Below are 222,112 nucleotides of genomic sequence, written 5' to 3' on the forward strand. Positions count from 1 at the left end.
CCGGCCACGCCGACGGCCAGCCGCCCGGGGCTGCGCAGCAGCTCCAGCAGCCGGGGCAGCACCTCGGAGGTCAGCGGCCGCAGCCGGGCGGCCAGCCAGCGGCGGGCCGGCGGCACCGCGGAGACCCCGGCCAGCAGCACTGCCGCCCCGGCCAGGCCGCTCACCACGGCGGGCAGCGCGTCCAGCTCGGAGCCGCCGGGCTCGGTGTCCAGCAGGTAGACGAAGGCGCCGAGCTGGAGCAGGTGCAGCACCAGCCCGAAGAGCTGGCCCACGCCGACGCTGGACAGCGCCTGGGCCGTCGGGATGCCGGACCGCTGGAGGAACCGGGTGTTGAGGGCCACCCCGCCCACGCCGCCCGGCGAGACCAGCTTCACGAAGGAGCCGGCCAGCTGGGCGAGCACGGCGTGGCGGAAGTGCAGCCGCTCGGGGACGAAGCCGACGAAGCCCATCGCGGCGGTGAAGTGGCTGGCGGCCGCGGCCAGGACGGCGAGTGCCAGCCAGAGCGGGTCGGCGTCGCCCACGGCGGCGATCGGGTTCTGCTCGGACGCGAACAGCTGCGGCAGCAGCAGCCAGCCGGCGACCACCCCGCCGCCGACCGCCAGCAGGGTCCGGGGCCGCAGGCGCTCCACCTTGACCGCCCGGACGGGCGCCTGCGGCCGGGTCCGCAGGACCTCGGCCCGGATGGCGTCCAGCAGCTCGCCGGGCGGCGGGGGTGGGGGAGCGGCCGGCCGGGCGCGGGCGGGGGATCCGGTGGTGCCCGCCCGGCCGGCCGGGGCGAGGGCGGCGCAGTGTGCCCGGGCGGCCTGCTTGAGGGCGGTCCGGGTGGAGCGCGCGAGGGCGATCGGCTGGAGGAGCGGAAGGGCCGCGCCGACGACGTCCGGGCCGAGGACCGCGACCGCGGTGCGCACCGACCGCTCGGCGCCGACCCGCAGGGCGAGGGTGGTGAGCAGCTGGGCGATGTCGCAGCGCAGCACCAGTTCGCTGGCCGCGATGTCGCCGTCCGCGAGGTCGACCAGGTGCACCGCGCCGGCCCGGTCGACCAGGATCGAGGAGGGGACGAGGGCCCGGTGCGAGATCTCCCGCCGCTGCAGCAGGGCGAGCTGGGACCAGGCGTCGGTGAGCAGGTGGTCGGTCAGCTCGTCGTCGGCGAGCTGGTCCAGGGTGCGGCCGGGCAGGTACTCGTACGCGACCAGGGCGTTGTCGCGGCCGAGCCCGGCGGTGGCGGCGATCCGGCGGGTGCGGACGCCGGCGGCGACGGCGGCGTAGGAGACCAGGGCCTCGTGCTCCAGCCCGGTGCGCAGCGAGCGCAGGGCGCGGGGGTGCGGGGCGGTGCGCAGCCGCAGCCGGCGCCAGGCGCGCTGGACCAGGGCGGCGGTGACGGCCTGCCGGTCGAGCAGTTGGACGTCGAGGTCGGGGTGCCCGGCCTCCTGGCGGACCAGGTAGCGGTCGGGCCCGGCCGGGTGGGCGGCGACGGGGCGCAGCCCCGCCTCGCGCAGGCTCTGCAGGAGCTGGGCGGGTCGCGGCCGGGGGTCGGGTGTGCCGACGGCGTAGAGGGTGCCGTGGGCGGCCGTCCAGCCGATCAGCAGGCCGAGCAGCAGGGCGGTCGGCGTGGCGTAGCCGGCGGCCAGCCCGGCGACGGCGGACACCGACAGGACGATCCGGGGGACCCGGTGCTCCCGGGCGGCGGAGGCGGTCAGGAAGGCGAGCACGGGGGCGAGGTAGCCGTAGACCGGTTCGGTGTGGGCGAGGTCGTGCCCCGGCAGCGGCTGGGTGAGGGCGGCGATCAGTGAGGCGGGGGCGAGCTCGTCGACCCCGAGGTCCACGGCGACGGAGGCCCCGTAGGCGAGGACGGCGGCCAGCAGGCCGTCGGAGAGGTGCTGGAGGACGCGCCGCCGCTCGGGCACCGCGGAGAGCAGCCGGCGGACCGCCGACCAGACCGGCACCAGCAGCAGGGCGGCGGTGGAGAGCCCGCCCGCGATCGCGGCCAGCGGGCGGGGCACCAGCCGGGCGAGCTGGGCGACGTCGGCGGCGATGCCGCTGGTGGTGGCGCGGGCGTAGTCGGCGAGCAGCAGGGTCAGTGTGATCGCGGCGAGGCCGACGAGCAGCCGGATCAGGGCCACCGGCTGGCGGACCCGGCCGGTGGGGGCCGGGCCGGGTGTGCCCGGCCGGGGCGCCGGTATGTCGGGCGGGAGCGCGGACCCGGCCGAGCCGGGTGCGGCGGCCGGCCCGGGTGCGCCGGTCGCCTCGGTCGCCTCGGTCACCGCGGTTGTCCCGACGGTCCCGACGGTCCCGCCGGTCCCGACGGGCCCCGGTGACCGGCCCGGTCCGGGTGCGCCGGCGTGCCCGGGCGGGCCGTCCGCCCGGGCACCGCCGGTGTCGCTGTTCGTACTCCCCGCCACGATCGCCACGGTTGGCATGCTCCCATGGCGCCTCGCCGGCCCGTGGGGGAACCCGGGGCGGGGGCGCCGCGGCTCAGGCCTGGCGGGTCGGCAGGGCGACCAGGTGGCGCAGGTTGACGTGGCGGGGCCGGGTGACGGTGTAGGCGATCAGGTCGGCGATGTCCTCGGCGGTCATCGCCGGGATCGCGGCGAACATCCCGTCCAGCTGCTCGCGCAGCACCGGGTTCTCGACGTGCCCGCTCAGCTCGGTCCCGGTCAGTCCGGGCTCGATGACGCTGACCCGGACGTCGCGCGGGCCGAGTTCGGTGCGGAGCGCGCCGGAGAGCTGGGTGACGGCGGCCTTGGTGGCCCCGTACACGGCGTAGTCGGGGAACAGCACGTGCGAGGCGATCGAGGAGATGTTCACGAGGTCGGCGGTGCGGCCCTCGCCGCCGGCGGCGGTGAGGTCGGGGGTGAAGGCGCGGACGATCCGCAGGACGCCGGTCAGGTTGGTGTCGATCATGCGGGTCCACTCGTCGAGCCGGCCGTCGGTGACGGGGTTGGGCTGCATCACGCCCGCGTTGTTGACGACCAGGTCGACCGCGCCGTAGGCGGCGTGGACGGTCGTGACGGCGGCGTCCACCGAGGCCTGGTCGGTGAGGTCGGTGGTGACGGCGAGTGCCTGGCCGCCGGCCGCCGCGATCTCGGCGGCCAGCGCGTCCAGCCGCTCCGTCCGGCGGGCCAGCAGGGCGACCCGGGCGCCGCCGGCGGCGAGCAGCCGGGCGGTGGCCGCGCCGATGCCGCTGGCGGCTCCGGTGACGACGGCGGTGCGGGTGGCGAGGGCTGCGTAGCTCATGGGGTTCTACCTTCGGGTCCTGACGGTCGGGCTGACGGGGACCACTCTGCGCGGGTCCGCGCGGGCCATCCAGGGCCGCGGATGTCCTGGGAAAGGGCTTCCGGGGAAGGGACTTCCCGGGACTGCCGTTCCTGGGAACACCGGTACCACCCTCGGGCGGCGGGGCCGGGGCTACGCTGCGGGGATGGAGAACACCGTCGGGGACTTCCTCCGCTCGCGCCGGGCCCGGATCCGGCCCGAGGAGGTGGGCCTGCCCTCGTACGGCCGCCGCCGGGTGCAGGGCCTGCGCCGGGAGGAGGTCGCGCAGCTCGCCGGGGTCAGCGTCGACTACTACATCAGGCTGGAGCAGGGCCGGGGCAGCAGCGCCTCCGACACGGTGCTGGCCGCGGTGGCCCGGGTGCTGCGGCTGGACGAGGTGGAGGCCGCGCACCTGCGCGTGCTGGCCCGCCCGCCGGGCGCGGCCGCCGCGTCGCGCGGCGGGCGGCCGATCCGGGAGGGCACCCGGCTGCTGCTGGACCTGATGACCGGGGTGCCGGCCTTCGTGCTCGGGCGCCGGATGGACGTGCTCGCCTGGAACGCCCTCGGCGACGCGGTGCAGGGCTTCTCCGCCGCCCCGCCGGAGCTGCGCAACGCCGCCCGGCACACCTTCCTCGATCCGGCGGCGCGCGCGTTCTACCCGCGGTGGGAAGCGGTCGCGGCCGAGACGGTGGCCTATCTGCGGCTGGACGCCGGCCGGCACCCCGAGGACGCCGAGCTGGCCGCGCTGGTGGGTGAACTGTCGGTGCGCAGCGAGGAGTTCCGCCGGCTCTGGGCGGACCACCCGGTGCGGCAGAAGACCCACGGGGTCAAGCTGATCCGCCATCCGCTGGTCGGCGAACTCGACTTCGGCTACGAGACCCTGGGCGTCAACGGCTGCGCCGAGCAGATGCTGGTCACCTACACCGCCCCGCCGGGCTCGCCGACCGCGCAGAAGCTCGCGATGCTGGCGAGCTGGACGACCTCGGGGGAGCCGGTCGCCGCGGAGTGAGCCCCCGCGCCCCGGGCCGGGGTGCCGGGGCCCCGGGCCGGGGTGCCCGGGCGTGTCTTGGGCGTCCGGCCGGGGCGGCCGTCACTACTCTGCGTGCATGAGCGCGTGCGAAGACCTCACCGCGGCACCCCAGGAGATCGCCCCCCTGCCGCCCACCGACGGCTGCGCCGACTGCCTGGCCGAGGGCCGCCGGGACTGGGTGCACCTGCGGCTCTGCCTGGACTGCGGTCATATCGGCTGTTGCGACTTCTCGCCGCGGAAGCACGCCACCGCGCACTTCCACAACAGTTCCCACCCGGTGATCCGCTCGTACGAGCCGGGGGAGGACTGGCGCTGGTGCTTCGTCCACGAGGTGATGGGCTGAACGCCCCCCGGAGGATCGGCTCCGCGCGGCCCCGGAGTAGCCGTCGCGACCCGGCGTCTCCGGCCGCGGGCAGGTGTAATCCTGTCGAATTGCGGACATAACGCCCGTACGGTCCTCCCGGCCGACGCCCCGTGCCCGGCCGGTGACCGCCGAAGGGAGGTCGACGATGACCAAGCGCACACCGGGCAGTACCGACAAGCTCCGCCGGGGCACCCAGGAGCTGCTGGAGCGCCGGGGCATGGCGATGAGCCCCAAGCCACTCGCCCCGAGGCTCGGCACCCACGCCCCACCCGCCGCCGCTGCCGGGTCCGGCTCCGGCGGGGTGTTCCGGCACGGCGGGCAGGGCGCCGCGACGGCGTCCGTGCACGCCGCCCCCGCGATGCACGCCGAACTCAAGGGACACCGCCACCGGGGCGCGGAGAAGCACTCCGCGCACTGAGGGGGTCGCCCTTCGTCAGGGGGCGGGCGCCGGTCCCGGCGCCCGCCCCCTGACGTGTGCCCGGGAGCGGCCCGGGGGTTTCTCGGGGTCGACTCCGGGGCCGGTGGGGGACGGTCCCGGATGGCCGGTGCGCCCGGCTCCCACAGACTCGGTTCCGGACAGGGCGTCACCCGCCGGACGAGCCACAGTTGGAGAGCGAACCGATGAAGACCCCCGTACGCGAACGCCGTTGGAGCACCATCGCCGTTTCCGGCGCCCTGCTGGTGGCCGGTGTCGCGGCCGCGACGACGCCGGCCCTGGCGGCCGACCGCCCGGCGGGCGGCGCTGGTTCGGCCGCCGCCGCCGTCCGGCAGGCCGGTCCGCCGGACGGGGAGGCGCTGGCGCGGACGCTCGCGGACCTGCCGAACGAGGGCATCACCGGCGCGCTGGTCCGGGTCGGCGGCCGGGGCGGCCAGTGGTCCGGGACGGCGGGGGCCGGGGTGCCGGCCGACGCCCGGTTCCGGATCGGCAGCATCTCCAAGGTGTTCACCGCCACCGTCGTCCTCCAGCTCGCCGCCGAGCGGCGGATCGACCTGGACGGCACCGTCCAGCAGTACCTGCCGGGGCTGCTGCCGGCGTCCTACCCGCCGGTCACCGTCGGTCAGTTGCTCGACCACACCAGCGGTCTGCCGATGGGTGGCGGTCTGACCTCCGGGGACGGCACGGAGAGCTGGTTCGTCGCGCACAAGGCCGACTCCTGGACGCCCGCCCAGGTGGTGGCGGACGCCGTCACGCAGCCGATGGGCTTCGCGCCGGGCACCGCGCAGCAGTACAACGGCGTCAACACCCTCGTCGCCGGGATGCTGGTCGAGAAGGTCACCGGCCGGTCCTTCGCCCGGGAGGTGCGGACCAGGATCGCCCGTCCGCTCGGCCTGCGCGACACCGTCGTCCCGGACCGCGACGACCTCGCCCTGCCGGGCCCGCACGCGCCGGCCTCGCTGGACGTCACCGGCCCGGACGGCGTCCGGCGGCGGGTGGACGTGACCGAGCAGAGCCCCTGGCCGTGGGCGGAGGGCGGCATGATCTCCTCCGCCGCCGACCTGGACCGCTTCATGACGGCGCTGCTGCGCGGCCGGCTGCTGCCGCCCGCCCAGCAGGCCGAGCTGTTCGACGTGCCGGACGTGCCCAACCACCGCAACAAGAACTGCGAGGTCGGCCCGACCGCCGGCCACGCCTGCTTCAGCAAGGGCCTGATGAGCGCCACCCTGCCCAACGGCACCCAGGTCTGGGGCAAGACCGGCTCCCGGCCCGGCTACACCAGTGGTTTCTTCGCGACCAAGGACCTCAGCCGCAAGGTGGTCTACTCGGTCAACCCGACCGGCATCTCCGGCGCGGAGTTCCCGAAGGTGTGGCAGATCGTGACCACCTCCTTCGGCTCGGGCCAGGCGTACCCCACGAGCGGATGACCGGCTGTCAGTGCCCTGCGGTACGTTCCTGGTGATCATTGGTGATCCGAGGACACGGGGGCGCGCGATGGCCGACCTGATGACGGACGAGCCGGTCGAGCTCCAGCTGGAGCGGTACCGGACGGAACTGACCGGTTACTGCTACCGGATGCTCGGCTCGGTCTTCGAGGCCGAGGACGCGGTGCAGGAGACGATGGTCCGCGCCTGGCGCGGCCACCGGGGCTTCGAGGGCCGGGCCGCGCTGCGCTCCTGGCTGTACCGGATCGCCACCAACGTCTGCCTGGACGCGCTGAACGGCCGCAACGGCCGGGCCCGCCCGATGGACCTGGCGGGGCCGTCCACGGTGGCCACCGCCACCGACGCGCAGTTGCCCGAGGTGACGTGGATCGGGCCGGCGCCGGACGGCCGGATCCTGCCCGAGACGGGGGACCCGGCCGAGGTGGCCGCCCAGCGCGAGTCCGTGCGGCTGGCCTTCGTGGCGATGCTGCAGCGGCTCGCGCCCCGGCAGCGGGCGGTGCTCGTCCTGCGGGAGGTGCTGGGCTGGAAGGCGGCCGAGGTCGCCGAACTGCTCGGGGTCACCGTCGCCTCCGTCAACAGCGCGCTCCAGCGGGCCCGGGCGGTGCTCGCGGCGGACGCCTCGGCCACCCGCCCGGCGCCCGCGCTGGACGACGACCACCGTGCGCTGCTGGCCCGCTACGTCACCGCCTTCGAGGCGTACGACATGGACGGGCTGGCCGCGTTGCTGCACGAGGACGTCACGCTCAACATGCCGCCGTTCGCGCTGTGGCTGACCGGGCACGCCGACATCCGCGAATGGATGCTCGGCCCGGGCCACGGCTGCCGGGGCTCGCGGCTCGTCCCGGTGGAGGCCAACGGCAGCCCGGCCTTCGGGCAGTACCGGCCGAGCCCGGCGGGCGGGCACGAGCCGTGGGCGCTGATCGTGCTGGAGGTGTCAGCGGGCCGGATCACCGGTCTCACCAACTTCCTGGACACCGACACCCTCTTCCCGCTGTTCGGCCTCCCGCCCCGGCTGGACGGGTAGCGCCCCCTCGACCGGCAGCACGCCGGCCAGGCCGGTGAACGCGAGCAGCTCCCGCAGGGGGCTGCTCGCGTTCGTCAGGACGACCCGTACGCCGTGGCGCCCGGCGGCGAGCCGCAGCCGGGCGAGGGCGTCGACGACGGCCAGGTCGGGGCTGGTGAGGGCGCGGACGTCGCAGGTCAGCGGCGGGCCGGTGGTCGGACCCCGAGGGGTGTCCGGCTGGGGGCCCGGTGGGGTGTTCAAGCCGGTGTTCAGGTCGGTGTTCATACAGGGCAGACCGGTTCGGCGGCCCCGGCTCATCGGCCCGCGGCGAAGTTCTCCGCGGGCGCCCCGAAAAGATTCTCGAAAACTTCCCGGTGGAGCGATGAGTTTCGCGGCCGGCCCCGGTCTACCCCTCTGTCAGGCAAACGCACCGCACCGCGAGCACGGAGGACACACCATGACCGAGAACCTCGGCGAGCTGACCATCACCCGCGAGCTGCCCGCCGCCCCGGCGGTCGTCTTCCGGGCGTACACCGAGCCCGAGCAGTTCGTCCGCTTCTGGGGCCCGGTCGGCACCCACGTCCCGCTGGACACCGTGACCATCGAGCCGAAGGTCGGCGGGCGCTACGACAGCACGATGGTCATCGAGGCCACCGGGGACCGCTACCCGGTGTCGGGCGAGATCACCGACATCCGGCCGGGCGAGCTGCTGGCCTTCAAGGAGGACAGCGTCGGGCTGCGCTCCACGCTGACCCTGACGGACCTCGGCGACGGCCGGACCGAGGCCGTCCTGCACCAGACCGACGTGCCCGCGATGTACTGCGGTCCGGAGGCGGAGGCGGGCCTCAACTCCAGCTTCGACCGCCTGGTCGAGCACCTGCTGGCCCAGGCCTGACCGCCCGCCCGCTGCCCCCGGGCCTCACCCGCGCCGCTCGTCGGGCGGGGCCCGGGGCAGGTGGTGCGGCCGGGGGCGGGGCCCGGGATCCGGGGTGGTGGCAGAGTGGGTGCGGAGATCCCCGAGCCGTAGGAGGCCCGTTGTGTCGGCTGAGCCGTTGAAGTCACGCGAGGACTGGCTGGCGTCCCTGCCGCGGGTCTACGCCGCCGCCGGTTGTGTGCTGCGGGACGAGTCCGGCCGGATCCTGATCGTGAAGGCCGGGTACCGGGAGCACTGGCAGTTCCCGGGCGGCACGATCGATCTCGGTGAGGGCCCGGTCGAGTGTGCCGAGCGGGAGCTGACCGAGGAGACCGGGCTCGTGCGCCGGGCCGGCGAGCTGCTCGCCGTCTCCTGGACCCACCCCTCCGCCGAACTCGACCACCCGGCCGAGCACTTCCTGTTCGACTTCGGCACCGTCCCGGACGACACCCCCGTGGTCCTCCCGGCCGGCGAGCTGGACGACCACCGCTGGGCGACCGACCAGGAGGCGCTCGAACTCCTCGGCCCGGCCCGTTCGTCGCGGCTCCGGGCGGCGCTGGAGGCGGCCGCCGACGGGCGGGTGCGGATCATCTCCACCCACGTGTCCGGCTTCTGAGCGGTCGTGGGCCCCGGGGGCCGGGGCCCACGGCGTGCGGGCTCACTCCGGTGTGGCGGCACTCGCTGCGATGAAGGCCGCCACGGCCTCCGAGGTGAAGGTCTCGACCTCGGTCTTGTCCACGCCGAGGTCGGCCAGCGGGCCGGTGTCGTTCGCCTGCTCCAGCAGCGCCAGCAGGATGTGCTCGGTGCCGACGTAGTTGTGGCCCAGCTTGAGCGCCTCCCGGAAGGTCAGCTCCAGCACCTTCTTGCCCTCGGTGTCGTAGGGGATCAGCCCGGGCACCTCCTCGACGGCGGCCGGCAGCGCGGCGGCCGAGGCGTCCCGGACGGCCTGCGGGGCGATGCCCTGGGCGGCCAGCGCCTTGACGGCCAGGCCCTCCGGCTCGACGAGCAGGCCGAGCAGGAGGTGCACGGCGCCGATCTCGGCGTTGCCGGCCGTGCGGGCCTCCTCCTGGGAGGCCATCACGACGTGCCGGGCCCGTTCGGTGAAGCGGCTGAAGCCCTGGCTCGGGTCGAGGTCGGTGGGCGCGCCCGGGTCCTTGGGGACGAAGCGCTTCTGGGCGGCCTGCTTGCTGACGCCCATGCTGCGGCCGATGTCGGTCCAGGACGCGCCGGAGCGGCGGGCCTGGTCGACGAAGTGGCCGATGAGGTGGTCGGCCAGCTCGCCGAGGGCGTCGGCGGCGATCACCGCGTCGGAGAGCTGGTCGAGCGCGTCGGTGTGGACCTTTTTGATCGCGTCGATCAGGTCGTCGAGGCGCATGGGAGTGGTCTTGGGAACGACGGGATTCTCCATGCGTCAACCGTAGGTTGTCGACCCGAGAGTCGTCAACCATCGGTTGACGATGGTGCGAGTTGCGCCCCCGGGGGCCGTGCGGGCCCTCAGGCGGTCTTCTCCCAGACGTACGCGGCCGAGACCGGGTGGCTGCGGTACTTCTCCCACTTGGGCTTCAGGGCGATCCAGGCGTCGTCCACCACCGCCTCGGCCATCTCGACCAGCCGCCAGCCGGCCGCCAGTCCGGCGCTCAGGTGGTCGGAGACCAGGTGGACGTGGGTGGTGATGGCGATGTCCTCCCCGGCCGCGCTGGTGAAGTGGGTCGGCATGCCGGCCGCCATGATGAAGTACGGGTGCAGGCCGACCAGGACGCAGCGCCCGCCCGGTCGGGCCAGCCGGAAGGCCTCCCGGTAGAGCGGGCCGAGGTCGGCCAGGTGCTCGTCGATCAGCGAGGAGATCACCAGGTCGTAGCCGCCGCCGGGCAGTCCGGTGGCGGCCACGTCGGCCCGGGTGAGGCTGTCGTGGACAGCCTTGCCCTCGGCGACCGCCAGCATCTCGGGGGTGAGGTCCACGCCGTCCAGGACCAGTCCGGCGGCGGCCTTTCCGCGTAGCCAGGCGCCCGTGCGGCCGGTGCCGCAGCCGAGGTCGGCCGCGCGGGTCACCTCCGCCCAGGCGGGGGCGGTCAGCCGGTCCAGCACGGCGAGGTCCATGGCGTCCTCGACCGTCGTCTCGTAGGTCTCCACCCATTGTGCGTAGCCCGTACGGACGTCCACGGTCGGATAGTTGCGCGTGTCGAAGTCGGAGAAGTGCACCATGGCGCGAGTATCTCCGCCGGGCTCGGGCGGTCGCGAACGATTAATCGCGCGCCGCCGGGCCGGGTGCGCCGGGCCGCCCCGGCGGTCTCAGAGCGACAGCTTGAACCCGTCGTGGCTGCGCGCGAAACCGAGCGAGGCGTAGAACCGGTGCGCCCCGGTGCGGCGCTTGTCGCTGGTGAGTTGGACCAGGGTGCGGCCGCGCCCGCGGGCCCGCCCGACGGCCAGGGTGAGCAGCTCGCGCCCCAGGCCGGCGCCCCGGCGGTCCGCGCGCACCCGGACGGCCTCGATCAGCGCGCGCTCCGCGCCGTGCCGGCCGAGACCGGGGATGTGGGTGAGCTGCAGGCAGCCGAGCACGGTGCCGTCGCCCTCGTCGAGTACCAGCACCTCGTTGCGGGCGTCGGCGTCCACGGCGGCGAAGGCGCGGGCGTAGGCTTCGTCGATCTGGACGGTGGCGGGGTCGGTCACCCCGTCCTCGTCGGTGAGCAGCGCGATGACGGCGGGCAGGTCCTGGCGGGTCGCGGTTCGGAAGATCACGCCCGGAGTCTGCCGGACCCGGCGGAGGCGGCCCTGGGAGGGACATGCGGATAGTCACGCTGCCGGAGACCGCGGTGCCGGGCGAACTCAAGCTCCAGGTGGCCGAGTTGCAGGAGCAGGCCTGGCCCGGTCCGCCGGCGCCCTCCACCGCGCCGGTGCACGATCCGGTGCTGCGCCCGGTGTCGATGCTGCTGCTGGACGACGGCCGGGTGGTCGCGGCGCTCGACCTGCTGTCCAAGCGGCTGGACCATGCGGGGCGGACGTACGCGGCGTGCGGGCTGAGTGCCGTGGTGACCGACCGGGTGCGGCGCGGCCGCGGGTACGGGCGGCGGCTGGTGACGGCGGCCCGCGCCGTCGTCGCGGAGGGCGGCGCGGACCTCGGCCTGTTCACCTGCGACCGCGTGCTCCAGCACTTCTACGAGGGTGCCGGCTGGGAGCTGCTGCCGGGTGCGGTGCTGGTCGGCGGGACACCTGAACTGCCCTTCCCCAGTGACCAGGAGGGGTTCGACAAGGTGACGATGGCCGGGTTCTTCACCGAGCACGGCCGTCGGCATCGCACGGACTTCCCGGGGAGCCGGATCGCCCTGCATCCCGGCGAGATCGACCGGCTCTGGTAGCCGGTCGGTCCGGTCGCGGCCCGTTCGGTCGTGTCGTGTCGTGCCGGCCGGTCCGGTCGTGGCCTGGTCGGTCCGTTCACGATTCGGCGGGCGCGGACCCGGTGGGCGCGCGGGCCCGGCGGGTGGTCAGGGCCGGGTGGCGTCGCCCGGTCGGGGCCCCAGCAGCCGGGCGCGGACGGCGGCGAGGTCCGCCGGGTCGACACCGGCGGCGAGCAGGTAGCCGGCCGGGTCGAAGCCGTCCAGGGTGGCGTGCAGGGCGGCCTCGGCGGTGGTGCCGGCCTCGGCGAGCACCGCGTCGATCCGGCGGTACTGGTCCGGCAGGCCGAGCATGCCGTACAGCGGGCGGACGTTGGCCGTGCTGAGCAGGTAGTCGGCGACGATCTCGGACGGCTCGACGCCCGCGAGGGCGAGCAGCAGCAGGGCGGCGAGGCCGGTGCGGTCACGGCCGGCGCCGCAGTGCACGACCAGCCCGCCGGGCCGGGCGCCCGCCACGGTGGCGACCAGTTCGGCGGCGGCGCGCGGGCAGTGGTCGAGGTAGGGGCGGAGCGCGAGCGGGGTGCCGTCCAGTTGTCCGTACGTCTCCCACCAGGCGGGGCCGGCGAGTTCGTCCAGCGGAACGCGGACCAGCTCGACGTCGTCGGGGAGCGGGAGGAGCGGCCGGTACTCCTCGATGTTGCGCAGGTCGACGACGGTGCGTATGCCGTGGTCGAGGAGGGTGTCCCAGCCCTCGGCGGTGAGGCGGTCGAGGTTGTCGGCGCGGACGACGGCGCGGTGGGCGGTGCGGGTGCCGTCGCCGGTGCGCAGGCCTCCGAGGTCGCGGACGTTGAGGCAGCCGTCCCAGACCAGGGTGCGGTCCTCGGTGGTGGTCAGCGCGTGCGTCCGGCTCATCAGACTCCCCGTTTCTCGCCGGGGGCCCGTTACCCCCTCGTTATATGAGGACTCCGGGGCCGGCCCGATGGTTCCTCGGCTGTGCGACCGGACGTCAGCAGGGAGTCGGGTGGTGCGGTTTCGGCCAGTGGTGCCAGTGGTGCGTGTGGTGCCTGTGGTGCCTGTGGTGGGGGGCTTCAGCGGCGGGTCGGCTCGGCGGCCTCGGCGCGGACCAGCTTCTCCATCGGGTCGGCGGCGCGGTGGCCGAGCACCGAGCCGGCGCCGATCGCGCCGATCAGGAACACGGTGGACAGCCAGGCCATGGTCGACACCGGCAGGGTGAAGGCGCCGACCACCCGGGCGACGCACTCGGCCAGCAGGGCGGTGCCCCAGATGCCCGAGAACAGCCGCTCGTAGCGGCGGAAGGAGCGCGAGCGGGCCGCCCGGCCGTCGGCCAGCCGCTGCCAGGCGGCGGAGCGGGCCTGGTCGCCCTTGGTCAGGAAGGGCATCAGCATCGGGGACATCATCGGCCGGCCGAGCACCGTGGAGGCCAGGATCGCCAGGGCGATGCTGCCGCTGAGGGCGCCGTCCTTGGCGAGCATCAGCCGGGCGTCGCCGGTCACGGTGGTGAGCGCCAGGCCGATCAGGTTCACGCCGAGCATCATCGAGGCCCACAGGTTGAGCTTCCGCTCGCGGACCAGCCCGACGACCGTCCGGCCGGCCGGGATGACACCGCTCCAGGCGAGGGCGGCGAACTCGCTCATCCCGAACGCGGAGTGCAGCAGGTAGTAGCCGGCCAGTGGGGCGGCGACGTCCAGGGCGAGCGGGCGGAGCGTGGCGGCCAGCGGGTTCGGGGCCTTCGTGCCGGCGGCCTCCCCGGTGGCGTTCCCCGTGGGGGCGTGCGCCGTGGTGGCGTTCCCCGTGGCGGTGGTGGAGGCGGTGGTGAGGGACTGGCTCATGGTGGGTTGCTCCCCGGAGTGGTGGTCGACCCGCGGGCCGGTGCCCGCGTCGTGCCTCCAGTCTCCCGAGCCGACCCTCCGTCAGAGCAGTGTCGTCCGTTGCCGGAACGGCATGACAGGTGTCACGGCGCGCACCATGACAGCGCCGCTGACCTGCGTGTTCATTCGGTCGACGGGTCGACGGTCCACAGCGCGCGGCCGAGGGTGTCCAGGCAGCGCACCGCGCCGAAGCGCTCGTCCCCGGCGGAGAGGAACCCGTGCGCGACGCCCTGGAGGACGGTCCGCGCGACCGCGTCCGCCCTGGTCCAGGCGCCGGTCAGGACGAGCTCCTTGTCGACCAGCTCGGCGCGCTGGATCCGGGCCACCGAGGCGGCCAGCAGGACGGCGTTGACCTGTTCCAGCTCGGCGGGGCCGAGATAGGTCTCACCGGTGCCGCCACGGTCCCGGTCGACCCGGCGCAGCAGTTCGGGCAGGCCGTAGTGGCGGACGGCGGCGACCGAGTCGTCCAGGGTGACCCGCCAGCGCGGGCCGGGCAGCACCTCCCACCAGACGTCCTCGCCGACGGGCAGCACCTCGCCGATCCGGGCCCGCCAGATCTCGATGCCGTAGACGGCGCGCGGGTCGGGGCGCGGGCCGGGGAAGGCGGCGAGCGCCCAGTCCGTCTTGCGGACGAGGGAGAGGTCGAAGGTGTAGCGGACCGGGCCGTCGGCGGTGGGCCCGGCCGGTCCGCCCTGCTCGACCAGGCCGAGCAGGGCCCAGTGGGTCTCGTCGGGGAGGCTGAACGTCCGGCGCCACCCGAGCAGGCCCAGGGCGCGCAGCGCGGGCGCGAGGTGGTCGCGCAGGCCCTTCGCGTAGAGCTCGTGGGCAGTCGTCATCGCGTTCTCATCCCTTGTCGGGGTCGTGACCGGGGCGCGGGTGGCGCCCTGCGGGTCGTGGTGGCCGGTCCGGACGCGGCAGCGGCGGCCGGCGGTCCGCCGGCGGGGCACGGCGCGCCGGGGTGGGCGCGGGCAGGGCCGGGCGGAGCCGTGGGCGGGGTGGGGCCCGGCCGGCACGGACCCGGCCGGGCCATGGGGGCGGGCGGTTCCGGCGGGGTCGGTCCGGGACCGCGGTGCCCTTCTTCCACGGTCGCAGGCGGGGCCCGGCCGGGCCGCGGGCGAAGGGCAGCGGCGCGCGGGACCTTGGGCCCGGCGCGCTGCGCCCTTGGTCGGGACCGGTCCTACGGGGCTCCGACGGCGGACCGCGCTCCGGCTGCCCCGCCCGGACCCGGCCGGGGCGCACCGCGGGGAAAGGGGGCGCGGCCGGTCGCCCGCGAGCGGGGGAGTGCGGGAGCCCGGGAGTGCGCACCGGGGACCCCGGAAGGTCGGACGGACGGCGCACATGGCGCATGATGTGGCGGGTGCAGAACGCAGAGCGCCCCGGAGCGGGCACCGACAACCCCGTCGGCCGATCCGGTCCGGCAGCACGGACGTCCGGCCCGCCGCCACCCCCGTCCCGGGACGCGGCCAGTGCCCCCGCCGACCTGTCGGAGGCCGTGCGGGCGGCGCAGGGCGGTGACGAGGAGGCGTTCCGGCTGCTGTTCCGGAGCGTCCAGCCGGGTCTGCTCCGCTACCTCCGGGTGCTGGTCGGCGGCCGGCCCGAGGACGTCCAGGACGCCGAGGACATCGCCTCCGAGGCCTGGCTGCAGATCGCCCGCGACCTGCGCGGCTTCTCCGGCGACGGCGACGGCTTCCGGGGCTGGGCCGCCACCATCGCCCGCAACCGCGCGCTGGACCACCTGCGGGCCCGGCGCCGCCGCCCGGTCGCCGACCTGCCGTTCGACTACCTGGCCGAGCTGGCCGCCGGGGACGACACGGCGGGCTCGGCGCTGACCGCCGTCGGCACGGCGGACGCGCTGGCGCTGATCTCCCGGCTGCCGCCGGACCAGGCCGAGGCCGTCCTGCTGCGGGTGGTGATGGGGCTGGACGCGGAGAGCGCCGCCCGGGTGCTCGGCAAGAAGTCCGGCAGTGTCCGGATGGCCGCGCACCGGGGGCTGCGCCGGCTCGCCAAGCTGCTGGAGCAGTCCTTCCCGGCGGGGGCGGGCATCCCGGCCCGGCCGGCCCGGCCGAGAGCCGCCGGACCGGCCGGAAAAGAAATTCCTCCGCAGGGTGTGACAGAACGCCGGGCCGCGACGCTGAAGGACATGAGATGAGCACCAACCGATCCCGCCGGATCGACCAGGACACGGCCGAGCACCTGCTCGGCGGTGCCGTGGGCGGACCGTCGGCCGGACGGGACGCCTCGCTCACCGGAGCGGACGCCCGCACCGGGCCGGCCCGGCCCCTCCAGCCCGAGAACGGGCCGGAAGAGCGGGTGGCCCGTGTGCTGGCCGCTGCCGCCGCTCCGGCGACGGCGGGCGAACTGGCCGGGGAGGAGGCGGCCCTGGCCGCGTTCCGGGAGGCCCGTCTCGCGCCCGCCCCTGCTGGACCCGCCGTACCCGCACCCGTCCGGAGACGATCGATGGCAACCGCCGCGCTGGCCAGGGCCTTCAGTACGAAGGCCGTTGCCGTCGTGCTCGGCGCCACCGCGCTCGGCGGGGTGGCGGTCGCCGCCGGCACGGGCAATCTGCCCTCGCCGCTCGGCGGCGGTACCGAGGAGCCGAGGCGTCCGCTGCTGGCGCCCGCCACCGCCCCCTCCGCCCCGGCGGCCGGCTCCGCCGCCCCGGACGGCAGTCCGTCCGCGCGCCGGCCCGGCTCCGGGCCGTCCACCGGCGCCTCCTCCGGCGGGCCGTCCTCCGGTGCTCCGTCCACCGGAGCGGTGGCGCCGCCGTCACCGGGGGCCCCGCCCTCGCCCTTCGCCCCGGCGGAGACCAGGGGCTCGCAGGCCAGGGCCCTCCTGATCGCCCTCTGCCAGGGCTACACCGACCGGAAGGGCAAGGGCGAGCGCCAGCGGCTGCTGGTCGCGGACCCGCAGTTCGGCGCGCTGGTCGCGGCGGCGGGCGGCCCGGAGGAGGTGGAGGCGTACTGCGGCGACGTCCTGCGGCACAAGGACGAGCCCGACCCGCAGGGCGCCACCCCGCCGTCCCGCCCCGGTGGCGACGACGACGGCGGCGGCAACGGCGGCGGCAAGAAGGACGACGGGAAGAAGGACGACGGGAAGAAGGACGACGGCAGGAAGGACGACGGGAAGAGCGGCACCGGCACCGGTCGGACCGGGCCCCCCTCGCTGCCGACCGCCCTGCCGACGCTCCCCGGCGTCCTGCCGAAGCCCGACCGCTCGGGACAGTCCGCCGACGCCTCTCCCAAGAGGTAACCCCAGAACTCCGGATGAGCGGCGAGCGAAAACCCCCCGGGCTCGCCGCTCATCCGGACCGAACCACCCGCTCCACCGCAGGACAGCTCCACCCCCAGACCCCGGGTGGACGATCGGCCCCCCGTGCCGACCGCCCGCCCGGCCGGCCCCGGCCGGACCGTACGGCGCACCCCGGACGCGCCGCCGGTCCGGCCAGGGCCGAACCCGTCGGCCCGCCCGCCCGCAACGGGCGGGCCGCACCCCGCACCACCGGCCCGTGCCGGGCCCGGACCTGATCGTGACCGGCACCCGGCACGACCACGAGCCGGCGGCCGGGGAACCGCTGCCCGGTTCCCCGGCCGCCACCCCGTCCGGCGGGCCGCCTTCTCCCGGCGGCCCGTCCGGTCCGGGGCCGGGGCACCCCGGGCGGCCGGGCGGCCGGACCCGGGGAGGCGGCCGGCGCCGGCGGCTATCGTGCACACGTGCACGAGGCGGTCCGTGGGCCGCGGGCAGGGCACGCGAGGGGAGCGGTTCCAGGTGATCGGACGGGCGCTGAACGGGCGTTACGAACTCGTCGAGATACTCGGCGTCGGCGGCATGGCCACCGTCTGGCGGGGCGTGGACCACGTGCTGGGCCGCCAGGTGGCCGTCAAGGTCCTCAACGGGGGCCTCGCCGACGACCCGCGCTTCGCCGAGCGGTTCAGCCGCGAGGCGCAGCACGCGGCGATGCTGGTGCACCCGCGGATCGTCATGGTCTTCGACTCCGGGGTGGATCAGGGCTCGCCGTACATCGTCATGGAGCTGGTCCAGGGGTGGTCGCTCGCCGCGCTGCTGGCGCAGCAGCCCGGCCTGCCCGTCGAGCGGGCCGTCGGCATCGCCGCGGCGGTCTGCGAGGCGCTGGAGGTCGCGCACGGCGCGGGGCTGGTGCACCGGGACATCAAGCCCGGCAACATCATGATCACCAATGACGGCGGGGTGAAGGTCGTCGACTTCGGCATCGCCCGGGCCGGTTCGTCCAGCAACCTCACCCAGGCGGCGATGGTGCTCGGCACGGCGGCCTACCTGTCGCCCGAGCAGGCCACCGCCGCCGAGCTGGACGGCCGCACCGACCTGTACGCGGTCGGCTGCGTGCTGACCGAGATGCTCACCGGCGCACCGCCGTTCACCGCCGAGACGCCGGTGGCGATCGCGTTCAAGCACGTCACCGAGCTGCCGCTGCCGCCGTCGGCGAGACGGGCCGGGGTGCCGGCGGCGCTGGACGCGGTGGTGCTGCGCCTGCTCGCCAAGAACCCGGCCGACCGGCCCGGCACCGGTGCGGCCGCGCGCGCCGAACTGCTGGCGACCATTCCGGGGCTGGCCTTCTCCGACCCGACCAGCGAGCTGCTCGCCACCGGTGCGGCCACCCAGCTGCTGCCGCCCGTCGCCGCCCGGCCCGCGCCCGCCGCCACCTCGGTGATGGCGCCGGTCCCGGCCGCCCCCTTCACGGCCGCCCCCTTCACGGCGGACGACGAGCCCGTCCGGGAGAGCCGGCGCAAGCCGCTGGTGTTCGGCGCGCTGGGCCTGGTGGGGATCGCCGGCGCCGCGATGCTCGCGCTCACCGCCTTCGACGACCCGACCACCCCTGCCGCCGCGCCGCCGCCCAAGCCGACCAAGGTCGCCTCGGCCGCCCCGACGTCCACGGCGCCCACGCCGTCCGCGGCCCTCACTCCGACTCCCACGCCGACGCCGACCCCCGCCCCGACGGCCGCCCCGACCCCGCCGCGCGGCCAGACCCCCGCCGTGCAGCTCAACGCCCTGCGCCAGGCGGTCGTCCAGACCCAGGTCGGCAAGGAGCGGGACCGCCAGCTCGACCTCCTGCACACCCTCGACGACGCGGCCTCGCGCCTCAACCAGGGGAAGGAGGAGGACGCCGCACAGGAGTTGAAGAACGCCCAGCGGACGGTCCGGGACCTCGCCAAGAAGCACGCGATCGACGGGCAGACGGCCGCGAACTGGAACACCCGGCTGACCGTGCTGATCACCTCTCTCAACGCCTCCGCCGAGCAGGACCAGGACGGGTGACACGGCGGGCGGCCCGGTTCACGGGCTAGAAGAGGCCGGCCGGATGGTGCTGCGCGAGACCGTCGAGGAGCGTGCGGAGCCACGGGGCGCGCACGGCGGGCAGCCGCACCAGGGTGTGCCGGAACACCGCCAGGTCGATCCGGAACAGGCGGTCGGGGCGCACCGCGGGCGGGTCGAAGTCGTCACGGAGGACGCCGTCGGGCAGTCGGCCCGAGGTGGGGGCGGGGAGGTCCGGCTCGGGGTGGACCAGCCGGTGCCAGACCCCGAACGGCAACGGCACCGGGTACGCCGCCGTACCGGGCGGGGACCAGCTCTCCCCGGTCCGGGGATGGGACGGCACGAGGAGGATGTCGGCGTCCCCGTCGGGGGCCGGCAGGCCCGGTCCGGCCAGGACGGCGCGGCGGGCGGGTGGGCCCGCGGGCAGCAGGGCGTCGAGCGCGCGTTGGAACACCTCCCCGGTCAGGCCATCCGGGACGGTCACCGGCCGGCCCTCCGAGGCCACCAGCAGGTGGGCGAGCGCGCGGCCGGCCGCCGCCTCCCACCGCGGGCTCCATGCCCACACGTGGTTCGACCAGTGGCCGGCCGTCGTCCGGGACCCCCAGGTGAGGACCGGCTCGAACGGGGGCGTGCTGTTCCCCTCTGCCAGCAGCTCCCCCCAGGAGAGCGGTGCCGCGTCGGTGCCGTCGACGGGTTGGCGGCGTACGGCGTTCGGGTCGAGCCACAGCGCCTGCCAGAGCGAGCAGTCGTCGATCCGGCTCGCCACGGGCAGGGCGCACGCCACGCAGGCCACGTTGGGGCCGTCGGCTCCGTCGAGGCCGCAGCAGGAGCCGCCACCGCGATTCTCCGGGATCAGCACGGTGCCGTGGGCGTCGCCGGGCGCGATGACGATCGCGCCCGGCGCGCCGTCGGAGAGCGCCCAGACCGGTGCGTAGACGCCGCGGGCGGCCGCCTCGTCCGGCGGGATCTCCTCCCACCGCCGCCACGGTGGGCCCGAGGGTTCCGGGTCCACGGCGAAGGTGCCGGACTCCATGAGCACCGGCAGCTGGATCCCGTTCCCGTAGGACTGATGGGCGTGGACCGGCAGGGCGACCTGGGACAGCGGGGCGGTCAGCTCGGCGCCGCACCCCGCGCACACGAAAACGAACAAGCGTCCTCCGAGGGAATCGGAGGCATCATCACAGCCCTTCGTCGGTCCGCCAATCGGTTTTCCGGACGGCGTGCCGGAGTGGGACGTCGGACCCGCCGACTTCTCACGTCGGAGCTTCGAGCGTAGTGCTGATCGGCCATCACCTCATCCGTGCGGCGCGGAGCTTGGGCGCCTGGGCCCGGCAGGCTTCCGATACGAACACGAAGACCTCACCGGTTTCGGCCGCGCCATATTTGGGGGTTCCACCAGTACGCCGCCCCGGTCGGCGGAAGGGAGACTTCCGGCCAAGGGGCCGCGGCCTGTTCCGAAGGCCGACGCCGAGGACAGATGGGGGAGAGCCACGATGAGTGGTCAGCTGTATGACGAGATCGGTGAGGCGTTCGAGGGCTTCAAGACCCTTCCGCTCACGCGGTTCGGCGAGGTGCCGGGCTTCCTTGCCCTCGTCGGCGACGTGAAGGGGAAGTCGATCCTCGACCTCGCCTCCGGAACCGGCTTCTACAGCCGGGAGTTCAAGCGACGCGGTGCGTCCGACGTGCTCGGCGTCGACATCTCCTCCGCGATGGTCGAGGCGGGCCGGGGCCTGGAGGCCGCCCAGCCGCTGGGCGTGCGCTACGAGGTCGGGGACGTCGCCGAACTGCGGTCCTTCGAGGAGCCGTTCGACATCGCGATCGCGGTCCAGCTGTTCAACTACGCCGAGGATGTCGCCACCATCGAGCGGATGTGTCGCACCATCCACCGCAGCGTCGCGCCGGGGGCCGAGTTCTTCGTCTTCACGCAGAATCCGGACCTCCGGTTCGAGGGTCCGGGCCTGGCCAAGTACGGCTTCCTGTGCGAGTCGCTCGGTGAGCGGACGGCGATCGGGCCGCGGGTGCGGATCACCGCGCTCCTCGACCCGCCGATCTCGTTCGAGGCGAACCCGCCGAGCCGGGAGGTCCTGGAGAAGTCCCTGCGGGCGGCCGGGTTCAGCGAGATCACCTGGGTGCCGCTGGAGATCTCCGCCGCCGGCGTGCGCGAGCACGGCGAGGAGTTCTGGGCGGACTACCACGCCAACCCGCCGCTGACGATGCTGCGCTGCCGCGCCTGATCCGGCGGCGGATCGACCAGGGCGGCCCTCGCTCGGGTGAGCGGGGGCCGCCCGGTCGAGTCGTGCTCACCGGTCCGACGGGACTCCAGCGCCGAACGCCCGGTGAGGAGTGGCGAAGTGCCAAGCGGCATCGCGAACCTGGCAGGCACGGGCGACCTGCACCGGGTCGGTGATCAGTTCCACGCCGGTCAGATCGTCGTCGGCGTCGAAGTGCAGCAGGGCGATCACACGCGAGTCGAACAGCCAGGCGTCCTCGTTCGGGAGGTCCAGACGGTCGGCGTCCGCGCGCCAGAGACAGCGGATGTCCTCCCCGACGGCGCTGTTCCGCTCGGCGTTGTCGAGCAGGTACCGCTGCCCCGGGGTGGGCGGGTTGTCCATGATCCGCACCCGCTCGAACCGCTTTCCGAGACTGACCTGCTCGCGACGCGAAAGGCACCAGGGATCGTCCAGGTCCCATCCGACCGCTTGCCCGGCGGTGAAACGGCGGTAGGTCTCCGTCTGCTCGTCGGAGCGGTACCGGCGACGGGTCTCCAGCCGGAAGGCCGTGTGCTGAAAGCTCTCGAACATGCCGTCGAACTCGTCGAAGCTGATCAACACGGGTTCCCGGTCCACGTCACGGGGGGAGAAGTCGGCGAGCAGGGCGCGCGGCACGATCACGAACCCTTCGCCCGGCTGGACATTGCGGAGTTGGGCCACCTCCTCGGGGTCGGTCACGAGATCGCCCTGCACCAGTACGTCCCCGGTCTCCACGACTTCGTAGAGCGTCGGGCATCCGTTGTTCCCCGAGTTGCTTCCGATGTAGCGCAGTCGTCGGCTCACAGCTGTTCCCCTCGCCGTCGTCGCAGGTTGTCTCAGGATGCCGCCCGGTAGTGAGGGGGAGGACGTCGATTCTCGAAAATTCTCCGAGGCGGCGGAAATCCCCCGTCCGGCCCGATGAAGGGCCGGACGGGGGTCAGAGCCGGGTGGTCTTGGCTACGCGGTGGGAGTGGTGAGGCGGTCGAACTCGCTGGCCTTGGCGCCCGCAGCGCCGCCCCGAGCTGTGTCCTGTTCACTCGCCGTGCTGTGCCCACCATTCGGCGAACGGTACGGACCGCGCCATCACGATGTCGCGGTACGTCTTGAATCCGGCGATCCGGCTGTCGGAAAGGAGTTCGACCCCGAGGTACCTTCCGTTGTCGTCATAGCTCATCACGGCCGCGGTCTCGTCGTCGAACAGCCAGAAGTCCGGCGCCTCCGGAATCGGGTTCTCCTGACCGGTGGTGTCGAGGATGAAGAACTCCTCCCCAGCCGCCATGTTCCGGTGATAGCCCCAGGCAAGCTCGAACCGGAGATAGTCGGTGAGCGGGCGCGAGAGGATGTGGACCCGGTACATGCGCTTGCCGGCCCGCGTGGCGTCGGCCACCGTTTTGACCCACCCGGCTGTCTTGTAGTCCGCGGGCTGCTCCTCGCCCGCGAGGAAGGCATGGTAGGCGTCCACTCCACCGGATTGGCTGTAGTCGTCCAGCGTTTCCAGTCGGAACGCCTCCTGGCCGAACTCCGAGAAGCAGTCTCCGAGCGTCCTGGATGAGGTTGTCATGGACGGCCTTTCGAATGAGTTCGATGGGGACCTCTACCAGCGCCTCATGAGCGGGAATCCGGAGATCGTGCTCGCTCACCCGCTCGCCCTGAACGGCGAGCGTGCCCCGATCCGTCAAGTACAGGGTCGGGCACTCGCCTTCATCGCAGGAACCTACAAGCCGTGTCAGCTCCACTGGTGCCTCCTTGCTCGCGCGGTCTCCCCACGATCCTCCCGAGGCAAGCGGGACGCAGGCAAGAGGTTCGCGTTTCCGATACTGGAAACCGGACCAACTTCGTTCAAGCGATCGGAGGTTCACAACCCATTGAGTTCTTCGCCCGGCGAGAGGCCGCCTGCGTGGCACGATCACGCGCCTTTCGCGGCAGCCCTTCGTGAGAAGCAAGGGGCCCGCCGAAACGTTTCGCTACGCGTTGGTGGCGGGGCCGTCGAACTCGGCGGCTGCGGTGACATGCAGGAATGTGGCGAAGTCGGTCGGGGCGTGAGAGCGGGGTTGCGGTCGGAGTGGGAAGTCGGCGGGTCCGACTTCCCACTCCGGGGAACACGGAGCATGGCAGACAGCGCGGGTTGGGGCCGGTCGACCTGAACGGGGTGAACCAACGATGGCGGCCCTCGCTCGGGGGAGCGAGGGCCGCTTGGTCATGTGGTCGGGGCGGTGAGGTGGTCGAACTCGCCCACGTTCAGCAGTTGGTGATCGGCGCGCTCGCGGATGTTCACGGGAAATGACGGCATTTCCGTCAGTGAGGACGTTCGTGCCGATCACCAAGTCGGCCGTGCCTCCAGGGAATCCGGGACGGTAATCTCAGGTCATGCCTGAGACATCGGTGGCGCACTTCTATGACGACCTGGCCGACGACTACCACCTGATCTACTCAGACTGGGACGCGGGCATCCGTCGGCAGGGGGATGCCCTGGACGCGCTGATCGGCCAGGAGCGCGCGGCGGTGCTCGACTGTTCCTGCGGCATCGGCACCCAGGCCATCGGCCTGGCGCTGCACGGGCACCGGGTCACCGGGACGGACATCAGCCCCCGCGCCGCCGCCCGCGCTGCCCGGGAGGCCGCCCGCCGGAGCCTGAGCCTGCGCACGGCCGCCGCCGACATGCGGCGCCTCCCGTTTGCCGACGGCCAGTTCGACACGGTCGTCTGCGCCGACAACTCACTGCCCCACCTGCTGACAGCGCAGGATGTGAACGCCGCCCTGGCCGAGATGCGCCGGGTCCTGCGCCCAGGTGGCCGGCTGCTGATCAGCACACGGCCCTACGACGACCTGCTGCGCGATCGTCCGGCTTCGACGCCTCCGCAGGTTTCCAGGGCCGCTGACGGCGGAGAGCGAACCGTCTCCTTCCAGCTCTGGCACTGGCACGACGACGGGGAGCACTACGACTTGGAGCACTTCCAACTCCTCCCGGCAGGCGGAGAATGGCGCGTCCAGGTCCGCCGGACGACCTACTGGGCACTCGGCCACGACCGGCTGGCCGGCCTCGCGGCCGAGGCCGGGTTTGTCGACCCCCAGTGGCGGATGCCGCAGGAGACAAGCTTCTTCCAGCCGCTGCTTGTGGCCCGCGCCGGCGAGTAGGTGGCTCCACCGCTCGGCGCGGGCCTTGGCTGCCTGCTCGGCCCTCGCTCGGGGGTGCGAGGGCCGCTTGGTCATGGGGTGGGGGTGGTGAGGTGGTCGAACTCGCCGGCCTTGGCGCCTTGGAGGAAGGCGGCGAACTTGGTGGGGGTGGTGCGGACGATGACGTCGCCTTCGTCGGACTCGCGTAGCTCGACCAGGCCGCGTAGCCCGCGTACCTCGACGCAGTCGTCGTGCGCTGCGGAGTAGCTGGACTTCTGCCATGCGGAGCTAGACATGCCTACTCTTCCATTTCCTTCTTCATAGATCGGAGGAATTCTCGGGACTCCTTCGCCGGGAGCGCAGTCGAGTCCATCTGGGCGAGGATGGCCCGGAACCGCGCAACGTGCGCCGGGGCATCGAGGAGCTGGCTACCAAATCCCGTGTCCGTCTGCACAGTGTCCAGGTCGGAGATCGTTCCTGTGGCGTAGGTGAAGTTCTCGATGGGGCTTGGCAAGCCTGTGATATCGAAGGGCAGGACCCGAACGGAGATGCCAGGAGCTTCGGAGTCCTCAATCAGGGCATCGAGCTGATCGGCGCGTACCTGCGTGCCGCTGAACTGCATCCGCAGCGCCGCTTCATGGATGAACGCTGAATACGGTGTCGTGCCGGAGTGGACGACCCGTTGCCGCTGAATGCGGAATGCCGTTCTGAGATCCACCTCGTGCCGCGGGAGGGGAGGGTAGGCCTGCGAGAAGACAGCGGAAGCGTAGCTGCTGGTCTGGAGCAGTCCGGGGACGAAAGTGATCGTGTAAGTCGAGAGCGCTCGTGCAAAGTGTTCGAGCTCTGCGACCTCTAGAAAGTCTGCGGCCAGGGTCTCGCGATACTCCTCCCACCAGCCGGGCTTCCCACGGTCAGTGATGATGTCGGCGAGGGCATCGATCAGTGGCTGGTTGGCGCACATGCACGTTGCGGCGATGGTGCGCAGGCGCTCCACGCTGATGCCGATCTTTCCCGACTCCATCTGCGTCACCTGGGCCGGGTTCATCCCGACGGCTCTGCCGAGTTGACTCCCGCCGAAACCGGCCTGCTCACGCATCCTTCGCAGCTCAACGCCCAGCCTGCGTTGACGGAGTGTTGGGTTCGTGCGGGCCATGAGTTCCTTCCGGGGCAAGGGTGGTCCCAGTCTGCCGCGCTGGTCGTGCGCGGGTCCATCCAGTCCGGCGGTTGCCACGTTAGAGGGAATATCTCGAATCCATGGAAAAGTTACCATGATCGTGCGATACGGTCGTGGCACCTCGATCCGATGGATCGTCAGTAACGCCTGTTTCCAGGGCAGTAGGCGCCTGCTGCCCGCGCACCGCAGAGCAGCCATGCGTGGCATCCCGGTCCCGTTCTGGCTTGGCTCACGGCGACGACTCCTTCGCTGGTCGACGAAACCACCACACTCCTCTTCTCGGAGGTCCCTCATGTGTGCCTTCACCATGCCCGAACCGCCCGACTGGTCCGCCGCCCGTGAGGAGCTGCGGGACGCCCTCGCCCTCGCCGCCTGGCCGGACGACCTGATCGCCGACGCCGAACTCGCCCTGTGCGAGCTCTACGTCAACGCCTGGCGCCACGGCGCCACCCCCGCCCCGACCGTCGTGGTCGTCCTCCTCCCGAACCGCACCCTGCGCGTCTCGGTCGCCGACGACAGCCCCGTCCTGCCCGAACCCCGCACCTCCACCGACCCCTACGAGCTGTCCGGCCGGGGTCTGCACCTGGTCCGCTGCCTCACCCACCGCTTCGGCGCCGACCCCCGCAAGAACGGCAAGCGGGTCTGGTTCGAGCTGGACGCCGCCGCGTGACCATCAACCGCGAACCGATCGCGCCCGACGACCCCCGCATGCGCGACTACACCCCCACCCAGATCACCACCCTCCTGCGCGAACTCCACACCCGGGGCGCCAGGTTCGGCATCCAGTGGGGCTCCGCCACCACCCACCACAGCACCGTCGACGGCCGGATCCTCGTCGACTTCGGCAACGCCCCCACCGCCACCCTCCTCAACCTCCTCCACCTGCTCCGCGACACCGAGAGGAACGAACCGTGGGAGTCCTGATCCCCCTCACCCCCGACGCCATCCACACCGAACGCACCACCGTCGCCTACCTCAGCGTCGAGCACGCCCCCGACGCCGCCGTCCAGCTCCGCCTCGCCGTCGACCTCGACCTCCACACCGGCCCCGGCGAACAGCTCGCCCTCCCCCTCACCCACGACCAGGCCCACGAACTCCTGAACGGCCTCGCCGCCCACCTCGGCCACCGCGTCCTGGACATCCACCGATGAGAACCGGCACCGCCAACTTCCTGATCGGCGCCGCCCTCCTCACCCTCCTCGCGCTCGCGCTGACCACCGTCGCCCTCGGCGTCATCACCGCCCTCAAGGTCAACGACGACCCCCACACCCAGGCACCGAAGCCCATCACCCGCCACGGCCGCTGGGAACTGCGCCAACTCCCCGACGGCACCACCGAATACGCCTGGATCGCCCGCCAGGCCGGCCACTACGGCCCCGAGATCCGGGAACGACCCACCAACCCCGGCCGCCACCGCATACCCACCTGAGCGGACACCGCAGAGGCCCCCGCCCACCCCGGGCAGGGGCCTCGCCGCCACCCGGAAAATCCCCGCCGGCCGGACCGCGCGACCAGGCAGAATCGGCCCATGCTGACCATCGGATCCATCGTGTTGGGTGTCGCGGACGTCCGGCGCGCGGTCGCCTTCTGGACGGAGGCGCTGGGCTACGTCCCCCGTGACGAGGGCGAGGACCACTGGGTGGTCCTGGTGCCCGCGAAGGGGCCCGGTGTGCAACTGGCGCTCGGTCTCAGCGAGTCGCCCGTTCAGGAACAGCCCCGCGTCCACCTCGACCTGTACACGGCGGACGCCGCCGAGCAGGCGGCCGAGATCGAGCGGCTGGTCGCGCTGGGGGCCCGGACCGTCGACTGGGACCGCTATCCGGAGGACCCGGACTTCGTCGTCCTCGCCGACCCGGACGGCAACCGCTTCTGCGTGATCGACACCACCCACGGCTGACGGTCGGCCGGAGCCCGCGTCACTCGTCGTGGCCGCCTCTGCGGTGCCGGCGGCCACTGCCCGGCTCCCGCATCCGGCTTTCCAGTCCGCTGCGGACCCGCTGCGTCAGGGTCCCGGCGGCGGCCGCCAGGAAGACGAAGTTGTAGACGATCTGCAGGATCACGATGAGCCGGGGCCACTGCCCGGCCGCCGTGATGTCGCCGTAGCCGACGGTGGCCATCGTGACGATGGTGAAGTAGAGCGCGTCGAGACGGGTGCTCAGGCCGATGAACTCGCCCTCCGAAGCGGCCAGCACGTAGTACGTCGCGGCGAAGACGGTGAGCGAGAGACAGATCAGGAAGACCAGCCACACCCCGGGCCGCCGGCCCGTCCCGCGCAGGACGTCCCGCACCCGGGCCAGCAGGAGCCCGCTCAGCAGGGTCAGGCCGGCGATGAACACCAGCCAGCTGAACACCGGGCGGTTTTCGCCGAAGTAGCGCAGCGGCAGGGTGAAGTACGCGAGCATCAGCAGGGCGAACGAGCCCAGCAGGAGGAGCCAGGCCCGCAGGTCGATGCGGGCCTCGGTGGGCGGCGGGGGCGGGGTCGCGGACATCCCGCTCAGCCTGCCGCAGCGCCGCCGGACCCGCCCGCCGGGCTGCTCCGAACGGGCCCCCGGACCGGGGGAGCCGCGGGGCCGCCCGTACCCCGGGTACGACGAAGCCCCCGCCGTTTCCGGCGGGGGCTCGGTCGAAGGAAGGACCTCAGGCCGTCGTGCGCGGGGCCTCGGTGGCCTTGGTCACGTTGGTCGGCGCGACCGCCTGCGCGGCCACCGGCTGCTGCGGCGCGGCCTGCGCCTGCGGGGCGGCGGTGCTCTGCGCGGTACCCGGCGCGGCGGCGGCAGCGGCGTCCGCGGCCGGAGCCTCGTCCTCGCGCAGCGCCTTGGTCTCCGCCTTCAGAATGCGCATGGACTTGCCGAGGCCACGGGCCATCTCCGGCAGCTTCTTCGATCCGAACAGCAGGATGACGACCGCCAGCACCACCAGGAGGTGCCAGGGCTCAAGACCGTTCCGCAGCATCCCTGGCCACCGGTCCCTTCTTGTCTAGAGTCACGGGAGGGCAAAGCGCCCGACCTGGCCAGTATGCCTGGCCGTGGCGGCGAACGTATACACCGGCTGGGAAACGCTGGTCAAAAACCAGGTGCCGCCAGGGCGGACGGCGATGAGTGGTGGAGAACAGGCGATGAATTCCAGCCACCGGGATCAATTGGCATAACCGATGATGAGGACGCAGAACACCAGCGCCACCGCCGCCACGGAGACCGAGAGCACCAGGAGGACGGGCGTCCCCGGCAGCGGTTCTCCCCCGCGCATCGCCGCCTGCACCCGGGTCCACCGCCGGTACGCCGCCACCCCGAGGGCCGCCCCGCCGAGCGCGCAGACCGCCGCCAGGGCGATCCGCAGCGGCGCGGGGGCGACACCGGGGGTCAGCTGGTCGATGGCGATGCCGCCCGCGAGCAGGCCGAGCGCGGTGCGGATCCAGGCCAGGAAGGTCCGCTCGTTGGCCAGCGAGAAGCGGTAGTCCGGCTCGTCGTCGTCCGGCGGCCGCGCTTCCGGGTCCGCTTCCGGGTCCGGCTCCGGCCCCAGGTCCGCCATCCGCCCTCCCGCTGTGCTCCGGGTGTCCCGTCGCACCCAGGCTGCCCTGCCCGGCGTCGGGGCGCAGCTCGGACCGGGGGAACTCGGATGCGTCGACCGGCGGGCGTCCGCCAGACTGCGCCGATGAGCATCGACGCGCCCGGCCCCGCGACCCCTGGCCCCGCGACCCTTGGCCCCGTAGCCTCCGGCCCCGTAGCCTCCGGCCCCGTAGCCTCCGGCCCCGTAGCCTCCGGCCCCGTAGCCTCCGGCCCCGCGACCCCCGGCCCCGCGACCCCCGGCCCCGCAGCCTCCGGCACCGCCCGGGAGCGGGCCCTGCGGCACGTCGCGGCGCTCGCCACCGGCGGGCCGCTCGACGCCGGGCTGCGCGTCACCCTCAACTTCCACCCCGACCGGGCCGACGGCGGCCGGGACATCCTGGAGGCGCTCGCGCGGGACGGCGTCTACCGCTCCCAGTTCGTCACCGGCACCGGCAACGGCGGCCTGACCGCCCACCCCGGCGGTGACCGCCGGCGCTGGGAGAGCCGGATCTTCGGCGGCGCCTACGACGAGGCACCCGCCGAGGAGCGCCCGGTGTACGGGGCGCTCGACTTCCGCCGCAAGCCCCTCGGCGCGGCGCCGCGCTTCGGCTCGGCCCACTTCCGGCTCACGCCGAAGGCCCTCGCCCGGGCCACCTTCTGCTACCCCGACAGCTTCCTCGACCCGACCGACTTCGGCACCGCCGACCGGATGGCGCTGATCGCCCTCGCCGAGGCCGACGACACGGACGCGCTGGACGACTACATCGAGGCCCAGGTGCACGGCCCGGTCCGGCTCGACACGGACGTGGAGGCGCTGGTCCTGGACCCGAGCTTCCGGGGCACCCCGGTGGAGGAGCGGGCCCGCCGGCTGCCGTGCCCGCTCGCGTGGCACCCCGGCCTGCGCCTGTCCACCGAGGAGCTGAGCCGCCACCCCGACTACCGGGGCCCCGAGTTCGTCGCCCTCGGCATCGCGATCGCCGAGGACGGCCTGCTGGACCCACGCATCATCGGCGAGGCCGTCCGCGCCGGCCGGCACGATCCGCAGGACCTCAAGCGGGTCTGGCACTACCTGGCCCGCTTCGGCTCGCCGGTCGGGTAGCGGCCCGGTCGCTCCCCGGGGACGTCGTACAGCCCGTCGTGCAGCACGTCGTGCCGTGTGTCGTGAACGGGCCCGGCGGCGGGTGCCGGTCCGAACGGCCGCGGCGAATCCGGGGCCGGTCCGGGGGCGGGCACGACCGCCGCGTGCCGCGGCCGGACGTCATCGGTCGGCCTCGGGCGGAGCGGCCACCAGATCGCCCGGCCGAGGAGGGCGGCGAGGGCGGGGACCAGCACCAGGGACAGGACGAGCGCGGAGAGCATGATGCCCAGCGCCATCGCGAAGGCGACCTGCTCGCTGCCGGGAGTCGTGGCGAGGGTGCCGAAGGAACCGGCCAGCACCAGCCCGGCCATCGTGATGGCCGGTGTCGTGTACCGCACCGCACGGGCCACGGCGTCGCGGGCCGGGCCCGGTCGCCGCATCTCCTCCCGGATCCGGTCGCTGATCAGGATGTTGTAGTCGGTGCCCAGTGCCACGACGAACAGGAACAGCACCAGGGGAAGGGTGAAGCTGACACCCGGCTTGCCGAGGAGGTGCTGGAACACCAGCGTGGCGGCCCCGAGGGTGGCGGCGAAGCCGAGCCCGACGGCGAGCATCAGGACCAGGGGCGCGAGGAGGCTGCGCAGGAGCAGCAGGAGGATCAGCGCGATCAGCGCGGCCGCGACCGGGAACACGATCCTGAGGTCGCGGCCGACGGCGGTCGAGACGTCCGCGAAGATCGCCGCCGTCCCGCCCACGTGGGCGCTCGTCCCGGCGGGGGTGTGCTGGGCGACGGCGGCCCGGATCGGTCCGGAAGCCAGGTCACGGGCCTGTTGGCTCTGCGGGGCGGCGGTCGGGTAGAGGTCGATCCGGGCGGCCCGCTGGTCCGCGTTCAGGACGGTCGGGGCGACCTGGCCCACGCCGTCGACCCCGGTGAGGGCGCGGGAGAGGCCGTCCAGCCGGGCCGTGCTCAGGGCGGAGCCGTCCGTGCTGGTGACGTAGACGCTCGTCGGGTCCGACACGCCGGCCGGCAGCGCGCGGGAGATCTCCACCGCGGTGGCCGCGGCGGGGGTCCGGGCGCCCGAGTCGGCCTGGCCGTAGTCCATCCGGATGCCGGCCAGCCCGGCGGCCAGGGCGGCGAGCAGGGCGATGGAGGCGGTCAGCATCGCCAGCGGCCGTCGTGCGACCAGCTCGCCGAAGCGGGCGGCCCGGCCGTCGCGCGGCTGGTGGCGCAGGGTCTTGGAGGGCCAGAACATCTTGCGCCCGGCGGCCGCGAGCAGCGCCGGCATCAGGGTGAGGCTGCCGAGCAGCATCACCAGGACGGCGACGGCGATCGCGGGCCCCAGCGAGCGGAACTGCCCGAAGGTCGCCAGCCCCAGCGTGGCGAACGCGGCCACGATGGTCAGCGCCGCCGAGGTGATCGCGGTGCCCACCCGGGCGGAGACCTGCGCGGCCGCCTCCCGGGCGGGCTGCTCGGGCCGGGCGCGCAGCTGCTCGCGGAAGCGGAACAGCAGGAACAGCAGGTAGTCGATGCCGATGCCGAGCAGGACCACGTTGATCAGGCCGGGGGTGCCCGCGTCGAGCTTGCGCCCGGTGAGCAGCGCGGTACCCGCGACGGCCCCCACCGCCACGCCGCCGATCACGGTGACCGCGAGCAACGGCAGCAGGGCCGCCAGCACACTGCGGAACACCAGCACGTTGAGCAGGACGATGAGCACCAGGACGAGCGCGCCGCCGACCTTGGCGGCGGTGTCGTGGGCATCGGTCGTGTCGACGGTGTCGGCGAGGCCGCCGGTGAAGCCGGTCCGCATCCCGGCCTCGGCGAACTGTGCCCGGGCGGCGTCCCGGAAAGCCCGGTAGACGCCCTGGACCCCCTGGTCCGCGGGGCTCCCGGTCAGCTGGACGGAGAGCAGTTCGAAGCTCCGGTCGGGCGCCGTCATGGCCGGGGCGACCCGGGGCGTCTGGGAGCGGTCCGGGATCAGGAACTGCGGGCCGTCGTCCTTCCGGGGCATCGTCACCCGGCGCTGGGCCAGCTTCGCCGCCTCGGCCGCGACCCGCTCCTGGTCGGCCGGTTCGAGGGCCCGGCCGTCGGTCCGGGCGACCAGCACCGTCACCGTGCTGGCGTCGGGGTCCACCCCGAACTGCTCCTCGGCGATCCGCAGCGCGGCGGCCGAGTCGTAGCTGCGGGGCAGGAAGTCCCCGGTCTGGCTCTGGGTGACGCGGCCGAGCAGGGTCGGGGCCAGGCCGATCAGGACGAAGCCCAGCACCCCCCAGAGGGCGATGGTCTTCCACGGATGTCTGGTGGAGCAACCGGTCAGGGCGCGGATCACGATGTCCTCCGGCGGACGGGCGACTGCGGATGTCTGCCGGGGTCTCCCGGCCGGTCTCCAGACCATCACCGCGAGGGGCCCGCGGGCGTCGTGGCGGCGGATGATCCGGAGCGGGGCCCTGGGGCCCGCCCGGGGCCCTGACCAGGACCCTGGTCCTGGTCAGGGCCCCCGCGCGGGGGTGGCCCGCCGGTTGCTGTGCGACCCTGTCCCGGGGCCGGGAGGCCGGCCGCACGAGGCCGCACGAGGCCGCACGAGGCCGCACGAGGCCGCACGAGGCCGCACGACCAGGCCGGACGACCAAGCCGTGCGACCAGGCCCGACCAGGCCGGACACGAGAGGGACGGGCATGACCAGGAGTCGACACACCGGGCCGGGTGCTGCCCCGGAGCCGCGGCTCGTCGACGGCGCGGAGCCGTCGCGGCCCCGCAACGACGCGTTCGTGGCCGCCGGGGCCTGCGCGCTGAACCTGCTCAGCTACGTGTTCTTCGACAGCCCCGACGCCAAGTACGAGGTCAACGCGGCCGGGTTCCTGCTCGTCGCGCTGGCGGCCGTGCCGCTGCTCGCCCGGCGCAGCCACCCGGTGGCGGCACTCGCCGCCGTCCTGGCCCTCGACGCGACGGCCGCCGTGACCGTCCCGCTGCCCACCCACTTCGGCGCGGTGCTGGTCGTCGCCCTGTACTCGGTCGTCAGGGGCTGCCCCGGCCGGGTGACGGCGGTCGTGGCCGCCGTGACGGCCTTGGTGACGCTGCTGAGCCAGAGCGGTGGCCGGCTCCCATATCCGCAGACCGCCCTCACCGCGTCCCTCTCCACCCTGATCGTGGTCGGCACCGGGTTGGCGGTCAACCGCTGGCAGCGGGAGGTGGCGGCCAACCGCAGACTCCTCGCCGACCGTGCCGTGGCCGACGAACGCCGCCGCATCGCACGGGAGTTGCACGACATTGTGGCCCACCACATCACCACCATGCAGCTGATGGCCGGTGGGGCCCGGGCCAACCTCGGCCGGCCGGAGGTGGTCCGGGAGGCCCTGGTCACCCTGGAGTCCTCCGGGCGGCTGGCCCTGCGTGAGATGCGCCAACTCCTCGACGTGCTGCGGGCCGGCGACGAACCGGAGACCGCGCCGCCGCTGCCCCAGCCGGGTGTCGACGACCTCGACCGGCTGGCGGCCGAGTCCCGCCTCGCCGGGCTGCCGACCACGTTCGAGATCCTCGGGACGCCGCGTCCGCTGCCGCCGACGGTCGGTCTCACGGTGTTCAGGATCGCGCAGGAGGCTCTGACCAACGCCCGTAAGTACGCGGGGCCCGCCCGCGCGTCCGTCCTGCTGACCTACCGTCGGGACGGCGTCGGGGTCGAGGTCCGGGACGACGGCGGGGGCGCGCCGCCGCAGGAGGCGGCCGGCGCGGGCGGGTACGGCCTGATCGGCATGCGCGAGCGCGTCGCGCTGCACGGCGGCACCCTGACCGTCGGCCCGCAGGCCGCCGGAGGGTTCGCGGTGGTCGCCGACCTGCCGCTGGGCACGGACGAGACGGCCGAGGCGGGCGTCCAGCACGAAGGGGTGTACCGATGACCGGGACGGGGCCGAGCCGGCCGAGGATCAGGGTGCTGATCGCGGACGACCAGCCGCTGGTCCGGCGCGGCCTGTCACTGATCCTCGCCCCCGACCCGTCCTTCGAGGTGGTGGGGGAGGCCGGGGACGGCGCGCAGGCCGTCACGCTCGCGCACCGACTGCGGCCCGACGTCGTGGTGATGGACATCCGGATGCCCGTCCTCGACGGGGTCGGCGCGACCGGGGAGCTCGCCGCCACCCTGCCCGGCTGCCGGGTCCTGGCCCTCAGCACCTTCGACCTCGACGAGTACGTCGTGGGCGCCCTGCGCGCCGGCGCCTACGGCTTCCTCCCCAAGGACAGCTCGCCGGAGGACCTCGCCGCGGCGATCCGCACCGTCCACGCCGGTGAGGCCGTCGTGGCGCCGCGGCTGCTCACCCGGCTGATCTCCACCTACGTACGGGCCCCGCGCGAGGCGCGGCCGGTCCCCGCCGGCCTGGACGAACTCACCCCGCGCGAGGTCGAGGTGTGGCGGCTGATGGCCACCGGCCTGGACAACGCCGGGATCGCCGGCGATCTGGACATCAGCCTCTCCACCGTCAAGAACCACATCACCAGCATCTTCGACAAGCTCGCCGTCCGTGACCGGGCCCAAGCGGTCATCGCGGCCTACGAATCGGGCCTGGTCACCGCCCGGCCGGCGGCCGGCGGCCGACCTGCCGGTTAGCGGCAGCTCCCGGGCCCGGCAGCGGGCCCGGTTCAGCGCCCGGCCGGGCGGGCCTCGCGGCGGGCCAGCAGGTAGCCCCGGCGGGTCGCCGCCTCCTCCGGGAGACCGGCCCGCTCCAGCCGCGCCTCCACGCCGAACCCGGCCTCCTCCAGCAGGGCGGCGACGCGTTCCGACTCCAGGAAGTGGAAGTCGATGGTGACGGGGTGCCCCCACCACTCGTCGAGCCGCCGCACCTCGGTGCCGAGGTGGAAGGAGACCAGCAGGGTGCCGGACGGCCGCAGCACCCGCCACATCTCCTCGAACGCGGGCCGCAGCTCGTCGGGTTCGAGGTGGATCACCGAGTAGAGCGCGACCGCCGCCGCGAACTCCCCGTCCGCGGCGGGCAGTCGCAGCAGGTCCCCTTCGCGGAACTCCGCCCCCGGGTGATCCCGCCGGGCGATCTCCACCATCGCCGGCGACAGGTCGATCCCGACCACCGCCGCGCCCCGCTCCGCCAGCCACCCCGCCACGTGGCCCGGCCCGCACCCGAGGTCGGCCACCGGCCCGCCCCGGGCCGCCTCCACCACCACCCCGAGCAGCGCCCGGTCCACCGCCTTGTGGGCCAACTCGCCGCCGATCCGGCGCCGGTACTCCGGTGCGACGTTGTCGTAGCCGGCCCGGACCCGTCCATGCTCAGCGCTGTGTGGCATGCCCGGCAGCCTGGCACGCCGCCGGGCCGCGGGGAAGCCGCCCCGGCAGCCGCGAGAGCCCCCGCCCGGGGGCGGGGGCTCTTGATGACGCGCGGGGGAGGGGAGCGGGCTTCCGGTCAGACGGCGGCGGGCTCGGCGGCTTCGGCGGCTTCGGCGGGCTCGGCGGGCCGGGCGGGGAGGTGGGCCATCAGGCGGTAGGCGAGCAGGGCGGCGCCGACCGCGAAGACCAGGCCGACCACGGCGGCCACGTGCAGGCCGTCGGTGAAGGCGGCGCGGGCGGTGTCGAGCAGCTCGGTGCCGACGCGGCCGGGCAGCCGGGCGGCGACGGTGACCGCGCCGCCGAGGGTGTCCTGGGCGGTGCGGGCGGCCTCGCCGTCGAGCCCGGCCGGGAGGGCGCCGTCCAGCCGGGAGCGGTAGACGGCGGCGCCGGCCGCGCCGAGCAGGGCGATGCCGAGCGAGCTGCCGAGCTCGACCGCGGTCTCGGAGGTGGCGGAGGCGGTGCCGGCCCGCTCGATCGGCGCGGCGGAGACGACCATCTCGGCGGTGAGGGTCATGGTGCCGACGGTGCCGGCGGCCAGGACGCCCGCCGCGGTGAGGATGAGGGCGAGCGGCGAGTCGGCGCCGACCTGGGTCATCATCGCGAAGCCGACCGCGCCGACCAGGAAGCCGCCGGCCATCAGCACCGCCGGACGGACCTTCCCGGCGAGCGCCGAGCTCACCCCGACCGCCGCACCGACGCCCACGCTGGGGACGAGCGACCAGAGCGCGGCCGTCAGCGGGCTCATGCCCTTGACCAGCTGCAGGTACTGCGAGGTGAAGAGGGTGAAGCCCATCATCGCGAACATCGCCACCGTGTTGACGGTGATCGCCCCGGAGAAGGCGCGGATCCGGAACAGGCTCAGGTCGAGCAGCGGGTCGGCGGCGGTGCGCTGGCGTCGGACGAAGAGGCCGACGAAGAGCAGCCCGACCGGGACGGCCGCGGCGGCGAGCGGGCTCCAGCCGTCCACCGCGAGGGTCTTGACGCCGTAGACCAGCGGCAGGATCGCGGCCAGCGAGAGGCCGGCGCCGAGCAGGTCGAAGCGGCCGCGCCGCGGCGCGCGGTACTCGGGCAGCAGGAGGGGGGCGGCGATCAGCAGCAGGACCATCACCGGGACGGCGATCAGGAAGGCCGAGCCCCACCAGAAGTGGTCCAGCAGGAGGCCGCCGACCACGGGGCCGAGCGTGGCGCCGGCGGTGAGGATGCCGCCCCAGGCGCCGAGGGCGATCTGCCGCTGCTTGGGGTCGTGGAACATGTTCCGGATCAGCGCGAGGGTCGAGGGCATCACCGTCGCCCCGGCCGCGCCGAGCACGGCGCGGGCGGCGATCAGCTGGCCCGCGCCGTCGGCGTGGGCGGCCAGCACCGAGGCACCGATGAAGCCGGCGGCTCCGATCATCAGCAGCCGGCGACGGCCGATCCGGTCGCCCAGCGAGCCCATCGTGATCAGCAGCCCGGCCAGCAGGAACGAGTACATGTCCATGATCCACAGCTGCTCGGTGCCGCTCGGCGCCAGTGTGGTGGAGATGAACGGGACGGCGAAGAAGAGCACGCCCATGTCCATGGTCAGGACGAGCGTCGGGAGCAGGAGGACGGTCAGGCCGATCCATTCGCGACGGCCTGCGCGGCCGGTGGTTGCGGTCATGGGGAAGACGGTACGGGCGTGTCAGACACCTGTCTAGTACAAGCGTCTAAATCATTTGTCTCAGGCATGTGTGTGAGACATACGTGCAAGACATCTGTCCAGGCAAGCCGTAGCATCGGGCCATGGGAAATCGTGAGGACCTCCTGGCCGGCGCCAAGCGCTGCCTGTACGAGAAGGGCTACGGGCGCACCACCGCCCGGGACATCGCCACCGCCTCCGGCGTCAGCCTGGCGGCCATCGGCTACCACTTCGGGTCCAAGGAGGCGCTGCTCAACGCGGCGCTGATCGAGGCGACGGGGGAGTGGGGCGCGGCGCTGGGCGCCGTGGTGGCGCGCGCGAACGAGCTCGCGGACGGCCCGGAGGAGCGGTTCGTCGCGGTCTGGGAAGGCGTCAAGGAGACCTTCGTCGAACACCGCGGCCTCTGGGCCGCACAGTTCGAGGCGATGGTGCAGGCCGAGCGGGCACCCGAGCTGGCGGCGGCGCTCACCGCCGCGCAGAAGGGCGGGAGGCTCGGGCTCGCGGCACTGTTCCAGGGGCTCACCGAGGTGCCGGACACCGAGGACGAACTGGCCCGCGGCATGTTCTACCAGGCCCTGCTGGTCGGCCTGGCCGCGCAGTGGCTGGCCTCGCCCGAGATGGCGCCGACCGGGCGGGACTTCCTGCGCGGACTGCAGCTGGTCGGTGACGCCGTGCTGCGGCCCGCTACGCCGTGACCGCCGTCAGCAGCACCACCGAGTCGACGTGGGCCAGCAGCCCGTGCCGTTCCTGCGGGATCGGGTGCAGCCGGCCCGCGGTCAGCTCCTGCCGCTGCCCGGCGACGGTGAGCGAGACCCGGCCGCGCAACACCTGAAGGCTCGCGGCGGCGGGCGCGTTGTGCTCGTCCAGCGACGTCCCGGCGGTCAGCGCGATCACCGTCTGGCGCAGCACGCCGTCGTGCAGCACCAGGTGGGCGCTGCGCCCGTGCGGGCTCTCGGCGGCTTTGGCCGCGTGCTCCACGGCGAGCTGTTCGAGATCGACCATCGGGTGTCCTCCTGGTCCTGCCTGCCGGGCCCCCTCGCGGCGGCCCTGGGGCCAGCGTCGCGGACGCGCCGTGCTCGCGCACCCCGGAGCAACTCGGCGTGCGGCGATCGCGGACTGCGCCCATGGTGGATGCATGGCGACCAACGACAGTTTCCTCAGTGGCTTCCAGGTCAACCGTTCGCTGCTGGCCGGCGGTGCGGTTCTCACGGGCATCGGCGCGGTGCTCGGGGCGGCCGGCGCGGTCATGGTGTGCGCGGCGCTGGCCACGGCCGGGCGCTCGTGGGTCCGGCAGCTGGACACCCCGCCGACGGCCATCGCGCAGCGGGCGCTGCGTCAGGCGAAGGCGGCCTCGACCGCGGCCTCCACGGCGGGCTGGGAGGCCTGGCGGGCCGAGCAGGGCTCGCTCAACTGAGCCCGGCCGGCCCGGCCCCGGGGCGCCCGGGTGCCCGTCGGCCGTTCCACCGGCTCCACCAGTTCCACCGGCTCCACCGTTCAGACGTCCGACCGTCCGACCCTTCCACCGCCGCGCCGCCCGGCTTCACCCGGGCGGCGCAACCGTGCGAACGGATCGGGAGCGCCGGCGGGCCGCCACGGGGGTGCGGCCCGCCGGCGGGGTGCTCCCTACAGGCCGAGCGACTTCGCGACGATGCTGCGCATGACCTCGCTGGTGCCGCCGTAGATCCGGAACACCCGGTTGTCGGTGTAGAGGCGGGCGATCGGGTACTCCAGGATGTAGCCGTAACCGCCGTGCAGCTGGAGGCACTTGTCGATCACGCCGGAGGCCGACTCGGTGCAGAACAGCTTGGTCGCCGCCGCGTCCGCGACCGTCAGCTCCCCCTGCTGGTAGAGCTCCAGCGCGCGGTCGACCATCGACTGCTGGGCCACCACCTGGGCCTCGCAGTCGGCCAGCGTGAACTTGGTGTTCTGGAACTCGGCCACCGCCTGGCCGAACACCTTGCGCTCCTTGACGTACTGGACCGCGAACCGCACCGCCGCCGCCGAGGCCGCGTAGGCGCCGACCGCGATCGCCAGCCGCTCCTGGACCAGGTTGTGGGTCAGGTAGGAGAAGGCCTTGCCCTCCTCGCCGAGCAGGTTCTCCACCGGCACCTTGACGTCGCTGAACGCCAGCTCGGCGGTGTCGGAGGTGCGCAGGCCGATCTTCTGCAGTTTGCGGCCGACGGTGTAGCCCTCGGAGGTGGTGTCCACGCAGAGGATGGAGAGGCCGGCCCGGCGGTTCTGCGGGTCGTGCGGCGCGGTCCGGCAGATCACCAGGACGAGGTCGGCGAGCACCCCGCCGGTGATGAAGGTCTTGGCGCCGTTGAGGACGTAGTGGGTGCCGTCCTCGGAGAGCCGGGCGGTGGTGGTGATGCCCGCGAGGTCGGAGCCGGCGCCCGGCTCGGTCATCGCGATGGCGGTCATGATGTCGCCGGAGACGAAACCGGGCAGCCAGCGCCGCTTCTGCTCCTCGTCGGCGTACTCCAGCAGGTACGGCAGCACCAGACCGGTGTGCACGCCGGAGGAGCCGAAGCTGACGCCCGCCCGGGCGGTCTCCTCGGCCACGACCGCCTGGTACTTGAAGCCGCTCTCGCCCGCGCCGCCGTACTCCTCCGGGACCTCGATGCCGTAGACGCCCAGCGCGCCGAGTTGGCGGTAGAAGTCGCGCGGCGGGTGGCCCTCGGCCTCCCAGCTCTCGTAGACGGGGACGACCTCATTGGCGATGAAGTCCCGGATGGTCTCCCGGAAGGCCTCGTGGTCCTCGGTGAACACGGTGCGGCGCACGACGGCGCTCCCTTCGGTGGTGCCAGGCGGTGCCGGGCGGTGCGGGCCGGTGGACAGCTGATCGCCCCACAAGTCAATCCCGGGTAGCTTCGACTTGTCCAGGGTCGGCGCGGCGGTGTCCGGAGCGTGACCGAGCCCGGTACGGCGGGCATCGGGCCGCCACAAGTGAATCCTTGCTAGCCTACGGGCGGTGGTGCGGGCGGCCTGGTGGCCCGCGGGGCCGCCGGCCGGGCGGCCGGCCCACGGGCGGGCGAGACGAGGAGCGGCGGCATGGTGGTACGACGGCCGCCCGCGCGATCCCGGCAGGCGCAGATCCTCGCCGTGGCCGCCGAGCGCTTCCACCGCAGCGGGTACCACCAGGTGTCGATGACCGAGGTCGCCGCCGGGGTCGGCATCACCGCGCCGGCCCTCTACCGGCACTTCCGGGGCAAGCCCGAACTGCTCGACCGGGCCCTGCGGGTGGGGCTGGACGAACTGGCCGGCGGGCTGCGCGCGGCGACGACCACGACGGCCGTCGGTGCCGTGCTGGCCGCCGTGGCGGTCGGACACCGCCCGCTCGGCACGCTGGTGCAGCGCGACGCCCGGCTGCTGCCGCCCGCCCGACGGGCCGCGCTGCGCCGTGAGCTGCGGGCGGACGTCGCGCTGATGGCCGCCGTGCTCCGCGCCGAGCGGGCGGAACTCGGCTCCGCCGACGCGGAGTTGCTCTGCTGGTCGGCGCTCTCGGCCGGGGCCGGGCTCTCCTACCAGTCGGCCGTCCCGCAGCCGCGCCGGGCCGAGCGACTGCTGCGCGAGCTGGTGGCGGCGATCCTGGCGGTGCCGCTGGGCGGCACGCGGCCCGACCCGCGGGGCCGCGCCCCGGTGGCGCCCTCCCTGCCGCGGTCGCGCCGGGAGGAACTGCTCGCGGCGGCGGTGCGGTTGTTCCACCGGCGCGGGTTCGACAACGTCAGCACCGACCAACTCGGCGCCGCCGTGGGCATATCGGGGCCCAGCGTGTACCGGCACTTCGACAGCAAGGCCCAGCTGCTGGCCGCCTCGCTGGTGCGCAGCCGGGAGCGGTTGTGGCACGAGGTGGAGGGCGCGATCGCCGTCGCCGCCGGCCCCGGGCCGGCCCTGGAGGCCGCGCTGGCCGCCTATGTGGGCTTCGCCCGGCGCAACGGCGACTATCTGGGCGCCATGGTGAGCGAGACCGAGCGGCTGGCCGCGCCGGACCGGCGGGCCGCGGTGGACTTCCGCCGGGACTTCCTGCGGACCTGGGTCGACCTGCTCCGCCAGGTGCGTCCCGAGTACGACGCGGCCGAGGCCCGGATCCGGGTGCACGCCCTGTTCGCGCTGGTCAACGACGGAGTGCGGAACCCTCCGTGCCGCGACCGGCCGGATCTCGGGGACTGCCTGCGGCGGCTCGGCCGGGCCGTGCTGGGCCTGCCCGGACCCGCCTAGCGACGGGTGCGCCCATCGACGGCAGGGTGCCCGCCCCCGTGCCGATGGGGGCGGGCACCCTGCCCGGCGGCCGCGGCCCGCGGGGACTCCCGGGCGGGCCGCGAAACGCCCTGGTGCGAGAAGGAGCCGGGTACGGGCCCGGCCTAGAAGACGACGTGCGGGTGCACGTCGGCCGCGAAGTTGCCGTTGCCCTGGAGGGCGCCGATGTTGCCGGCGTTGCCGGTGACGGCGAGGCCGTTGTTCTGGTTGCTCGCACCCGAGCCGGTGGCCGTCTGCTGGGTGTTGACCACGTTGCCGACGACGCCGCCGATCACGTTGTTGGAGCCGGTGTTGCTCACGACGCTGCTGTTGGAGTGGTGGTCGGCACCGGCGCCGTTGTCGGCGTGCGCGGTGGCGGCCCCGACCCCGACGAGGAGGAAGGCCCCGAGGGCGGTGACGGCGGCGGCTGCGCGAATACGGGACACGCTGGTCTCCCTGAGAGTGGACTGCGAAAGTGGCGCCTTGCGGGGTGGCCGCCCCGAAGCGCCGGTTCCTGACGTCGCACGACCAGCATTCACCAGCACCGCGGACGAACTCCACCGAATGGGTGGCAATTCGCCCGATGGTGTCATGAAGGAGACGAACCGGAAGGGGCGGCGACGCCGCGAAAGGTCACGCGGAACCGGTCAAGTTCCCTCGAAGGAAGGCTGGTTGACTCATTCCGACGGCGGCTTCGGGAGAGTGCGGCTGTCAATGCCAGGTTGACCGAACCCCTGGTCCGAGAAAGAAATGGTCGCCGGATAGTCGCACTGGCACACTGAGGACCCATGTCTGATGGTCTCCCGCCCGACCTGCCCTCCGTGCCCGCCAGTGGACCGGAGGGGCCCACGCCCGCCGAGGATCTGCGTACGACCGAGGTCGATCTCGGCGGACTGGTGAACGTCCTCGCCACCCACCTCTACTCCACCCCGCTGGTGGCCCTGCGCGAACTCGTCCAGAACGCCCACGACTCGCACACCCGGCGGCTGCTGGAGGACCCGGACGGCGCCCACCGCCCGCTGATCCGGGTCCGCGCCGACACCGGCCGGCGCGTCGTCGGCATCGAGGACACCGGCGCCGGCCTCACCGAGCCGGAGATCCACGCCTACCTGGCCACCGTCGGCACCGGCTACACCCGGATGCTGCGCGATCTCACCGGCAACCAGGAGCTCATCGGCGCCTTCGGGCTCGGCTTCCTCTCCGCCTTCTCGGTGGCCGACGAGGTCACCGTCACCACCACCTCGCACCGCGAGCCGCGGCTCGGCCACCGCTACCGCAGCTTCGGCGGCGAGCAGTACAGCGTCGAGCGGGTGCCCGCCCGGCCGGCCCCCGGCACCCTGGTCGAACTCTCCCTGAAGACCGAACACGCCCACCTCGCCGACGAGAACGCGCTGCGCGAGGTGCTCGGCCGGTACTGCGTGCTGCTGCCGATCCCGGTCTTCGTCGGCGACGACGAGCAGCCCGTCAACGCCGTCCCGGTGCCCTGGCGCCAGGCGGTGGACGGAGACCTCCACGCCGCCCGGATGCGGTTCGCCACCGCCTTCGGCCGCCGCTTCGAACCGCTCACCGCCTTCCCGGTGCAGCCCGTCGAGGGCGGGCCGGCCGAGGGCGGCAGCGACGCCGTCGGCCTGCTCTGGGTCCAGGACGGCGGCACCTACGGCAGCAGCGACAACCGCGACCTCGCGGTCTACCTGCGCGGCATGCTGCTCGCCGAGGACGCCCGCGACCTGCTGCCCAGCTGGGCCGGGTTCATCGGCGGCGTGGTCGAGTCCAGCCGGCTCACCCCCACCGCCAGCCGCGAGGACCTCCAGCGCGACGAGCACTACCGCGCGCTCCAGCAGGCCCTCGCCGACGCCGTGGTGGAGGGCCTCTACGAGACCGCCCGGCTGCGCCCCGCCGTCTGGCGCCGGATCCTCGCCCGGCACGGCCAGGACCTGCTCGGCGCCGCGCTCTGCGACGACCGGCTCTTCACCCTGCTCGCCGACGACGTCCCGGTGCCCACCTCGCAGGGCGACCTGACGGCCGGTGCGCTGCGGGCCGCCGGCGGCGGCGCGGTGCACGTCGCGCTCGGCAGCGGCGGCGGCTTCGAGGAGATGCTGTACCGGGCGATGCAGGTGCCGATCGCGCGCGGCGACCGCTACGCCGTGCTGCCGTTCCTGCGCCGCTACGCCGGGCTGCGGGACTGCCGGATCGTCGAACTGGGCAGTGCGAGCGGCAACCGGGAACTGTTCCGCGACCCGGAGCGCCCGCTGCCCGCCGAGGAGGCCGCCTGGCTGTCCGCGGCGCTGGCCGACCCCGGGGAGCAGCTCGTCCCGGCCCGGTTCGACCCGCCCGGCCTGCCGCTCGTCCTCGTCCCCGACCGCGAGGCCGAACTGAAGGCCCGGATCGAGGACGACCGGGCGGACGCCCGGATCCCGTCCGCGGCGCTGCGGCTGGCCCGGGCCTTCACCGCCCGGTCCGACGGCGGGGTGAAGGCCCGGCTCTACCTCAACCTGGCCTGCCCGGCCGTCCAGGACCTGCTCGCCGCCTACCGCGGCGGGCACACCGGCAGCGCCACCGCCGCCGGGCTGCTCCGCTCGCTCAAGGTGATCATGGCGGCGGCCTCGGCCGGCTCCACCAGCGGCGATCTCGGCGGCGCCCTGGCCGGCATCGGCACCGCGGTCTCCGCGCTGACCGCCGCCGTGCCGGCCGGGCTGCCCGGCATCCCGGACAACCCGGGGAGCCTCGGCGGGCTCGGCGGCGCCGGCGACCCGGGGAGCCCGACCGGCCGGGGCTGACCCCGGCCCGCCGCCACCACGGCCACTCGGCCGTCCCGGCCACCACGGCCGCCGTACGGGACCGCGGACGGCCGGTCCGCGGTGGTCGGCACACTGTCCACCAGCACGGCGCACCACCCGCAGGGGGAGACGCAAGCAGCATGAGCACCGACATCTGGGCCTGGGTCCACGACACCCACCAGCAGCTGGCCGAAGCCGGCCACCGGCGACTGGCCGACGCCATCTACGAACTCCCCGGCCACGCCAACGAGGGGCGCAACGACCAGCTCGACGCCGTCTACCCGGAGGCGGTCGCCGCCGCCCGGGCGCTCGGCCTGCCCTGGGTCGAGGTCTACCTGCGGCACTGGCGGATGCAGAACCTGCTGAACAAGCGGCACCAGGGCGAGCAGGCCCTACCCGAGGTGGTCGACCTGCTGGAGTTCGCGCACCGCGAGGAGACGGCCGGCTGCCCGCAGTCCGTCTGCGTGGTGCAGGACTTCGCGATCTGCCACGCCCGGGTCGACGGCCCCGGCTACGTGCCCGAGCGGCTCGCCGTGCTGACCGAGACGCTGGAGCGGATCGAGCCCGCCCGGGCCTGCTTCGACTGCCTCTCCCGGGAGTACTCCGACGCCCTGGAGGACGACGGCCGCCCGGCCGAGGCGCTCAGCCACCTCGACACCGCCGCCGCCCGGATGCAGGCCGCCGGCCAGCGGCTCTCGCTGCACTTCCACCACTCCCGGGCCGGCACGCTGCACCTGCTCGGCCGGCACGAGGAGGTGCTGGCCCTGCTCGACACCGCCGAGCAGGCCGAGCGCGGCCGCGGGCGGGAGATCGACGCGAGCGACCGGCGCTGGGGCGCCCTGCTGCGCGCCCGCGCGCTCGCCTCGCTCGGCCGCACCGACGAGGCGCTCGCCCTGCTGCCGGGCCTGGCGGAGGCCGAGCGCCACGCCGACCTCCGCGCGGCCTGGACGACCACGGTCGAGCTGCTGGTCGCGGCCGGCGTCCGGGAGAACGACGCCGAACTCGGCGCCGCGCTGGCCGGCTGGGTCGGGTACCTCGACGGCACCGGCTCGCACCGCCCCTGCGTCGACCTGCTGCTGGCCGCCGGCCGGCTGGCCGTCGGACGCGGTGCCCGAACGGTCGCGCTCACCCTGGCCGCCTCCGGCGAGCGCAAGCTGTCCGAGCTGCGCCGCACCGACGGCGTCGCCGGGGCGGTCGCGCGGCTGCGCGCGGACGCCGAGGGGCTGCCCGTCCCGGAGCTGCCCGTCCCGCCGGCCGAGCTGTCGGCGTACCTCGCCGAGGCGCGGCCGCCCCGGGAGACCGGCGCCGACCTGCTCGCCGTCGCCCTGGACCGGTACCGGGGCGAGCCGGCCGGGGCCACCGGGCTGGCGCTCGACCTGGCCGCGGCGCTGGGCGGCCTCGGCCACCGGCGGGCCGCCGCCGACCTGCTCTGGGACCGGCTGGACGCCGACCCGGCGAACGAGGAACTGGCCGCCGTGCTCGGCAGCGCCCTGATCGACGGCGCGGACGGCGAGGGCGTCCGCCGGCTCGCGGACCGGCTCGCCCCGTCCAGCCCGTCCGGCGGTCACTGGATCCGGGCCCGCTGGGCCGCCGCCGAGGGCCGCTGGGCCGAGGTGCTGGAGCAGTGCGGGGCGATCCTGGCCCTGCACCCCGACCGGATCAACACCCGCCGGCTGGCCGCCGCCGCGGCCACCGAACTGGGCGACCACCCGGCCGCGCAGCGCTACTACCAGGAGATCCTGGAGCACGCGCTGCCCACCGGGGGCACCCCGCCGGAGCAGCTGCACCGCACCGTCCAGGAGCCCGACCTCTGGCACCTGATCACCGCCGCCACCGTCAACCGGGACTGGGCGGCGGTCCGCACGGCCGGCGCGCTGATAGGCATCGAGTTCGACGAGCCCGACGGCCCGGTCGACGAGGAGTGGCAGCTCGTCACCGTCCGGGCCACCCGGACCAACGGCGCGAGCGCCGACCTCCCGGCCGTCCGCACCGGCCCGGCCACCGCCCGCGTCCTGCCGGTGCTCGGCGACGACCTGACGCTCAACCACGGCGACGTGGTGGTCTTCGGCCCGGCCCTGCTGGAGGACCCGCCCGGCCCGGACGCCCCGGAGGAGGAGAAGCGCGCCTGGCGCCCGGTGTTCGGGCTGCTGACGCTGCTCGACCCGGCCGGCTACACCACCTACTGGCTCGACGGCGGATGGCCCGGCGACGAGGCCTGGGCCGGGCTGCGCGAGGAGCTCGGGCAGGCCGGCTACGCGGTCTGGGCCTACAGCGGGGAGCAGTACACCATCACCGACCCGGCCGACGAGGACGAGGTGCTGCCCGGCATCTACGCCGCCGTCGGGGTGCCGCCCACCGCGCAGGCCGCCGAGGCCGACGCGCTGCTGCGGCGGCTCACCGCGGCCTGGCCGCACCCGCCGGCCTGGCTCGCCCTGGCCGAGGCGGCGGGCGCGGACACCGCCCGGCACGAGGAGATCATCGAGCGCTACGGGCTGTAGCGGGGCGCCGCGGAGCGGGGTGCGGGGACGGGGCAGGGGCTCCGGGTTTAGAGGTCCTTGGCAAATGCTTTACTGTTTCATTGCCAAGAGTCGACCTCCAGGAGTGTCTGCCCCGTGACCAGCCTCGCCCTCGGCCCGTCCTGGCTCGATCCGACCACCCTGATCTCCACCTTCGGGTTGATCGGCATCCTGGCCATCGTCTTCGCCGAGTCCGGTCTGTTGATCGGCTTCTTCCTGCCCGGCGACTCCCTGCTCTTCACCACCGGCCTGCTGGTGGCCGGCGGCACCTTCCTGCACCAGCCGCTCTGGCTGGTCTGCGCGCTGATCGTGGCCGCCGCGGTGGCCGGGGACCAGGTCGGCTACCTCTTCGGCCGCAAGGTCGGGCCGAGCCTGTTCCGGCGGCCCGACTCCCGGCTGTTCAAGCGGGAGAACGTGGAGAAGGCGGCCGCCTTCTTCGACCGGCACGGGCCCAAGGCGCTGGTGCTGGCCCGCTTCGTGCCGATCGTGCGGACCTTCACCCCGGTCATCGCCGGGGTGAGCAGGATGAACTACCGCACCTTCGTCGTCTTCAACATCGTCGGCGGCGTGCTCTGGGGCGCCGGGGTCACGGTGCTCGGCTACTTCCTCGGCCGGATCCCCTTCGTCCGGGAGAACATCGAGGCGATCCTGGTCGGCATCGTGCTGGTCTCGGTGGTCCCGGTGGTGATCGAACTGCTGCGCGCCCGCCGGTCCGGCCGGTCGGCCCCCGCCCACGACCACGCCGGGTAGGCACCCCCGGTCCCGGCCGCCCGCCGGGACGTACATGTGCGTCCGACCGTTCGATCAGGCAAGGTGTAACCCGAGATCGAACGGTGGCCGGGCCGACCCGGCGTCACCAGGGGCGGCAAGGAGTGGGAAGTGCCTAAGCGGGGCCGGCCGGGCGCAGGCAAGCGGGCCAGGGGCGGCAGGGCGGCCCGTCAGGCGCGGCAGGCACGCCCGAACCCGCCGGCGCTCCCGCCCCACCCCTCCGAGGCCCCGCCCACCGAAGGCCTGCTCGGCCACCCCGCCCCGACCGTCGAACCCGCCACCGTGATCCCGCTCGTGTCGCCGGTCCGGGAGACCAGGGGCCTGCTGAACCCGGAGCCCTCGGGCGAGCCGGAACCGGCCGTGGCCCCGGGCGCGCCGCAGCCGCCGGCCGCGGTGGAGGGGGCCGGGAGGCCCGGGGCGGGCACCACCGGGGGAGCCGACACCGCGACCGTTCCCGCCCACCGCCGGCGCTCGGTCGCCGAGGACACCCTCACCCCCGAGGAGTGGCGGGCCGCCGGCTACACCCCGCCCGCGGGCATCGCCGTCCCCACCCTGACGCCGGGCGCCCCCGGTGAGGCGCCCTGGCCGGACCGGATGCGCACCCTGCTGCGCACCCCGATGTCCGAGCGCCCGGCCTTCGAGCGGACCCCGCGCGACCTGCACCCCTCCGCCGCCCGCAACGTCCCGCGGATCCTCGACCTGACGCTCCGGATCGGCGAACTGCTGCTCGCCAGCGGCGAGGCCGCCGAGGACGTCGAGGCGGCCATGCTCGGCATCGCCCACGCCTACCGGCTGGACCGCTGCGAACCGCAGGTCACCTTCACCCTGATCGGGATCTCGCACCAGCCCTCGTTGGTCGAGCCGCCCGTCACCGCGGACCGGGTGGTCCGCCGCCGCACCTCCGACTACACCCGGCTGAACGCGGTGTACGAGCTGGTCGCCGACATCACCGGCGAGAAGGTCTCCGTCAACGACGCGTACCGCCGGCTCGCGCTGATCCGCCGCAACCGGCACCCGTACCCGGCCTGGCTGCTCTCGCTGAACACCGGGCTGCTGGCCGGCGCGGCGACCTTCCTGGTCGGCGGGCGGATCGACGACAAGGCCTGGCTGGTCTTCGCCAGCGCGTTCATCGCGGCCGTCCTCGGCGACCGGCTGGCCTCGCTGATCGCCCGGCGCGGGCTGCCGGAGTTCTACCAGTTCGTGCTGGCCGCGATGCCGGCCGCGGCCTCGGGCATCATCCTCTCGCTCAACGACTGGGGCCTGCGCGGTTCCGTGGTGATCACCGGTGGGCTGTTCGCCCTGCTGCCCGGGCGCGCCCTGGTCGCCGCCGTCCAGGACGGCCTGACCGGCTTCTACATCACCGCGGCCGCCCGGCTGCTGGAAGTGATCTACCTGGTGGCGGGCATCGTCATCGGCGTGATGCTGATCCTCTACCTCGGGGTCGGCTTCGATCCCCAGCTCAAGCCGGACGAGAGCCTGGTCGGGGTCAACTACCCGCCGGTCCAGATGATCGCCGCGCTGGTCCTCACGCTGGCCTTCGCGATGTTGCTGCAGACCGACCGGCGTTTGCTCGCCCTGGTCACCCTCAACAGCGGCATCGGCTGGGCCAGCTACGGCGCGCTGGTCTACAACGCCGGGGTCTCCCCGATCGCGGCCACCGGCGTGGCGGCCGGCCTGGTCGGCCTCTTCGGCCAGCTGATGGCCCGCTACCGGTACGGCTCCGCGCTGCCCTACGTGACCGCCGCGATCGGCCCGCTGATGCCCGGTTCGGCGCTCTACCTCGGCATGCTCTCCTTTGCCCAGGGCCACGCCAGCGGCGGCCTGGTCCAGATCACCAGGGCTGCCGCGATCGCCCTCGCACTGGCGATCGGGGTGAACCTCGGCGGGGAGATCGCCCGGCTCTTCATGAAGCTCCCGGCCGGCGCCGCGCGGCCGGAGCTCTACCCCGTCGCCCCCCGCCGGGCGGCCAAGCGCACCCGCGGTTTCTGACCGCCCCGCCCCGACCCGCGCCGGGTCGGCGCGGGAGGCGGACTCGTTGGCCCGGTGTTGGCCCCCGGGTCATGTCGTGGCAGGCCGGACGCAGGACCAGGAACGAAGGTAAGACGCATGACCACACTGCTGGACGGCTACCGCGAGCACATCGTCGCCGCGCACAAGCAACCGCTGTTCCTGCTGCTGGTCGGATTCATCACCTCCTTCGTCCTGATCCGGTTCAGCGTCCGGATGATCCGGGCCGAGGTGCGCTGGTGGCCGGGCAACGTCACCCCCGGCGGCCTGCACATCCACCACATGGTGTTCGGTCTCGGCTTCCTGCTGACCGGTGGCATCGGGGTGTTCGCGACCTACGGCGGCCACCCGTGGATCGACGTGTTCGGGCTGATCTTCGGCATCGGCTGCGGCCTGGTGCTGGACGAGTTCGCGCTGATCCTGCACCTGGACGACGTCTACTGGGGCGAGCAGGGCCGCAAGTCGGTGGACGCGGTGATCTTCGGCATCCTCTGCACCTCGCTGCTGCTCGTCGGGTACGTGCCGCTCGGCGTGGTGCCCAGTCAGGAGACCAGGTGGGGGCTGGTCACGGTGATCTCGGTGAACGCGCTGGTCTCGGTCGTCACCCTGCTCAAGGGCAAGGTGTGGACCGGTCTGCTCGGCATCATGGTGCCCGGCCTCTCCTGGATCGGCGCGATCCGGCTGGCCCGCCCGAGCAGCCCGTGGGCGCGCTGGCGCTACGCGACCCGCCCGCGTCGCCGGGCCCGCGCGCTCCGGCGCGAGCGCCGACTGCACCGGCGTGCGGACATCGCCCGTACCTGGCTTTTCGACCTGATCGCCGGTGCCCCCGACAAGGTGCCGGCCGGCCACCCCGCCGCCCACCGGGTCGCCGAGCGGATGGCCGCCCGGGCCTCCGCCCACCTCGACGCGCACGCCGCCCGCGCGCTGACCCGCCGCTCCGCCCGGCTGGCCGACCGCCGCTCGGCGGCGGCCCCCGCGCCCGGTGGCACGGCCGCCGCCGGGCGGGGGCCGGGCGCGCCCGAGTCCGGCCCCCGGCCCCGGGCGCAGCAGCGCCGCCGCACCGTCCGGGCCGGCCGCAGTCGTACCTATGCGGTGCGTCCGACCGGTCTGGAGCCCCGGCCCGACCGACACCCCCGGCCCCGGCCGCACACCCGCCGGATCCACCGGTAGTTCGTATACCCTTGTGCGCCTGGGTGTTGGTGATGCCCAGTCAGATCATCTGACAGGTCACCCGGCCGGCGGCGCGGGCTTGGGGTGTGAGAGCCGCCCGGCTTGAGAATATGGCGAGCAGTGACCCACTTGTCACGTGATGGGATATTTCGCCAGGTTCGCCGTCGTGCTCTCCGGACGGCCCTGGTCCGACACCTGAGAAGGGATGTCTCGTGGCGCGCAGGATCCTGCCGACCCTCCTGTTGTCCCTCACCGCCCTGCTCGGGCTGCTCCCCGCCGCCGCGGCCGCCCCGGCGCCGCCGTCCGCCGGCGCGGCCCCGGCGGACACCCCGGACGGCACGGCCGGTTCGCCGGTGCCGTCCGGTTCGCCCGCCGACGGGCCCTACCCCTCCGCGGAGGAGGTCGACCGCTCCCGGGCCGAGGCCGACCGCCGGGCCGCCTCGGTCGCCACCATCGAAGCCGGGCTCACCGCGGCCACGGCCGAACTGGACCGGGCCGGCCGCTCCGCCGAGCAGGCCGTCGAGGCGTACAACGGCGCGCAGCTCACGCTCGCCCGGGCCCGCGCGGAGGAGTCCGCCGCCGCCGGACGGGCCGCCACCGCCGAGGCCGCGCGGGCCGAGGCCGCCGAGAACGCCGCCCAGCTGGCCGCCGAAACGTACCGTCAGGGCACCACCGCCGAGCTCTCCGCCATCAACGCCCTGATCGGCGCGCGCGGACCGCGCGAGGCCGGCGACCAGGCCGCGGTGGTCGGCGTCGCCAGCGACCGCACCCGGCAGATCCTGGACGCGGCCACCGGCACCGCCGCCGCCGCGACCCGTGCCTCGGCCGCCGCCCGCACCGCCGCCGAGGCCGCCGAGAAGGCCGCCGCCGAGGTCGGCGCGGCCCGGGGCCGCGCCGAGGCCCGGCTGGCCGCCCAGCAGACCCAGGTCGTCGCCGTCGGCCAACGCCGTGAACACCTGCTCGCCGACCTCGCCGCCGCCCGCCACACCACCGTCGAACTGGAGCGGCAGCGGCGCGAGGCACTGGAGGCGATCGCCGCCCGCGAGGCCGAGGCCGCCGCCCGGGCCGCCGCGGAGAAGGCGGCGGCGGAACAGGCGGCCGCGGAACAGGCGGCGGCCGAGAAGGCGGCGGCGGAACAAGCCGCCGCGGAACAGGCGGCGGCCGAGAAGGCGGCGGCGGAACAAGCCGCCGCGGAACGGGCGGCCGCGGAACAAACCGCCGCGGAACGGGCCGCTGCCGAGAAGGCGGCGGCGGCGAAGGCGGCCGCCGAGGCAGCGGGCGCGGCGAAGGCGCCCACAGCGGCCCCGCCCCCGGCCGCCCGGCCCTGGTCGGCGGAGGGAGCGGCCGCCGCCGTGGCCTTCGCCCGTTCCAAGGTCGGCCTGCCCTACGTCTGGGGCGGCGAGGGCCCCGGCGGCTACGACTGCTCGGGGCTGACCATGATGGCCTGGCGCCAGGGCGGCAAGCAGCTCAACCACTTCGCCGCCGACCAGTACGCGCAGAGCACCCGGATCGGCTACCGCCAGCTCCAGCCCGGTGACCTGGTCTTCTGGACCGACACCGGGCGGGCCGCCGACATCCACCACGTCGGTCTCTACATCGGCGACGACCAGATGATCGAGGCCCCCCGCCCGGGCATGCCGGTCAAGCAGGCCAGCCTCTGGATCATGGGCACCCCGGACTTCTACGCCCGCCCGTAGGCCGGCCCGGCCCGTGGCAGGGTGTGCGCACGGCGGTCCGGACGGTGGGGCGGCACCGTGGCGGGCCCTCGTGAAGACGTTGCGGCCCGGCCGTCGCGCAGGACGTGCCGGAGGTGCGGCCGGGGGTGCTTCCCGCCGACTCCGCCGGCGGCTCAGCCGAAGTTGCCGGCCGCCCCGGCAAGGGCCTCGTAGCGGGCGAAGGCCTCCCGCCCGTCGGGGACGAAGGAGTCGCCGTGGACGGCGGTGCGCAGTTCGTCCCTGGTGAGCCAGGCGTGCCAGGCGATCTCCGAGGGGTCCGGCGTGACGGCCCGGACGATCACGGCTTCGTGCAGGCCGAGCCAGTAGGGGCTGATCGCTCCTCGGCAGAGGAACTTGAGGACGAACCTGGCTTCGGCCCGGACCCCCAGTTCCTCGGCGAGTTCCCGGGCCGCGGCCGACGCGTAGGACTCGCCGGCCGCCACGGCCCCGCCGACGAGCCAGGTGTACTGGCCGGGGAAGCGCGAGGCGTCGTCGGGGCGCCGGTGCACCAGGAACCGCCCGGCGGGATCGCGGCAGACGGTCGTGGCGATCCGGTGCAGCCACCGGTTGCGGATGGCCTCGTCGCGGTCCACGACCGCCAGCACCCGGTCCTGCTCGTCGACCCGCTCCACCTGTTCGCCCATGGCGCCACGATGCCAGAGCGGACCGACAGCGCCGGGAGGGAGCCGGTCGGGCCGGGCAGACCCCGGCGGGAGACCGTGCGCGGCGCCGTCCGGCGCGGGCTCGAAAATCAGGTGCCGTCCTCGGAAGGCGGTCGTACCGTGACGTCATGGGCACTGATGTGGACGGCGGGACCCGCGACCCGGGCAACGGCCGGGTGGACGAGCGCGTCGGCGGGGTCGAGATCCGGGCGATCGACGTGGACGAGATCGAGGGCTGGGACCGGGCACTCGTCCTCGGGTTCCTCCGCTCGCACGTGGAGAGCGCGGCGGACTTCCGGCGCCAACAGTGGCAGCCGGGCCGGGTGCTCGCGGCCCTGGACGGCGGCCGGCACGTCGCCACCTTCCGCAGCTTCGACGTCGAACTGACCGTCCCCGGTGGCGCGGTCGTCGAGGCGGACGCCATCAGCTCGGTCACCGTGTCCGCCACCCACCGCCGGCGCGGCCTGCTCAGCCGGATGATGACGGGGGACTTGGCGGCCGCCCGTGAGCGCGGCACGGCCGTCGCCATCCTGGTCGCCGCCGAGTACAACATCTACGGCCGGTTCGGCTTCGGCCCGGCCACCCGCGGCCACGGCTGGAACGTCGACCTGCTGCGGGCCCGGGGCCTGCGCGCGGGCCTGCCGACCGTGCCCGGCGGGCGGATCGACTTCGCCACCATGGAGGAACTGCGCAAGGCGGGCCCCGAGCTGCACGACCGCTGGCGGCTCACCCAGCCCGGCGCGATCGCCCGCGACGAGCTCTGGTGGAAGCGCCACACCGGGGAGATCCAGGTGTCGGGCTTCGACTGGAAGGAGCCCTTCGCCGCCGTCCACCGGGACGCCGAGGGCACCGCCACCGGCCTGGTCGTCTACCGGGTCGACGACAACTGGGACGGCAGCTACCCGAACTGCACCCTCACCGTCGTCGACTTCCTCGCGCTGGACCTGGGCACCGCCGCCGAGCTGTGGCGGTTCGTCCTCTCCGTCGACTGGGTGCGCAAGGTCGTGGCCGAGAACATCGGACCGGACAACCCGCTGCCGCTGCTGCTGGCCGACCCGCGCGCCGCCACCCCCTACGTGGACAACGCCGACTTCATGTGGCTCCGGGTGCTCGACGTCGAGGCCGCCTTCGACGCCCGGACGTACGGCGCGCCCGGCCGGGTGGTGCTGGAGGTCGAGGACCGGGACGGCTTCGCGGCCGGCCGGTGGGCCGTCGAGGTCGCCGCCGACGGCAGCGGCCGCTGCACCCGCACCACGGACGAGGCCGACCTCGCGCTGGACGCCTCCGCGCTCGGCTCGCTGTACCTGGGCGGCGAGACCGCCCCCCGGCTGGCTGCGGCCGGCCTGGTCACCGAGCTGCGGCCGGGCGCGGCCGCCGCCGCCGACCTGCTGCTGCGCACGCCGTTGCGGGCCTGGAACCCCGACATCTTCTGACCCGTCGTCGGCGGCGCTGTGCGGCGTCCGCTCGGTCCGGGCCGGCCGGGGCACCCGCGACACGCCGACCCGAGGGCTGCACGGCCGGGCGCTCCGAACCTTCGGGGCGTCCGGCCGTTGCCTTGTCCCCGGTCTTTCCTGCCGCTATTTGACGGCGGTCTTCCCGATGGTCGGCAGGATGAAGTCCTGAATGAGGCCCTTGGCGTCGCGGACGATCGGGCGGAATACCCGGTAGCGCGAGAGATTGATGACCCGGGCCGCCATCGGGGTGGACCGGCGGACGAATTCCCGGGTCCGCTCGGTGTCCTCGGTGTGGTCGAAGACCCAGTAGAGCACCACGACCATCAGGTGCAGCCAGAGCACGTCGGGCAGCAGCTCGACCAGTTCGGCGTCCAGCTTCGGTGCCAGCTCGGAGCCCTGGAGGACGTCGTGGAACAGCGCGACCGCCGTCGCCCGGGCCGGGTGGGACTCGTTGGAGAACGGGCTCAGCGAGCTGGTCGGGTCGGCGGCCGTCCGGAAGAACTGCGCGGCGAACTCGTGGTACGGCGCGGCGGTGTCCAGCCAGGAGGTCAGCGCGATTTCCAGGCGCTCGGCGAAATCCCGGGTGTGGGCCATACGGTTCCTGGCATCCGCCGCGTGGTCATGCGTCATCCGGTCGTAGAATCCCTGGATCAGGAATTCCTTCGCCGAGAAATAGTAGTAGGCATTGCCGACCGAGACGCCCGCCTCGGTGGCGATGGCGCGCATGGTGGTCTTGTCGTAGCCGCGCTCCTGGAACAGCCGCATGGCGGTCTCCAGGATCAGCGCCCGGGTCTGCTCGCTCTTGTCGGTCTTCGGCTGGGCGCGGCTGCCGCGTACCTCGCCGGCCGGTGCCGCCGGTGCCGCCGGGGCCGACGGCGCGCCGGTCGCGTCCTCGGGGCTGTCCGTGCCGTTCGTGCTCGTCTTGTCGTTCGCGCCGTTCGTCGCTGCCAGGTCGTCCACGGCCCCGAGCCTAGCCGGATCGGTCAGCTCCAGCCGGTGTCGGTGCGCGCGGTACCGGATGCCCCCTCCGCATCCGGTGCCGACGCTCCGCCCTCTTGTCTTTCGAACGTGTTCAAAAGCATGGGAACGACTGTAGGGCCAAAGCTTGAACATGTTCAAGTCCGCGACTGTGGCAGGCTCGCCCCATGGACGTCACCATCCGCCGCGGCACCGCGGCCGACAGCGCGACCGTTGCCGAGCTGCACGCCCTCAGCTGGCGGACCGCCTACGCCGGCATCGTCCCGGAGCAGGCACTGGGCGACGGGCTGGCCGACGAGCGGAGCGAGGTGTGGGCGCTGCGGCTGGCCGCCGACTACGGCGAACCGGCCAACACGCCCGAGCTGCTGATCGCCGAACAGGCCGGTGAAGCCGTCGGGTTCGCCTATGTGGTGCCGCAGCCCGACGGCCGGATCCTGCTCGACAACCTGCACGTCAGGCCCGGCCGCACCGGCGGCGGCATCGGCCACGCGCTGCTCGACGCCGTGCACGACCACCTGGCGACGTGCCACCCCGGAGCCGACCTCTACCTGGAGGTGCTGCGCGACAACACCCGGGCGGTCGCCTTCTACGAGCGCGAGGGCGGCCGCCGGACGGCGGAGCAGGAGGGCGTCTTCCCGGGCGGGTACGCGCTGCCCGAGTACGAGTACACCTGGCCGGGCGCCGGGGCCCGGGACGGTGCGCCGGCGCGGTAGCACGGCTCGCGGCCGCTGCTCAGTCGTGGTCGTAGACCGTCACCGGCACCCCCCGGTCCACCAGGCGGGCCGTCACCAGCGGCTCGACCAGCTCCCAGCGCCCGCCCGCCAGACCGCAGCCGATCCGGGGCATGTGGACGGAGGCGCCGAGCGTCAGCGCCTGCCCGGCCAGCGTCGCCGGGGCGGTGTCGATCGCCTCGTACCGGACCGGGGCGCCGGTCGAACGGCCCGTCCGGATGCCGCGCTGGCCGACCATGTTGGCCACCCGGACGTACGGCTCGACCTGGACCACCTGCACGGCGCCCAGGCCGAAGTCGTTCCGCGCGCGCTCCCGGTGCCGGCGCCGGTACGCGGCCTCCGGCTCCGGCCACTGCCGGGAGAGCGCCAGGACGAAACCCCGGCCCCACCCGCCGAGGTCGTTGCAGACGTGCGCGATCACCTTCACGCCCTTGCCCTGGGGCGCGGTGGCATCGCCGCGGAGGTAGCGGATGACGGCCGGTTCCATGGTGGTCACGCTAACGCGCGGTACTGACAACCCGTCCGGACTCCCGCTCCGCCGAGGGAGCGGTCGGAGCGCGCAGATGACGGCGCCCGGCCAGGGCGATCAGCAGGGCGAGCGCGGCGGCGCCGGCCGGCAGCCAGTAGCCGGTCCCGGGGGCGGCGTGCTCGGCGACCGCGCCGGCCAGCGCCGCCCCGGCCGAGATGCCGATCACGATGCCGGAGACCGCCACCGCCATGCCCTCGTTCAACTGTCGCCGCGGGAGCAGCTCCTGGACGAGCGTCATACCGGTGACCATGGTCGGAGCGGTACCCGTCCCGGCCGCGAACAGGGCCACCCCGAGCAGGGCGAGCCCGGCGCCGCCCAGGCCGGCGGCGAGCGGCAGGAGCAGCAGCAGGGCCATCGCCGTGACGCCGGACAGGAACCGGGCGCCCGGCGCCCGGCGCGGCCGGAGCAGGCCGAAGACCAGCCCGGCCGCGCACGACCCGGCCGCGACCAGTGCCAGCAGCGCGCCCGCCAGCGGCTTGTGCCCGAGGGCGTCGGCGTACGCCACGGTGGTGAGCTCCGTCGAGCCGAAGACCACGCCGGTGGCGAGGAAGGTCAGCAGCAGCACCCGCAGCCCGGGGATCCGCAGCGGCGAGCCGTGCCGCCGGTCCGGCGTCCGGTCGGCGAGCGGGGGTTCGGTCCGGCGCTGGGCGGCGAACAGCAGGGCGCCGGCGCTGCCGAAGACGCCGGCGGCCAGCAGACCGGCCTCCGGCGCCACCGCGGTGCAGAGGACCATCGCGAGCACCGGTCCGGCCATGAAACAGAGCTCGTCCAGCGACTGCTCGAAGGAGTTGGCCAGGTGCCGGGCAGCCGGGTCGTCCCGGTACAGGTGCGCCCAGCGGGCCCGCGCCATACCGCCCAGGTTCGGCGCCGCCGCGCAGGCCGCCCAGCAGGCGTACAGCGTCCAGTCGGGCGCGCCGAGCCGCACGCAGAGCAGCAGGCCGAGGAGCGGAACGGCGTTGTACACGGTGGCCGGGACGGCCACCCGGGCCTGCCCGTACCGGTCGACCAGCCGGCCCATCAGCGGCATGCCGATCGCGCCGGTGACCAGGCCGGCCGCCGCGACGGTGCCCGCCAGCGCGTACGAGCCGCGCCGCTCCGAGAGCAGCACCACCAGCGCGACGCCGGTCATCGACATCGTGAGCCGGCCGAGCAGCCCGGCCAGGGTGAACGCGACGGTACCGGGCGGCGCGAACAGTCGTCGGTAGGACGCGAGCACGGAACTCCTCGGGGAGGGGAGGGGGAGGGCTCCAGCCTCGGGCAGTGGCCCCGTCCCGGTCCAACACCTGTTTCGCCGCACTCACATCATGGTGTTGTTAATCTGCCGCCATGCCCCATGACCTGCACCCCCGGCTGCTCCGGGGCTTCGTCGCGACGGCCGAGACCCTGCACTTCGGCCGGGCCGCCCAGCGGCTGCACGTCGCCCAGCAGGCGCTCAGCCGGGACATCCGCACGCTGGAGAGGCTGCTCGGCGACGCGCTCCTCACCCGGACCACCCGCAGCGTCGGCCTCACCCCGGCCGGGCAGCGGCTGCTGCCGCGGGCCCGCCGACTGCTCGCCCTGCACGACGAGATCGTCAACGGCGCCGAGCGGCGCCCGCTGCTGCTGGACCTCAACAGCGATGTCACCGGGCCCGACCTGACCACCGACCGGGTGCTCGAACGGGCCCGGGCCGCCTGGCCGGAAGGTGAGATCCTGGCCCGCTTCCTCGGCGGACTCGCGGCGGCCGCCGAGGAGTTGGTGGCGCACCGGCTGGATGCCGCGTTCGGCCGCTTCGCCGGCCTGCCGGCCGGGACGCGTGCCCAACTGGCCCAGACGCCGGTCCGGTTGGAGCGGGTCTCGGTGATGATGGCGGCCGGCCACCCGCTCGCCGGCCGGCCGGTGCTGAGGCTCGCCGACCTGGCCGGGCACCCGGTGGACGTCTGCGCGGGCAACCCGGCCACCACCGAATGGGCCGACCTCGGCACCCGGCTGCTGCGCACCCACGGCCTCGCGCCGGCCGCGCCGTACGTCCCGCCGGTCGGGGTGGACGAGACCGCCCGCTACCTCACCCGGCACGGCGACCCGATGCTGACCACCACCGGCGGCCCGCTGATCCCCGGGGTGGTGAACGTGCCGCTGGTCGAGCCGGTGCCGTTGACCCTGGTCAGCCTGGTGCACCGCCCGGAGCCGCTCCACCCCGGCCTGGCCGCGCTGGGCGCGGCGGCCGCCGAACTCGGCGCGCGCGAGGGCTGGTTGCGCCGCCCGGCCGACAGCTGGCTGGCTGAGTCCGACGCCGCGCTGCTCGCGGCGTAGGCACGGCCGCAGGCGCGCGGCCGGAGCGCGATCCCGCCCCTGCCGCTCGGGGGTCGGCAGGGGCGGGTCGGGTGCGGGCGCGCCGGTCCGGCCCGGGGCGGTTGTCACCGGAACGGCCGGTGCCGGGCGCGCGGGGCAGTGGCGCCGTCGGCCGGGTCAGGCCGCCTTGACGGCGGAGATGTCGAAGCTGAGCTTGACCTTCTCGCCGATCAGCACGCCACCGGTCTCCAGCGCGGCGTTGTAGCTGAGACCCCAGTCGGTGCGGTCCAGCACGGCCGCGCCCTCGAAGCCGACCCGCTCGGCGCCGTACGCGTCGGTGGCGCTGCCGGTGTAGTCGAGGTCCAGCACGATCGGCCGGGTGGTGTCCTTGATGGTGAGCTCGCCGGTCATCCGGTAGGAGTCGCCGCGCAGGCGCTCGGCGGAGGTGCTGCGGAAGCGGATCTCCGGGTAGGTCTCGGCGGCGAAGAAGTCGCCGGTGCGCAGGTGCTCGTCGCGCTGGGCCTGGTTGGTGTCGATGCTCGCGACCTTGATCACCAGCTCGGCGCTGGAGTTGTGCGGGGAGGTGCCGTCCAGGTGCAGCTTGCCGACGTACTCGGTGAAGCGGCCCTTGACGTTGGTGACCATGGCGTGGCGCACCGAGAAGCCGACCTCGCTGTGGGTGGTGTCGATCGCCCAGTCGCCGCTGAGGTGGCCCAGGTCCGGGCCGGCCGGGGCCTCGGCGACGGCGGTGGTGGTCGTGGCGGTGGTGGTCGTGGCGGTGGTCTTGGTGCGGTTGAAAAGGCCCATGGCTCCTCCTCGGGTCCGAAGCCATTTGTTTAGGCTTCAACTTGTTGGCTCCACTCTAGGACGGTTTCGTTCAAAGTTCAACCATGGCGTCCGGGTGGCTCGCGGAACCACCCGGACGGCGGGGCGGGGGCCGGCGGGGGGTGGGCCCCGGCGACAGCGGTGCCGGGGGCGGTGCCGGCCGCGATCGGTATCGTCGTCCCCGGTCCGGCCGTGCGGCTTGACCCTCGACCTGGTCGAGGCCACAGAGTCCGGGGCATGGAGAGCGACCTGCGCAGCATCGGTGAACTGGCCCGCGACAGCGGCCTCGGCGTCAGCGCGCTGCGCTTCTACGACGGCGCCGACGTCCTCACCCCCGCCCGGGTCGACCCGCAGACCGGCTACCGCTGGTACGCACCCGGCCAACTCGCCGACGCCCGGCTGCTCTGCCGCCTCCGGCGGGTCGGCCTGCCACTGGCCGGCATCCGGGCCGTGCTCGGCGCGGAGCCCGGCTCCGGCACGGCCCACCAGGTGGTCGACGCGCACCTGCGCCACCTGGAGGCGGGCCTCGCCGACGCGCGCCGGGAGCTCTCCCTGATCCGCACGCTGATCGACCAGAGGGAGAACCCCGTGACCGCCACCCCCGCCGCGCACACCGTCACCGTCCCCGCCCGCGAGCTCGCCGAGGCCCTCGGCGCGGTCCGGTTCGCGGTCGGCTCCGACCCCGAAGTCCCCGTGCTGTCCGGCGTGTTGTTCGACCTGGACGGCGGGCTGCTGCGGCTGGTCGCCACCGACCGGTACCGGATGGCGCTCGCCGAGGTGCCGCTGCCGGTACCCGCGCCGGGTGCGCCGGACGGGGGCCCGACCGCCGCGATCGTCCCGACCGCCCTGGTCGACGGCATCCGCGCGCTGCTGGGCTCCGGCGCCGAACACGCCCGGCTGACCCTCGGCCCCGGCTCCGTCCGGGTCGAGACCGGCGGGCACCGGATCGAGGGCGCCGCCCTCGACCACGACTACCCCGACTACCGGTCGCTGGTCCGGCTGGACCCGGTCCACCGGGTGGGCCTGCCCGCCGCCGAGCTGCGCGGCGCCGTCGAGTCCGGCGCCACCCGCCGGCTGCCCTCGGGCCCGCACGGCGAGGACTGCGAGGTCACCGTGCTCACCCTCGGCCGGGACGGGCGGCTCACCGTCGTCGACGGCGGCGACCCGGCGCCCGGGGACGTCCGGGTGGCCGTCAACCGCGACTTCCTCCTGGACGCCCTCCCGGCCGCCGGTCCCGGGCAACTCGTCCTCGAACTCACCGGCCCCATCGCCCCGCTGGCCATTCGCACGGCCGGCCGTGACGGCACCTTCTCCATCCTGATGCCCGTCCGGGTGCCCGAGCTCGTCTGATCCGCCGATGCCGGCCGGGGCGGCCCGCTCGCCGGCCTCGGCCGGATGGCGAACACCGACGGTTTCGACGCCTCCTGGGCAGCCCTCGCACCCGGCGCGCGGCGCTGTCCGGAGCCGGCCCACCGCGCCTGGCTCGACGGCGGGTTGCCGGTGGGCGCGGTCCTCACCGACGCCGACGGCGTGATCGTCGCCGAGGGCCGCAACCGCGCGTACGACCCGCCGGGCGGGACGGACCCGCTCCACGGCACGCCGCTCGCGCACGCCGAGCTGAACGCGCTGGCCCGTACCGGGTGGGACCTCGCCGTCCACACCCTGTGGAGCAGTCACCAGCCGTGCGGGATGTGCGCGGCCGCCGCCGGCTTCACCGGCGTCGGCGTCGTCCGCTTCCTCGCCCCGGACCCGTGGGCGGTGGGCGGTGGGCGCCGGGCACGGCGCCGGGGCGGCCCCCGCGCGGCCCGCACCGCCCGCCTCGCCGCCCGGGCCGGCAGCACCCCCGCCGACTCCCTTCCCGACTCCCTCCCCGGGCTCTGGCCCGGCATCACCCGAGCCGCGGCCTGACCCCCCGTCCGGGCCGGTCGGGCGTCTTGCCCCGTTTCCACCCGGCCTGAGAGAATTGCCGGAGCCCGTACGGACGACTGCAGGGGTGGATCATGACCGTTCTGGTGCTCGGGGTGCTGGTGCTCGCCGTCGGCGGGTGCGTCTGCGTCGTGTGGGCGGACCGCGGCGGGCCCCGGTGGGTCCGCGCGGTGGCGGCGGCGACCCTCTCGGCGGGCGACCTGCTGCGCGATCTGCGCAGGAACCGCCGCCGCGGCGGCAACCGTTCCGGCGGCGGCGGGGACTAGGCAGGGACTGGCCGAGGCGGGCGGTGCGGGGCTCCCGGGCTCGCTCCGGCCGCCCTCCCGCACCCGTCCGCACCCGTCCGGATCAGGGGCGGCCACCGGGCACGACGACCGGCCGTGACCGTCAGGACCCGGCCGGCTGCCCGCGGTCCGGGACCGGCTCGGCAGCACCGCCCGAGGGCGGCGCGGGCTTGGTGGAGAGGATCTCGCGGGCCTGCTCCGCGGCGCGGGCCATGCTCTCGCCGACGAAGTCGACGAAGCGCGCGATGCCCTCCAGGCGGACGGCCGCCGGGCTGTCGGGGCCGAGGATGGTGACGCCCTGCCGTGCGGTCTCCGCCAACCGGCTGTGGCCCCGGGCGGCGGCGATCATGCCGTCGTACCAGACGTCGCTGTCGACGATGTAGCGCTCGCGGCGGCGTTCGTCGCGTTCCCGGCGGATCAGGCCCTGGGATTCGAGGAGGGTGGTCGCCTTGGAGATGGACGCCGGGCTGACCTGGAGGCGCTGGACGAGTTCGGACGCGGTGAGGCTGCCCGCGTCGGTGGTGTAGAGGGAGGCCAGCACCCGGGCCGTCATCCTGGGCAGGCCCGATCCCATGAGGAGGGTGGTGAACACCTCCTCGTACTCGCGCACGGCCTCGGCGTCGCGTCCGTCGGTCTGCGCGGGCGCCGCCGACCCCCGGGGCGCGGCCTGCCTGCGCCGGTGGGTGCGGTGTTCGGTGGCGCGGTGGGCCAGGTCGGCGCGGTAGGCGGTGGGGCCGCCGTTGCGCATCACCTCGCGGGTGACCGTCGAGGTGGGGCGGTCGAGGCGTCGGGCGATCTCCGCGTAGGCGAGTCCGTCGGCCACCCCCAGCGCGATCTGCTGACGTTCCTGCTGGGTGAGCCTGCCTCCCGGCATCGCGATCTCCTTCCACGGTTCCCTGATGCCCGTCAGCATAGCGTTCACTTCCTATCCAATGCAACGAATGAGGTGGTTGACGTTGCGTTAGAAGTACGCTCGTTGCAACGATATTTGGGCATCCAGCTGCAGTGATGGCAATTTGGCGCAACGAGTCTGTTGCGTGATGTGCGAACGCAACGTAGCTTTTCCAATGTCAGAAACAACGAGCCGCAGGAGAGCACGATGCAGAAGTTCGCCGCCGCCGCCCCGATCGCCGCCGTCCTGGACATCCCCGCCGGGCGCGTCCGGTTCATCGCCGCCGACCGGGCGGACACCACGGTCGAGGTCCTGCCCGCGGACGCCGCGAAGGGGCGCGACGTGAAGGCCGCGGAGCAGGTCACCGTCACCTACGAGGACGGCGTGCTGCGGATCGGGACCGCGCCGGAGAAGAACCGGCTCCTCGGCCGCTTCGGCTCCGTCGAGGTGACCGTCCAGCTGCCCGCCGGCTCCCGTGTCGAGGCGAAGGCGGCCGGCGCCGAGCTGCGGGGCGTCGGACGGCTCGGCGACGTCGTCTTCGAAGGAGCCCAGGGCCCGGTCGAACTCGACGAGGTCGCGAGCGCCCGCCTCACCGTCCTCGACGGCGACATCACGATCGGCCGCCTGGGCGGCCCCGCCGAACTCAGCACCCAGCGGGGCGACATCCGGATCGCCGAGGCCCTGGCCGGCACCGTCACCCTGCGCACCCTGGATGGCGATCTGTCGGTCGACGCGGCCCCCGGCGTCTCCGCCTCCCTGGACGCCGGCACCGGCCGCGGCCGGATCCACAACGCGCTCAGGAACGCCGAGGGCACCGCCGCGCTGACCATCCACGCCACCACCACGCAGGGCGACATCACCGCCCGCAGCCTCTGAATCCGAAGGAGTCACCCACCATGACCAACCTGGCCATCGCGGCGAACGGGCTGCGCAAGTCCTACGGTGACAAGGTCGTGCTCGACGGCGTCGACCTGGCCGTCCCGGAAGGAACGATCTTCTCCCTGCTCGGCCCGAACGGGGCCGGCAAGACCACCGTCGTCAAGATCCTCTCCACCCTCGTCTCCGCCGACCGGGGCACCGGCGACATCCGCGTCGGCGGCCACGACCTGGCCGGCGACCCCCAGGCGGTGCGTGCCGCGATCGGCGTCACCGGCCAGTTCTCCGCCGTCGACGGCCTGATCACCGGCGAAGAGAACATGCTCCTCATGGCGGACCTGCACCACCTCTCCCGCCGCGAGGGCCGCCGCACCGCCGCCGGGCTCCTGGAGCGCTTCGACCTGGTCGAGGCCGCGAAGAAGCCCGCCTCCACCTACTCCGGCGGCATGAAGCGCCGCCTGGACATCGCCATGACGCTGGTCGGCGATCCGCGGATCATCTTCCTCGACGAGCCGACCACCGGCCTCGACCCGCGCAGCCGCCACACCATGTGGCAGATCATCCGTGAACTGGTCTCCGACGGCGTCACCGTCTTCCTCACCACCCAGTACCTGGACGAGGCCGACGAACTCGCCGACCGCATCGCGGTGCTCCACGACGGCCGGATCGCCGCCCAGGGCACCGCCGGGGAACTGAAGCGGCTCGTGCCCGGCGGACACGTGCGACTGCGCTTCACCGACCCGGCCGCGTACCGCTCCGCCGCCCTCGCCCTGCGCGAGGTCGCCCGCGACGACGAGGCACTGGCGCTGCAGATCCCCAGCGGCGGCAGCCAGCGCGAACTGCGCGCCGTCCTCGACCGGCTGGACTCCGCGGGCATCGAGGCGGACGAGCTGACCGTGCACACCCCCGACCTCGACGACGTGTTCTTCGCCCTGACCGGCGGCACCACCATCCCCGACCAGCCGACGGAGGCAGTCCGATGAGTTCCTTCTCCCTCGCCCTGCGCGACTCGAACACGATGCTGCGCCGCAACCTCCTGCACGCGCGGCGCTACCCGTCGCTCACCCTGAACCTGCTGCTCACCCCGATCATGCTGTTGCTGCTCTTCGTCTACATCTTCGGCGACACGATGAGTTCGGGCATCGGCGGCGGAGCTCCGGACCGTTCCGCCTACATCGCGTACGTCGTCCCGGGGCTGCTGTTGATGACCATCGGCAGCACCGTGGTCGGCACCGCGGTGTCCGTCTCCAACGACATGACCGAGGGCGTCATCGCCCGCTTCCGCACGATGGCGATCCACCGCCCGTCGGTGCTCGTCGGGCACGTCGTCGGCAGCGTGCTGCAGTCGGTCATGAGCGTGGTCCTCGTCGGCGCCGTCGCCGTGGCCATCGGGTTCCGCTCCACGGACGCCACCGTGCTGGAGTGGCTCGCGGCGTTCGGACTGCTCGTGCTCTTCGCCACCTCGCTCACCTGGATCGCCGTCGGCATGGGACTGGTCAGCCCGAACGCCGAGGCCGCCAGCAACAACGCGATGCCGCTGATCCTGCTGCCGCTCCTCTCCAGCGCCTTCACCCCGATCCACTCCATGCCCGGCTGGTTCCAGCCGGTCGCCGAGTACCAGCCGTTCACGCCGGCCATCGAGACCCTGCGCGGCCTGCTGCTCGGCACCGGGATCGGCCACAACGGGTGGCTCGCGGTCGCCTGGTGCGTGGGGCTCGCGGTGCTCGGCTACTTCTGGTCGACCTCGACCTTCAACCGCGACCCGAAGTAACCGCCGTGACGGCGCGGGTCACCTCCCGCCACTCGGCTCGCCCCAGGGCGGCGCACTCCGGCACCACGTCGGCGTACGCCGCCCGTCGGCGTTCCCGGGCCCGCCGCCGGCCGTCCACCGGCGGGTCGGGCCGCGTCCGGCGCGCCACGTTTGCTGTTGCTAGCACCGTGCTTGCATTTGCAAGCACGGTGCGGCAGGGTGGGCGCATGGCCTCACTGAACGTCGGCTCGCTGGGCGAGTACATCCGCGAGCAGCGGCGGAACGCGCAGTACTCGCTGCGGCAACTGGCGGAGGCCGCCGGCGTGTCCAACCCCTACCTCAGCCAGATCGAGCGAGGGTTGCGCAAGCCGAGCGCGGAGATCCTGCAGCAGATCGCCAAGGCGCTGCGGATCTCGGCGGAGACGCTGTACGTCCAGGCCGGGATCCTGGAGGAGCGGCGGGGTGAGGGCTTGGAGCTGCGGGCCTCGATCCTGGCCGATCCGCTGATCAACGAGCAGCAGAAGCAGGCGCTGCTCGCGGTCTACGACGCCTTCCTCAAGGAGAACGCCGCCCGCGAGGACACGGACGCGGCGCCCGACGACCCCGAAGCCGATGGCCCGACGGCCGCCGGCCCGGCAATTTAGACCACGGGAGGACCGGCCATGCCGATCACGGACGAGATCAAGAAGACCCTGAGCGACCCGACCCCGCTCTACGCGCTCGCAGGCGCGGGCGACCTCGCCTACGAGAAGCTGCGCGAGGTGCCCGGCAAGGTCGAGGCCCTGGCGGCGGACCGCAAGGGCGCGCAGGACAAGGCCACCGCCAGGCTCCAGGACGCGCAGGCCAGGCTGGTCGAGGCGCAGGCGAAGGTCGCGGGCACCGTCACCACCCTGCCCACCGACCTCAAGGTGCTCCAGGAGAAGGCGCAGAGCTTCGCCCTGCAGCAGGTCGGCCGTGCGGTCGAGCTGGCGGTGAAGGCCAAGGAGGCCTACGACGAGCTGGCCGAGCGCGGCAAGGGTGTCGTCGAGCGGGGCGGTCAGGCCGACGCGGTCGAGCCGGCGACGGCGCGGTCCGCCGCGGAGCCCGAGTTGGTCGAGCCCGAGTTGGTCGAGCCCGAGTTGGTCGAGGACGAGCCGGTCGACGCCGAGCTGGTCGAGGACGACGAGCCGGCCGTCGAGCCGGCCGGGGCGCCCGCGCCGAAGAAGGCCGCCCGCGCCAAGAAGGCTGCCGAGTAGCAGTCGGCACCACCGCGATCCGGTGGGCGACGCGCGGCCCGGGGCACATCCGGTGACCTCGGGACGTTGACACCGTGGCGGGGCCGGCCGTGCCAGGATGGGCGGCGGCCGGCACGCCGGAGCCGAGACGCAGAGGAGACCGCGATGGGCGGAGTGGCTCAGATCCTGGGCTTGGACTACCTGAACCCGTTCTGGTGGCTGGCCGTCGCCATCCTGGGATTCAAGTTGTTCGCACTGATCGACGCGGCCACCCGCCCGGAGGACGGCTACCGGGCGGCGGACAAGAAGACCAAGGGGTTCTGGCTGGCCGTCCTGGGCATCGCGTTCGGGCTCGATCTGCTGTTCGGGGCGAACTTCCTGACCAGCTTCCTGACCCTGGCGGGCCTGGTGGCCGCGATCGTCTACACGGTCGATGTGCGGCCGGCGATCCGGGAGCTGACCAATCGCGGTGGCGGCCGGGGCGACCAGCGCAACATGGGCCCGTACGGCCCCTGGTAGCCCAGCACGGCCCGCCGGCGGCGGAGCCGGGCAAGGAACGCCGAGCCCCGGTGGTCGCGGATCCGCGACCACCGGGGCTCGCCGCGTTCCCCCGCGCCGTCCGGCGTTCGGTGTCCGGTCGGCGCCGGACCGGACACCTCGGCCACCTCAGCCGAGGAGCAGCTGCACCGGGTTGCGTTCCAGCAGCAGGACGGCGACATCGTCCGTCAGTGCGCCGCCGTTCAGCTCCTCGACCTCGGCGATCGCGCTGTCGATGAGGCGGCCCCTGGTCAGCCCGGCGGACTGGTGGTCGCCGACGAGGTCGGCCAGTCCGTCCTGGCCGAGCCGGCGGGAGCCGGCGCCGACCCGGCCCTCGATCAGTCCGTCGGTGTAGAGCAGCAGCCGCCAGCCGGGGCGGAGTTCGAGCCGGTGCGCCGGCCAGACGGCCTGGCCGTCGTCACAGGGCAGCAGGCCGAGCGCGGGCCCGGCCGGGTCGGCCGGCAGCGTCACCGGCTTGTGGTCCGTGCCGAGCAGCAGGGGCGCGGGGTGTCCGGCGAGGTACAGCCGGGCCTCTTCGACGGCGCCGAGCGAGTCGAGCCCGCCGGGCGCGTCGCCGGGTTCGATGACCAGCATGCAGAGCGTCGCGAAGATCTCGTCGCTGCGCCGCTCGTGCTCCAGGACGTGCTGGAGGGTGGTCAGCAGCGCCTCGCCGGTGAGGCCGGCGAAGACCAGGGTGCGCCACGCTATCCGGAGGGCGACCCCGAGGGCGGCCTCGTCCGGGCCGTGCCCGCAGACATCCCCGATCACCACGTGGACGGTGCCGTCGTCGGTGCGGACGGCGTCGTAGAAGTCGCCGCCGAGCAGGGCGCGGCGGCGACCGGGGCGGTAGCGCCGGGTGAAGGAGAGCCCGGCGCCGTCCAGCAGCGGCGTGGGCAGCAGATGACGCTGGAGGCGGGCGTTCTCCTGACCGCGCAGCTCGGCCTCGACCAGCCGGCGTTGCGACTCGTCGGCCCGCTTGCGTTCGACGGCGTACCGCAGGGCACGGGCCAGCAGCGGGCCGTCCGTCTCGTGCTTGATCAGGAAGTCCTGTGCTCCGGCGGCCACCGCGGCGGCTCCCAGCTCGGCGCCGGCGGCGTCGGTGAGCACCACGACGGCGGTGTGCGGTGCCCGTCGGAGCAGCTCGTGCAGGCCCTCCAGACCGTCCGAGGCGTCCGAGGGGTGCGGCAGGTCGGCGGGGGCGGCCAGGTCGAGCAGCACGCAGCTGAAGCCGCCGGCGCGCGGTCGTCCGCGTCGGCTTCCCGAGGAGCCGGCGGCCAGCAGTTCGGAGGCCTGCTCCAGCCCGCGGGCCCAGTGGATCTCGATCGGGGCGCCGCTGTCGGCCACCGCGGCCTTGAGCAGCTGGGCGTCGGAGGCGTCGTCCTCGATCACCAGCAGCTTGAGCGGGGCGGCGGACGGCCCGGCGGGAGAGGTGCCCGGGGAGGTGGTGCCGGAGGCCTTCGACCGGGGGTGGGGTATCGGCGGAGTCGCGGCGGCCGGACCGGCCGACTGCTCGGTGGCGGCGGACCGGTTGCGGGCGCGGTCGGAGAGGGTGCCGTCGAGGGCACCCAACAGGTCCGGGGCACCAGGTGCCCGCCCGTCTCCCGTTGCGGGCATCGACTGATCCTCCTTTTCCCCGAGTGCGTAACGGTCGGCGCCCGTCCGCAGTGCCCGCCTGGCACTCTGCGCCGGGGAACTTCTCGCGACCATAACGTGACTCCGGGGATTTCTTCGGCCGCCCGGCGCCGTTGTGGCTCTTGCCACGCCGGTGGCGGTGCGGTCGGCGGTGGGGTGACAGGGACGGGGCGGCAGCCGGAGCACGCGCCTGCGAGCTCCGGGACGGACAGCGGAGGGTTGACATGACGGTGACGCGGATCACCCTGGTCGAGGGTGACATCACGGAACAGCAGGTGGACGCGGTGGTGAACGCCGCCAACTCCTCCCTGCTGGGCGGCGGTGGCGTGGACGGTGCGATCCACCGCAAGGGCGGGCCGCAGATTCTGGAGGAGTGCCGGAGGCTCCGTGCCGGGCACCACGGCAAGGGGCTGCCCACCGGGCACGCGGTGGCGACCACGGCAGGGCGGCTGCCGGCCCGCTGGGTGATCCACACGGTGGGGCCGGTCCACCGGGCGGAGGAGTACGACAAGAGGGCCGAGCAACTGGCCTCGTGCTACCGCGAGTCGCTCCGGGTGGCGGTGGAGCTCGGCGCGCGCACGGTGGCCTTCCCGGCGGTGTCGGCCGGGGTGTACGGGTGGCCGCTGGAGGACGCGGCCCGGATCGCGCTCCGCACCGTCACGGCGGCGAGGTCGGGGCCGGCGCGAGAGCTGGCGGAGGTGCGATTCGTGCTGTTCGGGACGGAGGCGTACCTGGCGTTCGAGCGGGAGTGGCGGGTGTTGGGGCTCGACGGGGATCGGCCGTAGGGGCCGGAACCCGTAGCGGCCGAGGGCGGGAGCCGGGGGACCGGTGGTGGGTCGCGGTCGGAGTGGTGGCGAGGAGAAGGGGAGAGGCGAGGCGGATCGCCGGGCCGGAAGGGCGGGAAGGGTCGGAGGGCGTCGGAAAGGGTCAAAGGTGAGGCGTCGGCCGAGTGCCCCCATCGTGGCGTGACGGGGCGTCAACACGCCAGAGGTATTCGATAACTCGTTCGAGTGAATCCCCGGGCTCGCTCACCCGCTCCGGCCCGGACCGGCGCCACCCGGTGGCCGCCCAGGGCCGCGCCGGGTCCGCCGCCGGCTACGGAGCGAGCGCCGACCAGGGGACGGTGACCTCGCCCTGCCGCCACCGCCCGCGCGCGTCCACCAGCGGCCAGCTGCCCGCCAGCGCCGTGCACGCGGCCACCCAGCGCTGCCGGGCGCCGAACGCCCCGTACGGCGCGGCCGCCGCCCAGGCCCGGTCGAAGTCGGCGAGGAAGGCGTGCACCGGCCGGCCCGGCACATTGTGGTGGATCAGCGCCTTGGGCAGCCGCTCGGCCAGGTCGGAGGGCAGTCCGAGGCCGCCCAGCCGGGCCGCGAAGGTCACCGTACGGGGGCCCTCCGGTCCGATCGCGACCCAGACGTGCCGGCGCCCGATCTCGTCGCAGGTCCCCTCCACCAGCAGCCCGTCCGGTGCCAGCCGGGCCCGGAGCCGCTCCCAGACCCCGGCCACCGCCGACTCGTCGTACTGCCGCAGCACGTTGGCGGCCCGGATCAGCTGGGCGGGCGCGCCGCCGTCCAGCGGCACCTCGAAGCCACCGCGCCGGAAGGTGAGCAGCGGAGGTTCGGCGTACGGCAGCGCCGCCGCGACCCGCTCCGGCTCGATCTCGATCCCCACCACCCGGACGTCCGGCCGCACTGTCCGCAACCGCCCGGAGAGCTCGACGGCCGTCCACGGCGCCGCGCCGTACCCGAGGTCGACGGCGACCGGCGGCCGGTCGGCGGACCGCAGCGCGGGCCCCAGGGTGTGGGCGATCCAGCGGTCCATCCGGCGCAACCGGTTGGTGTTGGTGGTCCCGCGGGTCACGGTCCCCACCGGGCGTCCCGACCGCCCGCGGGCAGGCGCGGTCGCGGAGTCGAAGGAGGCGGCCATGCCGGAAAGCCTACGGCCGGCCCCCGGCCGTCGACCCCGCCACCCACTCCGCCGTCCTCCCGCACCGCCCCGGCGCCTGCCTCCGCCGCACGCCCCGCCGTACCCCCCCGGGCACCACCGGACGCCTCCCGGCGCCACCCGCGCTCCGCTCCGCCCCGGCGCGCGGGCCCGCCCTCCCGCCGCCCGTCCACCTCCCGCCCCCGTCGGTGGGCCATCTCATGGACCGGGACGGGAATGCCGGTCGATGACCACGTGGTTGGCACACTGGTGGTGATGCGCGCCCGGACGGGGCGGCATGCCGCCGGGTCGCGACCGCGACGCGGCGGTGCGGCACGGGCGGCAGCACACCGACCAGCACGCAGGCAAGCAGGCTGCAGAGACGGGCAGCTCAGAGGAGGCTTCAGCCAGGTGATCCAGCACCCCGTCCGTCCGGTACGCCGAGCCCAGCCGACCCCGCCCGTGCGGGGCCGGCTGCAGTCGCTCGTCCCGGGCCGCCAGCGCCGTCCGCGCCGGATAGCCATGCTCAGCGTCCACACCTCGCCGCTGCACCAGCCCGGCACCGGTGACGCGGGCGGGATGAACGTCTACATCGTGGAGCTGGCCAAGCGCCTGGCCGAGCTCGACATCGAGGTCGAGGTCTTCACCCGGGCGATCTGCTCGGACGACGCGCCCACCGTCGAGCTGGCCCCCGGCGTCCTGGTGCGCCACGTCACCGCCGGCCCGTACGAGGGCCTGGTGAAGGAGGACCTGCCGGCCCAGCTCTGCGCCTTCACCCACGGCGTGCTGCGCACCGAGGCCGGTCACCGCCCCGGCCACTACGACCTGGTCCACTCGCACTACTGGCTGTCCGGCCAGGTCGGCTGGCTGGCTGCCCAGCGCTGGGGCGTGCCGCTGGTGCACACCATGCACACCATGGCGAAGGTCAAGAACGCCGCGCTGGCCGAGGGCGACACCCCCGAGCCGGCCGCCCGGGTGATCGGTGAGACGCAGGTGGTGGAGGCCGCCGACCGGCTGATCGCCAACACCACCGAGGAGGCCGCCGAGCTGGCCCTGCACTACGCGGCCCGCCCCGACCAGCTCGCCGTCGTCCACCCGGGCGTCAACCTGGACGTCTTCCGGCCCGGGGGCCCGGGCGCGCGCGCCGCCGCGCGGGCCCGGCTCGGACTGCCGCAGGACGCCGCGGTGCTGCTGTTCGCCGGCCGGATACAGCCGTTGAAGGCGCCGGACGTGCTGCTCCGGGCGGTCGCGGCACTGCTGGAGGGCCGGCCGGGGCTGCGCGAGCGGCTGGTGGTCCCGGTGGTCGGCGGTCCGTCCGGCACCGGGCTGGCCAAGCCGGAGAGCCTGCACAAGCTCGCCGCGCAGCTGGGCATCGGCGATGTCGTCCGCTTCCACCGGCCGGTCGGCCAGGCGCTGCTCGCCGAGTGGTACCGCGCGGCGACGGCGTTGGTGATGCCCTCGTACAGCGAGTCCTTCGGGCTGGTCGCGCTGGAGGCGCAGGCCTGCGGTACCCCGGTGGTGGCCGCCGCGGTCGGCGGTCTGCCGGTCGCCGTCCGGGACGGCGTGACCGGCACCCTGGTCCACGGCCACGACCCGCAGGCCTGGGCGCACGCGCTGGAGCCGTACGTCACCCAGCCGGCGCTGGTCGACCGGCGGGGCGAGGCGGCGGCCCGGCACGCCGCCGGCTTCGGCTGGGACACCGCGGCGGCGACCACCGCCGAGGTGTACGCCGCCAGCCTGGCCCGCCCGGCGGGGCGGCTCACCGGGTCCCGGCTCCGACTGGCCTGAGCACACCGGTCGGCGGACCGGTCGGCGCGCGTCCGTTGCTGCGCGCCACCGGTACCGCCGAGTAACGTCACCTCCATGGCAATCCGCACCAAGGACGAGGCCCTCACCCTCCTGCGCACCGCCCTGGACGACGCCGGGGTGGCCTGGGAGCCGGCCGGCACCGACCCGTACACCCTGGTGGCGACCCTTCCGGGCACCCGCAAGCTGAGCACCACCTGCGCCCTGCGGGTCGGCGACCACACCCTCTCGGTGAACGCCTTCGTGATCCGCCGCCCGGACGAGAACCACGAGGCCGTCTACCGCTGGCTGCTGGAGCGCAACACCCGGCTGTACGGGGTCGCCTACGCGATCGATCAGCTCGGCGATGTCTACCTGGCCGGCCGGCTGCCGCTGGAGGCGCTCACCGGGGACTCCGTCGACCGGCTGCTCGGGACGGTGCTGGAGAGCGCCGACGAGCCGTTCAACACGCTGCTGGAACTGGGCTTCGCCTCGGCGATCCGGCGCGAGTGGGAGTGGCGCACCAAGCGCGGGGAGTCCACCCGCAACCTGGCCGCCTTCGCGCACCTCGCCGCGCCGCCGGCGCCGCAGTAGCGGGCCGGGCGCGGGCCGGCCGGGCGCCGGACCGCCTCCGCCTCAGGAGTCGGCCGCCGCCGTCCCGACCACGGGCCGTGCCGCCGCCTTCACCGGCACCCCGGCCGGCGGCTCGACCTCGACCACCGTCACCTCCACCGGTGCCCGCCGCGCCGGTACGGCGGCCGTCGCCGCGCCCGGGCGGCGTCCGAGCAGCACGTACCCGGCCGCCGCGACGGTGCCGCAGACCGCACAGGCGCCCCACATCACCGCGCCGCCGGCCCGCTCCAGCAGCACCCCGCCCGCCGCCGGGCCGAGGAACGAGGCGAGCGACCAGGAGAGCGAGTAGACGCCCTGGTAGCGGCCGCGCGCGTGGGTCGGCGACAGCTCCGCGACCAGCCCCATCAAGGTCGGGGTGTTCAGGATCTCGCCGATCGTCCAGACCGCCACCGTGAAGGCGTAGAACCACGCCGACGACCCGGCGAGCGCGGTCAGCCCGAACCCCCAGCCGATGAACAGCGCGCTGGCGACCAGCAGGGCGGTCCGGTTGCGGCCCTCCATCCACCGGGTGAGCGGGATCTGCAGCACCACGATCAGCAGGCCGTTGAGGCCGATGACCAGGCCGTACTGGGTCGAGGTGATGCCGGCGCGGCCCATGTCCACGGCGAGGGTGGTGCTGCCCTGCTGGGCGACGAGCGCGAGCAGCAGGTTGAGTGTCACGACCGCCATGAACCGGCTGTCCCGGAAGACGGTGCCGAGCCCGACCGCGGGCTGGTCCGCCCGCACCGCCGCGGCGTCCGGCTTGGTCTCGGGGATCCGGACGAAGATCACCACCGCGCAGACCAGGGTGGAGAACGCGTCCAGCAGGAAGAGCGTGAGGTAGCCGTGCGTGGCGATCAGGCCGGCGGCGGCCGCCGAGAGGCCGAAGCCGATGTTGATCGCCCAGTAGTTCAGCGAGTAGGCGCGGACCCGGTCCTCGGCGGGCACGATGTCCGCGATGATCGCCGAGGTGGCCGGCCGGGTCGCGTTGTTGCAGAAGCCGACCAGGAAGGCGACCGCCGCGATCGCCACCTGGCCGTCGGCGAAGCCGAGCACCGCGGTGAAGAGCGCCGTCCCGAGCTGCGCGGCGACCAGGGTCGGGCGCCGGCCGATCCGGTCGGTCAGCACACCGGCGGCGATCGCCGCGATCGCCGAACCGAGGCCGAACAGCGAGGCGACCAGGCCCGCGTACGAGGCGGAGTAGCCCCGGTCGGTCGTCAGGTAGAGCGCCAGGAAGGTGACGACGAACGCGCCGAGCTTGTTGATCAGGGTCGACGTCCAGAGCCACCAGAACGACCGGGGCAATCCGCCCACCGTCTCGCTCGCGGCTCTTCGGATACGGACGGGAAGGGGCGAATCGGGCACGTGGGGGCTCCCGGGCGGCAGGCATCCCGCTGAGCGGACCGGCATGTCCGCGCTGCGGAGTGGTAAGTGTCACTAAGGCGAGGCACACATTACACAAAGCCTGTGGGCCCAGGCCAGGGCTTTTCCGGGCTCCACTAAGCTGGGGGCCATGGCTGACACGACGTACCGACTCATCCTCCTCCGCCACGGCGAGAGCCAGTGGAACCAGAAGAACCTGTTCACCGGTTGGGTCGACGTCGACCTCAACGAGAAGGGCGAGAAGGAGGCCGCACGTGGTGGCGAGCTCCTCGCCGCCGAGGGCCTCTTCCCCGATGTGCTGCACACCTCGCTGCTGCGCCGCGCGATCCGCACCTCGCAGATCGCCCTGGACAAGGCCGACCGCCACTGGATCCCGGTCAGCCGCAGCTGGCGCCTGAACGAGCGCCACTACGGCGCCCTCCAGGGCAAGGACAAGGCCCAGACCCTGGCCGAGTTCGGCGAGGAGCAGTTCCAGCTCTGGCGCCGCTCGTACGACACCCCGCCGCCGGCGCTGGCCGACGACGCCGAGTACTCGCAGGCCGGTGACGCCCGCTACGCCGACATCCCGAGCGAGGTGCGCCCGAACACCGAGTGCCTCAAGGACGTCGTCGAGCGGATGCTCCCGTACTGGTACGACGCCATCGTCCCGGACCTCGCCGCCGGCAAGACCGTCCTGGTCACCGCCCACGGCAACAGCCTGCGCGCGCTGGTCAAGCACCTCGACGGCATCTCCGACGAGGACATCGCCGGCCTCAACATCCCGACCGGCATCCCGCTGGTCTACGAGCTGGACGCCGACTTCAAGCCGGTCGCCAAGGGCGGCCGCTACCTCGACGCGGACGCCGCCGCGGCCGCCATCGAGGCCGTGAAGAACCAGGGCAAGAAGTAGGCCCGAAGCCGTACCGGCCCCGCCTCCCCATCGGGGAGGCGGGGCCGTCGGCTTTCCGGGCTCGGGTCCAACCCTCTTGTGCCGCAAGGGGGTTCGACGGTTCGCGGGGTGGTTCGGCAAGGTGGTTCAGACCATTGACGGCCGCCCCGGGGGCTCCTACCGTGTGAGCACTGACCTGGCACAGGCATGCCAACGGATCTTCCGTGGCCGCCGCACCCCCCAGCGCGCGCCCGTGCCCGGCGCACTCTCCATCCACCCCCACGGAGGAGCACCATGCGCACACGTCATCTCGTCGGAGCGGTCGTCGCCGCCGTCGCCGTCCCGCTCACCGTCGCCCTGCCGGCGCAGTCGCACGGCTACATCTCGACCCCGCCCAGCCGGGCCGCGCTCTGCGGGGCGGGAACGGTCACCAACTGCGGTGAGATCCGCTGGGAGCCGCAGAGCGTCGAGGGGCCGAAGGGCTTCCCCGGCAGAGGGCCGGCCGACGGCACCATCTGTGCGGGCGGCAACAGCCGGTTCGCCGAGCTGGACGACCCGCGCGGCGGCGGCTGGCCCACCACCAAGGTGTCGGCGGGCCAGCAGCTCACCTTCACCTGGAAGTTCACCGCCCGGCACGCGACTGCGAACTTCACGTACTACCTGACCAAGGCGGGCTACAACGCGGCCCAGCCGGTCACCCGGGCCAGTCTGGAGCTGACGCCGTTCCTGACCGTCCCGTACAACGGCACCCAGGTGCCCAGCACCGTCAGCCACTCGGCGACGATCCCGAGCGGTCGGACGGGCCACCAGGTCGTCGTCTCGGTCTGGGAGATCTCGGACACCGGCAATGCCTTCTACTCCTGCACCGACGTCCTCTTCTGAACCGCGCTCCGCGGGTGAGGGAGCCGGCGGCGGGCGAACGCCGGCCGGGTAACCGGGGTGCACGACCGTCTCCCACGGCGGCCGTGCACCACGGAGCTTCGCCGGTCCTCAGTGGCCGCAGCAGCCGCCACTGACGCCGCCGCACTGGCAGGGCGCGCCGGACTGGCAGCCGCAGCCGCAGCCCGGGCCGCAGCCGCAGCCGGCCGCGAGGACGGGCAGCAGCTTCGGGGTGGGCGGCTCGATGTCGTGGGCCGGTGCCGGTCGGGTCGGGTTTGCCTTCATCGCGCTGGAACCCTCCTTGTGACGGGCACGCTTCGGTGCCTACGGCTTTGAGTGAAACCGCCGATCGGACGGAGCGTCAACGGGCGCGCAGTGGTGGGGAGTCCAGGGCGTCGTGCGCCCCCACCACCCCCGCCCGAGGTTTACTCACCCCGCGGGGTGAGTGCTGCCGCCCGGAGCGGTGGCGCGAGCGCGTCCGGAGGCGGGAACGGCGGCGCCCCCGGAGGCGGGACCGACCCTGCCTCCGGGGGCGCCGTGCCGCACCCGGGGTCACTCCCCGGCGGCCTCCGAGGAGGCCACGAACTCGTCCACGTGCTCGCCGGTCACCAGGTACACCACGCGCTTGGCCACCGAGACGGCGTGGTCCGCGAAGCGCTCGTAGTAGCGGCCGACCAGCGTGACGTCGACGGCGGTCTCGATCCCGTGCTGCCAGCGGTCGTCGATCAGGTGCGCGAACAGGTCGCGGTGCAGCGCGTCGATCGCGTCGTCGTCCTGCTCCAGCTCCAGCGCCTTGTCGACGTCCTTGGTGGCGATCACCAGACCGGCCTTGGCCACCAGCCGCTGGGCGAGCTGGCCCATCTCCAGGACGGTCGCGTGCAGGTCGCCCGGCACCGCCGACTCGGGGTAGCGCAGCCGGGCGACCTTGGCCACGTGCCGGGCGAGGTCGCCGCAGCGCTCCAGGTCGGCGCTCATCCGCAGCGAGGTGACGACGATGCGCAGGTCGGTGGCGACCGGCTGCTGGCGGGCGAGCAGGTCGATCGCCCGGTTCTCCAGCTCGTGGTGCAGGTTGTTGATCTTCTCGTCGGCGGCGATCACACTCTCCGCCAGCGCCAGGTCCGCGTCGAGGAGCGCGGTGGTGGCCCGCCCCAGGGCCGAGCCGACCAGCCGGGCCATCTCGATCAGGCTGTCGCCGATCGAGTCGAGTTCCTCGTGGTACGCGTCGCGCATGCTCTCTCCTCAGTAGCTGTGTCGGTGGCGGTGCCGACCGGTCATCCCGTACGACCGTCGGTACGGCGTGCGGATGACCGCTGCTGGTGGCGCGCATCGTACGCGCGCACCGGGGACGACGGACAGGCGTTCGGTCCGCCAGCCCTTCCCACACGGGCTGCGTGGCCAACTTTGGGCCGTCCGGGCGACCACGTACGACCCGTGCGGTGAATCGGCAGCTACGTGGAGGTGAATTCTCGGCAACGGGCGGCCGATCCCTTGATCCGACCCTGGAGGAGTGGCCACGTCATGCGCTTAGGCTGGCGGTATGGACGTGAACGTGGCCGCCGCCGCTGCCTGCGCCATAGCCGGGCTCGGCGTCGGCCTCACGGCCTCCATCGCCTTCCGTTGGAGCGAGCGCGAACAGGCCAAGGGCAGATACGGCGGCACCAACGGCAGAACCCGGCAACAGGGGCTCAGCACCCCTGCCCACGAACCCCCGCTGCCCCCGGGGGTCGACACCGTCCTCTCCGTGCTGCGCTCCTGCGCGATCGTGCTCGGCGAGGGCGACGAGGTGGTCAAGGCCAGCTCGGCGGCGTACGCGATGGGCCTGGTGCGCGGCGGCGCGGTCGCCGTCGACCCGATGCTCGCGCTGGCCCGGGCCACCCGGCGGGACGGCGAGATCCGCCAGGTCGAGCTGGAGGTGCCCCGCCCGGGCGCGGCGCGGGCCGCCGAACCGCTCGCGGTGTCGGTCCGGGTCGCCCCGCTGGGCTCCCGGCTGGTCCTGGTCCTGGTCGAGGACCAGACCGACCGCCGCCGGGTCGAGGCGGTCCGCCGCGACTTCGTCGCCAACGTCAGCCATGAGCTCAAGACCCCGGTCGGCGCGCTCTCGCTGCTCTCCGAGGCGGTCGCCGACGCGTCCGACGACCCGGAGGCGGTCCAGCGCTTCGCCGGCCGGATGCAGATCGAGGCGACCAGGCTGGCCAGCCTGGTCCAGGAGATCATCGACCTCTCCCGGGTCCAGGACGACCGGCTGATGGTCGACCCGGAACCGGTCGCGGTGGACGAGCTGATCGCCGAGGCGATCGACCGCTGCCGCCAGCAGGCCGCCGCCAAGCAGATCCTGATCGCGGCCGGCGGCATCGCCGGTCTCTACCTGCACGGCCACCGCGGCCAGCTCGCCGCGGCCCTCGGCAACCTGGTCGAGAACGCCGTCAACTACAGTCCGCCGCGGACCAGGGTGGCGATCGCCACCCGCCGGATCTCCAGCGCCGCCGCCCTCGGCGAGGCCGACGGCGAGCTGATCGAGATCTCGGTGACCGACCAGGGCATCGGCATCTCCGAGAAGGACCGCGAGCGGGTCTTCGAACGCTTCTACCGGGTCGACCCGGCCCGCTCACGGGCGACCGGCGGCACCGGCCTCGGCCTCTCCATCGTCAAGCACGTGGCCGCCTCGCACGGCGGCACCGTCTCGGTGTGGAGCGTCGAGGGCCAGGGCTCCACCTTCACCGTGCGCCTGCCCGCCGGGCAGGCCCCCGCAGATCACCGGCTCCCCGCCGGGGAGTCCGCGCAACCCCTGTCAGACACAACCCCCCAGCTTTCCCCGGAGGCCTGATCGTGACCCGAGTACTGGTGGTCGAGGACGAGGAGTCGTTCAGCGACGCTCTCTCGTACATGCTCCGCAAGGAGGGCTTCGAGGTGGCCATCGCCGCCACCGGCCCCGACGCGCTGGAGCAGTTCGAACGCAACGGCGCCGACCTCGTCCTGCTCGACCTGATGCTGCCGGGCCTGCCCGGTACCGAGGTCTGCCGCCAGCTCCGCGTGCGCTCGAACGTCCCGGTGATCATGGTCACCGCCAAGGACAGCGAGATCGACAAGGTCGTCGGCCTGGAAATAGGTGCGGACGACTACGTCACCAAGCCGTACTCCACCCGTGAGCTGGTGGCCCGGATCCGCGCGGTGCTGCGCCGGCGCGGCGAGGCCGAGGGCCCCGGCGACGGCGGTGGCCCCGGCGCGCTGGAGGCGGGCCCGGTCCGGATGGACGTCGACCGCCACGTGGTCACCGTCGACGGTGCCAAGGTCGACCTGCCGCTCAAGGAGTTCGACCTGCTGGAGATGCTGCTGCGCAACGCGGGCCGGGTGCTCACCCGGATGCAGCTGATCGACCGGGTCTGGGGCGCGGACTACGTCGGGGACACCAAGACCCTGGACGTCCACGTGAAGCGCCTGCGGGCGAAGATCGAGCCGGACCCGGGCGCGCCGCGCTACCTGGTCACGGTCCGTGGCCTCGGCTACAAGTTCGAGCCGTAAACCGGCCGGGACCGGTGGTGCCGGGGGCGGGGCGGGTGGTGTGAGCCGCTCGCCCGGCCCCGGACCGTGGTGACCGACGCGAAGGACCCCTCCGGGCAGCCGCCCGGAGGGGTCCTTCGCGTGTGCCTCCGGACGCGCGCCCCGCGGGCCGCGCGTCCGGAGGGGGCGCGTCAGTGGGTGGCGGCCGGAGTGGTCGCACCGGTGGTGGGCGCGGTACCGGCCGGGGTGGCGGCACCGGTCGTGGCGGCGGGCGACCCGGCGGCCTTGGACGGCACGGCCGCGGGGGAGGCGGTCGGGCCCCAGCCCTTGTACAGGCCCTTGTTCGGGGTGACCGCGGCGTCGGCCGCGACCTTCTCGCCGTTCTTGAAGGCGAAGGCGGCGGGCACGAAGCCGCCGACGTGCACGCTGGCGGAGGCGACCCGGGCGGACGGGTTGCCGTTGCCGCCGAGCAGCACCGCGCCGCCGGCCGGGACGACGATGCTGCTCACCGGAGCGCCCTTCTCGTCGGCGAAGACGGCGGTGCCGCCGTCGCCCACGACGATGGACTGGAGCTCGACGGGCTCCGCCCCGGTGTTGCTGATGTTCACCGACACGTTGACGGGGCCGGTGTGCTCCCCGGAGGACTCGTCCCCGGTGACGACGACGATGTTGTTCAGCAGGAGGTCCGTGCCGATCGTCGCCGAGGTGTTGTCGGGCTTGATCTCCAGCGTCTCCGCCTTGTTGCCGGCCGAGCAGGACGACAGCGAGGCGATGGCGATGGCGGCGATGGCGGCGATGCTGCCGACTCGAATGGTGCGGCTCACGGCGGCGGCTTCTCCTAGGTCACGTGGCGGGTGGTCAGGTCTCAGATTATCGACCTCGCTTATGCGCTCCTCACGGGGTGGTCCCCGTGTCGCGCTCCCGGAGTGCGGGCCGGCGCCCGGACGGCGGCATGCCGCCCTGCCGGGCGGCCGCATATCGCCGTGTCCTGGTCAAGCGGCGACCAAGATCGGATCACGATCGGGAAACGGCCCGATAAACGGTGAAAACTCAAGATCCAATCACGGTTTCGGGAGTGTTGCCGCAGGTTTCGGTGGGCGCTGGAACCGCCTCCGACCTGCGGGAAGCCCGCGCCGAACGCCGTCCGCAGCACGTCATGGGGGTCCTTGTCAAGCCCCGAGACCGGCCCTGACCTGCGAAAACGCCCTTCGGGTGCGCCGAAAAGCGTGTTATTCTGGAAAGCCACGGAAGGGGTCCTGTCACATGACGTTCAAGGTTGGCGACACGGTGGTCTACCCCCATCACGGGGCCGCGCTGATCGAGGCCATCGAAATTCGCCAGATCAAGGGTGTGGACAAGACCTACCTGGTGCTCAAGGTGCAGCAGGGAGACCTGACGCTCCGCGTGCCCGCCGAGAACGCCGAGTTCGTCGGCGTTCGCGACGTAGTCGGCCAGGAGGGTCTGGACCGGGTCTTCGAGGTGCTCCGCGCACCGTACACCGAAGAGCCGACCAACTGGTCCCGTCGCTACAAGGCGAACCTGGAGAAGCTCGCTTCGGGTGACGTTATCAAGGTCGCCGAGGTTGTGCGCGACCTCTGGCGCCGCGAGCGCGAGCGCGGTCTGTCCGCCGGTGAGAAGCGCATGCTCGCCAAGGCGCGTCAGATCCTCGTCAGCGAACTCGCGCTGGCCGAAAACACCAACGAGGACAAGGCGGAGACGCTGCTCGACGAGGTGCTCGCCTCGTAGCGCAGTCGGGCTCACGCCCACCGCTCACACGCTCACAGCGCCCGGTGCCGGCGCGCCACTCCCTGGACAACCCGTCCTGGAGTGGTGCAGTGGCACTTCGGGCGCTGAGGCGTGTCCGGACGACGCCCCCGCACCCGACGCACCCGAGCCGGCCGGCCCCGGGTACGCATGACCGTTTCTGCGTGTTCTGCGTGCTCTGTGGGCGGGAGACCGTGGAGCTTTTCGGAAGGGGCCCCGCGCGCCCGTCGCGCACGCCATGGCCATACCCACTTCGCCGAAGGAGTGAAACCTGAACGCCACAGGAGCAGTTGCAGCAGCAGTGGTGCCCGCCGCCGGACGCGGTGAGCGACTGGGGCCCGGAGCCCCCAAGGCCCTGCGGGAACTGGGCGGGGTGCCGCTCCTGGTGCACGCCGTCAGGGCGCTGACCCGCAGCCGGGCGGTCGGCCTGGTCGTGGTCGCCGCACCCGCCGACGGCGTGGCCGAGGTGGTCGGACTGCTCGACAGCCACGGCCTGGACGGCAAGGACATCCGGGTGGTGGCCGGCGGGGCGACCCGCCAGGAGTCGGTCCGGCTCGGCCTCGCCGCGATCCCGGCCGAGGTGGAGGTCGTCCTGGTGCACGACGCGGCCCGCCCGCTCGTCCCGGTCGAGGTGGTGGACGCGGTCGCGGCCGCCGTCCGGGCCGGGGCCGAGGCGGTGGTGCCCGCCGTGCCGCTCGCCGACACGGTCAAGCGGGTCGAGCCCAATCCGGGCGGACCCGAACCGGTCCTCGACACGCCCGACCGGTCCACCCTGCGGGCCGTCCAGACCCCGCAGGGCTTCCGCCGGCGGACGCTGGCCGAGGTGCACGCCAAGGCGCTCGCCGAGGAGCACGCCGGCGGCGCCGACGCGCTGCCGGCGGTCACCGACGACGCCGGCCTGGTGGAGCGCTTCGGCGGCCGGGTCGTGGTGGTGCCCGGCCACGAGGAGGCCTTCAAGGTGACCCGCCCGCTGGACCTCGTCCTCGCCGAGGCCGTTCTCGCCCGCCGGAGGGCCTCCGATGCCTACTGACCCGACGCCCACTGACCCGGGGGCTCCGTTGATCCCGCGGGTCGGGATCGGTACCGACGTGCACGCCTTCGAGGCCGGACGCCCGCTCTGGGTGGCCGGCCTGGAGTGGCCGGGCGCCGAGTACGGCCTGGCCGGGCACTCGGACGCCGACGTGGCCGCGCACGCCTCCTGCGACGCGCTGTTCTCGGCCGCCGGGATCGGCGACCTGGGCGCGCACTTCGGCACCGACCGGCCGGAGTGGTCGGGCGCGTCCGGCGTCCGGCTGCTCGGCGAGGCGGCCCGGCTGGTGCGCGAGGCCGGCTTCGAGATCGGCAACGTCTCGGTGCAGGTGATCGGGATCCGGCCGAAGATCGGCAAGCGGCGGGCCGAGGCGCAGGCCGCGCTCTCGGCGGCGGTCGGCGCGCCGGTCTCGGTCTCCGGCACCACGACGGACGGGCTCGGTCTCACCGGGCGGGCCGAGGGTCTGGCGGCGATCGCCACCGCGCTGGTGTACGAGCGCCGGTGACCCGTACGGGCACCGCCGGCCCCGTGCGGGCGGCGGTGCCCGCACGGGACCGGCGGCGGGCAGGCGGCGGACGGGCAGTGGACGGTGCCGGGAGGCCCGGAACGGCCCGGTGGGCCCGGTGGGGTGGTCCGTTCCGGGAATACCCGGCCGGTGACGAGTGTTCAACAGCCGTGGCCGGTACGCGAGTCGCTACCGTTCGGAGCGGGCCGCGCCAGGCCCGCCCGCGCGGGCAGTTCCGACACCGCTTGACGAGAAGAGGTCCCCGATGGCCGCACAGCTCTCCGACCAGGCCAAGGCCCTGATCGACGGCAAGAGTTTCGCCGTGGTCTCCACCATCCAGCCCGACGGCAGCCCGCAGTCCTCGGTGGTCTGGGTCAAGCGGGACGGCGACGACGTCCTGTTCTCCACGGTGGAGGGCCGCCGCAAGCACCTCAACCTGGTGAAGGACCCGAGGATCTCCCTGGTGGTCAACCCGCCGGAGAGCCCGTACTCCTACGTGGAGCTGCGCGGCGAGGTCACCTTCACCCGGGAGGGCGGCAAGGAGCTGATCGACGAGCTGGCCCGCAAGTACCGCGGCGAGGAGTCCTACGGCTACGACGGCCCGGAGGACGTCCGGGTGGTCGTCCGGCTGACCCCGCGCAAGGTGGTCGGCAACCTCTGAGGACGCCCCGGCGGAGGGGGTGCCTCCGGTAGGCAACGAAGAAGAAACGGCGTAGCCGCGGTATTGACATTCGAGAATGTCGCGGGGCACCCCCTCATGCCCACTACGCTTGACGCTGTGAGCATTCGCCTGTACGACACCAGCACCCGCCAGGTACGCGACTTCGTCCCGCTTGTACCGGGTTGTGTCTCGATCTACCTGTGCGGCGCTACCGTTCAGTCGGCGCCACACATCGGGCACATCCGGTCCGGCCTCAACTTCGACATCATGCAGCGGTGGTTCGCCTACCGCGGCTACCAGGTGACCTTCGCGCGCAACGTCACCGACATCGACGACAAGGTCATCGCCAAGGAGCGCCAGCTCGGCACGCCCTGGTGGCAGATCGCCTACGCCAACGAGCGGGCCTTCAACGACGGCTACTCGGCGCTCGGCTGCCTCCCGCCGACGGTCGAGCCGCGGGCCACCGGGCACATCCCCGAGATGATCGAGATGATGCAGGCGCTCATCGCCAAGGGGCACGCCTACGCGTCGGACGGCAACGTCTACTTCGACGTGAAGTCCTTCCCCGGCTACCTCCAACTCTCCAACCAGAAGCTGGAGAACCTGCGCCAGCCCGAGGGCGAGAACGAGACCGGCAAGCGCGACCCGCGCGACTTCGCGATGTGGAAGTCCGCCAAGCCCGGTGAGCCGAGCTGGACCACCCCGTGGGGCGCCGGCCGTCCGGGCTGGCACCTGGAGTGCTCCGCGATGGCGCACAAGTACCTGGGCCGGGCCTTCGACGTGCACGGCGGCGGGATCGACCTGATCTTCCCGCACCACGAGAACGAGATCGCCCAGTCCAAGGCGTACGGGGACGATTTCGCCAACTTCTGGGTGCACAACGCCTGGGTCACCATGAGCGGCGAGAAGATGAGCAAGTCGCTCGGCAACTCGGTGCTGGTCTCCGAGATGGTCGGGCGCTGGCGTCCGATCGTGCTCCGGTACTACCTGGCGGCCCCGCACTACCGCTCGACCATCGAGTACAGCGAGGAGTCGCTGCGCGAGGCCGAGGCCGGTTTCGGCCGGATCGAGGGCTTCGTCCAGCGCGTGGTCGAGCGCTGCGGCACGGTCGACGCGGCGCCCGAGGTGCCGCCGGCCTTCGCCGAGGCGATGGACGACGACCTGGGCGTGCCGCAGGCGCTGGCCATCGTGCACACCGCCGTCCGCCAGGGCAACAGCGCCCTCACCGCGGACGACAAGGAGAACGCGGTGGCGCGTCTGGCCGAGGTCCGTGCGATGCTCGGAGTACTGGGTCTCGACCCGCTGGACCCGCACTGGGCCGGGGCCGAGCGCGGCGAGGACCTCCACGGGGTCGTCGACTCGCTGGTCCGTCTGGTCCTGGAGCAGCGGCAGGCGGCCCGGGCCCGCAAGGACTTCGCCACCGCGGATGCCATCCGCGACCAGCTCGGCGTGGCCGGGCTGGCGATCGAGGACACCCCGTCCGGCCCGCGCTGGACGATCAACAGCCAGTAACTCCATCTGACGATGGGGTGAGGGTGGGCCGTACCGGACCGGTGCGGCCCTCCCGCATGACGTAGCGCATGCCGTCGGCCGTCACCGGGTTCACCGGTGCGGCCGGGCATGCCGGACAGACAGGAAGTACAGCCATGGCCGGCAACAGTGCACGCAGGAACCGCCGCAACCCCGGATCGAAGAAGGGCGCGAGTGTCGGTACCGGCGGCCACAGCCGGAAGGCGCTCCAGGGCAAGGGCCCGACCCCGCGCGGGGAGGAGCGCAAGGGTCACCCGAAGCAGCGCGCGGCCAACGCCGCGGTCAAGCGCGAGCGGGACGCCAAGGCCCGGGCCGGCATGCGCCGGGCCGGTGCGGGCGGCCGCGGCGGGCGCGGCGGCGCCGGTGCCGCCGAGCTGGTCTTCGGCCGCAACTCGGTGGTCGAGGCCCTGCAGGGCGGTGTGCCGGCCTCCGCGCTGTACGTCATGCAGTTCATCGACACCGACGACCGGGTCCGCGACGCCTTCCAGGCGGCCAACGACCGCGGCCTCCCGCTGATGGAGGCCCCGCGGGCGCAGCTGGACCAGATGACCGGTGGCATGAACCACCAGGGCCTGGTGCTGCAGGTGCCGCCGTACGAGTACGCGCACCCCGAGGACCTGGTGGCCGAGGCCGCGGAGGCCGGCGAGGACGCGCTGATCATGGCGCTGGACGGCGTCACCGACTCGCGCAACCTGGGCGCCGTGGTCCGCTCCGCCGCCGCCTTCGGCGCGCACGGCGTGGTCATCCCCGAACGCCGGGCGGCCGGGATGACCGCCGGTGCCTGGAAGACCTCCTCCGGTGCCGCGGCGCGGCTGCCCGTGGCCCGCGCCACCAACCTGACCCGGGCACTGGAGGCCTACCAGAAGGCCGGCCTGCTGGTGGTCGGTCTGGCCGCGGACGGCGAGGCCGAGATCGGTGACCTGGAGGCGCTGGCCGGCCCGGTCGTGATCGTCGCGGGCAGCGAGGGCAAGGGCCTGTCCCGGCTGGTCGCGGAGACCTGCGACATCCGGGTGCGGATCCCGATGCCGGGTGCCACCGAGTCGCTGAACGCCGGCGTCGCGGCGGGCATCGTGCTGTACGAGGCCGCGCGCCTGCGCAGCAAGATCGGCTGAGTCCTCCCGACGGGGCCGTGGCGGGCCGCCCGCCACGGCCCGGCCGGGTGCCGTCGGGGTCCGGTAGCGCCGTTCCGGCGCAGCACAGACGGGTCGGCCGCCGCAGGAGATCTTCCGGATTCCCCGCAGTCCGTCCGCAATCCGGGTGAAAGCGATCGGGCCCGACCGGGCCCGATCGCTTTTCTCATGATCACTTCAAGTGGGCGCCGGACATCCACCCGGGAGAGTGTCCTAACCGGGTGTCACCCGGTTAGACGGGTGTGGACACCAGAACACCTCGGCGCCCCCTCCTGGGCAGCGGCAGCACCGGGATAGACGCGGGCGCGGGCCCCGGCCTCAATACCGTCAAGGTGCCGTCCGACCCTGCGCGCCTCAGCATCACCCAGGCGAGCTTCCGGCTGCGGCTCGGCACCCCGGTGGCGCCGTTGATCGACGCCCCGGCCGGACTGCTCTCCACCGGGGCCGCGTTCGGCGATCCCTACGCCGGCCAGGGCCTGATCCGCCGTCCGCTGGTCACCCCGCAGGTGGTCGTGCCCGTCTCGGCCGTACCGGCGCTCGCCGGTGCCGGTGGACCGCGCCGCAAGGGCCGGGTCACCGCCGTCACCTGGACCGGCCAGGCGCCCCCCGGGGACCAGGCGGCCACCCAGCTGCTGGAGGCCGTCCGGCTGACCGGCCTGCCCACGCCGGCCGGAGTCGGCGGGCGCGCCATGGTCGGCGGCTCCGCGGCGGGCGACGACACCCGGGTGATCCCGCCGTACGCGGGGGCCCGGACCGTCCCGCGCCAGCCGCGCGAGGGCGGCGGCACCGCCACCGAGGCGGGCGTCGGCCCGGTCGGCGCGCCCCAGGGCTGGACGCCCAGCGGCGAGCTGCCCGAGGTCTCCGCCACCGCGGGCGAGGGCAGGCCGCCCTGGTACCCCGGCCGCCGGGTGGACCTCGGCCTGGTGCTGCTGCCGCTGCGCGCGGTGCTGGGCTCGCTCTCGGTCTACGCCGGGTTCAGCAAGCTCTGCGACCCGGTGTACTTCGACGGCGGCGAGCGCGGCTCGATGATGCGCTGGCTCTCCTCGCTGCACCCCTGGAAGGTCGCCGAACCGCTGCTGGCGTTCGCGATGGCCCACCCGGTGGGCTCGGGTCTGGTGGTGTCGTTCACCGAGATCGTGGTGGGCGTGCTGACCGTCCTGGGCCTCTGGCAGCGGCTCGCGGCCGGAGCGGCGATGCTGCTCTCCGCCGTCCTGCTGTTCACCGTCAGCTGGCGGGCCGTGCCGGTCTACGACACGCCCGACCTGATCTTCCTGGCGGCCTGGAGCCCGCTGCTGATCGCCGGAGCGCCGTTCGCCTCCCTGGACGGGCGGCTCAACCTGGAGGCCTGGCGCCGCCACGGTCCGGACGCGCCGGCGGCGCAACGCCGCCGGGTGCTGCGGCGCGGCGCGGTGGTGACCGCGGTGGTGGTCGGCCTGACCCTGCTGCTCGGGTCGATGCTGGGCGCGGCGGTCCGTACCGGCGGCCGTCCGCACCCCGCGCCGTCCCGTCCGGCGACGGACTACGGCACGCCGGTCTGGCCGAGCGGCGGGCCCTCCGTCGCCCCCGGCGGGCAGGGCCCGTCCACCTCGCCCTCGCCCGCGGCCCCGCGTCCGGCCTCGCCCACGGCGGGCTCGTCCGCACCGCCGTCCGCGGCTCAGGCTCCGGCCCCGGCCTCGACGAAGGCCGGGACGCCCACCCCGAGCGGCAAGGCGCGGTCGGCCAAGCCGGAGAGCGGCGCCGGTTCGGCCCCGGCGGTGGCACCGCCGCCGACCGCGGCCCCGGCCGCCTCGGCGCCCGCGCAGCGCACCACCCCGGCGGCGGGCAGCGGTTCGGCGACGGCACCCAGGCCGAGCCCGAGCGGCAGCTCCGGCGCGGGGCTGCTCGGCGGCGTGCTGGGCAGCGCGCCGCTGGCCGAGCTGTCCGGTACCGGCGCCCGGAACTCCCGGCCGGGGTCGCCGACGGCCACCTGACGGGCCGACGGGCCCCTCGGGGAACGCAGGGTGGCCGGGTGCTCCGTGGGGGAGCACCCGGCCACCTGTCCGTGCGGAGTGCGGAGCTGCCGGGGTGAAGTGCCGGGGTGGAGTGCCGGGGTGGGGTGCGGGGGCGGGGTGCGGAGCCCCGCCGGGCGCCCGGCGGGGCGGGGCACTACTGGGGTGTGCGGCCGGCTCCGGCGGCGAGCTCCTTGGCGGCCTCGGTGAGGTCCTTCGCGGTGTCGATGGCGCGCCAGTAGACGCCCTGCGGCAGCTGGTACCCCGCCAGGCGCTTGCCGCGCGCGAGTTGGGGGAAGGTGGTCCGCTCGTGGTCCCCGACGTCCGGCAGCAGCTCGGCGAACTCCGGGCTGAACACGTACAGGCCGGCGTTGATCAGGAAGGGCGAGGGCGGGGCCTCGATGAAGTCCAGCACATTGCCGAACTGGTCGGTCTCCACCGCGCCCCACGGGATGCGCGGCCGGGCCAGCGCGAGCGTCGCGACGGCGTCCCGCTCGTGGTGGAAGGCGGCCATGTCGCGCAGGCTGAAGCGGGTCCAGATGTCGCCGTTGGTGGCGTACCAGGGCTCGTCCGGCCGGGGCAGGGCCTTGGCGGCGTACTTCAGCCCGCCGCCACGACCCAGCGGTTCGGCCTCGACGACCGTGCGGACCTTCAGCGGCAGGTCGGTCCGGTCCAGCCACTCCTCCAGCACGCCGGCCAGGTGGCCGCAGGAGATGACCACGTCGGTGACGCCCTCGGAGGCGAGCCAGGACAGCTGGTGCCCGAGGATCGGGGTACCCGTGCCGGGAATCTCGACCAGGGGCTTCGGCCGGTCGTCCGTGTAGGGCCGCAGCCGGGAGCCCTGGCCGCCGGCCAGGATGACGGCCTGGGTGACGTTCGTCGGGCCGGGCGTCGTGCCGGACGGGGACGGCAGTGGCCGCGGTGCCTGCGGTGCCGGGGAGGACGTGAGGTCGGGGGTGGGGCCGGAGTCAGCGCTCATGCCAGCACAATAGGCCGCGGCCGGGGTGCGGAACCCTGGGTTCCGCCGTCGGGCCCCGCCGACCGGCCCCGGCCGACCTAGCCGGTGACGCCCGAGGCGAACGAGCCGTCACAGACCGGGCGGGCGAAGGAGCGGGCCCGCTGGACGTCCCCCTGGTACTTGCGCACGGCCGCCTTGCCCAGCTCACCGGCGAGCGCGGTGCAGTACGGGGTCAGCGAGGGCTGCTCGCGCATCGAGCGCTCCAGCAGGTCCAGGGCGCTGCCCGGGTTGTGCGCGCGCAGCTCGTCGAGCAGCGCGACGCGCAGGGCGTCCTGCGGGGCGAGGCCCTCCGCGGTCCTGGCGCCGGGCGCCCGCCCGATGCCGGCGCCGTCCTCGCTGGAGGCCGCGACGACCTGCTGGTCCAGCCCGGTCGGCGGAGCCCACGGCACCCTGGTCACGGCGAGGGTGCCGGTGGTCACCAGGACCACGGGCAGGGTCAGGGCGATGGTCTGGCCGATTCGGCGAACAAGCTGCTTCACGCTCAGGAGAGTAGCGGTGGGTGGGGGCCGGATCGCGCTCCGTTACACCATCGAGTGACGCGGTGTCCTGGTTCGTCCCCTCGCCGTGTTGACACCGGTGCCGCGGACGGCCGAACGACGACGGAGCCCCGCCGGACCAGGGGTGGTCCGGCGGGGCTCCGTCCGGTCGCTACCGGCCCGCGGGGGTCAGTTGCTCAGGCGGGCGCCGGAGGTGGTGGAGAACACGTGGGTCTCGTTGGCGATCGGCACCACGTGGATGGTCTCGCCGCGCTGCGGGATCTGGCGGCCGTGCACGCGCACGACCAGGTCCTTGTCCTCGCCGCCGATCTTGGTGGTGCCGTAGACGAAGCCGTCGGAGCCGAGCTCCTCCACCACGTTGACGGTCACGGCCACGCCCTCGATGCCGCCGGCCGGGACGATCTCGAAGTGCTCCGGGCGGACGCCGACGGTCACCGACTTGTCGGTGCCGGCGCCGGAGAGGTCCTCGCGGGAGATGTTGACGACCGAGCCGCCGAACTTCACCCCGCCGTCCACCAGCGGCACGTCGATCAGGTTCATCGCCGGCGAGCCGATGAAGCCGGCCACGAAGAGGTTCGCGGGCCGGTCGTACATGTTGCGCGGGGTGTCGACCTGCTGCAGCACGCCGCCCTTGAGCACCGCGACGCGGTCGCCCATGGTGAGCGCCTCGGTCTGGTCGTGGGTGACGTACACGGTGGTGATGCCCAGGCGGCGCTGCAGGCCGGCGATCTGGGTACGGGTCGAGACGCGGAGCTTGGCGTCGAGGTTCGACAGCGGCTCGTCCATCAGGAAGACCTGCGGCTCGCGGACGATCGCGCGGCCCATCGCGACACGCTGGCGCTGACCGCCGGAGAGCGCCTTCGGCTTGCGGTCCAGGTACTCGGTGAGGTCGAGGATCTTCGCGGCCTCTTCGACCTTGGTGCGGATCTCCGTCTTGTTGACGCCCGCGATCTTGAGCGCGAAGCCCATGTTCTCGGCGACGGTCATGTGCGGGTAGAGCGCGTAGTTCTGGAACACCATGGCGATGTCCCGGTCCTTCGGCGGCAGGTGCGTGACGTCGCGGTCACCGATGCGGATGGCGCCGGCGTTCACGTCCTCCAGGCCGGCCAGCATCCGGAGGCTGGTCGACTTGCCGCACCCGGAGGGGCCGACCAGGACGAGGAACTCGCCGTCCGCGATCTCCAGCTCCAGCGCGTCCACCGAGGGCTTGTCGGCCCCGGGGTAGACACGGGTCGCCTTGTCGTACGTCACAGAAGCCATGGCTGTGCTCTCCCTCACCGGCAGGAACGTGCCGGACGATCCGAGTAAAGGTGGATGTCGTGCGCGGCCCGCCCTGTGGTCTGAACCACTGAGCGAACCAACTCCCGGCGACGCTACCCGCGCCCCCGCCGCTTGTCAGCCCCTGGCCGGCCGGAATTCGGCATCGGTTCCATCACGCCCGGGCCGCTCCCGCCAACCCCCGGATATGCCACCACCGCCCCACCACCGCCCGGTAGACTGCCCCCGGTGCCGCCGTGACCTCGTCGCGGACGGTCACCATGCCTCCTTAGCTCAGCTGGCCAGAGCACCGCTCTTGTAAAGCGGGGGTCGTCGGTTCGAACCCGACAGGGGGCTCCGGGACGGAGTCGACAGAGGGGCCGCCCCGCCGGGTGAACCGGTGGGGCGGCCCCTCTGGTGTGTCGCGGCTCAGCGGCGGCGGTCGGCCGTGGTGTTCCGCGTCCGGGGGCTCGTGGTCCGGGTCCCGGACGGCCGGGGCTCCGTCTCCGTCTGGAGGACCTGGGCGAGCTCGGGGGTACCGGCGGGCGCGGGACGTCCGTGCCGTGCCGCTCGCGCAGTTCCTGCCGCGCCCGTACGACCAACGGCGAGGCGCTGCCGGCATCGAAGACGTTCTCCGTGACGCCGGCCCGGGAGACGCCGCGCACCTCGCACCACAGCTCGTGCGGCAGGTCCTGGGCGGCACCGCTCGGGGGCCTGGTCGTGCTGGTCATGCTGGTCGGCGGGGTGGCCGCCGACCGGCTGGGCAGCCGGCGGGTGATGCCGGCCGCCGACGTCCTGCGCTGCGGTGTGCGGGCGGTGTTCGCCGCCGTGCTGCTGTCGGGCCGGGCGCCGCTCTGGGCGATGGTGGCGCTGGGAGGGGGTGTTCCTGCCGGCCCTCGGGGCGCTGGTGCCGAGACTGGTGCGCGACGGGGACCGCCTCTCGGACGCCAACACCCTGCTGGGGCAGGCCCGTTCGGTGGCCACGGTGGCCGGCCCGGCCGCCGCCGGTTACGGGATCGGCGCGGTGGCGCCGCGGCGGCTCCCGCTGCCCGCGCGGGAGCGGGCGGGGGAGGGCGGCCCGATGCTCGCCGATCTGCGCGAGGGCTGGTCGGAGTTCCGTTCACGGCCCTGGCTCTGGATCACCACGGTGCACATGGGGCTGTTCAACCTGCTGGTCCGGGCACCGTTCCTGGTGCTCGGCCCGCTGACCGCGCAGCGCGGGCTCGGTGGCGCGCGCGGCTGGGGGCTGGTGACGGGCGTCTACGGGGCGGGCGCGGTGCTGGGCGGGTTGCTGATGCTGGGGCGGCGCCCCGGCCGGCCGCCGGCGGTGGCGACCGTGGCGACGTTCGGCCGGGCGCTGCCCTCGGCGGTGCCGGCGGCGGGGGGCGGCGCTGCTCGCGGGTGTCGGCGCGGCGGTCTGCGGCGCGTTGTACGGCACGACCCCGCAGAGCCGGGTGCCGGCCGAAGTCCTGGCCAGGGTCGGCGCGTTCGGCGGTCTGGGGGCGTTCGCGCTCGGGCCGGCCGGGTCGCCGGCGGACCGGATCGGCGCCGGGGCCGTGCCGGCCTTGGGCGCGCTGTGGCACGTGGGCGCGGGAGTGGTGGTGCCGGCGGTGCGCCGGCAGCGGTGGTAGCGGCCCGGTACCCGGCAGCGGTGGCGGACCGTGCCCGGTCGCTCGCCCTCGGTCGGGGCGGCCGCGCGGCGGGCACGGCGACCGGAGCGGTCGTACGGTGGAGGGAGTGCGGGGGCGAACGGAGGAGGTTGGCCATGCCCGGTTCACTCACCATCAGCCACCACGAGGCGGCGGTCGCCCTGGAGCACGCGGACGCCAAGCGGCTCGCCACGGTCCTGGAGGAGATCGCCTACCTGCTGGAGATCCCGGGGCCGAACCGGATCAACGAAGCGCAACTCGACGCCCTGTGCGAGGGCCGGACGCCGGACCGGGCCGAGCTGTCGCAATGGTCGCGCGGCCTGGCCGCGGAGCTGAAGGGCCGGCTCTAGGCCGCACCGGACCGGACGGCGCCGGCCGCGCCGGGGCGGTCGGCGCCGCCGTACGATGGCGCGCGGGGCGGGTGGTCCTCGCGCGCCCCGCGGGTGCCGGCGCGGCCGGCGGCCGGCCCGGCGGAGGAGGGCGGGGGCCCGAGCGTGTCGCAGTCCGTGTCACAGCCCACGACGATGTCCTGGCTGACGGTGGAGACACCGCTGCCGAGCGGTCCGATGCACATCGCGGTGACGCCGAGGGGTGTGGCGGCCGCCGGGTACCTGGGGCACCCGGGCGAGCTGCCGCCGTGCACCGACCGGTCGAAGATCGACGCGGTCACCGGTCGGATAGGTGAGTACCTGGCGGGCCGGCGGCAGGAGGTGGGGCTGCCGATCGACTGGAGCCTGAGCGCCGGACCGCACCGCGCGGTGCTCCGGACGCTCTGGCGGGAGGTGCCCTTCGGGCGGACCATCACCTACGGCGAACTGGCGTCCCGCAGCGGGGTGTTCGAAGGGGTCACGGAGCCCGGACTGGCGGCGAGGACGGTCGGGCAGATGATGGCCGCCAACCCCGTCGCGCTGCTGGTGCCGTGCCACCGGGTGGTGGCGGCGGACGGCCTCGGCGGATTCGGCGGCGGCCGGGTCGGGATCGACGTCAAACAGTGGCTGCTCACCCTGGAGGGGGTGCTGGAGCCGACGCTGGACTGGGACGGCCCGTTGTAGCGGGGCCCGCCGGGGAGAACGCGGCCCGGACGGCCGGGGGCGGTGCCGCCGACGGGGTGGCGTCGGCGGCCTTCGACGGGTGTCAGTGCACGAGCTCGACCGGGGCGAGGCCGCGGGCGAACGGGGTCTGGCGCGGCAGGACCGGCTGGATCCCGGAGACCAGGGTGTAGTCGATCCCGGCCGGATCCCCGGTGGCCGCGGTGTCCGGGCGTTCGCCGAGCGCCAGCTGGACGGCGTTCCACGGCAGGTTGAGGCCGCACAGGCGCAGTTGGTGCAGGCCACCGGAGGGCCGGGTGTTGACGTCGATGACGACCGGCTCCCCGGCCAGGTGGCGGAACTGCACGTTGGAGAGGAAGGACATCCCGACGGACTCGACCAGCCGGCGGGTGGGCTCCAGGTACCGCGGCGCGGTGGTGAAGCTGCGGCGGCGGCGGTGCTTGCTGCGGCCGACGGCGGCGAGCAGGGTGCCGTCGCGGTCGCCCAGGCAGTCGACCGAGATCTCGGGGCCCTCCAGGTAGGGCATCACCAGCAGGTCGGCCGGCTCGTCGGCGGCCTCCAGCGCGGCGGTCACCTGGTCGACCTGGACCCGGCTGTCCCAGCCGGCCAGCCGGTGCAGGCCGAAGGGCTCGCGGGTGAGCACCCGGAAGCCCTCGCCGCCCGCGCCGGAGGCGGGCTTGAGGCAGGCGGTGAGCCCGGCGGCCTCGATCAGGTCGACGGCGGCGAGCAGCTCGTCGGCGGTGCGGACCTGCCACCACGGCGGGGTGGGCAGCCCGGCGGCGGCGATCGCCGCGTAGCCGTCGGCCTTGCTGTCGAAGGCCGCGATCGCGGTGGCGGGCGGGCAGACGAGGGCGGTGCCGATCGCCTCGAACTCCTGGCGGTGCAGGGAGATCGCGAGCTGGTTGAGGCGGGGCAGGAAGACGTCTATCGAGTGGCGGGCGCAGTAGTCGAGCGCGTAGGCGACGTAGGCGTCGGGGGTGAGGTCGCCCGGTTCCAGGGTGGCGTGGTCGGCGGCGGCGAGCACGGGGGAGTCGCCGTCCACGTGGGTGGCGTGGATCCGGACCGGGCGCGGTGCGGCGCGCAGCTGTTCGATGAAGAAGACGTTCTCGGCGTAGGTGCGGTTGAGCCAGACACGTACGGGGGCACTCATGACGGCCTCCCAGGGCAGGGGTGAACGAGGGGAGGGCATCCGGTGCGGCCGCAGACTCGTCAACTGGCCCCGTGGCCCTTTGAGGTGGCACCCTAGCGGCCGCTCGCGGCGGGGTGGACGGCGGGTCGGTCCGCCACCGGGGCGGGGCCCGGTCCGGTGGCGCGGCGGGAGGCGGTCGGGGTCCCGGCGGGGCCGGCGACGGAAGGTCCGCCGATGTTCGAATAGGCATCGAACTGAAATAGATCAGGTGATCTAGTCGTCCTATTTGTTCGGTTATTCCGACCACTCGAATGAGTGATTGTGGAATCCACCTGAACGGGCCCATCATGATTCCTGCAAGGCGACACCTCGTCGGGTATGCGAAAGGCTCCCTATGTCGACCGAAACCAACGTCGGTATTCCCGCGCCGGCCGGCCCGCCGCAATCCGGACAGCAGCAGAGTCTCGGCACGGCCGGCGCGAGGAACCTCGCGACGACCACCAAGTCCGCGCCGCAGATGCAGGGCATCAGCCCGCGCTGGCTGCTCAGGACGCTGCCGTGGGTCCAGGTCTCCGGCGGTACCTACCGGGTCAACCGGCGCCTGCGGTACTCGGTCGGCCGCGGCCGGGTGAGCGTCGTCAAGACGGGCTCCGAGGTGCGGATCGTCCCGCCGAGCCTGCGTGAGGTGCCGGTGCTGCGCGGCTTCGAGGACGACGCGGTGCTGGAGGAGCTGGCCGGTCGCTTCGTCCAACGCGAGTTCTCCGCCGGTGAGGTCCTGGTCGCGGCGGGCGCGCCGATCGACGAGGTCTTCATCATCGCGCACGGCAAGCTCGACCGGCTGGGAATCGGCAAGTACGGCGAGCAGACGGTGATCGGATCCCTCTCCGACGGCGACCACCTGGGCGACGAGGCGCTCCAGCGGAACGGCGCCTGGCCGTACGCGGTGAAGGCCGCCACCGCCGGCACCCTGCTGGCACTCTCCTGGCCCGCCTTCCAGGAGCTCGCGGACCGTTCCGAGGCCCTGCAGCTGCAGGTCATGGACTACCTGGCCGGCTTCCAGCAGGCGCAGAACAAGCACGGCGAGGCGGCGATCGGTCTCTCCGCCGGGCATCACGGCGAGCACGAGCTGCCCGGCGCCTTCGTGGACTACGAGCTGAAGCCGCGCGAGTACGAGCTGAGCGTCGCGCAGACGGTCCTCAAGGTGCACAGCCGGGTCGCCGACCTCTACAACCAGCCGATGAACCAGACCGAGCACCAGCTCCGGCTGACCATCGAGGCGCTGCGCGAGCGCCAGGAGGACGAGCTGATCAACAACCCGGAGTTCGGGCTGCTGCAGAACGCCGCGTACGACCAGCGGATCCAGACCCACTCCGGGCCGCCCACCCCGGACGACATGGACGAGCTGCTGAGCCGGCGCCGCAGCACCAAGATGTTCCTCGCCCACCCCCGGGCCATCGCCGCCATCGGCCGGGAGTGCAACCGCCGCGGCCTCTACCCGGACACCGTCGAGGTCGAGGGCAAGAAGGTCTTCGCCTGGCGCGGCGTGCCGGTCTTCCCGTGCAACAAGATCCCGGTCACCCGGGAGAACACCAGCTCGATTCTCGCGCTGCGCACCGGGGAGGACAATCAGGGCGTCATCGGGCTGCACCAGACCGGAATTCCCGATGAATACCAGCCGAGCCTCTCGGTGCGGTTCATGGGGATCAGCGAGAAGGCGATCATTTCCTATCTCGTCAGCGCCTACTACTCCGCCGCCATTCTGGTGCCCGACGCGGTCGGCGTGCTGGAAAGCGTCGACGTCGCGCACCGCCACGACTGACCGGGGGTCGGTCGGAATCGCGCCGCCCGGCCGGGGAACGCCCACGCCCCGGCCGGGCGGCGCTCATCATCAGGGGGAGGAACCCATGGGAAGTTTCACGTTGGAACGGGAGCACCGGGAGGGCCACGAGGCGGAGGACGTGCTCGCCCGCACCCGGAGTCTGGTCGATCCGGTCCTGCGCGCGGCGGTCGACTCGCTGCCCGGCTCGATGCGCAAGGTGGCCGGGTACCACTTCGGCTGGTGGGAGGCCGACGGCTCACCGGCCGCCGCGCCCTCCGGCAAGGCGATCAGGCCGGCCATGGTGCTGGCCGCCACCCAGGCGCTCGGCGGCAGCACGGCCACGGCCACCGCCGCCGCGGCGGCCGTCGAGCTCGTGCACAACTTCACCCTGCTCCACGACGACGTCATCGACAACGACGAGACCAGGCGCCACCGCCCCACCGCCTGGCGGGTGTTCGGCACCACCGAGGCCATCCTGGCGGGCGACGCCCTGCATTCGCTGGCGCTGCGCCTCCTCGCCGAGGACGCCCACCCGGCCGCGCGGGGCGCGATCCGCAGGCTCACCGACTGCGTGGTCGAACTCTGCGAGGGTCAGCAGATCGACTGCGCCTTCGAGCAGCGCAGTGATGTCTCGCTCGCCGAGTGCCTGGCGATGGCGGAGGCGAAGACGGGGGCGCTGCTGGGCGCGGCCTGTGCGATGGGCGCGCAGTACGCGGGCGCCTCCCCGGAGGCGGTGCAGGCGATGGACGGCTTCGGCCGGGAGATCGGCCTGGCGTTCCAGCTCATCGACGACCTGATCGGGATCTGGGGCGATCCCGCCGTCACGGGCAAGCCGGTCGGCGCGGACTTGGTGGCGCGCAAGAAGTCCCTTCCGGTGGTGGCGGCGCTCGGCTCCGACACGCCGGACGGCCGGGTGCTGGCCGGGCTCTATGCGCTTGAACGCCCGCTCAGTCCGCAGGAGTTGAGGCGGTGCGCGGCCGCGGTGGAGGGTGCGGGCGGCCGAGCCTGGGCGCAGGGGGAGTCGTGCGAGCGCATGGCCGCCGCGCTCGCCCAGCTGGCGACGGCGGTGCCCGAACCGTCCGCGGCCGACGACCTGCTCGCCCTCGCTGAGCTGGTCACCCGGCGCGCCCACTGAGCCGGGGGCGGCTGCGGGCCGGGCCGGGCCGGCGCGCCGGTTGACCGGCCGGCCCACGTCGGCCGGGGCCGCCGCCCCGGGAGGGCGGCGGCCGCCGCGGTACCGGTGCGCGGAGGTGGGAGGCCGACTCGGGCGGCCTCCCACCCCGCCCCTGCGGACCGGTCCGGGCGCAACACGCTCCTGTGCGCCGGTCCGGGCGCAACGCCCGGGCCGTCTCCGCGGACGGCGCGGCCGCCGTCCGGTCAGGCGAGGTCGGCGAGCAGGCGCCGCTCCTTCGCGGGGACGATGCCGGTCTTCTGGGCAGCGCCCTCGCGGCCCTTGAGGCCGTCGGCGTCGGTGTCCGCCGCCGGACCGCGCTGCCGGAGCCAGGCCCAGGTGTCCCGCGCGGTCTCGGCGAACGGGCGGCAGCGCAGGCCGGCGGCCTGCGCCCGGCTGGTGTCGGCGAGCCAGACGCCCGCCAGCTCCGGTACATCGGGTGCCCAGAGCGGGAGTTCACTCCACGGCTGGACGCTGTCCGGGCCTTCGGCGAGCAGCGGGCCGTCCTCGACCCAGACGAGTTCGGCGGGCGGGTAGACGTCGCCGTCCGCTCCGGTGGGCTCACCGACGACCTCCGCGCAGGTGGTCAGGAACTCCCCGAAGGTGACGTTCCCGGCGGGGGCGGTGGTGATGAAGCGCCCGGTGCGGCCCGCCACCAGCACGTCGACGCCGAACGCCGCGAAGTCGCGGACATCGACGACCTGCATCGCCCGGGTGGGGTCGCCCGGCGCCAGGACCGGGCCGCCACGGGCCATCCGCTCCAGCCACCACGGCAGCCGGCCGCCGTTCTCGTACGGGCCGATCAGCAGGCCGCTGTTGAGGATCAGGGTGCGGTCGGCCCCGAACCCCTCCAGGACGGCGCGTTCGCAACCGGCTTTGAGGGGGTTGCCGGGCGGCTGGTCGGGCGGGGTGTCGGCGGGGCAGGGGTGCAGCGGGGCGGTCTCGTCCACCACCAGGGCCGGCCAGTCGCTGAAGGCGTGCACGGAGGAGACGAAGGTGTAGTGGCCGGCGTGCGCGCGCAGCAGCCGGGCGGAGAGCGCGGCCTGGGCGGGCTGCTGCGCCGAGGTGTCGACGACGGCGTCCCAGTGCCGCCCCTCGGCCAGGCGGGCCAGGTCGTCGGCCGAGTCGCGCTCGCCCCGGACGGCCTCGACGCCGGGCAGGTCGGCGCCGGAGCGGCCGCGGTTGAAGGTGGTGACGTCGTGGCCCCGGCTCAGGGCCTCCGAAGCGAAGGCCCGCCCCAGGAAGGACGAACCGCCGAGCAAGAGGATCTTCATGCCGACAGCCTTCCCGGCCGGACCCTCGTCAGGCCCCGGTTCTGCGGTCAGCAGACGGCGAGCTTCGGCACCGCCGGCCCGCTCCTGACGGCCGGCCGCCCGGACAACCTCACGTCCTGACGCCTGGACAACCTGATGCCGGGGCATCCCGGTCCCGTCGCCCCTGGCGCGACCCGGGCACAGCCGCCCGCCACCCGCCGCCGACATGCTGATCGACCGGGCGGCCCATAGGATCCGTTTGAACCTCTATGTCCTAATTGGACATGCGCTGAGCCAGGGGAGATCGACAGCATGGGCAACCCGGCACTGGTGGACCCGACCGCCGTCCGCGCCACCGCCGCCGAGGCATGGATCTGGGGCTACCCGATCCTGCAGAACTACCGGACGCTCTACCCGCAGGCGGTCGACGACGCGGACCCGCGCCACGTCGGCGGCTTCGGCGTCTTCCGGCACTACCCGCAGCCCTTCACCCCGGCCAACACCGATGTCGTCACGCCCAACAACGACACCCCGTACTCCTGGGCCTGGCTCGACCTGCGGGCCGAGCCGTGGGTGGTCTCGGTGCCCGCCGAGGACCGCTACTACGTCCTTCCGCTGCACGAACTCGACACGCCGTACGCCGGGTTCATCGGTGCCCGCGCCACCGGTCAGGAGGCCGGCGACTACCTGGTGGCGGGCCCCCACTGGCAGGGCCCGGTGCCGGACGGCACGGCCGGCGTGATCCGCACCGCCACCGAGCTGATCGGCATCGTCGGGCGCACCTACCTCGGCGGTACCTCCCCCGAGGCGGTCGAGGAGCTGAAGGGCATCCAGGGGCATTACCGGCTGCGCCCGTTGCACGCGTACACGGGCACCGCCGCGCCGCAGCCCGCGCCCAACCCCGTCTGGCCGGTCTGGCGGGAGGAGGTGCTGGGCACCGTCGAGTTCTTCAGCTTCCTCGACTTCCTGCTCGGCTTCTTCCCGGTGCTGCCCGCCGAGGCCGAGCTGCGCGGCCGGCTCAGCGATCTGGGCATCGACGGCCGGGGCGAGTTCGAGCCCGCCGCGCTGCCGGTGGAGGTCCGCGCCGAGATCGAGCGCGGCATCGCCGACGCCCGGGCCGAACTCGCCCGGGCGGCCGACCGGACCGTCGGCTCGGCCGGCCTCTTCGGCACGCGCGAGCAGCTCGGCACGGACTACCTCACGCGGGCCGTCGCCGCCCTGAAGGGCCTGTACGGGCTCCCCGCCGAGGAGGCCTGGTACGGCGGTTGGGCCGCGGACAGCGAGGGCGAGAGCCCGCTGAACACCGGCGAGCACGACTACGCCGTGCGCTTCGGCCCGGACGCGCTGCCGCCCGCGCGGTTCTTCTGGTCGGCCACCATGTACGCGCTGCCGGACCGGCTGCTGGTCGAGAACCCCCTGGACCGGTACTCGATCGGCGACCGCACCCCCGGGCTGCTCCACGACCCGGACGGCGGCCTCACGCTCTACCTCCAGCACAAGCGGCCGGCCGACGCCCAGCACTCGGCCAACTGGCTGCCCGCGCCCGACGGCCCGTGCACGGTGGTGGTCCGGCTCTACGGCCCGGACCAGCGGGCCCTCGACGGCCGCTGGACGCTCCCACCACTGACGCGGCGCTGATCCGGCGGCACCACCCCGGCACCACCGCCCCCCCCGTACCACCCGCACCACCTCCACCCGTCACCCGGACCCGAGAAGGACTGCCGATGATCCAGCCCGAGCTGGAGGCCCTGGCCGCCGATGCCTACGTCTACGGCTACCCGCTGGTCTCCGACCTCACCATGGTCGAGCGCTTCACCGAGGGCGGCATGGGGACGCTGCCGGCGGCACCGTTCAACGGCTTCAGCCACGCGACGAGGCTGGCCGGCCCGGACGACCCCTTCGTCTCCGTCAACAACGACACCGTCTACTCGATCGCCCAGCTCGACCTCTCCGAAGGCCCGCAGGTGCTGCGGGTCCCGGACACCGCCGGGGCCTACTACGTGCTGCAGTTCGTCGGCGCGTGGACCGACAACTTCGCCTACCTCGGCCGACGGGCGACCGGCACCGGTGCGCAGACCTGGCTGGTCGTCCCGCCCGACTGGCACGGGACCCCGCCGGACCGGGAGCGGGTGATCGTCTCGCCGACCACCGTGGCCACCGTCGTCGGCCGCTTCGCCTGCACCGGCCCGGACGACCTGCCGCGCGTCCGGGCCCTCCAGGAGGGGCTGACGCTCGAACCGCTGGAGCCGGGCGGCCTGGCCGCCGGGCTCCCGGCACCGGACCCCGGCGTACCCGAGCGACTGGCCTTCTTCGAACGGCTCCGGATCTGGATGACGGCCTTCCCGCCCGCCGGGCCCGACATCGAGTACCAGCAGCGCTTCGCTCCCCTCGGCCTGCTCGACACCGGGCCGTCGCCCTACCGTGCCGCGGCGCCCGACTGGACCCTCGCCCTGCTCAAGGGCCTGGCCGCGGGCCGGGAACGCGTCGAGGCCGCCACCCGGCCGCCGGAGAACCACCCGGCCGGCGAGTGGCGCTCGGGACTGCACCTGTTCGACTACAACGTCGACTTCCTGGGCCCCGGCACCGTCGACGACCCCGAGTGGCGCATCCCCGACCGCCGCGCGGCCTACCTGAGCCGCGCCGCCGCCGCCCGCGCCGGCCTCTGGGGCAACCACGCGTACGAGGCGATGTACGCGATGACGTACGACGACGCCGACGGGCGGGCGCTCAGCGGCGCCCACGCGTACACGCTGCGGATGGACCGGCCGCCGCCGGTCGAGGCCTTCTGGTCCGTCACCATGTACGGCCTGCCGGACTACTACCTGGTCGCGAACCCGATCGAGCGCTACTCGATCGGCGACCGCACGCCCGGCCTGGTCCACGGCGAGGACGGCTCGCTGACGCTCCGGCTGCAGCACGACCGCCCGGCCGACCCGGCGGAGGAGGCGAACTGGCTGCCGACCCCGGAAGGGGAGTTCCGGCCGATCATCCGGCTGTACCAGCCGAAGCCGTCCGCGCTCGACGGCACCTACCGGGTGCCGCCGATCCGGCGGAGCTGAGCACGGAGTCCGAACGCAGGGCAGGTGACAGGGAGGAGCGGGGGATGGGTGACGCCGTCGGCCAGATGCTGGCCTCGGCCGTGGGCATCGCGATCAGTCCGATGCCGCTGATCGCGGTGATCCTGATGCTGGCCACCCCGAAGGGCCGGGCCAACGGGCTGGCGTTCACCGGTGGCTGGGTGGTGACGCTGGCGGCGGTGGTCACCGTGGTGGTGCTGGTCGGTTCGGGGCTGAGCACCGACTCCGCCAAGCCGGCCTGGGCGTGGTGGCTGAAGCTGGCCCTGGGCGTGCTGTTCCTGCTGCTGGGGTTCAAGCAGTGGAGGGGCCGCCCGCGCGAGGGCCATGTGCACGGGCCGCCGAAGTGGATGCAGGCGATCGACCGCTTCACCCCGGGCAAGGCGGCGGGGCTGGCGGCCGTCCTGGTGGCGGCCAACCCGAAGAACCTGGTGCTCGCGGTGGGCGGCGCGGTCTCGATCGCGACCAGCACGGCCTCCAGCGGGGGCAAGGCGGGGGCGGCCGTGCTGATGGTGCTGATCGGCTCGCTCTGCACCGTGGTGCCGCTGGCGGTCTACCTGTTCGGCGGCGACCGGTCGGCCCGGGTGCTGGGCGAGTGGAAGGCGTGGATGGCCGCGCACAACGCGGCGATCATGATGGTCGTCCTGGTGGTCCTCGGCGCGAAGTACATCGGCGACGCCGTCGCGGGCCTGACCTCCTGAGGCCCGCGCGGGGCGCTTTCCCGGGCTCGGCTCCCGTGCTGCTCGCCGCCGCCGGCCCTGCCCGGACGTCGTCGCGGGCTCCCCGGCTCAGCGCGGCGACCCGGGCGCGGACGAGCCGTTCGCCGGGGACGCGGACGCGCCCGTCGACGCCGTCCCGGTCGGTGCTCCCGACGCCGTCCCGGTCGGTGTCGCGGACGGGGCCGCCGTCGGTGTGTCGCTCGTCGGGGTCGGGGCCGGGGTCGTCGGGACCGGGGAGGACGGCGAGGACGGCGAGGACGGCGAGGAGGACGGCGACGCCGTGGGCCCGGTGCCGGTCGGCGGGGCGGTCGGGGCGCTGCCGGTGGGCGTGGGGGCCGGGTCGGTCGGGGCCGCCGTCGGCTCGCCCGGGACGGGGGTGCTGCCGCCCCGGTGCTGCGGGCCGCCCTCCAGGGTGACCACCGCCTGCGAGGGCGGCAGCGCGATCCGGGCGGTCCAGTGGGTGTTCGGTGCGAGGTCCTCGTCGACGGTGACGATCACGGTGATCCGCTGGCCCGGCGCGAGCGTCCCGGCGTCCCGGCTGAGGCGGAGCCAGGCGGCCGTCACCTCGGCATGCCAGTGGATCTCGGTGCTGCCGGAGTTGGTCAGGGTGAGGACGGTCCGGTTGCCGTACTCGCCGGCCTCGACGGTCAGCAGCCCGACCGGTGCGGGAGCGGGCGCCGGCCCGTCGGCGGGGCCCGCGCCGCCCGGCGCGGGGCCCGGGCCGGTGCCGGTGCCTGGGGCCGGCGCGGCGGTCAGCGTCGGGCTGCCGAGCGGGGTCGCGCCCCGGCCGGGGACCGGGATCGCGGGTCCCTGGATCGAGGGGCCGTGGATCCCCGGGAGCAACGTTTCTGCAGCCCCCGGCCCGGCTCCGGCCAGCTCCAGCCCGGCCACGGCCGGAGCCGCCCCCACGGCCCCGACGATCCCGCCCGCCTGCCCGGCGGTCGGCCCCGGCCCGCCCGGCCGGTGCCCGGCGGCCCGCCCGTCGTCCTCGACCCGGACCGAGGAGACGGCCGCCGCCGCCCCGGTGCCGCCGCCGCCCCGGTGGCCGGCCCAGAGCGCGACCACCGGCGCGGCCAGGACGGCGGCCAGCACCCCGGTGGTCACCACCCGGCGGCGCACCGCGCGGGCCCGGCCGCTGTCCGGCGCGCGGTGGCGCGGGAACCCCCCTTGGTCGAACCGCAGACCCGGCTCGATCACCGGGGCCGGGGCCGAGGTCCGCCGCCACGCCGCGGCGGCGGCCGCCTGCGGCAGGAACACCGCCCCGTCGCCCTGCCGCGCCGCGGCCGTCGGGGGCGCCGCCAGCACCGGCAGTCCCGACAGTCCTTCGGCGCCCCGCGCCACCTCGCCGGCCACCCGCTCCGCGGTGCCCCGGCAGGTCGGGCAGTCCGTCACGTGCTGCACCAGCTCCCGGCGCAGCGCGGGGCCGAGCACCCAGTCCCGCCAGCTCTCCGCCCCGGCCCCGCCGAGCCGGTCCAGCTCGGGACAGCTGCCGACCCCGAGCACCAGCAGGGCCGCCCTGGTCCGGCCGACCTCGGCCTCGGCCGAGGTGAGCAGCGCGCGGGAGGCCTCGAAGGGGACGCCGAGGACGGCCGCCACCTCGATCGGGCTCAGCCGGTGGCGTACCGACAGTTCCAGCGCCTCGCGCTGCTCCGGGTCGGTGCCGGCCGCCTCGGGCCAGGCCAGCGAGGCCAGCTCCCGCCTCCGCCGGCCCGACTCGGCGGCCGGGAGCCCGGCCGCCTCGTCACCCGCACCGGCGTCCGCCGCACCGACGACCACCGCACCGACCACCGCGCCGGTGCCGCCGACCGCGTCGAAGCCGGCTCCGTCGAAGCCGGCTCCGTCCTCCAGGCGTCGCAGGCAGCAGTACCGGGCCAGCGAGTACAGCCAGGCCCGGATCAGCCCCGGCTCGGCCAGCCGGGCCCCGTGCCGCAGCGCCAGCTCGCGCACCTCGCGCAGGGCGGCGGCGGCCGCGTCGTGCTCGCACAGCACCGAGAGGCAGTAGGTGAACAGGCCGTCCACCTGCCGGTCGTACGCCGCGAGCACGGGGTCGCGCGGCCCTTCAGTACGCGTTGTCACCCCTCCGACGGTAGAGAGGCCCGGGGCCGCGCTCGGCCTGTTCCCTGCTGTTGTACTTCTTTCGGGTAACAACATCGCCCATTCGTGGACCGGGACCGCCCCCACCGCCCCGCCCGAGCCCCGCCGGCCCCACCCCCGACCCGCCCCCTTGCTCCCGCGCCCCGCCGCCGGGCCCGCGCTGTCGTACCCAGGCGCTACGGTGACCGCATGGCTGCCCGCACCAAGACCACCGCCAAGCCGCGCCCGGCGTACCGCTGCACCGAGTGCGGCAATCAGCTGCCCAAATGGGTCGGCCGCTGCCCGGAGTGCAACGCCTGGGGCACGGTCGAGGAGTACGGCGGCGCGGTGCCGGTCCGGACCACGGCCGCCGGGCCGGTGAGCGCGCCCGCCCGTCCGATCGCCCAGATCGACGGCCAGGTGGCGACGGCCCGCTCCACCGGCGTGCCCGAGCTGGACCGGGTGCTCGGCGGCGGCCTCGTCCCCGGCGCCGTGGTGCTGCTGGCCGGCGAGCCCGGCGTCGGCAAGTCCACCCTGCTGCTGGACGTCGCGGCGAAGGCGGCCAGCGCTCAGCACCGCACGCTCTACGTCACCGGTGAGGAGTCGGCCGGCCAGGTCCGGTTGCGGGCGGACCGGATCAACGCGCTCTCCGAGCACCTGTACCTCGCCGCCGAGTCCGATCTCGGCGCCGTCCTCGGACACATCGAAGCGGTGAACCCGGGCCTGCTGATCCTGGACTCGGTGCAGACCATCGCCTCCGCCGAGCTGGACGGCGCGCCCGGCGGGCCGGCCCAGGTCCGCGAGGTGGCCGGTGCGCTCATCCGGGCGTCCAAGGACCGCGGCATGGCCACCCTGCTGGTCGGCCACGTCACCAAGGACGGCCAGATCGCCGGCCCCCGCCTGCTGGAGCACCTGGTGGACGTGGTGCTGAGCTTCGAGGGGGACCGCCACGCCCGGCTGCGCATCATCCGCGGCATCAAGAACCGGTACGGCGCCACCGACGAGGTCGGCTGCTTCGAGCTGCACGACGAGGGCATCGTGGGCCTGGCCGATCCGTCCGGCCTCTTCCTGACCAGGCGTGACAAGCCCGTTCCCGGCACCTGCCTGACCGTCACCCTGGAGGGCCGCCGCCCGCTGGTGGCGGAGGTCCAGGCGCTGATGGTGGATTCGCAGATCCCGTCCCCGCGCCGGACGACCTCCGGCCTGGAGTCGCCCCGGATCGCGATGATCCTGGCCGTGGTCGAGCGGCACGGCGGGGTCAAGCTCGGCAAGCAGGACATCTACACCGCGACGGTCGGCGGGGTGAAGCTGAGCGAGCCGTCGGCGGATCTCGCGATCGCCCTCGCCGTGGCCAGTTCGTCCTCGGACACCCCGCTCCCGAGCAACCTGGTGGCGATCGGCGAGGTCGGTCTCGCGGGCGAGGTGCGGCGGGTGACGGGTGTGCAGCGGCGGCTGGCCGAGGCGCACCGGCTGGGCTTCACCCACGCCCTGGTCCCGCCGGACCCGGGCAAGGTGCCGCCGGGGATGAAGGTGGTCGAGGTCGCGGACATCGGTGAGGCGATGCGGGCCATCCCGGGCCGCCGGCGGGCCGCCGCCAAGCCCCGCGGCGAGGCTCCGTCGGCCCCGCCCACCCCGCGCCGGGCCCCCGTCGAAGCCCCCGTCGCCGCCTACCCGGAGGAGCTCATGGAGGGGTGGGAGCCGGTCGACCCGGACGAACTGCGCTGACCCAAGCCCTGTTAATGCCGCACGCAGTTAGACTTTCCCCTGTCTAATTGGCAATAAGGCAGTAATAAGCGACAGAGCAACAGACCGTAGGCCGGCGCACGGCGCGAGGCGCGCGGTACGGGGTCGACCGGAGGAGTCACGTGGCAGCCAGCGACCGGGCGGACAAGTCCTCCCGCGAGGAGGCCCTGCTGCGGGCCTCCCTCACCGCCATCGCCCCCGGCACGGGGCTGCGTGACGGCCTGGAGCGGGTGCTGCGGGCCAACACCGGCGGTCTGATCGTGCTCGGCTTCGACAAGACCGTCGAGTCGATCTGTACCGGTGGATTCGTCCTGGACGTCGAGTTCACCGCGACCCGGCTGCGCGAGCTGTGCAAGCTCGACGGCGCCGTGGTGCTGGACAAGGACATCACCAAGATCGTCCGGGCCGGGGTCCACCTGATGCCGGACTCCACCATCCCCACCGACGAGACGGGCACCCGGCACCGCACCGCGGAGCGGGTCAACCTGCAGACCGGGTTCCCGGTGGTCGCGGTCTCGCACTCGATGCGGCTGATCGCGATGTACGTCAACGGCACCCGCCGGGTGCTGGAGGACTCGACCACCGTCCTCTCCCGGGCGAACCAGGCACTCGCCACCCTGGAGCGGTACAAGCTCCGGTTGGACGAGGTGGCCGGCACGCTGTCCGCCCTGGAGATCGAGGACCTGGTGACGGTCCGGGACGTCACCGCCGTCGCCCAGCGGCTGGAGATGGTCCGTCTGATCGCCACCGAGATCGCCGGCTACGTGCTGGAGCTCGGTATCGACGGCCGGCTGCTCTCCCTCCAGCTGGACGAGCTGATCGCGGGTGTGGAGCCGGAGCGCGAGCTGGTCGCCCGGGACTACTTCCCGGAGCGGGCCGCGAAGAAGGGCCGGACGGTCGCCGAGGTGCTGGCGGATCTGGAGGCGCTCACCCACGCCGAACTGCTCGACCTGCAGACCGTCGCGAAGGCGCTCGGCTACTCGGGCTCGCCGGAGTCGCTGGACTCCGCGGTCTCGCCGCGCGGCTACCGGCTGCTGGCCAAGATCCCGCGCCTGCCCAACACGGTGATAGAGCGGCTGGTCGAGCATTTCGGCGGACTGCAGAAGCTGCTCGCGGCCAGCATCGACGATCTGCAGACGGTCGAGGGCGTCGGCGAGACCAGGGCGCGCTCGGTGCGCGAGGGCCTGTCCCGCCTTGCCGAATCGTCCATCCTGGAGCGCTACGTCTGACGGTGCCCCAGCACGTGGGGACGGCCCCCGGGGAGTGCTCCCCGGGGGCCGTCCCGTTCGCGGGCGCGGGCGCCGCGTCGCACACGGCGGCGGGCGGGGCCGTCCGGGCCGCCGGAAACGGCCGGAGCCCCGGCGGGCGCCGGGGCTCCGGTGACGGGGCGTTCGAGGGGTGCTCAGCTCTCCAGGCGGATCGAGGAGCGTGCCGAGACCTGGCCCCCGGAGAGGCCGGTGAGGTCGGCGACCACCAGGTAGGTGCCGGCGGGTGCGGCGGCCGGGTCGGCGGTGGCGCACTGCGGCTTGCTGCGGCCGCGGTCCCAGGTGAAGGTCTCGGTCAGACCGCCGTTCGCCGGGATCTGCGCCCAGTTGCTGCCGCGGTCGCTCGGGCAGTCGCCGGAGGACCAGACGCGGTCGCCGTTGCTGGCCGTCACGGTGATGGCGGAGGCCGTCCGGCCCAGGTCCACCCGGCAGTTGGCGCCGGAGGAGTTGTGGACGGTCAACGTCAGCTTCGGCTTGTCCTTGGGCTGGTAGGAGTTCTGGGCGCCGGCCAGCTCCAGGGTCACCTGGGAGGAGGCGCAGACGGGCAGCGCCATCACCTCGGAGGTGTTCACCGGGGGAGTGCCACCGCCGGTGGTGCCGCCGGCCGCGCCGCCACCACCCGTGGCCGCTCCGCCGGTGGCCGAACCGCCCGTGGCGGACCCTCCGGTGGCCGAGCCGCCGGTGGCGGGGGCCGGGTTGGGCCCGCCGCCGGTGCCGCCGGTGCTGAGGGTGACGTCGCCGCCGCCGGACCCGGAGACGGCGCCCCCGCCCGGGTTGGTGCCGCCCGTCCCGCCGCCGCCGGGGCGCGAGTTGTTCGCGGGGCCGCTCGGCGACGCGCCGGGCGTGATCGCCTGGGCGGGGGGCTGGGAGGACTGGGACGGCGCTGCCTGCGCGGCCTTGTCTGCCGGTCCGTCACCACCACCGCCCTGGTCGGACATCAGCCAGACGAGCAGGGCGACGACCGCGGCGACGGCGACGGCCACGACAAGGCGCCGTCGCCAGTAGATCGAGGCCGGCAACGGTCCCACGGGTTGACGCAAAGAGGGCACGCCCAAACTCTACGAGACAGTGTGTGCCCTGTGACTCACCAACACCGCACACTCGCCCCTTCCTTCACATGATCCGCCATATGAGCCGTTCGGGGGAGGCTCGGGGCAGGCTTTTCGAGGGAATCCGGACTCCACTCCTCCGCTTCGGAGGGCGCCGCGGCCGTGGGAGGATCGAAGGGCCATGGCTGCCATCACCGTCACCCCCGCCGTCCCCGCCCCCGCGTCCGCGACCGCCGCCCCGCCGTCGCTGTCCCTGCCGTTGCCCTTGCTGCACTCGACCGTCCTCGGCTGGTACGACGCCCACGCGCGCGATCTCCCCTGGCGGACCCCGGAGGCCTCGCCCTGGGCGGTGATGGTCAGCGAGTTCATGCTTCAGCAGACCCCGGTGAAGCGGGTGCTGCCGGCCTACGAGGCGTGGCTGGAGCGCTGGCCGACACCGGCCGACCTGGCGGCCGACGCGCCCGGCGAGGCGGTCCGGATGTGGGGCCGGCTGGGCTACCCCCGGCGGGCGCTGCGCCTGCACGGGGCGGCGGTGGCGATCACCGAGCAGCACGGCGGCCTCGTCCCGGACGACCACGCGACGCTGCTGTCGCTGCCCGGGGTGGGGGAGTACACGGCGGCGGCGGTGGCCTCGTTCGCCTTCCGCCAGCGGCACGTGGTGCTGGACACCAACGTCCGGCGGGTGTTCGCCCGCGCGGTGACCGGGGTGGAGTACCCGGCCCAGGCCACCACGGCGGCCGAGCGCCGCACGGCGGCCGCGCTGCTGCCGGACGACGCCGGGACGGCGGCGACCTGGGCGGTCGGTGTGATGGAGCTGGGGGCGCTGGTGTGCACGGCGCGCGGCCCGGAGTGCGGCGGCTGCCCGCTGTTCAGCCACTGCGCCTGGCAGCGGGCCGGCTGCCCGCCGTACGAGGGCCCGGCCCGGCGCGGCCAGACCTACGAGGGGACGGACCGGCAGGTCCGCGGGAAGCTCCTCGCGGTGCTGCGGGACGCGCACGGCGAGGTCGGGCAGGCCCGGCTGGACGCGGTCTGGCCGGACGCGGTGCAGCGGGCCCGGGCGCTGGACGGGCTGGTCGCCGACGGCCTGGTCGAGCCGGTCGAGCAGGGCGTCTACCGACTGCCGCAGTAGCCCGCGCGCCCGGGGCCGGTGAGCGGGGCCGGTGAGCGGGCCGCCGGGCTCCTCCGGTCCGGGGCCGGAGACAGGACGTCCCCCCTCCCGCGGCGGGAGGGGGGACGTCCGGGTGTCAGATCGCGACGGCCTCGACGGTGGGCTCGGCGCCCTTGTCGTCGCCCTTCGCCGGCGAGCCGGCACCGCGCAGCGGCACCTCGCGCATGAACACCGCGGCGGCGATCGAGATCACCGCGACCCCGGCGCCCCAGAGGAAGACGGTGTGCATGCCGTTGGCCACGGCGTGGTGGTACGCGTCCTGGACCGGGGCGGGCAGCTCCCGGAGCGCGGCCGGGCTCAGGGAGCTCGGGTCGCCCTTGCCGCCGCCGTTGGCGGCCGCGTCGCCGAGCCGCTCCTTCATCGTCGCGGTGACCCGGTTGTTGAACAGGGCGCCGAACAGCGCCACACCGAAGGAGCCGCCGATGGTGCGGAACAGCGTGGCGGTGGAGCTGGCCACGCCCATGTCCTTGAGCTCGACGCTGTTCTGCGCCACCAGCATGGTGATCTGCATCAGGAAGCCCATGCCGGCGCCGAGCACCACCATCCAGCAGGCGGAGGTGAAGCTGCTGGTTCCGGTGCCCATGGTGGAGAGCAGCACCATGCCGGCGGTCATCACGATCGTGCCGATGATCGGGTAGATCCGGTACTTGCCGGTCTTGGTCACCGCCTGGCCGACCACCAGCGAGATGACCAGCATGCCGAACATCATCGGCATCAGCAGCAGGCCGGAGTTGGTGGCCGAGGCGCCCTGCACGGTCTGCTGGTAGAGCGGCAGGAAGACGGTCGAGCCGAACATCACGAAGCCGACGACGAAGCCGATCAGCGACACCAGGGTGAAGTTCAGGTTCTTGAACAGGTCGAGCGGCAGCATCGGCTCCTCGACCCGCTGCTCGACGTAGCAGAAGGCGATCAGCGTGGAGGCGGCGAGCGCGGCCAGGCCCAGGATCTGCTTGGAGCCCCAGGCGTACTCCTGGCCGCCCCAGGTGGTGATCAGGGTGAGCGCGGTGATGCCGGTGGTGAGCAGGATCGCGCCGAGGTAGTCGATGCGGGCCTTGCTGCGGACCTTCGGCAGCTTCAGGGTGACCATGACGACGGCGAGCGCGATCACACCGAGCGGCAGGTTGATGTAGAAGGTCCAGTGCCAGCTCAGGTGGTCGGTGATGAAGCCGCCGACCAGCGGGCCGCCGATGGTGGCGAGCGCCATCACCGCGGCGAACATGCCCTGGTACTTGCCGCGGTCGCGCGGCGGGACCAGCGCGCCCATGATCGACATCACGCCGACCATCAGACCGCCGGCGCCCAGGCCCTGGAGGGCACGGAAGCCGATCAGCTCGTTCATGTTCTGCGAGAGGCCGGAGAGGGCCGAACCCGCGAGGAAGATCACGATCGAGGTGAGGAAGGTGCCCTTGCGGCCGTAGAGGTCGCCGAGCTTGCCCCAGATCGGGGTGGAGGCGGCGGTGGCCAGGGTGTACGAGGTGACCACCCAGGACAGGTGCTCGGCGCCGCCGAGGTCACCGACGATCGTCGGCATCGCGGTGCCGACGATCAGGTTGTCGAGCATGGCCAGCAGCATGGTGACGACCAGGCCGATCATGACCAGGCGGATCTCACGGGGGGAACGCGGGGGCTCCTCCTCGGCCGTCTTCGTTTCCGGTGCCGGGGTGTCGGCCTTGGGTTGTGACATGGGGTGGTGTCTCCCGGACTGGAGGCGGACGACCGTTCTGGCCTGCACACGGCTTACTTACTTGTCGCCCGGCTAGTTTGTGGACCGTCGGCACGGTAGGTTGTCCACTAGCCGGTCGTCAAGCCAGTTTCTCGGCAGGCCCACCGGGCGGGGAGAATGAGTTCGGACAGGCGTTGGACCGGCGCCCGCCGAACGCAGCAGCCGCAGCAGTCACCGACGCAGTCAACGAGGCAGGCCATGGGTACGACGCACAGCCCCCGCAGCGACACCCGGGCCCGTATCGTCGCGGTCGCACTGGAGCTCTTCTCCGAACAGGGGTACGAGCAGACCTCGCTGCGGGAGATCGCCGACCGCCTGGGCGTCACCAAGGCCGCGCTCTACTACCACTTCAAGACCAAGGACGACATCGTCCACGGCATCGTGCAGAGCATGGCCGCGCCGATCGACGACACCATCGCCTGGGGCCGCGACCAGGCCTGGACGCCCGCGCTGCGGGACGAGCTGATCCGGCGGTTCGCGGCGGGCATGTCGGAGCGGGCCCCGCTGCTGCGCTTCTTCCACGAGAACCAGCCCGCGCTGCGCGACTCGCCGGCCGGGGGGGAGTTCAAGGAGCGCATGATCGCGATGGTCCGGCTGGTGCACGGCCCGGGCGCCACCTTCGAGGACCGGCTGCGGGCCGCGATGTCGCTGTTCACCATCAACTCGGCGCTGTTCCTGGTCAAGCAGGACGCCTCCGAGTGCAGGGAACCCGGCCACATCCCGGAGAACGCGGTGCCGGCGGCCACCGTGGAGGAGGCGATGGCCGCCGCGCAGCGGGTCGCGCTGGAGATCGGCGCCCTGGTGAACCCCCCGGCGCACGTCTGACCGGCCCGCCGGCCCACGTCCGGCCGGCCCACGACGCCCGAGGGGCGGACCGACCCGGTCCGCCCCTCGTCGTTCGCCGCGGCCCCGCCGGCCGGTGACCTCGTGCGCCGGCGGTCCCGTGCTCAGAAGCCGGTGACCCCGTGCCCGGAGAGGTAGGCGATCGGGTTGACCACCGCGCCGTAGTGGTTGCTGGAACGGATCTCGAAGTGCAGGTGGGGCCCGGTCGAGTTGCCGGTGTTCCCGGACCGGCCGATCTGCTCGGCGGCCGACACCCGGTCGCCCGCCGACACCGAGATCGACGACATGTGCGCGTACTGGGCGTACCGCCCGTCGGCCAGGCGCAGCACGACCTCCTTGCCGTAGGCGCCGTCCCAGCCGGCCGACACGACGGTGGCGTTGCCGACCGCGAGCAGCGGGGTGCCCGGCTTCACCGCGAAGTCCACCCCGGTGTGGTAGCCGGCGGCGTACTCCGGGTTGGCCACGCCGTACGGGTTGCTGGTCGGCGCGCCCGGCACCGGCGCGGACCACTCCGGGGCCGGGGCGGGCGCCGGGGCGGGCGCGGGAGCCGGGTCGGGGGCGGGTGCCGGCGCGGGGGCCTGCTCCGGGGCCGGCTCGGGCGCGGGGGCCTGGTCGGCGGAGGGCACGGGTGCGGCCGGCGGCTCCGGGGGCAGCAGGTTGGCGGCCACCGCCACGTACTCCTGCGCCGAGGCGTGGTCGTGCGGGAGCTGGTACGCGCTCGGGCCGGCGACCTGCACCGGCGCGGCGGCCGGCACCGCGTCCGGCGAGGCGGTGAAGGCCGAGCTGCCGGGGGTGGTGGGGACGACGGTCTGCGCCGAGGCACTGCCCGGGGCGGCGACCAGCAGGGCGCCGGACAGTATCACCGCGCTCGCGCCGATCGCGGTGACGGTGCGGTGGCGATCGGTCCGGAGCCCGCCGCCGGGCAGGGTGTGGCGGGGGACGGTGAGCGTGCGCAGCGGAGCGGCGTGGGTGCGGACGGCCTGGCCGAGCCTGGGCTGCCAGGCCGCCGCCTGGGTCGCCGCGAGGGCGGCGAGGCGGCGGAGGGCCGGCCCCATGGGCGGGACGGAAGACATCGGGTAGCTCAACCTCACGGACGTACGGGGGCAGCACAACGAGCCCGTTCGGGCGTGCTGAGCGGGGGACCACTCAGGTGTAACCGTCACCGAGCGGACTCCCAAACGGTGTGACGTACTACGGCGTGTAGTCAGCGTTGCGCCGGAGATTCAAGCTGACGGAGTAACGATCATGTGATCCGACAGTCTGTTCATGGCCCGGGCGTCCCCGGGGCCCGCCGTCCCGCACTACTACCGCCGCTCGTACGACGGTGGGCGCTTGTGACCAGTGCCACCCGGCCCGGGGGTTTGGCGGCCGCCGGGTGGGGCCCGTCGTGTCCGTACCGCTGACCCGGGGCCCTCGCTGCGGGACCATCGACGCATGTATCCCAACAGGAGCGAAGAGACCGAAGGCAGCCGCGGACCCAGCGTCCAGGAGCGCCGTTACGCCGCACTGCGCGCCTGCGAACGGCTGCTCTCCGGCACACGGCCGCGAAGCCTGCGCGAGCGGCTCGCCGCCCTGGCCGAGGAGGGCGAGCGCGCGTACGACCTGGACCGCCGGCCGGACCAGTACGGCGACGGCGTGGTGCGGGCCCTGGAGCAGCGGGTGGCCGGGCTGCTCGGCACCGAGGACGCGGCGTTCTTCCCCACCGGCACGATGGCCCAGCAGGTCGCGCTGCGGATCCACGCCGAGGCCGCCGGGGTGCCGACGGTGGCCACGCACCCGCTCGGCCACACCGAGCTGCACGAGCGGCACGCGCTGGCGCAGCTCAGCGGGCTGCGCAGCGTCTGGCCCACCACCGCGCCGCGCCTTCCGACGGTGGCCGAGCTGCGGGCCTTCGACGAGCCCTATGCCGCGATGATCCTGGAGCTGCCGCTGCGCGAAGCCGGGTTCGTCCTGCCGTCCTGGGAGGACCTGCTGGCCGTGGCCGCGGTGGTCCGGGAGGAGCACGGCGCCGCGCTGCACCTGGACGGGGCCCGGCTCTGGGAATCGGTGGTCCACTTCGGCCGCCCGCTGCCGGAGCTGGTCGCACCGGCCGACTCGGTCTACGTCTCCTTCTACAAGACGCTCGGCGGGATCAGCGGCGCCGCGCTGGCCGGCCCGGCCGCCTTCGTCCGGACCGCCAAGGCCTGGCGGCACCGCTACGGCGGCCAGCTCTTCCAGCAGTGGCCGGCCGCGCTGGCCGCGCTGACCGGCCTGGACCGCGAACTGCCGCGCCTGGGCGCGTACGTCGCGCATGCCAAGACCGTCGCGGCGGCGCTCGCCGAGGGCTTCGCGGGTGTCCCGGGTGCCCGGGTCCACCCGGCCACGCCGCACACCCACCAGTTCCAGCTCTGGCTCCCGCACACCCCCGAGGAGCTGGACCTCGCGGGTCTGCGGCTGGTGGAGCGGACGGGGTCGGCCCTGTTCGGGGCCTGGCGCGAGCAGGGCCTGCCGGGGTTGTCGATGACGGAGGTCACGGTGGCCGCGGACGCGCTGGAGTGGACCGCGAAGGACGTGGCGGACGCGGTGGACGCCTTCCTCGCGCTGCTGCCGGAACGGCCCCGCTGACCGGAGGCCGGGCGGCCGGGGGCCGTCGCGCGGGCCGTCGCGGACAAGAGTCCGGCCCGCCCCCGCGGGTGCGGGGACGGGCCGGACGGGTGTATCAGGGGTGCCTGGTCAGAGGCTGATCGTCACTGCTCGATTCGATCAGTTGTCGACCGGGCGGACACGGATCCAGGTCTCGAGGTAGTTCGAGGACTCGTTCTCGACCTCGATGCTGGTGCCGGTCTTCGGGACGATGACGCTGCTGTACGGGTTGTCCTTCGACCAGTACGACTTGAGGTCGCTGAACTCGTCGATGCCCTTGGCCTTCGGGACGACCGTCTCGACGCCGTTCTTGTGCAGCGACAGGCTGTCGACCTTGCGCGAGCCGAAGGTCGAGTCGTAGCCCTGGATGCGCGGGCGCATCAGGGTGCCGTCGGTCCACTTGAGCGGGGTCGGGTGCGAGTCGATCGGGAGGATCAGACCGGAGCCCGGGTGGTTGGTGACGTTGTTGTCACTCTGGGAGGTGTCCCACAGCCAGATCAGCAGACCCTGCTGGTAGGGGTAGTGCTCCACCCAGTTCGGCTTGGTGTTGGCGAAGCCGAAGTTGTACGGGCCGGTCTTCAGGGTCCGGTCGTACGAGATGTGCTGGCGGTTCTCGGCGATGTAGTACTGGGCGTAGTCGTTCGAGAACTCACCGGTGATCCGGGAGAAGCCCTTGGCGGCCCAGCCGTTGTCGCCGTTCTCGGCACCGTCGGTGAAGACGGTGGCGCCGTCGGCGGTGATGGCGATGTCGTCCAGGGCCAGGCCCTTGAGGTGCAGACCGCCGTCGGTGGTGTAGTGGAACCGGACCTTGACGGCCTTGCCCGCGTAGGCGTCCAGCGGGAACGACAGGTCGCCCCACTTGTTGCCCGAGTTGCCGGTCAGGCCGGCCTTGTTGGCGGCGTTCTTCGGGATCGCGACCCCGTTGAAGGTGCCGTCCAGGGCGGCCCAGTTGGCGCCGCCGTCGGTGGAGACCTCGGCGTAGCCGTAGTCGAAGTCCTGCTCGATGTCGTACCAGCCCTTGGCCGTCAGCGCGCCGGCGGTCTTGCCGGTCAGGTCGACGTCACGGGTCAGCGACACGTTCAGGTCGTCGGCGCTGCCGCTCCACCACTCGTTGGCACCCGCGAACGGGGTGTTGATCGTGGTGGTGACCTTCTTCTTCGGAAGGTCGACGACCAGCGCCTGCGGCAGGGCGGTGTTGAACTCCACCGGGCCGATGTGGTGGGTCGACTCGGTGCCGGCCTTGGCCTTGTCGTACTTCAGCCAGCCGAGCTGGAGCTTGCTCCAGGCGTCGAGGTCGTTCGGCATGTCACCGATCGAGTTCTTGCCCTCGCCGAGCCAGGAGCCGGAGGACATCAGCGACCAGAAGCCGACCGAGTTGTCGATCCCGCTGCCCGAGGTGTCGTACAGGTCCGGCAGGCCCAGGTCGTGGCCGTACTCGTGGGCGAAGACACCGAGGCCGCCGTTCTCCGGCTGCATGGTGTAGTCACCGATCCAGATGCCGGTGGAGCCGACCGGGGTGCCGCCGAGCAGGTTGTCGGCGGGGCCGGTCGAGCCGGCCGCGGTGCCGTAGACGTACGAGCGGTGGGCCCACAGCGCGTCAGTGCCCTGCTTGCCGCCGCCCGCCGACTGGTCCTCACCGGCGTGCACGATCTGGAAGTGGTCGATGTAACCGTCGGGCTCGTTGAAGTTGCCGTTGTGGTTGTAGTCGTACCGGTCCCACTGGTCGTACTGCGCGATGGTGGCCTTGATCTGAGCGTCCGTCTGGCCCTTGGCCTTCTGGTCGGCGACCCAGGCGTTGATGCCGTCGCGGATCAGGTCCTGCGCGTTGTTGCAGACGTGCTGGCCGCAGTAGTCCGAGCCGTAACGGGCCTCGTTCCACGGCACCTTCACCCAGTCGGTGACCTGGCCGTCCACGGTGTAGCGGCCCGAGGACTGCTTCTCGTAGAAGGTCTTCAGCGAGTCCTGGGTCTTGCTGAAGTACATGTCCTGGTAGTGCTGCTGGTTGTAGTCAGGCTGCCAGAGCGTCGAGTTGTTGGTCGCCGCGTCGGGCTTCTCGATCTGGTTGTGCTGCGGACCCGGGGTCCCGCCGAACTTGACCTTGCCGTCCGGCGTCTTCGTGGTGCTGTCCACCTGGTCGCTGAAGTCGACCAGGATGGTGAAGATCTTGTCCGTACGCTCACGGGCGAGCTCGACGTACTTGTCCTTGCCCAGCTTGATGCTGGTGCTGCCGCCGTGCTCCTCGACCTTCGCGGTGCCGGCGAGCAGCTGCTCGGTGGCGGCCTTCTGCTCGGCCTCGACCTTCTCGGTCAGCGGGCCCGGCAGGTTGTGGTCGGTCTTGACCGACTGGACCGCGTCGGCAGGGTCGTTCGGGACGGGTGCCGAGCCGGCCGCGCTGGCCACGCTCGGGAACAGACCCGCACCCAGAGCGGCTATGACCGCCCCGGCCGTGGCGGCCGCGGCGGCTTTCCTGGTCATCTTCAACGTTGTGACGTCCTCCCCAAACCGGTCCGGCTCTTGGCCTTCCGGTAAACCAATGAAAGACAGGTGGACGACATTTGATCCAAGCGTGGACGGAAAAGATAGACCTTGACCGTGACATGGCTACAGCGCTATGCTCCGCGACCCACTATCAACTGACGATCCGTCAACATCATTGGCATTAAAGATGGCTGCTCAGTCGATCGCACCCACACCGCCGCCCGAACAGGCCTCCCACCTGCGAGCCCGTGGGGTGGATCACAGCTTTCGCCACCGGACGTAAAACGTCTGGGCCCCCGGCGCGAACGCCGGGGGCCCAGATTGTGTGCTGTTATCTGTTAACTGTTACTACTTCGTCAGGTCCGGACCGGACGAGGCCACCGCGGCCGGAGTGTCCGCGACCGCGGACTTCTCCTCGCCGCGGAAGGTGAACTTCGCTTCCTTGCCCTCGCCCTCGACACCGACGACCACGATGTGGCCGGCCCGCAGCTCGCCGAAGAGGATCTTCTCGGAGAGGTGGTCCTCGATCTCGCGCTGGATGGTGCGGCGCAGCGGCCGGGCACCCAGCAGCGGGTCGTAGCCGCGCTTGGCGAGCAGCTTCTTGGCCTCGATGCTGAGCTCCAGGCCCATGTCGCGGTCCCGGAGGCGGCCGTCCACCTTGTCGATCATGAGGTCGACGATCTGGATGATGTCTTCCTCGGACAGCTGGTGGAAGACCACGATGTCGTCGACGCGGTTCAGGAACTCGGGGCGGAAGTGCTGCTTGAGCTCCTCGCCGACCTTCGCCTTCATCCGCTCGTACCCGGTGGTGGAGTCACCCGTGGCCGCGAAGCCCAGGTTGAAGCCCTTGGAGATGTCCCGGGTGCCGAGGTTGGTCGTCATGATGATGACGGTGTTCTTGAAGTCGACCACGCGGCCCTGGGAGTCGGTCAGGCGACCGTCCTCCAGGATCTGCAGCAGCGAGTTGAAGATGTCCGGGTGGGCCTTCTCCACCTCGTCGAAGAGGACGACGGAGAACGGCTTGCGGCGGACCTTCTCGGTCAGCTGGCCGCCCTCCTCGTAGCCCACGTAGCCGGGGGGCGAACCGAAGAGCCGGGAGACGGTGTGCTTCTCCGAGAACTCGGACATGTCGAGCGAGATGAGCGCGTCCTCGTCGCCGAAGAGGAACTCGGCGAGCGTCTTGGACAGCTCGGTCTTACCGACGCCGGACGGGCCGGCGAAGATGAACGAGCCGCCGGGACGCTTCGGGTCCTTGAGGCCCGCGCGGGTGCGCCGGATGGCCTGGGAGAGCGCCTTGATGGCGTCCTTCTGGCCGATGACGCGCTTGTGCAGCTCGTCCTCCATGCGCAGCAGCCGGGAGGACTCCTCCTCGGTCAGCTTGAAGACCGGGATGCCGGTGGCGGTGGCCAGGACCTCGGCGATGAGCTCCTCGTCGACCTCCGCGACGACATCCATGTCGCCGGCCTTCCACTCCTTCTCGCGCTTGGCCTTGGCCTGCAGGAGCTGCTTCTCGTCGTCGCGCAGGGACGCGGCCTTCTCGAAGTCCTGCGCGTCGATCGCGCTCTCCTTCTCGCGGCGCACGTCGGCGATCTTCTCGTCGAACTCGCGCAGGTCCGGCGGCGCGGTCATCCGGCGGATGCGCATCCGGGAGCCGGCCTCGTCGATCAGGTCGATGGCCTTGTCCGGCAGGAAGCGGTCCGAGATGTAGCGGTCGGCCAGGGTGGCGGCGGCGACCAGGGCGGCGTCCGTGATGGAGACCCGGTGGTGGGCCTCGTAGCGGTCGCGCAGGCCCTTGAGGATCTCGATGGTGTGCGGCAGCGACGGCTCGGCGACCTGGATCGGCTGGAAGCGGCGCTCCAGCGCGGCGTCCTTCTCCAGGTGCTTGCGGTACTCGTCGAGCGTGGTGGCACCGATGGTCTGCAGCTCGCCGCGGGCCAGCATCGGCTTGAGGATGCTGGCGGCGTCGATGGCGCCCTCGGCGGCGCCCGCGCCGACCAGGGTGTGCAGCTCGTCGATGAACAGGATGATGTCGCCGCGGGTGCGGATCTCCTTGAGCACCTTCTTCAGGCGCTCCTCGAAGTCACCGCGGTAGCGCGAGCCGGCCACCAGGGCGCCCAGGTCCAGCGTGTAGAGCTGCTTGTCCTTGAGCGTCTCCGGGACCTCGCCCTTGACGATCGCCTGGGCCAGGCCCTCGACCACGGCCGTCTTGCCGACGCCGGGCTCACCGATCAGCACGGGGTTGTTCTTGGTGCGGCGGGACAGCACCTGCATGACCCGCTCGATCTCCTTCTCGCGCCCGATGACCGGGTCGAGCTTGGCCTCGCGGGCGGCCTGGGTGAGGTTGCGGCCGAACTGGTCCAGGACCAGCGAGGTCGACGGGGTGCCCTCGGCGGGGCCGCCGGCCGTGGCCGACTCCTTGCCGCCGCCGGTCTGGTAGCCGGACAGCAGCTGGATGACCTGCTGGCGCACCCGGTTGAGGTCGGCCCCGAGCTTCACCAGGACCTGGGCGGCGACGCCCTCGCCCTCGCGGATCAGGCCGAGCAGGATGTGCTCGGTGCCGATGTAGTTGTGGCCGAGCTGCAGGGCCTCCCGGAGCGACAGCTCCAGGACCTTCTTCGCCCGGGGGGTGAAGGGAATGTGACCGGACGGGGCCTGCTGGCCCTGGCCGATGATCTCCTCGACCTGCTGGCGAACGGCCTCAAGAGAAATCCCGAGGCTCTCCAGGGCCTTAGCGGCGACACCCTCACCCTCGTGGATCAGACCCAGGAGGATGTGCTCGGTGCCGATGTAGTTGTGGTTGAGCATCCGGGCTTCTTCCTGAGCCAGGACGACAACCCGCCGCGCGCGGTCGGTGAACCTCTCGAACATCGTTTATCGCTCCTCAGAGCGGTCGGGCAGTTCGGGGTCGGTCCCCGCCCTGTCCTTCCGCATGCTAGTCCCGCTCAGCGGCGCGGCCCACGGATTCACTCCCCGGTACGGGAGCGACATGCTGCGCGACCAGCCGACACCAATCCCAACCTGATGCTGGGAGACGGTGTTCCCACAGGTGGGCCGGATGCACCAGATACCGCTACGCCATCGGCGAACAACACCGGCCTGGGCGGATCCGGACGGTCTCCGGCGGGTCGCACGTACTGCCCCGGACGGTGCCCTGGGCGCCGTCCACCTGCATTCATACCCGGTATCGGGGCGGTTCTCGCGCAGTTTCCGCGGTGGCGGTGTTCGCCTGGCGAGAAGTCGGCCGGCGGTGACGGTGGGTCAGCTCCGACCGTCGGGGTCGGTAGGCCATCCCGGTGGTGTCGGCGTTACCGCTTCGCCCCTACAGCGTTGCACAGCTCGTGATTGTTCCGCCGCCCGTTCCGGTGCTGCCCGGCCGGGTGCCCGAAGGGGCGCCCGTGCCCGGGGCCGCCGCCGTGCCCGCGGGGCCGGCCGGACGGGCCGGACGATCCGGACGGGCATGCGCCGCAGGGCGCGGAGAAGATTCCTCCGCGCCCCGCGCATGTGCCAGGTACGCCCCGGGCGACCCCTGGAGCCCCGCACCCGCTCCGGCGGTCCGGCGTTGCCGGAATCAGGCCGCGTTGGCCTTGTCGTAGGCCTCGCGGACGGTGCTCGGCACCCGGCCGCGGTCGTTGACCTCCAGGCCCTGCTCCTTGGCCCACGCGCGGATCTTGGCGGTGTCCGGCGCCCCGCCGGACGGGCGCGGAGCCGCGCCGCGACCCGGGCGCCGGGCGCCGGCGAGCCGGCCGCTCTGCTTGCGGCCCTTGTCCACGTAAGGCGCCAGCAGACCGCGCAGCTTGTCCGCGTTGGCGCTCTTCAGGTCGATCTCGTAGGCAACGCCGTCGAGCGCGAACGTCACCGTCTCGTCCGCCGAACCGCCGTCGAGATCGTCTTCAAGAATGACCTGCACCCTCTGTGCCACGGGCTTCCCTTTCCGCTAAACGACCCATTGCCTAAGGAAAGGAAAGCGCCTTTCTCCGGAAAACACAAACCCCTGCCCGGGTCGGGAGCCGCTCACAGGTGCAGCAGCATGCGTGAGTTGCCCAGTGTGTTGGGCTTCACCCGCTCCAGGTCGAGGAACTCCGCGACACCTTCATCGTACGAGCGGAGAAGTTCTTCATAGACATCCGTAGCGATCGCAGCCGGGTCTGTCGTACCATCATCGGTTTCCTGGGCCTCGCCGATCTCGACGAAACCGTGTTTCGCGAAGAAGGGCACCTCGAACGTCAAGCAGAAAATCCGACGGACGCCGAGCCAGCGCGCGGTCTGCAGCAGCTTCTCCAGCAGGAGGTGTCCGACGCCGTGGCCGCGGCAGGACGGATCGACCGCGAGCGTGCGCACTTCGGCGAGGTCCTCCCACATCACGTGCAGCGCGCCGCAGGCCACGACCGCCCCGGTGTCGTCGCGTTCCGCGACCCAGAACTCCTGCACGGATTCGAACAGGGTGACGGTGGGCTTGTCGAGCAGAATGCCGTCGCGCGAGTAGGCGTCGATGAGCCCGCGCACGGCCCGCACGTCCGTGGTCCGCGCCCGGCGGATGGTGACCTCCATGGCGGGACGTTATCGTGCCGGCCCCGCCCCGGTCTCCCCGGTATCCGTCCCGGATTCCGCGGAGTCCGGCCCCACCGGATCGGGCGGGAACAGAGCGGCCACCCGCAACGCGTCGCGCAGCGCCTCCCGTTGCTCGGGTGACATCAGGCCGAAGAAGTGCACCAGGGCGGCCGCGGGATTGTCGCTGGTGGCCCAGGCGTCGTTCATCAGAGCCGCCGTGTACGCCTCGCGGGAGGAGACCGGTTCATATCGATAGGCCCGCCCGACGCGGTCCCGGCGCAGCCAGCCCTTTCTGTGCAGCTTGTCCAGGACGGTCATCACCGTGGTGTACGCGATTTCGCGTTCCGACTGCAGATCCAGCAGAACCTCGCGAACCGTGACCGGTCGGTTCCACTGCCACACCCGGGTCATGATGGCGTTCTCAAGTTCGCCGAGTTGCCGGACCATAGTGCGGCCAGGATAGGGAGTGAATGGGGCAAATCTTGTGAAGTGCCGCAAACCGGCGCGCCGCCACCCCCGGAATCGGGAATGGCGGCGCGCCGGTGCTCGCGGCCGGTGACGGGGTCAGTCGACCGCGTCCTCCTTGGCCTTCTGGGCCCCGCCCTGGCTGCGGATGATGGCCCGCACCAGGAAGCCGAAGCCGATCGCCATGACCAGCGGCGGGACGATCGCGCTGACGTAGTCCATCAGGTCACTCCTCCTCGGTCTTGTCCGCCGCGGTGGCGGCGGACGCCTTGGGCTCCGGCTTCACGAGCGGGAAGAGCACGGTCTCCCGGATGTTCTTGCCGGTGAGCAGCATGATCAGGCGGTCCACCCCGAGGCCGAGGCCGCCGGTGGGCGGCATCGCGTACTCCAGGGCCCGCAGGAAGTCCTCGTCGACCTGCATCGCCTCGACGTCGCCGCCGGCCGCCAGCAGGGACTGCGCGGTCAGCCGGGCGCGCTGCTCGACCGGGTCGACCAGCTCGGAGTAGGCGGTGCCGATCTCGGTACCGAAGATGACCAGGTCCCACTTCTCGGCCACGCCCGCGATCGAGCGGTGCTGGCGGGTCAGCGGGGAGACCTCGGTCGGGTAGTCCTTGATGAAGGTCGGCGCGACGGCGTTCTCCTCCAGCAGGCGCTCGACCATCTCCAGCACGATCTGGCCGTGGCCCCAGTCCTTCTCGAACGGGATGCCGTGCTCGGTGGCCAGCTTGCGCAGCTCCTCCACCCCGGTCTCCGGGGTGACCTGGGTGCCCAGGTGCTCCGAGATGCCCGGGTAGACGCCGACCTCGGCCCACGGCTCGGCCAGGTCGATCTCGTGCTCCACGCCGTGCGGGTCCAGGCCCCGGATCACCGTGGTGCCCAGCGCGTCCCGGGCGGCGTTGATGATCGTCGCCCGGATCAGCTCGGCCTGGGTGTCGTAGTCGCCGTAGGCCTCGTAGGACTCCAGCGAGGTGAACTCGGGGTTGTGGGTGGAGTCCGCGCCCTCGTTGCGGAAGTTGCGGTTGATCTCGAAGACCTTCTCCGCGCCGCCGACCACCAGTCGCTTGAGGTAGAGCTCGGGGGCGATGCGCATGAACAGGTCGATGTCGTACGCGTTGATGTGGGTCTTGAACGGACGCGCGTTGGCGCCGCCGTGCACCGGCTGCAGCATCGGGGTCTCGACCTCGATGTAGCCGCGCTCCTCGTAGGTGCGGCGGATCGAGCGGACCACCTTGCTGCGCAGGTGCAGGATCTCGCGGGCCTCGGGGTTGACGATCAGGTCGACGTACCGCTGGCGGACCCGGGCCTCCGGGTCGGTCAGGCCCTTGTGCTTGTCCGGCAGTGGGCGCAGGCACTTGGCGGTGAGCGCCCACGCGTCCACCATCACCGACAGCTCGCCGCGGCGGGAGGTGATCACCTCGCCCTCGACGCCGACCTGGTCACCGAGGTCGATGTCGGACTTCCAGGCCGCCAGCCGCTCGGTGCCCAGCTTGTCCAGGGAGAGCATCACCTGGAGGTCGCCGCTGCCGTCGCGCAGGGTGGCGAAGCAGAGCTTGCCGCCGGTGCGGGAGAGGATCACCCGGCCGGTGATGCCGACCCGCTCGCCGGTCGCGATGTCCGGTGCGAGGTCCGGGTGCTTGGCCCGCAGGTCGGCGATGGTGCTGGTGCGGGGGAAGCCGACCGGGTACGGGTCGATGCCGGCCGCCCGGAGCCGGTCCAGCTTCTCGCGCCGGACGCGCATCTGCTCGGGGAGGTCGTCGGTCGCGGGGATGGGGCTCTGATCGCTCACCCCACCAGGGTAGCCAGCCCCGGACCGGCGATCCGCCACGGGTTGGCCGTGCCGCACGGGTGGACGGCGGGGGCCGCCCGTCCCGTACGCCTCCGTGAAAGAGGGGGAGACCGCTCCGGCGGTCTCCCCCTCTCTCGCGGGCGGCTCGGTCAGCCGGTGCCGGTGGCCAGCTCCAGCTCCTCGGGGGCGGCGGGCGGCGCGGGCCGGGCCGGGGGCTTGGCGCGACGGCCGAAGAGTTCGGCGGGGGTCGGCATCCGGTGCGGTCGGGGCGGGGTCCGGGGGGCGTCGGGCTGCTCTGCGCCGGGCTCGGTGCTGCTCATCGGGATCCGTCCTCCAACAGGGGTGGGGAGACTGCTCGGGGGTGCGGCAGGGCTCGGTACGGCAACGAGGTGGCGCTGGCCGGTGGTGAGGGCGAGCCGTTCGCGGACGGCCGCCTCGGCCAGTGCGTGGCACCGCCCGGCCAGCCGGGAGCGGCGGGACCGCTCGTGCTGGCCGCACGGCTGACGGGTCAGGCCGCGCAGCGCGGTGAGGTCCTCGGGCCCGGGGAGGTAGCCGTCGGTCACCGCCTCCTCCAGGCGTTCCAGGTAGCCGGCGGCGCTGCCGGGCAGCGCCGCCCGGTAGCGGCCGAGGTCGGCGAGCAGGAAGGCGCGCAGTCGGCCGCCCTCGTGGACGGCCTCGTCGATCGCCTCGGTCAGGCGCAGGGCGTCCTGGACGTCCTCCGCCCACAGCTCGGCGCTCGCGCCGCCGAACGGCAGCCGGTCCGGGAGGTGGAGATGGGCGGGGGCGGCGGGGTGCAGGGCTTGGGCGAGGGCGCGGCGCAACACGCGGACTTCGTCGGCGCTGAAGGCCATGCCGCCGCGCGATCCGTGTGGCGTAGGCATGAGCTGACACTACGTGAGGAATATCCGATTTGTCGGTAACGTCGCGCCGATCCCCCACGTTTGGCCCGGTGAATGTCCTGTGGACGAAGGGTCCGGTCGCTCGGCGCCGCAGCGCCCCGGCCCCGGCGGCCCCGATCACCGGGCAGATCCCGGCGCGGCCCCGTACGGTTCGCCGTCCCCGTACGGTTCGCCGCCCCGTGCGTGACGGCGCGGCAGGGTGTCCGGCCGGGTGGACGGGCTCCCCGGGCGGGCCCGGTCCCGGCCCGCACCCCCCGGTGCCCGTCGGCCTCCCCGGCCGCCGGTCCGGCGCGCTGCCCGGCCCGGGGCGTGACACCGGCACGGCGCGGGGCCGCGCCGGCCGGGAACGCGAGGAAGGGTCGGAAAGCGCGGGCGGATGTCCCGTCCGGGTGGATCCGGTGTCCGCCGCCGGGGCGGCGGACACCAGTGGTCGCGGTGAAGTCCGGTGTCAGCTGGGCCGGTTGCGCTCGTACACCAGGCGCAGGCCGATCAGGGTCAGCCAGGGCTCGTGGACATCGATGGTGCCGGCCTCGCCGAGGACGAGCGGGGCCAGCCCGCCGGTGGCGATCACCTGGACGTCGTCCGGGTCCTTGGCGAGCTCCTTGGCCATCCGTTCGACCAGGCCGTCGACCTGGCCGGCGAAGCCGTAGAGGATGCCGGACTGCATGCCCTCGACGGTGTTCTTGCCGATCACGTTGCGGGGCCGGGCCAGCTCGATCTTGCGCAGCTGGGCGCCACGCGCGCCGAGCGCCTCCACCGAGATCTCGATCCCGGGGGCGATCGCGCCGCCGACGTAGTCGCCGCGGGCGTTGATCGCGTCGAAGGTGGTGGCGGTGCCGAAGTCGACCACGATGCACGGGCCGCCGTACAGGTGGTTGGCGGCCAGCGCGTTGACGATCCGGTCGGCGCCGACCTCCTTGGGATGGTCCATCAGGACGTGCACGCCCGTCTTCACCCCCGGCTCCACGATCACCGCGGGGACGTCGCCGTAGTAACGGCGCGTCACCTCGCGGAACTCGTGGAGCACGGAGGGGACGGACGAGCAGATCGCCAGGCCCTCCACCGCGGCCTCGTTGACCGCGGTGTGCGAGCCCATCAGGCCCTGCAGGAGCACCGCCAGCTCGTCGGCCGTGCGGCGCGGATCGGTGGAGATCCGCCAGTGCTCGACCACGTCCTCGCCGTCGAACAGGCCGAGCGTGGTCTGGGTGTTGCCGACGTCGATGGTGAGCAGCATGGGGTGCCTTCTGCGTGAGGGGTGATCAGAGGTGATCAGGCGCGCAGATCCAGGCCGATGTCCAGGATCGGCGAGGAGTGCGTGAGCGCGCCCACGGCCAGGTAGTCGACCCCAGTCTGGGCGACCTCGCGCGCGCTGGCCAGGGTCAGTCCGCCGGACGCCTCCAGCCGGGCGCGCCCGGCCACCAGCTCGACGGCCTGCTTCAGCCGCGGCACGGTGAAGTTGTCCAGCAGGACGAGGTCGGCCCCGGCCTCCAGCACCGGCGGGATCTGCTCCAGGGTGTCCACCTCGACCTCGACCGGCAGGTCGGGGTAGGCGGCCCGGACGGCCCGGAACGCCTCGGCGACGCCGCCGGCCGCGATCACGTGGTTGTCCTTGACCAGGGCCGCGTCGGAGAGCGCCATCCGGTGGTTGGCGCCGCCGCCGCAGCGGACCGCGTACTTCTGCAGGGCCCGCAGGCCCGGGGTGGTCTTGCGGGTGTCGCGGACCACCGCGCCGGTGCCCTCCAGGGCGTCCGCCCAGGCGCGGGTCGCGGTGGCGATGCCGGACAGGTGGCAGAGCAGGTTGAGCGCGCTGCGCTCGGCGGTCAGCAGGTCGCGGGTGCGGCTGCGGACGGAGAGCAGCACCTGGCCGGCCTCGACCCGGTCGCCGTCCTGGACGTGCCGCTCGACCTCGAACTCCTCCTCGCAGACCAGCGAGACGACCGCCTCGGCGATCCGCAGGCCGGCCACCACACCGGCCTCGCGGGCGGTGAAGTCGGCGGTGGCGACGGCGTCGGCGGGCACGGTGGCGACGGAGGTGACGTCCTCGCCGCCGGCCAGGTCCTCGGCCAGCGCCAGGGTGGCGATGTCCTCGACCTCGATCGGGTCGAGGCCGGCCTCCTCCAGCAGCTCGGCGAGCTGGGGGTCCAGGCCGGTCTCGTAGCCGTCGCCGTCCCCGCACGCGCAGCCGTCGCCGCAGCCACCGGCCATCGGGAGTTCCTCGTGGGAGTGGGTCATGGTTACTGCTCCTCAGGGGTGCTGACAGGATCGCCGGAGGCGGTGAGGGTAAGGATCAGATGGCGCTGCCAGTGGGCGTCGTCCCGCTCGGGGAAGTCCTCGCGCCAGTGGCAGCCGCGGGTCTCGGCACGCTGCGCGGCGGCCGCCACCAGTGCGCTGGCGACCAGCAGCAGGTTGGCGGCCTCCCAGGTCTCCACCCGGGGGTCGGCCGGCTTCTCCTCGGCGACGTGCGCGAACGCCTGCTCGGCGAGCAGGGTGAGCCCGGCGGCCGCGTCGGCCATCGACGCGGCCGAGCGCAGCACGCCGGCCCCGCGCGACATCAGCCGCTGGATCTCGGCGCGCGCCTCGGGCGCGGGCAGCGGCACCGGGTGGGCGGCGCGCGCGGTGGCGACGTCCACCGAGCGCTCGGGCAGGTCGTCCGCGCGGTGCCGGGCGGTCAGGTCGGCAGCGATCCGCTCGGCGAAGACCAGGCCCTCCAGCAGAGAGTTGGAGGCCAGCCGGTTGGCGCCGTGCACCCCGGTGCAGGCCACCTCGCCGCAGGCGTACAGGCCGGGGACGGTGGTGCGGCCGGAGAGGTCGGTGCGGATGCCGCCGGAGGCGTAGTGCGCGGCCGGGGCGACCGGGATCGGCTCGGTGACCGGGTCGATGCCGTGCGCCCGGCAGGAGGTGAGGATGGTCGGGAACCGCTGCTCCCACATCGCGGCGCCGAAGTGCCGCCCGTCCAGGTACATGTGCTCGGCGCCGCGGAGCTGCATCTGCCGGGTGATGGCCTTGGCGACGATGTCGCGCGGGGCCAGCTCGGCCAGTTCGTGCTGCCCGAGCATGAAGCGGGTGCCCGTCGCGTCGACCAGGTGCGCGCCCTCGCCGCGGACCGCCTCGGAGACCAGCGGCTGCTGGCCCTCGGCCTCCGGGCCGAGCCAGAGCACCGTCGGGTGGAACTGGACGAACTCCAGGTCGGTGACCTCGGCGCCGGCCCGCAGCGCGAGCGCCACGCCGTCGCCGGTGGAGACCGCCGGATTGGTGGTGGCGGAGAAGACCTGGCCCATGCCGCCGGTGGCCAGGACCACCGCGCGGGCCCGGATGGCCCCGACGCCGTCGCGCTGGCCCTCGCCCATCACGTGCAGGGTGAGGCCGGCGGCGTGCCCGGCGGCGTCGGTGAGCAGGTCGAGGACGAGGGCGTGCTCGATCAGCTCCAGGCCCGGGTCGGACCGGACGGCGGTGACCAGGGCGCGCGATATCTCGGCGCCGGTGGCGTCCCCGCCGGCGTGCGCGATCCGGCGGCGGTGGTGGCCGCCCTCGCGGGTGAGCAGGATCTCGCCGTCCTCGCCGCGGTCGAACGCGGCGCCGGTGGCGATCAGGTGGCGGACGGCCTCCGGGCCCTCGGTCACGAGGGTGCGCACGGCCTCCTCGTCGCAGAGTCCGGCACCGGCCACCAGGGTGTCGTCCAGGTGCTGCTCGGGGGTGTCACCCTCGCCCAGGGCGGCGGCGATGCCGCCCTGGGCCCAGCGGGTGGACCCGTCGTCGAGCATCGCCTTGGTGACCACCACGGCCCGCAGGCCGGCCTTGCGGACGTTGAGGGCGACGGTGAGGCCGGCCACGCCGGAGCCGACCACGACGACGTCGGTGGTGGTCGTCCAGCCGGGGGCGGGGGCGGTGAGGCGGTGCGTGGCGGGCATGGCGTTCAGTGGCTCCTTCAGCGCGCGGCGGTCGGGGCCGCGCCGTTGCCGTCACCGTACGCCGCGTCGCCGCGGCGCAGTCCGGTGCCCTCCCCGGCCTCGGCGGGGTCGCCGCCCATGCCGGTGATCCGGTTGTCGGCGTCCACGAAGACCACCTTCGGCAGGTAGCCCTTGGCCTCGGCGGTGTCCATCTGCCCGTAGGCGATGAGTATGACGAGGTCGCCGGGGTGGACCAGGCGCGCGGCCGCGCCGTTGATGCCGATCACGCCGGTGCCGCGCGGGCCGGCGATGGTGTAGGTCTCCAGCCGGGCGCCGTTGTTGATGTCGACGATGTGGACCAGCTCGCCGGGGAGCAGGTCGGCGGCGTCGAGCAGGTCCTCGTCCACCGTGACGGAGCCGACGTAGTGCAGGTCGGCCTGGGTCACGGTGGCCCGGTGGATCTTGGACTTGAGCATGGTGCGGAGCATGGGGTCACGCCTCCAATGAGTGCATGCCTGCGGGGAAGTGCTTCCGGACGGTCCTGCGGGTGGTGCCGGTGCCTGGCGGCGGATTCTGTGCTTGCCGGTCCTCTGCCTGGCGGCGGATTCTGTGCTTGCCGGTCCTCTGCCTGGCGGCGGATTCTGTGCTTGCCGGTCCTCTGCCTAGCGGCAGATGACGTGGACGTTGTCGATCAGGCGGGTGGAGCCCACCTTCGCGGCGACGGCCAGCACCGCCTCGCCCTGGAAGTCGTCCGCCGCCTCGGTGAAGTCGTGCGGGTCGATCAGGGCGAGGTAGTCGAGGGTGACGCCTTCGGCGCCGGGTGCCCCGGTCGAGGCGGCGAGGGCGGCCGCGGCGGCCTCGCGCACGGCCTTCGCCCCCTGCGCGGCCACGTCGCGGCCGGCGAACAGGGCCTTGGACAGTACGAGCGCGCGCTCGCGCTCCTCGGCGGACAGGAAGCGGTTGCGGGAGGAGAGCGCCAGCCCGTCCTCCTCGCGGGCGGTCGGCACCCCGATGATCTCGACGTCGAAGTCCAGGTCGGCCACCATCCGCTGGATGACCGCCAGCTGCTGGGCGTCCTTCTCGCCGAAGAAGGCGAAGTCCGGGTCGGTGATGTGCAGCAGCTTGGCCACCACGGTCAGCACCCCGTCGAAGTGGCCGGGCCGGGTGGTGCCCTCGAAGCGCTCGCCCATCGGGCCGGCCGCCAGGCGCACCTGCGGCTCGCCGTTCGGGTAGACCTCCTCGACGGACGGCGCGAAGACGACGTCGGCGCCGTTCTCCTCGGCCAGCCGGACGTCCGCGTCCAGGTCGCGCGGGTAGCGCTCGAGGTCCTCGCCGGCGCCGAACTGCAGCGGGTTGACGAAGACGGTGACGGCGACCCGCCCCTCCCGGCCGACCTGCTTGCGGGCGGCCCGGACGAGCGCGGCATGCCCCTCGTGCAGGGCGCCCATGGTCATCACGACCGCGTTGTCCACCGGCTGCTCGTCCGGCCAGAAGGCCGCCTCGAAGTCGGTGACGGTCCGGGTGACGACGGCCCGGTGGACCTTCGGCGCCCGCTGGGCCTTGCCGGGCTGCTTGCCGCGTGCCATCAGTGGTTCTCCTCGTTCAGTACGTCCAGCAGCGCCGCCGCCGAAGCTTCGTCGATCGTCCCGTGGGCCAGCGCCCGCTGGGCGGTGGCGCGGGCCATCGCCCGGTAGGCGGCCGGGATGTCCGGGGACACCGTACTGAGCTGCGCCAGGTGGCGCCGAACGGTGCCCGCGTCGCCCCGGGCGACCGGGCCGGTGAGGGCCGCGTCGCCGGAGCGCAGGCTGTTGTCCAGGGCGGCGCCCAGCAGCGGGCCGAGCAGCCGGCCGGGCTCGGCGACGCCGGCCGTGCGCAGCAGCTCCGACGCCTGGGCGACCAGGGTGACCAGGTGGTTGGCGCCGTGCGCGAGGGCCGTGTGGTAGAGCGGGCGGACCCCCTCCGGCACCCACTCGGGATCGCCGCCCATCTCCACCACCAGGGCCTCGGCGACCGGGCGCAGCTCGTCGGGGGCGGTGACCCCGAACGGGCAGCCGGCCAGCCGGGCGAGGTCGACCGGGGTGCCGGTGAAGGTCATCGCGGGGTGCAGCGCCAGCGGCAGCGCCCCGGCCCGGGTGGCGGGCTCCAGGACGGCGACGCCGTGCGCGCCCGAGGTGTGCACGACCAGCTGGCCGGGGCGCACCGAGCCGGTCGCGACGAGGCCGGCCACCAGGTCGGCCAGCGCGTCGTCGGGGACGGTGAGCAGCACCAGGTCGGCGGCGGCGAGCACCTGCGGTGGGGAGACGATCCGCACGCCCGGCAGCAGTTGCTCGGCGCGGCGGCGGGAGGCGGCGGACACCCCGGAGGCGGCGACCACCCGGTGCCCGGCGAGCTGCAGGGCGGCGCCCAGCGCCGGGCCGACCCGGCCGGTGCCGACCACCCCGACGGTGAGGCGGGCCGGGCGGTTGCCCGGGTCCGCCGGGTCGCCGAAACCGTCGGCGAGCGGGGAGGGGCCGGTGCTGTCGGAGGCGCTCACGCGGCCACCTCCGGACCGGTTCCGGGCCGGGGGCGGTCCCGGCGCTCGGCGGGGGCAGTCGCCATGGCGCACCTCTCGACGGTGAGCCCGGTTCGCTCGCTCACGGCTGGGCCCTGGTCCTCACTCTTACCGTTCCGGTCCTCGGCGGGTACCGGACGCACCGGCCCATTCTACGGCCGGGTCCGGTCCGGCCCTCATCCGCTGCGCGGCCCGGTCCGGGCCCCCGGCCGGGGGCCCGGACCTAGTCCTAGTCCGCCGCGCCGGCCCGGATCAGGCCCGCCTCGTAGGCGAGCACCACGGCCTGGACCCGGTCGCGCAGGCGGAGCTTGGCCAGGATCCGGCCGACGTGGGTCTTCACGGTGGCCTCGGAGAGGACCAGCCGGGCGGCGATCTCGCCGTTCGAGAGGCCCTGGGCGACCAGCAGGAACACCTCGCGCTCGCGCTCGGTGAGCGGGCCGAGGGTGTCCGGGCCGGGCGCGCTCGCCGCGGTGGGCAGCACCTCGGCGAACCGGTCGATCATGCGGCGGGTGGTGGTCGGCGCGACCACGGCGTCGCCGCCGTGCACCGCGCGGATCGCGGCCACCAGCTCGGTCGGCGGCACGTCCTTGAGCAGGAACCCGCTGGCCCCGGCCTTGAGCGCGGCGAAGGCGTACTCGTCCAGGTCGAAGGTGGTCAGGATGAGGACGTGCGGGGCCTCGGGCAGCGGGCTGCCGTCCTCGGCGAGGCAGATCCGGCGGGTGGCCTGCACCCCGTCGAGGCGGGGCATCCGGACGTCCATCAGGATCACGTCCACCCGTGTGTGCCGCAGCCTCTCCAGGGCCTGCGCGCCGTCGCCGGCCTCGGCGACGATCTCGATGTCGCCCTGGGACTGCAGGATCATCCGGAAGCCGGTGCGCAGCAGCTCCTGGTCGTCGACGAGCATCACGCGGATGGTCAAGGTGGTCTCCTGGTTCGTGGGCGGCAACGTGGTCAGTGTGCTGCCTTGAGCGGCAGGACGGCGCGGATCCGGAAGCCGCCGCCGGGGCGCGGCCCGACGTCCAGACTGCCGCTGACCATGCCGACCCGCTCGCGCATCCCGATCAGGCCGTGGCCCTGGCCGTCCGTCCCGCCGGAGGTCAGCTGCTCGTCGGTCGAGCCGCGGCCGTCGTCCTCGATCAGGACGGCCAGCTCGCGGTCGCCGAAGTCGACCGCGACCCGGGCGTGCACATCGGGGCCGCCGTGCTTGCGCACGTTGGTCAGCGCTTCCTGGACGATCCGGTAGACGGTCAGCTCGACGCCGCGCGGCAGCTCGCGCGGGTCGCCCGAGGTGGCGAAGTCCACCTGGAGGCCGGCGGTGCGGACCTGGTCCAGCAGGTCGGGCAGCTCCTCGACGCCGGGCTGCGGCACGTACTCCTCGGCGGTGTCCGCGGTGCGCAGCACGCCCAGCAGCCGGCGCATCTCGACGAGGGCCTGGCGTCCGGTGGAGGCGATCGTGCCGAGCGCCTCCTTGGCCTGCTGGGGCGAGTTGTCCAGCACGTAGGCGGCGCCGTCGGCCTGGACGATCATGACGGACACGTTGTGCGCGACCACGTCGTGCAGCTCACGGGCGATCCGGGCGCGCTCGGCGGCGACCGCCACCTTGGCCTGGGCGTCGCGCTCGCGCTCCAGCCGGGCGGCGCGGTCCTCCAGCTCGACCAGGTAGGCGCGGCGCACCCGGGTGAGCCGGCCCCACGCCCAGCACAGGATGAACGGGCTGGTCATCAGCCCCATGATGAGGAGCGTTTCGCCGACGCCGTAGGGGTGGAAGGTCGTCGTGCTGGTCTCCGGGTGGTACTGGCTCTTGAGCAGCCCCTGCTCCCAGAACACCAGCGGTCCGGCGGACAGGCCGGCGGCGAGCGCCAACCGGGAGATCCAGGCGGAGCCGAAGGCGGCCCCGGTGTACGCGAAGACCAGGTAGGCGATGCTGGAGCCGCCCGGGTCGACGTCGAGCGCGACCTGGGTCAGCCCGATCACGACGGCGGCGGTCACCGTGATGTCGGGCCGGCGCCGCCGGAAGACCATCAGCAGCGGCAGGACGACCGCGATCGCGAGTTGGACGCTCTGTTGCCACCCGCCCTGGCCCGCGTCGTTGGGGAGCAGGCCGAAGAACAGCACCATCGCCGCCCAGGCGGAGTCGACCACCATGGGGTGACGGCGGAGCCAGGCGTTGAGTCGTTGCACGTCTCAAGCGTAGGCAGTCGCGGAGCGTGGTCAGGTCCGCCGGGAGGGCGATCCGCTCTACTCCCTAGGTCGGAGAAGCCCCGGCTCCGGTTGGGAGGGTCGGCCCGCCGCCGGGTAGCGTCCCGCCGCATGAGTTGGATGCGGTGGCGGCCCGCCATGGAAGAGGCCCTCTACGCCCCGGAGGGCGGCTTCTACCGCAGGCCGGAGGGGCCGGCCGGGCATTTCCGCACCTCCGTGCACGCCTCCCCGCTGTTCGCCCGCGCGGTCGCCCGGCTGCTGCTGGACGTGGACGAGGCACTGGGCCGCCCGGAGGAGCTGGCCTTCGTGGACGTCGGGGCCGGTCGCGGTGAGTTGCTGGCCGGGGTGCTGGCCGAGCTGCCGGACCGGGTGCTGGCCCGGCTGCGGCCGTACGGGGTGGAGATCGCGGCGGACCGCCCGGCCGGACTGCCGTCCACAGCCCTGTGGACGGACGAGGTGCCGAGCGGCGTCAGCGGCCTGCTGTTCGCCAACGAGTGGCTGGACAACGTGCCGCTGGACCTCGGCGAGGTGGACGGGGACGGGGTGCTGCGCTACGTCGAGGTGGACACCGCGACCGGCGAGGAGCGGCTCGGCGGCGCGGTGGACGAGGCCGACGCGGCCTGGGCCGCGCGCTGGTGGCCGGCCCCGGCGCCGGGGGACGCGGTGGAGTTCGGCGCCCCCCGCGACGCCTGCTGGGCCTCGGCCGTCGCGGGGCTGGAGCGCGGCCTCGCGGTCGCGGCGGACTACGGGCACACCACCGGGCACCGCCCGGTCCTCACCACCCTGACCGGCTTCCGGGCGGGCCGTGAGGTGCGCCCGGTGCCGGACGGCTCCTGCGACCTCACCGCGCACGTGGCGCTGGACGCCGTGGCCGCGCCCGCCCTCCACAGCCTGTGGACAACCCAGCGGGAGGCGCTGCGGGCGCTCGGTGTGAGCGGGGCCCGCCCGCCGCTGGCGCTGGCCTCCACCGACCCGGTGGCCTACCTGCGGGCGCTCGGCGGCGCCGGGGAGGGCGCCGAGCTGACCGACCCGGCGGGCCTGGGCGCGTTCGGCTGGCTCGCGCAGGCCGTCCGCATGCCGGTACCGGAGACCCTCGCCGGCCTCGGGGGATGGCAGACTCTCGGGTCATGAGGGAGACCACGGTCGGTATCGGGGCGGGAGCCGAGAACGTCACCGGCGAGGCGGGCAGCACCGACATGGTGCTCAACATCGGCCCGCAGCACCCGGCGACCCACGGCGTGCTGCGGCTGAAGCTGGTGCTGGACGGCGAGCGGATCGTCACCGCGGAGCCGGTGATCGGCTACATGCACCGCGGCGCGGAGAAGCTCTTCGAGGCCCGCGACTACCGGCAGATCATCATGCTGGCGAACCGGCACGACTGGCTCTCCGCGTTCGCCAACGAGCTGGGCGTGGTGCTCGGCGTCGAGCGGATGCTCGGCATGGAGGTGCCCGAGCGCGCGGTCTGGATCCGCACCATGCTCGCGGAGCTGAACCGCGTCCTCAACCACCTGATGTTCCTCGGCTCCTACCCGCTGGAGCTGGGCGGGATCACCCCGATCTTCCACGCCTTCTCCAGCCGCGAGGACCTCCAGCACGTGCTGGAGGAGGCCTCCGGCGGCCGGATGCACTACATGTTCAACCGGGTCGGCGGCCTCAAGGAGGACGTGCCGGCCGGCTGGCTCGGCCGGGTCCGGGCGGCGGTCGCCACCGTCCGCTCGCAGCTGCCGGTCTTCGAGGAGCTCGTCCTCGGCAACGAGATCTTCCGGGCCCGCACCGCCGGCGTCGGCGTGCTCAGCAAGGCGCACGCCGAGGCGTACGGGGTCAGCGGTCCGATCGCGCGGGCCAGCGGGCTCGACTTCGACCTGCGCCGCGACGAGCCCTACCTGGCGTACGGCTCCGAGGAACTTCGGCAGGTGCTCACCGTGGTCACCCGCGAGGAGGGCGACTGCCTGGCCCGGTTCGAGTGCCTGCTGGAGCAGACGGTCAACTCGCTGGACCTCGCGGACGCCTGCCTGGACAAGCTCGCCACGCTGGCGCCCGGCCCGGTCAACCTGCGGCTGCCCAAGGTGCTCAAGGCCCCCGAGGGCAGCACCTACGCCTGGACGGAGAACCCGCTCGGCGTCAACGGCTACTACCTGGTCTCGCGCGGTGACAAGACGCCGTGGCGGCTGAAGCTGCGCTCGGCGTCCTTCAACAACATCCAGGCGCTCACCGAGCTGCTGCCCGGCACCCTGGTCGCCGACATGGTGGCCATCCTGGGCTCGATGTTCTTCGTCGTCGGCGACATCGACAAGTAGCGGCGCCCGGGCGTGCGGCGGCGCCCCGGCATGGCGCGGGGCGCCGGGCACGTGGCGGCGGCGATGCGGGCGGTGGGCTACTTCCTGCCGGTCTTCTTCGCCGGGTCGGCCGGGTGCGGGGCCACCTTGCGGTCGCCCTTGGTGGCGATCCGCTGCTCGCAGAGGCCGGCCAGCACCTGGTACCCGGCCGGGCCCATCAGCTCGGTGAGCTCGGGGCGGTAGCTGATGTACACCGGGTCCGGGCCGGTGTGCGCGTCCGGGCTGCCGGTGCACCACCAGTGCAGGTCGTGGCCGCCCGGGCCCCAGCCCCGCCGGTCGTACTCGCCGATGGTGACCTGGAGGTAGCGGGTGTCGTCCGGGCGGTCGATCCAGTCGTAGGTGCGGCGCACCGGGAGCTGCCAGCAGACGTCCGGCTTGGTCTCCAGCGGCTCCTTGCCCTCCTTGAGCGCGAGGGTGTGCAGGGCGCAGCCGGCGCCGCCGGGGAAGCCGGGGCTGTTGAGGAACAGGCAGGCGCCGTTGACCCGCCGGGTCTGCCGGTCGCCGTCCTCGTCGAACATGGTGATGCCGCCGTCGAGCCTGATCCGGCCCTTGGCGTCGGTGCCGTGCGCGAAGTTCTCCCAGATCTCGGGCGTCAGCCGGGCCGCGTGGCCGGCCACGCGCTGCTCGTCGTCCTCGTCCGAGTAGTGGGCGCCGAGCGTGCAGCAGCCGTCCGACTCGCCGCGGCCCTCGCGGATGCCCTGGCAGCCCCGGCCGAAGATGCACGTCCAGCGGGAGGTCAGCCAGGTGAGGTCGCAGCGGAAGACCTGCTCCTCGTCGTCGGGGTCGGCGAACTCGACCCAGGCGCGCGGGAAGTCGAGCGGGACCTCGGGGCGCGGGGCGTCGAGCGGGACCTCGGCGCGCAGGGTCGGCATCGCGAGGTCGACCGGGGTCGCTCCGGTCTTGGGCTTCTTCTTGGACGTCTCTGCTGCTGCCACCCGGCAAGGGTAGAGCCTTCGCGGCGGTGCGAACCGCCTGCGGCCGGGGTATTTGCGGTGATTTCACCGAGTGGTCGCCGACGACGCCGCCGCCGGGCGAGGTGAAGGCGGGGTGAAGAGGTCATCGGCGCGCTGCGGCCCGGCCCGGCGGCACCCCTAGGATGGCGGCCGGTCCGCTACGGGGAGGTACGGGGATGGCCAGCGGCAGCAGCAGCGGTGACGCCGGGAGCGGCAGGTTCGCCCTCAAGCCGTGGGAACTGCACGGCGAGGGGCGGGAGTTCGAGAAGATCTCGGAGGACTTCGGGAAGGCCGCCGCCGGCCTGGAGCAGTCCCTCACCGCGCTCGGCAGCCCCTGGGGGCTGGACCAGCCGGGCAGCGGGTTCGCCGCCGTCTACCAGGGCGCGCGCGGTGGGCTGCTCGGCGGCCTGCGCGGGCTGGCGGGGCAGCTGGGGCAGGTCGGATCCGGGCTGCACACCATGGCCGAGCGGACGGTCGACGCCGAGACGACGGCCGCCGCCGGATTCGGCGGCGGCCCGGGCAAGGGCGGCCCCGGCGGCCCCGGCGGGCCGGCGGCGGGCGGGAAGCCCGGGGCGCCGGCCGCAACCCCGGGGGCCCCGGCCACCGTCCCCAAGGACAGATCGGCCTGACGGCCCGGCGGTCCGGCGGTCCGCGGGTGGGGCCGCACGCGGCGGGCGGTACGTCGGCGGGCCGCGCGTCCGGGTCCGCGTGTTCCGGGCCGCGCGTCGAAGTCCGCACGTCGAACGTCCGTACGTCGAAGGGGGAAGCGCATGTCCCGGAAGCTGCCCGAGGAGCTGGCACCGGTGCTGGCCAGGACCGGCCACCGGTGGCCGCAGGCCGACGAGGACGGGCTGCGCAGGGCGGCCGGCCTCTGGCGCGACTTCGGCACCGAGGCCGAGCGCCTCGGCAAGCGCGGCGGGGACTCCGCCAAGCGCGTCACCGGGGAGAACTCCGGCCGTGCGGTGGAGGCCTTCGGCGAGTACTGGCGGGCGTTCAGCGGCGGCGGCACGGGCCACCTGGACGACGCGCACACCGCCACCACCCTGGTGGCCGGCGCCTTCGACACGGCCGCCCGGGCCGTGGACAGCTGCAAGGCCGAGCTCGTCGCCACCCTGACCGAGCTGGCGGCCGAACTGAAGAAGGCCGACGAACAGGCGGTCCGGGCCAAGGCGGCGGCGGCCGAGGTCGCCACCGCCACCCGCACCGGCGGGGCGGCGCCCGGCGGGGTCTTCGGCGGTCTGCGGCAGACCCTCGGCACGGTGGCCGGCGGTGTGCGGGACGCCGCCACCGAGCAGGTCGCCGAGGCCATGGCGGCGGTCGCGGTCGAGAGCGCCGGGCTGAAGATCGGCGGTCTGCTGGACGAACTCGGCCGGGCCATGAAGGACGGGCTGAACGGCACGCTCAAGGAACCCGCCGTGGTCGCGCTGCTGCGCCTCGCGCCGGGCGGCGGCCCGCGGGTGCGGCCGGCGTCGTTCACCGGCGGTGTGTTCGACCCGGTCGCCGCCGGGCTGCCCGCCGCGCTCGCCGAGCCGGGCGTGCTGGGCGCGGACGGCACCGGCCTGGCGGTGGTGCTGGGCCAGGACGGCAGGCCGGTGGTCGGGGTGCCGGGTCTGGCGGTCAAGCTCGACGAGGCCGGCCGGCCGGTGCTGGACGAGCACGGTGACCCGGTCATCGTCCGGGCGGACGGCACGCCGGTGGCGGACGCGAGCGGGCTGCTCGTCGTCCCGGGGCCGGACGGCAAGCCCCTGGTCGGGGTCGAGGACCTCGCCGTGAAGCTGGACGAGCAGGGGTGGCCGGTGCTCGGCAAGGACGGCCGGCCGGTGCTGACCGACCCGGACGGCAAAGAGGTCCGCGGCGTACCGCTGACCGACCTCGCGGCGGGCGGCGGCCGGAACGGCCACGGGCTGGACGGCAAGCCGGGCGGCCCGCTCGCGGACGGGCCGGGCGCCGTGCTGCCGGGTGTGCCCGGGGCGCCCGGTGGGCCCGGGGCCGGTGTCCCCGGGGTCGGGCCGGACGGCGTGGTCGTCATGGCCGGCCCGGATTCCGACGGGCACCCCCGGCCGGACGGTCCGGCGGGCCGCCCGGAGGCGGACGTGTCCGGCGGCGGGCCGGTGCGGGCCGGGTCGGCGGCCGGTGGCGGCGGTGGCGGTGGTGGCGGTGACTGGGCACCGGTCGGCCACCCGGACGGCGCGGGCCGTCCGGCGGCCCCGGCGTCCCCGGCACACCCCGGTGGCGGTGGTGGCGGCGGCGGTGGCCCGGCCGGCTCCGGTGGCCCGGCCGACGACGACTACCACCTGCCGCCCGCGGCCGCGGCCGCGCACCTCGGGGGCGGCGGCGCGCCCGTCACCGTACGGACCGACTCGGTGCTCGCGCCGCCCGCCCCGTCCGGTCCGGCCGCACCCGCGCACTACCCGTCGGCGCCGGACGGGCCGTCCGGCGGCGGCGCCGCCCAGGGCAGTCCGTACGGCAGCTCCTACGGCGGCCCGTACAGCGTGCCGGTGGCGGCCGGGCCGACCGGTCCGGGCCCGTACGCGGGTCCCCCCGGCAGCTCCTACGGCGGTCCGGTGGCGGCCGGGCACGGGCCGGCGCCGTTCGGCAGCGGGGTCGGCGCCGGTGCGCCGGCCGGGACGGCCCACCCCGGTGCGGCCGTCCCGGCCGGGCCCGCCGGCCCGGTCGTCGTCCCCGGCCCGGGTGCCCCGGTGGCCGGTGCCCCGGTGGCCGGTGCGCCGGGCACGCCCGGGGTGCCCGGCAGCGCCGCCCCCGGGCAGCACACCCCGGCCGAGGCCCGGCCGGGTGCCGGCGCGGGTCTCGGCGCCGGCGGCCCGCGGGGGGCCACCGGCACCCCGCACCCCGTCCCGCTGCCCGTCCCGCAGCCGGCGGTCCCGCTGCCCGTCGGCACCGGCCGCCCCGAAGACCACCCGGACGACCACCGGCGCCGCCCCGACGGCTCCCCGGCCGAGGGCGGGCACGGTCCCGCCTGGGCCGCCGTCCCGGTCGCCACCGCGCACGCCATGGCGCTCCAGCTCGCCCGGAGGGCCCTGCTCGGCGGCGGTCCCGAGGAGTACCAGGTCCGGCCGCGGACCATCGCCGACAGCCGCCCGTACGGCCTGCCCGGCGGGCTGGCCCCGGTCGACCCCGAGCACCAGCGCGAGGTCGAACGCCGGGTGCCCCGGGACGGCGACGGCCTACCCGTGCGCCACCCCGACCCGGCGGCCGGCGGCTGGACGGAGGTCGTCAACGCCGTCGGCCCGCAGGCCCCGGGCCGGGCCAACAACAGCCTGGAGGTCGCGCTCTCCGCCGTCGACACCTTCACCGGCCGGCCGACCTGCGCCGCGCCGCGCATCCCCACCGAGGGCGACGCCGGGGAGCGCGGCGGCCGCGACCGCGCCGAGCGCGAACTCGGCGCGCCCTTCCGTGACCTCGGCGACGGCGGGCCGGCCTTCGGCCGCCTGGCCGGCGAACTGCGGCGGGCCGGTCACGGCTCGCAGGCCGTCCTGCTCACCCTGGACGGCTTCGGCCGCCCGCACGCCTGGAACGCCGTCAACCACCGGGACACCGTGACCTACCTCGACCACCAGGTCGGCCGTCGGGGGGCCGAGCCCCTGCACGACGGGGCCCACGGCCTCTGGGCCATCGCCCTCGATCCGGACGGCCGCCCGCTCGACCTCGCCGCCCGCCGCCCCGAACCCGCGACGAGCGGCGCCCGGTGACACCCCGCCCGCCGCACCCCGATCACCTGCCGTACCCCGACCGCGTCCACGCAAGGAGCACCACCCTGTGACCACCCGCGCGCAGGCGATCGAGGCCGCCCACCGCTGGATCAACGGCGAGCTGCCGAGAGCCTCCGCCGACGCCTCGACCGGGAGCCGGCGGGTGCACTCGCACGAGTTCGACCTCGGCTGGGTGGTCTGGGCGGAGCCCTCACCGGCCGGGGTGGACCCGCTGACGGGGGAGCGGCGCGCGCCCGAGGAGGTCGGGGCGGCCTGCGCCGTGGTGGACCGGGCGACCGGGCGGTTCACCGTCTGGCCGTCCGTACCGGTGGACGAAGTGACCGCGCTCTACCGGGACTTCCTCGGGGCCGGCGCCCACGACCCGGCCCTGCCGCCGGCCACCGGGCCGGGCACCCGGGCCGAGCTGACCTATCGCGACGACCTCGGCGAGGTGCGGTCCCTGGTGCTGCGGTCGGCGCCCGGCCTGCCGCACCCGGCGCTGCGCGGCTGGTGGTGGCTGCGCGAGCGGGGCGTCCGGGCGGAGGACGTGCTGGCCGTCCACACCGATCTGCGGCTGAGCGCCCTGCCCGGCGGCTACTGGGCGTACGCGCTGGCCGCCGAGCTGCCGACGGTCCGGGTGGAATTCGACCTGGCGTACGGGCCGCGCTTCGACCACCGGGCGGCGGCCGTCCGCGCGTTGCCGGCCGAGCCCGGCCGACCGGTCCGCAACCGGGTGCCCTTCCCGCGCGCCGAACCGGCCCCGGCCGCCGAACCGGACGGGGAGCTGGCGGCCCTGCTGGTGGAGGAGTTCGGCGTTGGAGGCGTCCAGCGCTTCGACCCGGCCGACGTCGCCCGGGCGGACCTGCCGGAGGCCACCGCCCGGGTGCTGCGCACGGTCGGCGTGCCGGTCGCGGTCGAGGGGTTCTTCGCGCTGCACCACCCGCGGCCGGACGCCATCGCCGACGGCACCCGGCCCGGTGCGGTGCTGCCCTCCGCCGCCGCCCACCTGGCGGACACCGGCCGCGGCACCCGGGTGGCCGAGCGGGAACGCCTCGCGCTGGCCCCGCAGTTGCTGCTCGGCACCGACGGCTGGGCACTGATCACGTTGGACACCGCCTGCGGCGCCGTCCGGGCCGTCGACCCCGACTACGCCACCGCCCGGCACTGCAACGCCGGGCCGGCGGCCTTCGTCCGCAGCCTGGCACTGTTCGCCCGCCGGCTGCCCGGCCTCCCCGGGCTCGACCCGCGGGCCGCCGGCGCCGCCGTCGCCGACCTGCAGCGCGGCCTGGCGGCGATCGACCCGACGGTGTTCGACGACCCGGAGAACTGGTGGGCCGTCATCGTCGAGCAACTGTGGGACGGTCTGCTGTGACGGCGGGCCGGTCGCACCGGGCGGGCGTCCGGGTGACCCGCGGTGCGCCGCGGCCGGGGCGCACCGGGCGGCGGGCGCAGGCTGAGGGGAACCGGCGCGCCGACCGGGTGGCCGGACCGGGTTGCCGGTCCCACGCCGTCCGGTCGAAGATCTCCGGGCGCCCGTACCCTGCCGGGCGTCGCACCCTCCCGGCGTCCGAACCAGAGCTGGAGCCCGAGCCGTGACCGCCTCGCCCCGCGCCGCCCACGCGGCCGTCCTCGCCGCCCTCGCGGTCCTGGCCGCCGGCTGCGCCTCCGCACCCGGACTCCGGGCCGGCCCGGTCGCCGCCCGGCAGGCCTGCGACGCACCGGTGGTGATCGGCCACCGGGGATCACCGCTCGACGCCCCCGAGAACACCATGGCCTCCTTCGAGAAGGCCCTCGACCAGGGCGCCGACTGGCTGGAGACCGACGTCCAGACCACCCGGGACGGCGTTCCGGTGCTGATGCACGACGCCACCGTGGACCGCACCACCGACGGCAAGGGCGCCGTCGCCGAGTTGACCGCCGCTCAGCTCGCCGGCCTGCGGGTGACCGTCGGCCCCGGACCGGCCGAGCCCGTGCCGACGCTGGACCAGCTGCTGAAGCGACTCGCGGGCAGCCGCGTCAGGCTGCTGATGGAGATCAAGTGGCAGCGCGCCGAGGACGTGGCCCGGATCGCCCGGCTCGCGGCCGGCAGCGGCGCCCGGGTCTTCCTCTACTCGTTCTCCGCCGAGCACCTGCGCCAGGCCCACGCGGTCGCCCCCGCCCTGCCGGTCGTCCTCATCCAGGGCGCCTCGCTCGCCGACGACCCCGGCGGCCTGCCGCTGTACGGCATCGCGCTGGACGCGACGCTGGCCACCGCCGCCCGGATCGCGACCGAGCGCGCGGCCGGTCGCGAGGTCTACGTCTGGACCCTGGACGACGAGGAGTCCTGGCAGCTGATGAGCGACCGGGACGCCGACGGCCTGATCACCGACGCCCCCGGCCGGGCCCGCCGCTGGGCCGACGCCGACTGCCGCACCGGCCGCCCGGCCGCCCCGCCCGACACCCGCGGACATTAGGGGTCGTCCGACAATCCCCGGGGCCGGTCGGCCGGACAGGTCCGGACCACCGCCGGTGGTCCGGACCAACCCCGCCGGACCGGGCGGCCGGACCAGCACGAATACCGACGTGCCAGGTCTGCGGCGAGGCGGGATCGCGTAGCGTGGAGAGTTATGCGACTCGGTGTTCTCGACGTAGGTTCCAACACGGTCCACTTCCTCGTGGTGGACGCCCACCCCGGGGCCGCCCCGGTGCCCGCCTACTCCCACAAGGCCGAGCTGCGGCTCGCCGAACTCCTCGACGACCGGGGCGCGATAAGCGAGCCCGGAGTGGCGAAGCTGGTCGGCATGGTCGCCTCCTCGCTGCGGGTTGCCGAGGACAAGGGCGTGGTCGACATCCTGCCGTTCGCCACCTCCGCCGTCCGGGAGGCCGCCAACGGCGAGGAGGTGCTGCGCCGGGTCGCCGAGGAGACCGGCGTCGAACTGCGGGTGCTCTCCGGGCAGGACGAGGCGCGGCTCACCTTCCTCGCCGTCCGCCGCTGGTTCGGCTGGTCCTCCGGCCGGCTGCTCAACCTGGACATCGGCGGCGGCTCGCTGGAGATCGCCTGCGGTCTGGACGAGCAGCCCGACGTCGCCTGCTCGCTGCCGCTCGGCGCCGGCCGGCTCACCGGCCGCTGGCTGCCCGGCGACGTGGCCGACCCGGACGGCCTGCGCGAGCTCAGACGCCACATCCGGGCCGAGATCGCCACCGTCGCCGGCGAGATCGCCCGGCTCGGCGCCCCCGACCACGCGGTCGCCACCTCCAAGACCTTCAAGCAACTGGCCCGGATGACCGGCGCCGCCCCCGCCGACGCCGGCCCCTACGCCGACCGCCGGCTGACCCGCAGCAACCTCTCCGCCTGGCTGCCCCGGCTCTCCGCGATGACCGTCGCCGAACGGGCGCAGATCCCCGGTGTCTCCGAGGGCCGTGCCAAGCAGCTGCTGGCCGGCGCCCTGGTCGCCGACGCCGCGATGGACCTCTTCGGCCTGGACGAGCTCGACGTCTGTCCGTGGGCGCTGCGCGAGGGCATCATCCTGCGCCGTCTGGACACCATGGACGGCGCGGTCGACCGCCGCCGGCCCGCGCTCGCCACCTGAGGCCCGGTCCGGGGCCGAGGGCGGTCCGGCCCGGCCGCACCGGGAGGGCCGCTCCCCGTTCCGGGCGCGGTCCGCTTACGCTGTCTCCCGTGGCGCAACCAGCGGGCGAGGACGGGACGCGGGAGGGCCGCGCTCCCGGGGACGGGCAGCCGCGGTCGGACGCCCCGCGCCGCACGGACCGGTCACCCGCGGCCGCCGACGGCGGGCCGGCCGGGGCCGGCGAGGCCGCTGACGCCCCCCGCACCCGCAAGCTCGGCAAGGCCGGGAAGAGCGCCGCGGCGGCCAAGGCGACGACCGCGGCGAAGACCCCCCGGGCAGCCGGGAAGACCACCGGCGGCGCGGTACAGAAGGCGGCGACGAAGGCCGTGCGAAAGGCCGTGAAGAAGACGGCTGAGAAGTCGGCAGGGAAGACGGCAGGGAAGACGGCAGGGAAGTCCGTGGGGAGGACGGCCGGGCAGGCCCCCGGCACCGCACCCGCCGAAGGGACGTCCCGGGAGACCCGGACCGCGCGGGCCGCCGGCGCCGCCAAGGCCGCCGTCCAGTCGGTGAAGTCCGTCAAGGCCGCCCGGCAGGCCGCCGGCCGCCCGGCCCCGCTGCTGCGCACCACCGACCGTCTCGTCCTGCCGCCGCACCCCGGCCTGCACATCCCCGACACCAAGGTGGCGCTCTCCACCGCCTCGGTCTACCCGGCCAACACCGCCATCGCGTTCGAACTGGCCGAGAAGCTCGGCTACGACGGCGTCGAGGTGATGGTCTGGAACGACCCGGTGAGCCAGGACATCGAGGCGCTGCGCCGGCTCTCCGACGCGCACCGGATGCCGATCCTGGCCGTGCACGCGCCCTGCCTGCTGATCACCCAGCGGGTCTGGACCAGCGACCCGTGGACCAAGCTGGTCCGGGCCCGCGCGGCGGCCGAGAAGCTCGGCGCGAGCGCCGTCGTCGTCCACCCGCCGTTCCGCTGGCAGCGCCAGTACGCCCGCGAGTTCGTCGAGGGCGTCAACCGGATGGCCGGTGAGACCGACGTCCGCTTCGCCGTCGAGAACATGTACCCCTGGCGCTACCGCGATCGCGAGATGCTGGCCTACGCCCCCGGCTGGGACGTCACCGAGGAGGAGTACCGGCACTTCACCATCGACCTCTCGCACGCCGCCACCTCCCGGATCGACGCCCTCGCGATGGTCGAGCGGATGGGCGACCGGCTCGCCCACATCCACCTGGCCGACGGCAGCGGCTCGGGCAAGGACGAGCACCTGATCCCGGGCCGGGGCAAGCAGCCCTGCGCCGAACTGCTGGAGCACCTCGCCCGGACCGGCTTCGACGGCCACGTGGTGCTGGAGGTCAACACCCGGCGCTCCGCTTCCCCCGCCGAACGCGAGGCCGATCTCGCCGAGGCGCTCGCCTTCACCCGTCTCCACCTGGCCACCCCCGCCCGGGTACGCTGATCACGAACTGCCGTGCGGAGGGGGAGACATGACGGATGATGCGGACTACCGGGTGGCCGCCACCTCGTTCGGCGCGGTGGCCGCCGAGTACGAGCAGGGGCGTCCCGGCTATCCCGACCGGCTGTTCGACGAGCTGGAGCGGCTGGCCGGCCGCGGCCTCAAGGGCGCCCGGGTGCTGGACGTCGGCGCAGGCACCGGCATCGCCACCCGGCTGCTGGCCGGCCGCGGTGCCGAGGTGGTCGCCGTCGAGCCGAGCCCCGGCATGGGCGAGCAGTTCCTGGCCTCCTCACCGGGCATCCCGCTGGTCCGTGGCAGCGGCGACGAGCTTCCCTTCCACGACCGCAGCGCCGACGTCATCACCTACGCCCAGGCCTTCCACTGGGTCCACCCCGAGCTCGCGATCCCGGAGGCGGTCCGGGTCCTGCGGCCCGGCGGCGCCATCGCGGCCTGGTGGAACGTGAAGGACGAGACCGTGCCGTGGGTCCGCGCCCTCGGCGAGCGGATGGCCGCCGCCCTGCCCGGCCGCTACCACGGCTACGGCATGATCGACCACCACGCCGGACACTTCGCCGAGGCCGGTCTCGACGTCGCCTCCGCCGTGCTGCGCTGGGAGCGGGAGATCACCGTCGACCAGCTGATCAAGGACCTCACCTCCCGCTCCTACCTGGCCTCCCTCGACCCCGGGCCGCGGGCCGCCGTCCTCGCCGACGAGCGGGCCGCGCTGCTCGCGGAGTTCCCCGACGGCCGGCTGACGGAGCCCTACGTCCTGCGCCTCACCGTGGCGCGCACCCCGGGCGGCGCGGCCTGACCGCATGGCGGACGCGGTGTCCGCCCGCCGGACGGCGGGCGTAGTCTCGGAAGACACAGCGGCCGCGCACCCTCCCTCCCGGCGGGGCCGCGAGCAGCCTCCGAAGGAGTGGAGCACAGTGCCCGAGCTGAAGTCCCGTACGGTCACCCACGGTCGCAACATGGCAGGCGCCCGGGCGCTTCTCCGGGCCGCCGGCGTAGCCCGCGAGGACTTCGGCAAGCCGATCATCGCGGTCGCCAACTCCTTCACCGAGTTCGTGCCGGGCCACACCCACCTGCAGCCGGTCGGCCGGATCGTCTCCGAGGCCATCCAGGCGGCCGGCGGCATCCCGCGCGAGTTCAACACCATCGCGGTGGACGACGGCATCGCGATGGGCCACGCGGGCATGCTCTACTCCCTCCCCTCGCGCGACCTGATCGCCGACTCGGTCGAGTACATGGTCAACGCGCACTGCGCGGACGCGCTGATCTGCATCTCCAACTGCGACAAGATCACCCCCGGCATGCTGATGGCCGCCCTGCGCCTCAACATCCCCACCGTGTTCGTCTCCGGCGGCCCGATGGAGGCCGGCCAGGCCGTGCTGGTGGACGGCACCGTCCGCAAGCTCGACCTGGTCAACGCGATCTCCGACGCCGTCAACGAGAACGTCTCGGACGAGGACATCGCGATCATCGAGGAGAACGCCTGCCCGACCTGCGGGTCCTGCTCGGGCATGTTCACCGCCAACTCGATGAACTGCCTCACCGAGGCGATCGGCCTCTCGCTGCCCGCCAACGGCTCGGTGCTCGCCACCCACACCGCCCGCAAGGCCCTCTACGAGGACGCCGGCCGGAACATCGTGGAGATCACCAAGCGGCACTACCACCAGGACGACGACTCGGTCCTGCCGCGCAACATCGCCACCCGCGCCGCGTTCGAGAACGCGATGGCGCTGGACATCGCGATGGGCGGCTCCACCAACACGATCCTGCACCTGCTGGCCGCCGCCCAGGAGGCCGAGGTGGACTTCGACATGCGGGCCATCGACGCCATCTCGCGCCGCGTCCCGTGCCTGTCCAAGGTCGCGCCCAACGGCACGTACTACATGGAGGACGTCCACCGGGCCGGCGGCGTCCCCGCCATCCTCGGTGAGCTCTACCGCGGCGGGCTGCTGAACGAGGACGTGCACACCGTGCACTCCGACTCGCTCGCCGAGTGGCTGAAGACCTGGGACATCCGCGGCGGCTCCCCGTCCCCCGAGGCCGTCGAGCTGTTCCACGCGGCCCCCGGCTGCGTCCGCTCCGCGACCGCCTTCTCGCAGTCCGAGCGCTGGGACACCCTGGACACCGACGCCGCCGGCGGCTGCATCCGCAGCGTCGAGCACGCCTACTCGGTCGAGGGCGGGCTGGCGGTGCTCTACGGCAACCTGGCCGAGGACGGCTGCATCGTGAAGACGGCCGGCGTCGACGAGTCGATCTGGACCTTCAGCGGACCCGCCGTGGTGCTGGAGTCCCAGGAGGACGCGGTCGACGCCATCCTCACCAAGCGGGTCAAGGAGGGCGACGTCGTCGTCATCCGCTACGAGGGCCCCAAGGGCGGCCCCGGCATGCAGGAGATGCTCTACCCGACCTCGTTCCTCAAGGGCCGGGGCCTCGGCAAGGCCTGCGCCCTGGTCACCGACGGCCGCTTCTCCGGCGGCACCTCGGGCCTGTCGATCGGCCACGCCTCCCCGGAGGCCGCCTCCGGCGGCACGATCGCCCTGGTCGAGGACGGCGACATCATCGCCATCGACATCCCCGGCCGGACGATCTCGCTGGAGGTCTCCTTCGAGGAGCTGCACGAGCGCCGGCTGAAGCTGGAGGCCGAGGGCGGCTACCGCCCGAAGAGCCGCGTCCGCCAGGTGAGCCAGGCGCTGCGCGCCTACGCCGCGATGGCCACCTCCGCCGACAAGGGCGCCGTCCGGGACGTCTCCAAGCTCGGCTGACACCCCGCGCCACTCCGAGGAGCCGTCCCGCCCGGTGGGACGGCTCCTCCGCGTTCGGGCGCCGTCGGGTGATAATCGGCCGTGTGACCGAGGACCCCACCCCCGCCCCCAAGCCCGCCGGCGCCCCCGAGCCGGAACCGATCCGCTGGTTCGGCACCAGCTGGGTCGGCCGCGGCACCGACTACCGGCTGCGCCGGGTCGTCGTGCCGCTCGGCGCCCTGCTCGCGGCCGCGGCCGGGGCGTTCGTCCTGCGCTTCGCCGTCGAGGGCGTCCGGCTCTCCGACAACGGCGGCTTCGTCAACGGCCTGCTGGTCGCCGCCGTGGCGGTCTGCTCCTGCCTGGCCGGGCTGCGCAACTGGAAGCTGCTGAGCGAGGGCAAGGACCAGCTGACCGGCTGGATGGCCGAGGACAAGTCGCTCGGCGTGGTCTGGATCATCGGCGGGGTCGGCGCGCTGTTCGCCTACTTCCTGCGCGGCCTCGTCGAGGCGCCCGGCGAGGCCGTCAAGCGCGCCCGGTACGAGCGGGCCACCGCTCGGTACGGGCGGCGCCAGAGCGGCCGCAGCGGCCGGCCCGGTGCCAAGGCGCCGGGCCGGGACAAGCGCAAGCGCTGAGCCGCCGCGGGGCGGTCAGCTCCGGCTGATCACGTTGCAGGTGCCCTGGCCCTCCAGGGCCTTGTCGCGGTCGTACGGGTCCCGGGTCGGTCCGGTCGGGTTCGGCCGGACCGGCGGGAACTGGTCGAACTCCGGGTGCAGGAAGCCGTCGTTGACGCCGCAGGCGCTGTTGCCGAAGCTGGGCACGGTCAGCTCGGCGGAGACCTTCTTCGGATCGACGCGGTACTTCGCCGGATCGTGGAAGCGGAAGGTGTCGCTGCGCCGGACGATGGTCCGGGTCGTCCAGGTGTCCCCGGCCACGTCGGCGACGGGCGTCACGAGGCCCACCGGCTGCACGGCCGCGGGCAGACCTGTGGCGGGGCGCGGCGACGCGGCCCGCCGGGCCGCCTCCGGACCGGGGCGCAGCGCGTACACGTAGGTGATGTCGGTCTTCATCCGCACGCCGTTCTCACCGTCGGCCTCGTAGCTGATCCAGCCCCGCACCTTGACCTCGGCGGACACCGGGATCGCTTCGAGGGGGTCGAACCGGGTGAACCACGAGCTGGGGTCGTCGACGGGCGACGGGTGGGCCAGCGACCGCGAGGCGGTGCCGCGCGACACGGTGTCCAGCATCGCCAGCGCGGCGTCCGGGCTGCCGCCCGCGACCAGCTTCGGGTCCAGGTTGGCCGCCGCCACGTAGTCCCGGACCAGGTTCAGCTGCGCCGCCACCTGCTCCGCGCTGAACGTGCCGGTGGCCTGCGGATCCTTCGGCAGCTCGATCCCGGCCGCTCCGGAGGCCCAGCTCTCGGCGGGGGAGTCGGCCCACGGGTGGTCGACGGTCGGCCGGAGGGTGGCGGACGGCTTCGCGACGGGCTGCGCGCTGCCGGGCCGGTCGGAGGCGTCGCCGAAGCGCGTGGAGTACCAGGAGCGCAGGCCGTCGATGTTGAGCGCGGCGAGCAGCACCGCGACGGTCAGCAGCACGTACAGCGGTGTCCGCCACTCGGGCCGGCGGCGCGGGCGGGAGCTGCCCCAGGGGTCGACCGGCTTCGGTGTCCGGCCGAACCGCTTGGCCTTCCCCGGGCCGTCGTTCACCGACCGCCGCCCGCCCGGGTCGACCGGTGGGGTGTGCTGCCACCGGGCGCTGAGCATCCGGGTGCGACCCGCCTGCTCCTTCACGGTGGCGCCGCGGATGAACTCCTCGTCCAGGACGAGGTCGGCGAACGGGTCCTTCCCGTCCGCTCCGGACGGGTCCGCCCCGTCCGGGGCCCGGTCCTCGGACGGGCGCGGTTCTGGATCTTCGGCTATCGGCATCGCGCCAGTATGCCGACGGGGTGTGACGGCCCGTCGATCGGGGGCGCACCATGGGGTGAACTCGTGTGCGGTGTGCGCCGATCGGTCCTGTTTGTCCGGACCGGACGGGCCGTCACCCCTTGCCGCGGGCCCGCTTCACCGAGCCGACCACGCCGGCGACGGCCAGCAGCAGGCCGGCCGGCAGCAGCGACAGGAAGAACGCGCCGAACAGGCTCGCGTCCCCGAGGATCGTCTGCGCCAGCGTGTTCAGCACCAGCAGCCCGCCCGCCGCCGGCAGCGCCGACTTCCACGGGTGCGCGGCCGCCCACCGGCGCAGCCGCCGGTCGGCGGTGTCCCTGCGCAGTTGGCCGCCCACCGTGCCGACCAGGAAGAAGAAGAACAGCGCCCAGCCGGCCGGACCGGCCAGCATGCTCAGCGACCAGTCACCGGTGATCGCGTCGATCCCCAGGGCGGTCGCCCCCACCACCGCACCGACTCCCGCGGCCGTTCGCCACGGCCCCAGCGTCGCGGCGGCGACGGCGGCTTGCCGGTTCTCACGTCGGGACATCTCTCCGTGTGCCATGCCTCCACGGTGCGCCTGCGCACCGCCCGAAGCCATAGGGGAGAACCCCGAGTTTCTCCCTAGGGCCCACCGCGCCCGGCGGGCGGCCGGCCGTGGGCCTTCCGGAGGGTGGACGGTCCCGTCGCGGGCGGGGGAGCGGTGCGAGGATGGCGGCAGGAACGGATGCAAGGAGCGGGCATGGGCAGCGGCGCGGCGCACGGGCAGAAGATCGCCTTCCTCGGGACGGGCAAGATCGGGGAGGCCCTGCTCTCCGGTCTGCTGCGGGCCGGGAAGGACCCGGCGGACGTCCTGGTGACCGCCCGCCGGCCGGAGCGGGCCGCCGAGCTGGCCGCGAAGTACGGCGTCGGCGTGGTGGGCAACCACGAGGCCGCCAAGCTCGCCGACACCCTGATCCTCGCGGTGAAGCCGCAGGACATGGGGACCCTGCTGGACGAGCTGGCGCCGCACGTCGGCGCGGACCGGCTGGTGATCTCGGCCGCGGCCGGCATCCCCACCGCCTGGTTCGAGGAGCGGCTGGCGGCCGGCACCCCGGTGGTCCGGGTGATGCCCAACACGCCCGTCCTGGTGGACGAGGGCATGAGCGTGATCTCCGGCGGCTCGCACGCCACCGAGGCGCACCTGGAGCGGGCCGAGGAGATCTTCCGTTCGGTCGGCAGGGCGCTGCGACTGCCCGAGTCCCAGCAGGACGCGGCGACCGCGCTCTCCGGCTCGGGCCCGGCGTACTTCTACTTCCTGGTCGAGGCGATGACGGACGCCGGCATCCTGCTCGGCCTGCCCCGGCAGGTGGCGCACGACCTGATCGTGCAGTCCGCGATCGGCGCCTCGGTGATGCTGCGGGACTCCGGCGAGCACCCGGTGAAGCTGCGCGAGGCGGTCACCTCGCCGGCCGGCACCACCATCGCGGCCATCCGCGAGCTGGAGAACCACGGGGTGCGGGCCGCGCTGCTGGGCGCCCTGGAGGCGGCCCGGGACCGTTCGCGGGAGCTGGCCTCCGGCGGCAAGTAGGCCGCCCAGTAGGCTCGACCGCATGGCCTACGACCTGGTGATCTTCGACAACGACGGTGTGCTGGTGGACAGCGAGCCGCTCTCCAACCGGCTGCTCGCCGAGTACCTCACCGAACTCGGCTACCCGACCACGATCGAGGACTCCTACCGGGACTTCATGGGCACCGCGGCCCACCGGATCCACGACGTGATCGCCGAGCGCCACGACGGCGCGAGGCTCCCGGAGGGCTTCGACGAGCTGTTCCACGCCCGGGTGTTCGCCGCGTTCGGGGCCGAACTCACCGCCGTGCGGGGCGCGGAGACGCTGCTGAAGGAGCTCGGGCAGCGCTCCGTGCCGTTCTGCCTGGCCTCCTCGGCGCACCACGAGTGGATCCGCACCGCCCTCGACGTCACCGGTCTGCGCGGGCACTTCCCCGAGGAGCGGATCTTCAGCGCGCAGGACGTCGGCGTCGGCAAGCCGGCGCCCGACCTCTTCCAGCACGCCGCCCGCACCCTCGGCGTCGACCCGGCCCGCTGCCTGGTGCTGGAGGACAGCGTCAACGGCGTGCTGGCCGCCCGGGCCGCCGGGATGGACGTGTACGGCTACACCGCGCTCACCGACCCGGCGCGGCTGACGGCGGCGGGCGCCACCGGTCTGATCGGGGACCTCGCCGAGGCCGCCGCGCTGCTCGGGTAGGGCCGGGGCGGGGGCCGGCCGCCGCAGGGGCGACCAACCCCGGCTGCGCACCCCCTCCCCAAAAGCCGCCTCACCCCCTACGCTCTCGCCAACATCGTCGTACCGGCCAGTAGCGGGGTGTGCGTGAGTATCGGGACAGCGCCCAGTACCGGGACACCGCCACGGCTGCGGGCGGGCAGGGCCGCGCTCGCGGCGAGCTTCCTGCTGCAGGGCGTCACCTTCGCCCTGTTGGTCACCTGCATCCCCGAGATCCAGGACCGGTACGGGCTGAGCGACGCGCTGCTGCCGGTCTTCCTGGCCGCCGTGCCGATCCTGGCCGGGGTGGGGTCGATCGTCTCCGAGCAGTTGGTGCGGCGGACCGGCGCCCGGGCGGTGCTGCGGGTCGTCCAGCCCGCCGTCTGCCTCAGCCTGGCCGGCGCGGGGTTCGGCCGCACGCTCTGGCAACTGGCGCTCGCGCTCGGCGCGTTCGGCCTGTTGGTCGGGGCGCTGGACGCCAGTATGAACATGCTCGGGGTCGGCCTGCAGCGCCGCTACGGCCGCTCGATCATGCTCGGCTTCCATGCCGCGTTCAGCCTCGGCGGCATCCTCGGGACGGTCGTCACCGGCCTCGGTTCGCACTACCACCTCGGCCTGCCCGTGCTGTTCGGGACGGCCGCCGCGGTGATCGCCCCGCTCGCGGTGCTGGCCGGCAGGTGGTTCGCCGGACCGGCCGAACTCGGCGACGCCGTCCGGGAGGCCGCCGAGGCGGCGGCCCGGGTCGTCCCGTGGCGGCCGCTGCTACCGCTCTGCCTGGCGATGGCGTTCGCGTACATCGCGGACGCCTCGGTCTCCAACTACAGCGTCAAGTACCTGACCGACGGTCTGGGCAGTCCCGAGGACGTCGCCAAGCTCTCCTACCTCGGCTACATGGTGGCGATGCTGCTCGGCCGTGCGCTGGGCGACCGCGCGGTGCAGCGCTGGGGCGCCGTCCCGGTGGTCCGCGGCGGCGCCGCGCTGGCCGCGCTGGGTTTCGCGATCGCCGCCGCCGCGCCCGGCGCCTGGGCCGGGATCGCCGGGTTCACCGTGCTCGGCTTCGGGATCTGCGCGATCATCCCCCAGGTGTTCGCGGCCGGTGGGCGGCTCATGCCGGCCGACTCGGACGCCGCCGTGGCCCGGCTCAACCTCTTCAACTACGTGGGTTTCCTGATCGGTTCGCCGCTGGTGGGCGCGATCGCGGACGCGAGTTCGTACCGCTGGGCGCTGCTCGCCCCGATGCTCCTGGTGCTCGCCGTCCTGCCGCTGGCCGACCGGTTCGCCCCGGCCCCGGCGCTCGTCCCGGCGCGGGCCTGACACCGGCCCCGGCGCTCGGCCGGCCCCGGCGCCCGCCCGGCGCTCAGCCTTCGCGGATCTCGTCCAGCGACTCCCGCATCAGGGCCTTCGCGCGGGTGAACCAGTCCGCCAGCACGGCGATCTCGTCCGGGGTGTAGTCGGCGAACAGGTGGCCGAGCCGCTCGTGCATCGGGCCGTAGACCTGGAGGACGCGCGCCTGCGCGGAGTCCTCCATCACCACCCGCACCCGGCGCCGGTCGGCGGGGTCGGCCTCCCGGCGGGCGTACCCGGTCTTCTCCAGCCGGTTGAGCACGCCCGTCACCGCGCCGGTGGTGAGCTGCGCCCGCTCGGCGAGGTCGCCGGCGGCGAGCGGTTCCCCGGCCATGGCCGCCTCGATGACGAAGCCGAGGCAGGTGAGGTCGGTGACGTTGAGCCCTAGCCGGGCGGCGATGTCCTGCTGCCCGAACTGGGCGAGGGCGATCATCCGGTCCATCGCGTACTGCGCCTGCTCGGTCGTCGCCTGCGGGCGCGGCTTGCCCTCCACGGGAAATCTCCTTAGCATCTAAGTTACTTAGCTCGCGAGATAAACCATCGGTACGACCGCCGCCATCCCGCGGCCGGCCGTTCGCGAACCCCATCACACCGAAGCCCCCATCACACCAAAGAGGGAGACATGGGCGCACACGACGAGCACGACATGGGCCACACCGTCGCCGGCTGGACGGGCGCGGCGCTCGCGATCGCCGGCAGCGCCCTGGCCGGCGTGGCCTTCGCGGCGGGCTCGGCCGCCGGGATCCGGGGCGGCCTCGCCGTCGTCGCGGCCGGCGCGCTCGCCGCGTGGCTGCTGCACCTCGCGGGCTGGGGCAAGGCCACCGGACCGCGCCCGGCCGGCCACCGGTACTGGCGCACCCGCGACGCCGCCGCCCGGGGCGGTCACGGCGACTGCCTCGGCTGCCGCCTGGCGGGCCGCACCGGTGCCGCCACCGCCACCGCGCCCCGCCCGGCCGCCCGGCCCACCAGGACCTAGCCGTCCGGCCGCGGAACCGACGCCGGACGCGACCTGGCGGCTGTCGCGCCGCACGCACGCACTACCGTGGACGCCATGCCCGAAGCCGAGCGTGACACCCCCTGCGGCCTGCACCTCTTCTGGGACGAGGCGGTCACCGCCTACGACTTTGGTCCCGGCCACCCGATGGACCCGGACCGGCTGGCGCTCACCATGCGCCTGGTGGAGTCCCTCGGGCTGAACTCCGGGCCGGGCGTCACCGTCCGGTCCGCGCCGCCCGCCGGCGACTCCACCCTGCGGCTGGTGCACACCCGCGGGTACGTCGAGGCGGTCAAGCACGCCGCCGCCCACCCCGACGAGGTGGACCGGCGGCACGGGCTCGGCACCGACGACAACTGGGCCTTCCCCGCCCTGCACTCCGCCTCCGCGCTGATCGCCGGGCAGTCGGTCGCCGCCGCCGAGGCCGTCTGGCGCGGCGAGGCCCCGCACGCCGTCAACTTCGCCGGCGGGCTGCACCACGCGATGCCCGGCCGGGCGTCCGGCTTCTGCATCTACAACGACCCCGCGCTGGCCATCGCCCGGCTGCTCGAACTCGGCGCCGAGCGGGTCGCCTACGTCGATGTGGACGTCCACCACGGCGACGGCGTCCAGCAGGCCTTCTGGGACGACCCCCGGGTGCTCACCGTGTCGCTGCACGAGCACCCCGCCACGCTCTTCCCGCAGACCGGCTGGGCCACCGAGACCGGGGGCCCGGCCGCGCCCGGCTCCGCGGTCAACCTGCCGCTGCCCGCCGGCACCGGCGACTCCGGCTGGCTGCGCGCCTTCCACGCCGTGGTGCCCGAGCTGCTGGCCGCCTTCCGCCCGCAGGTCCTGGTCACCCAGCACGGCGCGGACACCCACGTGGAGGACCCGCTCGCCCACCTCGCCGTCACCGTGGACGCCCAGCGGCTGATCGCCGAGGAACTGCACGCCCTGGCCCACGAGCACGCCGACGGCCGCTGGATCGCCCTGGGCGGCGGCGGGTACGCCGTCGTGGACGTCGTCCCGCGGACCTGGACCCATCTCGTCGCCACCGCCGCCGGGCGGCCCGTCGATCCGGCCACCGAGACGCCGGAGTCCTGGCGCGCCGAGGTCTACCGGCGCACCCGCCGCCCGGCCCCGCTGCGGATGACCGACGGCGCCCGGCCGGTCTGGCGGGACTTCGACGCGGGATACGATCCGGCCGACCGTCTCGACCAGGCGATCCTGGCCACCCGCCGCGCCGTCCTGCCGCACCACGGCCTGCTGCCCTGAATCCCGGCTCCCGGTTGTGGAGGCGCACGGCGGTGCGCACGGCCACTGCTACAGATCGCCGAGTGACTACGTACTGCAACAGGACTATCTCTCACCGTACGAGGACTGGGCTTCCCCCTCTTCCCACTGGTACCACCCCTAACTACTCTGGGGATACACGTGTGCCGGTGGAGTCACCGGAGGGGAAGCCGGTGCCTTGCACACGGGTAAGGGTCGGGTGATGGTCATGAGTTCCGGCGAACGCCCCCTGCAGGAAGTCGTCTTCCTGACCGTGGCAGAGGTGGCCGCGGTCATGCGGGTGTCCAAGATGACGGTGTACCGGTTGGTGCACAGCGGAGAACTGCCGGCCATCCGGGTCGGTCGGTCCTTCCGGGTGCCCCAGCAGGCGGTGCACGAGTACCTCAAGGAGTCCTACGTGCGGCTCGAAAGCGCGTAGGACGGGCTGACGGGGGCGGGGTTCACAGCCGGTGGACCCCGCGCTCGTTTGCCGGAGATTTCCCGCGAGTTTCCCGGTCCGGAGAGCACGATTACGGCCCTGGCCGCGCGGACGGTAGGCTTAGGCCCTCCGTCAGTCGTATGGACTCCGTCTCTCACGGACGGGAGTCTCAGTGAGCGAGGGTTGTTCCGTGGGCTCTGTCATCAAGAAGCGTCGCAAGCGTATGGCCAAGAAGAAGCACCGCAAGCTTCTGAAGCGGACCCGCGTGCAGCGTCGCAACAAGAAGTAAGCGCCCGCCGCGCCTTTGCGCGCCCGGTGCTTCCACCGCCCGCCCGGACCCTCGTGGTCCGGGCGGGCGGTGTCGTTTCACGGCCCGCCGGGGCAGCGCGGTACGGTGCACGCAGGGCCGTATCAGGCCGAGGAATGGGGTGCAGCACCGTGGGCATGGTCGTGCTCGTCACCGGCGTGGCCCGCCACCTCGGTGCCCGGTTCGTCGCGGAGATCCGCCGCCGGCCCGGCGTCGACCTGGTGGTCGGCGTGGACGTGCAGCCGCCCCGGCACCTCGTCGAGGAGCCGGACGGCCCCGCCGCCCCGTACCGCTTCCAGCAGCTGGACCTGCGCCGTCCGGCGGTCGCCCGGGTGATCGCCGAGCACCGGGTCGACACCGTCGTGCACCTCGCCGTCAGTGCCACCGGGCTGGGCTCCACGAACCGCTCCGCGGTCAAGGAGTCCAATGTCATCGGCACCATGCAGCTGCTCGGCGCCTGCCAGAAGGCACCCGGAGTGCGCCGCCTGGTGGTGAAGTCGACCACCGGTGTCTACGGCTCGGCACCGCGCGACCCGGCCGTGTTCACCGAGCGGACCCAGCCCAAGAACCTGCCGGGCGGCGGCTTCGCCAAGGACGCGGTGGAGGTCGAGGGGTACGTCCGCGGCTTCGCCCGGCGCCGCCCCGACGTCGCGGTGACCGTGCTGCGGTTCGCCAACATCGTCGGCCCCGCCGCCGACACCCCGCTCTGCGAGTACCTCGCGCTGCCGGTGCTGCCCACCGTCCTCGGGTACGACCCCCGGCTGCAGTTCGCCCACGAGGACGACGTCCTCGCCGTGCTGTGCCGGGCGGCGCTGCCCCCGGAGCCGGGCACCGCCAACACCGGCACCTTCAACGTGGCCGGGGAGGGCGTCCTGCTGCTCTCCCAGTGCGCCCGTCGGCTCGGCCGGCCGACCCTGCCGCTGCTGCTGCCCGCGATCAGCTGGATGGCGGCGCTGGCCCGGCAGACCAGGATGGTCGACTTCTCGCCCGAGCAGCTGCGGCTGCTCACCCACGGCCGGGTCGTGGACACCACCCGGCTGCGCGAGACCTTCGGGTACCGGCCGGCGTTCACCACCCCGGAGGCCTTCGCCGACTTCGCCGCCGCCCAGTCCGCCGGCCTGCTGCCGCCCGCGCGGCTCGCCGCCGTCACCGACGGACTGGCCGCGCTGCTCGGGCCGGAGTACGCGCCGGCCGCCCGTTCGCACCCGAGTCCACCCAGGAGCTGAACCCGCGATGAGTGCCGCTGCCGAGAACGCGCCGGGCGAGGCCAAGGTCATCCCGATCGAGTCCGCGCCGAGCTGGAGCGAGCCCGACCGGCCCGCCGGCCTGGCCGACCAGCTCGCCGACGCCGTCGGCGGGGCGCTGGCCGGGCGGCTCGGCCCGACCGCCACCCGGCTGTTCGGCAAGGGCTGGGAGGGCCGGGCCGCCGAGGGCCTCGCCTTCCTGCGCCGCCGGATCACCGGCGACTACGAGGTGGACGAGTTCGGCTTCGACCGTGAGCTCACCGAGGAGGTGCTGCTCTCGCTGCTGCGCCCGCTCGCCGAGAAGTACTTCCGGGTCGAGGTGCGCGGCATCGAGAACATCCCGGCCGAGGGCGGCGCGCTGATCGTCGCCAACCACTCCGGGACGATCCCGCTGGACGCCCTGATGACCCAGGTCGCCATCCACGACCACCACCCGAGCGGGCGCTTCCTGCGGATGCTCGCGGCCGACCTGGTGTTCGTCCTGCCCGGTATCAACGAGCTGGCCCGCAAGGCCGGCCACACGCTGGCCTGCAACGAGGACGCCCGGGCGCTGCTGGAGCGCGGCGAGCTGGTCGGGGTCTGGCCGGAGGGCTTCAAGGGCATCGGCAAGCCCTTCTCGGAGCGCTACAAGCTGCAGCGGTTCGGGCGCGGCGGCTTCGTCTCCTCGGCGCTGCGGGCCCGGGTGCCGATCGTCCCCTGCGCGATCGTCGGGGCGGAGGAGACCTACCCGATGATCGGCAACTTCCGGACGCTGGCCCGGCTGCTGGGGCTGCCGTACGTGCCGGTCACGCCGACCTTCCCGTGGCTCGGGCCGCTCGGGGCGGTGCCGCTGCCGACCAAGTGGACCATCCAGTTCGGCGAGCCGATCGCCACCGACGGGTACCCGGTGGAGGCGGCGGACGACCCGATGCTGGTCTTCGACCTCGCCGACGAGGTGCGGGAGACCATCCAGCACACCCTCTACAAGCTGCTGGTGCAGCGGCGTTCGGTGTTCTTCTGAGGGTTCTTCCGAGGCCGCTCGGGATCGCCTGAGGCCCCTTCCGGCGCGGCCGGGCCGAGCCCTCGCGGGCGGGCCCGGCAGCGCCGGAAGGGGCCCGGCGGATCCGCCGGGCCCCTCCTTCGCCGGACTGCCGGACCACCGGAATGCCGCGGCGGCCGTCCGTCCGGTCGGCTCAGCCGCCGAGGATCCGCAGACCGGGCAGCAGTCCGGGGATCAGCGGCGGCACCTCGACGCCCTGCGGTGCGGCGTCGGGAGCGGCGCTGGGCGAGCCGGACGGCCGCGGGGCCGCCTGGTCCGGAGCCGGGTCCGCGCTCGGCGAGGGCTTCGGGCCGGTCAGCCCGCTGGTGAGGTTGTCGACCAGCCCGCCGACCGCGTCCGCCGCGTTGCTCGGCGCGCTGCTGGGCGCGCCGCCGCCGACGGTGCCGGGCGTACTGGCCCCGGCGGACGGCGCCCGCTCGGTGGTGCCGGCCTTGCCGCCGTTCGCGCTGCCCGCGCCGCCGCCCTTGGCCGGCCCGGCGCCCGGTGCGGCGTCGCCGCCGACGGCCGGGGTGTCGGCCGGGGAGGCGCCGTTGGCCGGGCTGCCCGCTCCGCCGCCCGCCCCGCTGCCGGCCGGTCCACCGCTCTTGGCGGGGGCCTGGACCAGTCGCAGGGGCGCGACGTCCTCGCTTATGTCGTCGAACAGCTGGTCCACCAGGTGCGCCTGGGAGGTCAGCTGGACGGGCAGCCGGCCCTGCAGCTCGCTCCAGTGGCCGTCCTCGTCCTGGGCGAAGCCCGCCAGGGCGCGCATCGGGTCCAGCGAGCCGTTGCTGCGGTAGACCGAGCGCAGCAGGTCGCGGCCCTTGAGGGCGTCGGCGTGCATGTCGTCCAGCGCCCTGCGGACCTGGTCGACGGTGCCCGGGCTGAGCGAGCCGGCCGAGTCCGTCCGGCCGACCAGGCTCTTGGCCTCGCCGAGCCGGGTGGCGGCGTTGTCCAGCAGCAACTCGCCGCGCTCGCTGTCGGAGCCCGCGAGGTCCAGCCGGAGGCCTTCCAGGCCGCGCTTCATGCCGTACAGCGTGTCCCCGGGGAGGGCGTTGGCGCTCGCGGCGGCCGCGCCGGCGAGGCTGCCGACGGCGAGCCCGGCGACCAGGCCGCCGATCGCGAACCGGCGGCTCCAGCGGCCGCGCGGAGCGCTCCGGACCGCCCGGTGCCCGCGCTGGCGGGGCACCGCGGCGCCCGGTCCACCGGCGAATGCCTGCTCGAACGCGGCCATCAGCTGGGCGCGTTGGACGGTTCGGACCTCCTGCTCCAGCGCCGGGCCGGGCAGCGCGCCGAGTGCGCCGGCCATGCCGACCAGCTCCGCCATCGCGGCCGAACCTGCGCCGGTGGAAGCGGTGTTGGCCGTTCCGGCACTGGCGGCGCCGCGTTCCTCTGCCTGGTGGGCCTCCAGCGCCTCGGCGAAGGCCTTCACCCGCCGGTGCTCCAGCACGTTTGCCGTCACGGGCCACACCTCCCTTCGTCGTTGTCGACACCCCGGCCTGCCGGACGGTTGCCTCGGCGGGCCAAAGCCACTCCATCGGGTGAGAGGTCGCAATTCGACTTGACCGTACGCCTGGTGGAGGCTTGCACGCTGGCCAACGAGCGGTGCGGGCGGTCGGTTACGCACGGCTGATCATCGGATCGACCGTTCACCCGGACGTGTCGGACCGCCGCCGTGGGTGACGGTCCACCGGGTATCTCTCCGGCGCCGTCCGCGCCGCCGCCCCCGGTCATCGGGCCGTTCACCGCGCGTCGGGCGGCAGCAGGCGGGCCAGCGTCCGCACCGCGCGGTACTGGAGCGTCTTGATGGCGCCCTCGTTCTTGCCCATGATCCGGGCCGTCTCCGCCACCGAGAGCCCCTGCAGGAAGCGGAGCGTGACGCACTCCTGCTGCTGCGGGTTGAGCCGGCGCACCGCGTCCAGCAGGGCCGCGTTGGAGAGCGACTCCAGCACCGAGTCCTCCGGGCTGCGTTCGCACTCGTTGGAGTCGAGCATCTCGCCGGTGGTGACCTCCAGCCGGAACCGGCTGGACTTGAAGTGGTCGGCCACCAGGTTGCGGGCGATGGTCACCAGCCAGGCGCCGAAGTCGCGGCCCTGCCAGGTGAAGGTGCCGATCCGGCGCAGGGCGCGCAGGAAGGTCTCGCTGGTGAGGTCCTCGGCGGTGGCCCGGCTGCCGACCCGGTAGTAGATGTACCGGTAGACGGTGTCCGCGTAGTGGTCGTAGAGGCTGCCGAAGGCGTCGCTCTCGCCGGCCTGGGCCCGCTCGACCAACTCCATGATCGGGTTGTGCTCGGTCTCGTAGCCGGGGGCCGGGGCCGTCCGGGCCCGGCTGCGGCCGCTGCTGCCGGCGGCTCCGGTCCGCCCGCGCGAGCCGGTGCCGGTGGAGCCGGCGGCGGTGGTGCGCAGGGCCGGACCGGCCGGGTGCGGCCGCTGGTGGCCGACCGGGGCTCCGGCGGGCACCAGCTGGGGCGAGACGACGAGTTGGCTGCGCAGCAGGGTGCGCAGCAGCTCCAGGCCGGTGGAGATCTGCCGGGCCGAGGCCGGGCGGCCGCGCAGGCTGGTGCGGGAGCGCAGGGGGGCGGGCGACGGGCGGGAGGGTGCAGGCGCGTCGTTCCGGACGGGTGGGTACACGGGACTCCCAGAGGCAGAACTGTGGACGGATCACCTCCGCCTGCGCGGAGAGCACACCCACACCGCCCGTTCGAGCGGGGCGCGTGGGTGACGTGCATCCAGGAGAGAATAACGCTTTGTGCAATGACAGCTACACCGTGTGGTCGAAGTGGTCGTTTGGGATCCACATCGCGTGCATATTCGGCTGACACTGACCGGACGTGTCATCGTTCATCCGGCTCAACGTGATCGAACAGGTGCACCGGGTGACCAATTCGGCGGTCGGACGGCCGGTTTCCCCGTGGTTGGCCTCGGCAACCCCTGACTTTCCCCGTCTGACGAACGATCAGAACCAGTCACTGGGTGGCAGGTTCGGTCGGACGCTCCGGACTCTCCGATGGCGGAGGGGGGTTAGCCCGTACGGGCGCCCTGTTCGGTGTACGGATTGACGGCCGGTCACCCGTCGAGGGGGGTGCTGGGGCCGGGTGTGGCGCGGGCGTGGCCTCAGGCGCGGTGGCGGCGGTGCAGAGCGATGCCGGCGGCCGTCGCCCCGGCGGCCACGCCGAGCGCGGCGGCGGCCGGGAGGCCGACCCGGGCCGCCTTCCGCCCGGTCCGGAAGTCCCGGACCCGCCAGCCCTGGGCCCGGGCGTGCCGGCGCAGCGCGCCGTCGGGGTTCACCACGTACGGGTGGCCGACCAGCGAGAGCATCGGGATGTCGTTGGCCGAATCGCTGTACGCGGCGCAGCGGTCCAGGTCGAGCCGCTCGCGGCGGGCCAGCGCGCGGACGGCCGCCGCCTTGGCCGGTCCGTGCAGCAGTTCGCCGACCAGCCGGCCGGTGTACAGGCCGCTCCGGGCCTCGGCGACGGTGCCCAGCGCGCCGGTCATGCCCAGCCGCCGGGCGATGATCCGGGCCACCTCCAGCGGGGCGGCGGTGACCAGCCAGACCCGCTGGCCGGCGTCCAGGTGCATCTGGACCAGGGCGCGGGTGCCGGGCCAGATCTTCTCGGCGATGACCTCCTCGAAGACCTCCTCGCAGATGGCTTCGAGGTCGGCGGTGCGCTTGCCGGCGACCAGGCCGAGCGCGGTGTGCTGGGCGTCGGCCATGTGGTCCGGGTCCTCGGTGCCGTGCAGCCGGAACCAGGCCTGCTGCCAGGCGAACCGGGCGATGTCGCGGCGGGTGAGGAAGCCGCGGCGGTAGAGGCCGACCCCGAGGTAGAAGATCGCGGCGCCGCGCAGGATGGTGTTGTCGCAGTCGAAGAAGGCGGCGGCGCGCGGGTCGTCCCGCTCGGGGGTGTGGTTCTCGGCGGGCGCCTTGGGGGCCTTCGCGGTCCGGTCCGGCGCGGTGACGGCGGGGGCCGGCCCGTCAGGGGTCGCCGGGGCCTCCGGGGCGGTGGCCGGCGCGGCCCGCAGGGCGGCCTCCGCGGCCTCGGCGGCGGCCTCGCCGGCCAGGGCGCTCCGCTCGGTGGTGGAACGCCTTGTCTGGGTGAGCCTTCGGAGCACGGCCATGCCTCCGAGCATAGCCAGCCGGGCCGGGAGGAGCCGTGACGACGACGTGCCCACGGGGTGAACAGCGCCCGGTTCGGCGCACGGCGGGCCGGCCGGCCGTAGGGACGGCCGCGGGGACGGTCAGAGGGGTGGCCGCGAGGACGGCCGGGTGGCGGACGGGCGCACAATGGCCGGGTGAGCCCACTGTTGCGACGTGACAAGAACCAGAGCCCGAAGCCGGCCGACCGCACCGTGACCCTGGTCGGCAAGCCGGGCTGCCACCTGTGCGACGACGCCCGGGAGGTGATCGTCCGGGTCACCGGCGAGCTGGGCGCGGCCTTCGAGGAGAAGGACATCACGCAGGACGAGGAGCTGTACCGCACGTACTGGGAGCAGATTCCGGTCACCCTGATCGACGGCCGCCAGCACGACTTCTGGCGGGTCGACGAGCGCCGCCTGCGCGCCGCCCTGGGGGCCTGAGGCCGCCGGACCGGGCCTGCTGCGACGGCGCCGCCGCCCCGCCGACCGGCGGGGGCGGTTCGCCGAATCGTTGTGAAGAATCCCGGACCGGGTCTGGGGCCGGCACCGTTCGTCGGCTTACGATCGAACTCGTTTGCGCCCATGGGGGGCTGAGCACACGAGGAGTGCCGCCATGCTTCCCGGCCCGACCCCAGGGATGCCCGCCGCCCCGCCGGCGGCCGGGGGATTCGCGGTGGTGGACGTGGAGACGACCGGCCGCAGCCCGTGGCGTCACCGGGTGGTCGAGGTCGCCGTCGTGCTGCTGGACGACCGGCTCCGCCCGGAGACCGAGTTCTGCACCCTGCTGGATCCGGCGGGCCCGGTCGGCCCCACCCATGTGCACCGGATAGCCCAGGCCGACGTCGAGGGCGCCCCCCGGTTCCGCGAGATCGCGCCGCGGCTGCTGGAGCTGCTGGCCGGCCGGGTGCTGGTCGGCCACCACGTCACCTGCGACCACGCCTTCCTCGATCGCGAGTTCGCCCGGATCGGGGTGGCGCTGCCGCCAGTCCCGTTGCTCTGCACCATGCGGCTGGCCCGCGCGCACCTGGCGGAGGCGGGCGGCTTCGGCCTGGCGGCCTGCGCGGAGGCGGCCGGGCTCGGCCGGTTCGCGGCGCACACCGCGCTGGGGGACGCGCGGGCCACCGCGGGTCTGCTCCGCTACTGCCTGGGGGCGACGTCCTGCCCGCCCGACGACTGGGCGGCGCCGCTGCGCGAGGCGGCCCGGGTGCCGTGGCCGAGGCTGGGCCGGGCCCGCTCGCAGGCGTCCGGCGCGGTCGCCCCGCTGCTCCGCCGGGAGCCGCCGTACGGCCCGCGGACACCCGGTGCACAGCCCCCGGCGGCGGCGCCGTCGCACACCGGTGCTATGGACTCGTCGGCGTGATGCGCATCACTGTGCGGGGACAAAACGGACACCATCTTTGTGCACACGTTCACAAACGCATAGCCTGGCTGCCAAAGCCCAGCTTCACCCACAGGAGCACCGTGGCAATCGGCCGATCACCACAGAGCAGTTCGCAGACGCCCGACCAGGGCGCCGCGCGCCGACCCTCGCGTGCCCGGGGCATCCCGGAGGCGACCGTCGCCCGCCTTCCCCTCTACCTGCGGGCACTCACCGCGCTCTCCGAGCGTTCCGTGCCGACGGTCTCCTCGGAGGAGCTGGCGGCCGCCGCCGGCGTGAACTCCGCGAAGCTGCGCAAGGACTTCTCCTATCTGGGCTCGTACGGGACCCGCGGCGTCGGCTACGACGTCGAGTACCTCGTCTACCAGATCTCCCGCGAGCTGGGCCTGACCCAGGACTGGCCGGTCGTCATCGTCGGCATCGGCAACCTCGGCCACGCGCTCGCCAACTACGGCGGCTTCGCCTCCCGCGGGTTCCGGGTGGCGGCCCTGCTGGACGCCGACCCCGCCGTGGTCGGCAGCAGCGCCGCCGGCCTGCCGGTGCGCCACATGGACGAACTGGAGTCCATCGTGGAGAACCAGCACGTCTCCATCGGTGTCATCACCACCCCGCCCGGCGCCGCCCAGCAGGTCTGCGACCGCCTGGTCGAGGCCGGCGTGACCAGCATCCTGAACTTCGCCCCGACGGTCCTGACCGTTCCGGACGGCGTGGACGTGCGCAAGGTGGACCTCTCCATCGAGCTGCAGATCCTGGCCTTCCACGAGCAGCGCAAGGCGGGCGAGGAGCCGGACCGCACCGAGTCGGTGCTGGACCGCGCCCCCGGCCCGGTCCGCGCGGCCGCGGCCAAGCTGCGCCGTGCCGCCGCGGGCGGCAGCGGCAAGGCCCGTCCCGCCGCCGAGCCGGCCAAGGACGGCGAGGCGACGGCCAAGGCCAAGCCCGGCAAGGCCGGCGGCGAGGGCGAACTCTCCGCGGTGATGCCGGCGTGAGCGAGCGAACCATCGGGAAGGCGTGCGCGGTGCGAAGCGGCCTCCGGGCCCGGCGGGCCGGGCAGACGACGACCGGGATCCGTGGCACCAGGGGGCGGGCATGAGCCTTCTCGTCGTAGGACTGAGCCATCGCACCGCCCCGGTCGGCGTGCTGGAGCGCGCCGCCCTGACCGGTGACGTCCCGACCCGGCTGCTGCACGACGCGGCGGCCACCGCGACCGTCGCCGAGGCCGCGCTGCTGAACACCTGCAACCGGATCGAGCTGTACGCGGACGTGGACAAGTTCCACGCCGGCGTCGCCGAGCTGTCGCTGCTGCTGGCCCACCACAGCGGGGTGGGCCTGGAGGAGCTGACCTCCCACCTCTACGTCCACTACGAGGACCGCGCCGTCCACCACCTCTTCTCGGTGGCCTGCGGCCTGGACTCGATGGTGGTCGGTGAGGGCCAGATCCTCGGCCAGCTGCGGGACGCGCTGGCCAAGGCCCAGGACGAGCACACCGCCGGCCGCGGCCTGAACGAGCTGTTCCAGCAGGCCCTGCGGGTCGGCAAGCGGGCGCACAGCGAGACCGGCATCGACAAGGCCGGCCAGACGCTGGTCACCTTCGGCCTGGAGCAGGTCGCGGCCGGCGCGGGCGAGATCGCGGGCAAGCGCGCCCTGGTGGTCGGCGCCGGCTCGATGAGCTCGCTGGCCGCCGCCACGCTGGTCCGCTCCGGCGTGACCGATCTGCTGATCGCCAACCGGACGCCCGAGCGCGCCGAGCGCCTGGTCGAGATCCTCGGCGCCGGCGTGGCCCGTACGGTCGAGCTGGCCAAGGTGCCCGAGGCGCTGGCCGACGTCGACCTGGTGATCTCCTGCACCGGCGCGGCCGGCGTGGTGATCGGGGCCGAGGAGGTCGCCGCCGCCGTCGCCGCACGGGCCGGCGAGACCCCGCTCGCCCTGCTCGACCTCGCCATGCCGCGCGACGTCGACCACGCCGTGCACGAGCTGCCGGGCGCGCTCCTGGTCGACCTGGAGAGCCTCTCGCACGCCCACGCCGCCAGCCCCGGCGCCGGGGACGTCGACGCCGTCTCCGGCATCGTCGCCGACGAGGTCACCGCCTTCGGCGCCGCCCAGCGGGCCGCCCGGATCGCCCCGACCGTGGTGGCGCTGCGCGCGATGGCCTCCGACGTGGTCGCCGCCGAGCTGGGCCGCCTCGACTCGCGGCTGCCCGCCCTGGACGAGCGCTCCCGCGCCGAGATCACCCAGACCGTCCGCCGTGTCGTCGACAAGCTGCTGCACGCCCCGACCGTGCGGGTGAAGCAGCTTGCCGCCGAGCCGGGCGGCGCCTCCTACGCGGACGCGCTGCGCGAGTTGTTCGACCTCGACCCGGCGGCCGTGCACGCGGTCTCGGGCACCCCGATCGGCACCCAGCAGCCTTCGGGCGGGGGCGCCAGATGAACCGTCAGCCATCCCACGAGTACCACCGGGACGATCACCTCATGAATGGTCAACCGCTCACCGACCAGGCTCCGGCCGCCACCGCGGCACTGCGGCTCGGCACCCGGCGCAGCGCGCTCGCCATGGCCCAGTCGGGCATGGTCGCCCGCGAGGTGACCAGGGTCACCGGGCGCCCCGTCGAGCTGGTGGAGATCACCACCTACGGCGACACCTCCAGGGAGGCGCTGGCACAGATCGGCGGCACCGGCGTGTTCGTCTCCGCTCTGCGCGACGCACTGCTGGAGGGCCGGATCGACTTCGCCGTGCACTCGCTGAAGGACCTGCCCACCGCCGAGCCCGAGGGGCTGGCGCTGGCCGCCGTCCCCGCGCGCGAGGACGCGTCCGACGCCCTGGTGGCACGCGAGGGCCTGGCCCTGGGTGAGCTGGTGGAGAAGCTGGCCGGCGCCGGCCGCACCGCCCGGATAGGCACCGGGTCCCCGCGCCGGATGGCCCAGCTCAACGCCTGGGCCCGCGCCCGCGGGGTCCAGATCGAGACGGTCGCGATCCGCGGCAACGTGGACACCCGGATCGGCTTCGTCTCCTCCGGCGAGCTGGACGCGGTGGTGCTGGCCACCGCCGGGCTGAACCGCCTCGGCCGCGCCGCCGAGATCACCGAGCGCCTCGACCCCGAGCTGATGATCCCGGCCCCCGGCCAGGGTGCGCTCGCCATCGAGTGCACCGCCGCCCGGGGTGAGCTGGCCGCCGAGCTGGCGGCCCTCGACCACGCCCCCACCCGGGTCGCGGTGGCCGCCGAGCGTGCCCTGCTCGCCACCCTGGAGGCCGGCTGCTCCGCACCGGTCGCCGCGCTGGCCACCTGGGGCCACGCGTACGAACTGCGGCTGGAGGGCGTGGTCGGCACCGTCGACGGCGCCACCCTGTTGAAGATGTCCGCCAACGGTCCGATCGTCCTCGACGAGACCGCCGAGCGGCAGGCGGCGGCCCTCGGCCGCGCCCTGGCCGCCCGGCTGCTCGACGCGGGCGCGGCCACCCTGATGGGGGAGCGAGCCCGATGAGCCCCACCGCCGCCACCGAGACCCCGTTCCCGGCCGACAGCCCCTTCCCGGGCGGGGCGCCCGCCGCGGGCCGGTGCACCTTCCTGGGCGCGGGCCCCGGGGACCCGGGCCTGCTGACCCTGCGCGCGGTCGAGGTGCTGGCCTCGGCCGACATCCTGGTCGCCGACCCGCTCACCGCCGCCGCCGTGCGGAGCCACTGTCCGGCCGGTGTGCAGGTGCACACCCCCGGTGCCGAGGGCCCGGAGTTCGACCTGGCCGAGCTGGTCGCCGAGGCGGTCCGCTCGGGCAAGCACGTGGTCCGGACCGTCGACGGCGACCCCGGTCTGGACGGCTGCGCCGCCGAGGAGATGCTCGGCTGCGCGGGTCACGGCATCCACTTCGAGGTGATCCCGGGCGTCGCCCAGTCGGTCGGCGTCCCGGCCTACGCGGGTGTCCCGCTGCGCGGCGTGGGCGGCACCGACGTCCGGTTCGTGGACGGCGCGGCCCTGCTCGCCGGCAGCCCGGTGGACCTGGGCGCGCCGGAGACCACCCTGGTGGTGCGCACCACGCTGGGCCAGCTGCCGGCCACCGCCAACGCGCTGGTCTCCAACGGCCGCAAGCCGGAGTCGGCGCTCAGCGCGACGCTCTCCGGCACCACCACCCGTCAGCGCACCTTCACCGCCACCCTGGCCACCATCGCGGCGGACCTCAAGGTGGCCCGGGTGCTGCCCTCGCCGGTCTCCGCCCCGGTCGACCCGGCGACCTCGGTGATAGCCGTGGTGGGCGAGCAGGTCGCCCACCGCGCCTCGCACTCCTGGTTCGAGACCAAGCCGCTGTTCGGCTGGAACGTGCTGGTGCCGCGCACCAAGGAGCAGGCCACCGGCCTCTCCGAGCAACTGCGCTCGTACGGCGCGGTGCCGCAGGAGGTGCCGACCATCGCGGTCGAGCCGCCGCGCACCCCGCAGCAGATGGAGCGGGCGATCAAGGGCCTGGTCACCGGCCGCTACGAGTGGATCGCCTTCACCTCGGTGAACGCGGTGCGCGCCGTCCGCGAGAAGTTCGAGGAGTACGGCCTGGACGCCCGGGCGTTCGCCGGGATCAAGGTCGCGGCGGTCGGCGAGACCACCGCGCAGGCCCTGGTGGACTTCGGCGTGAAGCCGGACCTCGTACCGTCCGGCGAGCAGTCCGCCGCCGGGCTGCTGGAGGACTGGCCGCCGTACGACCCGGTGTTCGACCCGATCGACCGGGTGCTGCTGCCGCGCGCCGACATCGCCACCGAGACCCTGGTGGCCGGCCTGGTCGAGCTGGGCTGGGAGGTCGACGACGTGACGGCGTACCGGACGGTGCGCGCCTCGCCGCCGCCGGCCGAGACCCGCGAGGCGATCAAGGGCGGCGGCTTCGACGCGGTGCTGTTCACCTCGTCCTCGACCGTGCGGAACCTGGTCGGCATCGCCGGCAAGCCGCACAACGTCACGGTCATCGCCTGCATCGGCCCGGCCACCGCCAAGACCGCCGAGGAGCACGGCCTGCGGGTCGACGTGATGGCCCCGGCGCCGTCGGCGGCCGCGCTGGCCCAGGCCCTGGCAGACTTCGGGGCCAGGCGCCGCGACACCGCGACCGCGGCGGGCGAGCCGGTCTACCGGCCCAGCGAGCGCCGTCCCGGCTCGCGCCGCAAGGCCCGCTGAGGCCCCGGCGCCCGAGTCACCCGAGACCGGGGGCGGCGAACCGTCGCCCCCGGAGCCGCACAACCGTTCGGAGAGAGAAGCCGTGTCCGCTGAATTCCCGTACGTGCGTCCCCGTCGGCTGCGTTCGACCCCGGCGATGCGCAGACTGGTCGCGGAGACCAGGCTGCACCCGGCGGAGCTGATCCTGCCGCTGTTCGTCCGCGAGGGTGTCCGCGAGCCGGTCCCGGTGACGTCGATGCCGGGCGTGGTCCAGCACACCCGCGACACGCTGCGCAAGGCCGCGGCCGAGGCCGCCGAGGCGGGCCTGGGCGGGGTCATGCTGTTCGGCGTGCCCGAGGTGCAGGACGCGGTCGGCAGTGAGGGTACCAACCCGGACGGCATCCTGCAGCAGGCGATCCGGGACGTGGTCTCCGAGGTCGGCGACTCCCTGGTGGTCATGTCCGACCTCTGCCTGGACGAGTACACCGACCACGGCCACTGCGGCGTGCTGGCCGCCGACGGCAGCGTGGACAACGACGCGACGCTGGAGCGCTACGCCGAGATGGCCCGGGTGCAGGCGGACGCGGGCGTCCACCTGGTCGGGCCGTCGGGGATGATGGACGGCCAGATCGCGGTGGTCCGCCGGGCCCTGGACGAGGCCGGGCACCAGGACACCGGGATCCTCGCCTACACCGCCAAGTACGCCTCGGCGTTCTACGGCCCGTTCCGGGAGGCGGTCGGCTCCTCGCTGAAGGGTGACCGCAAGAGCTACCAGCAGGACCCGGCCAACGCCCGGGAGTCGCTGCGCGAGCTGGAGCTGGACGTCGCCGAGGGCGCCGACCTGGTGATGGTCAAGCCCGCGATGGCCTACCTGGACATCCTGCGCCAGGTGGCCGACGCCTCGCCGGTGCCGGTCGTGGCCTACCAGGTCTCCGGGGAGTACGCGATGGTCGAGGCCGCCGCGGCGAACGGCTGGATCGACCGGGAGCGGATGATCCTGGAGACGCTGACCTCGATCCGCCGGGCCGGCGCCGAGCAGATCCTCACCTACTGGGCGATCGAGACCGCCGCGATGATCAAGTAGCCGTTACCCGCCCGCTCGCCCCCGGCCCGGGGGCGGCTGCCAGGCGCACGACGGAGGCCGGACCCCGCGCGGGGTCCGGCCTCCGTCGTGCTGCCCGGGCGTCAGCCGACGTGGGCGAAGCCCTCCACGCCACCGACCGCGTCGGTGGAGGTGGCGGCGCCCCAGCCGTGCGCGCCGGTGTGGATGTGCGAGGTGTGGGCGAGGCCCCACCACTCACCGGCGGCGAACACCGGGTGGGCCGAGGCGACGAACTCGCCGCCACCGGCCAGGCCGACGTGCGCGAACGCCGGGGTGGCGACACCCGCGAGCGCCAGCGCGCCGAAGGCGGTCAGCGCGGCCTTGCCCAGCTTGCTCTTCATTGGATCTGCCCTCTCTTCCGGAGCGCTCGGTCGGAGCGCCCTGCCACTGACACGTGAACACACGCTGCCGCCGGCCGCGGCGCCCCACGCGCCGCCCCGACGGCCTGTCACCCGGTCGGCCCGTACCTGGAGTACGGGCCGACCGGGCCGTCGATCCACCGAAGCCCGGAGGGCCCGGGGACACGTCCCCGGGCCCTCCGTCGCTGCCCTGTACCGGTGATCAGCCGATCAGGTGCGAGACACCCGCGTCGCCCGAGGACTGGGTGTTCTGGCCGACGTTGCAGATCTGCTTCGGGGTGCTGTTGAGGATCGGGACCTCGACCGGAACCGCGACGCCGACGACGGCGACCGCGATGTTGTGCACCTCGGGCAGGCAGATGTTCGCGTTGTCCAGGGTGTGGAAGTTCGGCGAGCTGTTGCCGTGGGTGCCGGTCTGGTTGGTGCCGCCGTTGCCCTGAGCGGAGACGGCCGAGCCGTCCGAGTCGGCGATGGCGGAGGCCGAACCGGCGGACATCGCGATGGCGGCGGCGGCCAGGCCGGCGGCGGCGAGGGTCTTCTTGATCATTTCTGGTTTCCTCTCGGGAGATGAATCGGGGAGCGATTCGAAGGGCGGTGCAGGAGGGTGGAGCGGGCGGACAGGTCAGCCGATGAGGTGGGAGACGCCGGAGTCGCCCTTGCTCTGGGTGCCCTGACCCTGGGTGCAGTACTGCTTGCCACCGCTGTTGGCGATCGGGACCTCGACCGGGACGGCCACACCGAGCACGCCGACGGCGATGTTGTGGATCTCGGGGAGACAGACGTTCGCGTTGTCCAGGAAGTGGAAGTTCGGGCTGTTGTCACCGACGGTGCCGGTGAAGTTGGTCCCGCCGTTGCCCTGGAGGGACGCGGCGGAGCCGTCCGAGTCCGCGATGGCCGAGGCCGGCGCCGCGGCGGCGGCCAGCGCGGCGACGGCCAGGCCGGCGGCGGCGAAGGACTTCTGGATCATGGGGAGATCCCTCTCTGGAATGCTTTTGGTTTCCGTGCGTACAACGCGTAGAACGCTCAGGCCCGGTCTGCGGTCACTGACATTCAGATCAAAGAATGACGGCACGGAAGGTTACGGGGATTCTTGAAAAGAGTCCGGGAGGCGCGGCGTCCGAGGGTTTCCGGTCGGATTATTAGGCCGAACCGGTTAACCGCCGCAATCCGGGCTCCAGGTGTCTCGTTGAGACAGATTGCTTTCGGCTGCGCCCTGCGCAGCCGACCCCCAGATCCCCAGTACGGACAGGCAGAACGGTGAAAAGCATGAAGTTCTCCAAGCGGGCCGGCGCGATGCTGCTGGCGGTCGGTGCGGGCGTGCTCGCCTCCCCGGGGGCGGCCTCCGCCGCCGCGGTCGGCCCCGACCAGGTCGGAGCCCTGGAGGACCGGCTGGCCACCCAGCAGGTCCCGGTGGACGTGCCGCTCGCACCGCTGGACAGCCGGCTCTCCGGCGGCATCCCGACCTCGCTGCTGATGCCGGCCGCGCCCGGCCGCACCACCGGCAACGATCTGATCCCGGAGCAGATCGTGCCCGGGGTCGCCACCGGCAAGGTCGGGCCGTCCGCCAAGGCCGAGCTGCCGCTGCCGCTGGTCGACCAGGGCGCCGACCTCGGTGAGCTGCTGCTGGAGGCGCCGGCCGCCCCGCTGCACGCCGACACCCCCGGGATCGGGCTGGGCAAGCCGCTCGCCCTCGCCCAGGACGGCACCGGGCAGCTGGCCGACGGCACGCTCAAGGTCGGTGAGATCGACCCGCGGCTGATCACCGGCGCGGTGCAGGCCGTCCCCGGTGCCAAGGCCACCCTCGGCAACGAGGACGAGCGGATCTCCGTCACCGACTCGGTGGGGAACCTGGCCGCGACCACCACCGCGACCACCACCGGCGTCGTGGGCCAGACCGGTCTGGCCGGACTCGCCCAGCTCTGAGCCGGTCCGGTCCGCGGGCCCGTCGCGGGTGCGCGGACCGGGCACGGGAGCCCGGCACCCCGTCCGTACGGACGGGGTGCCGGGCTCCCGGTCGTGCGGTGGCGTCGCTCAGCCCGGCAGGGTGCCGAGCAGCTGACCGACGAGCGGCAGATCGCGCGGGCCGCCGCCCGCGCTCAGCGGGCCGGTCAGCGTGGTGGTGCTGACCGGGGCCAGGCCGCTGTCCTCGGGCTGGACGGTCGCGCCGTTGTTCAGCACATCGGCGGAGGAGTTGGCCCACGGGTCCAGGCGCAGGTCCTTGACCGGCGCGATGCCGTAGCCGAGACCGGTGGTGGTGCCGCCCAGGGCCTGGGCGAGGTCGGTCTTGGCCAGGCTGGCGCCGCCCTCGGCCGGCGCCGCGTGCGCCGTGCCGGCGCCGGCGCCGAGCAGCATCGCCGCGCCCAGGGCGGCGGCCAGGCCGGCCCCGCTCCTCATCGAAACCGTGTTCTTCGCAACCATGCGAGTCACCCTTCAGGGGGTCGGGTCCCCGGGCGGCCGGATCGCGCCCGGGTATGCCGAACTGCCCCCCGGCCGGCTGGGCGGGGGGCAGTTCGGCCGGAACGCGTGCGGATCGGGGATCAGCAGTCGTCCGCGTCGTGGTGCGGGTGCGCGTCCACGTTGGCGCAGCTGTTGCCGAACGCCGGGTTGAGCAGGCCGACCACGTTGATGGAGTTGCCGCACAGGTTCACCGGGATGTGCACCGGGACCTGGAGCTGGTTGCCGGACACCACGCCGGGGGAGCCGGCGGCGACGCCCTCGGCGCCGGAGCTGGCGGCGGCGGAGCCCGCCGCGCCCATCACCAGGCCGGCGGCGGCGGCGGAGAGGACGGCGGCCTTCTTCACGTTCTGCATGGGGGTTGATCTCCTCGATCACACACGGGTGGAGCGGGCCGCACCCCGCTGTGGGCGGGGTGCGGCACGGACTCGGTGGAGCTGCTGTCGCCGGTGCGGCGACCGCCGGTTCAGCCGGCGTTGACGCAGGTGTTGCCGAACGCCGGGTTCAGGATGCTGATGACCCCGATGGAGTTGCCGCAGACGTTGACCGGGATGTGCACCGGGATCTGGATCTGGTTGCCGGAGAGCACACCCGGGGAGCCGGCGGCGACGCCCTCGGCACCGGAGCTGGCGAACGCGCCGCCGGCCGCGCCGACGACCAGGCCGGCGGCGGCGAGGGACAGGACGGCGGCCTTCTTGAGGTTACGCATGTGGTTCTTCCTCCGTTTTCTGCCCGACCGTAAAGGGAATGAGTCGGGAGCCGGGCGAAGGGAAATCATCGCCCGCTGGTTTCTGGGATTGCCGTGATTGTCACTCTGGCGGCCCAAGTCGCGCGTGTCGCCCGTGGCTTGGGCGATGGAGTGGCCGCCGCTGCACCGCGCGTCGCGAGGAATTCCCGCACGGCCGGGAACACTCGCGCAGACGCGCGACCAGGAGTAATTCCGGACGGGCTCGGACCGGCGGCGGATCTCCCGGAGTCGATGGGCCGCCCGGCGGGCCGGGCGGCTGTTGCGCGGTGGTTCAGGCGTTCGCGCAGTGGTTGCCGAACGCCGGGTTGAGCAGGCCGGCCACGTCGACCGAGTTGCCGCACAGGTTCAGCGGGACATGCACCGGGATCTCGACCTGGTTGCCGGAGGCCACCCCGGGTGAACCCGCCGCGACACCCTCGGCGGACGCGCCGTGGGCGTGGTGGGCGGTGGCGGCGCCGGCACCGGCGGCCAGCAGCGCGGCGGTGGCCGCCGTGCCGATGACGCCGTGGGCGAGCTTGCGCATGTGCGGTACTCGATTCGTCTGGTGAGCCTGTGCGGAGCGTGTTCCGTCAGGGAGAACGAGGCAGCGCCCGCCGGGAAACGGTCGGGTCCGGTGATCACCCGAATGCCCGGGGCCGGTCCCCGTTGAGCCACTCGGGTGACAAAGCGGGTGGTGTCGCAACCGGGCCGGGTGGGTGTCGTTCTAGATGTCGCACTCCCCGTGCATCTCTGTCGAACAGTCAGGAGGCTCCTATGAGCATCAAGAAGACGGCCGCCGTCGGTGCCGCCGTGGTAGGCATCGTGGCGGCCGGTGCCGGCACCGCGATGGCCAGCTCCGGCGCCGAGGGTGTCGCCGCGGGTTCCCCCGGCGTCATCTCCGGCAACCAGCTGCAGGTGCCGGTCCACGTCCCGGTCAACCTGTGCGGCAACACGATCGACATCATCGGTCTGCTGAACCCCTCGTTCGGCAACCACTGCGTCAACGCGGGCTGACCTGCGCCCGGTTCGGCCGGCGCGAGCCGCCGTTCCGCGCTTCCCTCCTGGGGCGCGGGGCGGCGGCTCTCCGCGTTCCCGGTCCGGTGGGGGAGCCGGGGCCGGTGCTGTCCGGAGCCTTGTTGCGTTACTTGTCAGTACCTAGAATGTGAGACCTGCTCACCTTTCTTTGCTCCGAACCGTCCGGCGCCCCCGGTCGGGCGGTCCCCCACCCCGCAAGGAGTCACGTGTGATCAGGTCACGACTGTCCGGCGCGCGCAGACCCCGGCCGACGGCGCGCCGTTCCCCGTACGGCGCACTGCTCGCGACGGGCGCCCTTCTCGCCACTCTCGGCCTGGCCGGTGCCCCCACCGCCCTCGCCGACACCGGCGCGGCCGCCGCCCCGGCCGCCCGGCCGGCCGCGATCGTCGCCCTCGGCGACAGCGCCATCTCCGGAGAGGGCGCCGGCACCGACACCGGCGACGGCTACTTCCCCGAGACCGACTCGCCCACCAACTACTGCCACCGGCACCCCAAGTCGGAGATCTTCGTCACCGACATCCCCGGCGTCACCCCGGTCGACCTGGCCTGCTCCGGCGCCCAGACCGGCGACCTGGTCAGCGACCCCGAGCTGGCCGCGATCACCGGCCCCGGCAGCGGGGACTTCGGCGAGCGCAAGCAGGACGTCCAACTCGCCGAGGTGGCGGGCACGTACGACGTCAAGCTGGTCGTCGTCACGATCGGCGCCAACGACGACTTCGACTTCAGCGGGATCATGATGCACTGCCTCGCGCAGTACTTCCCGGTCCCCAAGGACCAGGGCTGCCGCGACACCCTCGGCAGCGAGGAGATCGCCCAGCGGGCCGAGCGGGTCAAGCCCAAGGTGGTCGCGGCGCTGCAGAACATCCGCCGCACGATGCGCGCCGCCGGCTACGCCGACTCCGCCTACCAGCTGGTCTACCAGTCCTACTTCAACCCGATCACCCCGGACATCCGCCGCAACGACTACCTCGGCAAGGTCGCCGACGGCTGCCCGGCGTTCCCCGAGGACCTCGCCTGGGGCCACAACTGGGTGGTGCCGCTCCTCAGTGACACCCTGCGCGCCGCGGCCGAACAGGTGCCCGGCGTCCGGTACCTGGACCAGCGGCGGGTCGCCTTCGGCCACGAGGTCTGCGCCGAGTGGACCAGCTCCCCGTACGAGTACACCAACGGGGACGTGATCAACCTCGCCGAGTGGGTCCGCAACGGCTGCGACCAGCAGATCGGCATCCCCGGCCTCTGTATGAACATGGTCCGCCAGTCGTACCACCTGCGGGTGGCCGGCTACCGCGGTGAGGGCGTCTGCCTCGGCCAGTTCTACGCCAGGCCCGACCAGCAGCAGGCCTACTGCACCCTCGACCAGCGGAACACCACGTCCATCCAGCCGCTCACCCCCGGGAAACCGTTCGCCGACGGGCCCGAGGACGGCGCCTGGTACCAGCTCACCTCCGCCGCCGGCGGCAAGGTGCTCGACCTCTCCGGTGGCGGCACGTACGGCGACTCCACCAACGGTCGCGCCGCCCTCACCTACGCACCCACCGGCGGGCTGAACCAGTCCTTCGTCCTGGAGGCCGAGCAGGGCGGGAGCTACGAGCTGGACTTCAGCGGCAACCGGAACATGTGCCTGGACGCCAACGCCGGCTCCACCGCCCCCGGTACCCGGCTCCAGCAGTGGGGCTGCAACGGCGGCGGCAACCAGCACTGGGTCTTCGAGCCGGCCGGCGACGGCCTCTACAAGCTGGCCGACTCCCAGGACCGGAGCAAGGTCGCCACCGCCGGCGGCAGCGTCGACGCCAAGGGCAACACCCTGGTCGAGCTCGCCACCGACACCGGTGCGGCCAACCAGCTCTGGCGGCTCACCAAGCTCGGCATCGTCTACCTGCACGGCTGACGCCCCGCGCCGCTCGGACCCGCTCCGACCCGTACCGGCCCGCCGCCGCCCGCGCCAGGGCGGCGGCGGGCCGACCGGCGGCGCGGACCTCCGGTGCGGGTGCCGGACCGCCGCCCCGGGCGGGCTCCCGGCCTTCCGGGCCCGGGTACGGAAGGTTGCCGCGAGTCCTCGAACCCCAGTGCCGTAGGCTCGCTCGGCGGCGCGTTCGTGGCCGCGCCGATCACGAGCGGGGGCGGGGAGTCCAGAGCTGATGAGCACGGCATCGAGTACATCGAGCACGGAACCGGCGAGCGCGGAGCCGCCCGGCGCCGAGGTGGCCCCGGACGACGCCCGGGGGCAGGGCCGCTTCGCCGCCGCGGTGGACCGCTTCGCGCCCGCGCTCGGCGCGTACGCGGTGGTGAAGGCCACCGGCCTGACCGTCTTCCTGCTGCTGCTCTCGCACACCGGCGACTTCCTCCGGAAGGACCCGGGCCGCGGGGGCGGCGCCCAGCCCTGGGACGTGCTCGGCACCTGGGACGGCGTCTGGTACCAGCGGATCGCCGAGAACGGCTACGACCCGCAGCTGATCCCGCTGCACGGCTACCCGCTCGCCAGCTACTACGAGAACTCGGCCGCCTTCTTCCCGCTCTACCCGTGGCTGATGCGCCTGGTCGGCGCCGTCACCGGCCTCGGCCCGTACGGCTCGGGCATCGCGGTCTCGGTGCTGGCCTCGTTCGTCGCGGCGGCCGGCATCTTCGCCGTCGCCGAGCGGCTCGGCGGCTTCCGGGCCGGGGTGATCGCCGCGGTGGTCTGGGGCCTCTTCCCGGGGTCGGGGGCCGAGTGGGCGGTCTACTCGGACTCGTTGTTCGTCGCGATCTCCGCCTGGGCCTGCTACTGCGTGATGACGCACCGCTGGCTCGCCGCCGGACTGCTCGCCTTCGCGGCCGGCCTCAACCGGCCCACCGCCGCCGCCCTGATCGCGGCCGTCTCGATCGCCGCGCTGGTGGCACTGGTCCGGCGCACGGACGGCGTGGCCCGGCCGCTGACCGCGATGCTGATCACCCCCTGGGGGCTGCTCTGGTACGTCGGCTGGGTCGGCTACCGGATGGACGACTGGGGCGGCTACTTCAAGCTGCAGCGCGGCGCGTGGAACCGCTACTTCGACTGGGGTGCCTCCACCGCGCGCACCTTCCTGGACGTGATCACCGGGCACTGGGACTTCTGGCAGTCCAACCCGGCACCCGACCTCATCGCGGTGGCCCTGCTGATCGCCCTGCCCGGGCTGCTGGTGCTGCTGCTGCGCATCCGGCCGCCGCTGGTGCTGGTGGTCTACACCCTGCTGACCGTCTTCACCGCGCTGAGCAGCAACCAGATCTTCGGCAACATCTCGCGCTACCTGCTGCCCGCCTTCCCGCTCTTCATCGGCCTGGCGATCGCGCTGCGCCGGGTGCGGGTGTCCACCCTGGTGGGGCTGTTCGCGATGCCGACGCTCGCGGCGGGCTGGTACGCGGGGTACGCGCTGTTCGAGCTGGGCATTCCGTAGACCGCGGCGGGCGGGCGCCGGGCCGGCCGCCGCCCGGCACCCGGGGATTGGTTGGTCACGGGATCATCTGCCGGCAGACGGCCTTGCTACGCTCGGACGTATGACGACGAGCCCGCCCGTGCGCCGGATCCGTGACATCTCCGGCCTGCTGGACCACGCCAGCCATGTCCTGGCGACCCGGATGTCGGCCGCCTTCACCGAGCTGGGGATCACCCCGCGCGCCTACTGCGTGCTGTTCCACGCACTGGAGACCGAGCGCACCCAGATCCAGCTGGCCGAGCTCGCGGACCTGGACAAGACCACCATGGTCGTCACCGTGGACGAGCTGGAGAAGATGGGCCTGGCCGAGCGCCGCCCGTCCGCCACCGACCGCCGGGCCCGGATCATCTGGGTGACCGAGGCGGGCGAGCGGGCCGTCGAGCGCGGTACCGCGATCGCCGACGGGGTGCACCGCGAGGTGCTGGAGTCGCTGCCCGAGCCCGAGCGGGCGGTCTTCGTCTCGGCGCTGAACCACCTGGTGGAGGGGCATCTGGCGGAGCCGGTGGAGAGCGACCGGACGGTTCGGCGGGCCCGCCGCTCCCGGGGCTGAGCATCCCGAAAGAGACCTTCCCGAGAAAGATAGTCCCGAACAAGACTATCTGTTAGTGTCATACCCGGTACTCGACGAACCGGGAGACCCGACATGACCACGCAGGCCCCCAGCGCACCCGCCCCCAGCGCACCCGCCCCCAGCGCACCCGCGCCGACCGCACCCACCCCGGGTGCGTCCGCCCCGACCCGGGCGGGATCGGCCCGCTCCCGTGCCCTCGCCCTGGCGGTGCTCTGCGCGGGAATGCTGATGATCATCCTGGACGGCTCCATCGTCACCGTGGCCCTGCCGGCCATCCAGGCCGACCTGGGGTTCTCGTCCGCCGACCTGACCTGGACGGTCAACGCCTACCTGATCGCCTTCGGCGGTCTGCTCCTGCTGGCCGGCCGGCTCGGTGACCTGATCGGCCGCAAGCGGGTCTTCATCGCCGGACTCGCCCTCTTCACCGCGGCCTCGGTGCTCTGCGCGGTCGCCACCGGCCAGGGCATGCTGATCGCCGCCCGCTTCCTCCAGGGCGTCGGCGGCGCGATGGCCTCCGCGGTCAGCCTCGGCATGATCGTCACGCTCTTCCCCGAGCCGGGCGAGCGCGGCCGGGCGATCGGTGCCTTCAGCTTCGTCGGCGCGGCCGGCGCCTCGATCGGCCAGGTCCTCGGCGGCGTCCTCACCCAGGCCCTCAACTGGCACTGGATCTTCCTGATCAACCTGCCGCTCGGCCTCACCGCCGTCCTGCTCGCGGTGCGGGTGCTCGACGCCGACCGCGGCCCGGGTCTGCGGGCCGGTGCCGACGCCCTCGGCGCCGTGCTGATCACCGCCGCCCTGATGCTCGGCATCTACACCATCGTCGGTACCGGCGAGCACGGGTGGACCTCCGCCCGCACCCTCGGCCTCGGCGCGCTCGCCGCCCTGCTGCTGGCCGGCTTCCTGCTGCGCCAGGCGCGGGCCGCCCACCCGCTGCTGCCGCTGCGGATGCTCCGCTCCCGCACCGTCGCCGGCGCCAACCTGGTGCAGGTCCTCGCGGTGTCCGGGCTGTTCGGCTTCCAGATCCTGCTCGCGCTCTACCTGCAGAACGTGCTCGGCTACGGGGCGGCCGCGACCGGTCTCGCCATGCTCCCGGCGGCGGTGTCCATCGGGGCCGTGTCGCTGTTCCTCTCCGCCCGGCTGAACGCCCGCTTCGGCGAGCGCAACGTGCTGCTGGTCGGGCTGGCCCTGCTGGTCGCCGCACTGGGGCTGCTGGTGCGACTGCCGGTCGACGCCGTCTACGCCGTCCACCTGCTGCCGACCATGCTGCTGATCGGTGGTGGCGGTCTGGTGCTGTCCGGGCTGACCGGGCTGGGCATGTCCGGTGCCGGGGCGGCCGACGCGGGTACCGCCTCCGGCCTCTTCAACACCACCCAGCAGGTCGGTGCGGCTCTCGGGGTCGCCGTCCTCACCACCCTCGCGGCCACCCGGACCGGGGCGCTGGCCGGGGCCGGGCACCCGGCCGCCGAGGCCCTCGCCGGCGGGTTCCGGCCGGCGTTCGCCGTCGCCGCCGGGCTGCTGACGCTGGCCCTGCTGGTCACCGCCGTCGTCCTGAAGTCCCCGCGGTCCGCCGGGTCCGCCGGGTCCGCCGGGGCTGCCGGGCAGCCCGTCGCGCCGCTGCTCTGACGCTCCACACCTCGTGCGGGCCACCGGGTCGATCCCGGTGGCCCGCAGGGCTGTTCAGGCGCGACCGGGGTGGCTTGTCAAGGATCCGGAAGGGATTCCGGGGCAATTCTCATGCGCTCTTCGGAAAATGTCGGCTATGCCTGTCTTCAGGGGGTTGCGGCCTCCGGGGGAAGTGGTCGGAGATCTTCCGGATATGGGCGCGAGGTGTGATCATCGCCAAATTCGGGGTGGAATCCGCAGCCGTGCGGAAAAGGCGTCCGGAGCCCGCGCGACTCCGTGCACGACTGCGCTCGACCCCGCGCGGGCCGGGACGCGGAGGAGCGAAGAAAGAGCACGGAGGAGCCGCCGGAGGACCGGGGTGCGTGAGGCGGCCGACGACGGTGGCGGCGAGGGGGAGTGGTGCGCGGGCGGCGGCCGGCGGGGTGGGCGCGGCGGCCACCGGAGTGGGGCGCGGTCCGCGCGTGCTGGGCCGGGTTCTCCGGCCGACGGCACGTCGCGTCGTTCGAGCGGGGCCCGCGCTCCGCCGGCGGGTCGGGATCGTGGACCGACGGTGACCGGGGGGCGGACCGGGCGGGCTCAGGCGGAGCGTTCGGCCTGGGCCAGCGTGACGGCGAGGGAGCGCCAGACCTCGGAGGCGAGGTCGATGTTGGCCGCGTCCTGGGCCTGTTGGGCGAGTTGTTCCAGCTCTCGGATCGCGGCGTCGCGCTCACCGTTCAGGATGCGCAGTTGGTTGCGCAGCATGAGGTGCCGGACGCGGTCCCGAAAGGACAGGTGCTCGGGGTGGTCGCCGAGTCGTTCGCAGAGTTCCCGGGCGGCCGGGTGGTCGTCCTGGTGGAAGGCCAGGTGCGCCTGGAGGGTGAGGAACTCCTGCTGGTGGACCGGCAGGCTCAGCAGCTCGACGGCCGGGGCGGCCTCGCGGAGCCGGCGTTCGGCCTGGTCGGTGCGGCGCGGATCCATCCGCAGGTAGAGCGAGGCGGCGGCGAGTCGCAGCCGCATCCAGAGCACCAGTTCCTCGTTGCCGGCGCCCAGCAGGTCCATGGCCTGTTCCAGCAGGGCGGCCGCGTCGGCGTGCCGGCCCTGGCGGATGCGGATGCTGCCGGCCGTCCAGAAGGACTCGGCGCGCAGGGCGACCGGGAGTTCGTCGGCGAGCCGGAGCACCTGGTCGGTGTGGTCCACGGCCTCGACGAGCCGGCCCGTCTCGGCTTCGACGGAGATCAGGACGAGCAGGGCGCGGGTCAGGTCGCCGCGGGAGAGCTGGTGCTCGGTCGCGAGGGCGTAGGCCTCGGTGGCCATCCGGTGGGCGGTGGGGACGTCGCCGGTGGTCCTTTGACATCGGGCCAACTGGATCCGGGCTCTGACCTGCAGGTGCGGGTGCTCGATCTGGTCGCTCAGCTCGGTGAGCGACTGCAGGGTGCGCTGCTGGTCCTGGCGGGCGCCGCTCTTGCGCTGGTTCTCGGCCAGCATCCAGAGGGACTGCCAGCGCAGTGCGGGGTGGGTCGGGGCGCCCTGCCGCACGGTGTCCAGCAGCATCCGGGTGGCGTCCTCGGTGTCACTCCCGGAGACCACCATGGCGAGCGTTTCGGCGGTACGGTCGGCCGGCTCGGCCTGGAACGACGAGAGCGGCAGGTCCAGCTTTTCGCAGAGGTAGGCCACCGCGCGGTCGGTCGGCGGGCGGCTGCCCGACTCCAGACGGGAGAGGTAGGCGGCGGACATGCCGGGCCCTGTCAGCTGGGCCTGCGAGATGCCTCGGTTCTGCCGGATCGTCCGTAGCCGGATGCCGAAGTAGGGCTGTGGCAGGGTTGGGATGGACGTCTGGAGCATGGCGACGACACTGCCACAGCGCCACCGTCATTTGTCAAGCCCGCACCGGGACCCCGGCAATTCTGTCAATCCGGGGCCCGGCGCGCGGTGGATCAGGGCTGGTCGGAGCGGCTCACGGCCACTCGATGTCGCCCTCCTTGCCGTCGGGTACGACGATCGTGATGCCACTTCCGGCCGTCGTCGAGTTGGCCGTGTGGGCCGACAGGGCATGGAGGTTCTGTGCCGCGCCGAATGCGAGGACCACCGCCAGTCCGGTGAGCGCGAGCGTGCGGCGGAGTGTGTTCATCGTGCATTCCCTAGGGTTGTTCAGCAGTGATTCCTGGCGGCGGTACGGGCCGGCTTCCCCCCGATCACTCCGCAGCGGCAACGTAGCTCACCTCGGGTTCTTTGACAAGCATCTGCCAAAGAGATTGACAAACTTGGCAAGCGATCGAAGGGTGCTGTCTTATGAGGCTGTAGCGGAGGAGGGGGTGGTGGCGGTGACGGGGGCGGTCACGTCCGAGGTCAACAGCGTGCCGATCGCGGAGTTGAGGCCGGCCGACTCGCCGCGGCTCGCGGGCGAGGACGGCGGACATGTCGAGACGCTCGCGCAGAGCGGGACGGCCTTCGACCCGATCCTGGTGCACCGGGCCACCCGGCGGGTGGTCGACGGCATGCACCGGTTGCGCGCCGCCGCCCTGCGCGGCGAGCGCCAGATCAGGGTGCGGTACCTGGACGGGCCGGAGGAGGAGATCTTCATCCGCTCGGTCGAGGCCAATGTGGCGCACGGCCTTCCGCTGACCCTGGGGGACCGGCGGGCGGCGGCGACCAGGATCCTCGGCTCCCACCCGGGCTGGTCGGACCGGGCGATCGCCCGCACCACGGGGCTGTCGCCGAAGACCGTGGGGGCGATCAGGCGCCGTTCGAGCGAGGAAAATCCTCAGTCGAGCGCCCGGGTGGGCCAGGACGGGCGGATCCGTCCGGTGGATCCCGTCGAGGGCCGCCGGGCCGCGGTCGCGCTGCTGACCGAGCGGCCCGAGGCGACCCTGCGCGAGATCTCGCAGGCCGTCGGCATCTCGTCCAGCACCGCGCACGAGGTGCGCCGGCTGCTGCGGCAGGGCGAGGACCCGTTGCGGCTGGCCGGGCGCGTCCCGAAGCAGGACCGCCGCCCCCTCCCGGCCAGGTCCGGCCAGGCCGCGCGGTCGCGGACCCCGGAGCCCGACCGGTCGGGCATCCTGGAGCGGCTCGCGAAGGACCCGTCGCTGCGCTTCACCGAGTCCGGGCGGCTGCTGTTGCGCTGGTTGGGCACCCATGACTTCGACGCGCGGACCGGCCAGGAGCTGATCGCCGCCGTGCCGCCGCACTGTGCCGCCGCCGTGGCCGACCTGGCGAGCAGTTTCGCGCGTGAGTGGAGCCGCTTCGCCGAGGAGCTGGCCCAGCGTGCCGATCTCCCGGACGGTGGCCGCCCCAAGGCTTCTTGACGCTCGATCACGAGCGTTGCGAGGATCGACGCGCTGCTGCCGTGAGTGCGACGAGAGCCACCGGCACGGTGGCTCTCCGCGCGTCCGTCCCGCCTCCTCCCGTGCTCGGCGCCCGCAGCGCGTCGACACCGCCGGCTTCGGATCCCGAGCCTGCGCCCCGGCCGGCCGGACCGCGACCATCCCTGCTTCCGAACACCAAAGGAGACGGCCGTGGCGCCAGCCACCGAGTCCACTGTCGACATCGCCATCGTCGGAGCCGGCCCCGCGGGCCTGTACGGCGCGTACTACGCCGGGTTCCGCGGCCTGACCAGCGCGGTGATCGACGCGCTGGAGCAGCCGGGCGGCCAGGTGGCCGCGCTCTACCCCGAGAAGCGGCTGTACGACGTGGCCGGCCATGTCGCGGTCAAGGGCCGGGAGTTGATCGACAACCTGCTGGAGCAGGCCGCGCCCTTCGAGCCCCGCTACCTGCTGGGCCAGACCGCGACGACCCTCGCGCCGCACGGCACCGGGTGGGAGATCACCACCGACGCGGGCAGCCGGGTCCTCGCCGGCGCGGTGGTGATCTCCGCCGGCATCGGCCGCGTGGTGCCCCGCACCCTGCCGTGCTCGCTGCCCTACGAGGGCCGGGGCGTCGCCTACCACGTGCCCCGGCTGGAGGAGCACCGCGACCGCGACGTGGTGATCGTCGGCGGCGGCGACAGCGCGGTGGACTGGGCGCTGGCGCTGGCCCCGATCGCCGGGTCGGTCACCGTGGTCCACCGGCGCGGCACCTTCCGGGCCCACGAGCACAGCGTGAAGCAGCTGTACGCGGCACCCGTCCGGGTCGTCACCGACGCCCAGGTGACCGCCTGCCACGGCACCGACGCCCTGGCGGGAGTGACCGTCCGAAGCCCCGAAGGCGAACTGGAGCTGCCCGCGCAGGCCCTGGTCGCCGCGCTCGGCTTCTCCTCCCAGCTGGGTCCGATCGCCGACTGGGGCCTGACGCTGGAGCACCGCCAGATCCTGGTCGACGCCGCCATGCGGACCAGCCTGCCGCAGGTGTACGCGGTCGGGGACGGCTGCGCCTACGAGGGCCGGGTGCCGCTGATCTCGGTCGGCTTCGGCGAGGCCGCCACCGCGGTGAACCACGCGGCCGTGGCGCTGCGCCCCGGCGCCCAGCTGGCCCCGGAGCACTCCTCCGACTTTCCGCAGTCCGGTCCGGCCTGAGCCGACGACCGCCCCGACGCGCCCCGGCGCGTGCCGCCACACCGATGAGAGGAAGCCAATGATGACGACACCTCAGATTGAGTCGGGCCAGTTCAGCGAGGTGATCCCCGGAGTGGTCGACGGGACGGTCACCGCCACGCTCGACGCGGAGGGCAACGTCTCCCTCCACGTCCTGGTCGGCCGGCACGGCCGGAACTCCGAGCGGTGCGACCGCATCGAGTTCATCCTCACCGAGGAGAACGCCCAGCAGCTGGGCGCGATGCTGACCGACGCCACCACCGCGCGCACCGGTCCGGTGCCCTGCTCGGTGGGCGTCCGGCTGAACTCCCCCTTCACCGGGACCGAAGCGGACCTCGCCTCCGCCGGTCCGTCGGCGCGTTGAGCTACGCGCTGACGGCCACCCAGGTCGTCCGCATGCTCGGTGACTGGCGGGCGGCCGGGCCGGCCTACGCGGACCTGGCGGAGGCGTTCCAGGTGCTGATCGCCGACGGCCGGCTGCCGGCCGGGGCCCGGCTCCCGGCCGAGCGGACCTTCGCCGCCCAGTGCGGTCTCAGCCGCAACACCGTCACCGCGGCCTACCGGATCCTGCGCGAGCGGGGGTTCCTGGCCAGCGACCGCGGGGCGGGCTCGTTCGTCCGGCTGCCGGAGCCCGGCCGACGGACCCGGGCCCCGTACTCGCTGGCGGCCCGCGGGGCCGGGTCGATCGACCTGGCGGTGGCCTCGCTGCCCGCCCCCGAGGCGGTCCTCGGCACCGCGACCAGGCTGGCCGCCGGGGACCTCGGCCGGTACTCGCACCTGCACGGCTACGACGTGGCCGGCGTGGCCGAGCTCCGTCGGGAGATCGCGGACGACTTCACCCGGCGGGGCGCTCCGACCGGTCCCGGCCAGATCCTGGTGACCGCCGGGGCCGACCACGCGCTCGGACTGATCATCCGGCTGCTGTCCCGGCCGGGCGAGGCGGTGATCACCGACAGTCCGACGTACCCCAACGTGATCGACCTGACCAGGGCGCTGGGCCGGCGGCTGCTGACCGTGGGCCTGGGCGCCGACGGCTGGAACACCGACGTCTGGACGTCCGCACTGCGCCAGGAGGCGCCCAGGCTGGCCTATCTGATGCCGGACTTCCACAACCCGACCGGTCTGGTGATGCCGGACTCCGCGCGGTCCGCGATCGTCGACGCCTCGCGCGGCTCGGGCACCTACCTGGTGGTCGACGAGGCGCTGCGCGAACTCGCGCTGGACGGCGGGGAGCCGCCCCCGCCGATGGCCTCCTACTCGACGCCCGACCACGTCATCACCATCGGCACCATGAGCAAGACCTGCTGGGCCGGCCTGCGGGTGGGCTGGATCCGGGCGTCCAAGCCGGTGATCGCCCGGCTGATCGGGCTGCGCAACCTCGTCGACACCGGCAACTCGCTGCTCACCCAGCTCATCGGGCTGCGCGTGCTGGAGTCCGGGGACAGCCTGCTGCGGGAGCGGCGGGAGCTGCTGCTGGAGCGCCGCCGGGTCCTGGCGCAGCTGCTGGAACGGGACTTCCCCGACTGGCGGTTCGCCCTGCCGCGGGGTGGCCTCTCGCTCTGGGTGGACCTCGGGGCCCGACTGGGCTCGCCGCTGGCGCAGGCGGCCGGCCGGCGCGGGGTGGAGATCCTCTCCGGGGGCCGCTTCGGCGTGGACGGCACGCTGGAGAGCCATATCCGGATCCCGTTCGTCGCCGACGAGCCGACCCTGGTCGCGGGCTGCGAGCGCCTCGCGGAGGCCTGGCGGGAGGTCCGGCTGACCGGCCGGGGGAGCCGTCGGGCCCAGGCGGCGGCCTGATGCCGGGCGGGCCGCCGTCACGGCGCCAGCGCCAGCGGCGCCCCGCCCGCCGACGCGGGTGCGCCCGGCAGTTCGCGCATCCGCCGCAGCGGCGACAGGAGGACCGGCAGGACGGCGAAGAGCTCGCCGACGACGCCCACCCACATCGCCTGCCGGACCCCGAGGCTCTGCCCCAGCACGCCGCCGATCAGCGCGCCCAGCGGCATCGCGCCCCAGACCAGGAAGCGCACCGTCGCCGTCATCCGGCCCAGCAGCGGCTTCGGGCAGAGCTGCTGGCGGAACGCCACCCCGGTGATCTTGAAGGTCATGAAGACCACCCAGCCCAGCGCCTGGAGCAGCAGCGCGACCGCGAACCGCCAGTCGGCCTGGTACATCGGCAGGGCCAGCAGCCAGAGCACGGCACTGGTGATCATCGCCGCGCACATCGCCGGACCCTGGCCGAACCTGGTCACGATCCGCACCGTGACCAGGCTCCCGATCAGGCCGCCGACCGCCTCCGCGGTGAACACCAGCCCGCACAGGAACGGCGACAGATGGAGCTCGCCGGCGAGCAGCACCAGCAGCATCGAGGCGCCGATCGTGCCGCACATGTTGGAGATCGCCGCGGTGAGGGTGATCGAGCGCAGCAGTCTGTCGCCGAAGACGAACCGCAGCCCCTCGCCGATCTCGGCCCGCAGGCTCGCGTCCGGACGGATCTCGGGCCGTTCCTCGGGCCGCCTGATCCGGGTCACGAAGAGCGCCGACAGGACGAAGCTCACCGCGTCGACCACGATGGCCACCGGCGCGGTCAGCGCCCCGACCAGTACCCCGCCCGCGCCCGGCCCGCCGACCTGGATGGTGCTGCGGCTGGCCTCGATCTTGACGTTGGCCTCCACCAGCTGCGCGTCCTCCACCAGGTGCGGCAGGTAGCTGCCGTGCGCCGCGTCGAAGAACGCGGTGCAGACGGACATCCCGAACGCGACCCCGTACAGCTGGAGGAGCGTCAGGCCGTCCAGCCAGGAGGCGATCGGGACGGAGGCGAGCAGCGCGGCCCGGCCCAGGTCGCCCAGGACCATCACCCGCCGCCGGCGCACCCGGTCCACCCAGGCGCCGGCCGGCAGGCCGATGAGCAGGAACGCCAGGTACTCGAAGGTCACCAGGAGACCGGCCTGGAAGGGCGTGGCCTTGAGCGTGCCGATCGCGACGAGCGGGAGGGCGATGAGCGTCACGGCCGTTCCCGCCTGGCTCACCGAGTCGGCCGCCCAGAACCGACGGAAGTCGGTATGGCGGAAGAGACTGGTGCGAGGCGCTGTCATGGCCGCCAACACCACCACCCTGGAGCCGGAACGGCCATTGTTTTAGTCTGGGCGAAAACCTCGCGGGGCGGTCGGAGGACGAGGCCATGGGTGAACTGCGGTTCGGCGTGCACGACATCGTCAACATCAGGTTCGCGATCTCCCCGCTCTGGGAGACGGTCGCCAGCCTCCGGGTGGTCGCCGACCCGGGTCGGTACGTCGTCCATCTGCCCTGGATCAGAAGGGCGTTGGCGCTGCGGCAGGACCGCGCACTGGTGGTCCGGACGGCGGCGCTCGCCGCTCTGCTGCCGCTGCGCGACGACGGGCCGGCCTTTCTGACGCCGTCACCGCGCTGCCCGCTCGCCGAGATCGAGGAGGAGCTCGCGATCCTGCTGGCCACCCCGGCCGAGGAGGTCCGGGCCGGTCTCGGCGCCGCCTGTCCGGCGCAGACCCGCTCACCGTTCGGGCGCCGGCTCGCCGAGGATCCGGAGCGGGCCCTGCCCGAGCTGGCCGACGCCGTGCACGCCTGGTGGCTGGCGGCGGTCAAGCCGCACTGGCCGCGGATCCGCGCGGTGCTGGAGGCGGACATCGCCCACCGCACCCGCCGGCTCGCCGAGGACGGCATCCAGCAGGTGCTGGGTGGCCTCCACCCGAGCCTGCGGTGGGCCGGGGACCGGCTGGTCTCGCCGGACCTCCCGGCGGCCGGGCTCGACCTCGGCGGTACCGGCATCACCCTCACCCCCAGCGCCTTCGCCGGCCGGTGCCATCTGCTGACCGCCCGCCGGTCGGCCCCGCCCGGCGCGGTCTACCCGTCCCGGGCGCTCGGGGTGCTCTGGGAGCGCCGGGAGAGCGCGGGGGACGGCCTGGCCCGGCTGCTCGGCCGCAGCCGGGCCCAGCTGCTGGCCTGCACCAGCTCGCCGACCACCACCACCCAGCTGGCCGCCCGCACCGGGCTCAGCCTGGGTGCGGTCTCCCAGCACCTCGCGGTGCTGCGCGACGCCGGACTGGTGACCAGCCACCGGTACCGGCGCGAGGTGAATTACACGGTCAGTGACCTGGGGACGGCCCTGTTGCAGCAGGCGTAGTTCCGGGCGCTATCGCGTTGACAGACCGACCGGCCGCCCAGCATGCTCCTCAGGTGTCCCAATCGAGCCCGGCGCCCAAAAAGAGCCTGATTTCCCATCACGATTTCCGGCAACTCTGGGCCGGCCAGTCCATCAGTCAGATCGGCTCGGCGGTGACACTGCTCGCCCTGCCCTATCTGGCGATCAAAGAGCTGGACGCCACGCCTTTCCAGGTCACGCTGCTCACGATGTTCCAGTACCTCGCATTCCTGCTGCTCGGCCTTCCGGCCGGCGCCTGGGTCGACCGAATGCGGCACCGCCGGGTGATGATCGTGGGCGATGTGGGCCGGGCGATCCTGCTCGCCTCCATTCCGGTCGCGTACGCCTTCGACGCGCTCACCCTGACCCAGCTCTACGCCGTCACCTTCGGCAGCTCGGTGCTCACCCTGTTCTTCGACGTGGCCTACCAGAGCGTGCTGCCCTCGCTGGTGGCCGACGAACAGCTCGTCGAGGGGAACGCCAAACTGGAGGCGACCCGCAAGGTGGCCGAGGTCGGGGGGCCCGGTCTGGCCGGCGCGATCATCAACGTCCTCAGCGCGCCGCTGGCCATCGCGGTCAACTCGGTCAGTTTCCTGGGCTCCGCGTTCTTCCTGACCCGCATCCGGCGGCCCGAGCGGCGGCCGGAGCCCCGCCCGGACAGCAATCTGCGCAAGGAGATGGGCGAGGGCCTGCGCTTCGTGCTCGGCCACCCGATCCTGCGGCCGATCGCCGCCACCGCGACGATCTCCAACCTGTGGGGCACCATCGGCATCTCGCTGCTGGTGGTCCTGCTGGCGGACACCCTGCACCTGTCGGCCCTGCTCGTCGGCCTGGTCTTCAGCGCCGCGGCCCTGGGCGGCATCGCCGGCGCGGTGCTGGCGGAGCGGGTCGTCGCCCGGCTGGGCCAGGGCCCGGCGATCTGGATCTGCATGGTCGCCAGCACCGCCTGCTGGTTCCTCGCGCTCCCGCTCTACCAGGCCGACTGGCGGCTCGCCCTCGGCATCGTGCTGCACGGCCTGGGCTGGATCCCGTTCATCATCTACAACGTCACCCAGGTCAGCTTCCGGCAGCGGGTGACCCCCAAGCACCTGATGGCCCGGATGAACGCCACGATCCGGTTCATGGTCTGGGGCGTGGTGCCCGTCGGCGCCCTGCTGGCCGGCGTGCTGGCCGAGGAGTACGGCGTCCGGGCGGCGATGTGGGTGGGCGTGGTCGGCGAGCTCTTCGCCGTCCTGCCGGTGGTGATCTCGCCGCTGCGCGCCATGCGGGAGCTCCCGACCGCGCCGGAGGACGAGCCGGTGGCGGCCCCCGCCACCGTGTGACCTCGGCGTTCTCCCGGCACGCCCCGCCGGATGATCTCCGGTACGCGCCCGGGGGGCCCGCGCTATTCGCGGACCGTTTCTCCGGCGGTGCCTCCCGATTTCTCCCGCAGGTTGTTCCCCCGATACCTCGGTAATTCCCCCGGCCCGTGGCCGGCCCGCTCCACCGGGCCGGCCACGGGCCTTTTCGCGTCCCGGGCGGCCGGGGCCATGGTGCCAAGCATGGCGAATTGGCACTGTCCGAGCACCGCGCCGGTTGCTAGCGTCCTTATCGACGGGGAATGCGCCATTGAGCCGCACATTCGGAGCAGTATGCGGCGCCTCCCCGGCATGGCAGCGCATTGGTACTAGGAGGAAACAAGTGGCAGCGGAAACCCTGGACCGCGAGAAGCTGGAAAACCTCGCGGCCGAGCTGATCGAGAAGCAGTTCCAGCGCGTTCCCAAGATGCGCGAGCTGCACGCCGGCGAGTGGACGGACCGGGACTTCTACATCCGTCACATCACCGAGACCGTGCTTCGCATCCGTCTGAACAACGAGGTCGACACCTACGCCCTCTTCAAGGTCGGTTCGAAGGACGACACCCTCGCCGCCCACCTCGCCAAGTACCTGGCGGAGGAGTTCGGCCACGAGAGCATGTTCACCCGTGACCTCTTCAAGTTCGGTCTGACCCAGGAGGACATCGACGCCACCGATGTCTTCCCGTCGACCAAGAAGCTGATGGGCTACCTGCGTCTCGAGGCCGACTCGCGCGGCCCGGCGCCCACGACGGTCTGGGACTGGCTGGTCGAGTGGTACTCCGACCGCTACAACCCCACCATCACGAACAAGGCCGCCGAGGACTTCGGCCGCGAGTTCGTCGCGGGCACCGCGACCCACATCGAGTTCGACGAGTCGCACGACCACGACGAGCTGATGTTCCGTACGGTCGCCCGCGCGGTCGAGGTGTTCGGCACCCCGAAGCAGGCGTACCAGGACCTCACGACCTTCGTGGAGCTCATCGGCGACTACTTCGCCGAGCTCTACGAGCTGACCGTGGGCAGCAAGCAGCCCGCCGGGGTCTGAGTGAGAACGGCACGGGCGCGGCCTCGCGCCGCGCCCGTGCCGGCCGCCCGTGATCATGTCGCGCACCCGTCCGTGAGGGTTGAACACTGATGTCTGAACAACTGCCCGCCCCGCGCGGGCGCGTCCTGATCGTCGAGCCGAGCTCGTCAGGGGTCGCCCTGCTCGCGGAGGCGCACGCGCTCGGTTTCGAGACCGTCGTGGCGTCGGCGGACGTCGACGACCGTCGCCTCCCGGACGCGGCCCGCGACCACGTCGACCGGCTGGTCGTGGTGGACACCAACGACGAGCAGGCGCTGGCCGAGGTCGCCGCCGCACTCCACGCCGAGAGCCCGCTGGCGGGCATCGTGCCGGGGTTCGAGTTCTACGTGGACACCGTCGCGCGGCTGGCCCCGGCGCTGGGCCTGCCCGGTCTGCGCGCCGACACCGCGCGGGGGCTGCGCAACAAGGCCACCATGCGCCGGCTCGTCGAGGCGGCGGGGCTGCGGGTCCCGCGGCACGCCGAGGCCACCGACGAGCGGGAGCTGCTCGCCGCCGCCGACCACGTCGGCTTCCCGGCGGTCCTCAAGCCCACCGAGTCCGCCGGCAGCATCCACGTCAGCCGCGTCGACTCGCCCGAGCAGCTGCTCGCCGCCTTCCGGAGCCTGCGGGCCGACCACCGCTCCGACCTCGGCCGGCTCCTCGACGGCCCGGTGCTGCTGGAGGAGTACCTGGACGGTCCCGAGGTCAGCGTCGAGGGCTACGTCGAGAACGGCCGCGCCGTCGTCCTGGCGGTCACCACCAAGATGCTCGGCCCGGAGCCCTACTTCGTGGAGCTCGGCCAGATCATGCCGCACCCGGCGGCCCCGGAGGCCAAGGCGGCCATCGACGCCTACGTCGCCGGCGTCTGCGAGGCGCTCGGCGTCACCCGCGGGCCGTTCCACTGCGAGCTGCGGCTGCCGGCGGGGGAGCCGGTCCTGATCGAGCTCGGTGCCCGGCTGGCCGGACACCGCATCCCGAAGCTGGTGGAGGCCGTCACCGGGGTCTCCCAGGAGCGGATCATGCTCGCCGGCTACACCGGCCTGAGCGCCCAGGAGGTGGGCGCCTCCTCGGCGCCGACCGCCAAGTACGTGGGCATCGCCTGCTTCACGGCCTACGGGCTGTCGCGCTACCGCGCCATCGAGGGTCTGGACGAGCTGCGCGCCCACCCGGACACCCTGGAGGTGCGGCTCTACGTCGGGCCGGGGGAGCCGATCCCGCCGGCCGAGGACTTCCGCTGCTTCCTCGGTCATGTGGTCTACAAGGCCGAGTCGTACGAGGACGCCGCGACGCGCTGGCACGCCGTCCGGGACGAGGTGCGCTTTGTCTAGTCGAGAGATCCCGCAGTACCTGGTCATCAACCGGTTCGACGACGAGTTCGGCGAGTACCACCGGTTCGTCGAGCCGGGCAGCTGCCGGCTCGCGTACATCACGCTGCCCTGCGGCCTGCCGATCCTGGACGAGGAGAGCGCCCTCGACCTCGTGGTGGTCGACGACCTGGAGATCGGGACGCTGCTGCCGATCGCCCGGCGGCTCGCCGAGCTGCACGGCGGCTTCGACGCCGTCGTGGGCCCCTCGGAGTACGACGTGCTCTCCACCGCGCAGCTGCGGGTGGAGCTCGGAGTCCCGGGCTGGCAGCCGGAGTTCGTGACCGCCTTCCGCGACAAGGCCCGGATGAAGGACCTCGTCGGCGGTGCGGGGCTGCGGGTGCCGCGGTTCTGCCGGCTGGACGCGGACAGCACCGCCGCCGGGATCGCGGCCGAGGTCGGGCTGCCGCTGATCCTCAAGCCGCGGGCCGGCTGGTCGGCGCGCGGCGTCGTGCTCGTCCGCGACGAGGCCGAGCTGGCCGCGCTGCTGGTCGAACAGGGCGCCGAGCTCGACGGCTACGAGTGCGAGGAGTACGTCGAGGGCGCGATCCTGCACGTGGACGGCATCCGCCGGGGCGGCAAGTTCCACTTCGTCAGCGCGTCGGAGTACATCAACACCTGCCTGGACTTCCTGACCGGCACCCCGCTCGGGTCGGTCCTGCTCGACCCCGGCCCCCGGCTGGACCGGGTCGCCGAGTTCACCGGTGGCTGCCTGGACGCCCTGGACCTCGTCGACGGGCCCTTCCACCTGGAGCTGTTCGACACGGCCGGCGGGGAGCTGGTCTTCCTGGAGGTCGGCCTGCGCCCCGGCGGCGCGGAGGTGCCCTTCGTGCACCGCGACCTGTTCGGCATCGACCTGTTCGCCGAGGCGTTCCGGGCGACCATCGGCCTGCCGCCGGCGGTGGCGGCCGAGGCGCTGCCCGTCGGGGTCGCCGGCGGCTGGGTCAGCATCCCCGAACCGCGGCCGTACCCCAGCACGGTGGTGTCCCGCAGCTCGCTGCTGGACAGCGTCGACGAGGTGTACGCGGAGGTCGTCCCCGAGGTCGGCACCGTCTTCGACGGCAGCGGCGGGTACGAGCACATCGGCGGCCGGTTCCGGCTGCGCGGCACCGACCACGCCGCCGTGCGGCGCGCGGCGCTCGCGGTGATGGACCGGTACCGGCTGGTGGTCGAGCACGAGGGGCCGGCTGCCCGATGACCACTGCTCTCACCAGCCCGGTCGGGATCCTGATCGCCCGGGGCGGGCCGGACATCGACGAGGTGAAGATCCGCCGGGCCGGCGCCGGCCACGAGGCGGCGGTCCGCGCGCTGGCCCGGACGGCGGGCGCCGCCCTGCCGGACCGGCCGGAGTCGTTCCACGCCGAGCGGATCGAGGAGTTCTGCCTGATCGAGGAGCTCGGCACGGTGATCGCCTGCGTCGGCGTCCACCGCACCGACGACGGCGCCGAGTTGTACGACCTGGTGGTGGCACCGGACAAGCGGGGCATCGGCCTCGGCCGGCTGCTGGTGGCCGCCGTGCTGCTGATGCTCAGCGGCGAGCCGGTGACGCGGGTCCGGGTGGAGCCGGGCGAGGCCCGGGAGTGGTTCACCGCGCTCGGCTTCACCGAGGAGTCGCCGACCGTCCTGGGCCGGGACACCGCCGGCGGCTTCGACGCGCTGGAGACCCTGGGCCGGATCGCCGATCTCCAGGTCGAGTTCCAGCGCTCGGGCCGGACACTGCGCTGGGAGCCGTCCTCCACCGCGCTGCTGATGTTCGCGCAGCGCGGCGGGCTGAAGCCCGAGTCGCTCTGCTGGGCCGGGGTCTGCGGCACGTGCGCGGTCCGGATCAAGCGCGGCACCGTCAGCTACAACACCGATCCGGGCGTCGACCCCGAGGACGACGAGGTGCTGCTCTGCATCACCCGGCCGGTCACCGACCTGGTGCTGGACCTCTGAGCGGACCGTGACCGGCACGGGGGCCGGTACGGGGGTGGCCGCCGGGACGGGCGCCGGCACCGGGGGGTGCCGGCGCCCGGGGCGGCCGTGCGGGACGCGAGTACGGAACCGAGTACGGAGAACGTGATGACGGAGAACCGACGATGACCAACCGTGTGACCGAGGCGTACAACGCCGCCTGCAAGATCCCGGGCAACGGCCTGGTCGACGTCATGCGGACGCTGGCGGCCAACCCGGCGATCCCGACCTGGAAGCGCCCCTACCCGCCGCGCCCCAACTTCGTCGAGGAGCGCGAGATCCGCGCGTTCGCCGACGATCTGACGGCCCTGCTGGGGATGCTCACCACGCTGCCCGACCGGCTCTTCGACGGCGACCTGGACCGCTTCCTCGACGCCGTCGGTGTCCACGGCGCCCGGGCCGAACTGATGCGCCGCCACGCGCACCAGACCCCGGTGGTCTTCGGCCGCGCCGACGTCTACCACGACGGCGACGCCTTCAAGCTGCTGGAGTTCGGCATCGGCAGCGACCTCGGCGGCTGGGACTGGGCCGGCGAGGTGCCGCGCGGCCTGCTGGAGATCGACGCCTTCGCGGCGTTCGCCGAGGAGCACGGCCTGGGCTACGTGCACACCGGCCGCGAGACGGTGCGCACCATCAAGGAGGCCGCCAAGGTCGTCGCGGGCGACCGCGAGCCGGTCGTCGCGATCATCGAGGGCCCGGGCGGCCTCGACACCTTCGGGGCGGCCACCTGGTACAACGTGCACCGGGTGCTGCGCGGCCTCGGTCTGGACCTCCACCTCGGAGAGCTCGACGACCTCGTGGTCAAGGACGGCCGGCTGGTGCTGGACGGCCGGGTCATCGACGTGGTGTGGCGCGCCTTCGACACCGACCAGCTGCTGGAGGACCCGGCGTTCGTCGAGCTGGCCGAGCCGGTCTTCCGGGCCCACGAGGCGGGCAAGGTGCTGCTCTGGCACACCCTGCAGAGCAACCTGTTCGGCGAGAAGGGCTGCATGGCCCTGCTCTCCGACCCGCACTACGCCATCGGCTTCACGGCCGAGGAGCGGAAGGTCATCGACCGGGCGCTGCCGTGGACGCGGTCCCTCCAGCGTGCCGAGGACCTGCTGGTCCCCGGCCGGCTGGACGACCTGATGGCGCGCCGCGACACCCTGATCCTCAAGCCCAACAACCTCTTCGGCGGACACGGTGTGGTCGCCGGCTGGGAGACCGCCGAGGACGCCTGGCGGACCGCCCTGACCGAGGGCGCGGCCGCGGGCTGCGTGGTGCAGGAACGGGTCGTCCCGCGCGCCGAGTTCATGGTCGACCCGGCGACCGGCGAGGAGCGGCCCTGGCAGACCCTGTGGGGCGTCTTCTACCAGCCGGACGGCTACGCCGGCGCCCAGGCCCGGGTCGTCCCGGCCGGTTCCACCGAGGTCATCGGGCACCGCTCCATCGACCAGGTCCACACCGGTGCGGTGCTGACGTACTGAGCCGTCCGCGCCGAACCGCCGTACACAATCAGGATGGGTGAAGTGAGAACGTCGGAAGACCACGGAATGTCACACGTCATCGTGATGAACCGTTGGAAGGACACCTACGCCGACTACGCGGCCTACATCGACCACACGCGATGTGCCGTCACGTACATCACCAGCCCGCTCGGGCGCGGAGCCGTCCCCGAGGGCGCGGCCGAGATCGTCACCCTGGACGACATCCAGGACCTCGCGCAGCTGCGCGCCGCCGTCCTGGGCCTCGCCGAGCGCCACGGCGCGCCGGACCGCCTCATCACGCTGAAGGAGGAGGACCTGGAGAACGCCGCCGTCGTGCGGGCCGAACTGGGCCTGCCCGGCATGCGGCTGGAGGAGGTCCTGGCGTTCCGCGACAAGGTGGTCATGGGCGAGCGGATCGCCGCCGCCGGCCTGCCGATCCCGGCCTTCACCGCAGTCTCCACGGCCGAGGACATCACCGCCTTCGCGGCCGAGCACGGCTGGGACCTCGTGGTGAAGCCGCGCGACGGCAGCGGCAGCGCCGGTGTCGTGGTGATCTCCGGCCCGGAGGACCTGGAGCGCATCGAGTTCGGCCGCTGGAAGCTGATGGCCCAGGTGCGCAACCCGCACCTGATCTGCCACGTGGACGGCATCTTCGACGGCGAGCGGCTGCTGGTCTGGCGCGGCTCGCGCTACGTCAACACCTGCCTCGACTTCGCCCACGGCACCTTCTACGGCTCCATCGAGGAGGCCGACCCGGAGCTGCACCGGATCATCGGCGAGGCCACCGAGCAGTACATGCGCGCGCTGACCGACCGGGCGACCCCGTTCCACCTGGAGCTGTTCCTGGAGGAGACCGAGTCCGGTGCCACCTGCTCGTTCCTGGAGACCGGTGCCCGGGTCGGCGGCGCGGAGACGCCGTTCCTCTGGCGCGAGGTGCACGGGTACGACCTGATGAAGGCGGCCTTCCACCTCCAGCTCGGGGTGCCCCTCCAGGAGGGCGTCGACTGGGCCGTCCAGGACGTCGCCGGCTTCCTGGTGGTCCCGGCGCCCGCGCCCCGGCCGTGCCGCTTCACCCGGATCACCTCGATGGTCGGCCGCACCCCGGGCCCGTACGCCGAGTCGCTGGCCAAGGTGGGCGACGTCCTGCCGGTCGCGCACGGCTACGAGCACGTCGGCGGGCGCTTCCGGTTCCGCGGCGCCGACGCCGAGGAGGTCCTGGAGTCGATCACCGAGACGTTCAAGGGCTACACCGTCTCGGCGGAGACCGTGGAAGCCGCCGCGGTGTGACGTCGGCTCGGGAGCTCGGTGTCCGGCGCTCCAACCGCCGTGGCACGCACATGTCGAGACTGCCTGCCAGGAAGGCCTCGACCTGCGTACCGTGACCGTGGCGGACGGCCGTGGGCCACCCCCCACGGCCGGACCCGAGACCCGAGACCCGTGCCCGAGTACCGCGGAAGGACCATCACCTCATGCCCCCAGCGACCACCACGACGGGCCGTGCTCGCAAGGCCCTTCCGGGGACGTACGGCGCCGCCGGCCTCGCCGTCGGCGCGATGATCTGCGTCCAGTCCGGCGCCGCGGTGTCCACCTGGATGTTCCCGACGGCGGGGCCGCTCGGCACCGCCTCGCTGCGGCTGGCCTTCGCGGCCGCGATCATGCTGATCTGGGCGCGGCCGCGGCTGCGCGGGCGCAGCCGGCAGGACCTCCTGCTCGCGGCCGCGCTCGGCACGGTCAGCGCGGTGATGACGATCTGCTACTTCGAGGCCATCGACCGGATCCCGCTCGGGGTCTCCAGCGCGCTGGAGTTCCTCGGGCCGCTCGCCGTCGCGGTCGCCGGCCTGCGCCGCCGGATCGACGTGATCTGGCCGCTGCTCGCGGTCTGCGGCGTGCTCGCGCTCACCCAGCCCTGGAACGGCTCGGTCGACCTCGTCGGGCTGGCCTTCGGCGCCGCCTCGGGTGCGGCGCTCGGCGGCTACGTGGTCTTCACCCAGCGGGTCGGCGACCGGTTCTCCGGCGTCGACGGGGTGGCCATCTCGCTGTCGGTGGCGGCCCTGGTGGCCGCGCCGTTCGGGCTGGTGCACGCCGTGCCGGTGCTCACCCCGGGCATCCTGCTCGGCGCGGCCGGGGCGGCGGTGCTGCTGCCGGTCCTGCCGTACGTCCTGGAGATGCTCGCGCTGCGCAAGCTCACCACGGCCGCGTTCGGCACGCTGCTGAGCTTCGAGCCGGGCTTCGCCACGCTGATCGGCTTCGTCCTGCTGCACCAGACCATGGGCCTGCTCCAACTCGCGGGCGTGGTCTGCGTGGTCGCGGCCAGCCTCGGCGCCGTCCGCCGCGGCGAGCGCGTGCCCGAGCAGCCCGCCGACTCCGCCGCGGCCGTCCCCGCGCCGGAGAAGGCCGCCACCGGCTGACCCGCCCACCGACCGCGTGCGTCCGCCTCCGGGGGGACGCACGCGGTCGTCGTCACGGCCGGACCAGGCAGTACAGCTGGTGCCCGGCGTCGTGCAGCCGGTTCGCGAAGCCCCGCCACTCGTGCGGGGGCATTGATCCACAGGCCCGTGACCCGCGGATCGTTCTGCCACTCGCTGTTCCAGGAGCCGCCCGACCGAGAGGCGACGGGCGACTGGATTAAGAGGACTCATTTGGGGAGTCTGCGGGTGCAGATGATGCCCGCCAGGGAGGGTTGCCTTGCCGGGCCTTGCTGTCGTTCGGCCGCGTCAAACACATGCGTAGTTCCCGGAATATCAACCTCCTGCTTCTTCGAGCCGGGGTGGTCGGTAGGCATCCGGCCAATTGTCCGCCGGATCCTGCCAGAGCATTCTGGCTCCGAAGTATTGTTTGATGCGGTTTCGCACGATGGATCCATGAAGAAAACCGGCAGCGTGAAGTCGGTGAGCCGAGCGGGGGCCGTCGCACTCGGGTTGATCGCGATGCCAATCAGACTTTGACCTGCACGGCAGGGCCGTTCCACGACGGTGCTTCCGCGAGTGACCCAGGATACTTACGCCAACATCCAGGCGGGGTACTACTGGCGCTGGACGTTTCCGACCAACTGCATCGGCTCCAATGTGGAAGCCGGCAGCTGCACCTTCAAGGTCAACTCGGTTGGCGTGCCCGAGCCGCCGGCGTCAGGTTCGTCTTCAGGTGTGTAGCCGGTGATGGCGGGCTGCCGATCATCGCGGACGGCAAGTCCGCGGAAACGAAGAGTGGGTTCGCCAGTGTGGTGACGATCAGCCGGTAATGAGGGCTCGACTCTCGTCGTGGCCGATAGTCTGATGCCATGAGGATTCTCGGCACTTGGGATCTGGTCGGTGTGCCGCCCGTCGATCTCCCAGCCTCGCTCGGTGAGCCTTGCATGCGGGTCGGTAGGGATATCCTGCGGGCGATCTCCGGTGACATTCCTGAAGATACCCAGTGGGTGCTCGCCGAGGACGACGGGTACGGCCGGATCCTCCTCCTGGGCCTGCGGGCGGAGAAACTCCAGTTCAGTCGCAGTATCGACCTCGCCCTCCCGGTGAGCCGGCTCATCGCGTCCGCGGCAGAGCTGGTGCAGGATCATCTTGCGGGCTTCGAGTCCATCCAATGGCCGACCTGCCCTGGTCACACTCACCCGATGGTGCCGGCTGTGGACGACACGGGTGCATGGTGGCGGTGCCGCTCCAGCAGAAGCAACGTCGTGCCGATCGGCGAACTCCCTCCATCGACCGGGGCATCGTCGGAAACCAGGTAGGCGAAAGCCGGTTCGGCCTTCTGCCCGGATGCAACGGCCCGCACATCGGGCGGGGGCGGTACATCGCCCCGGGGCAACGACGGGGCCCTCACCGTCGAACCGGTCGGTTCGGCTCGGGGACGGCCGGGCGGCTACGCCGCAGAACGGCCGGCGACGTCGCCCCACCGAGCTCTTGCCCGGTGGGGCGAAGCCACGCGAAGCGCGAGCCGGGGCCCGCCGACAGATGCTCTCGGCCGCGGCCGTCGGCGCGCACCTGGCCGGCTGGAAGGCTTACGACGCCGGAGAGCAGGGCCTCGCCCAGCGCTACTACCACCAGTCGTACGCGCTCGCGGTCGAGTCCGGGATCGTCGGCCACGACTCCTTCGTCCTGCGGACCTTGGCCCAGCAGGGCATGGAGCTGCGTCACCCCTCCCAGACATTCGCGCTGTCCGAGGCCGCACTGTCACGCGCGGGCGGCCGCGTGGACGCCGCTACCGAGGCCCTGTTCACCATCACCCACGCCCACGGCCTGGCCGCCACGAATCAGCGAGCCCGCGATCTGCTGGAGGCCGCCGACGGCGAGGACATGCCGTACTGGGCCCGCTCCTGGGGTCCGGCCGGCGCCACCGTCAATTCCCGTAGTGCGAAGGTGTTCTCCCGGCTCGGCGACCGCAAGGGGGCCGCCGAGAACTACGCGGCAGACGGCGGTCGGGATGCCTTCCCGACCGCCGGAAGCGGCGTCGAACCGACGGCAGCAGCGGTCGAGCACGAGTTGCAACCGGGCGCTGTTGGGGCCCTGTGGCCCCAACAGCGCCGCGAAAACGCCGTTCCGAGGGCCTCCCAGCCTCCCGCCGGTAGCGATCAGAGGCCCGTGGGCCGCAGCGTCACGGCCAGACCAGGCAGTACAGCTGGTGCCCGGCGTCGTGCAGCCGGTTCGCGAAGTCCTGCCACTCGTGCAGCATGCTGTAGATCACGAAGGCGTCCCGGGGGCCGCGGCGGTCGGGCACGGTGGACCAGATGAACGCGGCGGCGCCGAGCTCGGTCTCGTCGGCCTTGCGCAGCGGTTCGACGACGTTCTGCGGGAGCTGCACCACGGCGTAGTCGGGGTGCAGCACGACCAGTTCCAGCGGCGGGACCTGGTGCAGCGGCACGCCCTGGATGCCGGTGAGGACCATGGCGCTCATGGTCTCCGGCTTGATCTTGGTGGAGAGGTGGCCGTTGGGCGAGCCGCTGGTCTCCATCAGGTCGCCGAGCCGCCCCAGCGAGCCGAGCTCGCCCGCGTCCAGGCCGAGCCCTCCGGGGCCGAGCGCGGTGGGGACTCTGGCGGCGGTGGCGCGGTCGGGTGCGCCGAAGTACTTGTACGTCACCCCCATGCGTCCCTCACCCCGCCTCTCACCGCCGCGACCGCCACGACCCGTACCCGCTCCCGTACCCCCGCGTGCGGCCTCGGCGGGCCTGCGGGAGCCACCCGCGGCCTCGTCGTAGCCGTCCTGCGCCTCGGACACTCGGACCATCCTCACCGGAATTCGCCGGAATCGACAGACCCCCGCACGTCCGGCGTCCCACCGGCCGTGCTCCTTACCCGTCATGCGCCGCCGTACCCAGTCACGGCACGCGGCAGTCCTCTTCACACCCCTGAACACCCGGAGCTCGCGCACGCCCGGAGTACACAGTCTGACTGGTCCGTGCGACCGGAGTCGCCAGGGGCCCCGTTGTACGGATAACCGTACAGACTTCGTCGCCCGGATCATCGTTCCAGATGATGAGGTCCGACATGCAGAGGTGAAGGACACGATTTGAGACCATGTCTCCCGTGAGCTACCCCTACGAAGCCCCCCAGTCCCAGTCGCTCTTCGACCGCGCCTCGGTCGTCACGCCCGGCGGCGTGAACTCCCCGGTGCGCGCCTTCCGCGCGGTCGGCGGTACGCCGCGCTTCATGGTGTCCGGCACCGGCCCCTACCTCACCGACGCCGACGGCCGCGAGTACGTCGACCTGGTGTGCTCGTGGGGCCCGATGATCCTCGGCCACGCGCACCCCGCGGTGATCGACGCCGTCCAGCGGGCCGTCGTCAACGGCACCTCCTTCGGTACGCCCGGCCAGGGCGAGGTCGAGCTGGCGGAGGAGATCGTCGCCCGGGTCGCCCCGGTCGAGCAGGTCCGCCTGGTCTCCTCGGGCACCGAGGCGACGATGTCGGCGATCCGGCTGGCCCGCGGCTTCACCGGCCGGGCCAAGATCGTGAAGTTCGCCGGCTGCTACCACGGGCACGTGGACGCGCTGCTGGCCGCCGCCGGCTCCGGCGTCGCGACCTTCGGCCTGCCGGACACCCCGGGCGTCACCGGCGCCCAGGCCGGCGACACCATCGTGCTGCCGTACAACGACCTGGCCGCCGTCGAGCAGGCCTTCCGGGCGCACCCGGGCGAGATCGCCTGTGTGATCACCGAGGCCTCGCCCGGCAACATGGGCGTCGTCCCGCCGCTGCCCGGCTTCAACGGCGGCCTGGCCCGGCTCTGCCGGGAGAACGGCGCGCTGTTCATCTCGGACGAGGTGATGACCGGCTTCCGCGTCTCCAAGGCGGGCTGGTACGGCCTGGAGGCGGCGAACGAGGGCTGGGCGCCGGACCTGCTCACCTTCGGCAAGGTGATGGGCGGCGGCTTCCCGGCGGCGGCCTTCGGCGGCCGTGCCGACGTGATGGGCCACCTGGCCCCGGCCGGCCCGGTCTACCAGGCCGGCACCCTCTCCGGGAACCCGATCGCCACTGCGGCCGGCCTGGCCCAGCTGCGCGGCTGCACCGACGAGGTGTACGCGACGGTGGACCGGGTGGCCGCCGAGGTGTCGACGATGGTCTCCGACGCCCTGGCCAAGGAGGGCGTGGCGCACCGGCTGCAGACCGCCGGGAACATGTTCTCGGTGTTCTTCACCGAGGCCGCCGTGACCAACTACGACGAGGCGAGGACCCAGGAGGCGTTCCGCTTCAACGCGTTCTTCCACGCGATGCTCGCCGAGGGCGTCTACCTCCCGCCGTCCGCCTTCGAGTCCTGGTTCGTCTCGGCGTCCCACGACGATCGGGCGATCGGGCGGATCGCCGCCGCACTGCCGGCCGCCGCCCGCGCGGCCGCCGAGGCCCAGCCCGCGTAGTCGCGGCCAATCCCCAGGAGTACTGAGAAGTGAGCGCCAACGAGACCACCGTCGTCCACCTGATGCGACACGGTGAGGTGCACAACCCGGAGGGCGTCCTGTACGGCCGCCTGCCCGGCTACCGGCTGTCCGAACTGGGGCGGCAGATGGCCGACCGGGTGGCCGAGGACCTGGCCGGCCGGGACATCACCCACGTGGTGGCGTCCCCGCTGGAGCGGGCGCAGGAGACCGCCGAGCCGGTCGCCACGGCGCACGGCCTGGACCTCGCGGTCGACGAGCGGCTGATCGAGGCCGACAACATCTTCCAGGGCAAGACCTTCGGGGTCGGCGACGGTTCGCTGAAGAACCCGGGCTACTGGAAGTACCTGACCAACCCGTTCAAGCCGTCCTGGGGCGAGCCCTACCTGGAGCAGGCGGTGCGGATGATGGGCGCGCTGGCCGCGGCCCGGGACGCCGCCCGCGGCCACGAGGCGGTCTGCGTCAGCCACCAGCTGCCGATCTGGATCGTGCGCTCCTTCGTGGAGCGCCGCCGGCTCTGGCACGACCCGCGCAACCGGCAGTGCTCGCTGGCCTCGCTCACCAGCTTCACCTACGAGGGCGACCGGATCGTCTCGGTCGGCTACCGCGAGCCGGCCCGCGACCTGCTGCCCGCGCACCTGGTCGGCAAGGGCGGCAGGAGCAAGCCGGTGGGTAAGAGCTTCGGCGCCTGACCGCCTCCGAGCGGTCCGGTCCGACCGCAGGTCAGAGGGGGTTCGACACGGAATGTCGGACCCCCCCGAACCTGCCCGGAACTCCATGCGAAACTTTTCACATGTCTGGCATGACGCGCCCCCGTCCTCGTCGCGCCGCAGCGGTCGCCGCCACCGCCGCCGCTGCCGCGATCGTCCTCAGCGGTTGCTCCTCCTCCGGTTCGTCGGCCGGCGGTGACGGCCAGATCGGTTTCGTCTCGGCCAAGGGCAGCAACATCTCCAAGGCCGCGGTGGGGCACCGCCAGGACGCGCCGGACCTCTCCGGCAGCACCCTGGAGGGCACCCCGGTCAAGCTCGCGGACTACCGCGGCAAGGTCGTCGTCCTCAACGTCTGGGGCTCCTGGTGCGGGCCCTGCCGGGCCGAGGCGGACGACCTCCAGCGGGTCTGGGACAAGTACAAGGACCAGGGTGTCCAGTTCCTCGGCATCAACACCCGGGACCCGGAGATCACCAACGCCGTCCGCTTCGAGCAGGAGCGGGGCGTCACCTACCCGAGCCTGTACGACCCGGCCGGCGCCCAGCTGCTGAAGTTCCCCAAGGGCAGCCTCAACCCGCAGTCCGTGCCGACCACCATCGTGGTCGACCGGGACGGCAAGCTGGCCGCCCGGGCCGTCGGCGGCCAGCTCGACGACGCCCTGGAGTCGATCATCCAGCCGGTGCTCGCGGAGCAGCAGCGGTGAGTGTCGTCGTCCAGCTCGCCGACACCACCGAGACCATCCAGAGCGGGGCGCTGCTGGTCGCCGCGCCGATCGCGCTGGTGGCCGGCCTGGCCTCGTTCTTCTCGCCGTGCGTGCTGCCGCTGGTGCCCGGCTACCTGTCGTACGTCACCGGCTTCTCGGCCGCCGACCTCGCGGACGCCCGCGGGGCCAAGCGCGGCCGGATGCTGGCCGGCGTGCTGCTGTTCATCCTCGGCTTCACCGCCGTCTTCGTCTCCACCGGCGCGCTGTTCGGCTACTTCGGCTGGACGCTGCAGGAGCACAAGCGGGTCATCTCGATCGTGCTCGGCGCGCTGACCATCGTGATGGGCCTGGCCTTCATGGGTCTGGTGCCGGGGCTGAGCATGCGCGAGATGCGCTCGCACCGCCGCCCGGCGGTCGGCCTGCTGGGCGCGCCGATGCTGGGCGTGGTCTTCGGCGTCGGCTGGACGCCCTGCCTCGGCCCGACCCTCACCGCCGTCCAGAACCTGGCGCTCAACCAGGCCGACGCCCAGCGCGGCGCGCTGCTGACGACCTTCTACTGCCTGGGCCTGGGCGTACCGTTCGTCGTGGCCGCGGTGGCCTTCCGCCGGGCGCTGGGTGCCTTCGGCTGGGTCAAGCGGCACTACCCGCTCGTCATGCGGATCGGCGGCGGCATGCTCGTCGTGGTCGGTCTGCTGCTCGTCACCGGGGTCTGGGACTCGATGGTGTACGACCTGCAGTCCTGGACCGCCGACTTCCAGATCGGAATCTGACCGTGAGCAAGACCACGACCGAGACCGAGCTGCCGCCGCGGGCGGTCGAGGACGCGGCCGAGCGGCTGACCACCGCCCCGGTCGAGTCGGACGGCCCCGGCGGGATAGGGCCGTTCGGCTGGTTGCGCTGGATGTGGCGCCAGCTGACCTCGATGCGGGTCGCGCTGATCCTGCTCTTCCTGCTCTCGCTGGCCGCCATCCCGGGCTCGCTGATCCCGCAGAACGGCCAGAACGCGTTCAAGGTCGAGACCTGGAAGACGCAGCACACCACGGTCGCGCCGATCTACCAGAAGCTCCAGCTGTTCGACGTCTACAGCTCGGTCTGGTTCTCGGCGATCTACATCCTGCTGTTCGTCTCGCTGGCCGGCTGCATCGTCCCGCGCACCTGGCAGTTCGTCGGCGTGCTGCGCGCCCAGCCGCCGGCCGCGCCGCGCAACCTGACCCGGATGCCGGTCTACGCGGCCTGGCGCACCGAGGCGGACGCCGCCGCGGTGAACGCCGCCGCGCACCGGCTGCTGCGCCGCCGCCGGTTCCGGGCGGACCTCGCCGGCGGCTCGGTGGCCGCGGAGAAGGGCTACCTGCGCGAGGTCGGCAACCTGGTCTTCCACCTGTCGCTGTTCGCGCTGCTCGGCGGCTTCGCCTGGGCGAGCCTGGCCAGCGGCACCGGCGGCAAGCTGATGGTGGCCGGCGAGGGCTACTCCAACACCATCACCCAGCTCGACGACTTCACCGGTTCGCGCTTCTACGGCTCCCAGGACCTCGACCCGTTCTACCTGAAGCTCGACGACTTCACCTCCCGCTTCCAGACCAACGGCGACCAGATCGGTGCCGCCCGGCAGTTCACCGCGAACGTCCAGTACTACGCGGGCAGCGACGCGTCGAAGGTCAAGCGGGGCGAGATCGAGGTCAACCACCCGCTGGAGATCGGCGGCAGCAAGGTCTACCTGATCGGCCACGGCTACGCCCCGGTGATCACCGTGCGCAACGCCGCCGGGACCGTCGTCTACACCGGTGCGACGCCCTTCCTGCCGCAGGACCCCAACCTGACCTCCACCGGCGTCATCAAGGTCTCCGACTACGGCGACAAGGACGGCAAGAGGACCCAGATGGGCTTCTCCGGCTTCTTCCTGCCGACCGCCCCGGTGGCCTTCGACGCGAACACCGGCCCGCGCTCGCTGTTCCCCGGTGACGCGGACCCGGCGCTGGTGCTGAACGCCTTCGCGGGCGACCTCGGTACCGACTCCGGCCTGCCGCAGAACGTCTACCAGCTCAACACCAAGAACCTGACCCAGCTGCAGCAGGACGGCAAGATCGCCAAGGTCCGGCTGAAGCCGGGCCAGGCGTGGGAGCTGCCGGACGGCTACGGCAGCGTCACCTTCGAGGGCTACAAGCAGTGGGCGAGCTTCAACATCTCGCACCGCCCGGGCAACGCGATCGCCCTGGCCGGCGGCGTGCTGGCGATCCTCGGCCTGATCGGCTCGCTCTTCGTGCAGCGGCGCCGGATCTGGGTGCGGGCGGTGGCACTGCCCGACGGCGGGACCCTGGTCGAGCTGGCCGGGCTGAGCCGCAGTGAGTCGGCGAAGATCGCCGAGGAGCTGGCCGAGCTGGCGGTGGACCTCCAGGACGACGCCCCGGCGACCGACGAGCCGGAGCCGGAGCCCGAGTCCGGGCCCGGGTCCGAGTCGGTGCCTGAGTCCGAGCCCGAGCCCGGGCCCGGGTCGGTACCCGGGCCCGGTGCGCCCGCCGGCCGCCCCCACGACGAGACCGACGGGGCCGACCCGGCCGACGAGGCCTCGGCACCCGCAGACCCCGCAGACCCCGCAGACCCCGCAGTCCCTGCCGACCAGAACTCCAAGGAGTAGACGGTGCATCTCGCCTCGGCGGTCGACCCCCAACTGGCCGACCTCTCCAACAAGCTGATCTATTCGGCGATGGCCGTCTATACGATCGCCATGCTCGCCCACATGTTCGAGTGGACCTTCGGCAGCAAGGGCGCCGTCGCCGTCCGCTCGTCCGCGCAGGCGGGCAGCCTGGCCGAGACGGTCGCCACCGCCGGGGCGAAGGGCGGCAAGAAGGTCACCGTCACGGTCGCCTCGGCCGGCGGCGGGACCACCACGCTCACCCGCACCGCCCTGGCGGGCGAGGGGGCCACGGTGGTCACCAGCGGTCGCGGCCAGGACGAGGAGGACGGCCCCGGCGCCGCCGGCACCAGCGAGAGGGCCGACCTGGCCGGCCGGATCGCGGTCTCGCTCACCGTCCTCGGCGCGCTGCTGCACGTGGGTGGCGTGATCACCCGCGGCCTCTCGGTGTCCCGCTGGCCGTGGGGCAACATGTACGAGTTCTCCTGCGCCTTCGCGCTGGCCATGACGGTCGCCTACCTCGGCCTGCTGGCCTCGAAGAAGCCCGTCCGCTGGCTCGGCCTGCCGGTCACCCTGGCCGTCGTGCTCACCCTCGGCATCGCCACCCAGGTGCTGTACACCGAGTCCGAGCAGCTCGTCCCGGCGCTGCACTCGTACTGGCTGGCGATCCACGTCTCCACCGCGATCGTCTGCGGCGGCGCCTTCTACGCGGCCTTCATCGCGACGCTGCTGTACCTGGGCAAGGACTCCTTCGACAAGCGGACGGCGGCCGGCCTGACCACCGGCCCGCTCGGCACCTCGGCGTCCGTCTGGCAGCGCCTGCCCGCCGCGTCCACGCTCGACAAGCTGTCCTACCGGATCAACGCGCTGGTCTTCCCGCTCTGGACCTTCACCATCATCGCGGGCGCGATCTGGGCCGAGGCCGCCTGGGGCAAGTACTGGGAGTGGGACCCGAAGGAGACCTGGTCGTTCATCACCTGGGTCGCCTACGCCTGCTACCTGCACGCCCGCGCCACCGCCGGCTGGAAGGGCCGCAAGGCCGCCTATCTGGCCCTGGCGGCGTTCGCCTGCTGGTTGTTCAACTACTACGGCGTCAACATCTTCGTCACCGGGAAGCACTCCTACGCGGGGATCTGACCGGAGGAAGCCACCCACGGCCCGGCGCTCCGCACAGGGAGGAAGCCGGGCCGAGGTGTGACAGGGGTAGTTCGTGCCGGCCAACCCGAGCCGGCACGGGGAGGAACGAGGAGGAAATCGCGCGATGGAGTGCGACGAGGTCATGCTGACCGTCCGAATCACCGCTGCCGAGCGCACGCTGCTCCGCAGACTCGCCCAGGGGCACCGCAGCGACGTGTCCGAGGTCGTCGCCGACGGCCTGCTGGACATCATCCCCACGCTCAGCTCGCGGGCCGACGCCCACCGGCTGCTGGGAGCCCTCACGGCCCCCGCGCCCTGCGCCCTGACCGTCTGGCTGCCGACCCCGCTGGCCGACCTGCTGGTACCGGGCGCGGCCCGGATCGCCCAGGTGACCGAGGTGCGGATCGGCTCGGCCAGCGCCATGCTGGGCGCCGCGCTGCGGCTCTGGCTGGCGCAGGACCCGCTCCGGCTGGCCGCCAACCTCAGCGTGATGCACGCCGGCCGTCCGGCCGCGCTGGTCGCCGCCTGAGGGGCTGACACGGGGCCTGCCGGCCGCCCGCCGGCCCCGGACCCACCGGTCCGGGGTCAGCTGGCGAGCGGCAGGCCCCGTTCGCGTCCGGAGGGGCAGCCGTCGAGCGCCTCCTGCCGGGCCGGTTCGGTCAGCAGCCGGCACTCGGCCGCCGTGCGGCCGTCCTGGATCAGCTGGACCCGCACCGGCACCCGCCGGCCGTCCGAGCAGCTCTCGCGCACGGCCCGCACCAGGCAGGGCCGGTCCAGCTCGATGAAGCGGTCGAAGGAGCACTGCAGCTCGACCGGGACCACCGGCTCGGGGTACCGCAGCCGCTGGGCGGCCTGCCGGGCCGCCTCCAGCACCAGCATCCCGGGGACGTGGTCCGCCGCCGGGTCGAACAGCACCGGATGGCCGGGGTCGACCCGCAGCAGCCAGCTGTCCGGTCCCGAGGACGAACCGAGCACCACATCGGCGGCGCGCTCGCGGCCGACCAGCTCGGGCGCGGTGGGCACGGGGTGCGTCAGGGCCATTCCGGTGGGCGCGCCGGGCAGCCGGGGGCCGGCCGGCCGGAGGCCCGGCCCGCGCAGCCGGGTGTACGCGACGGGGGAGAGCACTCGTAGCTCTCCGGAGCCGTGGCCGACCGGACGTCCGTCCCGTTCGATCTCGGCGTGGACCCGCAGCGAGGCCGGCCGGCCGTGTCGCATCCGGACGTCCTGGCAGCTGACCTTGAGCATCAGCGAGGCGGGCGCGGCGGTCACGGCGAGGCCCTCCAGGCCGGCCGGGCCGAGCGAGTAGCAGAGTTCGTCGATCGCGAAGTGGTCCCCGCGCGGCACGCCGAAGCCGACGTGGCCGATCAGCAGGGCGGCCTGGCGGACGGTCTCGGCCATCAGCACCGGGTCGTGGTGCCGGTCGTCGGCGAGCCGGTAGAAGCCGTGCAGCCGGGGCCATTGCGCGCCGAGCAGGAAGTCGTACGGGCCGGTGGCCTGCCAGCCCGTGATGAGCACGTCGGACACGGCGGAGGCGTGCACCAGGTGCCGGGAGACGGTCCGCTCGTGGAAGTCGTAGCCGGGACCGGGGTAGGGGTAGGGGTAGTCGGCGTCCGGATCTACGATCAATGGCATGACTGGCCCCACTCCCGGGTCTCGGCCGACCGGCCGCGCAGGCGGTCTCGGTAAAACATACAGACCACCCGGTTTGCGCTCCACTGCCGGGGTCACCGCTGCCGAGCACTCCGCGTGATCACGGTACCCGTGTGATGGGCTGCGGGAACGTTCCGGGAAAAGAAGTCCGGCCCCCGGACGGGGGCCGCTCCCCCCTGGACGGCGCCGCCGAGCGAGGGGCTAGATTAGATACCAACCATGCGGTTTGGGATGGCCCGTCCCGCAGGTGAGGCGTCGCACCACCGACGACGGCGCCCTGACAGCAGCCGGGCGAGCCGCGATCTCGCCGAGGCCGAGGCCGGAGGGGCCGAGTGGTCAAGCAGGAACGCGCTGGTCGGACCAGGCAGGCCGTCCTGCTCGCGGCGGCGGACACCTTCGCGGACGCGGGGTTCGAATCCGCCAGCCTGATCGACATCAGCCGCCGGGCGGGCGTCAGCAAGGGCGCGCTCTACTTCCACTTCGTCTCCAAGCAGGCGCTCGCCGACGGCGTCCGCGCCGCCGCCGGGCGCGAGATCGGCTCGGCCGCGCTGCGCGCCCTGCGCGGCGGCGGACCGGCCCTCCAGGGCCTGATCGACTTCTCGCACGAACTGGCCCGGCTGCTCCGCGAGGACGTCGTGGTCCGGGCCGGCGTCCAGCTCGGCCAGGGCGCCCGGGGCGGCGCGGACGCCTGGCACAGCCTGACCGCCGTGGTCCGGCGGCTGCTGGAACGCGCCGCGGCCGCCGGCGAGCTGCGCCCGGGGCTGGACCTCCGGCGCGGTGCCGAGCTGCTCACCACCCTGGCGGCCGGGCTGGTGCTGCTCGCCCCCGAGGACGCCGGCCGGCTGCGCCCGGAGTCGGTGCGGGGCCTGTGGGCCGCCGCGCTGCCCGCGCTGGTGCCGGGCGACCGCTGCCGCGCCTACCGCACCTGCGCGCCGTAGCGCCGCGTCCCGCCGTAGCGCCGCCCCGGACGCCGCTCAGGCGCCGCCCGGGGCCCGCTCGGCCACGCTGAGCCGGGCGAGCGCGTGCGGCTGGACCAGGCCCGGCAGCAGCAGCGTCCAGAGGTCGGTCATCCGCCGCGGCAGGTCCTGGCGGCCGGCCAGCACCTGGGAGCTCAGCTGGATCCCGGTCACCGCTCCGGTGATCACCCCGGCCGCGGCCGCGACGTCCAGGCCCGGGTGCAGGTCACCGGCCTCCCGGGCCCGCTCCAGCAGCTCGCGCGCCACGTCCGACCAGCCCTGGTAGGCCTCGATCTGCGGTTGGGTGAAGCTGCCGTGCTCGATGGTCAGCCGGATGCTGCCGCGGACCAGCGGATCGTCCTGCAGGGCGTGGGCGAAGGCGTAGCCCAGGTCGATCAGGGTCTGCACCGGGCTGTCGGAGGTCGGCTGCCAGGTGGCGAGCCAGGCGGCCTGGCCCTCGATCACGGCCAGCGCCAGCTCCTCCTTGGAGTGGAAGTGGAAGTACAGCGCCCCCTTGGTGACGCCGGCCCGTTCCAGGATCTCCGCCATGGTGGCCGCCGCGTACCCGCGCTCGTCGAAGACCTCGGCCGCGGCGAGGAGTACTGCCTGGCGGGTCGCCAGTGCCCGGGCCTGCCTGGCCATCGCGGCCTCCCTGGATAGTTCTGGTGCTCGGCAGCGGCTGATCCTAGGGCGCCGACGGCGCGGAGAGCGCATACCGTCCAGTAGGTATTCTACCGAGCCGCCCCCGGCCCGACCGGTCCCGACCGGGCCCGGCCGACCCGGGGCACCGGCCGGCCGGGGGCGGGCCGCGGCCGTGAGCGGGAGCCGGAGGGCGCCACGCACGCCGACGGCCGGCCACCCGGTGAGGGTGGCCGGCCGTCGGGCAGGGCGTGGCGGGCCGTCAGGCGGCCTGCTGCCAGCTGACCGGCGAGTAGTAGGCCGGGCGGCGCTCCAGGCGCTGCCAGTTGGCGATCGGCTCGATCGGCGCGGCGGCCGCCGCGGCCTGCTGGCCGGCCGCGGCACGGGCCAGCAGCACGGCGGTCAGGGCGGCGAGCTCCTCGGCGTCGAGCGAGCCGCGGACGATACGGACGAGAGGTTCGGCGGAAGCGGTCATGATTTCGGTTTCTCCCCCGGCGCGTGTGTGGTGTGTGGTCGGTGGCGCGGTACCGCGGTGCTACATCGGCGGGTTGCCGTGCTTGCGGCTCGGCAGGTCCGCGTGCTTCGTCCGCAGCATGGCCAGCGAGGAGGCCAGGACCTGGCGGGTCTCGGCCGGGTCGATGACGTCGTCCACGAGGCCGCGCTCGGCCGCGTAGTACGGGTGCATCAGTTCGCTCTTGTATTCCTTGATCTTCTGCGCCCGCATCGCCTCGGGGTCCTCGGCGCCGTTGATGTCCCGGCGGAAGATCACGTTGGCGGCGCCCTCGGCACCCATGACGGCGATCTCGTTGGTCGGCCAGGCGAACGAGAGGTCCGCGCCGATCGAGCGGGAGTCCATCACGATGTACGCGCCGCCGTAGGCCTTGCGCAGGATCAGCTGGATGCGCGGCACGGTGGCGTTGCAGTAGGCGTAGAGCAGCTTGGCGCCGTGACGGATGATGCCGTCGTGCTCCTGGTCGACGCCGGGCAGGAAGCCGGGCACGTCGAGCATGGTGACCAGCGGGATGTTGAAGGCGTCGCACATCTGGACGAAGCGCGCGGCCTTCTCACTCGCGTTGATGTCGAGGACGCCGGCCAGCGACTGGGGCTGGTTGGCGATGATGCCGGTGACGTGGCCGTCGATCCGGGCCAGCACGCACAGCACGTTGGTGGCCCAGCGCTCGTGGACCTCCAGGTACTCGCCGTGGTCGACGATCTCCTCGATCACCTTGCGCATGTCGTACGGGCGGTTGCCGTCCGCCGGCACCAGGTCGAGCAGCACGTCGTTGCGGCGCTCCACCGGGTCGTCGTTGACGACCGGCGGCGGCATCTCGCGGTTGTTCTGCGGCAGCAGCGAGAGGAGGTAGCGGACCTCCTCGATGCAGGACTGCTCGTCGTCGTACGCGAAGTGCGAGACGCCGGAGACCCCGGAGTGGACGTCGGCGCCGCCGAGGCCGTTCTGGCTGATCTTCTCGCCGGTGACGGCCTGGACCACGTCCGGGCCGGTGATGAACATCTGCGAGGTCTCGCGGACCATGAAGATGAAGTCGGTCAGGGCCGGGGAGTACGCGGCGCCGCCGGCGCACGGGCCGAGCATCACCGAGATCTGCGGGATGACACCGGAGGCCCGGGTGTTGCGCTGGAAGATGCCGCCGTAGCCGGCCAGGGCGGTGACGCCCTCCTGGATCCGGGCGCCGGCGCCGTCGTTCAGCGAGACCAGCGGGGCACCGGCCGCGATGGCCATGTCCATGATCTTGTGGATCTTCTGCGCGTGGGCCTCGCCCAGGGCGCCGCCGAAGATCCGGAAGTCGTGGGCGTAGGTGAAGACCGTCCGGCCGTGCACGGTGCCCCAGCCGACGATCACGCCGTCGGTGTGCGGCTTCTTGGCCTCCAGGCCGAAGCCGGTGGCGCGGTGCCGGCGCAGCTGCTCGACCTCGTGGAACGAGCCCTCGTCGAGCAGCAGCTCGATGCGCTCGCGGGCGGTCAGCTTGCCCTTGGCGTGCTGGGCCTCGGTGGCCTTCTCGCTCGGGCCGCGGCGGACCTGGTCGCGCAGTTCGTGCAGCTCGGCGACGCGCCCGTGGGTGTCGGCCGGGATCTCGGGGACCTCGTCGCCGACCGGCGCCTCATGCACAACCGTCATCTCGAACCACTCCAAGGGTGAGGGAACTGTCCGACAGCCAACGTCTGCTGTGCCCCCGGCTGCGAATCACTTTCTTCACTTATGACTGTACGAGGGGCCGCACGCTGGTTTCGGCGTCGATTCCGTACAAGGTCGCGTCCGTTTAGATGTCAGGGCTGCACAGAAACCGGCCGGTGGGGCTACGCACGGTAGGTGTCCGTTCGATTACCCGAAGCTGTCGCCACGGCTTCGGGCAGATGATCTGAACATGAGGGAACGCGCAGGTCAGGGGTGTTCGCGACGGTGCCGGGCGGGCTCCTTCGGGGCTCGCCGCCGAGGGGTGCCGGCCGGTCGCGGCCGGGGTGGCGCGGCGTGTTCGGCGGTCAGCCACTCGTAGGGATGCGCCAAAAACGCCACAGCCCACCCCGAAGCCCTCCGGGTGGGCTGTCCGGGGTAGCCGGCTCAGCCCTTGCGGCCGTCCTCCGGCTCGTCCTTGCCGCGCAGCTCCTCCTCGCGGCGGCGCAGATCGGCCTCCCACTGCTTGAGCATGTCCTCGTGCTGCTTGTTGTCCTTCTTCAACGAGGCCAGGAACTCCGGGTCGTCGTCCGGCGCGAGCGGCCGGCCGCCGCGCGGGCGCTCGTACTCGGGGAAGCCGGCGGGGTCGCCCGCCGGGTGGGTCCGCGGGGCGCCGCGCCGCTTGCCGGCCACCAGCCAGGCGATCGAGCCGACCAGCGGGAAGAGCAGCACGATGATCACCCAGACCACCTTGGGCAGGTGCTTCACCTCGTCCTCGGGCGTGGTCAGGCAGTCGATGAACGCCCACACCCAGAGGGCGAGTGGGAGTACGAAGGTCAGGATCCTCAGCACGGCGGCGATCTCCCCCGGCGACGGCGGTTGCGGCGGGCCGCCCCGAAGCGGCGGGTGGCTTCACGGGGGCCCTTGACCGGGCCAGGCTATCGGGTGGCGGATACTGGCTGGCATGGCATACGACGATCTCCGCTCGTTTCTGCGGGCCCTCGACCGCGAGGGCGATCTCAAGCGCATCAAGGCCGAGGTGGACCCCCATCTGGAGATCGGCGAGATCGTCGACCGGGTCCAGAAGGCCAAGGGCCCGGCCCTGCTGTTCGAGAACGTCAAGGGCTCGTCGATGCCGCTGGCGATGAACGTCTTCGGCACCGAGCGCCGGCTCGCCAAGTCGCTCGGCCTCAAGGGGCCCGAGGACATCGCCGAGAAGATCGCCGGCCTGCTCAAGCCGGAGCTGCCGCACGGCTTCACCGGGTTCCGGGACGCCTTCGGCAAGCTCGCCTCGATGGCCCACGTGCCCCCGAGGAACGTCAAGGACGCTCCGGTCCAGGAGGTCGTGCTCACCGGCGACGACGTCAACCTGGACGAGCTGCCCGCCCTCTTCACCTGGCCGCTGGACGGCGGCTCCTTCTTCAACCTGGGCCTGACCCACACCAAGGACCCGGACAGCGGCATCCGCAACCTGGGCCTCTACCGGCTGCAGCGGCACGACCGGCGGACCATCGGCATGCACTGGCAGATCCACAAGGACAGCCGCAACCACTACGCGGTGGCCGCGAAGCGCGGCGAGCGGCTGCCGGTCGCGATCGCCTTCGGCTGCCCGCCGGCCGTCACCTACGCCGCCACCGCGCCGCTGCCCGGTGACATCGACGAGTACCTGTTCGCCGGCTTCGTGGCGGGGGAGCGGGTGCGGATGGTCGACTGCAAGACCGTCCCGCTGCAGGTCCCGGCCGACGCCGAGGTGGTGCTGGAGGGCTGGCTGGAGCCCGGCGAGATGCTGCCCGAGGGCCCGTTCGGCGACCACACCGGCTTCTACACGCCGCAGGAGCCGTTCCCGGCCCTGACGATCGACTGCGTGACGATGCGCCGCCGGCCGATCCTGCAGTCCATCGTGGTCGGCCGTCCGCCGACGGAGGACGGCCCGCTGGGCAAGTTCACCGAGCGGTTCTTCCTGCCGCTGCTGAAGATCATCATCCCGGACATCGTCGACTACGACCTGCCCGAGGCCGGCGGCTTCCACAACTGCGTGATCGTCTCGATCGACAAGAAGTACCCCAAGCACGCCCAGAAGACGATGCACGCCATCTGGGGCGCCCACATGATGTCGCTGACCAAGCTGATCATCGTGGTGGACTCCGACTGCGATGTGCACGACTACCAGGAAGTCGCCTGGCGGGCCTTCGGCAACGTCGACTACAGCCGGGACCTCACCGTCGTCGAGGGTCCGGTCGACCACCTCGACCACGCCTCCTACCAGCAGTTCTGGGGCGGCAAGGCGGGCATCGACGCGACCCGCAAGCTGCCCGAGGAGGGGTACACCCGGGACGGCGGCTGGCCGGAGATGGTGTCCTCCGACCCGGCCGTGGCCGCGCTGGTGGACCGGCGCTGGAAGGAGTACGGGCTGTGATGAGCACGGCTGCCGCGCTCCCCGAAGTCCCGCCCGGCAAGGTCAGGGCGTTCCTGCGGCTGGTGATGATCGAGCACTCGGTCTTCGCCCTGCCCTTCGCCTACATCGCCGCGCTGACGGCCATGTTCCTCGCCGACGAGCGGGTGCACTGGGGCGCGTTGTTCATCGTCACGGTCTGCATGGTCGGCCTGCGGACCTTCGCGATGGCCGCCAACCGGATCATCGACCGCGAGATCGACGCCCGGAACCCGCGTACCGCCGGGCGCGAACTGGTCACCGGCGCGGTGTCGGTGAAGACGGCGTACATCGGCTCGGCGGTCGCGCTGGTGGTGTTCCTCGGCGCCGCCGCGCTGTTGAACCCGCTCTGCCTGGCGCTGGCGCCGGTCGCCGTGGTGCCGATGGTGGTCTACCCGTACGGCAAGCGGTTCACCGACTTCCCGCAGGCGATCCTCGGCCTGGCCCAGGCGATGGGCCCGATCGGCGCCTGGCTCGCCGTCACCGGCACGTGGTCCTGGGACGCCGTCGTGCTCGGCGCGGCGGTGGGCATCTGGATCGGCGGCTTCGACCTGATCTACGCCTGCCAGGACGTCGCCTCCGACCGGGCGGGGAACGTCCGTTCGGTGCCGGCGCGGTTCGGCGTGCCGGCGGCGATCCGGGGCGCCCGCGTCTGCCACGTGCTGACCACGCTGCTGCTCGGCTGGTACGCCGTGCTGACCCACGCCGGTCCGGCGTTCTGGGTCGGGCTGCTGGTGGTCGCGGGGGCGTTCGTCTACGAGCACACCATCGTGAAGCCGGGCGACCTGTCGAGGCTGAACCGGGCGTTCTTCCAGACCAACGGGTTCGTCGGCATCTCGCTGTTCTTCTTCGCCCTGGTGGACCTGGTCGTGCGCGGCCTGGGGATCTGACCGGCCGCGCACGGCGCTACCGGCCGGCGTCCTCGTCGAGGGTGTGCTTGACCAGGGCGTTGGCGTGGCCGTGGCCCAGTCCGTGCTCGGACTTGAGCCAGCCGACCAGCTCGGTGTGCCTGGTCAGCGGGGAGGAGCGGATCAGCTCCTTCCAGTGCGCCACCGGCAGGCCGTACTTCTTCTCGATCGAGGGGAAGTAGCTGGCCGGGCCCTTCACGGGTTCGGTCGTCATCGGAGTCTCCTGCCGGGGTCGTTCGGGACGGGTCGTTCGGGACGGGTCGTTCGCGGTGGGTCGATCATGCCCGGACGATGATCAGGCCGCCAGGGCGGCGGTGCCGGCGCAGGCCGGCCGCACCCGCGAGCAGGAGGGCGCCGGTGAGCAGGAAGGCGGCCTGCTGGATCAGGCCGAGGTCGCCGAGGCTGAGCTGGCTCAGGGCGTTGCGGCCGAAGTCGAAGCCGTCCCGGGTGAGGCCCTGGACGAGGCCGACGGTGAGGAACAGCGGGCCGGCGACGGTGCCGCAGGCCAGCAGGAGCTTCGTCGGGAGAACGGCCGCCGGGGCCGCGAGGCTGTGCGTCATGAGGTGGTCCGTCCTTGGGTCGCGGTGGTGTCACTGGTTGGACCGGGCGGAGCGGCGGAACTCATCGGCGCCGTGCGGGTGACCCGCGTCACAGGGGGGCGCCGGGCCGCCGGTCTACGATCCGGTCGGGGCCGCCGGTGGCGGCTCCGACCGGCCGCACCGGCGGCGCGGGACCACCCGGACGGACGGAGCGCCCGATGACCGCCGACTTCCGCGCCGACCGGATCGGCAGCGCGCTGCGGGGCGAGAACCCCACCGTGCTGCGCCGGCTCGACGCGGGGTTCGCCGTGATGGGCGATGTCCAGTTCCTGCCCGGGTACGCGATCCTGCTCACCGACGAACCGGGCGTCGAGCGCCTCTCCGACCTGCCCCGCGCGCGCCGGCTCGGCTACCTCGCCGACCTGGACCGGCTCGGCGAGGCCGTCGAACGGGCCTGCCGTGCCGTCGATCCGGCCTTCCGCCGGGTCAACCTGGAGATCCTCGGCAACAAGGACCCGTTCCTGCACGCCCACGTCTGGCCGCGCTTCGACTGGGAGCCGGACCACCTGGTGCGGATGCCGGTCTGGCTCTACCCCCGGGACCACTGGCGCGACGCCCGGTACGCCCTCGGCCCGGAGCAGGACGCCGTCCGCGCCGCCATCGGCGCCGAGCTCGACGCGCTGCGCTGATATTCCCCCGGGCCGGCCCGGTCACTCCATCCCGTGAACCCGCGGGCGAGGTCAACCCGCCCGGGCCGGCCGGTGGTTACGCTGCGCGCATGGACATCGTGATCCCGCTCTTCGACCGTTTCGAGCCGCTCGACGCGATCGGGCCGTACGAGATCCTCGGGCACGTCCCGGGCGCCCGGGTGCGCTTCGTCGCGCCCGAGCCGGGGCGGGTCACCGATGTGCTGGGGGCGCTGACGGTCGAAGTCCCCACCCGGTACTCGGAGATCGACTCCTGCGACGTGCTGCTCGTCCCCGGCGGTGCCGGGACGCGGCCGCTGACCGCCGATCCGGACTTCCTGGACTGGGTCCGCGCGGTGCACGGGGCGACCCGGTACACCACCTCGGTCTGCACCGGCTCGCTGGTGCTCGGCGCGGCCGGGTTGCTCAAGGGCCTCACCGCCACCACCCACTGGGCGGCGGTCGCCGAGCTGGAGGCCCACGGCGCCACCTACACCGCCGAGCGGGTGGTCCGCCACGACCGGATCATCACCTCGGCCGGCGTCTCCTCCGGCATCGACATGGCCCTGGGGCTGGCCGCCCTGCTCACCGACGACCTCACCGCGCAGGCCGTCCAGCTCCTCACCGAGTACGACCCCCGGCCCCCCTTCGACACCGGCTCCGTGGCCAAGGCCCCGGCCGCCGTCCGGGAGCGCGTCCGCACGCTCGGCTGAGCGGTCGCGGCTACCGCGGCTGTCGCGTGGCGGCCGGGGCCCGGCGGCCGGCCGGTGTGCCACCGCCCGGCCCCGGCGGCGCCGTTACTCGGGAGCCTTGATGTAGTCCTCGTACTCGGCGGCCGTGAGCAGGCTCCCCTGGTCGCCGCCGGGCACCGGCGTGATCTCGATCATCCAGCCGTCGCCGTACGGGTCCTCGTTGACCTGCTCGGGCGCGTCGTTCAGGCCGTCGTTCACGGCGCTGATCGTGCCGTTCTGCGGCACGTAGATCTCGCTCACCGACTTCACGGACTCCACGCTGCCGAACGGCTCACCGTGCTCGAACCGGTCCCCCTGCTTGGGGAGTTCGACGTAGACGATGTCGCCGAGCTGCTTCTGGGCGTGGTCCGTGATGCCGATCCGCAGCCGGCCGTCGGGCAGGGAGCGCACCCACTCGTGGTCCTTGGAGTACGTGAGGTCGCTCGGGATGTTGGCCATGAGGGTCTCCGTGGTGTCGTCGCCGCGTCACTGACGAGTCGTCAGTCGCACGGGAGAGACTGCTACAGATCCCGGGGCCCGGCCGGGACGTTCACCCGGGGGAGTGAGTCCGGCCCCTGCCGGGGGCGGGGGCGGGGGGAGAATGGCGGCGGACCACCGTCCCGCCGTCGGAGGAGAACCGTGATCGGCACACTGCAGTGCATCGTGCTGGACTGCCCCGAGCCGGCCGTGCTCGCGAGCTTCTACGCGGCCCTGCTGGGCGGGCAGGTCGACCGGCCGGATCCCCGCTGGTCGCTGGACGGGGCGTGGTCGACCCTGCACGTCGACGGCGGCCCGGTGTTCTGCTTCCAGGGCGTCGCCGACCACCGGCCGCCGCGATGGCCCGACCCGGCGCACCCGCAGCAGGCGCACCTGGACATCGACGTGGCGGATCTCGACGGAGCCGAGCGCGAGGTGCTCGCGCTCGGTGCCACCCGGCTGGGCGACGGCGGCGGCTGGCGGATCTACGCCGACCCCGCCGGACACCCGTTCTGCCTGCTCCCGGCCACCCCCGGCGGTGCCGGCTCAGCCCAGTGACAGTTCGTCACCCACGCTGAGGCGCCCGGGAGTCACCACCTCGGCCAGGGCGTCCAGCCGGCCCCCGTGCGCCTGGGTGATGGCCTTGAGGATCTCCGGGGCGTGCGGCAGGCCGGGCTGCGCGATGGTGGTCATGGCGCAGCGCTCGCTGGCCCGGACGAAGGCGAGCCGGGTGCCTCCGCCGCTGCCCTCGCGGCCGAACCAGCCGTCCTCGACGAACGGCGGCGTGCCCGGCGGCGTGCGGAGCAGGATGTTGGGGCGGAACCGGCGGACGTCCACCACGGCGGCGGGCGCGGCCCCGCACACCCAGTCCAGGGTCGCGGTGGTGAGCACGCTGACCGGCAGCTGGTCGAAGTGCGAGACGGCGTCCTCGCGGGCGAGCGCGACGTCCGGGCGCTGGAGGTAGGCGCGCAGGAAGGCGGTGGGATCGGCGACCGGCCGGCCCAGCGGGTCGAACAGCTCGGGGCCGTCGAGCCGGTGGCCGAGCCGGGAGGAGAGGCGCAGCAGGCCGTCCATCCGGCGGAAGCGCCGGGTGTTCTTGCCGGAGCCCAGCTTCCCGGCGCTGTCGCGCACCGCGTAGAGGCGGTCGCCGGCCAGGCCGCGCTCGTCCACCTCGACGGAGTCGAGCCGCTCGCCGCCGGTGGACTTCACGGGGTAGCGCCAGAGCTGCTCGATCACTCCGATGATCTCTGCCA

At 73.6% G+C, this 222,112-nt stretch carries 216 protein-coding genes, 1 tRNA gene and 1 pseudogene (2 of these 218 running past the window's edge); 129 read left to right on the plus strand and 89 right to left on the minus strand.

Translation table 11 applies throughout. The annotated features are described in order from the left end of the window. Together ACIQTO_RS02320 and ACIQTO_RS02325 are read right to left on the minus strand one after the other, a co-directional pair. Positions 1-2,261: the 5' portion of a lysylphosphatidylglycerol synthase domain-containing protein gene (locus ACIQTO_RS02320; protein WP_402381721.1), read on the minus strand. Its footprint begins 310 nt before the window's first position; the window shows 2,261 of its 2,571 coding nt (coding positions 1-2,261); its start codon is at positions 2,259-2,261; its stop codon lies off the left edge, out of view. 211 nt (positions 2,262-2,472) lie between these two features. Further along, positions 2,473-3,234 (minus strand): SDR family oxidoreductase, encoded by a 762-nt coding sequence (locus ACIQTO_RS02325; protein ID WP_402381723.1) that lies wholly within the window; start codon positions 3,232-3,234, stop codon positions 2,473-2,475. 184 nt (positions 3,235-3,418) lie between these two features. Between ACIQTO_RS02325 and ACIQTO_RS02330 the strand changes: the two genes are divergently transcribed. From ACIQTO_RS02330 to ACIQTO_RS02350, 5 genes are all read left to right on the plus strand, one after another. Beyond that, entirely contained in the window at positions 3,419-4,261 is an 843-nt protein-coding gene (locus ACIQTO_RS02330; protein WP_402381725.1) for a helix-turn-helix transcriptional regulator, read from the plus strand. Positions 4,262-4,358: 97 nt separating this feature from the next. Then, a complete protein-coding gene (locus tag ACIQTO_RS02335; protein ID WP_380576599.1) occupies positions 4,359-4,625 on the plus strand; it encodes a UBP-type zinc finger domain-containing protein in 267 nt (88 codons plus the stop codon). A 166-nt stretch (positions 4,626-4,791) separates the two neighbouring features. After that, positions 4,792-5,064: a hypothetical protein gene (locus tag ACIQTO_RS02340; RefSeq protein WP_402381728.1), complete on the plus strand. Its 273-nt coding sequence runs from the start codon at positions 4,792-4,794 to the stop codon at positions 5,062-5,064. A gap of 203 nt (positions 5,065-5,267) precedes the next feature. Beyond that, positions 5,268-6,509, plus strand: coding sequence for a serine hydrolase domain-containing protein (locus ACIQTO_RS02345; RefSeq protein WP_402381731.1), 1,242 nt, complete (start codon positions 5,268-5,270; stop codon positions 6,507-6,509). 67 nt (positions 6,510-6,576) lie between these two features. Further along, positions 6,577-7,551 carry a sigma-70 family RNA polymerase sigma factor gene (locus ACIQTO_RS02350; RefSeq protein WP_402381733.1) on the plus strand — a complete coding sequence of 325 codons (975 nt, stop codon included), beginning with the start codon at positions 6,577-6,579 and terminating at the stop codon, positions 7,549-7,551. Here ACIQTO_RS02350 and ACIQTO_RS02355 read toward each other — a convergent pair. Then, on the minus strand, positions 7,462-7,815 hold the full coding sequence (locus tag ACIQTO_RS02355; RefSeq protein WP_402381735.1) for an STAS domain-containing protein: 354 nt from the start codon (positions 7,813-7,815) through the stop codon (positions 7,462-7,464). The genes ACIQTO_RS02350 and ACIQTO_RS02355 overlap by 90 nt on opposite strands. Positions 7,816-7,987: 172 nt before the next feature. Between ACIQTO_RS02355 and ACIQTO_RS02360 the strand changes: the two genes are divergently transcribed. Further along, the gene (locus tag ACIQTO_RS02360) at positions 7,988-8,425 is read left to right on the plus strand and encodes an SRPBCC domain-containing protein (protein ID WP_402381738.1); all 438 of its coding nucleotides are present in this window, start codon (positions 7,988-7,990) and stop codon (positions 8,423-8,425) included. 142 nt (positions 8,426-8,567) lie between these two features. Continuing rightward, positions 8,568-9,059, plus strand: coding sequence for an NUDIX domain-containing protein (locus ACIQTO_RS02365; RefSeq protein WP_402381740.1), 492 nt, complete (start codon positions 8,568-8,570; stop codon positions 9,057-9,059). Between the two features lie 42 nt (positions 9,060-9,101). Here ACIQTO_RS02365 and ACIQTO_RS02370 read toward each other — a convergent pair whose 3' ends face one another. The 3 genes from ACIQTO_RS02370 to ACIQTO_RS02380 all read right to left on the minus strand — a co-directional run bounded on the left by ACIQTO_RS02370 (position 9,102) and on the right by ACIQTO_RS02380 (position 11,179). Continuing rightward, positions 9,102-9,851 (minus strand): Clp protease N-terminal domain-containing protein, encoded by a 750-nt coding sequence (locus ACIQTO_RS02370; RefSeq protein ID WP_402381743.1) that lies wholly within the window; start codon positions 9,849-9,851, stop codon positions 9,102-9,104. Between the two features lie 86 nt (positions 9,852-9,937). Next, positions 9,938-10,645: a class I SAM-dependent DNA methyltransferase gene (locus ACIQTO_RS02375; protein WP_402381746.1), complete on the minus strand. Its 708-nt coding sequence runs from the start codon at positions 10,643-10,645 to the stop codon at positions 9,938-9,940. An 87-nt stretch (positions 10,646-10,732) separates the two neighbouring features. After that, complete coding sequence (locus ACIQTO_RS02380; RefSeq protein ID WP_402381748.1) at positions 10,733-11,179, minus strand: GNAT family N-acetyltransferase; 447 nt, start codon at positions 11,177-11,179, stop codon at positions 10,733-10,735. Between the two features lie 44 nt (positions 11,180-11,223). Here ACIQTO_RS02380 and ACIQTO_RS02385 point away from each other — a divergent pair, with 44 nt between their 5' ends. Next, positions 11,224-11,796 carry a GNAT family N-acetyltransferase gene (locus tag ACIQTO_RS02385; RefSeq protein ID WP_402381750.1) on the plus strand — a complete coding sequence of 191 codons (573 nt, stop codon included), beginning with the start codon at positions 11,224-11,226 and terminating at the stop codon, positions 11,794-11,796. A gap of 126 nt (positions 11,797-11,922) precedes the next feature. Here the strand turns inward: ACIQTO_RS02385 and ACIQTO_RS02390 are convergent, their stop codons facing one another. The 3 genes from ACIQTO_RS02390 to ACIQTO_RS02400 form a co-directional block, all read right to left on the minus strand. After that, positions 11,923-12,684 (minus strand): tyrosine-protein phosphatase, encoded by a 762-nt coding sequence (locus tag ACIQTO_RS02390; protein ID WP_402381753.1) that lies wholly within the window; start codon positions 12,682-12,684, stop codon positions 11,923-11,925. Positions 12,685-12,860: 176 nt separating this feature from the next. Continuing rightward, the gene (locus ACIQTO_RS02395) at positions 12,861-13,622 is read right to left on the minus strand and encodes a VC0807 family protein (RefSeq protein ID WP_402381756.1); all 762 of its coding nucleotides are present in this window, start codon (positions 13,620-13,622) and stop codon (positions 12,861-12,863) included. A gap of 161 nt (positions 13,623-13,783) precedes the next feature. Next, positions 13,784-14,497 (minus strand): hypothetical protein, encoded by a 714-nt coding sequence (locus ACIQTO_RS02400; RefSeq protein WP_402381758.1) that lies wholly within the window; start codon positions 14,495-14,497, stop codon positions 13,784-13,786. A gap of 512 nt (positions 14,498-15,009) precedes the next feature. On the opposite strand from ACIQTO_RS02400, the gene ACIQTO_RS02405 reads away from it, so the two are divergent. The 3 genes from ACIQTO_RS02405 (at position 15,010) to ACIQTO_RS02415 (ending at position 18,950) form a co-directional block, all read left to right on the plus strand. Continuing rightward, positions 15,010-15,810 (plus strand): RNA polymerase sigma factor, encoded by an 801-nt coding sequence (locus tag ACIQTO_RS02405; protein ID WP_402382719.1) that lies wholly within the window; start codon positions 15,010-15,012, stop codon positions 15,808-15,810. Next, positions 15,807-16,910 carry a hypothetical protein gene (locus ACIQTO_RS02410; protein WP_402381761.1) on the plus strand — a complete coding sequence of 368 codons (1,104 nt, stop codon included), beginning with the start codon at positions 15,807-15,809 and terminating at the stop codon, positions 16,908-16,910. The genes ACIQTO_RS02405 and ACIQTO_RS02410 overlap by 4 nt, the downstream gene beginning before the upstream one ends. Before the next feature lie 516 nt (positions 16,911-17,426). Then, positions 17,427-18,950 carry a protein kinase gene (locus tag ACIQTO_RS02415; RefSeq protein WP_402381762.1) on the plus strand — a complete coding sequence of 508 codons (1,524 nt, stop codon included), beginning with the start codon at positions 17,427-17,429 and terminating at the stop codon, positions 18,948-18,950. Positions 18,951-18,975: 25 nt separating this feature from the next. On the opposite strand, the gene ACIQTO_RS02420 is transcribed toward ACIQTO_RS02415, so the two are convergent. Next, entirely contained in the window at positions 18,976-20,097 is a 1,122-nt protein-coding gene (locus ACIQTO_RS02420) for a hypothetical protein (RefSeq protein ID WP_402381765.1), read from the minus strand. 343 nt (positions 20,098-20,440) lie between these two features. Here ACIQTO_RS02420 and ACIQTO_RS02425 point away from each other — a divergent pair, with 343 nt between their 5' ends. Further along, on the plus strand, positions 20,441-21,181 hold the full coding sequence (locus tag ACIQTO_RS02425) for a class I SAM-dependent methyltransferase (RefSeq protein ID WP_402381768.1): 741 nt from the start codon (positions 20,441-20,443) through the stop codon (positions 21,179-21,181). Between the two features lie 66 nt (positions 21,182-21,247). Here the strand turns inward: ACIQTO_RS02425 and ACIQTO_RS02430 are convergent, their stop codons facing one another. From ACIQTO_RS02430 to ACIQTO_RS02440, 3 genes and pseudogenes are all read right to left on the minus strand, one after another. Beyond that, a complete protein-coding gene (locus tag ACIQTO_RS02430) occupies positions 21,248-22,000 on the minus strand; it encodes a DUF6879 family protein (protein WP_402381770.1) in 753 nt (250 codons plus the stop codon). Positions 22,001-22,229: 229 nt separating this feature from the next. Further along, complete coding sequence (locus ACIQTO_RS02435; protein WP_402381772.1) at positions 22,230-22,757, minus strand: DUF6879 family protein; 528 nt, start codon at positions 22,755-22,757, stop codon at positions 22,230-22,232. Further along, a pseudogene (locus ACIQTO_RS02440) lies at positions 22,744-22,932 on the minus strand (hypothetical protein); the annotation flags it as partial. The gene ACIQTO_RS02435 and the pseudogene ACIQTO_RS02440, both read right to left, overlap by 14 nt. A gap of 631 nt (positions 22,933-23,563) precedes the next feature. Here ACIQTO_RS02440 and ACIQTO_RS02445 point away from each other — a divergent pair. Continuing rightward, complete coding sequence (locus ACIQTO_RS02445; RefSeq protein ID WP_402381775.1) at positions 23,564-24,331, plus strand: class I SAM-dependent methyltransferase; 768 nt, start codon at positions 23,564-23,566, stop codon at positions 24,329-24,331. Between the two features lie 71 nt (positions 24,332-24,402). Here the strand turns inward: ACIQTO_RS02445 and ACIQTO_RS02450 are convergent, their stop codons facing one another. Further along, the gene (locus ACIQTO_RS02450; protein ID WP_402381778.1) at positions 24,403-24,606 is read right to left on the minus strand and encodes a DUF397 domain-containing protein; all 204 of its coding nucleotides are present in this window, start codon (positions 24,604-24,606) and stop codon (positions 24,403-24,405) included. A 2-nt stretch (positions 24,607-24,608) separates the two neighbouring features. Then, entirely contained in the window at positions 24,609-25,793 is a 1,185-nt protein-coding gene (locus ACIQTO_RS02455; protein ID WP_402381781.1) for a helix-turn-helix domain-containing protein, read from the minus strand. On the opposite strand from ACIQTO_RS02455, the gene ACIQTO_RS02460 reads away from it, so the two are divergent. The 5 genes from ACIQTO_RS02460 to ACIQTO_RS02480 all read left to right on the plus strand — a co-directional run bounded on the left by ACIQTO_RS02460 (position 25,777) and on the right by ACIQTO_RS02480 (position 27,381). Further along, positions 25,777-26,154 carry an ATP-binding protein gene (locus tag ACIQTO_RS02460; RefSeq protein ID WP_402381783.1) on the plus strand — a complete coding sequence of 126 codons (378 nt, stop codon included), beginning with the start codon at positions 25,777-25,779 and terminating at the stop codon, positions 26,152-26,154. The two genes, ACIQTO_RS02455 and ACIQTO_RS02460, sit on opposite strands and share 17 nt — an antisense overlap. After that, positions 26,151-26,408, plus strand: a complete 258-nt coding sequence (locus ACIQTO_RS02465; protein WP_402381787.1) for a hypothetical protein — start codon at positions 26,151-26,153, stop codon at positions 26,406-26,408. Before ACIQTO_RS02460 ends, ACIQTO_RS02465 begins: the two co-directional genes overlap by 4 nt. Next, positions 26,396-26,635 (plus strand): hypothetical protein, encoded by a 240-nt coding sequence (locus ACIQTO_RS02470; protein WP_402381789.1) that lies wholly within the window; start codon positions 26,396-26,398, stop codon positions 26,633-26,635. Before ACIQTO_RS02465 ends, ACIQTO_RS02470 begins: the two co-directional genes overlap by 13 nt. After that, entirely contained in the window at positions 26,632-26,913 is a 282-nt protein-coding gene (locus tag ACIQTO_RS02475) for a hypothetical protein (RefSeq protein ID WP_402382780.1), read from the plus strand. The genes ACIQTO_RS02470 and ACIQTO_RS02475 overlap by 4 nt, the downstream gene beginning before the upstream one ends. 99 nt (positions 26,914-27,012) lie before the next feature. Beyond that, positions 27,013-27,381: a VOC family protein gene (locus tag ACIQTO_RS02480; protein WP_402381792.1), complete on the plus strand. Its 369-nt coding sequence runs from the start codon at positions 27,013-27,015 to the stop codon at positions 27,379-27,381. Between the two features lie 19 nt (positions 27,382-27,400). Here ACIQTO_RS02480 and ACIQTO_RS02485 read toward each other — a convergent pair whose 3' ends face one another. The 3 genes from ACIQTO_RS02485 to ACIQTO_RS02495 form a co-directional block, all read right to left on the minus strand. Continuing rightward, positions 27,401-27,973, minus strand: coding sequence for a potassium channel family protein (locus ACIQTO_RS02485; protein WP_402381795.1), 573 nt, complete (start codon positions 27,971-27,973; stop codon positions 27,401-27,403). A 148-nt stretch (positions 27,974-28,121) separates the two neighbouring features. Then, entirely contained in the window at positions 28,122-28,436 is a 315-nt protein-coding gene (gene tatA / locus ACIQTO_RS02490) for a Sec-independent protein translocase subunit TatA (protein ID WP_402381798.1), read from the minus strand. A gap of 183 nt (positions 28,437-28,619) precedes the next feature. Beyond that, positions 28,620-29,012 carry a YidH family protein gene (locus ACIQTO_RS02495; RefSeq protein ID WP_402381801.1) on the minus strand — a complete coding sequence of 131 codons (393 nt, stop codon included), beginning with the start codon at positions 29,010-29,012 and terminating at the stop codon, positions 28,620-28,622. 123 nt (positions 29,013-29,135) lie between these two features. Between ACIQTO_RS02495 and ACIQTO_RS02500 the strand changes: the two genes are divergently transcribed. Further along, on the plus strand, positions 29,136-30,128 hold the full coding sequence (locus ACIQTO_RS02500; protein ID WP_402381803.1) for a DUF3626 domain-containing protein: 993 nt from the start codon (positions 29,136-29,138) through the stop codon (positions 30,126-30,128). Here the strand turns inward: ACIQTO_RS02500 and ACIQTO_RS02505 are convergent. Then, positions 30,095-32,434, minus strand: a complete 2,340-nt coding sequence (locus tag ACIQTO_RS02505; RefSeq protein WP_402381805.1) for an MMPL family transporter — start codon at positions 32,432-32,434, stop codon at positions 30,095-30,097. The two genes, ACIQTO_RS02500 and ACIQTO_RS02505, sit on opposite strands and share 34 nt — an antisense overlap. Positions 32,435-32,780: 346 nt before the next feature. On the opposite strand from ACIQTO_RS02505, the gene ACIQTO_RS02510 reads away from it, so the two are divergent. Beyond that, complete coding sequence (locus ACIQTO_RS02510; RefSeq protein WP_402381808.1) at positions 32,781-33,998, plus strand: sensor histidine kinase; 1,218 nt, start codon at positions 32,781-32,783, stop codon at positions 33,996-33,998. Beyond that, a complete protein-coding gene (locus tag ACIQTO_RS02515) occupies positions 33,995-34,702 on the plus strand; it encodes a response regulator (protein ID WP_402381811.1) in 708 nt (235 codons plus the stop codon). The genes ACIQTO_RS02510 and ACIQTO_RS02515 overlap by 4 nt, the downstream gene beginning before the upstream one ends. A 32-nt stretch (positions 34,703-34,734) precedes the next feature. Here ACIQTO_RS02515 and ACIQTO_RS02520 read toward each other — a convergent pair whose 3' ends face one another. Beyond that, entirely contained in the window at positions 34,735-35,391 is a 657-nt protein-coding gene (locus ACIQTO_RS02520) for a class I SAM-dependent methyltransferase (protein WP_402381814.1), read from the minus strand. Positions 35,392-35,507: 116 nt separating this feature from the next. Next, positions 35,508-37,070, minus strand: a complete 1,563-nt coding sequence (locus tag ACIQTO_RS02525) for an MFS transporter (RefSeq protein WP_402381817.1) — start codon at positions 37,068-37,070, stop codon at positions 35,508-35,510. A 122-nt stretch (positions 37,071-37,192) separates the two neighbouring features. Here ACIQTO_RS02525 and ACIQTO_RS02530 point away from each other — a divergent pair, with 122 nt between their 5' ends. Continuing rightward, positions 37,193-37,783 (plus strand): TetR/AcrR family transcriptional regulator, encoded by a 591-nt coding sequence (locus ACIQTO_RS02530; protein ID WP_402381820.1) that lies wholly within the window; start codon positions 37,193-37,195, stop codon positions 37,781-37,783. Here ACIQTO_RS02530 and ACIQTO_RS02535 read toward each other — a convergent pair. After that, a complete protein-coding gene (locus tag ACIQTO_RS02535) occupies positions 37,773-38,090 on the minus strand; it encodes a cupin (protein WP_402381823.1) in 318 nt (105 codons plus the stop codon). The two genes, ACIQTO_RS02530 and ACIQTO_RS02535, sit on opposite strands and share 11 nt — an antisense overlap. Positions 38,091-38,223: 133 nt before the next feature. On the opposite strand from ACIQTO_RS02535, the gene ACIQTO_RS02540 reads away from it, so the two are divergent. Further along, on the plus strand, positions 38,224-38,502 hold the full coding sequence (locus ACIQTO_RS02540) for a hypothetical protein (RefSeq protein WP_402381825.1): 279 nt from the start codon (positions 38,224-38,226) through the stop codon (positions 38,500-38,502). A gap of 209 nt (positions 38,503-38,711) precedes the next feature. Here the strand turns inward: ACIQTO_RS02540 and ACIQTO_RS02545 are convergent, their stop codons facing one another. Next, on the minus strand, positions 38,712-39,869 hold the full coding sequence (locus ACIQTO_RS02545; RefSeq protein ID WP_402381828.1) for an acyl-CoA dehydrogenase family protein: 1,158 nt from the start codon (positions 39,867-39,869) through the stop codon (positions 38,712-38,714). Positions 39,870-40,139: 270 nt separating this feature from the next. On the opposite strand from ACIQTO_RS02545, the gene ACIQTO_RS02550 reads away from it, so the two are divergent. Then, on the plus strand, positions 40,140-41,306 hold the full coding sequence (locus ACIQTO_RS02550; protein ID WP_402381831.1) for a TetR/AcrR family transcriptional regulator: 1,167 nt from the start codon (positions 40,140-40,142) through the stop codon (positions 41,304-41,306). A gap of 143 nt (positions 41,307-41,449) precedes the next feature. Here ACIQTO_RS02550 and ACIQTO_RS02555 read toward each other — a convergent pair whose 3' ends face one another. After that, positions 41,450-41,770 (minus strand): hypothetical protein, encoded by a 321-nt coding sequence (locus tag ACIQTO_RS02555; protein WP_402381833.1) that lies wholly within the window; start codon positions 41,768-41,770, stop codon positions 41,450-41,452. Positions 41,771-42,112: 342 nt separating this feature from the next. On the opposite strand from ACIQTO_RS02555, the gene ACIQTO_RS02560 reads away from it, so the two are divergent. From ACIQTO_RS02560 to ACIQTO_RS02585, 6 genes are all read left to right on the plus strand, one after another. Continuing rightward, entirely contained in the window at positions 42,113-44,101 is a 1,989-nt protein-coding gene (locus ACIQTO_RS02560) for an ATP-binding protein (RefSeq protein ID WP_402381835.1), read from the plus strand. 140 nt (positions 44,102-44,241) lie between these two features. Further along, complete coding sequence (locus ACIQTO_RS02565; RefSeq protein ID WP_402381837.1) at positions 44,242-46,599, plus strand: hypothetical protein; 2,358 nt, start codon at positions 44,242-44,244, stop codon at positions 46,597-46,599. Between the two features lie 114 nt (positions 46,600-46,713). Further along, positions 46,714-47,367 carry a DedA family protein gene (locus tag ACIQTO_RS02570; RefSeq protein ID WP_402381840.1) on the plus strand — a complete coding sequence of 218 codons (654 nt, stop codon included), beginning with the start codon at positions 46,714-46,716 and terminating at the stop codon, positions 47,365-47,367. Between the two features lie 129 nt (positions 47,368-47,496). Next, complete coding sequence (locus ACIQTO_RS02575) at positions 47,497-49,374, plus strand: threonine/serine exporter ThrE family protein (RefSeq protein WP_402381842.1); 1,878 nt, start codon at positions 47,497-47,499, stop codon at positions 49,372-49,374. Positions 49,375-49,491: 117 nt separating this feature from the next. Next, on the plus strand, positions 49,492-50,562 hold the full coding sequence (locus ACIQTO_RS02580) for a hypothetical protein (protein WP_402381845.1): 1,071 nt from the start codon (positions 49,492-49,494) through the stop codon (positions 50,560-50,562). Between the two features lie 212 nt (positions 50,563-50,774). After that, the gene (locus ACIQTO_RS02585; RefSeq protein ID WP_402381848.1) at positions 50,775-52,259 is read left to right on the plus strand and encodes a C40 family peptidase; all 1,485 of its coding nucleotides are present in this window, start codon (positions 50,775-50,777) and stop codon (positions 52,257-52,259) included. Between the two features lie 152 nt (positions 52,260-52,411). On the opposite strand, the gene ACIQTO_RS02590 is transcribed toward ACIQTO_RS02585, so the two are convergent. Further along, positions 52,412-52,921 (minus strand): NUDIX hydrolase, encoded by a 510-nt coding sequence (locus tag ACIQTO_RS02590; RefSeq protein WP_402381851.1) that lies wholly within the window; start codon positions 52,919-52,921, stop codon positions 52,412-52,414. Positions 52,922-53,067: 146 nt separating this feature from the next. On the opposite strand from ACIQTO_RS02590, the gene ACIQTO_RS02595 reads away from it, so the two are divergent. After that, positions 53,068-54,372 carry a GNAT family N-acetyltransferase gene (locus tag ACIQTO_RS02595; RefSeq protein WP_402381853.1) on the plus strand — a complete coding sequence of 435 codons (1,305 nt, stop codon included), beginning with the start codon at positions 53,068-53,070 and terminating at the stop codon, positions 54,370-54,372. A 144-nt stretch (positions 54,373-54,516) separates the two neighbouring features. On the opposite strand, the gene ACIQTO_RS02600 is transcribed toward ACIQTO_RS02595, so the two are convergent. Further along, a complete protein-coding gene (locus ACIQTO_RS02600; RefSeq protein ID WP_402381855.1) occupies positions 54,517-55,353 on the minus strand; it encodes a TetR family transcriptional regulator in 837 nt (278 codons plus the stop codon). A gap of 185 nt (positions 55,354-55,538) precedes the next feature. Between ACIQTO_RS02600 and ACIQTO_RS02605 the strand changes: the two genes are divergently transcribed. Further along, positions 55,539-56,084, plus strand: a complete 546-nt coding sequence (locus ACIQTO_RS02605) for a GNAT family N-acetyltransferase (RefSeq protein WP_402381858.1) — start codon at positions 55,539-55,541, stop codon at positions 56,082-56,084. A 19-nt stretch (positions 56,085-56,103) separates the two neighbouring features. Here ACIQTO_RS02605 and ACIQTO_RS02610 read toward each other — a convergent pair whose 3' ends face one another. Both ACIQTO_RS02610 and ACIQTO_RS02615 read right to left on the minus strand, forming a co-directional pair. Then, positions 56,104-56,589, minus strand: a complete 486-nt coding sequence (locus ACIQTO_RS02610) for an Appr-1-p processing protein (protein ID WP_402381861.1) — start codon at positions 56,587-56,589, stop codon at positions 56,104-56,106. Positions 56,590-56,599: 10 nt separating this feature from the next. After that, positions 56,600-57,847, minus strand: coding sequence for an MFS transporter (locus tag ACIQTO_RS02615; RefSeq protein ID WP_402381864.1), 1,248 nt, complete (start codon positions 57,845-57,847; stop codon positions 56,600-56,602). 110 nt (positions 57,848-57,957) lie between these two features. Here ACIQTO_RS02615 and ACIQTO_RS02620 point away from each other — a divergent pair, with 110 nt between their 5' ends. Then, positions 57,958-58,923 (plus strand): LysR family transcriptional regulator, encoded by a 966-nt coding sequence (locus ACIQTO_RS02620; protein ID WP_402381866.1) that lies wholly within the window; start codon positions 57,958-57,960, stop codon positions 58,921-58,923. 156 nt (positions 58,924-59,079) lie between these two features. Here the strand turns inward: ACIQTO_RS02620 and ACIQTO_RS02625 are convergent, their stop codons facing one another. Further along, positions 59,080-59,709 (minus strand): YceI family protein, encoded by a 630-nt coding sequence (locus tag ACIQTO_RS02625; protein WP_402381869.1) that lies wholly within the window; start codon positions 59,707-59,709, stop codon positions 59,080-59,082. A gap of 255 nt (positions 59,710-59,964) precedes the next feature. Between ACIQTO_RS02625 and ACIQTO_RS02630 the strand changes: the two genes are divergently transcribed. The 3 genes from ACIQTO_RS02630 (at position 59,965) to ACIQTO_RS02640 (ending at position 61,919) form a co-directional block, all read left to right on the plus strand. Then, positions 59,965-61,077: a MerR family transcriptional regulator gene (locus ACIQTO_RS02630; RefSeq protein ID WP_402381872.1), complete on the plus strand. Its 1,113-nt coding sequence runs from the start codon at positions 59,965-59,967 to the stop codon at positions 61,075-61,077. 45 nt (positions 61,078-61,122) lie between these two features. Continuing rightward, entirely contained in the window at positions 61,123-61,635 is a 513-nt protein-coding gene (locus ACIQTO_RS02635; RefSeq protein WP_402381874.1) for a deaminase, read from the plus strand. Between the two features lie 92 nt (positions 61,636-61,727). Beyond that, positions 61,728-61,919, plus strand: a complete 192-nt coding sequence (locus tag ACIQTO_RS02640; RefSeq protein WP_402381877.1) for a hypothetical protein — start codon at positions 61,728-61,730, stop codon at positions 61,917-61,919. Between the two features lie 121 nt (positions 61,920-62,040). On the opposite strand, the gene ACIQTO_RS02645 is transcribed toward ACIQTO_RS02640, so the two are convergent. Next, the gene (locus ACIQTO_RS02645; RefSeq protein WP_402381880.1) at positions 62,041-62,811 is read right to left on the minus strand and encodes a helix-turn-helix domain-containing protein; all 771 of its coding nucleotides are present in this window, start codon (positions 62,809-62,811) and stop codon (positions 62,041-62,043) included. Between the two features lie 225 nt (positions 62,812-63,036). Between ACIQTO_RS02645 and ACIQTO_RS02650 the strand changes: the two genes are divergently transcribed. The 6 genes from ACIQTO_RS02650 (at position 63,037) to ACIQTO_RS02675 (ending at position 67,188) form a co-directional block, all read left to right on the plus strand. Further along, positions 63,037-63,705 (plus strand): DUF4097 family beta strand repeat-containing protein, encoded by a 669-nt coding sequence (locus tag ACIQTO_RS02650; RefSeq protein WP_402381883.1) that lies wholly within the window; start codon positions 63,037-63,039, stop codon positions 63,703-63,705. A 20-nt stretch (positions 63,706-63,725) separates the two neighbouring features. Beyond that, entirely contained in the window at positions 63,726-64,688 is a 963-nt protein-coding gene (locus ACIQTO_RS02655; protein WP_402381886.1) for an ATP-binding cassette domain-containing protein, read from the plus strand. Continuing rightward, entirely contained in the window at positions 64,685-65,476 is a 792-nt protein-coding gene (locus tag ACIQTO_RS02660) for an ABC transporter permease (RefSeq protein ID WP_402381889.1), read from the plus strand. The genes ACIQTO_RS02655 and ACIQTO_RS02660 overlap by 4 nt, the downstream gene beginning before the upstream one ends. 206 nt (positions 65,477-65,682) lie before the next feature. Beyond that, the gene (locus ACIQTO_RS02665; protein ID WP_402381891.1) at positions 65,683-66,099 is read left to right on the plus strand and encodes a helix-turn-helix domain-containing protein; all 417 of its coding nucleotides are present in this window, start codon (positions 65,683-65,685) and stop codon (positions 66,097-66,099) included. Positions 66,100-66,117: 18 nt separating this feature from the next. Continuing rightward, complete coding sequence (locus ACIQTO_RS02670) at positions 66,118-66,690, plus strand: hypothetical protein (protein ID WP_402381894.1); 573 nt, start codon at positions 66,118-66,120, stop codon at positions 66,688-66,690. Between the two features lie 144 nt (positions 66,691-66,834). Further along, positions 66,835-67,188, plus strand: coding sequence for a DUF2516 family protein (locus tag ACIQTO_RS02675; protein WP_402381897.1), 354 nt, complete (start codon positions 66,835-66,837; stop codon positions 67,186-67,188). A gap of 147 nt (positions 67,189-67,335) precedes the next feature. Here ACIQTO_RS02675 and ACIQTO_RS02680 read toward each other — a convergent pair whose 3' ends face one another. Then, on the minus strand, positions 67,336-68,820 hold the full coding sequence (locus ACIQTO_RS02680; RefSeq protein WP_402381900.1) for a PP2C family protein-serine/threonine phosphatase: 1,485 nt from the start codon (positions 68,818-68,820) through the stop codon (positions 67,336-67,338). A 242-nt stretch (positions 68,821-69,062) separates the two neighbouring features. On the opposite strand from ACIQTO_RS02680, the gene ACIQTO_RS02685 reads away from it, so the two are divergent. After that, positions 69,063-69,623: an O-acetyl-ADP-ribose deacetylase gene (locus ACIQTO_RS02685; RefSeq protein ID WP_402381903.1), complete on the plus strand. Its 561-nt coding sequence runs from the start codon at positions 69,063-69,065 to the stop codon at positions 69,621-69,623. Between the two features lie 310 nt (positions 69,624-69,933). Here the strand turns inward: ACIQTO_RS02685 and ACIQTO_RS02690 are convergent, their stop codons facing one another. Then, the gene (locus ACIQTO_RS02690; RefSeq protein WP_402381906.1) at positions 69,934-70,764 is read right to left on the minus strand and encodes a class I SAM-dependent methyltransferase; all 831 of its coding nucleotides are present in this window, start codon (positions 70,762-70,764) and stop codon (positions 69,934-69,936) included. A gap of 459 nt (positions 70,765-71,223) precedes the next feature. Between ACIQTO_RS02690 and mshA the strand changes: the two genes are divergently transcribed. Both mshA and ACIQTO_RS02700 read left to right on the plus strand, forming a co-directional pair. Continuing rightward, complete coding sequence (gene mshA / locus ACIQTO_RS02695; protein WP_402382721.1) at positions 71,224-72,549, plus strand: D-inositol-3-phosphate glycosyltransferase; 1,326 nt, start codon at positions 71,224-71,226, stop codon at positions 72,547-72,549. A 75-nt stretch (positions 72,550-72,624) separates the two neighbouring features. Next, positions 72,625-73,140, plus strand: a complete 516-nt coding sequence (locus ACIQTO_RS02700; RefSeq protein WP_402381909.1) for a YbjN domain-containing protein — start codon at positions 72,625-72,627, stop codon at positions 73,138-73,140. A 42-nt stretch (positions 73,141-73,182) separates the two neighbouring features. Here the strand turns inward: ACIQTO_RS02700 and ACIQTO_RS02705 are convergent, their stop codons facing one another. After that, positions 73,183-74,463, minus strand: a complete 1,281-nt coding sequence (locus tag ACIQTO_RS02705; RefSeq protein WP_402381912.1) for an MDR family MFS transporter — start codon at positions 74,461-74,463, stop codon at positions 73,183-73,185. Between the two features lie 208 nt (positions 74,464-74,671). Between ACIQTO_RS02705 and ACIQTO_RS02710 the strand changes: the two genes are divergently transcribed. Further along, on the plus strand, positions 74,672-75,430 hold the full coding sequence (locus ACIQTO_RS02710) for a phosphoglyceromutase (protein ID WP_402381914.1): 759 nt from the start codon (positions 74,672-74,674) through the stop codon (positions 75,428-75,430). 273 nt (positions 75,431-75,703) lie between these two features. Continuing rightward, positions 75,704-76,291: a lytic polysaccharide monooxygenase gene (locus ACIQTO_RS02715; RefSeq protein WP_402381917.1), complete on the plus strand. Its 588-nt coding sequence runs from the start codon at positions 75,704-75,706 to the stop codon at positions 76,289-76,291. Between the two features lie 108 nt (positions 76,292-76,399). Here the strand turns inward: ACIQTO_RS02715 and ACIQTO_RS02720 are convergent, their stop codons facing one another. Further along, complete coding sequence (locus tag ACIQTO_RS02720; protein WP_380571497.1) at positions 76,400-76,573, minus strand: hypothetical protein; 174 nt, start codon at positions 76,571-76,573, stop codon at positions 76,400-76,402. A gap of 267 nt (positions 76,574-76,840) precedes the next feature. Continuing rightward, a complete protein-coding gene (gene phoU / locus ACIQTO_RS02725) occupies positions 76,841-77,518 on the minus strand; it encodes a phosphate signaling complex protein PhoU (RefSeq protein ID WP_380571498.1) in 678 nt (225 codons plus the stop codon). A 307-nt stretch (positions 77,519-77,825) separates the two neighbouring features. On the opposite strand from phoU, the gene ACIQTO_RS02730 reads away from it, so the two are divergent. Next, positions 77,826-79,112, plus strand: a complete 1,287-nt coding sequence (locus ACIQTO_RS02730; protein WP_402381919.1) for a sensor histidine kinase — start codon at positions 77,826-77,828, stop codon at positions 79,110-79,112. A 2-nt stretch (positions 79,113-79,114) separates the two neighbouring features. Next, complete coding sequence (locus tag ACIQTO_RS02735; protein WP_238863613.1) at positions 79,115-79,807, plus strand: response regulator transcription factor; 693 nt, start codon at positions 79,115-79,117, stop codon at positions 79,805-79,807. A 170-nt stretch (positions 79,808-79,977) separates the two neighbouring features. On the opposite strand, the gene ACIQTO_RS02740 is transcribed toward ACIQTO_RS02735, so the two are convergent. Next, a complete protein-coding gene (locus ACIQTO_RS02740) occupies positions 79,978-80,610 on the minus strand; it encodes a DUF461 domain-containing protein (protein ID WP_402381922.1) in 633 nt (210 codons plus the stop codon). A gap of 439 nt (positions 80,611-81,049) precedes the next feature. On the opposite strand from ACIQTO_RS02740, the gene ACIQTO_RS02745 reads away from it, so the two are divergent. The 7 genes from ACIQTO_RS02745 to ACIQTO_RS02775 all read left to right on the plus strand — a co-directional run bounded on the left by ACIQTO_RS02745 (position 81,050) and on the right by ACIQTO_RS02775 (position 88,376). Beyond that, positions 81,050-81,532 (plus strand): CarD family transcriptional regulator, encoded by a 483-nt coding sequence (locus ACIQTO_RS02745; RefSeq protein WP_030244332.1) that lies wholly within the window; start codon positions 81,050-81,052, stop codon positions 81,530-81,532. A gap of 289 nt (positions 81,533-81,821) precedes the next feature. Continuing rightward, on the plus strand, positions 81,822-82,580 hold the full coding sequence (gene ispD / locus ACIQTO_RS02750) for a 2-C-methyl-D-erythritol 4-phosphate cytidylyltransferase (RefSeq protein ID WP_402382724.1): 759 nt from the start codon (positions 81,822-81,824) through the stop codon (positions 82,578-82,580). Further along, positions 82,570-83,085 (plus strand): 2-C-methyl-D-erythritol 2,4-cyclodiphosphate synthase, encoded by a 516-nt coding sequence (ispF, locus tag ACIQTO_RS02755; RefSeq protein WP_402381925.1) that lies wholly within the window; start codon positions 82,570-82,572, stop codon positions 83,083-83,085. Before ispD ends, ispF begins: the two co-directional genes overlap by 11 nt. A gap of 265 nt (positions 83,086-83,350) precedes the next feature. Further along, positions 83,351-83,746: a PPOX class F420-dependent oxidoreductase gene (locus tag ACIQTO_RS02760; RefSeq protein ID WP_380571502.1), complete on the plus strand. Its 396-nt coding sequence runs from the start codon at positions 83,351-83,353 to the stop codon at positions 83,744-83,746. A 117-nt stretch (positions 83,747-83,863) separates the two neighbouring features. After that, on the plus strand, positions 83,864-85,258 hold the full coding sequence (cysS, locus tag ACIQTO_RS02765; protein WP_402381928.1) for a cysteine--tRNA ligase: 1,395 nt from the start codon (positions 83,864-83,866) through the stop codon (positions 85,256-85,258). Positions 85,259-85,392: 134 nt separating this feature from the next. Continuing rightward, positions 85,393-86,388, plus strand: coding sequence for a 23S rRNA (guanosine(2251)-2'-O)-methyltransferase RlmB (gene rlmB / locus ACIQTO_RS02770; protein ID WP_402381931.1), 996 nt, complete (start codon positions 85,393-85,395; stop codon positions 86,386-86,388). 350 nt (positions 86,389-86,738) lie between these two features. Beyond that, positions 86,739-88,376 (plus strand): DoxX family protein, encoded by a 1,638-nt coding sequence (locus tag ACIQTO_RS02775; RefSeq protein WP_402381934.1) that lies wholly within the window; start codon positions 86,739-86,741, stop codon positions 88,374-88,376. A gap of 175 nt (positions 88,377-88,551) precedes the next feature. Here ACIQTO_RS02775 and ACIQTO_RS02780 read toward each other — a convergent pair whose 3' ends face one another. From ACIQTO_RS02780 to ACIQTO_RS02790, 3 genes are all read right to left on the minus strand, one after another. Beyond that, positions 88,552-89,373: an NDP-sugar synthase gene (locus ACIQTO_RS02780; RefSeq protein ID WP_402381937.1), complete on the minus strand. Its 822-nt coding sequence runs from the start codon at positions 89,371-89,373 to the stop codon at positions 88,552-88,554. 77 nt (positions 89,374-89,450) lie between these two features. Next, positions 89,451-89,891 (minus strand): hypothetical protein, encoded by a 441-nt coding sequence (locus tag ACIQTO_RS02785; RefSeq protein WP_402381939.1) that lies wholly within the window; start codon positions 89,889-89,891, stop codon positions 89,451-89,453. A 186-nt stretch (positions 89,892-90,077) separates the two neighbouring features. Then, positions 90,078-91,169, minus strand: a complete 1,092-nt coding sequence (locus ACIQTO_RS02790; RefSeq protein WP_402381941.1) for an ABC transporter ATP-binding protein — start codon at positions 91,167-91,169, stop codon at positions 90,078-90,080. A 280-nt stretch (positions 91,170-91,449) separates the two neighbouring features. On the opposite strand from ACIQTO_RS02790, the gene ACIQTO_RS02795 reads away from it, so the two are divergent. The 4 genes from ACIQTO_RS02795 to ACIQTO_RS02810 all read left to right on the plus strand — a co-directional run bounded on the left by ACIQTO_RS02795 (position 91,450) and on the right by ACIQTO_RS02810 (position 93,867). Then, positions 91,450-91,523 (plus strand) — tRNA-Thr (locus ACIQTO_RS02795). A 1,070-nt stretch (positions 91,524-92,593) separates the two neighbouring features. Further along, a complete protein-coding gene (locus tag ACIQTO_RS02800; protein WP_402381944.1) occupies positions 92,594-92,797 on the plus strand; it encodes a hypothetical protein in 204 nt (67 codons plus the stop codon). A 134-nt stretch (positions 92,798-92,931) separates the two neighbouring features. Further along, complete coding sequence (locus tag ACIQTO_RS02805) at positions 92,932-93,165, plus strand: hypothetical protein (RefSeq protein WP_380571533.1); 234 nt, start codon at positions 92,932-92,934, stop codon at positions 93,163-93,165. A gap of 156 nt (positions 93,166-93,321) precedes the next feature. Then, positions 93,322-93,867 carry a methylated-DNA--[protein]-cysteine S-methyltransferase gene (locus ACIQTO_RS02810; protein ID WP_402381947.1) on the plus strand — a complete coding sequence of 182 codons (546 nt, stop codon included), beginning with the start codon at positions 93,322-93,324 and terminating at the stop codon, positions 93,865-93,867. 82 nt (positions 93,868-93,949) lie between these two features. Here ACIQTO_RS02810 and ACIQTO_RS02815 read toward each other — a convergent pair whose 3' ends face one another. Further along, a complete protein-coding gene (locus tag ACIQTO_RS02815) occupies positions 93,950-95,014 on the minus strand; it encodes an ATP-grasp domain-containing protein (RefSeq protein ID WP_402381950.1) in 1,065 nt (354 codons plus the stop codon). A 373-nt stretch (positions 95,015-95,387) separates the two neighbouring features. On the opposite strand from ACIQTO_RS02815, the gene ACIQTO_RS02820 reads away from it, so the two are divergent. Further along, positions 95,388-96,812, plus strand: a complete 1,425-nt coding sequence (locus tag ACIQTO_RS02820) for a family 2B encapsulin nanocompartment shell protein (protein ID WP_402381953.1) — start codon at positions 95,388-95,390, stop codon at positions 96,810-96,812. Between the two features lie 85 nt (positions 96,813-96,897). Next, a complete protein-coding gene (locus tag ACIQTO_RS02825; RefSeq protein ID WP_402381956.1) occupies positions 96,898-97,947 on the plus strand; it encodes a family 2 encapsulin nanocompartment cargo protein polyprenyl transferase in 1,050 nt (349 codons plus the stop codon). Positions 97,948-98,189: 242 nt separating this feature from the next. Here the strand turns inward: ACIQTO_RS02825 and ACIQTO_RS02830 are convergent, their stop codons facing one another. Then, the gene (locus tag ACIQTO_RS02830; RefSeq protein WP_402381958.1) at positions 98,190-99,257 is read right to left on the minus strand and encodes an NAD-dependent epimerase/dehydratase family protein; all 1,068 of its coding nucleotides are present in this window, start codon (positions 99,255-99,257) and stop codon (positions 98,190-98,192) included. Between the two features lie 291 nt (positions 99,258-99,548). Between ACIQTO_RS02830 and ACIQTO_RS02835 the strand changes: the two genes are divergently transcribed. From ACIQTO_RS02835 to ACIQTO_RS02845, 3 genes are all read left to right on the plus strand, one after another. Beyond that, positions 99,549-100,874 (plus strand): DUF1254 domain-containing protein, encoded by a 1,326-nt coding sequence (locus tag ACIQTO_RS02835; protein WP_402381961.1) that lies wholly within the window; start codon positions 99,549-99,551, stop codon positions 100,872-100,874. 86 nt (positions 100,875-100,960) lie between these two features. Beyond that, a complete protein-coding gene (locus ACIQTO_RS02840) occupies positions 100,961-102,295 on the plus strand; it encodes a DUF1254 domain-containing protein (RefSeq protein WP_402381964.1) in 1,335 nt (444 codons plus the stop codon). A gap of 44 nt (positions 102,296-102,339) precedes the next feature. Next, positions 102,340-103,011 carry a GAP family protein gene (locus tag ACIQTO_RS02845; RefSeq protein ID WP_402381967.1) on the plus strand — a complete coding sequence of 224 codons (672 nt, stop codon included), beginning with the start codon at positions 102,340-102,342 and terminating at the stop codon, positions 103,009-103,011. A gap of 87 nt (positions 103,012-103,098) precedes the next feature. Here the strand turns inward: ACIQTO_RS02845 and ACIQTO_RS02850 are convergent, their stop codons facing one another. Then, the gene (locus ACIQTO_RS02850; protein WP_402381969.1) at positions 103,099-105,105 is read right to left on the minus strand and encodes a sigma-70 family RNA polymerase sigma factor; all 2,007 of its coding nucleotides are present in this window, start codon (positions 105,103-105,105) and stop codon (positions 103,099-103,101) included. Positions 105,106-105,312: 207 nt separating this feature from the next. Here ACIQTO_RS02850 and radA point away from each other — a divergent pair, with 207 nt between their 5' ends. After that, positions 105,313-106,827, plus strand: a complete 1,515-nt coding sequence (gene radA / locus ACIQTO_RS02855; protein WP_402381971.1) for a DNA repair protein RadA — start codon at positions 105,313-105,315, stop codon at positions 106,825-106,827. A 140-nt stretch (positions 106,828-106,967) separates the two neighbouring features. Next, a complete protein-coding gene (gene disA / locus ACIQTO_RS02860; protein WP_402381974.1) occupies positions 106,968-108,074 on the plus strand; it encodes a DNA integrity scanning diadenylate cyclase DisA in 1,107 nt (368 codons plus the stop codon). Between the two features lie 173 nt (positions 108,075-108,247). On the opposite strand, the gene ACIQTO_RS02865 is transcribed toward disA, so the two are convergent. Continuing rightward, positions 108,248-109,138 carry a hypothetical protein gene (locus ACIQTO_RS02865; protein WP_402381977.1) on the minus strand — a complete coding sequence of 297 codons (891 nt, stop codon included), beginning with the start codon at positions 109,136-109,138 and terminating at the stop codon, positions 108,248-108,250. 202 nt (positions 109,139-109,340) lie between these two features. Here ACIQTO_RS02865 and ACIQTO_RS02870 point away from each other — a divergent pair, with 202 nt between their 5' ends. Further along, positions 109,341-110,288, plus strand: coding sequence for an A/G-specific adenine glycosylase (locus ACIQTO_RS02870; protein ID WP_402381980.1), 948 nt, complete (start codon positions 109,341-109,343; stop codon positions 110,286-110,288). 115 nt (positions 110,289-110,403) lie between these two features. Here the strand turns inward: ACIQTO_RS02870 and ACIQTO_RS02875 are convergent, their stop codons facing one another. Continuing rightward, positions 110,404-112,011: an MDR family MFS transporter gene (locus tag ACIQTO_RS02875; RefSeq protein ID WP_402381983.1), complete on the minus strand. Its 1,608-nt coding sequence runs from the start codon at positions 112,009-112,011 to the stop codon at positions 110,404-110,406. 237 nt (positions 112,012-112,248) lie between these two features. Here ACIQTO_RS02875 and ACIQTO_RS02880 point away from each other — a divergent pair, with 237 nt between their 5' ends. After that, positions 112,249-112,875: a TetR/AcrR family transcriptional regulator gene (locus ACIQTO_RS02880; RefSeq protein ID WP_402381986.1), complete on the plus strand. Its 627-nt coding sequence runs from the start codon at positions 112,249-112,251 to the stop codon at positions 112,873-112,875. Positions 112,876-112,997: 122 nt separating this feature from the next. Here ACIQTO_RS02880 and ACIQTO_RS02885 read toward each other — a convergent pair whose 3' ends face one another. Continuing rightward, a complete protein-coding gene (locus ACIQTO_RS02885; RefSeq protein WP_402381989.1) occupies positions 112,998-113,948 on the minus strand; it encodes a M23 family metallopeptidase in 951 nt (316 codons plus the stop codon). Positions 113,949-114,327: 379 nt separating this feature from the next. On the opposite strand from ACIQTO_RS02885, the gene ACIQTO_RS02890 reads away from it, so the two are divergent. Continuing rightward, complete coding sequence (locus ACIQTO_RS02890; RefSeq protein WP_402381992.1) at positions 114,328-115,497, plus strand: threonine aldolase family protein; 1,170 nt, start codon at positions 114,328-114,330, stop codon at positions 115,495-115,497. 138 nt (positions 115,498-115,635) lie between these two features. Here ACIQTO_RS02890 and ACIQTO_RS02895 read toward each other — a convergent pair whose 3' ends face one another. From ACIQTO_RS02895 to ACIQTO_RS02970, 16 genes are all read right to left on the minus strand, one after another. Beyond that, positions 115,636-117,990, minus strand: a complete 2,355-nt coding sequence (locus tag ACIQTO_RS02895; RefSeq protein WP_402381994.1) for an immune inhibitor A domain-containing protein — start codon at positions 117,988-117,990, stop codon at positions 115,636-115,638. Positions 117,991-118,341: 351 nt separating this feature from the next. Further along, entirely contained in the window at positions 118,342-120,861 is a 2,520-nt protein-coding gene (locus ACIQTO_RS02900) for an ATP-dependent Clp protease ATP-binding subunit (RefSeq protein WP_329488353.1), read from the minus strand. A gap of 700 nt (positions 120,862-121,561) precedes the next feature. Then, positions 121,562-121,912: an Lsr2 family protein gene (locus ACIQTO_RS02905; protein WP_402381997.1), complete on the minus strand. Its 351-nt coding sequence runs from the start codon at positions 121,910-121,912 to the stop codon at positions 121,562-121,564. Between the two features lie 92 nt (positions 121,913-122,004). After that, entirely contained in the window at positions 122,005-122,541 is a 537-nt protein-coding gene (locus ACIQTO_RS02910) for an amino-acid N-acetyltransferase (RefSeq protein ID WP_380571552.1), read from the minus strand. Between the two features lie 9 nt (positions 122,542-122,550). Next, on the minus strand, positions 122,551-122,988 hold the full coding sequence (locus ACIQTO_RS02915; protein WP_402382001.1) for a BlaI/MecI/CopY family transcriptional regulator: 438 nt from the start codon (positions 122,986-122,988) through the stop codon (positions 122,551-122,553). 117 nt (positions 122,989-123,105) lie between these two features. After that, on the minus strand, positions 123,106-123,228 hold the full coding sequence (locus ACIQTO_RS02920; protein ID WP_329488349.1) for a hypothetical protein: 123 nt from the start codon (positions 123,226-123,228) through the stop codon (positions 123,106-123,108). Between the two features lie 4 nt (positions 123,229-123,232). Beyond that, a complete protein-coding gene (gene lysX, locus ACIQTO_RS02925) occupies positions 123,233-124,792 on the minus strand; it encodes a bifunctional lysylphosphatidylglycerol synthetase/lysine--tRNA ligase LysX (RefSeq protein WP_402382004.1) in 1,560 nt (519 codons plus the stop codon). A 149-nt stretch (positions 124,793-124,941) separates the two neighbouring features. Continuing rightward, positions 124,942-125,673, minus strand: coding sequence for a hypothetical protein (locus ACIQTO_RS02930; protein WP_402382006.1), 732 nt, complete (start codon positions 125,671-125,673; stop codon positions 124,942-124,944). A 466-nt stretch (positions 125,674-126,139) separates the two neighbouring features. Beyond that, on the minus strand, positions 126,140-126,925 hold the full coding sequence (locus tag ACIQTO_RS02935; protein ID WP_380571559.1) for a type III pantothenate kinase: 786 nt from the start codon (positions 126,923-126,925) through the stop codon (positions 126,140-126,142). 35 nt (positions 126,926-126,960) lie between these two features. Next, the gene (nadC, locus tag ACIQTO_RS02940) at positions 126,961-127,923 is read right to left on the minus strand and encodes a carboxylating nicotinate-nucleotide diphosphorylase (protein ID WP_402382008.1); all 963 of its coding nucleotides are present in this window, start codon (positions 127,921-127,923) and stop codon (positions 126,961-126,963) included. A gap of 2 nt (positions 127,924-127,925) precedes the next feature. Further along, a complete protein-coding gene (locus ACIQTO_RS02945) occupies positions 127,926-129,599 on the minus strand; it encodes an L-aspartate oxidase (protein WP_402382011.1) in 1,674 nt (557 codons plus the stop codon). A 17-nt stretch (positions 129,600-129,616) separates the two neighbouring features. Beyond that, on the minus strand, positions 129,617-130,066 hold the full coding sequence (panD, locus tag ACIQTO_RS02950; protein ID WP_402382013.1) for an aspartate 1-decarboxylase: 450 nt from the start codon (positions 130,064-130,066) through the stop codon (positions 129,617-129,619). Between the two features lie 174 nt (positions 130,067-130,240). After that, positions 130,241-131,164, minus strand: a complete 924-nt coding sequence (panC, locus tag ACIQTO_RS02955; protein ID WP_402382016.1) for a pantoate--beta-alanine ligase — start codon at positions 131,162-131,164, stop codon at positions 130,241-130,243. Beyond that, positions 131,164-132,111, minus strand: a complete 948-nt coding sequence (locus tag ACIQTO_RS02960) for a Rossmann-like and DUF2520 domain-containing protein (protein ID WP_402382019.1) — start codon at positions 132,109-132,111, stop codon at positions 131,164-131,166. Before ACIQTO_RS02960 ends, panC begins: the two co-directional genes overlap by 1 nt. A 247-nt stretch (positions 132,112-132,358) precedes the next feature. Beyond that, on the minus strand, positions 132,359-133,048 hold the full coding sequence (locus ACIQTO_RS02965) for a response regulator (RefSeq protein ID WP_402382022.1): 690 nt from the start codon (positions 133,046-133,048) through the stop codon (positions 132,359-132,361). A 32-nt stretch (positions 133,049-133,080) separates the two neighbouring features. Further along, positions 133,081-134,310 (minus strand): sensor histidine kinase, encoded by a 1,230-nt coding sequence (locus ACIQTO_RS02970; protein WP_402382024.1) that lies wholly within the window; start codon positions 134,308-134,310, stop codon positions 133,081-133,083. A 129-nt stretch (positions 134,311-134,439) separates the two neighbouring features. Here ACIQTO_RS02970 and ACIQTO_RS02975 point away from each other — a divergent pair, with 129 nt between their 5' ends. Together ACIQTO_RS02975 and ACIQTO_RS02980 are read left to right on the plus strand one after the other, a co-directional pair. Continuing rightward, complete coding sequence (locus ACIQTO_RS02975; RefSeq protein WP_402382027.1) at positions 134,440-135,459, plus strand: SAM-dependent methyltransferase; 1,020 nt, start codon at positions 134,440-134,442, stop codon at positions 135,457-135,459. Continuing rightward, the gene (locus tag ACIQTO_RS02980) at positions 135,456-136,625 is read left to right on the plus strand and encodes an NADH-quinone oxidoreductase subunit D (RefSeq protein ID WP_402382030.1); all 1,170 of its coding nucleotides are present in this window, start codon (positions 135,456-135,458) and stop codon (positions 136,623-136,625) included. The genes ACIQTO_RS02975 and ACIQTO_RS02980 overlap by 4 nt, the downstream gene beginning before the upstream one ends. 77 nt (positions 136,626-136,702) lie before the next feature. Here ACIQTO_RS02980 and ACIQTO_RS02985 read toward each other — a convergent pair whose 3' ends face one another. Continuing rightward, positions 136,703-137,536: a hypothetical protein gene (locus tag ACIQTO_RS02985; RefSeq protein WP_380571737.1), complete on the minus strand. Its 834-nt coding sequence runs from the start codon at positions 137,534-137,536 to the stop codon at positions 136,703-136,705. A gap of 257 nt (positions 137,537-137,793) precedes the next feature. Between ACIQTO_RS02985 and ACIQTO_RS02990 the strand changes: the two genes are divergently transcribed. From ACIQTO_RS02990 to ACIQTO_RS03030, 9 genes are all read left to right on the plus strand, one after another. Continuing rightward, on the plus strand, positions 137,794-138,246 hold the full coding sequence (locus tag ACIQTO_RS02990) for a hypothetical protein (RefSeq protein WP_402382032.1): 453 nt from the start codon (positions 137,794-137,796) through the stop codon (positions 138,244-138,246). Positions 138,247-138,387: 141 nt separating this feature from the next. Continuing rightward, entirely contained in the window at positions 138,388-141,327 is a 2,940-nt protein-coding gene (locus ACIQTO_RS02995) for a toxin glutamine deamidase domain-containing protein (protein WP_402382034.1), read from the plus strand. A 67-nt stretch (positions 141,328-141,394) separates the two neighbouring features. Beyond that, complete coding sequence (locus tag ACIQTO_RS03000; RefSeq protein ID WP_402382037.1) at positions 141,395-142,699, plus strand: SUKH-4 family immunity protein; 1,305 nt, start codon at positions 141,395-141,397, stop codon at positions 142,697-142,699. A 220-nt stretch (positions 142,700-142,919) separates the two neighbouring features. Continuing rightward, positions 142,920-143,780, plus strand: coding sequence for a glycerophosphodiester phosphodiesterase (locus tag ACIQTO_RS03005; RefSeq protein ID WP_402382039.1), 861 nt, complete (start codon positions 142,920-142,922; stop codon positions 143,778-143,780). A 153-nt stretch (positions 143,781-143,933) separates the two neighbouring features. Further along, the gene (locus ACIQTO_RS03010; RefSeq protein WP_402382042.1) at positions 143,934-144,896 is read left to right on the plus strand and encodes a Ppx/GppA family phosphatase; all 963 of its coding nucleotides are present in this window, start codon (positions 143,934-143,936) and stop codon (positions 144,894-144,896) included. 638 nt (positions 144,897-145,534) lie between these two features. Further along, positions 145,535-146,338, plus strand: coding sequence for a sugar phosphate isomerase/epimerase family protein (locus ACIQTO_RS03015; RefSeq protein ID WP_402382727.1), 804 nt, complete (start codon positions 145,535-145,537; stop codon positions 146,336-146,338). Positions 146,339-146,366: 28 nt separating this feature from the next. Further along, complete coding sequence (locus ACIQTO_RS03020; RefSeq protein ID WP_402382045.1) at positions 146,367-147,146, plus strand: class I SAM-dependent methyltransferase; 780 nt, start codon at positions 146,367-146,369, stop codon at positions 147,144-147,146. Positions 147,147-147,264: 118 nt separating this feature from the next. Next, a complete protein-coding gene (ilvD, locus tag ACIQTO_RS03025) occupies positions 147,265-149,109 on the plus strand; it encodes a dihydroxy-acid dehydratase (RefSeq protein ID WP_402382048.1) in 1,845 nt (614 codons plus the stop codon). Between the two features lie 83 nt (positions 149,110-149,192). After that, positions 149,193-149,720 (plus strand): hypothetical protein, encoded by a 528-nt coding sequence (locus ACIQTO_RS03030; protein ID WP_402382051.1) that lies wholly within the window; start codon positions 149,193-149,195, stop codon positions 149,718-149,720. 15 nt (positions 149,721-149,735) lie between these two features. Here ACIQTO_RS03030 and ACIQTO_RS03035 read toward each other — a convergent pair whose 3' ends face one another. Both ACIQTO_RS03035 and ACIQTO_RS03040 read right to left on the minus strand, forming a co-directional pair. Then, on the minus strand, positions 149,736-151,010 hold the full coding sequence (locus ACIQTO_RS03035; RefSeq protein ID WP_402382053.1) for a hypothetical protein: 1,275 nt from the start codon (positions 151,008-151,010) through the stop codon (positions 149,736-149,738). A 112-nt stretch (positions 151,011-151,122) separates the two neighbouring features. Next, positions 151,123-151,572: a hypothetical protein gene (locus tag ACIQTO_RS03040; protein WP_402382055.1), complete on the minus strand. Its 450-nt coding sequence runs from the start codon at positions 151,570-151,572 to the stop codon at positions 151,123-151,125. A gap of 177 nt (positions 151,573-151,749) precedes the next feature. Between ACIQTO_RS03040 and proC the strand changes: the two genes are divergently transcribed. The 3 genes from proC (at position 151,750) to ACIQTO_RS03055 (ending at position 154,582) form a co-directional block, all read left to right on the plus strand. After that, positions 151,750-152,577 carry a pyrroline-5-carboxylate reductase gene (proC, locus tag ACIQTO_RS03045; protein ID WP_402382057.1) on the plus strand — a complete coding sequence of 276 codons (828 nt, stop codon included), beginning with the start codon at positions 151,750-151,752 and terminating at the stop codon, positions 152,575-152,577. A 22-nt stretch (positions 152,578-152,599) separates the two neighbouring features. After that, positions 152,600-153,253, plus strand: a complete 654-nt coding sequence (locus tag ACIQTO_RS03050; protein WP_402382060.1) for an HAD family hydrolase — start codon at positions 152,600-152,602, stop codon at positions 153,251-153,253. A 123-nt stretch (positions 153,254-153,376) separates the two neighbouring features. Next, complete coding sequence (locus ACIQTO_RS03055) at positions 153,377-154,582, plus strand: MFS transporter (RefSeq protein ID WP_402382063.1); 1,206 nt, start codon at positions 153,377-153,379, stop codon at positions 154,580-154,582. Between the two features lie 43 nt (positions 154,583-154,625). Here ACIQTO_RS03055 and ACIQTO_RS03060 read toward each other — a convergent pair whose 3' ends face one another. Beyond that, positions 154,626-155,105 (minus strand): MarR family transcriptional regulator, encoded by a 480-nt coding sequence (locus tag ACIQTO_RS03060; protein ID WP_402382066.1) that lies wholly within the window; start codon positions 155,103-155,105, stop codon positions 154,626-154,628. 129 nt (positions 155,106-155,234) lie between these two features. Between ACIQTO_RS03060 and ACIQTO_RS03065 the strand changes: the two genes are divergently transcribed. From ACIQTO_RS03065 to ACIQTO_RS03090, 6 genes are all read left to right on the plus strand, one after another. Next, positions 155,235-155,588: an HGxxPAAW family protein gene (locus ACIQTO_RS03065; RefSeq protein WP_402382069.1), complete on the plus strand. Its 354-nt coding sequence runs from the start codon at positions 155,235-155,237 to the stop codon at positions 155,586-155,588. A gap of 75 nt (positions 155,589-155,663) precedes the next feature. Next, positions 155,664-156,860: an acetoin utilization protein AcuC gene (locus tag ACIQTO_RS03070; protein WP_402382072.1), complete on the plus strand. Its 1,197-nt coding sequence runs from the start codon at positions 155,664-155,666 to the stop codon at positions 156,858-156,860. Between the two features lie 226 nt (positions 156,861-157,086). Continuing rightward, the gene (locus ACIQTO_RS03075; RefSeq protein ID WP_148644250.1) at positions 157,087-157,296 is read left to right on the plus strand and encodes a helix-turn-helix domain-containing protein; all 210 of its coding nucleotides are present in this window, start codon (positions 157,087-157,089) and stop codon (positions 157,294-157,296) included. A gap of 190 nt (positions 157,297-157,486) precedes the next feature. Next, on the plus strand, positions 157,487-157,585 hold the full coding sequence (locus tag ACIQTO_RS03080) for a 30S ribosomal protein bS22 (protein WP_003948845.1): 99 nt from the start codon (positions 157,487-157,489) through the stop codon (positions 157,583-157,585). A 149-nt stretch (positions 157,586-157,734) separates the two neighbouring features. After that, positions 157,735-158,829 carry an NAD-dependent epimerase/dehydratase family protein gene (locus ACIQTO_RS03085; protein ID WP_402382730.1) on the plus strand — a complete coding sequence of 365 codons (1,095 nt, stop codon included), beginning with the start codon at positions 157,735-157,737 and terminating at the stop codon, positions 158,827-158,829. Positions 158,830-158,836: 7 nt separating this feature from the next. After that, a complete protein-coding gene (locus ACIQTO_RS03090; RefSeq protein ID WP_402382075.1) occupies positions 158,837-159,847 on the plus strand; it encodes a lysophospholipid acyltransferase family protein in 1,011 nt (336 codons plus the stop codon). Between the two features lie 172 nt (positions 159,848-160,019). On the opposite strand, the gene ACIQTO_RS03095 is transcribed toward ACIQTO_RS03090, so the two are convergent. From ACIQTO_RS03095 to ACIQTO_RS03105, 3 genes are all read right to left on the minus strand, one after another. After that, the gene (locus ACIQTO_RS03095) at positions 160,020-161,324 is read right to left on the minus strand and encodes a DUF5667 domain-containing protein (RefSeq protein ID WP_402382077.1); all 1,305 of its coding nucleotides are present in this window, start codon (positions 161,322-161,324) and stop codon (positions 160,020-160,022) included. 280 nt (positions 161,325-161,604) lie between these two features. After that, positions 161,605-162,387 (minus strand): ECF subfamily RNA polymerase sigma factor, BldN family, encoded by a 783-nt coding sequence (locus ACIQTO_RS03100; RefSeq protein WP_402382733.1) that lies wholly within the window; start codon positions 162,385-162,387, stop codon positions 161,605-161,607. Positions 162,388-162,975: 588 nt separating this feature from the next. Beyond that, positions 162,976-163,977 carry an HAD family hydrolase gene (locus tag ACIQTO_RS03105; RefSeq protein ID WP_402382080.1) on the minus strand — a complete coding sequence of 334 codons (1,002 nt, stop codon included), beginning with the start codon at positions 163,975-163,977 and terminating at the stop codon, positions 162,976-162,978. Between the two features lie 174 nt (positions 163,978-164,151). Here ACIQTO_RS03105 and ACIQTO_RS03110 point away from each other — a divergent pair, with 174 nt between their 5' ends. From ACIQTO_RS03110 to hemB, 7 genes are all read left to right on the plus strand, one after another. Continuing rightward, the gene (locus ACIQTO_RS03110; protein ID WP_402382083.1) at positions 164,152-164,436 is read left to right on the plus strand and encodes a glutaredoxin family protein; all 285 of its coding nucleotides are present in this window, start codon (positions 164,152-164,154) and stop codon (positions 164,434-164,436) included. A 172-nt stretch (positions 164,437-164,608) separates the two neighbouring features. After that, on the plus strand, positions 164,609-165,355 hold the full coding sequence (locus tag ACIQTO_RS03115; protein ID WP_402382086.1) for an exonuclease domain-containing protein: 747 nt from the start codon (positions 164,609-164,611) through the stop codon (positions 165,353-165,355). A gap of 101 nt (positions 165,356-165,456) precedes the next feature. Continuing rightward, positions 165,457-166,359: a redox-sensing transcriptional repressor Rex gene (locus ACIQTO_RS03120; RefSeq protein ID WP_402382089.1), complete on the plus strand. Its 903-nt coding sequence runs from the start codon at positions 165,457-165,459 to the stop codon at positions 166,357-166,359. A 100-nt stretch (positions 166,360-166,459) separates the two neighbouring features. Further along, entirely contained in the window at positions 166,460-167,797 is a 1,338-nt protein-coding gene (locus ACIQTO_RS03125) for a glutamyl-tRNA reductase (RefSeq protein ID WP_402382092.1), read from the plus strand. Between the two features lie 41 nt (positions 167,798-167,838). Beyond that, on the plus strand, positions 167,839-168,849 hold the full coding sequence (gene hemC, locus ACIQTO_RS03130; protein WP_402382094.1) for a hydroxymethylbilane synthase: 1,011 nt from the start codon (positions 167,839-167,841) through the stop codon (positions 168,847-168,849). Continuing rightward, the gene (locus tag ACIQTO_RS03135) at positions 168,846-170,513 is read left to right on the plus strand and encodes a uroporphyrinogen-III synthase (RefSeq protein ID WP_380571592.1); all 1,668 of its coding nucleotides are present in this window, start codon (positions 168,846-168,848) and stop codon (positions 170,511-170,513) included. The genes hemC and ACIQTO_RS03135 overlap by 4 nt, the downstream gene beginning before the upstream one ends. A gap of 82 nt (positions 170,514-170,595) precedes the next feature. Continuing rightward, the gene (gene hemB / locus ACIQTO_RS03140; protein ID WP_402382096.1) at positions 170,596-171,576 is read left to right on the plus strand and encodes a porphobilinogen synthase; all 981 of its coding nucleotides are present in this window, start codon (positions 170,596-170,598) and stop codon (positions 171,574-171,576) included. Between the two features lie 101 nt (positions 171,577-171,677). Here hemB and ACIQTO_RS03145 read toward each other — a convergent pair whose 3' ends face one another. The 3 genes from ACIQTO_RS03145 to ACIQTO_RS03155 all read right to left on the minus strand — a co-directional run bounded on the left by ACIQTO_RS03145 (position 171,678) and on the right by ACIQTO_RS03155 (position 172,920). Next, positions 171,678-171,935 (minus strand): hypothetical protein, encoded by a 258-nt coding sequence (locus tag ACIQTO_RS03145; RefSeq protein ID WP_380571594.1) that lies wholly within the window; start codon positions 171,933-171,935, stop codon positions 171,678-171,680. 220 nt (positions 171,936-172,155) lie between these two features. Continuing rightward, positions 172,156-172,500 (minus strand): rodlet layer protein, encoded by a 345-nt coding sequence (locus ACIQTO_RS03150; RefSeq protein ID WP_380571595.1) that lies wholly within the window; start codon positions 172,498-172,500, stop codon positions 172,156-172,158. Positions 172,501-172,575: 75 nt separating this feature from the next. After that, positions 172,576-172,920, minus strand: coding sequence for a rodlet layer protein (locus ACIQTO_RS03155; protein ID WP_313764319.1), 345 nt, complete (start codon positions 172,918-172,920; stop codon positions 172,576-172,578). Between the two features lie 299 nt (positions 172,921-173,219). Between ACIQTO_RS03155 and ACIQTO_RS03160 the strand changes: the two genes are divergently transcribed. After that, positions 173,220-173,876, plus strand: a complete 657-nt coding sequence (locus tag ACIQTO_RS03160) for a hypothetical protein (RefSeq protein WP_402382100.1) — start codon at positions 173,220-173,222, stop codon at positions 173,874-173,876. Positions 173,877-173,984: 108 nt separating this feature from the next. Here the strand turns inward: ACIQTO_RS03160 and ACIQTO_RS03165 are convergent, their stop codons facing one another. The 4 genes from ACIQTO_RS03165 to ACIQTO_RS03180 all read right to left on the minus strand — a co-directional run bounded on the left by ACIQTO_RS03165 (position 173,985) and on the right by ACIQTO_RS03180 (position 175,678). Further along, complete coding sequence (locus ACIQTO_RS03165; protein WP_402382103.1) at positions 173,985-174,371, minus strand: hypothetical protein; 387 nt, start codon at positions 174,369-174,371, stop codon at positions 173,985-173,987. A 119-nt stretch (positions 174,372-174,490) separates the two neighbouring features. Next, positions 174,491-174,763 carry a chaplin gene (locus ACIQTO_RS03170; RefSeq protein WP_402382105.1) on the minus strand — a complete coding sequence of 91 codons (273 nt, stop codon included), beginning with the start codon at positions 174,761-174,763 and terminating at the stop codon, positions 174,491-174,493. Between the two features lie 110 nt (positions 174,764-174,873). Next, the gene (locus tag ACIQTO_RS03175; RefSeq protein WP_402382108.1) at positions 174,874-175,116 is read right to left on the minus strand and encodes a chaplin; all 243 of its coding nucleotides are present in this window, start codon (positions 175,114-175,116) and stop codon (positions 174,874-174,876) included. A gap of 310 nt (positions 175,117-175,426) precedes the next feature. After that, positions 175,427-175,678 (minus strand): chaplin, encoded by a 252-nt coding sequence (locus ACIQTO_RS03180; protein ID WP_380571602.1) that lies wholly within the window; start codon positions 175,676-175,678, stop codon positions 175,427-175,429. 230 nt (positions 175,679-175,908) lie between these two features. Here ACIQTO_RS03180 and ACIQTO_RS03185 point away from each other — a divergent pair, with 230 nt between their 5' ends. From ACIQTO_RS03185 to ACIQTO_RS03205, 5 genes are all read left to right on the plus strand, one after another. Next, positions 175,909-176,148 carry a chaplin gene (locus ACIQTO_RS03185; RefSeq protein ID WP_402382111.1) on the plus strand — a complete coding sequence of 80 codons (240 nt, stop codon included), beginning with the start codon at positions 175,909-175,911 and terminating at the stop codon, positions 176,146-176,148. Positions 176,149-176,377: 229 nt separating this feature from the next. Beyond that, a complete protein-coding gene (locus ACIQTO_RS03190) occupies positions 176,378-178,057 on the plus strand; it encodes an RICIN domain-containing protein (protein WP_402382114.1) in 1,680 nt (559 codons plus the stop codon). Positions 178,058-178,307: 250 nt separating this feature from the next. After that, positions 178,308-179,579 carry a hypothetical protein gene (locus tag ACIQTO_RS03195; RefSeq protein WP_402382117.1) on the plus strand — a complete coding sequence of 424 codons (1,272 nt, stop codon included), beginning with the start codon at positions 178,308-178,310 and terminating at the stop codon, positions 179,577-179,579. Positions 179,580-179,679: 100 nt separating this feature from the next. Then, on the plus strand, positions 179,680-180,168 hold the full coding sequence (locus tag ACIQTO_RS03200; RefSeq protein WP_402382119.1) for a MarR family winged helix-turn-helix transcriptional regulator: 489 nt from the start codon (positions 179,680-179,682) through the stop codon (positions 180,166-180,168). Between the two features lie 93 nt (positions 180,169-180,261). Continuing rightward, positions 180,262-181,812 (plus strand): DHA2 family efflux MFS transporter permease subunit, encoded by a 1,551-nt coding sequence (locus tag ACIQTO_RS03205; protein WP_402382122.1) that lies wholly within the window; start codon positions 180,262-180,264, stop codon positions 181,810-181,812. Positions 181,813-182,388: 576 nt separating this feature from the next. On the opposite strand, the gene ACIQTO_RS03210 is transcribed toward ACIQTO_RS03205, so the two are convergent. Continuing rightward, a complete protein-coding gene (locus ACIQTO_RS03210) occupies positions 182,389-183,633 on the minus strand; it encodes a helix-turn-helix domain-containing protein (protein ID WP_402382124.1) in 1,245 nt (414 codons plus the stop codon). A gap of 112 nt (positions 183,634-183,745) precedes the next feature. Then, entirely contained in the window at positions 183,746-183,919 is a 174-nt protein-coding gene (locus ACIQTO_RS03215) for a hypothetical protein (protein WP_402382127.1), read from the minus strand. A 187-nt stretch (positions 183,920-184,106) separates the two neighbouring features. On the opposite strand from ACIQTO_RS03215, the gene ACIQTO_RS03220 reads away from it, so the two are divergent. The 4 genes from ACIQTO_RS03220 to ACIQTO_RS03235 all read left to right on the plus strand — a co-directional run bounded on the left by ACIQTO_RS03220 (position 184,107) and on the right by ACIQTO_RS03235 (position 188,114). Further along, on the plus strand, positions 184,107-185,093 hold the full coding sequence (locus ACIQTO_RS03220; protein WP_402382130.1) for a ParB N-terminal domain-containing protein: 987 nt from the start codon (positions 184,107-184,109) through the stop codon (positions 185,091-185,093). A gap of 210 nt (positions 185,094-185,303) precedes the next feature. Beyond that, the gene (locus ACIQTO_RS03225; protein WP_402382133.1) at positions 185,304-186,299 is read left to right on the plus strand and encodes an NAD(P)/FAD-dependent oxidoreductase; all 996 of its coding nucleotides are present in this window, start codon (positions 185,304-185,306) and stop codon (positions 186,297-186,299) included. Between the two features lie 61 nt (positions 186,300-186,360). After that, the gene (locus ACIQTO_RS03230; protein WP_380571615.1) at positions 186,361-186,681 is read left to right on the plus strand and encodes a hypothetical protein; all 321 of its coding nucleotides are present in this window, start codon (positions 186,361-186,363) and stop codon (positions 186,679-186,681) included. Further along, positions 186,678-188,114 carry a PLP-dependent aminotransferase family protein gene (locus ACIQTO_RS03235; protein WP_402382137.1) on the plus strand — a complete coding sequence of 479 codons (1,437 nt, stop codon included), beginning with the start codon at positions 186,678-186,680 and terminating at the stop codon, positions 188,112-188,114. The genes ACIQTO_RS03230 and ACIQTO_RS03235 overlap by 4 nt, the downstream gene beginning before the upstream one ends. Before the next feature lie 17 nt (positions 188,115-188,131). On the opposite strand, the gene ACIQTO_RS03240 is transcribed toward ACIQTO_RS03235, so the two are convergent. Continuing rightward, positions 188,132-189,409 (minus strand): MFS transporter, encoded by a 1,278-nt coding sequence (locus ACIQTO_RS03240; RefSeq protein ID WP_402382139.1) that lies wholly within the window; start codon positions 189,407-189,409, stop codon positions 188,132-188,134. Positions 189,410-189,495: 86 nt separating this feature from the next. Here ACIQTO_RS03240 and ACIQTO_RS03245 point away from each other — a divergent pair, with 86 nt between their 5' ends. From ACIQTO_RS03245 to ACIQTO_RS03285, 9 genes are all read left to right on the plus strand, one after another. Continuing rightward, positions 189,496-190,473: a DUF5937 family protein gene (locus ACIQTO_RS03245; RefSeq protein ID WP_402382141.1), complete on the plus strand. Its 978-nt coding sequence runs from the start codon at positions 189,496-189,498 to the stop codon at positions 190,471-190,473. A gap of 53 nt (positions 190,474-190,526) precedes the next feature. Next, the gene (locus tag ACIQTO_RS03250; protein WP_402382144.1) at positions 190,527-191,813 is read left to right on the plus strand and encodes an MFS transporter; all 1,287 of its coding nucleotides are present in this window, start codon (positions 190,527-190,529) and stop codon (positions 191,811-191,813) included. Between the two features lie 358 nt (positions 191,814-192,171). Further along, positions 192,172-192,873 (plus strand): hypothetical protein, encoded by a 702-nt coding sequence (locus ACIQTO_RS03255; protein ID WP_380571620.1) that lies wholly within the window; start codon positions 192,172-192,174, stop codon positions 192,871-192,873. 89 nt (positions 192,874-192,962) lie between these two features. Then, positions 192,963-194,219, plus strand: a complete 1,257-nt coding sequence (locus ACIQTO_RS03260; RefSeq protein ID WP_402382147.1) for an ATP-grasp domain-containing protein — start codon at positions 192,963-192,965, stop codon at positions 194,217-194,219. Then, a complete protein-coding gene (locus ACIQTO_RS03265) occupies positions 194,212-195,453 on the plus strand; it encodes an acetyl-CoA carboxylase biotin carboxylase subunit family protein (protein WP_402382150.1) in 1,242 nt (413 codons plus the stop codon). The genes ACIQTO_RS03260 and ACIQTO_RS03265 overlap by 8 nt, the downstream gene beginning before the upstream one ends. Next, positions 195,450-196,190: a GNAT family N-acetyltransferase gene (locus ACIQTO_RS03270; RefSeq protein ID WP_402382153.1), complete on the plus strand. Its 741-nt coding sequence runs from the start codon at positions 195,450-195,452 to the stop codon at positions 196,188-196,190. The genes ACIQTO_RS03265 and ACIQTO_RS03270 overlap by 4 nt, the downstream gene beginning before the upstream one ends. A gap of 143 nt (positions 196,191-196,333) precedes the next feature. Continuing rightward, positions 196,334-197,674 carry a hypothetical protein gene (locus tag ACIQTO_RS03275; protein WP_402382156.1) on the plus strand — a complete coding sequence of 447 codons (1,341 nt, stop codon included), beginning with the start codon at positions 196,334-196,336 and terminating at the stop codon, positions 197,672-197,674. Between the two features lie 66 nt (positions 197,675-197,740). After that, positions 197,741-198,961, plus strand: a complete 1,221-nt coding sequence (locus ACIQTO_RS03280; protein ID WP_402382158.1) for an acetyl-CoA carboxylase biotin carboxylase subunit family protein — start codon at positions 197,741-197,743, stop codon at positions 198,959-198,961. Positions 198,962-199,143: 182 nt separating this feature from the next. Beyond that, entirely contained in the window at positions 199,144-200,082 is a 939-nt protein-coding gene (locus ACIQTO_RS03285) for an EamA family transporter (protein WP_402382161.1), read from the plus strand. Between the two features lie 614 nt (positions 200,083-200,696). On the opposite strand, the gene ACIQTO_RS03290 is transcribed toward ACIQTO_RS03285, so the two are convergent. Together ACIQTO_RS03290 and ACIQTO_RS03295 are read right to left on the minus strand one after the other, a co-directional pair. Beyond that, positions 200,697-201,230 carry a hypothetical protein gene (locus ACIQTO_RS03290; RefSeq protein ID WP_402382163.1) on the minus strand — a complete coding sequence of 178 codons (534 nt, stop codon included), beginning with the start codon at positions 201,228-201,230 and terminating at the stop codon, positions 200,697-200,699. Positions 201,231-202,264: 1,034 nt separating this feature from the next. After that, positions 202,265-202,753, minus strand: a complete 489-nt coding sequence (locus tag ACIQTO_RS03295) for a hypothetical protein (protein WP_218198242.1) — start codon at positions 202,751-202,753, stop codon at positions 202,265-202,267. 431 nt (positions 202,754-203,184) lie between these two features. On the opposite strand from ACIQTO_RS03295, the gene hemL reads away from it, so the two are divergent. The 7 genes from hemL (at position 203,185) to ACIQTO_RS03330 (ending at position 210,240) form a co-directional block, all read left to right on the plus strand. Then, a complete protein-coding gene (gene hemL, locus ACIQTO_RS03300; protein ID WP_402382166.1) occupies positions 203,185-204,516 on the plus strand; it encodes a glutamate-1-semialdehyde 2,1-aminomutase in 1,332 nt (443 codons plus the stop codon). 62 nt (positions 204,517-204,578) lie between these two features. Next, positions 204,579-205,226 (plus strand): histidine phosphatase family protein, encoded by a 648-nt coding sequence (locus ACIQTO_RS03305; RefSeq protein ID WP_402382735.1) that lies wholly within the window; start codon positions 204,579-204,581, stop codon positions 205,224-205,226. A gap of 101 nt (positions 205,227-205,327) precedes the next feature. Next, positions 205,328-205,945 (plus strand): TlpA family protein disulfide reductase, encoded by a 618-nt coding sequence (locus ACIQTO_RS03310; RefSeq protein ID WP_402382168.1) that lies wholly within the window; start codon positions 205,328-205,330, stop codon positions 205,943-205,945. Next, a complete protein-coding gene (locus ACIQTO_RS03315; RefSeq protein ID WP_402382171.1) occupies positions 205,942-206,715 on the plus strand; it encodes a cytochrome c biogenesis CcdA family protein in 774 nt (257 codons plus the stop codon). The genes ACIQTO_RS03310 and ACIQTO_RS03315 overlap by 4 nt, the downstream gene beginning before the upstream one ends. Before the next feature lie 2 nt (positions 206,716-206,717). Further along, the gene (locus tag ACIQTO_RS03320) at positions 206,718-208,577 is read left to right on the plus strand and encodes a cytochrome c biogenesis protein ResB (protein ID WP_402382173.1); all 1,860 of its coding nucleotides are present in this window, start codon (positions 206,718-206,720) and stop codon (positions 208,575-208,577) included. Positions 208,578-208,580: 3 nt separating this feature from the next. After that, entirely contained in the window at positions 208,581-209,711 is a 1,131-nt protein-coding gene (gene ccsB, locus ACIQTO_RS03325) for a c-type cytochrome biogenesis protein CcsB (RefSeq protein ID WP_402382176.1), read from the plus strand. A gap of 124 nt (positions 209,712-209,835) precedes the next feature. Then, complete coding sequence (locus tag ACIQTO_RS03330) at positions 209,836-210,240, plus strand: hypothetical protein (protein ID WP_402382178.1); 405 nt, start codon at positions 209,836-209,838, stop codon at positions 210,238-210,240. A 56-nt stretch (positions 210,241-210,296) separates the two neighbouring features. Here ACIQTO_RS03330 and ACIQTO_RS03335 read toward each other — a convergent pair whose 3' ends face one another. After that, a complete protein-coding gene (locus ACIQTO_RS03335; protein WP_402382181.1) occupies positions 210,297-211,343 on the minus strand; it encodes a ScbA/BarX family gamma-butyrolactone biosynthesis protein in 1,047 nt (348 codons plus the stop codon). 350 nt (positions 211,344-211,693) lie between these two features. Here ACIQTO_RS03335 and ACIQTO_RS03340 point away from each other — a divergent pair, with 350 nt between their 5' ends. Beyond that, positions 211,694-212,299, plus strand: a complete 606-nt coding sequence (locus tag ACIQTO_RS03340) for a ScbR family autoregulator-binding transcription factor (RefSeq protein ID WP_402382184.1) — start codon at positions 211,694-211,696, stop codon at positions 212,297-212,299. 36 nt (positions 212,300-212,335) lie between these two features. Here ACIQTO_RS03340 and ACIQTO_RS03345 read toward each other — a convergent pair whose 3' ends face one another. The 4 genes from ACIQTO_RS03345 to ACIQTO_RS03360 all read right to left on the minus strand — a co-directional run bounded on the left by ACIQTO_RS03345 (position 212,336) and on the right by ACIQTO_RS03360 (position 215,939). Continuing rightward, a complete protein-coding gene (locus tag ACIQTO_RS03345; RefSeq protein ID WP_402382187.1) occupies positions 212,336-212,959 on the minus strand; it encodes a ScbR family autoregulator-binding transcription factor in 624 nt (207 codons plus the stop codon). A gap of 259 nt (positions 212,960-213,218) precedes the next feature. Beyond that, positions 213,219-213,431 carry an acyl-CoA carboxylase epsilon subunit gene (locus ACIQTO_RS03350; RefSeq protein WP_402382190.1) on the minus strand — a complete coding sequence of 71 codons (213 nt, stop codon included), beginning with the start codon at positions 213,429-213,431 and terminating at the stop codon, positions 213,219-213,221. Between the two features lie 60 nt (positions 213,432-213,491). Beyond that, on the minus strand, positions 213,492-215,093 hold the full coding sequence (locus ACIQTO_RS03355; RefSeq protein WP_380571679.1) for an acyl-CoA carboxylase subunit beta: 1,602 nt from the start codon (positions 215,091-215,093) through the stop codon (positions 213,492-213,494). A gap of 441 nt (positions 215,094-215,534) precedes the next feature. Further along, positions 215,535-215,939, minus strand: coding sequence for a PLD nuclease N-terminal domain-containing protein (locus ACIQTO_RS03360; protein WP_402382195.1), 405 nt, complete (start codon positions 215,937-215,939; stop codon positions 215,535-215,537). A gap of 112 nt (positions 215,940-216,051) precedes the next feature. On the opposite strand from ACIQTO_RS03360, the gene ACIQTO_RS03365 reads away from it, so the two are divergent. Both ACIQTO_RS03365 and mqnP read left to right on the plus strand, forming a co-directional pair. Further along, positions 216,052-217,503 (plus strand): menaquinone biosynthesis decarboxylase, encoded by a 1,452-nt coding sequence (locus ACIQTO_RS03365; RefSeq protein WP_402382198.1) that lies wholly within the window; start codon positions 216,052-216,054, stop codon positions 217,501-217,503. After that, positions 217,500-218,408, plus strand: a complete 909-nt coding sequence (gene mqnP / locus ACIQTO_RS03370) for a menaquinone biosynthesis prenyltransferase MqnP (protein WP_402382201.1) — start codon at positions 217,500-217,502, stop codon at positions 218,406-218,408. The genes ACIQTO_RS03365 and mqnP overlap by 4 nt, the downstream gene beginning before the upstream one ends. A gap of 16 nt (positions 218,409-218,424) precedes the next feature. Here the strand turns inward: mqnP and ACIQTO_RS03375 are convergent, their stop codons facing one another. Next, positions 218,425-218,640: a DUF4287 domain-containing protein gene (locus tag ACIQTO_RS03375; protein ID WP_402382204.1), complete on the minus strand. Its 216-nt coding sequence runs from the start codon at positions 218,638-218,640 to the stop codon at positions 218,425-218,427. A gap of 64 nt (positions 218,641-218,704) precedes the next feature. Continuing rightward, a complete protein-coding gene (locus ACIQTO_RS03380; protein ID WP_402382206.1) occupies positions 218,705-218,986 on the minus strand; it encodes a DUF998 domain-containing protein in 282 nt (93 codons plus the stop codon). 197 nt (positions 218,987-219,183) lie between these two features. Between ACIQTO_RS03380 and ACIQTO_RS03385 the strand changes: the two genes are divergently transcribed. Beyond that, entirely contained in the window at positions 219,184-219,654 is a 471-nt protein-coding gene (locus ACIQTO_RS03385; protein ID WP_402382209.1) for an HIT family protein, read from the plus strand. 89 nt (positions 219,655-219,743) lie between these two features. Continuing rightward, the gene (locus ACIQTO_RS03390; RefSeq protein ID WP_402382212.1) at positions 219,744-220,364 is read left to right on the plus strand and encodes a DJ-1/PfpI family protein; all 621 of its coding nucleotides are present in this window, start codon (positions 219,744-219,746) and stop codon (positions 220,362-220,364) included. Positions 220,365-220,448: 84 nt separating this feature from the next. On the opposite strand, the gene gcvH is transcribed toward ACIQTO_RS03390, so the two are convergent. Continuing rightward, positions 220,449-220,841: a glycine cleavage system protein GcvH gene (gcvH, locus tag ACIQTO_RS03395; RefSeq protein ID WP_402382214.1), complete on the minus strand. Its 393-nt coding sequence runs from the start codon at positions 220,839-220,841 to the stop codon at positions 220,449-220,451. 180 nt (positions 220,842-221,021) lie between these two features. Between gcvH and ACIQTO_RS03400 the strand changes: the two genes are divergently transcribed. Continuing rightward, on the plus strand, positions 221,022-221,417 hold the full coding sequence (locus tag ACIQTO_RS03400) for a VOC family protein (RefSeq protein WP_402382217.1): 396 nt from the start codon (positions 221,022-221,024) through the stop codon (positions 221,415-221,417). Here ACIQTO_RS03400 and ACIQTO_RS03405 read toward each other — a convergent pair. Then, positions 221,406-222,112 carry the 3' portion of an MOSC domain-containing protein gene (locus ACIQTO_RS03405; protein ID WP_402382219.1) on the minus strand. Its footprint extends 1 nt past the window's final position, so 707 of the gene's 708 nt are visible here — the last part of the coding sequence; the start codon is cut by the window's right edge — 2 of its three bases fall inside, at positions 222,111-222,112; its stop codon occupies positions 221,406-221,408. The genes ACIQTO_RS03400 and ACIQTO_RS03405 overlap by 12 nt on opposite strands.

It is taken from the genome of Kitasatospora sp. NPDC091207, assembly GCF_044768625.1.
GTDB lineage: Bacteria > Actinomycetota > Actinomycetes > Streptomycetales > Streptomycetaceae > Kitasatospora.

Coding starts and splice junctions, on each gene's coding strand:
- ACIQTO_RS02565 (WP_402381837.1), top strand. CDS start 44,242: ATGAGCACCGACATCTGGGCCTGGGTCCACGACACCCACCAGCAGCTG.
- ACIQTO_RS02385 (WP_402381750.1), top strand. CDS start 11,224: ATGCGGATAGTCACGCTGCCGGAGACCGCGGTGCCGGGCGAACTCAAG.
- ACIQTO_RS02655 (WP_402381886.1), top strand. CDS start 63,726: ATGACCAACCTGGCCATCGCGGCGAACGGGCTGCGCAAGTCCTACGGT.
- ACIQTO_RS02630 (WP_402381872.1), top strand. CDS start 59,965: ATGGAGAGCGACCTGCGCAGCATCGGTGAACTGGCCCGCGACAGCGGC.
- ACIQTO_RS02460 (WP_402381783.1), top strand. CDS start 25,777: ATGTGTGCCTTCACCATGCCCGAACCGCCCGACTGGTCCGCCGCCCGT.
- ACIQTO_RS02410 (WP_402381761.1), top strand. CDS start 15,807: ATGAGCACCAACCGATCCCGCCGGATCGACCAGGACACGGCCGAGCAC.
- ACIQTO_RS02610 (WP_402381861.1), bottom strand. CDS start 56,589: ATGGAACCGGCCGTCATCCGCTACCTCCGCGGCGATGCCACCGCGCCC.
- tatA (WP_402381798.1), bottom strand. CDS start 28,436: ATGCTGCGGAACGGTCTTGAGCCCTGGCACCTCCTGGTGGTGCTGGCG.
- ACIQTO_RS02895 (WP_402381994.1), bottom strand. CDS start 117,990: ATGACCAGGAAAGCCGCCGCGGCCGCCACGGCCGGGGCGGTCATAGCC.
- ACIQTO_RS03090 (WP_402382075.1), top strand. CDS start 158,837: ATGAGTGCCGCTGCCGAGAACGCGCCGGGCGAGGCCAAGGTCATCCCG.
- ACIQTO_RS02510 (WP_402381808.1), top strand. CDS start 32,781: ATGACCAGGAGTCGACACACCGGGCCGGGTGCTGCCCCGGAGCCGCGG.
- nadC (WP_402382008.1), bottom strand. CDS start 127,923: ATGACCCACTCCCACGAGGAACTCCCGATGGCCGGTGGCTGCGGCGAC.
- ACIQTO_RS03040 (WP_402382055.1), bottom strand. CDS start 151,572: ATGGCACACGGAGAGATGTCCCGACGTGAGAACCGGCAAGCCGCCGTC.
- ACIQTO_RS02690 (WP_402381906.1), bottom strand. CDS start 70,764: ATGGCCGCCTCCTTCGACTCCGCGACCGCGCCTGCCCGCGGGCGGTCG.
- ACIQTO_RS02485 (WP_402381795.1), bottom strand. CDS start 27,973: ATGTCCGCGACCCCGCCCCCGCCGCCCACCGAGGCCCGCATCGACCTG.
- ACIQTO_RS02625 (WP_402381869.1), bottom strand. CDS start 59,709: ATGGGCCTTTTCAACCGCACCAAGACCACCGCCACGACCACCACCGCC.
- panD (WP_402382013.1), bottom strand. CDS start 130,066: ATGCTCCGCACCATGCTCAAGTCCAAGATCCACCGGGCCACCGTGACC.
- ACIQTO_RS02975 (WP_402382027.1), top strand. CDS start 134,440: ATGAGTTGGATGCGGTGGCGGCCCGCCATGGAAGAGGCCCTCTACGCC.
- ACIQTO_RS02830 (WP_402381958.1), bottom strand. CDS start 99,257: ATGAAGATCCTCTTGCTCGGCGGTTCGTCCTTCCTGGGGCGGGCCTTC.
- rlmB (WP_402381931.1), top strand. CDS start 85,393: ATGGCCGGCAACAGTGCACGCAGGAACCGCCGCAACCCCGGATCGAAG.
- ACIQTO_RS03365 (WP_402382198.1), top strand. CDS start 216,052: ATGGCATACGACGATCTCCGCTCGTTTCTGCGGGCCCTCGACCGCGAG.
- ACIQTO_RS02370 (WP_402381743.1), bottom strand. CDS start 9,851: ATGGAGAATCCCGTCGTTCCCAAGACCACTCCCATGCGCCTCGACGAC.
- ACIQTO_RS02435 (WP_402381772.1), bottom strand. CDS start 22,757: ATGACAACCTCATCCAGGACGCTCGGAGACTGCTTCTCGGAGTTCGGC.
- ACIQTO_RS03385 (WP_402382209.1), top strand. CDS start 219,184: ATGACCGCCGACTTCCGCGCCGACCGGATCGGCAGCGCGCTGCGGGGC.
- ACIQTO_RS02780 (WP_402381937.1), bottom strand. CDS start 89,373: ATGAGCGCTGACTCCGGCCCCACCCCCGACCTCACGTCCTCCCCGGCA.
- ACIQTO_RS02395 (WP_402381756.1), bottom strand. CDS start 13,622: ATGAGCCAGTCCCTCACCACCGCCTCCACCACCGCCACGGGGAACGCC.
- ACIQTO_RS03075 (WP_148644250.1), top strand. CDS start 157,087: ATGAGTTCCGGCGAACGCCCCCTGCAGGAAGTCGTCTTCCTGACCGTG.
- ACIQTO_RS02340 (WP_402381728.1), top strand. CDS start 4,792: ATGACCAAGCGCACACCGGGCAGTACCGACAAGCTCCGCCGGGGCACC.
- ACIQTO_RS02880 (WP_402381986.1), top strand. CDS start 112,249: ATGGGTACGACGCACAGCCCCCGCAGCGACACCCGGGCCCGTATCGTC.
- ACIQTO_RS02500 (WP_402381803.1), top strand. CDS start 29,136: ATGAGCATCGACGCGCCCGGCCCCGCGACCCCTGGCCCCGCGACCCTT.
- ACIQTO_RS02620 (WP_402381866.1), top strand. CDS start 57,958: ATGCCCCATGACCTGCACCCCCGGCTGCTCCGGGGCTTCGTCGCGACG.
- ACIQTO_RS02875 (WP_402381983.1), bottom strand. CDS start 112,011: ATGTCACAACCCAAGGCCGACACCCCGGCACCGGAAACGAAGACGGCC.
- ACIQTO_RS02455 (WP_402381781.1), bottom strand. CDS start 25,793: ATGGTGAAGGCACACATGAGGGACCTCCGAGAAGAGGAGTGTGGTGGT.
- ACIQTO_RS03245 (WP_402382141.1), top strand. CDS start 189,496: ATGGGTGAACTGCGGTTCGGCGTGCACGACATCGTCAACATCAGGTTC.
- ACIQTO_RS02450 (WP_402381778.1), bottom strand. CDS start 24,606: ATGTCTAGCTCCGCATGGCAGAAGTCCAGCTACTCCGCAGCGCACGAC.
- ACIQTO_RS03310 (WP_402382168.1), top strand. CDS start 205,328: ATGTCTGGCATGACGCGCCCCCGTCCTCGTCGCGCCGCAGCGGTCGCC.
- ACIQTO_RS03135 (WP_380571592.1), top strand. CDS start 168,846: ATGAGCCCCACCGCCGCCACCGAGACCCCGTTCCCGGCCGACAGCCCC.
- ispF (WP_402381925.1), top strand. CDS start 82,570: ATGCCTACTGACCCGACGCCCACTGACCCGGGGGCTCCGTTGATCCCG.
- ACIQTO_RS02920 (WP_329488349.1), bottom strand. CDS start 123,228: ATGGACTACGTCAGCGCGATCGTCCCGCCGCTGGTCATGGCGATCGGC.
- ACIQTO_RS02995 (WP_402382034.1), top strand. CDS start 138,388: ATGTCCCGGAAGCTGCCCGAGGAGCTGGCACCGGTGCTGGCCAGGACC.
- ACIQTO_RS02355 (WP_402381735.1), bottom strand. CDS start 7,815: ATGAACACCGACCTGAACACCGGCTTGAACACCCCACCGGGCCCCCAG.
- ACIQTO_RS03390 (WP_402382212.1), top strand. CDS start 219,744: ATGGACATCGTGATCCCGCTCTTCGACCGTTTCGAGCCGCTCGACGCG.
- ACIQTO_RS02480 (WP_402381792.1), top strand. CDS start 27,013: ATGCTGACCATCGGATCCATCGTGTTGGGTGTCGCGGACGTCCGGCGC.
- proC (WP_402382057.1), top strand. CDS start 151,750: ATGGGCAGCGGCGCGGCGCACGGGCAGAAGATCGCCTTCCTCGGGACG.
- ACIQTO_RS02515 (WP_402381811.1), top strand. CDS start 33,995: ATGACCGGGACGGGGCCGAGCCGGCCGAGGATCAGGGTGCTGATCGCG.
- ACIQTO_RS02700 (WP_402381909.1), top strand. CDS start 72,625: ATGGCAATCCGCACCAAGGACGAGGCCCTCACCCTCCTGCGCACCGCC.
- ACIQTO_RS02540 (WP_402381825.1), top strand. CDS start 38,224: ATGGCGACCAACGACAGTTTCCTCAGTGGCTTCCAGGTCAACCGTTCG.
- ACIQTO_RS03275 (WP_402382156.1), top strand. CDS start 196,334: ATGACCAACCGTGTGACCGAGGCGTACAACGCCGCCTGCAAGATCCCG.
- ACIQTO_RS02425 (WP_402381768.1), top strand. CDS start 20,441: ATGAGTGGTCAGCTGTATGACGAGATCGGTGAGGCGTTCGAGGGCTTC.
- ACIQTO_RS02605 (WP_402381858.1), top strand. CDS start 55,539: ATGGACGTCACCATCCGCCGCGGCACCGCGGCCGACAGCGCGACCGTT.
- ACIQTO_RS03210 (WP_402382124.1), bottom strand. CDS start 183,633: ATGCTCCAGACGTCCATCCCAACCCTGCCACAGCCCTACTTCGGCATC.
- ACIQTO_RS03335 (WP_402382181.1), bottom strand. CDS start 211,343: ATGCCATTGATCGTAGATCCGGACGCCGACTACCCCTACCCCTACCCC.
- ACIQTO_RS02635 (WP_402381874.1), top strand. CDS start 61,123: ATGGCGAACACCGACGGTTTCGACGCCTCCTGGGCAGCCCTCGCACCC.
- ACIQTO_RS02535 (WP_402381823.1), bottom strand. CDS start 38,090: ATGGTCGATCTCGAACAGCTCGCCGTGGAGCACGCGGCCAAAGCCGCC.
- ACIQTO_RS03050 (WP_402382060.1), top strand. CDS start 152,600: ATGGCCTACGACCTGGTGATCTTCGACAACGACGGTGTGCTGGTGGAC.
- ACIQTO_RS03355 (WP_380571679.1), bottom strand. CDS start 215,093: ATGACGGTTGTGCATGAGGCGCCGGTCGGCGACGAGGTCCCCGAGATC.
- ACIQTO_RS02805 (WP_380571533.1), top strand. CDS start 92,932: ATGCCCGGTTCACTCACCATCAGCCACCACGAGGCGGCGGTCGCCCTG.
- ACIQTO_RS02325 (WP_402381723.1), bottom strand. CDS start 3,234: ATGAGCTACGCAGCCCTCGCCACCCGCACCGCCGTCGTCACCGGAGCC.
- ACIQTO_RS02980 (WP_402382030.1), top strand. CDS start 135,456: ATGAGGGAGACCACGGTCGGTATCGGGGCGGGAGCCGAGAACGTCACC.
- ACIQTO_RS03065 (WP_402382069.1), top strand. CDS start 155,235: ATGGGCGCACACGACGAGCACGACATGGGCCACACCGTCGCCGGCTGG.
- ACIQTO_RS02580 (WP_402381845.1), top strand. CDS start 49,492: ATGACCACACTGCTGGACGGCTACCGCGAGCACATCGTCGCCGCGCAC.
- ACIQTO_RS03290 (WP_402382163.1), bottom strand. CDS start 201,230: ATGATCCTGCACCAGCTCTGCCGCGGACGCGATGAGCCGGCTCACCGG.
- ACIQTO_RS03070 (WP_402382072.1), top strand. CDS start 155,664: ATGCCCGAAGCCGAGCGTGACACCCCCTGCGGCCTGCACCTCTTCTGG.
- ACIQTO_RS02445 (WP_402381775.1), top strand. CDS start 23,564: ATGCCTGAGACATCGGTGGCGCACTTCTATGACGACCTGGCCGACGAC.
- hemC (WP_402382094.1), top strand. CDS start 167,839: ATGAATGGTCAACCGCTCACCGACCAGGCTCCGGCCGCCACCGCGGCA.
- gcvH (WP_402382214.1), bottom strand. CDS start 220,841: ATGGCCAACATCCCGAGCGACCTCACGTACTCCAAGGACCACGAGTGG.
- ACIQTO_RS02640 (WP_402381877.1), top strand. CDS start 61,728: ATGACCGTTCTGGTGCTCGGGGTGCTGGTGCTCGCCGTCGGCGGGTGC.
- ACIQTO_RS03175 (WP_402382108.1), bottom strand. CDS start 175,116: ATGCGTAACCTCAAGAAGGCCGCCGTCCTGTCCCTCGCCGCCGCCGGC.
- ACIQTO_RS03380 (WP_402382206.1), bottom strand. CDS start 218,986: ATGACGCACAGCCTCGCGGCCCCGGCGGCCGTTCTCCCGACGAAGCTC.
- ACIQTO_RS02990 (WP_402382032.1), top strand. CDS start 137,794: ATGGCCAGCGGCAGCAGCAGCGGTGACGCCGGGAGCGGCAGGTTCGCC.
- ACIQTO_RS03195 (WP_402382117.1), top strand. CDS start 178,308: ATGAGCACGGCATCGAGTACATCGAGCACGGAACCGGCGAGCGCGGAG.
- ACIQTO_RS02665 (WP_402381891.1), top strand. CDS start 65,683: ATGGCCTCACTGAACGTCGGCTCGCTGGGCGAGTACATCCGCGAGCAG.
- ACIQTO_RS03155 (WP_313764319.1), bottom strand. CDS start 172,920: ATGATCCAGAAGTCCTTCGCCGCCGCCGGCCTGGCCGTCGCCGCGCTG.
- ACIQTO_RS02685 (WP_402381903.1), top strand. CDS start 69,063: ATGACGGTGACGCGGATCACCCTGGTCGAGGGTGACATCACGGAACAG.
- ACIQTO_RS03205 (WP_402382122.1), top strand. CDS start 180,262: ATGACCACGCAGGCCCCCAGCGCACCCGCCCCCAGCGCACCCGCCCCC.
- ACIQTO_RS02595 (WP_402381853.1), top strand. CDS start 53,068: ATGGGCACTGATGTGGACGGCGGGACCCGCGACCCGGGCAACGGCCGG.
- ACIQTO_RS03125 (WP_402382092.1), top strand. CDS start 166,460: ATGAGCCTTCTCGTCGTAGGACTGAGCCATCGCACCGCCCCGGTCGGC.
- ACIQTO_RS02820 (WP_402381953.1), top strand. CDS start 95,388: ATGTCGACCGAAACCAACGTCGGTATTCCCGCGCCGGCCGGCCCGCCG.
- ACIQTO_RS02550 (WP_402381831.1), top strand. CDS start 40,140: ATGGTGGTACGACGGCCGCCCGCGCGATCCCGGCAGGCGCAGATCCTC.
- ACIQTO_RS03115 (WP_402382086.1), top strand. CDS start 164,609: ATGCTTCCCGGCCCGACCCCAGGGATGCCCGCCGCCCCGCCGGCGGCC.
- ACIQTO_RS02845 (WP_402381967.1), top strand. CDS start 102,340: ATGGGTGACGCCGTCGGCCAGATGCTGGCCTCGGCCGTGGGCATCGCG.
- ACIQTO_RS02715 (WP_402381917.1), top strand. CDS start 75,704: ATGCGCACACGTCATCTCGTCGGAGCGGTCGTCGCCGCCGTCGCCGTC.
- ACIQTO_RS02815 (WP_402381950.1), bottom strand. CDS start 95,014: ATGAGTGCCCCCGTACGTGTCTGGCTCAACCGCACCTACGCCGAGAAC.
- ACIQTO_RS03200 (WP_402382119.1), top strand. CDS start 179,680: ATGACGACGAGCCCGCCCGTGCGCCGGATCCGTGACATCTCCGGCCTG.
- ACIQTO_RS03230 (WP_380571615.1), top strand. CDS start 186,361: ATGACGACACCTCAGATTGAGTCGGGCCAGTTCAGCGAGGTGATCCCC.
- ACIQTO_RS03280 (WP_402382158.1), top strand. CDS start 197,741: ATGTCACACGTCATCGTGATGAACCGTTGGAAGGACACCTACGCCGAC.
- ACIQTO_RS02675 (WP_402381897.1), top strand. CDS start 66,835: ATGGGCGGAGTGGCTCAGATCCTGGGCTTGGACTACCTGAACCCGTTC.
- ACIQTO_RS02680 (WP_402381900.1), bottom strand. CDS start 68,820: ATGCCCGCAACGGGAGACGGGCGGGCACCTGGTGCCCCGGACCTGTTG.
- ACIQTO_RS02885 (WP_402381989.1), bottom strand. CDS start 113,948: ATGGGGCCGGCCCTCCGCCGCCTCGCCGCCCTCGCGGCGACCCAGGCG.
- ACIQTO_RS02935 (WP_380571559.1), bottom strand. CDS start 126,925: ATGCTGCTCACCATCGACGTCGGCAACACCCAGACCACGCTCGGCCTG.
- radA (WP_402381971.1), top strand. CDS start 105,313: ATGGCTGCCCGCACCAAGACCACCGCCAAGCCGCGCCCGGCGTACCGC.
- ACIQTO_RS03350 (WP_402382190.1), bottom strand. CDS start 213,431: ATGACCGCTTCCGCCGAACCTCTCGTCCGTATCGTCCGCGGCTCGCTC.
- ACIQTO_RS02915 (WP_402382001.1), bottom strand. CDS start 122,988: ATGGTCCGGCAACTCGGCGAACTTGAGAACGCCATCATGACCCGGGTG.
- ACIQTO_RS03105 (WP_402382080.1), bottom strand. CDS start 163,977: ATGGCCGTGCTCCGAAGGCTCACCCAGACAAGGCGTTCCACCACCGAG.
- ACIQTO_RS02890 (WP_402381992.1), top strand. CDS start 114,328: ATGTATCCCAACAGGAGCGAAGAGACCGAAGGCAGCCGCGGACCCAGC.
- ACIQTO_RS02525 (WP_402381817.1), bottom strand. CDS start 37,070: ATGACCGCAACCACCGGCCGCGCAGGCCGTCGCGAATGGATCGGCCTG.
- ACIQTO_RS03295 (WP_218198242.1), bottom strand. CDS start 202,753: ATGGGGGTGACGTACAAGTACTTCGGCGCACCCGACCGCGCCACCGCC.
- ACIQTO_RS02910 (WP_380571552.1), bottom strand. CDS start 122,541: ATGGAGGTCACCATCCGCCGGGCGCGGACCACGGACGTGCGGGCCGTG.
- ACIQTO_RS02400 (WP_402381758.1), bottom strand. CDS start 14,497: ATGACGACTGCCCACGAGCTCTACGCGAAGGGCCTGCGCGACCACCTC.
- ACIQTO_RS02345 (WP_402381731.1), top strand. CDS start 5,268: ATGAAGACCCCCGTACGCGAACGCCGTTGGAGCACCATCGCCGTTTCC.
- ACIQTO_RS03165 (WP_402382103.1), bottom strand. CDS start 174,371: ATGGTTGCGAAGAACACGGTTTCGATGAGGAGCGGGGCCGGCCTGGCC.
- ACIQTO_RS02375 (WP_402381746.1), bottom strand. CDS start 10,645: ATGGTGCACTTCTCCGACTTCGACACGCGCAACTATCCGACCGTGGAC.
- ACIQTO_RS03330 (WP_402382178.1), top strand. CDS start 209,836: ATGGAGTGCGACGAGGTCATGCTGACCGTCCGAATCACCGCTGCCGAG.
- ACIQTO_RS02710 (WP_402381914.1), top strand. CDS start 74,672: ATGGCTGACACGACGTACCGACTCATCCTCCTCCGCCACGGCGAGAGC.
- ACIQTO_RS03035 (WP_402382053.1), bottom strand. CDS start 151,010: ATGCCGATAGCCGAAGATCCAGAACCGCGCCCGTCCGAGGACCGGGCC.
- ACIQTO_RS03305 (WP_402382735.1), top strand. CDS start 204,579: ATGCGACACGGTGAGGTGCACAACCCGGAGGGCGTCCTGTACGGCCGC.
- ACIQTO_RS03285 (WP_402382161.1), top strand. CDS start 199,144: ATGCCCCCAGCGACCACCACGACGGGCCGTGCTCGCAAGGCCCTTCCG.
- ACIQTO_RS02825 (WP_402381956.1), top strand. CDS start 96,898: ATGGGAAGTTTCACGTTGGAACGGGAGCACCGGGAGGGCCACGAGGCG.
- ACIQTO_RS02330 (WP_402381725.1), top strand. CDS start 3,419: ATGGAGAACACCGTCGGGGACTTCCTCCGCTCGCGCCGGGCCCGGATC.
- ACIQTO_RS02645 (WP_402381880.1), bottom strand. CDS start 62,811: ATGCCGGGAGGCAGGCTCACCCAGCAGGAACGTCAGCAGATCGCGCTG.
- ACIQTO_RS02590 (WP_402381851.1), bottom strand. CDS start 52,921: ATGGGCGAACAGGTGGAGCGGGTCGACGAGCAGGACCGGGTGCTGGCG.
- ACIQTO_RS02520 (WP_402381814.1), bottom strand. CDS start 35,391: ATGCCACACAGCGCTGAGCATGGACGGGTCCGGGCCGGCTACGACAAC.
- ACIQTO_RS03185 (WP_402382111.1), top strand. CDS start 175,909: ATGAGCATCAAGAAGACGGCCGCCGTCGGTGCCGCCGTGGTAGGCATC.
- ACIQTO_RS02900 (WP_329488353.1), bottom strand. CDS start 120,861: ATGTTCGAGAGGTTCACCGACCGCGCGCGGCGGGTTGTCGTCCTGGCT.
- ACIQTO_RS02560 (WP_402381835.1), top strand. CDS start 42,113: ATGTCTGATGGTCTCCCGCCCGACCTGCCCTCCGTGCCCGCCAGTGGA.
- ACIQTO_RS02790 (WP_402381941.1), bottom strand. CDS start 91,169: ATGGCTTCTGTGACGTACGACAAGGCGACCCGTGTCTACCCCGGGGCC.
- ACIQTO_RS02840 (WP_402381964.1), top strand. CDS start 100,961: ATGATCCAGCCCGAGCTGGAGGCCCTGGCCGCCGATGCCTACGTCTAC.
- ACIQTO_RS03160 (WP_402382100.1), top strand. CDS start 173,220: ATGAAGTTCTCCAAGCGGGCCGGCGCGATGCTGCTGGCGGTCGGTGCG.
- ACIQTO_RS03145 (WP_380571594.1), bottom strand. CDS start 171,935: ATGAAGAGCAAGCTGGGCAAGGCCGCGCTGACCGCCTTCGGCGCGCTG.
- ACIQTO_RS03240 (WP_402382139.1), bottom strand. CDS start 189,409: ATGACAGCGCCTCGCACCAGTCTCTTCCGCCATACCGACTTCCGTCGG.
- ACIQTO_RS02870 (WP_402381980.1), top strand. CDS start 109,341: ATGGCTGCCATCACCGTCACCCCCGCCGTCCCCGCCCCCGCGTCCGCG.
- panC (WP_402382016.1), bottom strand. CDS start 131,164: ATGGCACGCGGCAAGCAGCCCGGCAAGGCCCAGCGGGCGCCGAAGGTC.
- ACIQTO_RS02745 (WP_030244332.1), top strand. CDS start 81,050: ATGACGTTCAAGGTTGGCGACACGGTGGTCTACCCCCATCACGGGGCC.
- ACIQTO_RS02985 (WP_380571737.1), bottom strand. CDS start 137,536: ATGCCGACCCTGCGCGCCGAGGTCCCGCTCGACGCCCCGCGCCCCGAG.
- ACIQTO_RS03270 (WP_402382153.1), top strand. CDS start 195,450: ATGACCACTGCTCTCACCAGCCCGGTCGGGATCCTGATCGCCCGGGGC.
- ACIQTO_RS03215 (WP_402382127.1), bottom strand. CDS start 183,919: ATGAACACACTCCGCCGCACGCTCGCGCTCACCGGACTGGCGGTGGTC.
- ACIQTO_RS03020 (WP_402382045.1), top strand. CDS start 146,367: ATGACGGATGATGCGGACTACCGGGTGGCCGCCACCTCGTTCGGCGCG.
- ACIQTO_RS02730 (WP_402381919.1), top strand. CDS start 77,826: ATGGACGTGAACGTGGCCGCCGCCGCTGCCTGCGCCATAGCCGGGCTC.
- ACIQTO_RS02835 (WP_402381961.1), top strand. CDS start 99,549: ATGGGCAACCCGGCACTGGTGGACCCGACCGCCGTCCGCGCCACCGCC.
- ACIQTO_RS03170 (WP_402382105.1), bottom strand. CDS start 174,763: ATGCAGAACGTGAAGAAGGCCGCCGTCCTCTCCGCCGCCGCCGCCGGC.
- ACIQTO_RS03345 (WP_402382187.1), bottom strand. CDS start 212,959: ATGGCCAGGCAGGCCCGGGCACTGGCGACCCGCCAGGCAGTACTCCTC.
- ACIQTO_RS02530 (WP_402381820.1), top strand. CDS start 37,193: ATGGGAAATCGTGAGGACCTCCTGGCCGGCGCCAAGCGCTGCCTGTAC.
- ACIQTO_RS03150 (WP_380571595.1), bottom strand. CDS start 172,500: ATGATCAAGAAGACCCTCGCCGCCGCCGGCCTGGCCGCCGCCGCCATC.
- phoU (WP_380571498.1), bottom strand. CDS start 77,518: ATGCGCGACGCGTACCACGAGGAACTCGACTCGATCGGCGACAGCCTG.
- ACIQTO_RS02930 (WP_402382006.1), bottom strand. CDS start 125,673: ATGCCTACGCCACACGGATCGCGCGGCGGCATGGCCTTCAGCGCCGAC.
- ACIQTO_RS03375 (WP_402382204.1), bottom strand. CDS start 218,640: ATGACGACCGAACCCGTGAAGGGCCCGGCCAGCTACTTCCCCTCGATC.
- ACIQTO_RS02335 (WP_380576599.1), top strand. CDS start 4,359: ATGAGCGCGTGCGAAGACCTCACCGCGGCACCCCAGGAGATCGCCCCC.
- ACIQTO_RS02945 (WP_402382011.1), bottom strand. CDS start 129,599: ATGCCCGCCACGCACCGCCTCACCGCCCCCGCCCCCGGCTGGACGACC.
- ACIQTO_RS03180 (WP_380571602.1), bottom strand. CDS start 175,678: ATGCGCAAGCTCGCCCACGGCGTCATCGGCACGGCGGCCACCGCCGCG.
- ACIQTO_RS03260 (WP_402382147.1), top strand. CDS start 192,963: ATGTCTGAACAACTGCCCGCCCCGCGCGGGCGCGTCCTGATCGTCGAG.
- ACIQTO_RS02650 (WP_402381883.1), top strand. CDS start 63,037: ATGCAGAAGTTCGCCGCCGCCGCCCCGATCGCCGCCGTCCTGGACATC.
- ACIQTO_RS02360 (WP_402381738.1), top strand. CDS start 7,988: ATGACCGAGAACCTCGGCGAGCTGACCATCACCCGCGAGCTGCCCGCC.
- ACIQTO_RS02350 (WP_402381733.1), top strand. CDS start 6,577: ATGGCCGACCTGATGACGGACGAGCCGGTCGAGCTCCAGCTGGAGCGG.
- ACIQTO_RS03010 (WP_402382042.1), top strand. CDS start 143,934: ATGCGACTCGGTGTTCTCGACGTAGGTTCCAACACGGTCCACTTCCTC.
- ACIQTO_RS02475 (WP_402382780.1), top strand. CDS start 26,632: ATGAGAACCGGCACCGCCAACTTCCTGATCGGCGCCGCCCTCCTCACC.
- ACIQTO_RS02495 (WP_402381801.1), bottom strand. CDS start 29,012: ATGGCGGACCTGGGGCCGGAGCCGGACCCGGAAGCGGACCCGGAAGCG.
- ACIQTO_RS02390 (WP_402381753.1), bottom strand. CDS start 12,684: ATGAGCCGGACGCACGCGCTGACCACCACCGAGGACCGCACCCTGGTC.
- ACIQTO_RS02720 (WP_380571497.1), bottom strand. CDS start 76,573: ATGAAGGCAAACCCGACCCGACCGGCACCGGCCCACGACATCGAGCCG.
- ACIQTO_RS02405 (WP_402382719.1), top strand. CDS start 15,010: ATGTGGCGGGTGCAGAACGCAGAGCGCCCCGGAGCGGGCACCGACAAC.
- ACIQTO_RS02670 (WP_402381894.1), top strand. CDS start 66,118: ATGCCGATCACGGACGAGATCAAGAAGACCCTGAGCGACCCGACCCCG.
- ACIQTO_RS02760 (WP_380571502.1), top strand. CDS start 83,351: ATGGCCGCACAGCTCTCCGACCAGGCCAAGGCCCTGATCGACGGCAAG.
- hemL (WP_402382166.1), top strand. CDS start 203,185: ATGTCTCCCGTGAGCTACCCCTACGAAGCCCCCCAGTCCCAGTCGCTC.
- ACIQTO_RS02660 (WP_402381889.1), top strand. CDS start 64,685: ATGAGTTCCTTCTCCCTCGCCCTGCGCGACTCGAACACGATGCTGCGC.